We start from the raw sequence: 165,544 nt of genomic DNA, 5'->3' as shown, positions 1-165,544 counted from the left end.
GCTGAGTCCGAAGAAGAGTTCAATTTTGATGAGCTCGATTTGCCAGAGTTCAGCGAAGAAGATGCCTTGGCGTCGATGGAAGAAGAGCCAGAATTACCGAGCTCTGAGACTGCAGATATAGAACCAATCTCCGGTGAGGATGAAGAGTTAAGTTTTGACGACCAAGATCTTCCAGAGTTCAATGAGGAAGATGTTCTCGCGTCAATGAACGAGGATGCGCCAGAGAGCCCTAAGGTTGAAGCAGAGACATCGAGACCAGCTATTCAAGCCGATAACGATCATGATGCTTTGTTTGAAGTATTTGCGCAGCAAAACGGCTTTGATACTGACCCAGAAGTGCAGCCAACAGCGACAGAGGGTGAGCCGCTCAGTAATTTGGATGATGAATCATCAATGGCTAACCTTCTTGCGGAAGACGCAAACTCAGAAGTATTTGAAGGTAAACTAGACAGTGACACCATCGCAAGTGCAGGTATGGATTTTGAAACCATGCTTGATGTTGGAGATGATTGGGATGGCTTTAAACCCGCTGCTGATAACGTAAGTTCTACTGAAGAAGTGCCTGAGGACCAGCGTGATGTTTGGAATTCGAGTGATGCACTAAGTCAGCCAGAGATCGCGCAAGAAAACTGGGCAGAGCAAAGCGACTTGGATGACTTCGACCCGAAGAAAAATCAATTTATGACGATTGATGAATTGATGGCTCAGGTCGACAGAGAAGGTGGTGAGTTCGAAGAAGAAGACCTTAAGCTCGATGTCGGATTGAACGAGTTTCCAGATGTTATCGGTGAGATCGGCGATATTGACGTAGATAGCAATGCTGAAGCGGCTGGGAAACTGGATTTGGCTAAAATCTATCTCGAGATGAACGATTCTCAAGGGGCGATTAAACTACTAGAAGAGGCGATTGTTTACGGTGAGGATGATATTCGCCGCGAAGCAAAAAGCCTGATTGACGCCATTAATGGCCGATAAACCGAAACAAAAGGGTAGCGTTTGCTACCCTTTTTGTGTCCCGTTAGTAGGATGCTACCTTTATGTCACCCTTGGTGAAACTGGCAACTTGAGGTGACTTGAGTATATACTTCCCGCCCCATTTTAGAGTTCGAAGGTTAAGATGAGAATCGCATTAGGTATCGAGTACAACGGTACAAACTACTTTGGTTGGCAGCGCCAAAGAGAAGTGAAAAGTGTCCAAGAAGAGCTAGAGAAAGCATTGTCCGTCGTCGCTAATCACCCAGTTGAAGTTCAGTGTGCTGGTCGGACAGACGCAGGCGTGCATGGCACGGGACAAGTTGTGCACTTTGATACCAACGTTACTCGAAAAATGGTAGCTTGGACCATGGGCGCAAACGCGAACATGCCGAGCGATATAGCGGTTCGTTGGGCTCAAGAAGTTTCAGATGATTTCCATGCAAGATTCTCAGCGACAGCGCGCCGTTATCGTTACATTATTTTCAATCATGCTTTACGTCCAGGCATCTTAAACTCGGGGGTTAGTCACTATCATGGTGAGCTCGACGAGAAAAAAATGCATGAAGCAGGGCAGTTCCTACTCGGCGAAAATGATTTTACGTCGTTTCGCGCGGCGCATTGTCAGTCTCGCAGTCCATTTCGAAACTTGATGCATCTGAACGTTACGCGCCATGGAAACTATGTGGTTATTGATATTAAAGCCAATGCGTTCGTGCATCATATGGTTCGTAATATCACGGGTAGCTTGATAAAAGTTGGACGTGGCGAAGAGAGTCCTGAATGGATCAAGTGGTTATTAGACGCCAAAGATCGCAAAGTAGCGGGTGCGACAGCGAAAGCGGAAGGTCTGTACCTGGTAGATGTAGACTACCCAGAAGAGTTTGGGTTACCTGAAGTGCCGATCGGTCCACTGTTTTTACCAGATAATTTGAACTAATTTTACAAACTTATTTCAAAATATCGGTAGTGTTTATATTGAATGTGAACGGAAAACATACGCTATTTACGATATCAAAAATAGGTACAACCAGTTTTTTATCTACAGTAGCTGCAAGATATGGTTTAATCCGTCGGTATTATGTCGAATTTATATCTTTCGCAATGAAGCGGAAGAGTTGAGAGAAAAGGTCTTCCATGAGTTGGCTTGAAAAGATTTTAGAGAAAAGCAATCTAGTAAGTTCACGCAAAGCTTCTATCCCAGAAGGTGTGTGGACTAAATGTACCTCTTGTGAACAGGTTTTATACCATGCTGAACTAGAGCGTAACTTAGAAGTTTGTCCAAAGTGTAACCATCACATGCGTATGAAAGCGCGTCGTCGTTTGGAAACATTTTTAGATGAAGGTAATCGAGTTGAATTAGGTTCCGAACTTGAGCCACAGGATAAACTGAAATTTAAAGATTCTAAGCGATACAAAGAGCGTATCTCTGCTGCACAAAAAAATAGCGGTGAGAAAGATGCGCTAGTTGTGATGCAGGGTGAATTGCTTGGTCTGCCGCTTGTGGCGTGTGCGTTTGAATTCTCCTTTATGGGTGGTTCAATGGGTTCAGTCGTTGGTGCTCGCTTTGTGAAAGCAGTGGATGCAGCCATTGAAAATAACTGTGCGCTTGTTTGTTTCTCAGCAAGTGGTGGTGCTCGTATGCAAGAGGCTTTAATGTCTCTTATGCAAATGGCAAAAACCAGTGCTGCGCTTGAGCGTTTATCAGAAAAAGGTCTGCCGTTTATTTCTGTTCTAACTGACCCTACAATGGGTGGTGTATCAGCAAGTTTGGCTATGTTAGGTGATATCAACATCGGTGAACCTAAGGCCCTCATTGGCTTTGCTGGTCGTCGTGTAATCGAGCAAACAGTGCGTGAAGATCTTCCTGAAGGTTTCCAGCGTAGTGAGTTCCTACTTGATCACGGTGCTATTGATATGATCGTTGACCGTCGTGAAATGCGTCAGCGTGTGGGTGGTCTTATCGCTAAGATGACTAACCACAAGTCTCCTTTGGTGGTTTCGGTTAACGAATCTCCAAATGAAGAGCCATATTCTGTACCAGAAGCGGACGAAAAAGGGTAAAGTATCAACTAACATAAAAACCAAAGAATTTAATGGTTAAAGTTAGATGACCCAAAACCCAATTCCTCAAGCCACATCTTCATTAGAGATGTGGCTTGATTATTTAGCAAATATTCATTCCTCAGCAATTGATCTAGGCTTAGACCGTGTCCAAGCGGTAGCAAACAAAGCCAATCTTACCAAACCAGCTCCAACCGTAATCACCGTTGCCGGAACCAATGGCAAAGGCTCAACGTGTGCGTTAATGGAAGCCATTTTACTTGATGCTGGCTATTCAGTCGGTGTTTATAGTTCTCCGCACCTGATTCGTTACAACGAGCGTGTACGCATTAATGGCGTTGACGTTGTAGATGCCAAGCACTGTGAAGCATTCGATTATGTAGAAAAGCAGCGTGGTGATGTTAGCCTTAGCCTCTTTGAATTCGGTACGCTTGCTGCGCTACGTATTTTCCAAGTAGAGAAAGTTGACGTTGTCTTACTTGAAGTAGGACTTGGCGGCCGTCTAGACGCCACTAACGTTGTTGACCATGATGTTTCTGTTATTACGAGCTTAGCGATCGATCATGTGGATTGGCTTGGTGATGACATCAATGTTATTGGTTTTGAAAAAGCGGGCATTTACCGTTCAGGGAAGCCAGCAATTTGTGGTCAACCGACGCCACCAGCGACCGTGGCGGCTCATGCTGACGATATTGGTTCTGAGTTCTTCCAAGTAGGTATTCAGTACGATTACCAACTAACTGATAATGGTTGGAAATGGAGCAGTGGGGCATTTGAGTTAGAGGATTTACCAATCCCATCGCTACCATTACAAAATGCAGCCACTGCACTGATGGCACTAGGGGCTTCGGAATTGCAAATCACTGACATAAATATTGTCAATGGCTTGAATAATGCTCGTTTGGCGGGGCGTATGCAGGTACTGCATCACGAACCTGAAATAGTCCTTGATGTCGCTCATAACCCGCACTCTGCTGAGTATTTGGTAGAGAGAGTGAAGCAACAATATCTGGGTAAGAATATCCATATTGTGGTTGCAATGCTGCATGACAAGGACATTAAAGCAACCATTGAAGCTCTAACTCCAGTTGCAACACAATGGTATCCAGCGTCGCTTACTGGACCGAGAGCGGCGACCGCTGATGAATTGTGCCAATACTTACCTGATGGGCAAGTTCATTTTGAAAACCCTGTTGACGCCTTCGAGAGTGCGAGAAGCCACGCAAAGACAGGAGACGTTATTCTGGTGGTTGGCTCATTCCATACCGTCGGAGAGGTATTGGAACATTGGCAATCAAATAATAAATAAGTAAAGGTATTTTGATGGCAAGTAAATTCCAAAGTCGTTTAGTCGGCACCATCATTCTAGTCGCAGTCGGAGTCATTGTTCTTCCCGATGTGCTAGATGGTAAGAAACTGCACTACAAAGAAGAATTTGCCAGTATTCCTATCAAACCAGAACTTGATAGTGATGTGGAAAACTTCGAAATATTAGAGCCAGTGGAAGACGACATTACGTTACCGGATTCTCCGGTTGAAGCTGTAGTGCAAGAACGTGAGGATGCTCAAGTAGCCGTTTCTGAGCCCGAGCCAGCGCCAACATCTAAACCTGAGGTCATCAAACAACCAGAGCAAGTTGAGGTCGTCACTCGTCCTGTTCAAGAGAAAAATCAATATGAAGATTCAGCTTGGATCATTCAGTTGATGGCACTTAAGAATCACGAAAATGCTGTCGCGCTTGTCGCGGATTTGCAAAAGCGTGGTTATCAAGCTCACACAAAGAAAGAAAACGAGTTTACGAGAGTGATTGTTGGCCCTGATGTGTCAAAAAGTAAACTTGAACGACAAGTTCAAGAATTACAAAAAATTACAGGTTCAAAAGGTCAATTGCTTAAATTTAAGCCATTAAATCCATAAGAAAACGTTTGCGTCAGCATTTTTTCTGTTAAAATGCGCGCCAACTTAAGATGAAGAAAAGATGAATTGGATAGATTTTATCATTTTAGGTGTGATCGGATTTTCAGCTCTGATCAGTTTAGTTCGCGGTTTTGCTAAAGAAGCTTTGTCTTTGGTGATTTGGTTCGGAGCGTTTTTTATCTCCAGTAATTACTATGCCAAATTGGCGGTGTACTTCACCAACATCGAAGATGATATGTTTCGTAACGGAGCGGCGATTGCGGCGTTATTTGTCGCAACCTTGGTAGTTGGTGCAGTGGTGAATTACGTCATTGGTCAACTGGTACAAAAAACAGGGCTATCAGGTACGGACCGAATTCTCGGGATTGTATTTGGTGGTCTACGCGGAGTCTTAATTGTTTCTGCGGTGCTGTTTTTTATGGATGCGTTTACTGCATTCCCAAGCTCGGATTGGTGGAAAGATTCACAGTTGATCCCTGAGTTCAGCCGTATCATCGCCCCATTCTTCGAGCATTTACAAGCAACATCAAGTTTTCTGTCTGGCACTATCTAGTAGTGCCAGCTACTGTCGCAAATCGAGGATTAGGACATGTGTGGTATTGTTGGAATCGTGGGCACAACGCCTGTAAACCAGTCTATTTATGACGCGTTAACGGTGTTACAGCATCGTGGCCAAGATGCCGCTGGTATTTGTACCATAGAAAGCAATCGTTTTCGTCTGCGTAAGGCGAACGGTTTAGTCAAGGATGTATTTGAAGCAAGACACATGCAGCGCCTGCAAGGCGAGGTCGGAATTGGTCATGTTCGTTACCCTACAGCAGGCAGTTCAAGTGCTTCAGAAGCTCAACCTTTCTACGTAAACTCTCCTTTCGGTATTACACTTGCCCACAACGGTAACTTGACTAACGCTAACGAAGTTCGTCAGAAGCTGTTTGAAAAAGATCGCCGTCATATCAATACCACTTCAGACTCTGAAGTATTACTAAATGTACTGGCGCACGAAATTGACTCAGTAAAAGGAAATGTCACGACCGAAGACGTATTCCGCGCAGTCACCAATGTTCATCGCACAATTCGCGGTGCTTATGCTGTGACCGCCATGATCATTGGTCATGGTATGATTGCATTTCGTGACCCACACGGTATTCGCCCGCTGTGTTTAGGTAAGCGTGAAGTTAACGGCAGAGCAGAGTACATGGTTGCGTCTGAATCGGTGGCATTGGATGCGGTCGGTTTTGATTTCGTCCGTGATGTTGCACCTGGTGAAGCGATTTACGCAACGTTTGACGGTGAGCTTTACACGAAGCAGTGTGCAGATAATCCTAAGCTTAACCCTTGTATTTTCGAGTTCGTATACTTTGCTCGTCCGGATTCGTTCATCGATAAAATTTCGGTATACAGCGCTCGCGTTGAAATGGGTAAAAAGCTGGGCGAACGTATTCGTGAAGATTACGCAAACCTTGATATCGATGTTGTCATTCCTATCCCTGAAACGTCTTGCGACATTGCACTGCAAATCGCTCAAGCGATCGATATCCCTTATCGCCAAGGTTTCGTGAAAAACCGTTATGTTGGACGTACGTTTATCATGCCTGGCCAGCAACAACGTAAGAAATCAGTACGTCGCAAGTTGAATGCTATTCGTTCGGAATTCAAAGGTAAGAACGTGTTGCTGGTGGATGACTCTATTGTTCGTGGTACAACGTCAGAGCAGATTATTGAGATGGCTCGTGATTCTGGTGCCAAGAAAGTGTACATGGTCTCAGCGGCCCCTGAAGTTCGTTTCCCGAACGTATATGGCATTGATATGCCAAGTGCTACAGAGCTTATTGCCCATGGCCGTGACAACGATACAATTTGTAAGCAGATTGGTGCCGATGCGCTTATTTATCAACGTCTAGAAGATTTGGTAGAGGCAGTCGGTCTTGGAAACCAAGACATTACTCAGTTCGATACATCCGTGTTTAACGGGGAATACGTAACGGGTGATATTGACCAACAATACCTAGATTTTTTAGATGGTCTTCGTAACGATGATGCGAAAACACAACTTGAAATCCAACAGGATTTAGCAAACCTAGAGCTTCATAACGAAGGCGCATAGGGTGCGTTTTCTTAAGTCGTAAAAAAACCAGAGCTTCGGCTCTGGTTTTTTGTTTTCGCTACTTAATTAGTGAATGTTATAAGCGATCACAAAGTCAATAAAGAGGCGAACTTTCTCTGGCAGGTGATCTTTGTGGTTGTAAAGCATATAAATGTCGCGCGGGTTTGCACTCCAATCTGGCAGTACGCGTACCAAATCGCCGCTCTCGATGTACTCTTTGATCATGACATCTGGCATTAGGGTGATGCCTAAACCTTCGGAACAAGCGCTGCGCACCACATTGAGCGCGTTTGCTTGAAAACGACCACGATCAACATTCACCACAGACTCGCCTTTGCTATTAATCAAGGTCCACTTAATAAGCGGGTACCCTTTTAGCAATGAATGGTTAGAGAGCTCTTCTGCATGATGTGGCGCAGGATTCGAGGTTAGATAATCAGGGCTTGCAACGAGAATATCCTTCACTTCGCCAATCTTACGCGCGATGAGGCTAGAGTCGCGTTGAGGTCCCACTCGAAAAATTACATCCCATTCAGTAGGGTCAAGCTTGTCCGCATTATTCTCTGTCGTTAGCTCAATGTTGATGTCCGGGTACTGCTTCATAAAGCTGTTGAACATCGGCATCATCATTCGTTTAGTTAAGTTGTAAGGCGCGGATATCTTAATCTTGCCGGATGCTCCTCGGCAGTCGTCAGTGATTTCCTCTGCTGCGGTTGTTAGCCTTTGTAGTAAAGGAGAGCACTCATGGTAAAAACGTTCCCCTGCTTCAGTGAGCGAAAGTTTGCGAGCATGACGGTTCAATAGTCGAAGATTGACAGAGTCTTCTAGCGCTTGAATGCGTCGGGTGATGGTCGCAACCGGGATCATGGTTTTTCGCGAAGTTGCGGTGTAGCTCCCATTTTCGACAACCAGTCGAAACAGGTTTAAGTCATCTAATTTCATATTTCCAGACACATTAAATTACCGATTACGGTTAATTTATAATTAACTTTGTGATCAAAGCTTGCTTTAAGTCAACATGTTGCATCATTTGAACACAGCAACCCTGTTTGAGTAAATACTGTTATACGCCGTAATATTTGTATTAATGCAGTTTCCGAGCTAAGTTTTATAACAAGGCGAAGCGGCCTCAGGTCTTGCTGTGACACGTTTTGCTGGAAGTAAACACAACAAAAATAATGACTTAATAATAAATCTGTTTTTTTGACTGAGCTTTGTGAGGGATAAAGGTATGTTTAAGACTCACAGTCAAACGGCAATGGTCTCGGCACAGGAAGTGATTAATCAAAAACTAATAATGTTGGTGGACGATGATCCAATATTTCGCAAAGTAACCAATGCCTATTTAGAAAGTCAGGGTTTTAAAGTAGTAGAAGCAGAAAACGGCCTAGAAGCGCTTCAACAACTCAGGGAATGCCAACCCGATCTTATCTTGTGTGATTTATCGATGCCGGTCTTAGATGGTATCGAGTTCGTCGAAGAAGTTAGTCTCGAATACCCATATATGCCGCTTATCGTGGTATCAGGCACGGATGAAATGTCCGATGTCGCGAAAGCGTTGCGGTTTGGTATTAAAGATTTTCTTCCTAAACCGATAGGTAATTATGAGCACCTATCTCAGGCGATAGAGAGTACGCTAGAAGATACCGATAGCCACTTCTCAGAACAACGTGACTTTTCAAGTCAGTGGTTCAGGGTTGATGATGGTGGTGAAATCCCAGATGAACAAGAGCTGTATTGGCATCTGGAATATTTACAACAGAATCCGAGCGCGGCAAGAGATTTACTGCAAGCTCTATTGCCAGAGAAGGATGCTGCTCAGGGAGATTGGCGCTGCTCGTACCGTTTATTGCAATCGACGGATGTGATGCCCTTGGTTTTCGATTATCGTTGGTTAATGAATGGTCAATTTGCGTTTTATCTCGTTGATTCTGCTTCCCAAGCTAATGATGGAGTTGCGACGACATTGCTCGTTAGGGCATTGTTTGACGATTATCTCCGTAACTTGAAAAGTTTCAGTGCTGATCTCAAGGACATGGTAGGGATCATTGAAAAAGGAATTGAGTGTTCGGAGTGTGCGGGTGCAGTCAATGCTGTGTTTGGTGTCGCCGACCTCGCTTCATCCTCGGTCTCTATATTGCCTGCGGGTTTAGATAGCCATTGGTCTGACGGAAATACGAATCAACACATCGCAGCAGGTAACCGTTTAGGGGGAGGAAGTATGAAAAACTTCATCACCCGCGATTTACCGCTAAGTGTTGCAGGACAGTTGTCTATCGGGTGTTTAGGTTCTTCAAGTTTTAGTTTAAGTATTACCCGGAAATCCCGACTAGTATAATTATGACTTGCAAACCAATAAGCAGCGTCCTTACGCTGCTTATTATCTTTTTAGAACCACCAAAACAACATACGTTTAGTTCAATAACCTTACTTTTTACTGGTGTTTAGATTTGGCTGTTTAATGTATAGTCAGCTCTTAAAACAATAATGACCCATTTGTGCAACGATAATTTAACGCTGTGCCTTGGGAGAAGCAAAGTCAACTAGTGAGAAGACACATCATGGCAGACAAAGATTTTAAAGAGCCTTATAATATTTTTTACTTTTTAGGTTTTATTGCAGTTCTTTTGATCCCAACACTTCCTGCAACGCTAACCTGGCTTCGTGTAATGAATGGTTACGCAGGCTTTTAATCTAGCTATTTTGTACCGGAGTTCACCATTCGTATTAAGCGTTACTTTTTCAATACTGTTGGTGGACTCTGTATTGTGCTCGGCATAGCCGGCATAGCCCTTCCACTTTTACCCACCACACCTTTTATTTTGCTTGCTAGCGCATGTTTTATGCGTGGTAGCCCCGCATTTCATCAATGGTTACATAACCACAAAACGTTTGGACCCATTCTCGACAATTGGCATAAGCATCGGGCTGTTACTTCAAAAGTAAAAAAGCGTGGTGCGATTTTTATTGCGCTTAGTTTCATGGTTTCAATCGTTGTTGTCCCCCTCGTTTGGGTAAAAATTGGTCTTTTAGTGATGCTAATCGTTTTACTCAGCTGGTTTATGCGTCTGCCTGTGATTGAGTTGGTTGCTGACCGAGAAGAAAATCACTAAGATTGTAGAGAATAGTGTGCCCGCTCTTCGAGTGGGCGTTTGTATTTTCAGCGCCTGTGACTTTTACGAAAATAAGCACATAGTGGTGAAAACCTATTGTTCGTTGCCCTCGTGATACTGCGATTAGAGAGGGCGATGAGCCAATCTAAGTAAATCGGTATTATGACTACAGAAACAATTTCACTGATCAAATCTAGCATCAAAAGCATCCAAGACTACCCAAAGCCAGGCATTCTATTTCGTGATGTGACGAGCCTTCTTGAAGACGCGAAAGCATACCAAGCGACGATCAACTTACTTGTTGAACGTTACAAAGATATGGGCTTTACCAAGGTTGTGGGTACGGAAGCTCGTGGCTTTCTATTTGGCGCGCCTTTAGCGCTTGAGCTAGGTGTTGGTTTTGTACCAGTGCGTAAACCAGGCAAGCTACCACGCCCTACTGTTGCTCAATCTTATGAGCTTGAATACGGCGTTGATACACTAGAAATCCATACAGATGCCATCGTTGAAGGCGACAAAGTACTGGTTGTCGACGATTTATTGGCAACGGGCGGTACTATTGAAGCGACGACTAAGCTGATTCGCCAACTGGGTGGTGAAGTTGAGCACGCTGCGTTCGTTATCAACCTACCAGAAATCGGTGGTGATAAACGTTTAGAAGCACTAGGTCTAAACGTGTACAGCATTTGCGATTTTGAAGGACATTAATACATTCAATGAGTTATTTAGCTTTAGCGCGAAAATGGCGTCCTAATCAGTTTGACCAAGTTGTCGGACAAAAACATGTCCTGACGGCGTTGGAAAATGCACTGGCGCAAAACCGTTTACACCATGCTTATCTGTTCAGCGGGACTCGTGGTGTGGGTAAAACGAGTATCGGTAGGTTGTTTGCCAAAGGCTTGAACTGCGAAACCGGTATTACCGCGACACCTTGTGGTAAGTGCGATACTTGTCGTGAAATTGATGAAGGTCGCTTTGTCGATCTTCTTGAAATCGACGCGGCATCACGTACTAAAGTTGAAGACACTCGCGAACTGTTAGACAACGTTCAATACAAACCTGCTCGTGGACGTTTTAAAGTGTACCTCATCGATGAGGTGCACATGCTATCGCGTCACTCTTTCAATGCGTTGTTGAAAACCCTGGAAGAGCCGCCAGAGTATGTGAAGTTCTTACTCGCGACAACCGATCCACAAAAGCTGCCTGTTACTATATTGTCGCGTTGTCTACAGTTCCATCTCAAACCGATCAGCGTTGATGATATTCATCAGCAACTTGACTACATTTTGGGTCAAGAGCAAGTATCGGCAGAACCAAAAGCACTGGGTATGATTTCACATGCTGCAGATGGCAGTATGCGTGATGCTCTTAGCTTGACCGATCAAGCAATTGCTTTAGGTAACGGTGCGGTGCAAACCGATATTGTCAGCCACATGTTGGGGACGATTGATACCGACCAAGCGATTCACTTACTAGAGTCAATCAGTAGCAAGCAACCTCAACAAGCCATGGATAAAATCCAGCAATTAGCAGCAAATGGTGTTGAGTGGGATGGTTTGTTGCAGCAAGTCGCAACACAGCTTCATCGAATTGCGATGTATCAAGCGCTGCCAGCGTCGCTAGACCGAGCGCAGCCAGATGCAGAAAAAATCGAGTTGTTGAGTAAAGCACTAAGTCCGCAAGACGTTCAGCTTTACTACCAAATTGCATTGAAAGGTCGTGAAGATTTGACTCTCTCGCCAAATGGGCGAGTCGGTCTGGAAATGATTGTGCTGCGTATGATGGCGTTCCGCCCATCAAATAACAGTGGGGCAAATGTTGTTTCTAGTAACTGCGAGCCAGCGTCATCTCCGGCTCAAAGTACCAGTCAACCAAAGGCTGCGCCAGCTCAGACAGCCGCTGCTCCTCGAGCTCAGCAGCCGAGTCCAGCACAAAGCACACCACAAGTGGCGCCTCAACCTTCATCGAGTTCGCAACCTGAGTATCAAGCGAGTGGATATGAGACGGTTCCACCACAGTATGATATGGCGCCGCCGATGAGTGAAAACCCAGCGCCGCAGCATGAAACGCCACCTCAACAAATGCAAGAGAGCGTTTCAACACCAGCGCGCGGTGGTCTAAGCGGTTTACGTCACCAATTACGTTCTCAGCGTCAAGGCCTACAACAGAACACTCCTCAAAATGGTGGCTCAAAAAAGCCTAAAGCGGCATCTGCACAACCAGAATCGGTTATCGACCGAGTAGCGCAATTGCATGGCAATTCCGCGCAGGTGTCGCCAAACTCAGCTCCGAAGTCGACGGAGCCACAAGTTGAGGAAGCGTATCGCTGGCGTCCAAGCAAGCCTGTTGAGACAAAAGTAAATACAAAACTGACACCTACGCAGCTCAAGCAGGCACTTGAGCATGAGAAAACGCCTGAAATGGCACAAAAGCTCATCGATGAGTCATTAGAACATAATGAATGGGCGAAGCTAATCAGCTTAATGGAGATCCCTAAGCTGGTAGAGCAACTTGCGCTAAACTCTCATTATAGTAAGGAAGGAACAACCGTTTCGTTACTATTGAGAAGCAGCCAAGCTCATTTGAATACTGATAGAGCTCAAGCCGAATTGCTTAAAGCACTTAATACCGTGTTGGGTGAAGAGTGCCACATGAGCATCGAAATAGGGGAGAGTGGAGAAACACCACTTGAACTGAGAGATAGGCTCTACCAAGAGAAATTACAGCAAGCGCTGAACAGTTTAGAAAACGATCCAAATGTTCAATTTATTGAACGTCGTTTTGCTGCAGAGCTTGATAAAGATAGTGTGCGCCCTATCTAATAATCGAATGGAATGGGGTTGAAAACCCAAAGGTATAACCCCATTAATTGATGCAACACCTCATTAAACCAGAGAGATAAACATGTTTGGTAAAGGCGGTATGGGCAACCTAATGAAGCAAGCCCAGCAAATGCAAGATCGCATGCAAAAGCTTCAAGAAGAAATCGCGAATATGGAAGTAACTGGCGAGTCTGGTGCTGGCCTAGTTAAAGTTACTATCACTGGTAGTCACAGCGTACGTCGTGTTGACATCGATGAAAGTTTGATGGAAGACGACAAAGAAATGCTTGAAGATCTGATCGCTGCGGCGTTCAACGATGCAGCCCGTCGTGTTGAAGAAACTCAAAAAGAGAAAATGGCTTCTGTAACTGGCGGTATGCAACTACCACCAGGCATGAAAATGCCATTCTAATCTGCTGATATTTAATTAAGCGGACTTTTAATGCGTACCAGTCATATGCTGGAGCAATTGATGGAGGCCTTACGTTGTCTACCTGGGGTTGGCCCCAAGTCAGCGCAGCGTATGGCCTTTCATTTGTTACAGCGCGATAGAAAAGGCGGTTTGCAGCTTGCAGATGCGCTGAGTCAGGCAATGACAGAAATAGGTCATTGTACTGAGTGTCGAACCTTCACCGAAGAAGAAGTCTGTCACATTTGTACCAACCCAAAACGCCAAGAAAATGGTCAAATTTGTGTGGTAGAAAGCCCGGCAGACATCGCAGCCGTTGAAGCAACAGGCCAATATTCTGGTCGGTATTTTGTTCTTATGGGGCATTTGTCGCCATTAGATGGTATTGGTCCAAGTGATATTGGATTAGATGTCCTTGATTACCGCTTACGTCGCGGTGATATTACCGAAGTGATTTTGGCGACAAACCCAACAGTTGAAGGTGAAGCCACTGCCCACTACATCGCAGAGCTATGTAAAGAGCACCAAGTTGATGCCAGCCGCATCGCGCATGGTGTGCCTGTCGGTGGGGAGCTAGAGCTTGTTGATGGCACGACGTTGTCACATTCGCTATTAGGTCGACACAGAATTTAATAAAAAGCCGCTGAATTCAGCGGCTTTTTTGATCTTGGGAGTTTTGGGTAAGTTAGTTGCTTAGTATTTCTACACCATGAACGTTCAGCCCCAAAACATTATGACAACTTTTATCAATAAGAAGCATAACCTTTTTGTTTTGAGCTTGAGCAGTTGCTACAGCTGAGAATAAGTCCATAGCGGTCGGTTGGCTGTCTGGTAGATAAGTAAACTTCTTCTCGCTATTCGACACTTCACAGGGAGTCTCTGGTGTTTCATTAACATGAACTGACATCTTGTGCCCACCATCCCAGTAACGAGCTACCTTATCAATCGTGAATGGTCCATACCACTTCTGCCCTGAGCCTGCATTAGTTTCAGCAAGTGAGCTAAACGATAATAGAATAGTGAGTATGCCAATTAGTTTTTTTTTCATCTTTCTAGCCATGTTGATATTAGATTTTAGCTATAATATTCACTGAATATTATTAATAAACTTAAATATTAAGATATTAATTTGTTTGTGATGTCCATCACGCATTTTTGCTTTTGATATATGAAGTTTGTTTTTTTTTATTATATTGCCTGGTTTTGTCAATTTAGTGTCATATACATGCCTGTTAAAACCAAGTTATCCTTGTGTGCATTTTTGTTGGTCATAATTATTGCGGCTGTTGGCTACGTTTTTAGTTTCAACTTTTCATATAAGAATAATGATGAAAATCTAAAGGAAAATAAGAAGATGGATACTTTGAATGTAACTAGTTTTTCAAAGTATGATAACTCTATAAAAATGCTGAGAACTGAATTGTTAAAGAGTCGGATTTTGGAAGGTGATTCAGAAGAACAGTCCGAAAATATAAATAAAAGAATTACTAATTTAGAAAATCAAATATCAGAACTATCTAATTGAAAGGCAGTTAAATGAAAAATTGGCTAGGTGTAATCTTTGCGGGGTTGTCTATTCCTGCAATAGCACAAACGATCGGTACTTTGCCCGGAGAGCTATCGATCGACAAGGGTGTCGCATATTATCAAATACCGTTAACACTACCTGCTGGGAAAGGGGGTATAGCTCCTGATCTAGCGCTAAGCTACTCCAGCTCTGGACCCGTAAGGTCTGAACTAGGGGGCGGATTCTCACTTAGCGGCCTGTCTGCCATAAAAAGGTGTGGTGACCATCAAGCGATTGAAGGGCAAGTAAGCTCAGTGACTTATAGTTTAACTGATAATTTTTGCTTAAATGGCACGCGTTTAATTGGTGAAAAAGGTGTAACTGGCAAAGATGGCTCTGAATACCGTTTACACGTAGATAACCAGTCAAAAATTATTCTGAATGGTGATTCAAATGCAGCATCAAGTTACTTCATTAAGCATGATAAAAGCGGTGCTGTTGAAGAATATCATTATAATAACCTTTCGAAGAGTTGGTTGTTGAGCTCCTATAAAAGCAACCCAAGTTCAGCGAGTATCTCTTATAACTATGATAATTTAGGCCAGATATCATCGATACATTACGATTCTTTCAGTGTTATCTTTAATTATCTTACTATCAATAGTGGTGTTCCTACAAAACATTATAAGATAGACGGAAATATCCATAGGTATGAATCAAACCTGACAAGAATTGATATAAGTATAAACAATAAAATAAAAAATTATTACCGACTGGGTTATAAGGAGGTAATCGAAGGTCTTGGTTCCTCCTTTATTGATAGTATTACATATTGCGATGCGAATGATGATTGTTTACCAGCCACTCAATTTGATTGGAAGGAACATAAAATCCCAATGAAAGGTCAGATATTCTTTGATGAGAAAATCGCTAATATTGACTTAGGTCATTGGGGAAAAAACACTATCCCTAGTGATTGGGGAAATGCTAATAGAAGTTGGTGGGTTGATATTGATGGGAATAGCGTAGGTGACTTCTGTAAGACTGATGCCCATGGATTTACTTGCCACATGGATGTGTCTCAATCTAGTGTCGCTCGCACCTACAATATAAGTAAGTGGGGAGACGCTCATAGCCATTGGTGGTTAGATATAAATGGTGATAGTAAAACAGAGTTTTGTCGTATAGATGACGGCAAATTACTTTGTGATGCTTTTCATTCAAATAATACAACGACACAACTTTCTTGGATTGTGTTGAACTCCGGGATGAAGGACTTCCGTTGGTGGAGGGACATGGATGGTAATGGCGTACCAGAGTACTGTCGTCGTATAGGTGATGAACTTTTATGCAGTGAACCCAAAGAAGATGGCGAGTGGTCTGATTCAGTACACGTTCGTGGCATAGAATGGGGGCAAATTAAAGACACTTATTGGACCGATATAAATGGCGATGGTGGTAGTGAACTTTGTTTTGTCGAAGGGCAAACGATTAAGTGCACGTCTTTTTCGGGTAAATATCTAGTTCAAAAAAATATTAGTTTTCCAATTAGTTCTGTAGGTCAGCCAGATTCCCGTTGGTGGGTTGATGTGAATGGCGATAATGCCATCGACTTTTGTCGCGTGACAGATAACGATGCTAGCAAAACAGTTAATCTAACTTGTTCTCTTGGCTCTCTTGGTTCGTTGCATAAATTCGAAGACGATATAGAGTTTGTTAAAAGTGATGATTGGACAGGGGAGCTCGGGAGCGTAGATAAACGTTGGTGGCTCGATTTGGATCAGGATGGTGTTATAGATTTCTGCCGTGGTGTCGGTAACAAGGTCCAATGTGTCAACGCTTATAAGTACCAATATGAATTTGATGTTGATAATTGGGGGACTGGTTTTAACTCATTCATTGATTTGAACCAAGATGGTAAGTTTGAGCTCTGTAAGAAGAGATCTAACCGTCTAGAATGTCAAACCACTGCTCAGAGCAACCATTCTCCATTATTGCTTGAAAAAGTGACAAATGGTCTAGGACATATTTCTTCAGTATGGTTTGGCCCATACGGTAATCACACGCCTTCTGACTCTTTTAATTCTGATGATTCTGGTCTTTTTAACTTACCAGGCTCTTTCCCTGTAGCTTATCGTCTTGAGACCGACAACGGACATGGAAAAAATAACTACTTATTCCAATATGGTCCTGCAAAGCGCTCTAAAGATGGTCTAAAACACAATGGTTTCGAATGGATTCGACAACGAAGCTTTGTTAATGAAAAAAACACTCTCAACCAAGAGTTTCAATTTAATACAGAATTTCCTTACTCAGGCACATTGAAAAAGCAAACCGACTATTTTGCTAATGGACAGAAGTGGTTAAATGGTTGCGGTGATTGTAGATCGGATGACTTTTGGAACTTTAGAGAGCTTAGTAAAAGTTCCAAATCTGAATTTGAATTTAAGACGCTAAAAAAAGAGTTTAGTGCTACGAAAATCGTTAAAAGTTTCCAACAGCTGTCTTCTGCAGCAGATAAGCATTTGAAGGGTTATAAGCTTATCGAATACAAAGATCAAAAATACGCATCAAGCGCTGACAAATTTGTTCCTGTTGGCGGTTCAACACTGATGCCAATCATGATTCCTGCCACAGAGTTTTCTTTGGTTGAGGAGCGAACAACGGTACTAGAAGATCAAATACCAGTGTGGTTCATGACGCCAGTATCGGATGATTTGAATCGCGAGCTATCTGCATTATCTGCCCAAGCTCGATTCGTGAAGGCGATCACAGCTACAGAATACGATGAAATCGTCGAATGGGTTGAAACTCCAACAGTCGGTAACACCTTTGCATTTTATACCTCAGAACGAAAGGACTACCAATACTCTGAAAGTGGTGAACTTCTTAGTACAGTTACCGTAGAGCAGAGTGATGTCGATACATTTCTTAATGTTGGTAAAATTACAACGACAACAACCGGACTTAATCCGGTCACCGGTTATAGTGACACGTTTGTTGAAATTACCCAAAACGCGTATGTAAATAAGGTAGATTCTTGGTTAATCGGGTTGCTCGATTCGACTAAAACAACTTACATTCACAGCGATGGTAGCAGGATCTCTCAGGAGGCTACTTTCAAATATGACCATGAAACCGGTTTGTTGCGTGAGCACACGACGCTACCAAATACGCCATATTCCATGGTTACTATTAAAGAGCGAGATGGATACGGTATTGTTACTAAAGAAAGCGTTACTGCGACTAACGGGGGGAGATTAGAAACTCGCTCTACTTCCTTTAAACATTCATACGTCGGGAATAGTGTTGTAACCGAGGTGACAAACCCTGCTGGACACGTCTCGTCTCAAACTGTCGATCTATTCTCGGGACTTATTGTAAAAGTTGATGAAAATGGTCTTTCTACTTCGACAAAACTCGATGGTTTTGGTAGAGAAGCCGAGGTGTCTGTTGTAAACACTTCTGTAAAATCTGAGATCAGTCGCTTTCCTGCGGGAGACAGTCGTTGCTTATTCAATGTTAACAATGCGAGTTACTGTGTTATCAATCAATCGAAAAGCTCAGGCAAGAAGATCAGCTTTTTTGACTTTTTAGAAAGAGAAGTGAGAAGAGCCTCTTTATCGGTAAATGGTAAGTGGGTTTTCGTTGATTCTGGCTATGATGCATTTGGCAATTTAGTCTCTGCTTCAAAACCTTATTACCAAGGTGATATTCCTCAGTATATTGTCACTCAGTACGACAAATTAGGAAGAGTCATTTCGATAAAAGAACCTGGTCCTGCCGGTAAAGAAGACAGCTGGATTTCTTATTCTTACGGTCCTTTCACAGTAACCAAAACGGACGCCAAAGGTCGAGTTTCTAAAACTTTTACCAACGTATTAGGTTGGGAGATTGAGAAACAGGAGCCGAATGGTGGCAAAGTTATCTACGACTTCTATGCCAATGGAATGTTGAAATCTGCTATTGCGTCAGAAGGAGAAACAGTTCGTACCGAGTACAATATTCAAGGCAATAAATCTTTAGTAGATGATCCAGATCTAGGTTTGTGGACTTATGAATACGACGGTTTTGGTCAACTCGTTAATCAAACTGATGCTAAAGGTCAAAGTACTCATTTTGCTTACGACAACTTAGGTCGCAAAGTCGCTGAGAAAGTAGAATCCAAAGTTAAGCAAAGTGAGAAAGAAGTAACACACATCACCACAAAGGCATGGTTTTACGACAAAGTGGATGGACGCGTCTGGTTAGGAGGGCTACTAAAAGCAACTGTAGATGGAGAACTGGTTAAGAACTACTTCTACAACGGTCTGGGTTTACTGAGACGCGAAGAGACGATTACTCCAGAGCACACATTCGCACGAGATTTAGAGTATGACTCTAACGGGCAACTAATTCGAGAACATAGACCTAACAAGTTTACTCTAAACTACACCCGAGATGCTTTAACGGGTATTAATACGGAAGTCTGGGGAGATATTTCTCAAGCTCAAGTTAATTACACTGCAGCTGAATATCGCAACGTGATTGAGCCTCTAATCAATGAAGCCCTAAATAAAGCGAAAGATTATTTAGTTAAAGTAAAAGATTTACAAGAGCAGCAATTCTTCTACAAGCGACGCAAGGAAGAGTATCAGAAGCTTAAAGATCAGCTTATCTCATTTGACGGAGTGGCTGAAAATGAGGCATTTGCGCGCCAAATGAGGGCGGAGCTACATACTAGACCATTGCATATGTACACAAATGAATATGGCGAGCGTTATTTCAAAGTTTCCTCAAGGACAGTGGTGGTCTCTGGAAATGGTTTGATACCTGTAGTTCAGCAACCTAACTTCCATCTTAAGATTGAAGGTAACTTATTAAGAGAGGTAAGCCTTGATGAATGGGCTGCTTTTGAAGCAGGGTTGATCAATCAAAACCAAACTGCGTACTACGGCAACTATTCTGATGGCGGAAGTATAAGTTTAGCGACATTTGATTTGGAAAGGGACGATCCGCTATATGATCAAAGAATGCGTCAAATGTTTGATGAACTCAATTCACTCTCAAAAGAAGTGGATAGGCTTGAATATGTGCAAGATACAACGGAGTTACGTGTAAATAGCTATCTTTTAGCTGCAGAACAACTAGTAAAACTAGTTAAGCAAGTCAAGCTTGTTTCACAGAAGTACAATAACCTAGCTGTGGAATCTGAAAGTGAGTCAGATGCACTACGTTCCCTCAAAGATGATAACCCAGCTGCTGGACGGATTTCGTACTGGAAGCTCAACGATATGGACGCCGAAGGTCGAATTACATCAGAGGTTTTAGGAAATGGCTTAGTTAATAGTTTCGATTATCATGAGAGTAATGGTCAACTACTCAATATATACACTAGGCAAGGTTCCAAGCTGCTGCGTGGCGTTCATTACACCTACGACAGAATGGATAATGTGCAGAGTCGCCGAGATCTTGTTAATGATATACAAGAAAATTTCTACTACGACGATCAAGACCGACTAACAGACTACCATTTGTCTGGTATTGGTGCAGCACATGCTGAGAATCCGTTATTTAACAAAAAGTATTCCATGTCTTATGCTGCGAATGGCAATATCAAATATAAGTCTGACGTTGGTCATTATATCTACGCAGATCCGTTACACAAGCATGCGGTAACTCAAGCTGGGGATAATACATATCGCTACGATGAAAACGGAAATATGCTATCTGGCGGAGGGAGAACAATTGAGTGGACAGGCTTCAACAAGCCTTCACGTATTCAGCAAGAACAAGGCTGGGTTGACTTTAAATATGATGAGTCGAATCAGCGAGTCAGCAAGCGCAGTAGCGATGGAAGCAGAACTTGGTACCTCGGTAAGTCCTACGAGTTAAAAGAGCTAGCATCCGGGGACATTCAACAAACTCAGTACATTTATGCTGGGAATGGTCTGGTCGCTGTAAATGTGAACTCATTGAAGACTGATGGACAAGGAAGCTATGCATCTGTAGATCGCCAAATTCGTTATAGCCATACAGATGCGCTTAAATCGGTTGATATGGTAAGTGATATGTGGGGGAATATTGTTGACCGTAAGTTATATGACCCTTGGGGCAAAGAGAGAGCGTTTACTTGGAAAGCTGACAATGTGTTGTTGCCTCAACCTGTATTGTTGAATCGTGCATTTACAGGGCATGAGATGCTTAATGAAGTTGACTTAATCCATATGAACGGTCGTTTATATGATGCAACATTAGCACGATTTATCAGCGCTGACGTTTACATACAAGCTCCTGATAATAGTCAATCATTCAATCGATACAGTTACGTTCTCAATAATCCTCTTAAATACAACGATCCTTCTGGCCATTTCTTTAAGAGAATTAAAAAAGAACTTAAACGTCAATGGAACGACGTACGAGAGTTCACCTCTCGTTACTCGAGAGAAATTGTCGGTATCGTTGTGGGGATCGTCGTCACTGTCGCCAGTGGTGGTACGTACAGTGTGTTGCTAGCCGATGCTGGTGCAAGTTTCTTCTCTGCAGGGTCTCTTACTAATGCCATTGCTGCCGGTGCACTTGGTGGCGCCACTGGTGGGGCTGTAACCGGTGGGATCATTAGTGAAAGCTGGAACGGAGTTGGCAAAGGGGCTGCGATTGGTGCAATTACAGGCGCTATCGGAGGTTACAATAGCTTTAAGCCAACGAGAGGATTTGCACATGCAGCCACGAAAGTAAGTGTCGCAGCTGCTGGTGGTTGTGCTACAGGTGAGATCGCGGGTGGTTCATGTGAAAAAGGTGCAAAATTTGCCGCATTATCACAAGTTGTTGTGCTTAGCTTTGAATACATGAAAAATGTTACAGATCGCTATAAGATTAGGTCTTGTGAAGTTGCTAACTCGGGCTCAGTCTGTAAGTACAATGTTGATGGTGAGCTACTGACTGATGGTACTCGTGGCTCAACACCTGTATGGGAAAAAAAGCCGATTCGTACGGAGTGGTTCACTGAGGCTGGTATGGCATCCGAGGCTTCGGGGAACCATCGATATCTAGAAAATGGGTTAATTGGCAGATTTATAAATAAGGTATCTAAAGTCCATGACTACTTTAACTCCGATGTATCTAGGTTATTCGGTTTCCATGGATATGACCAGGTAACGGGTTTATGGATAGAGGCTGGAACGATACATAACCACTTGTTCCAAGTATACAGTTTTTCGGGAATGTTACCTGCAGCTATATACACAGGTGGTGCACTAGTCGCACCATATCCAGTGTATCCTTATTCACAGTTAGGGGATTAGGAAAAGACAAAAGCCGCTGAATTCAGCGGCTTTTTTGATTTTGGGAGTTAGGAACGATTAATCGTTCGATTCTTTACCAAGAAGATTTTTGTAGATAACCGCACCAAACACGCCACCCACAATAGGAGCAATCCAGAACAGCCATAGCTGAGAAACCGCCCAGTCACCCACATATACTGCGACTGCCGTGCTACGAGCAGGGTTTACTGACGTATTGGTGACAGGAATGCTGATCAGGTGAATGAGAGTCAAACACAGGCCAATTGCGATAGGTGCAAAGCCTTGTGGCGCACGTTTGTCTGTTGCACCCATAATGACAATCAGGAACATCATCGTCATGACAACTTCAGTCACAAGTGCAGCGATCATCGAGTATTGGCCTGGAGAGTGTTCACCATAACCATTGGCGGCAAAGCCAGAACCCACAACATCGAATCCTGCTTGTCCAGATGCAATAACGTAAAGCACGCCACCTGCGATAAGCCCGCCGATCACCTGTGAGATGATGTAGGGAGCAACGTCTTTTGTCTCAAAACGACCGCCAGTCCAAAGGCCAACTGTCACTGCAGGGTTCAAGTGACAACCTGAAATATGACCGATAGCAAATGCCATCGTCAGAACGGTTAAACCGAATGCCAAAGAAACGCCCAACAGACCAATACCCACTTCAGGGAAACTCGCAGCCAACACCGCGCTACCACAGCCGCCTAACACTAGCCAGAACGTGCCAAAAGCCTCAGCCAAATACTTATTCATGTTCTTTCCTGATCTTTAATTAAATGACCCGCTGAACATAGTCGAGAATTGTCAATAAATTGTGAGGGAGATCGCGCAAAAACCGCAAATGGAACGCTATGTGGCAAGAGTTCTCAAGGGTGAGATAAAAGGCTGAGGGGGGGAGTGCTAAATCTTGAGTTTGCTTTGATTACTGCCTCGGAGAGAAACAACCGAGGTACTAACTTTAAACGTGTGGTCTAGAGTCGCGTTACGTCAATTGTTCTAATTCAGTGATGTTGTCGAGTGCTTCTTGATTGGTCTTGCCGCATACAATCGGACACGGTTTAAAATCGTGACAGACTTTAGGGCGTTCAGGCTTACCAAATAGCTTGCACAAATTGTCGTCGTTGAGTTGCACACAACGAACACCTGCAGGTTTGCCCTTGGGCATTCCAGGTATTGGTGAAGAGATACTTGGCGCAATACAGCACGCTCCACATCCTAATCGACAATCCATAATGTAAACCTCTTAAAAATTAAGGGGGCAATTATGGTCATTTTGACGTGGATTGGAAGAGTGAAGAAAGAAAAAAATAAAAGGGCGCGCTTAACATTACGCTCCCTTTTTGGTTTTTTGCTTTTAAATCATCGTGATTATTTTAAGAAACGGTTATAAACAAACAACAGAATAAATGCGCCTAGTGTTGCGGTAATGATACTACCAATGTTGACGCCAGTTGCTCCGCCGAAACCGAGAATGCCGCCAAGGAAGCCACCTACAAATGCCCCTGCAATACCAAGTAACATTGTTGCAATCCAACCGCCCCCATCTTTTCCTGGCATGAGCCATTTAGCAAGTGCGCCGGCGATTAAGCCCAAAATAATCCAAGAAATAATACCCATGAAAACTCCTTAATGCCTTCTTGATCAATTGAGTAATGGAAACTTGTTTAAGGATAGAACAGTAAAACGAAAGTAGTTGAATATCTCCACCGTTATGTGGGAAGGATGCAAGATCTTCTCAAAACTTGAACTTTTGCGTTGAGAAGAGTATAAATCGCCCCCTAAATTCCCTTGGTGAGACCTGAAGTATGAGCACTCCATTTTGGCAAAGTAAATCGTTAGAGCAGATGACAGAAGAGGAATGGGAATCTCTCTGTGATGGTTGTGGCAAATGTTGTTTGCATAAGCTTATGGATGAAGATACCGATGAAATCTACTATACCAATGTGGCTTGTAGCTGGCTGAACAGTAAAACGTGTTCATGTAAGGATTACCCAAACCGTTTCACTTCGGGTGAAGAGTGCACCAAGCTGACCCGAGAAGACATCGACGATTTTACTTGGCTGCCACACACGTGCGCTTACCGTCTGTTGGCTGAAAAGCAGCCTTTACCAGAATGGCATCCGCTGATTACAGGCTCTAAGTCCGCAATGCATGCGGCAGGGGAAAGTGTCCGTAACAAAGTCGTTTACGAGATTGATGTGGTGGATTGGGAAGACCATATTTTAAATCATCCCAACCGTCCTTAGTCGAATACAAACAAGCCTTTCATTGATTAAATGAAAGGCTTGTTTGCTATTGGGGCTCCCAACTTTGACGTCTCGCTAACGAAATGCTGCTCAGTTTATTATTTAGTGTTGTAAACTTAGGAGTATGATTTCAACGCTTTACACTTCTATTCCTGATTGTTTTGATCAGGATTGTTTCCTATGAGGTAAACATGACGTTTCATTTCCCCCAGAAACTGCGCCTGACATCTTGGGTGACATTATTCGCACTTGCCGTCATTATGTTCTCCCCAATGGCTGTTCATGCGACTGCTACTGACGATATCCAAGAGCCTTCTGCTGCCGAAATCTCGATTGACAACTTGAACCGAGAGATTGTGGATTTATCCCAAAGCCTCTCGCAAGCGAGTGGCGACGAGCGTGATGCCCTTCAACTGCAACTATTCCAAAAGAATGAAGAATTAAGAAGCCAGTTAGCGTCAGCGATTGAACGTGAAACTATCTCTCGCGACAAGCTGATCTTGCTAGTTAAAAAACAAGAACAATACTCTGAGGACGCGACGAACTATCTATCGGAAAAAATAAAGAAAGTTGTCGAGGATTTAAATAAGGCTAAGGATGAAGAGAAGCTTGCTCTTGTTAATGATTATCGAGAGCTACAGCGTTATCTTGATGTTAGCTTCGATTCGAGCTGGCAAAATCTCGCTTGGTTGAAGGAGCTAGGGGCCCAAAACGAGCGCGCAGAAGCGGAACTAAAAGATAAAATTGATAAACGTATGCGCTTACTGTCTGCTTCAATTGAGTACTTGAGTCAGCAAAGTGAGATCATTGGCTCCCAACTTTCGTCTAGCCCAGAGTCGGAAAAAGCGTCGTTGCAACTTAGTCAGCTCATTACTAAACAAAGGCTAAATATTGCGACAGAAAGCTTACGCAACCTGATTTCAATTGGTGATAAAGTCGGTTTAGAAACGTCTGAATACAAACGCCAAATTTTTGAAGTGACGGGTAATATCACCCATGATTTACTGAATACCAAAGTTGTGTGGTCAATACTGAGTCACTGGTCCAACTCGGCACTGGATTGGTTTGCCGAGAATGCACCGCAGCATATCTTCCAGTTGTTTGTTTTTGCGCTGATTTTATTGATCGCTCGCGGACTGGCTAAGTTAACTCGCAAAGTCGTCCGTAAAGCAGTTGCATCGAAAAACTTAAAACTTTCCCACTTGATGCAGGACTTCTTTATCTCGATGTCCGGCAAATTCGTGTGGGTGATCGGTATCATGGTGGGCTTATCTCAGCTTGGTTTGAACCTAGCGCCAATCCTAACCGGTTTCGGTATTGCTGGTGTGATTATTGGTTTCGCGTTGCAAGACACGTTATCCAACTTCGCGGCGGGTATGATGCTGCTTATTTATCGCCCATTTGATGTTGGTGATTTTGTGTATGCTGGCGGTGTGGATGGCAAGGTAAGCCATATGAGTTTGGTGAACACCACAATCCGTACGTTTGATAACCAAATTATTATTGTTCCTAACAGCAAAATCTGGGGAGATGTTATTAAGAACGTCACGCATGAACGCATTCGCCGCGTGGATATGGTGTTTGGCATTGGCTATGCGGATGACCTCTTAAAAGCGGAGTCAGTATTGTCTGATATCATTACCTCTCACCCGTCGGTACTTCGCACTCCAGAGCCAATGATCAAAGTTCATACATTAAATACGTCTTCTGTAGATTTTATTGTGCGCCCTTGGGTAAAAACGGATGATTACTGGGATGTATACTGGGATGTGACTAAAGAAGTGAAACTACGCTTCGACCGAGAAGGTATTTCGATTCCTTTCCCACAACAAGATGTGCATTTGCATATGGTGGAGAAGCAAGACGCTTAATCACAGATCCCAACTAGTGAAAGGCACTCTAGATAGAGTGCCTTTTTTGATCTTCGGTTAGCGCTATAGTTACAGTTCGTTAAAGAACACCAGTTTCGGCTCGCATTCTAACAAGTTGTCGATCTGGCTAATCAAAAGAGCAAAGTGTTCTGTTTTACCATGAAGCTCAAATGCTTGTTGGTCTTTAAATTGCTCCTGAAAAACGAAGTGGCATGCATTGTCTTTATCTTGGAACAATTGATAACGAACACAACCTTCTTCATTGCGAGTAGGTTCAAGCGCTCGGGTAAGTACCTCTTTCAACTCTTGTTCTTTTCCCGGTTGTGCATGAAAGGTAGCCGTCAAGTGAATCATAATGTTTACTCTTTTTGTTATAGGTAACGCCCTTGGCGTTGCAGGAACTCAATTTTGTAACCATCAGGGTCGGTTACAAAAAAGAACGTTGCTAAATGCTTTTGTTGATGGTCAAAGGCTTTGATGTCACCAGTTTCAATGCCGAGAGATTTAATGCGTTTGTGGGCTTGTTCAATGTCCTCCACGCTGACGGCAAGGTGGCCGTAACCTGAGCCGTGAGTGTAGGGCTCACTTTGGTCGTGATTGTGCGTCAGTTCCAATTCAAAGCCAGTTTCTTGGTTGGCTAGATAGGTTAGAGAAAAGCCATCAAAGATGTATTGATCAGCGACTTCTAGTTCAAGTATGTCACAGTAAAATTGTAGAGAGCGGTCCAGATCACTTACTCGGATCATGGTGTGAATCATTTTTGTCATAGGTACTCCTTGATAGTCCGCACAGGTTAGCGATTTCAAAAGGAGTCTGGGTAGTACTCTAGTACGACAAATTAGAAGATGCTCAAGGGTTTATAATACGGATGCATAGCCTAGGATGGTTATTGGTCGGTTGGTTGCTATTAACTGTTAAGTTGCGCAAGTGCTTGACGAGTGGTCTCTTGAGGTTGGCGGGCGTAAGTGAGGCAAGCGCATCGAAGTAAGGAGGCAAAGTTGTTCACTTCACCATTGTATTCGAGTGCTTCTTGATAAACAGTGCTTATGAATTTAGGAACCGTCATGTTTTGAGCACTAGCGATTTCCTCAAGAATTGTCCAAAAGCTCGCTTCAAGTTTTACACTGGTCGCGTGACCATCAATACGGATAGAGCGGGTGATGAACTGATAGTTGTCTTGGGGTTGCTTAGCAAAGATTTCGCACATTTTCTTTATTCATATAATTAAAGACCCATAATTATTGTGGTGTACGATTTAAAACGTCAACTGTTTTCATGCATAAAAAAACGCTCCCTTGCGAGAGCGTTGAAACATCACGAGTTGTGAAGTAAGTGCAAGTTGATTATTTAATTTGTTGCTTCAAGTACTCGCCTAGTTGCGAGTGGTGCATGATTTTTGATACTGGAAGGATAGTTTCTGCAGGTCCCCAAGCAAATACGTTGACAGGAGTATGCGTATGAGTACCCGTCCCCCATACTGTGTTTTGCTTTGTTGCATGCTCACGCGCTAGCAAGTTGCCACGGTCGTTGTAAGGAAAGAAAGCATCAAAGTCATTGATTGTCGGTACGTTCTCTTCGCTTAAGTATTTGTGTCCAGCGAGTCGGTATGGATTTGGTTTACTTGCTAATACGCGTTCTGCTTGCTCAGGCGTAATAGAAAAATCGCTATTTGCGTTCACGACTTCCGCAAACTTCTCTGGAGTTTGCTCTTTCTTATCAAGCGCTTGGAATTCACTGATCATGCCGTAGTAACTTTTCTTTTGGTTGTATAAACCATCGAGGATCTCGAACTGACCAAAGTTGAAGTTTGGCGCGTAATCCTGATTTTTGAATGCTTCGCCGTCGCGTTTTTGTGGTTTAGGCAAGTTTGCTGATGAGTAGCTAAAGCCAAAAGAGCCGGTTTCGTGGTCAGCAGTAACAATGATCAGGGTGTCATCACGGCCTTTTGCCCACTCATAAACTGAGTTTACCGCTTCATCGAATTTAAGCATTTCATGCAGCATCGTACCTGCATCGTTACTGTGGCCAGCCCAGTCAATTTGGCCGCCTTCAACCATCAAGAAAAAACCGTCTTTGTCTTTTGAAAGAATGTCGATTGCTTTGGTGGTCATTTCTTTCAGCGATGGCTGCGTGCGTTTTGGATCGTTTTTGCTTTGACTGTAGGCAATACCATCGTTCATGCCCGAGTAAGCAAAAAGTCCAAGTAATTTGTCACCTTTAGCTTGTGTGAGCATATCGCGGCTGAAAGCCAGGTTGTAACCTTGGTCTTGCGCCTCAGTAAGCAAGTTGCGTTCGTCTTTGCGTTTCGATTTTAGGTAGACATTTCCTTCAGTGAGCTTTTCAAGCTGCTCGTATGTCTCTCCCTTGTCGTTTGTCGACTTTGGAATCCAATGACGAAGTCCACCAGACATCATCACGTCTACGCCTGTTTCGAGCATATCCGCCGCAATACTGTTTTCTAGGGAGCGATGTGGTTGATGAGCGGCAAATGCTGCTGGCGTTGCGTGGGTCATACGCGTATCAGAGACGAGCCCAGTTGCTTTACCTTTACTTTTGGCTTTTTCTAAAATAGTTTCGACATGGTTGCCTTGGCTATCAATGCCAATGACTTCAGAAGCGGTAGGGATTCCTGTCGCTAGCATCGTAGCTGAGCACGCAGAGTCGACGACAATTGCGTCTTCTGGATTGGTCAGTGATGATCCAATCACACCTTCTTGAGCGAGTTTGTATAACGCTGTGCTTTCGCCTTTGTAAACCGAGTTAGGTGCGTGTTTTGCGTAGGTCTCGAGTAAACCAACTTGTTGAGGACCCATGCCGTCGCCGATCATCAAAATGACGTTTTTGATTTCAGCTGAGAGTGCATTGAAAGAGAGGGTAGATGCAGCCACTGCCGTAACGATTGGAGATACTAAGCGCTTCATTATATTTTCCTTGTTTATTGAAAGCGCAGGCATTAAAGCAATGATTTATGAAGGTTTTGTGTCGGTAATAAAAGTTTAACCAAATTGTCATTTTTGTTTGGTTTTGCAGAAAAAATGAGTCGCTCTCTAACGTTCGTTAGTTTGGAAAGAAGAAAGCCCACAAACGTGGGCTTGGATTACGCTTAGGAGTTGAAAGCATGGACTAAAGTTATCCATTCAGTGCCTTCACAAGAAACCTAGTTTAGGGAGCAATAAACGAGCATGTATTATCGGGCCACAAGAGCGGTCGAATTCACTTACGTTTGCATCATATCGTTCTTTGGCTTATTAAATTATGGGCTGCAGTAAGTGTTTGGTTCAAATAGGATTTGTTGTCGTGACGATTATCAGACTGGTTATCAGACTAATGCCAATATGATGCCACCAACGGTAAGTGCCGCAGACAGGTATTGACCCGCAGAATATGAGCCATCCTCTTCTTTCTCGATTTTATCAGGGTGATCCATGCCAAGCGCACCATGCGTGAAAGATTCGACCTTTTCACCAACAGATTTATCTTCTGCTTCTATTTTCTTGCTGTCGTGCTCGATTTGTTGCAGAGCGGCAAGTAGCGCTTTGCCCTCGGTCGAAAGCGTCACCTTATTGTGTTCGACTTTCAGAGGCGAAGCACTAGTTTCTTCTTGTGCAATACTTGCTTGTTTAGAGGCGACAGATTGTTTGGCATAGCTATTAACAGAAGTGCTTCCTACTGGATTCATCGAATACTCCTTGGAACATCGACACTCGGTCACTGAGTGCGGGTAAAAAGCAGTTATATTTTTATCGGCGGCAAAGTTTATTTCTGAAGCTATTTGGATAAAAACAGGTCTGCTTTTGCCGCTTCTAGTTTCTATTGGTGATCATTAGCAAAAAATAGACCAGCAGGAAGCAGCCCCTTGTCACTCGATGAACTCGGAGCGGTGTGATGATGCAACGCAACGGCAAGGTAGTAACTTAAATTGAAGAGCAGCTACTTACATTGAAGATCGTTATTGCGTTTAGTTAGATGTTGATATGCCGCCATGCGGTGAGCATCTTGTACATACCGTACTGGTGGTGCGAGAACCTCTAACTGATAGTCAGTATTATCAGAAAGCACGTTATCTGTTGGGCTAATTACAACCACTTTTAAGCTCGGGTTGCGGCTTAAGATTGATGCTGCCGTACCCAACCCTTGCTCGGTGTGAAACTTGCCTGCAACATGGACAACCTGAGCGCCTGGGTTGTCGTCTAGGTAGCTAACGATAGATTCCGCCATAGTTTCATCCCAAGTAACTTGAGCTGCAAACTGTTTTTCCGTCTGCTCTGGCTTACCGTGATGCATGGATGCCATGAACTTTTCTTTGTACGGACTACTACCAGTGTTGATGGCTTGTGCAATGAACATCCGCTGATCATCATCGAGCTTGTTAATGTAATCTAGCCCTTGTCGACCAATGCATCGGACAATGCTCTTTGGTGCATTTGCTGCAATGACCGGGAGATTTTTCTGCTTAGCAAACTCCACGAGAGGGCGATAGTCGCTTTCATAATTGGGCCAAGCGTTGGCTTGTTTCATTAAGTACTGTTCGCCGATCTCCCCACGTAGGTAAGCGTCAACAACAGGTTGTTTGTCGCGGGTAAATTGTTCCATAGATAACGCGAGTGAGCGGTCGTAGGACGTAAGTTGTTTGAGCATATCGGTTTGAAAGCGATGAACGCCGGCGTGTGTGTGCCATTCACCAATAAGAATGACATCTGCTTGTTGCAGCTCAATTGGCAGTTTGCTTAGAGCGATGTGCTCGCCAGAAGGGGTGTATAGTTGGTAGTCGTAAAAACTAGTGACTTCCGCTGAGGTTGCGTGAGAGTCGGTGTGCGTATATGAAGAGCAACCAGTAAGTAAGCCTGCAAAGAGCAAGCTCAAAGTAGAAAAGCGCATTGAAAAGCCTCCAAAAATGTCCGGATGATATTAATGGAGGCTGAGCAATGAATCAATATAAATGATAACTATTTGCGTTTGTTGTTTTTTTTGACTTATTAATTGAGTGTTTTTTTGCGATATACACGCAACATAAAATCAGCCTCACATTGGAAAAGTGTAGCGGATTTCAACTCTTCACGAAGAGCATCGGTTGCTTTCCATGCGAATGGCGTCATTTGCAATAAATCGATTGCGGCTCCGTTTTTCAAGTCCATAACATAGTTAAGATGCTGCTGGTGCTCTAATTCAAACCCTTCAATATGTTCTGGTTCTTCATTGTGAAGACGAACTTCTTGATAAATGCGCTCACGCAGTTGGTATAAGTGGCGGCTAGCAGGAGTAACCGTGACAACAACGCCGTCGTTTTTTACAACGCGCTGCAGCTCCTCAGCTTTACACGGGGCATAAATGCGCAAAATGGCATCTAAGGATTCATTTGCGAAGGGAAGTCGGTGACTAGAAGCCACACTAAAGTTGCAGTGCGTGTAACGCTTCGCCGCGTAACGAATGGCAACTTTGGAAATGTCTAAGCCATAAATCGTGGCATGGTTTGCTTGTGTTTCTATCGTCTTTTGTACTTGATCTGTGTAGTAACCTTCACCACAACCAATATCTAATAATTGATGGGTGCTCCCCTCAGTGTATGTTGCACACAGCTGCGCCACTTCTTGGCGCATTGGGTTGTAGTAATCTCCTTCAAGGAATCGACGACGAGCTTGCATCATCTCTTTGTTGTCACCAGGATCTTTAGAACGTTTGTGGTGCGCTGGCATCAAGTTAACGTAGCCTTCTTTTGCTAAGTCAAACTGATGATTGTTTTCGCACTTAAACGTTTTTTCATTTAACGCTAGAGCTTGGTGGCATAGAGGGCATTGATAGTTCATGACGATCTCGAACAGAAAGTAGGGCGGCAAATTCTATCAAAAAGCATGGTCTCAAGTGAAACAAAAAGAGCCGACTGGGTCGGCTCTTATTAAGTATTAGTGGAAGAAGTCGACTTGCTCTTTCAAGTTTCGTGCTTGTTGTTGAAGTTCAATGGCACTTTGCGAGGTTTTTGCGCTCGTGTTGCGGCTTTCTCGGTTAAGTTCACTGATAGAATGGGCATTTGCTGCAATTTCTTGTGAAACTTGAGCTTGTTCTTCTGAAGTCGCTGCAATGGCGTCGGCTTGAGAGGCTATCGACTGCACTTGTACTGCGATGGCTTCTAATGCTGTGCCCGCGTCTTGTGCTTTGTCCAAGACCTGGTTTGCACTGCGTTGGCTGTCTGTCATCATATTAACTGCATTATGAGTCGACCCTTTTAGTTTCTCGATAATTTCCACGACATCTTGAACTGAGCTTTGGGTTCGGTGCGCAAGTGTGCGCACTTCATCTGCTACAACTGCGAAGCCACGGCCTTGCTCACCTGCTCGTGCTGCTTCAATGGCGGCATTCAAGGCAAGTAAATTGGTTTGCTCAGCAATTTCATCAATCATTTTAGTGACGGTTTGAATACTCTCGCTATCGCGATTTACTTGCTCGATAGCCGTTGCTGATTGATCCAATTGATCGTTAAGTTGAGTAACGTCGATACATACGCCTTCAACAATCGCGAGACCAGACTGGCTATCGGTATTTGCTGAGCGTACGTTTTCCGCAATGCTTTCGACTTGTTGTGCGACAGATTGAGCGGAAGAGGCCATTTCTTCAATCGCTGTCACAACTTGCTCGACTTCTTGTTGTTGTCGGTCGGCTTGGGTCAAATTGCTATGTGCATCGTTGGCAACGCTGGTAGAGTTGCTCTCCACTAAGTCGCTTGTTGAACGGATCTTACCAACAAGTTCATTGAGCTGACTTGCCATACTGGCGACACCCGAGCTCAGGTTCGTAATTTCATTCTTTGATGCTTTACGAGACGCTGGGATGCTCAAGCTGACTTCGCCGCCGGCTAAGCGAGTCATGTATGAGTTTAGAGTCGTGAGAGGTTGTAAGCTGCGATTCAAGAAAAGTGTCAGTACAACAAAAGTAATGATTGCCGCTACCGAAGAAATGATGGCAATGAGTGTGAGAAGCGTGTCGCTACCTTTTGTCACTTCTTTGATAAACGTACCACCTAGCAGTTTCCAGTTCCAACCTGGAACCTCTGTGTAGACAAGATACTTTTCGCCTACGTTACCTTGGTACTCGAAAGGGTAGCGAATTAATCCACTAGATTGTTCGAAAATCTGACCAAAAGGCTTGTGACCATTGTAGTCGGCGACTTCTAGTATTGACGAATCTGAGCCGCTTTTTGCTGGATGAAGTAGGTATTTACCAAGATTGTTTTCGTCGTTATCAACGATAATGGTGTAACCAGTGTCGCCCCATTTTATCTCTTCGAGTGCATCGAATAAGGTTTGTGTCGCTTGGTCTACTGGTAAGCCAATAAACGATAGGCCTGCTACCTTTCCTGTCGCATCTTTGATTGGGGCATAGTAGGTAATGTAGCGCTCGCCATACAATTTAATTTGAGCGTAATACGGTTGTCCTGCTTTAAGTTGCTGATAACCAGGATGGTTGATGCCTAGCGTGGTTCCGACCGCTCGCTGACCTTGTGGATCTTTTAGGGAGGTGGACACCCGAATAAAGTCGTCACCCAATGGTGCGAATAGCGTTGCTATAGCGCCGGTATCACGTGTGAAACTGTCGACCAACTTGGTGTCATTAATTAAGCTTTCACTGTATTGAGTGATGTTTGGTACTTCATGTCCCATGAAGTCAACCGTGTAATTTTCGACATAGACACCGGCAAGGTAGCCATTGCGAAAAGTAGATTCGAGGACTTTAGCGGTGTGCAGGTAAGCATCGAATTGGCCAGCAATGGTTTTTGCCATTGATTCTACTTTAGATTGGTGTTCTTTCAGTGTGCTTTCCAATAGAACATCGGAAGCGTTGCGGTAAACAAGCGCTGCAATACTGCTGAAAGCAATGAATAGACACAAAGTGATCACCAGTTTCAACTGGAATCCGACACTTTGATTTCGGTATCTCTCTAACATAGACTAATTCCTGATATTTTTATTATTTATGAGTTTTGTATCGGTATGCTATCGGTTTATATGATCAATTTTTTTGATATTTATTAATGAAACCGTCAAAAGTGACCAGTAACCAATAAGTTAGTAAAGATAGGACCATCTAAGCAGAGCTTTTATTACAAAAAAGCCGGGTATCCCCGGCCTTTATATGGTGATTCTTACTGCGCTGAAATGACAGTGACAAGTTCATGTGTCTCACCTGGTTGGAGCGTTTGACCTTGCTCAATACTTGGTGCATGAACAGCAGACTCCACACACAACATGGTTTGATAGCCATCGTCAGCCATGTCACCCATGCTTTGCGCACCTTCTGCCCAAGGGTTCCATAATACTGCTGAGTTGTGGCCTTGGTTGTGTACGCTTAGCGTACGATCCAATACCGGGTCTTTTACCAAAATTTTCGCTTCTGGTTGCGTGTAAACGCGATCAATGGTGTCAGTTAGTTGTAGAACATTACCACCTTGGCATACCGCATCAGCTTTCAAGCTATCAATGTACTCGGCACCCATGCCTGTCGTTTGTGCTTGCTTAATGTCTCCAACGTTTAGGTAAGTATGTAATGCGCCAGAGAAGGTCCAAGCCTCGTCATCGATGTTCATGACTTTGAGCGTCACTTTTAGCTCATCGCCCACTTCAATCACCAAACGAGCGTCAAACATATGGGGCCAAATATCGTGGATTTCTTCTGTCGGGAACAGAGCAAGTTCAACAATCACACCGTTATGGTTCTCACGATGTTCAACCAACTCCCATTCTGCGGTGCGGGCAAAGCCGTGAGCTGGAGCAGCAATACGCCCAAACCAAGGCCAACAAATCGGAATACCACCGCGAAGAGCAGCTTTACCATCGAAGACAGCTTTTTCGCTCATCCAGATCAGATCTTCTTGACCTTCAGGCGTGAACGACACGACATGACCACCGTGTAGCGAGATGCCTGCCGTTGCTTTGTCATGAATCACTCGGATGATTTTTATCTGATCAACTTCAACGATAGTGACGTTATCAGATAGCACCGTTAGGGCTGGGAGAGTTTTTAAATCCATGTATAGTTTCCTATCGCTGGGGAGAGCTTTTAGACGCGCTTCTCACATTAAATGCAACATCGAGCCTGCATTCTCTCAAATTCCAGATACAAAAAAGGCGACCCTAGAGCCGCCTTTTCTTTAACGAAGTTATTCGCTGATTGCTAACTTTCTAATTACTTAGAGATGTGAGCGATTAGGTCTAGAACTTTGTTTGAGTAACCGATTTCGTTGTCGTACCAAGATACAACCTTAACGAATTTGTCAGTTAGCGCGATACCAGCTTTAGCATCGAATACTGAAGTGCAAACTTCGCCGATGAAGTCTTGAGATACAACTGCATCTTCAGTGTAGCCTAGAACGCCTTTTAGTTCGCCTTCAGAAGCTTCTTTCATCGCTTTACAGATGTCTTCGTAAGAAGCACCGTTAACTAGGTTAACAGTTAGGTCAACTACAGAAACGTTAGCAGTTGGTACGCGGAAAGCCATACCAGTTAGTTTGCCGTTTACTTCTGGAAGTACAACGCCTACAGCTTTAGCAGCACCAGTTGAAGATGGGATGATGTTTTGAGAAGCACCACGACCACCGCGCCAGTCTTTAGCAGAAGGACCATCTACAGTTTTTTGAGTTGCTGTAGTTGCGTGAACTGTAGTCATAAGACCAGATTCGATACCGAACTTGTCGTTAAGAACTTTAGCGATAGGCGCTAGACAGTTAGTAGTACAAGAAGCGTTAGAAACGATGTCTTGACCAGCGTAAGTGTCGAAGTTTACGCCGTTAACGAACATTGGAGTAGCGTCTTTAGAAGGACCAGTTAGTACAACTTTTTTCGCGCCAGCAGTGATGTGCTTACGTGCAGTCTCGTCAGTTAGGAAAAGACCAGTTGCTTCAGCTACAACGTCAACACCGATTTCGTCCCATTTTAGGTCTTCAGGGTTGCGCTCTGCAGTAACACGTACAGTTTTACCGTTAACGATTAGGTTACCGCCTTCAACTTCAACAGTACCGTTGAAACGGCCGTGAGTTGAGTCATACTTAAGCATGTATGCCATGTAATCTACATCGATAAGGTCGTTAATACCTACTACTTCGATGTCGTTGCGCTCTTGCGCTGCACGGAATACGAAACGACCGATACGGCCAAAACCGTTAATACCTACTTTGATAGTCATTATAGTTGCTCCACAACTTAATTTCTGATTAAAGATAACTGGTAGTAAAATTACAGAATCCAGTAAACATCTGCAAGTGATAATCGGACTTAACTTGTTTAAAGTCAAAAAAAAGCGACGCTTTTTTTAACAATTCTTTGCAAATGTACGTTTTTTAAACTTTTAACTGATTCTTCTGTAGCCCAGTTGGCGTAATATAACTGGTGAGATAAGTGCTCTTATCAAATTAATTACGCATGGTGTCCTGGTGAGAAAGTATGTGCTACAACTGTTAAGAGAAGCAAGTTTTTTGCTAAAAAAGTCAATACCAAGAACAGTAAATAAGGAGCCGAAAGTCGTGGAACAAAGCGGGAAAAAAGTGACGAAGTCAGATGAACAGTGGCGTGAGCAACTGTCTGATGAAGAGTTCCGTGTTTGCCGAGAGCAAGGTACAGAGCCTCCTTTCAGCGGTAAGCTACTGCATAATAAGGAAACTGGTGTTTATGCTTGTACTTGTTGTAATGCCCCTCTCTTTGTCTCTGATAACAAGTATGACTCTGGCTGCGGATGGCCAAGTTTTGATGCGCCTATCAACGATCAAGCGGTGCGTTATTTAGAAGATCTAAGTCACGGAATGGTACGTACAGAGATTCGTTGTGCAACGTGTGATAGCCATCTAGGGCACGTTTTTGAAGATGGCCCACAGACCACAGGAGAGCGTTTTTGTGTTAATTCTGTGTCGTTAATTTTCAACAAATCAGAATAATAACGACAAAATTGTGCTCGAGATTGTTTTATCCTTTCAGGATGATTCATGCTCAACAGTGATCTGAGTGTCGCTCGACTTAAATAAAAACTCCCGCTCATTGCGGGAGTTTTTCGTTTATATCTCACTGGGTATCATTGCTGGGGAATAGATACCTTTCTCTATGGCTTTCGCCACCGATTCGGCTAATTCATCCAACTGCTTATATCGCTCTGGATGACTGAAATTGAACATACGTTGGAGCTGCTTTTCATCAGCAAGCGGTACGTCGAATCTCTTCGCGACCATTGCCCATAGATACGCTTGCTCTTTGTCTCCAAGCCCCTGATGAATACTTGCCATTGACTTGAGAATGACCGGATTGATGTTGTCTTCATCAGATAAAGACAACGCGTTATTAAGAAGCTCCAGGGTTTTCTTGGTATCTCGGTTGGTATAAAAAGTGGCTAATGCATATTGCATCTCAGCATTATTTAATTGGGGAGACCCTTCCATTTGTAAAAATGCGCGCCGAGCTTGAGTATCTCCCGTTTGAGACCATAAGAAATACAAAGTAGCCGGGTCTTCTGAGCCTTTCAACTCGTTTACGATGCGCTCTAGCTCATCAATACTGTGTACCAATGCATTAAAGCGTTGTCTTTTGAGAGCACTTTGATCAATAGGGGTGATCTGGGAGGCGAGTTCTAAGCATTTCCTATATTCAGCGACCAGACCGTATTCGATGATTTGGTTGGCCTCTGATGGGTTTTTCAATTGCTCAAACCGATGCCAAACCAAATTTGTTCTTGGAATTCGACATTGGCCGTCATCCATATTGAGCTGCTCGCAACGCAGCTCTGGTGTTTTTTGGCACAACTCTTCGGTTGTCACGTTACCTTCAAAACAGCCCGATAGCGCAAAACATGCGAGGCTGAGAAGTAACCAGTTTGTTCTTTTCATGGCTTTGCTTGTGATCCGTTACACCAATTCATTTTCGTATTCTTGACTCAGTTTCTTAACCCGTTATGTTCTGTAAATAGAATGTAATAAGAAGGTACACTATGGACGCAGAACAACTATTACAAGCGATGACTCCAGAAGTTTATGATCGCTTAGTCTATGCAGTAGAAACGGGAAGATGGCCTGAGGGTACAACACTTTCTAAAGAGCAGCGAGATTCGTGTATGCAAGCTGTGATGTTGTATCAATCAAAACATAATACTGATGCGCAGCATATGACGGTTGCAGCCGGTGGTGAAATCAGTTTTAAATCAAAACAAGAGCTTAAAAAACAATTCAGCGGAGAAGAGAGCGATATTGTTCGTGTCAATCCGAACATTGATTAATCCTTACGCCTTATTTCTCAAAATTTTATTATTTTGATTTTGAAAGAAAAAAGCCCAAATTGTATTGGGCTTTTTAGATCGTAGAAAGCTTGAACTTACAGGCTCATTTCACCACGCAGTACTTGTTGCATTCTCTCTTTTACTTCTTCGTAAGAAAGGTTTTGGCTTAGAAGGTAGTGTAGTTTTGCCAGCGCCGCTTCGGGCGTCATGTCAAAGCCACTGATAACACCAGAGTCTGCGAGAGCACAACCTGTGGCATATCCGCCCATATTCACTTTACCTGCCAAACACTGAGTTAGGTTTACGACAATAACGCCGCGCTCAGAGGCTTCTTTCAGGTGACCAAGCAGCTCAGGGTTCTGAGGAGCATTACCGACACCAAAAGTCAGAAGAATCATCGCATTCACGGGCTGACGAAGCGTGTTGCGGATAACTTCGTGTGAAATACCAGGGTACATGGTGATCACACCGATTGGTTGTGGCGTGATGTTGTGAACCTTAAACTCACCTTCTGGTTGTGCACCAACGGTTACGCTGTTGCTAACTTGAATATTGATCCCAGCTTCCAATAGTGGAGGAAGGTTTGGTGAAGTAAAGGCATTAAAACCGTCTGCATGAGATTTTGTACTGCGGTTACCACGCATCAATTGATTATTGAAGAACAAAGTTACTTCGTTGATCGGGTAGTTTGCCGCAATATGTAGCGCGTTTAATAGGTTTGCTTGGCCGTCAGAACGCAGCTCTGCGAGAGGGATTTGTGAACCCGTTACAATCACTGGCTTACCAAGGTTTTCAAGCATGAAAGACAATGCGGACGCTGTGTACGCCATGGTGTCAGTACCATGTAGGATAACGAAACCATCGTATTTGTCATAGTTGTCACGAATATCATTCGCAATCTGCTGCCAGTCAGCAGGTGTCATATCTGATGAGTCAATCAGAGGGTCGTATTCGTGGATGGTGTAATCCGGCATTTCAGGACGATGGAATTCGGGCATGCTTGCTAATTGCTTTTCCATAAAGCCAGCAACAGGCACATAGCCGTGGTCGGATTTTTGCATTCCGATGGTACCACCGGTGTAAGCGATGTAGATGTGTTTTCTAGTCATCGTTTTTTCTTTCGTGTAGGGGAACAGAGGCGGGGATTATATACCTAAATAACCTTGAGATGCGAGGCTATACGCACAGCATCAGAAAGTCATCTGAGGAGATGCAAAGCCTAATAAAAAGGGCACTTCAAGTAGAAGTGCCCTTTGTAATATTGATGGAAAAACTACTGCACTTGGCAGTTCAAACAAAATGCGTATTGACCTTTAGGATCGTTGAAGCTTTGGAGCAAGCTTGCGTCTTGTTCGAATTGTTGAGCTACGGGTTGAAGACTTTTTGGTAGCAAGCTTGTTGCATCAATACCTAGAGAGACTTTCACCTGTTTCATAAACTCTTGTAGAAATAGTTCAGTAGGTGAAAGAGGCTCTTCTACCCAGTAAATGCCATAATCGGTCACGTTCGCTAGTTTCGCCGCTAGCTCTACAGCATCATCAAAGTCACCCATTTGATCGACAAGACCAAAGGATAGTGCATCTTGGCCAGTCCAAACTCGACCTTGAGCAACTTTGTCAACTTCCTCTAGAGACATATCGCGATTCTCGCCAACTAGAGAAATAAAGCGCTTGTAACCGTGCTCGATACCTAACTGGAACACTTGAGACGCGCCCTCAGAAAGGCCAGTGGTAATACCGTCACCTGAGAACGGCGATGTGCCAACGCCATCAGTATTAATACCTAACTTGCTAAAGCCTTTTTCAAACGTGGTGATGACACTAAATATACCAATGGAGCCCGTCAGGGTTGTTGGCTGAGCAACGATTTTGTCTGCGCTCATTGAAATCCAATAACCACCAGAAGCGGCCAAACTCGACATGGATACAACAACCGGCTTACCTGCTTGCTTCAGAGCTTCTACTTCGTTACGAATCACTTCAGAAGCAAAGGCACTGCCTCCTGGACTATCTACTCGTAACACGACCGCTTTCACTTTTTCATCATTGCGTGCTTGACGCAGCAAGCTTGCGACCGTGTCACCACCAACAGTTCCGCGAGGTTGTTGACCGTCCATAATCGCGCCACTGGCTAGAACAACGGCGATGTCGTGTTGAGGTAGTGTGTAATCAGGACGAATCGTTGCAAGGTAGTCGTAGTAACCAATCGCGTTGTAGCTGTCTTTGCCGTCGCTACCAAACTGTTTTGCAAATAGAGTGCGAATGTCTTGGCGTGTCGCGAGTTCATCCACTAGCCCCAATTTGACTGCGAGCTGAGCAATATCGCCATTTACAGACTTCATCTCGTTAATCAGCTCATCCATGGTTGGATTAAGCACTTTCGCATCAATGTTTCGGTTTGTTGTTACGTCATCAACAAAAGCACTCCATAATTGAGTAACCCAACGTGTTGCTGACTCTTTCGCCGCATCGGACATGTCATCACGAATAAAAGGTTCGATAGCGGATTTATAAGTACCTACGCGAAAAACATGAGTAGAAACGTCAAGCTTTTCAAGTAACGTTTTGTAGTACATTGAGTAAGCGCTGTAACCTTTAATCAATACACCACCATCAGGTGCCAGATAAACTTTATCGGCGTAACTTGCCAAGTAATATTGGCTTTGGTTGTAGAAATCACCTACGGCGTAAACGGGTTTGCCTGATGCTTTAAATTCGTTCAACGCTTTCGCGATGTAACGTAGTTTCGTGAGATTTGTTTCTGGCATGTCTCGCAGTGCTAGCACTAATCCAGACACTTTAGGATCGTCTTTCGCGTAGCGAATAGTATCAACGATATCGAAAAGGACGTTTTCTTTCGGTAGCTCATTACCCAAAAGGGAACCAGCAAAAGAGTCCATTGGGTTTACATAACGTCTTTGTTCGACAATTGGGCCTGAAAGGTTCATCACCAATGCCGATTCTTTTTCGACGACAGGTTGACCGTCTCCGGTATAAGTAAAGGCAAAGTAGAAAACGGCAATCATCAGCAAGAAAATTAGGTTTGCCAGTGCGAGTCTGATGAAAGTGATACTTTTCCATATCCCTTTAAATATCAAACCAATAAATTTGAAGAGTTTTTTCATCTTGTCTCCATAACGAGATAGTTACGCCGAGTCTAACAAAGTATGGGTTCTTATCTCTAAGATCTCAAAAGATAACATTTTTTTAGCTTATCACGACCACTCAACAATTGGCATATTTTCACACGAGATTGATCGGTGTTACAAAAATGTAAACGCTTGTTTGATTTTTTGGTTGAGCAGGCTTAATCTGGTCAGACCATGATAATAACAATGGATGTTAAGTGATGTCTGCCATGTACCCAAACCTATTAAAGCCACTGGACCTCGGTTTCACACAATTACGAAACCGAGTTCTGATGGGATCAATGCACACTGGCTTAGAAGAGCACAAAGAAGGATTACAGAAGCTCGCGGCTTTTTATGAAGAACGCGCGAAAGGCGGTGTCGGACTGATTGTAACCGGAGGTTTTTCTCCTAACTTACGCGGTCGTTTACACCCGTTGAGTGCTGAATTCAGCAAGCCAAAACATGCTAAAGCCCATAAAGTTGTGACAGAAGCGGTGCACAAGCACGGTGGTAAAATTGCGTTGCAAATTCTCCATGCTGGGCGTTATGCAATGCATCCATTCTCGCAAAGTGCATCTGGCATTAAAGCGCCAATTGCAAAGTTTGCTCCGAGTGAAATGAGCGACCGCCAGATAAAGAAAACCATCGACGCGTTTGCTAATAGTGCGGAGTTAGCACAGCTTGCTGGTTATGATGGCGTCGAGTTAATGGGCTCGGAAGGTTACTTGATAAACCAATTCTTATGTAAACGTACTAATATGCGTTACGACGAATGGGGTGGCAGCTATAAAAAACGTATGCGTTTTCCGCTAGAAATTGTTAAAGCGGTACGCAAGGCGGTAGGTGACAAGTTCATCATCATCTTCCGTCTTTCTATGCTGGATCTTGTCGAGCAGGGCAGCACTTTTGAAGACGTTATCGAATTGGCGAAAGCACTTGAAGAGGCTGGCGTCACGATTATTAATACGGGTATCGGTTGGCATGAGGCTCGAATTCCGACAATTGCGACTCAAGTACCACGCGGTGCGTTTACATGGGTTACGGAAAAAGTTAAACCTCACGTTTCGGTTCCTATTATCACTTGCAACCGTATAAATACGCCAGATGAAGCAGAACGTATTTTATCTTCAGGTCATGCCGACATGGTTTCGATGGCGCGCCCATTCTTGGCCGATCCTTACTTTGTTGCTAAAGCCGAACAGGAAAAAGCGCAGTTTATTAATACGTGTATTGGTTGTAATCAGGCGTGTCTAGATAACGTGTTTAAAGGTAAGCGCGCCAGTTGCTTAGTGAACCCTCTAGCGTGCTATGAAACCGAAATTGTTGTTGAACCAGCCTTTAAAAAGAAAAACATTGCAGTTGTTGGTGCTGGACCTGCGGGCTTGGCTTGTGCGACCACACTGGCTGAACGTGGCCATAAGGTTGATCTGTTCGAAAAGAACGACCGCATCGGTGGTCAGTTCCGTCTTGCGATGCAGATCCCTGGTAAGGAAGAGTTTCGAGAGACGATACGATATTTCGCTAACCGTATTGATGAAACAGGCGTGAATCTGCACTTATCGACGGAAGCGAACTATGACTTACTCACAGAATACGATGAGATAGTGATGGCATCGGGTGTTGAGCCACGTAAAGTCAATATTGATGGAATTGATAACCCAGAGAAAGTCGTCGACTATCAAACTCTCATTCGAGACAAAACGCCAGTCGGTGAGAAAGTGGCTATCGTTGGTGCTGGTGGCATTGGCGTAGATGTCGCGACCATGCTCACAGAGCCAGTTGGACAAACGTTGGATGACTGGTTGCATGAATGGGGAATCGACAAGGAGATGTCTCAGCCGGGTGGTTTATACCCTTACCCTGATGCGGTTAGCGATAAAGAAGTCTGGGTACTTCAGCGTCGTAAAGGTCGTGTAGGTAAAGGTCCGGGTAAAACGACAGGTTGGATCCATAAACGTACCCTTGAAAAACGGGGCGTACATTTAGTCGGTGGTGTGTCTTACGATAAAATTGATGATCAAGGTTTGCACATTCATGTAGACGGAAGCGCGCAGGTACTTAATGCAGACAAAGTTATCATTTGTGCTGGGCAAGAGTCTGTACGTCCGTTTGAAGATAAATGGTCTGAACTCGGAGAGAAGATTCATATCATTGGCGGAGCTGACCATGCGGGTGAACTTGATGCTGTGCGTGCGATTCGTCAAGGTGTTAAATTGGCGGTAAAACTCTAGCCTTTTAATGTGTGTTTACCATAAAAGCTGCGCTTTGAGCGCAGCTTTTTTGTATAGAACTAGTCACTGATATCTGGCAGTTGTTTGGCCATTACCACGCCAGAAAAAGTAATAAAAGAGAACACTAACACCACAGCTGAAAGGCTCAAGAAGTTCGACATAACACCAAGAGAGCTCATTAGAAGCAGCATTATCCCAACCACCGTGTTACTCACGGCTACATAGCTTGTCCGCTTGTCACCTTCTGCGATATCAACTAAGTAGGTTTTTCGTCCGACTCGTATTCCGTCGTGGGCAATACACACACAAAAGTAGAGCAGAGGAATCACGAATAGGAAGCTTTGGCTAGCGGTGACCCACGTATCGTAAACAAATAAAACAACGCCAAGTAGCGCGCTCATCGTTGCGCCGATGACCATCACACTGCGGCTAGAGCGATCGGACATTCTTCCCCAGAAAGGACCTGACACAAAGGAGGCCAAGCCACTCGCAAACATAAAGAGAGCTAGCACCCAGAGTTGTCCACCGAGAGATTGCTGTGCCAGCACAACGTAGTACGGTGCACTCAGCGCAGAACATAAAAATAGTGTCCGCGTGATAACGAATCGACGAAAGGTCACGTCTGTTTTAAGTAACGCGAGTTGTTTAAATGCCTCAAGGACGCCATTTCGACCACCGTCTACCTCACCTGCATACTCATTAATTTGTGCATAAACTAATGCCGCAATAAGCCATATGGCGCCCGCTAAGCCTAAACTTAGACTGTAAAAGTGCTCCGTCGGCTCTACGTCCCATAGCCAGGCTAGTGCCAGAAGGCTAGCGAAAAGCAACGTAACAAGGCCAGCAGCGCTTGAAGACCAGCCGTTGACTTGACCTCGTTGGTTTTTAGGGATGGTTTTGCCCAATACATCTTTTGATGCGACGGAATTTAAACCGCGTGAGAGGCTGAAGATCACAAGACATGCAATTACACCATAACCCGCAGCAGCTCCTGTCAGAGTTAATGCGACCACTCCGATTGCAAATATGGAAAGAGCCTGCAAGATGCTGCCAATTACCCAGACCCATTTTCTTACTGGGATGCGTCGGATGTAGTGCGCGATGCTAAGTTGTGGGATAAGGGATCCTGACTCACGAATAGGAACCAGCCAACCAATTAAGTAAACCGGTGCCCCAATACTTTGTAGTATCCACGGCAACGTGACTTTAGGGTTGATTAACGCATCGCCGACCTTCGTTAAAAACTGAGCGAGAATGATTTTAAGAAAGTTGCCGGGAACTTGATGACAAGCTGATTCAGGAATCGCCTTACAGGCACGGACATCTTCGTCATTAACGATCTTTTCGTAAATGCTGTTTTGTTTGTCCTTGTTCATCAACCTGCCTATGTTCAACTTATTCATTTCGCGAATAAATTAACATTAAACCCAGATTGATGTTAAGTGAAGCACGTTATCAAGCCCACAGAAAACCGGTTGTTATTCGCAGGAGCAGATTGTGCTAAAGTGGCGTAAACAAAATAACAACGATATTCAATAAGGATTCTTTCATGGACGCTCTCGATCTTTTGCTCAATCGCCGATCTATCGCGAAGTTATCCGCGCCTGCACCAGAAGGTAAAGCACTTGAGAACATCATTCGTGCTGGCCTTCGTGCGCCTGACCATGCGGGATTAACCCCTTGGCGTTTCGTTATCGCACAGGGCGATGGTTTGAAAAAACTGTCAGATATCTTGGTAAAAGCGGCAGAAGCTGAAAATAGTGATGAAGCGGTGGTCGAAAAGGTAAAGAATGCCCCATTTCGCGCACCAATGGTGATCACGGTGATTGCTAAAGTAACAGAACATGAGAAAGTACCAGCACTAGAGCAACACTTATCTGCGGGATGCGCTGTACAAGCGATGCAAATGGCAGCCGTAGCACAAGGCTTTCAAGGATTTTGGCGCTCAGGTAAGTGGATGTTCCATCCAGAAGTTCATCAAGCATTTGGTTTAGAAGGTGACGATGAGATTGTTGGTTTCTTGTACTTAGGCACGCCTGGTTGTACACCGATGAAAGTTCCTGAGCGTGACCTTTCTCAGTTTGTTGAATTTCTATAACTGAAAACTTAAATAAATTGACTGTTTATTTATACAGTTTTTCTTGATTTATTAGGGCTACATTCGATAATGTGGCCCTAATTATATTTATTTCCAAAACGTTATGTCTCGTCTGTTTATTGCTGAAAAACCAAGTTTAGGCCGTGCGATTGCCGCTGCACTGCCAAACCCTCAAAAGAAAGATCAAGGATTCATCCGCTGTGGGAACGGGGATATCGTTACTTGGTGTATCGGCCACTTACTCGAACAAGTCGAACCCGACGCTTACGATGAGCGTTATAAAAAGTGGAATATGGCAGATTTACCAATTGTTCCGCAGCAATGGCAGCTCAGACCGAGGAAAAGTGCAAGTAAGCAATTAACAGTGATTCGTAAATTGCTCAAAGAAGCTAACGAAGTCATTCATGCAGGAGACCCAGATCGAGAGGGTCAGCTGTTAGTTGATGAAGTTCTCGACTATTGCAAGTTATCTAAAACCAAGAAGGAATCTACACAGCGTTTGTTGATTTCCGACTTAAACTTACCTGCGGTTAAACGTGCTCTCAGTTCTATGCGCAGTAATCGCGAGTTTATCCCACTTTCAGTTTCAGCATTGGCCCGCTCTCGGGCTGATTGGCTGTATGGTATGAACATGTCTCGTGCTTATACCTTGCTTGGTCAAAAAGCAGGGTATCAAGGTGTTCTCTCGGTAGGGCGAGTGCAAACGCCAGTTCTTGGCTTAGTGGTGCGTCGTGATGAAGAAATCGAAAACTTTGTCCCGAAGGACTATTTTACCCTACATGCTCTGATCCCATATCAAGATGCCAATGGTACTTTTGATATTCGTGCTCGTTGGAAGCCAAGTGAGGCATGCAAGCCTTGGCAGGACGAAGAAGGTCGAGTATTAAACCGTAAGTTGGTGGAAAATGTTGCAAACCGTATTGCAAATCAACCCGCAAAAGTGACAGAGTCGGAACAAAAGCAAACCAAGCAATCAGCACCATTACCCTATTCGTTATCTGCTTTACAGATCGATGCCGCGAAGCGCTATGGTATGAGTGCGCAACAAGTACTAGATACTTGTCAGGCATTGTATGAAAAGCACAAGCTGATCACTTACCCGCGTTCAGATTGTCGCTATTTACCAATGGAACACTACTCACAAGCAGGGATGGTGACAACTGCTATTGCGAATAACGCAAAAGAGTTGCAAGTTGCCGTTCAGGGAGCAGACTTAACATTAAAGTCCAAAGCCTGGAACGATAAAAAAGTGGATGCGCACCATGCGATTATCCCTACACCGAAGCAAGCTAATGTGAATGCGCTTTCCGGCAATGAGATGAAAGTGTATCAATTGATTGCGCGCCAGTACCTCATGCAGTTCTATCCGGCGGCGGTTTACGCAGAAGCGAAATTGGTTTTCGATATCGCTGGTGGTACGTTTGTCGCGAAAGGTCGTCAGTTAGTTTCGCCGGGTTGGAAAGCGCTAATGGGCAAAACTGACAAGGAAGATGAAGGTATTGATGCCGTGCCACCGCTACCCGAAGGCACCGTGTTAACTTGTCGTGAAGGGGAAATAAAAGACCGAAAAACCGAGCCACCAAAGCATTTTACCGAGGCATCGTTGTTGCAAGCGATGACCGGGATCGCCCGTTACGTTGCGGATAAAGAACTGAAAAAAATCCTTCGTGACACTGATGGGCTAGGCACGGAAGCGACTCGCGCTGGTATTTTGGACACGCTGTTCAAACGCCAACTGCTTACGCGTCAAGGTAAGTCAATTCTCAGTTCTCCTGCGGGAAGAGGTCTCATTCATGCCTTGCCAGAAGATTCAACATACCCTGATATGACGGCTCATTGGGAGCACCAGTTACAAGGTATGGCAGAGAGAAATCAAGCATATCAGCCGTTCATGCAAGCACTGGAACAACGCATTGATAGCTTGATGGCACAAGTAAAAGCAGGGCCTATCCCTGATTCATTACGTCATCTACCCAAGGTGGAACGTCCTGCGTTTAAACGTAAAAAGCGCAGTTATTCAAAGAACGGTGGCGCGACTAAATCTCGTGCAACCAAAGGTAAGCAGGCATAGGACAAGCGCGGCGTAATTAAACTCCGCGCATGCTTGAAAATAGATTACTCGAACAGATCACCGTGGTTTTGGATCGCGCCTCTTACTTCACCTTGAGTTAACACGCGTTTGTCCAGTACCTCTTTCACCTGGTTGCCCAAGTCAACTAATGTATCTCGATTCGCTTGAGTTTGGCGTTTACCAGCACTTCTCAAGCAGTAATTTAGTTCGTGCTCTTCGCTAAAATTAACCAAATCCCTATCTGCTGCCATCGTGCTTTCTCCTTATTTGTTCTACTTTTTCCTAAGTCTGGATTGGATGTAGATAAATTCAAGTTAGATTGCGCGAATTATGCTGGTGGATCACTGATGAACATTATGTTTGCCAACCAAGTCACGATTATGAAGCCTGGCTTTGATGGTATTTGGTTTAGTGATGGTTGTGTCTTAATGCTGCTACCAAGGTAACTCAGTACCATCGTAGTTAATAAATCGACCTGAAAGCTGCGGTGTGCTCAGTTCTATCACGTTCGCTAGGCCTAGCGCGGAGGTTTGCGTATCTATCAAAGCATTTGGCCCGCCCATCGCCGTTTTTACCCAACCAGGGTGAAGCGCTAAAACGGTAAATCCTTCAGGTGTTAAATCATTACTCAAGCTTTTCACAACCGAGTTAAGCGCCGCTTTCGATGAGCGATAAATATAGCCGCCGCCGGACGTATTTTCGGTCATACTGCCGACTTTTGATGAGATACAAGCAATCTTTTTCATCTTGCCTTGTTGTAAGCGAGGGTAACAGTACTCAACCAGTTTTAACGGAGCAATGGTGTTTACTTCGAAGACTTTACGCCATGCTTCTACGTCAGTGTTTCCAAAGCCATATCCCTTGGGGCCGTAATATCCTGCATTATTGATGAGTAAGTCGATGGCAGGGAGTTTATCGGCAAGCTTAGCGACTTGTTCGTAGTGAGTGACATCCAGTTCGTGCAAAACCAGATTGCTGAATTGTGAGGCTAGAGTTTGTAGTTCTGAACTGTTCTCTAAGGAACGGCTAGTAGCATGTACTTGGTGGCCTTGCTTCAGGTACAGCTCAGTTAAGCTAAGGCCAATGCCGCGATTTGCTCCGGTAATAAAGACGGTTTGACTCATACAAACACCTATGTTTTTTTGATTTCAGTTGAAAGTCATTGTGTTAGCTAAGCACCATAAAATCAACCAACCACCACGCACCAACAACAAGAGATGAAAATAGGGACAGAGCACAAAGAGAGCCAAACAGTGCGCCGAGAATAGCAAAGAAAGTAGAATTCATATGTATATTAAATTTAATTGATATTGAAAATCATTATCAATTAAATTGCATTTTATTCAACCCTTGAAGTTGATACTATTTCGTTACCATTGTTATTAAGAATTTCTCATGCTGCCATTTATCTACCACCCGATTTATTCTCAACTTGAGTTGCCAGAGGGGCATCGTTACCCAATTATGAAATACCAGTACCTCTATGAATCGGTATTGGTGCATATAGAGAAAGATAACTGGAAAGAGCACGCGCAGTTTTTCCAGCCCGAAGCATTAACTGTTGGGGAAGTAAAACGTGTTCATGACGAGGAATACGTCGAGTTACTTGTTAGTGGAAACATGCCAGCTGCGAAGATGCGCCGAATAGGTTTTCCTTGGAGTGAGTCTCTCATTACCAGAACGCTAACTTCAGCAGCGGGCACGGCTCTGACCGCAAAAAAGGCACTTGAGTACGGTGTGGCCATTCATTTGAGTGGTGGGTATCACCACGCACACAAAGAGTTTGGCAGTGGTTTTTGTTTATTTAATGACTTAGTGATCGCGGCCAGGCAAGCGCTCGAAGTCGAGCATGTCGATAAAGTATTGATCATTGATAGTGATGTTCACCATGGGGATGGAACAGCAACTTTATGTGACGATGAGCCAGATATCATCACGCTTTCTTTCCACTGTGATAAAAACTTCCCAGCGAGGAAGCCTCAGTCTGACCTCGATGTGCCTTTGGTGCGAGGAACAGGTGATGAGGATTTTTTAATGGCGTTTAAAGAAGTGGTCGATATGGCACTTAATCTTCATCGCCCTGATTTGGTTATCTACGATGCTGGTGTCGATATACATCAAGACGATGAGCTTGGATATTTTGATGTGTCGACGCAAGGGATTTTAGAACGTGATAGATTTTTAATGCAAACAGTGAAATCTCGAGGTATCCCTGTCGCAGCTGTCGTTGGAGGTGGATATCGAACGAATCATGCTGACCTCGTCCCAATCCATTTGCAGCTTATCAATGCCGCTAAAGAAGTCTTTATTGATGAGTAGATACAACTAGACGTATATATCAAATTGATTCAACACTGGAACGAACGAAAAGGGCATTAATTTTTTGTGGGTTCTTTCTGAGTGTGGCGGAGTGCTTAGTTGCGTTCGAGAAGTGATAAGTGATTTGTACGAATCTTTTTAAGTCTGGAGATGCGAAAAAGCCCGCTAATTTCTTAGCGGGCTTTTTCTAAAAGTGGCGGAGAGATAGGGATTTGAACCCTAGATACGCTATTAACGTATGCCGGTTTTCAAGACCGGTGCTTTCAACCACTCAGCCATCTCTCCGTTGTTGAGGCGCATAATATAAGGCTTTGAAAATGTTGTAAACCCCTAGTTGAACTGATTGGATGTTTACTGCGCAAATTTGTGGTTTGTGTTGTTTAAATAAACAAAAACTCCCCAAAAAGGGGAGTTTGAATAGTATATGGATTGCTAGGTACTAATCGTTTTTAGAATAAAAACGCTGTAACTCAGTTAAACCTTGCATCAAAACTGGCAACTTCGGTGCATCATCTCGAAGTCGTTTGTAGTTTTTGTCATACAGCTTGTAGTTGCCAAACTTATCGATCACTGTGGTTTGTGAGCTAGTAATTAAGGCAAGCTCGCGAGTATCGCCCGCCAAGATCCAGCGACGACGACTTTCATCGAATAGGTTGCGACCACTACTGTAATCATATGGGTTGGAAGATACGCCGAGCATATCTTGCAACAGTGTAACCGAGAGGTCCAAGTGACTTGTGCTGTGATTAAATTCGCCAGCTAGCATTCCAGGCCAATGGATCACCATCGGAACTTGTAATTGATAACGGCTGTAGTTGCTGTTTGCTCCCCAGCTGTTCGTATTGGTTTCGTTAAATTCACTACCGTGATTAGAAGTGATGATTACGATGGTGTTTGTCAGTTGTCCCGTCGTTTCTAGTTCATCAATAATACCGGCGATAGTTCTATCCGCCGACTTCACTGCATATTCATAAGCTTTTTTGAATCGCTCACTTGCGGGCATTTCTTCGTCATTATTTGAAGGAATCGATTCAAAATTATCAACGGTGGTGACTTCGATGTAACTAAACCATGGCTGACTTGCTTTCTCTGCTAACCATGTATTCCAGTTTGCGATAGATTGTTTATCGGTATGAGCTTGCGTGCCATCTAGGTCTTCCGCTAAGTTCAAGTCGCGGAAAATAATTTCTGAGTAGAGATCATCTTCAAACCCACTGCCACTGAATAAACCAAAGTTGTAGCCCTGATCTTTCAGTACATCGAGCAATACTGGGGAAGCACCTTGCGCCTTGATGCTTGATGCATAACTGGTCGGTAAGCCATAGAACAAACCAAAGGCCCCGTATGTATCATTACTTGAGCTGTAATGATTACGGAAGTTCTGATTGTTTTCAGCAAACTCATAGAGGTTAGGCATCTCTTCTTGGTTCAGCGCATCCGCTCGTAAATTGTTTATGCTTATCATCAACACATTGAGCTTATTAACTCGGCGGTTAAACTCAAGCTTTTCAAGAGGGTAGTTGACTAACTCTACGTTGCCTTCGTTTTCTGCTAAACGTTTTAGGTATTCCTCACGGTCAAGTAGACCATGTTTTTCCATAAAACTCTTCGCTGTCATCGGGTAAGACAACGGGAAGTTTGAACGCTGGCTAGTAATTGGGTTGTAAAAATACGCATCTGCCCAAATGTAAACCAAATGGCTGGTCATAAAGCTGAGGAAAAAGACGGCCGCGAGAGGGCGTCCTACGTGCTTATGAGATAGTTTGCGCTGTTTTCGCCATACCCATTCGGATAGTGCGAGTTGAATAAGGAAGATCAGCGGCATCACAACAAATAAATGTTGTAGGTCAGTGCTGAGTGCACTTTTGTCTTCGCTGAATAGTAACTCCCAGACAACGGGAGTTAAGTGCAAATTGATCGACTGATACGCTTGGGTATCAATTAATAATATGGTTTGCCCAACGGTTGCGAAAATCACTGCCACCAAACGGAACAATTTCCGCGATGGCAGGATAAACGTCAACGGGAATAGAACAAGCAAGTAAAGTGCGAAAACTAGAAAGCCAAAGTGACCAACCCAAGAAACCGCCAGATAAAACTGACCAAGTAACGTCTCGGGCCAAGGAGACTGAACAATGTAGCGTGTGCCTATCAACATCGATGCAACGATATTGAAGAATGCAAACCAGTGACCCCAACCAACTAGTCGAGATACACGTTCGCCGTATGAGTTTCCGCTGTCTACCATGTATGTGTTCTATTGTCCGTGATTAGTGTGTTTTTGGTGTTTCTAAAGAAGACATCAGCGCCTGAGCAAATTTTTCAGCAATCGCTTTGCGTTGTGAAGCAGCAACACGTTGATTTAAGACATTGGTTGCGATATTTCCGGCAATCATTAGCGTCAACTCAGGAGAAGCAGCATGTTTTTCAAGAACTGTTGCTACTTCAGCAAGAATTTTTTCTACTTGCTCGTCAGTATATTTAGATGTAATCGGCATAAAGACTCTAATAATGATAGTAAAAGCGGCTTATGATAACCTACAATGCCCATCAACTAAAACCTTGTAGCAAGATAAAATCACTATGAGTCTTCATCTTTCAAACGTTATTCTGCATCAACTGTGCAAAAACGATCAGGACGAGCTGGTTGTAAACTTTCGTCCGGCATCATTAGAGAACGATGCATCTACAGAAAACTTAGTCGCTGAGCTTCACCGAGTATTCCATTCTAAAGCTGGTAAAGGTTTTGGCGCTTTCCAGTCAGACAGCGAATTTCAATTTTGGCTTCAAGAAATGCGCAAAGGAGAGCGAGATTTTTACGACTTCTCACAAATTAGTGCAAATCGCTTGAAAGAAGAGTTGATTAAGTACCCATTTGCGGATGAAGGTATCTTGGTTTTCGCTGAGTATCAGAGTTTAGCAACGGACTACTTGTTCATCGGTATCTTACCAATGAATCAAAGTTTAAAAGTGACCGAAGGTTTGGACATCAGTGCGACAGATTACTTAGATATCACCAAAATGGATATTGCCGCACGCATCGACCTGTCGAGCTACGAGACCGACAAGGAATCCAATCGTTATCTGCAATACATTAAAGGACGCGTTGGCCGTAAAGTGGCGGACTTCTTCCTAGATTTTCTGCAAGCGGATATTGGCTTAGATACTAAACAACAAAACTTAGTGTTGATGCAGGCGGTGGATGATTTTTGTGCTGACTCGAAGCTAGAAAAGCAAGAAGTGAACGAGTACAAGAAACAAGTTTACGACTACTGCAATGAGCAAATTAAATCCGGTGATGAAGTTCAAATCTCAGAACTTTCCGGAGAGCTTCCTCAAAGCCAAGATGGCACGAGCTTTATGGATTTCACCAAAGAGCAAGGGTACGAACTTGAAGAGTCTTTCCCAGGTGATCGTGCGACGGTTCGCAAACTGACTAAATTTGTTGGAGCTGGTGGTGGTTTGAATATTAGCTTCGATAGTCTCTTACTTGGCGAGCGTATTTTTTATGATCCAGAGACGGATACCTTAACGATTAAAGGGACGCCTCCAAATCTAAAAGATCAGTTAAGTCGCAATTAAAATCATATCGTAAAATAAAGAGAGCAAACGGCTCTCTTTTTTTATGTGAATAAGAAACATCCATAGTATATGCTTGTAATTAATGGAGATATGCGAGGGGCAAGTGTTGCTGAAGCTAAAAGAAGGAATACGGCGGTTTGTTTGGTTCTGGTTCGTTTTGTGGTGTGTTTTAGCACTTGGCATTTGGCTGCAAGCCAAACAAACGATTCAAACGATTTCGACTGTAAATGAGTTAGGAAGTAAAGTTGAAGAAGTCAGGCACTTTTTTAACTTCGATCTGCCTTACCGTGTTAAACACGTCGACCAAATTTCACTGAAACTTCAGTTGGCTTATGCAGTTCGCTTACAGCTTGAAAGTGAGTTTTCTGAAGGGAAAATCACACCAGACATCACTCAATTGCTTTATACGACCGACCGATTTTTAGAAAGTGCTCGAGCTTTTGTAAGAAGTGACAGTGAATTGGTTTCGTTAGCTGAACAGTTACGAAGCAGCCGTGCTCGAACAGAAAACTCTGAGCAAATTCAGGCAATGTACTATCGCTTAGGTGCGCTTGTTTTTGAGTCTGTCTTTAGTGACTCTGCAACGAATAGCGATACTTACCGTGACTTAGACCGACTTTTTATTGAATCAGAGGCACTCTCTCCCGAAGAGCGAAGTGCTCTTCAGCGCCAGCTTGCTCAAACCTCAAGCGCACTATCTGCTCAGGCACAGGGCAGTTATTTATCTAATCAACTGCTTAATCCAGATTTCCCGAACCAGTTAACTTCGATAAATGATAAGTTGGAACAGAAGCTAATGACTTTTATTGTTTGGCTGTCTGTAATCAGTGGTTTGCTCCTTTTCCTCATTTCATTGGGAGCCTTCTCCCCAAAAACGATTCAACCGATACCACTACCCAGAACCGATGATAAAAAGTCAGAGCAAGTTGGCGATGATGAAAATGGAGCTAACACTGTTCCCTCAGCTCAGTCAGAAAATTTTCAAAACGTCCAAATGAACGAAAAAAGTTGTAATGAGGTGAATTCATCACAAGTGGAAGTAGTGGAACGTGAGCCGTACATAGATATCAATAAAATGTTAGATTCTCTGTCTGGTGACGAGGGCGCTGTGCGGATGTTACTGGAGGTCTTTATTCAGGACCACTCTGGCGATGGCACTAAAATGTATCAGCTGTTAGAAGAGGATAAAGAGCAAGCGCAAAGAGCCGCACACAGTCTTAAAGGGGTCTCAGGGAGTTTAGGTGCAATGCCATTGCACTGTATTTCGGGTGATATTGAACTGTTGATTAAACAAGGGCAAAAAGTGCCGGAAGAGAAGTTGGCATGTTTAGATGATGTCCTAAAACAAACCATACTTTTTGCTAATAATGTTCTCAATAGTGAAAAGATAACAGAAGCGCTAACAGATTGATATTGCTCTGACTTAATGTCATAAGAGTTGAGGTAATAAAGGCTCGAACTATATGACTTAGTTCGCTTTATTCCTGTTCTATACAATTTGTTAAAGGTGTTTTCATGTCCGTTCGCCGAATGTCTTCAATGATGTTGATAGGGCTGGTTATGATGCTTTCAGGGTGCTCCCTGCTCGAAGTCAAGATCGAGAGTCAAACCGTCCCTCTTACCAAACAAGAGCTCAATATGCGTCTTTTGACTCGTGAGTATGCGCAGCAGTTTTTTGCTCAGGTTGAGCAAGCAGCAGACGCACTACACGAACAATATGAGCCTCATGATGAAGTTCATCAATCTTATATTTTACTTTGGAAGATAAATGCTGAAGAAGGCATCCAAGCTTCTGCATACCAAGTGTCCCCAATGGCTGCACTGATTGATACATGGACTTTCACGCTACAAATGGAACAGTTTTTTACTACCGCTTCTGGTAATGAGCTCTTTGCGTCCGATGAGGCCAAGTTAGTTTCCGTTTATTTAGCGAAAGAGGTAGATAAACTGGCTCAATCTTTATTGAAGAAAGAAGCATACATCAAGACACAAACGTTTGTTGCAGAGTTCGCCAAGCAGCATCCCTTCGCTGATTTAAGCATGATTAGGACTCCGGCTTACCGTAGGTGGTTAGATGCAAACCAAATTAGCGAAGAGGAAGCCGTTACAACGCTAGGCACGATGCCAGAAGCACTCGGGGATATCTCTGATCGTCTAGGTCTGGTATCAGAACAGACACCAAAAATTATGACGTGGAAAGCGCAGTTGTTGGCCTTGAATAGCTTTGCCAGTATCGAAAAAGTCAATGCGGCGCTCAATAGTTTGCAAGTTACCGCTGATTCGGTGAGGGATTTTATCGATAACAACCCTGAGTACATGCGTTATTTGGCAGAGCAAATGGCGCTGGAGTTACAACCTTTGGTTGACGATATCGATCAAAGGACGGAGGCGCGTTTATCTCAGTTGGGTGAAGAACGCCAAGCTATAGAGCTGATGGTTGCCAGAGAGCGCCAAGAAATCGCACAGATCATTACCCATGAGCGCGAGAAGTTTGCTCAAGATATGGATCGAGTGTCGCAAGAGGTTGTGAATCTCGCAATGACTAAGCTGATTGAACTTGTCAAAAGTACCATCATCTACTTTATTCTGTTCATTGCCGTTATATTCTTTGCACCGCTTGGCTTGGGCTATTGGTTTGGGAAGCGTGCAGCCGTGAAAACGCCAGTCAAACAAAGCTAACGATTTGTTTTGGAAATAAAAAAAGAGCGCTTTAAAGCGCTCTTTTTTAGTATTGAATTCGAAAGGGAGGTTCTTCCTATCTCTGCGAAGTTAAGCGGTTTGCTGCTTTAATTCGCCTTCAGCTTCTTCAACTGCTTCTGCTGTTGGTTCGCACTTATCAACAAACCAACCCATGTAAGAAGTGAAGATCGTTACGATGATACATACAAAACTCAGCCACATGAACGGGGCATAAGACAGTGTAGCAACACCCAAAATACTGGCCATGTAGATACCGTTGTCACTCCAAGGGACCATACCTGAGGTTAGCGTGCCGCCAAATTCTGCGTTACGAGACAAATTCTTACGTTTGTAGCCTAGACGGTCATAGTTCTTCGCACAGATTTTTGGGGTCAGGATAAGTGAAACGTACATCGCTGAACCAAATACGTTGCCCATAAAGGCCGTACCAATTGTGCTTGTTGCCAATGAACCTGCACTTTGAACGCGTTTTTCAAACAGCTTCGCGATAGTCTCTAGCACGCCTACTTTATCTAGTAGACCACCAAAACCAAGGCCGAATACGATAACCGCTACCGACCCAAGCATTGAAGACATGCCGCCACGGTTAAGGATTGAGTCAATGAAATCTACGCCAGATGAGATTGCAAACGGAGCCCAAGCCGTGTTGAACGCGGTTAGGAAATCGACATCTTGGATCATCACTGCCCAAATAATACCTAGCAGAGAACCAAAACTGATCACTGGGAATGAAGGCATACGCATCGCTAGAAGTGACAATACGATGATCACAGGAACAAATGAGTAAGGGGTGATGTAGAACTGCTGTTCCATCGCTTTAATGACAGAGTCTACCTGGCTCATGTCAACTTGACCTGCGTAGTGGAAGCCAAATGCAGTAAACATAATGCCTGTAATAATGTAGCTAATGAGTGCTATCGGCAACATGCCTTTGATATGTTCCATCACTTCAACGTTAGACATAGATGAAGCAAGGATTACTGAATCCGATAGAGGCGACATTTTGTCACCAAAGTAACAGCCTGAAAGTACGGCACCTGCAGTGATTGGCGCAGGAACACCAAGACCTTGACCGATACCCATCATTGCAATACCTGCCGTGCCAGCCGCACCCCAAGACGTGCCAGTCGCTAGCGCAGTCAATGAACAGATGATCATGGTCGCGAGCAAAAAGATGGAAGGGTGGATTGCTTTAAGGCCGTAGTAAATAATGGTTGGAACAATACCACCAGAGATCCAAGTACCTACAAGCGCGCCAACGGCCAAAAGGATTAAAACGGCTCCAAGTCCATTGGAAATGCCATTTAGTGCTGCTTTTTCCAGATCTTTATACTGATGGCCAAGCTTTATGCCCAATATCATGACAATGAACCAACCGATGTATAGCGCTAGCTGAATCGGTAGGTCTAGCTTGGCTGTGAACGAAAATGCCAGCAGGAGAAATAAACCGAGCGAGATAAATACCTGTATCAAGCTTGGTAGGCGTGGTGTAACTTGCTTCATATGTGCCTCTGTCAATCTTGGAGCAATAGAGGAAGGCGCTCCTTGTTGTAATCGCGCATAACATACATTAACAAAAATTATATTTCGAACATTTGGTGTTTTATCTTGATGTTCGTCGGTAAAAACGTTTGCTTGTGAAATTAACTGTTAGTTTGTTTTGACTTTTTTGGTTTTAAATGTTGTGTAATGTGAAATTATTGTGCTTCATGTGTTATTTTCTCATTGAGTGGTAAGACCAATTAGGGGGCTAAAGTGCTTTCCCTACTTGAAAAATGGTTAAAACCGCAAACCAAACACTAAAAAATCTCGTGTCACCCGGTTTTTCAGAGGAAAAGGTTAAAAAACGCGCTTATTTACAAAATAGGGGTTGAGATTTTGCTGTGAAAAATTAACTATGGGGTAGGTTTTTTAATACATGGAGAGTTAATACGATGAGAGTTGGTTTAGTTGGTTGGCGCGGTATGGTTGGTTCAGTCCTTATGCAGCGTATGGTTGAAGAGAAAGACTTCGACCTAATCGAACCAGTATTCTACAGTACTTCTCAAGTTGGTATTCCTGCTCCTAACTTAGGAAAAGACGCAGGCTTACTGCAAGACGCGTATGATATTGAAAGCTTAAAACAGCTTGATGCGGTAATCACCTGTCAAGGTGGTAGCTACACAGAAAAAGTTTTCCCTGCACTTCGTCAGGCTGGTTGGAAAGGCTACTGGATTGACGCGGCCTCTACGCTACGTATGGCTGAAGATTCGATCATCACACTTGATCCAGTGAACTTAAAGCAAATCCAACAAGGCATCCACGGTGGCACGAACACATTTGTCGGTGGTAACTGTACGGTTAGTTTAATGCTAATGGGGCTAGGTGGTCTATTTGAGAAAGGCCTTGTTGAGTGGACAAGCGCAATGACTTACCAAGCCGCATCTGGTGCTGGTGCGCAAAATATGCGTGAATTGATCTCGCAAATGGGCGTTATCAATGACTCTGTGAGCTCTGAACTTGCAAACCCATCAAGCTCTATCCTAGATATTGATAAGAAAGTTGCGGATACAATGCGCAGCGGCTCTTTCCCTACCGATAAATTCGGTGTGCCACTAGCTGGTTCGTTGATCCCATGGATCGATGTGAAGCGCGATAATGGTCAGAGTAAAGAAGAGTGGAAAGCGGGCGCCGAGGCGAATAAAATTTTGGGTTCTCAAAGTTCACCTGTCCCAATTGACGGTACTTGTGTGCGTATTGGCGCGATGCGTTGTCACTCTCAAGCACTTACTATCAAGCTTAAACAAAATGTACCAATGGACGAAATCGAAGAAATCATCGCCACTCATAACGATTGGGTGAAAGTGATTCCTAACGACCGTGACATCACTGCTCAAGAGCTAACACCGGCAAAAGTTACGGGCACAATGTCTGTACCAGTGGGTCGTCTACGTAAGATGGCAATGGGTGATGATTTCCTAAATGCTTTCACTGTTGGTGACCAACTGCTTTGGGGTGCTGCGGAGCCATTGCGTCGTACTCTGCGAATTATTCTGTCTGAGAAAGCATAATCACATCAATCCTTTATTTGATGACAAAATAAAAGAGCTCCGTAGGGAGCTCTTTTTTCATGCGTCGTCTTCCGTTCGAACGACTCTTTTGTCTGGATCGGCTAGTTCACTACCACAATGTTTACAGTAAATTGCGTCAGAGTCGTGCCCTGCGTGGGAACAGTTTGGGCATTTCACCAATACTTTGTGCGATTGCATCTCTTGGTGCAGTTCGGCAGTGAAAATACCTGTAGGTACCGCCAAAATGGAATAACCCAGTAACATGGTGAGTGATGCAAGCCCTTTACCCAGGTCTGTTTGAGGGACCAAGTCACCATACCCAACCGTTGTGATGGTCACGATCGCCCAATAAATACTTTTAGGAATGCTAGTAAATCCGTTTTCAGGTCCTTCAATGATAAAAATCAACGAGCCGAAAATCGTTACCATAATGGCGACGGAACTAAAGAAGATAAAAATCTTTCTGCGCGCCATAAGCAGTGAACGTAAGAGGATATTGGACTCTTGGAGGTATCGGACTAACTTGAGTATGCGGAATATTCGCATCACTCGCAGCGCCCTGATCACACCCATAAACGAAGCGGATGGGAAGAAGAGTGCTAAATAAGTGGGCAAAATCGCAAGTAAATCGACGACACCATAAAAACTCTTTGCGTAGGCGGCAGGTTTGGGGGAGCAATAAAGCCTTAGAAGGTATTCAATCGTGAATAGGCCAGTAAATGTGTATTCAATAAACTTCAGCTCTTTTTCCCACTCGGCACGAACGGAGGGTATCGAATCTAACACCAGTACGATTAACGAGCTGATGATCGCGATAATGAGAGCAATATCGAACGTTTTACCAGCTTTGGTATGAGTACCAAAAATGGTGACATATAGAGTATGTTTAAGAGAGTCAGTCGTCATGACAAAGCGATCCATTGTTGAATCGCTCTATCATACAATTTTATAGAAACTCAGGCTAATCCTGGAAATAAGTTGCGTAAGCCATTCGCAATGAACTCTATGCCAAGCGCGCCCAATATCAAACCCATGATACGAGTAATGACGTTGATTCCAGTTTGACCTAAAAATCGTACGATCAATGGGGCAGAGCGGAACAATAGCCATGAACAAAGGCAGAACAAACCAATCGTAATACTAATGCCCACGGTATCGAACATGCTTGGGTAGCGTGCACCATAAACAATAGTCGAACTGATTGCACCAGGCCCTGCCATTAAAGGCATTGCAAGAGGGACCACACCAATCTGTTCACGACTGACGTATTCCGTTTTCTCTTGTTTGTTCTGCTTATCTTCCCCCAGTTTACCGCTCATCATCGAGAATGCGATGCTAAGTAATAGCAACCCGCCAGCGACACGAAACGAATCCAGAGAAATACTGAACATGTCTAACAGTAACTGACCAGCAAAAAGCGAAATGATCAGGATGATCGCAACAGCCACATTTGCTGTTGTTGCCGTATTGCGCTTTTCGTCTGGTGTCATATGCCCGGTTAGTGACACAAACACAGGCATGATACCAACAGGGTTTACTGCGGCGACCAAACCGAGAAAAAACTGCAAGAAGATAGCAAGTTCAAAAGTTTGCATGTTGCGTACTCATCAAAGTTCACATTAGTGAAAAGGAGAAGGGGTAATTTGGGCGTAATGTAAGGCAAAAGTTAGGTTGTAAGAAATGAAAAAAACTAACGCATTCCCTGCCATTTAAGTGAGAAAAACTAATTCTTTAATAAACTGTATCTAATCTGGAAAGGAAATGTTACGTATAAAGTTGCTGATAAATTGCGCTGTTTTACATAAACGTTAACATTCGCACATTTTTGATAAAAACCAAGGTGGTTTGTAGAGAGATGTATTCGGTTCGATATACTCTCAGTAGCACAAAGAATTGGGCCTACATGTAATTTTGTTGGTCAAAAATGAAACTTTTTTACAGGTTGTTGTAGTTTCTTTTATTTATTTGTCCATTTGCTTCTTTTTTACTCAATAAAAAATGAAAGTTAATTTATTTGTTTATCAGTGATTTATGTCATTTTGGTGTGATGAGGCACCACTTTGGTAGTATTTAGGTGGTGAGAACTGATCCAAGTCAATTTTTTTCACACTATGAAATATTATACTCAGTCCTGAAAGCAATTTACTAAGACGTTTGTTTTCTAAGTGACTGATAAACAGTAAAAACGATAAGTAATAGCCTTAGTAAAAAGTTTTTAATATTTGTTAATTTTAGGAGATTCCCTATGCCTGTAACTAATATGGCTGAACTAGATGCAATGGTTGCTCGCGTTAAGAAAGCGCAAGAAGAGTTCGCTACTTACTCTCAAGAGCAAGTAGATAAAATCTTTCGTGCAGCATCGCTTGCAGCTAACCAGGCCCGTATCCCGCTAGCTCAACAAGCGGTAGAAGAATCTGGTATGGGTATTGTTGAAGATAAAGTAATCAAGAACCACTTCGCTTCTGAGTTTATCTACAACAAATACAAAGACGAACAAACGTGTGGCATCTTAGAAGAAGATGACAACCTAGGTACTATGACTATCGCTGAGCCTGTAGGCATCATCTGCGGTATCGTACCAACGACTAACCCAACTTCTACAGCGATCTTCAAATCTCTAATCTCTTTGAAGACTCGTAACGGTATCATCTTCTCACCACATCCACGTGCGAAAAACTCAACTAACGATGCAGCTAAACTCGTTCTAGATGCAGCAGTAGCAGCAGGCGCACCAAAAGACATCATCGGTTGGATCGACCAGCCTTCTGTTGAGCTTTCAAACGCTCTAATGAAACACGATGACATCGCGCTTATCCTTGCAACTGGTGGTCCAGGCATGGTTAAAGCAGCATACTCTTCTGGTAAGCCAGCAATCGGTGTAGGTGCAGGTAACGTGCCGGTTGTTATCGATGAAACAGCAGACATCAAACGTGCTGTTGCTTCTATCCTTATGTCTAAGACTTTCGACAACGGGGTAGTATGTGCTTCTGAGCAAGCTGCAATCGTAGTTGATGAAGTATACGACGAAGTGAAAGAGCGTTTTGCTTCTCACAAAGCGTATGTCCTAAGCAAAGCAGAAGCTGATAAAGTTCGTAAAGTTCTTCTTATCGATGGCGCGCTAAACGCGAAAATCGTAGGTCAGCCAGCAGCAGCAATCGCTGAAATGGCAGGCGTTAAAGTTCCAGCAGACACTAAAGTTCTTGTTGGTGAAGGTCTGGGTAAAGTATCTCACGATGACGCATTCGCTCACGAGAAGCTATCTCCAACTCTAGGTCTATTCCGTGCTGACAACTTCGAAGACGCGGTTGCTCAAGCGGTAACTATGGTTGAGATTGGTGGTATCGGCCACACATCTGGTCTTTACACTAACCAAGATACTAACGCTGATCGTATCCGTTACTTCGGTGACAAGATGAAGACAGCTCGTATCCTAATCAACATCCCGACTACTCACGGCGGTATCGGTGACTTGTACAACTTCAACGTTGCGCCATCTCTAACGCTAGGTTGTGGTTCTTGGGGTGGTAACTCTATCTCTGAGAACGTAGGTCCTAAACACCTAATCAACAAGAAAACTGTAGCGAAGCGAGCTGAAAACATGTTGTGGCATAAACTACCTAAGTCAATCTACTTCCGTCGTGGTAGCCTTCCAATCGCACTGGGCGACCTAGAAGGTAAGAAACGTGCATTCCTAGTAACTGACCGTTTCCTATTCAACAACGGTTACGCAGATGACGTAGTAAGCCTACTAAAAGCTCAAGGTATGGAAGTTCAAACATTCTTCGATGTTGAAGCTGACCCAACACTGTCTGTAGTAGAAAAAGGTGCGGCTCAAATGGCTAGCTACCAACCTGACGTTATCCTAGCGCTAGGCGGTGGTTCACCAATGGATGCAGCGAAAATCATGTGGGTAATGTACGAGCACCCAGAAACTCACTTTGAAGAACTAGCAATGCGCTTTATGGACATCCGTAAACGTATCTACAAGTTCCCTAAAATGGGTAAAAAAGCTGAGCTTGTATGTATCACTACAACTTCAGGTACTGGTTCAGAAGTTACTCCATTCGCGGTTGTTACTGACGACAAGACTGGTGCGAAATACCCACTAGCTGACTACGAAATCACGCCAAACATGGCAATCGTTGATGCGAACCTAGTAATGAACATGCCTAAGTCTCTAACAGCATTTGGTGGTTACGATGCCGTAACTCACGCTCTAGAAGCTTACGTTTCTGTTCTTGCTAACGAATACTCAGATGGCCAAGCTCTTCAAGCACTTAAGATGCTAAAAGAGTACCTACCATCAAGCTATGCGAACGGTGCAAATGACCCAATCGCTCGTGAGAAAGTACACAACGCAGCTACTATCGCTGGTGTTGCATTTGCGAACGCATTCCTAGGTGTTTGTCACTCAATGGCTCACAAACTGGGTGCTGAGTTCCACTTGCCACATGGCCTAGCTAACGCACTACTTATCTCTAACGTGGTACGTTACAACGCGAACGACAATCCAACTAAACAAACTGCGTTCTCTCAATACGACCGTCCACAAGCACGTCGTCGTTACGCTGAAGTTGCTGACCACCTAGGCCTAAGCCAAGAAGGTGACCGTACTGCTCAGAAGATTGAACGTCTACTAGCATGGTTGGATGAACTAAAAGTTAACCTAGACATCCCAATGTCTATCCAAGCGGCAGGTGTTGCTGAATCAGATTTCGTAGCGAAACTGGATGAGCTAGCGGTAGAAGCGTTCGATGACCAATGTACTGGTGCGAACCCACGTTACCCTCTAATCAGCGAACTTAAAGATGTGTTGATGGCTTCTTACTACGGTAAAGCATTTGTTGAAGGCGAAACTTTCGAAGGTACAACTGTTATCAAGAAGAAAGCAGACCAAGAAGCAGCAAAAGCAGCACCTAAAGCAAAGAAAGAAAAAGCTGACGCGTAATTAAAAAATCGAGTGAGCAAGGTTTTCGCTAGCACGAAACCTTAATCGGGAAAAGGTTAAAGCCCCAGTCAAATGACAGGGGCTTTTTTTATTTTGGTGCAGGAGTTACATCTGGCTTGGGAAAACAGAGTTGCTGTGTATGCTTACACTTCGGTCGCAACTACTCGGCCACTGAAGTATTCATTCGCGACGATGTATGCTGTGTTGCGGACTAGTTCGTCTTGGATCTCAGCCCAGTGCCTCTCGTTGAGCTCTTCTTTTGTATGATTTACCGAGGGAATAACGCCGCCCACTCGAATGTTGAATGGTGTGAGTTCTTTTGCCCAGCTGTGAGTAAAACCTGACACCAACGCCGCCATGCTTTCAACTCCCGTAAAGTCTTCATGGTTATCATGAGAAATGACGTTAACAATGACGCCTTTCTTGTTTCTGGCTCGAAAGCGCTCTGCTCCTACTTGGCCGTAGGTATAAAGGAAGCGTGCCGCAGACGACAAGTGATCAATGTAAGTACTCATTGGTTCTGGCGCCATTAAGCCAGGCATAGGGGAGCTGGTCCAGCAATTAACAATCACATCTGGTGTCGCACGTAGCTGTGATTCTATCTGGTCAAACAATAAGTTAATGGACGTTGTGTTATCACTACACACATTCATAGCATACACTTTGTCAGTGAAAGCGCTGATTTGCTCATAGCTCGCTCTCAAAGCGCTAGAATTTTGGTCACAAAGAATCAACGTTGCTCCAAGGTGAGCAAAGTGATTTGCACAGGTTCTTCCTATAACCGAACCTGCAGACGTGACGAGAATAATTGATTCTTTGATATCCATAGCACCTTCACTGTATCCATATGTGAAAAACAATACACCAGTGGTTTGTGCTAATAGCATGGTTGAAATTCGTTGGGTTCAGTGTGAAAGGCTTCAAACTAACGCTTTCGAGTGAGGACTATTGTGCGGTAATTTGTAAGATGTCACATTTCTGACGTGTAGGTATTGCAAGCTATTGGATAAAAAGCGGATCTCTATGCTTTAGCTTGAATTTGATGCTGACGTTGAGCCGTCACTAGCTGATTATATAGCCCAGCATCTGGGATCAGTTGTTTGTTGCGTTCGCCCAATCTGCGTCGCTCATGACCAGATAGGTTGTGATAAACCTCCTCTGGTAGGTTGAATGTGTCTTCAGGCAGGTAAGTCAGCGCATCTGGTTTTAGGTAATGGCTCAGCTTTGCGGAAGGCAATCCTGCATCGTGAAACTGTTTCGCTTGTTCAGCTGCGAGTTCATAGCTGCTGCTATCAGAACGAAGAGCTTGAGGTTGCGATAAACCCAATTGTTGGCGAAGAATACTGTCACTGGTGATGACTTCCTGGACCTCTTCAACTGGGACCACATCGCGAACATCATTAGAGAACATAGACAGAATCAGCGAGAAATCCGCACGACGACCTTCGTGTACGGCATGGTTAATACCATTACCGAACTGAAGTTCGTTGATAATTGCAGCTTTGTCTAACGTATGAATTTGCATGATGTTCCTCGCTCGATGCTCTTTTAACGGCGTGGATAAGAAGAACTTTAGTAAAAGAGGGAATTATTTAAAGGTGCTAGGGAAGGCGAAACAAAAAAGCCCGCTAAATAGCGAGCTTTTGAATAAGACTAAATTGAACTTAGGGGGAAGTATATTACTTCGCTAGGTTCTCAGCTACGAAGTCCCAGTTTACTAGAGCCCAGAAGCCGTTCATGTAATCAGGACGTACGTTGCGGTAATCGATGTAGTACGCGTGTTCCCATAGGTCAACAGTTAGAAGTGGTGTTGTACCTTCTTCTGTTAGAGGAGTAGCAGCGTTAGAAGTGTTAACGATCTCTAGAGAGCCATCAGCTTTCTTAACAAGCCAAGTCCATGAAGAACCGAAGTTGTTGATTGCTGAATCAGTAAACTTCGCTTTGAATTCTTCAAAAGAACCGAATGCTGCGTTGATTGCGTCTGCAACTGCGCCAGTTGGCTCGCCGCCCGCATTTGGAGCAAGACAGTGCCAGTAGAACGTGTGGTTCCAGATTTGCGCTGCGTTGTTGAATACGCCACCAGTAGAAGTCTTGATGATCTCTTCTAGAGTTTTGCCTTCGAACTCAGTACCAGGGATAAGACCGTTAAGCTTAACAACGTAAGTGTTGTGGTGCTTACCGTGGTGGTAGTCTAGAGTCTCTGCTGAGATGTGTGGTTCTAGTGCGTCTTTCGCGTAAGGAAGAGCTGGTAGTTCAAATGCCATTACTCGATTCTCCATTGATTTGAAAGGATGACCTTTCGATTGCTTCCAGTGTTTTTTTATAGCTATGTCGCCTTTAAGGCTGACTTGCTAAGTATTTTAGCAAGTTTTTACTTTATTAAAACCCCGATATGAAAATATTTTAAGAGGTTAGCAGTGGTGAAGTGCTGCATTGCTCGCCAATGAGCAACCTAAAATTAAGCCTTATTAATTATATGGTTTTTATTCTGTCGTTATTGAGTAGAATGTGGCAAATAAATAAAGTTCAAACCCATGAATGAGGAAGCGATGGAAACTATCGACAAAATCAAACAGCAGATCTCTGAAAACTCAATCCTGCTGTACATGAAAGGATCACCGAAACTACCTAGCTGTGGTTTCTCTTCTCAAGCGTCACAGGCACTAATGGCATGTGGTGAGAAGTTCGCTTACGTAGACATTCTGCAAAACCCAGATATCCGTGCTGAGTTACCAAAGTACGCGCAATGGCCAACTTTCCCTCAACTATGGGTTGAAGGTGAGCTTATCGGCGGTTGTGACATTATTCTAGAAATGTTCCAAAAAGGTGAACTGCAGCCTCTAATCAAAGAAGCAGCAGCGCGCGCTGAAGATCAAGCTGAGTAATTCGTAAATACTCACATTTAGCGATAGAATACGAAGGAGCCGTACTGGCTCCTTTTTCTTTTTAGGTTAGTGGAATGAACATAAAGCTTTACTACGTGCATGACCCAATGTGCAGTTGGTGTTGGGGTTACAAACCAACGCTGGATAAACTAAAACAGCAACTGCCAGGTGTGATTCAATTTGAGTATGTGGTTGGTGGTCTTGCGCCAGATACTAATTTACCGATGCCGCCCGAGATGCAACAAAAACTCGAAGGTATTTGGAAGCAGATTGAGCGCCAGTTAGGCACTAAGTTTAACTACGATTTCTGGAAGCTTTGTACGCCAGTTAGAAGCACTTACCAATCTTGTCGTGCGGTTATTGCAGCGGGCTTTCAAGACTCTTATGAGCAGATGCTAGAAGCGATTCAGCATGCGTATTACTTACGTGCGATGCCTCCTCATGAAGAAGCCACTCACTTGCAACTAGCGAGAGAAATTGGCTTGAATGTTCAGCAATTCAAGAATGACATGGATGGCTCTTTCTTAGAGGGTGTGTTCGAAGATCAATTGAGCCTTGCAAAGAGCCTAGGTGTGAACTCTTACCCTAGCTTGGTTCTTAAAATTAACGACGCTTATTTTCCGATTGCCATCGATTACCTGTCGACAGAACCAACCTTGAAGCTGATTCGTGAGCGTATTATTGACAATATGCCAGCGCAATAACCACAGTTATGAATAACAAAAAGCCGCTCATTGAGCGGCTTTTTCGTAACTAAATGTATATCCATCCAAACGATAGTATTAAAGCACCATTGCTGCAATCCAACCAAAGATGATTAGAGGGATATTGTAATGGATAAAGGTTGGAACGACTGTTTCCCAAATGTGCTCATGTTGACCGTCGGCATTTAGACCAGATGTAGGGCCTAATGTAGAGTCAGAAGCTGGAGAGCCTGCATCACCTAACGCAGCCGCAGTACCTACCAGTGCAATCGTTGCCATCGGCGAGAAGCCGAATGCTAGCGCAAGAGGCACATAGATAGTTGCAAGGATTGGAATCGTAGAGAACGATGAACCAATGCCCATTGTTACCAACAGACCAACGATCAGCATCAGTAGTGCAGCTAAAGGCTTATTGTCACCGATGCTGGTTGATAGCGATTGTACTAGTGTTTCAACACCGCCAGTTTGCTTCATTACTGCTGCAAAACCTGCCGCTGCAATCATGATGAAGCCAATCATTGCCATCATGTGTACACCTTTAGTGAACACGTCGTGCGTCTCTTTCCATGCAATAACGCCGCCGAAAGTAAACACCATAAAGCCAGCTAGAGCACCGATAATCATTGAACCCGTGTAAAGCTGAACACCCAATGCAGCGACAATACCAAGTGCCGCAACTAAGATGTGCTTTTTATTGATGACATGATCGGTTTCGTCAACGACAGTCAACTCAGTTTCTTTGTAGACACGCGGTTTACGATAGCTAACAAAGATAGCCAGTAATAGACCAAACAGCATTCCTGCACCTGGCAGTAACATGGCGGTTGGGACTTGGCTTGCAACCACGTTTTCCAAACCGTTGTCATGTAGGTTCTTTAATAGAATGTTGTTTAAGAAAATACCGCCGAAACCAACAGGTAAGATCATGTAAGGAGTGATCAAACCGAAGGTAAGAACACACGCGACCAAACGTCGGTCGAGTTTAAGTTTCGCAAATACGCCCAAAAGAGGTGGAATCAAAATTGGAATAAAGGCGATATGGACCGGAATTACGTTCTGAGACGACATCGTAACAAACACTAATGCCACCAACACGGCGTACTTTAAGCCAGTAGTGGAAGCGGAGTTTTCTTTGCCATTTAAGCGCTTGATAACACTTTTGGCCAGTAGATCCGTGATGCCTGATTTCGAGATGGCAACAGCGAAAGTACCTAACATGGCGTAGCTTAGCGCGATAGTTGCACCGCCACCTAGACCACTTTCAAATGCGGTAACCGTATCCCCAAGGCTCATGCCTGCGACTAGGCCGCCTACGATGGCACTAAACGTGAGGGCAACCACCACGTTTACGCGCATCAATGCTAACACGAGCATGACGCACACTGATATAACGACAGGATTCATACTTTTCCTAATATGTTGTGTTTACTTATTATTCTTCGTCGACAAGCGGCCAACCGCCGAGGGCCTTCCATTTGTTGACAATACCGCAGAATAATTCTGCTGTTTTTTGTGTATCGTAAAGCGCAGAGTGTGCTTCACGGTTATCAAATTCCATCCCGGCTGTTTTGCATGCTTTAGCGAGAACTGTTTGGCCATAAGCAAGGCCACTTAATGTAGCCGTATCAAAAGTAGCAAAGGGATGAAAAGGGACTCTTTTTAGTTTACAGCGTTCATTTGCTGCATTTACAAAACCCAAGTCGAATGCTGCGTTATGAGCAACCATAATTGCACGTGAGCAATCTGCGGCTTTTTGTTCTTTGCGAATAAGCTTATAAATTTCCTTTAGCGCCTCTTGCTCAGAAACAGCACCTCGAAGAGGGCTGAAAGGGTCACGAATACCATTGAATTCAAGCGCTTCTTTTTCTAAGTTAGCGCCTTCAAATGGTTCCACATGAAAATGAATGGTGGAGGCCGGATGCAACACGCCATGTTCGTCCATTTTCAACGTAACGGCACAGATTTCTAAAAGTGCATCAGTTTGAGCATTGAAACCAGCGGTCTCAACGTCTACTACCACAGGGAAATAACCACGAAAGCGTTTTTTCAAGGTTAGAGCTTCATTTTCTAGTGTCATGTTGGCTTATTTTTGTGTGACGAAGGCTGCATTATTGCAGATTATACCGATGAGAAAAACCGCAATTTAAGAGAAAACCGGAATTCTATTTTGCATCCAATCAATAAGTTTGTATTGCATATTATGTAGACGTTTATTCGCCATACTTTGCATCATGTAAACCGATAAAACATGAGTAAGTAAAACGCTAAGTGGCGGTTAAGGTGATTGGAACACGGTGGCTCACATTAATGGCAGTGTGACAGATATTCCGATATTGGCGAGATTTTTGCATGCCCGTTGAAGTGGTTTTATTGATGCAATTTGACGGCAACAGACTGCCGTTTAAGAGACAGTATTAGATGAAGAAATGGCTGATTACCAGTGGTGTTGTATTTTCGTTGTTTAGCACAAGCAGCTTCGCTTTGATGGGCAAACGTTATGCTGCAACTCCGCAGCAATCTCAATGGGAAATGGTGGTCAATACACCATTAGAATGTCAGCTTGTACACCCTATTCCAAGCTTTGGAGATGCGGTATTTTCATCTCGTGCAAATAAAAAAATCAATTTAGACTTTGAGTTAAAAATGCGTCGTCCGATGGGAGAAACACGTAACGTCAGTCTCATTTCTATGCCGCCACCTTGGCGGCCAGGTGAACACGCCGATCGAATTACAAACCTAAAGTTTTTTAAACAGTTTGATGGTTATGTCGGAGGGCAAACAGCATGGGGCATTTTGTCTGAGCTGGAAAAAGGCCGTTATCCGACTTTTAGTTACCAAGATTGGCAGAGCCGAGATCAGAGAATTGAAGTCGCATTGTCATCAGTACTGTTTCAAAACAAGTACAACGCGTTTAGCGACTGTATTTCCAACTTATTGAAATACAGTTTCGAGGACATTGCTTTTACGATTTTGCACTATGAAAGACAAGGTGATCAGTTAACCAAGGCTTCTAAAAAGCGTTTATCACAAATTGCAGATTATATCCGACATAATCAAGATATCGATCTCGTGCTGGTGGCGACGTACACAGATTCAACCGATGGTAAAAGTGCGAGTCAAAGTTTATCAGAGCGACGTGCAGAGTCACTTCGTGACTATTTTCAGTCTCTAGGGCTACCGGAAGATCGAATTCAAGTGCAAGGGTACGGCAAGCGTCGTCCTATTGCAGATAACGGTTCGCCAATAGGAAAAGACAAAAACCGCCGAGTCGTGATATCTCTAGGGCGAACCCAAGTGTGATGCATATAAAAACGCCGAAGCTGAAAGCTTCGGCATTTTTGATTTACTGACGTTGTTAATAATATTTTAGTGGTATTTTGCCAAGCACGTTTCGGTGATTCCTGCTGTATAATTTGAATGTTAGTTTAAGCGGAATTTGGCAATGACTTCGCAATTGGTGGCGGTATCGATTTTTTCAACCTGTTTGGCAATAGCCGGATTAGGGTGACGCTTCATAAAGTCTATCAACGCCTTAGTACAGCATCCTATCGAGTCGATAAAGCTTGCACACTCTTTATTTGGGCATTGTGGGATAAGTGTTAAGACCTTCTCAGAGGCCAGTTGAAGGTATTTGAGTTCATAGTCAGTATCTCCGGCCCAACGCCAGAACTGAGCTAAGTTATGACAAGAAATCACAGAAATTAATAATCGCTCGTCCGCCTCAATTTCCACACATTCGCTAATATCTTCACTCAGGCTTAGGGCTTGCTGGTAATGAAGAATGCTGCGAACAGGGTCATCTAGTTGAAGTGCCGTATCGGCTAGAAGTGTGTGTTTTTCCCATTCACTGATCATTATCGTAATCCCGCATATCGAAGTTGCGGATAAATCTAAACGATAACTATTATCAAGTAAAGGGTTTTGTTTATAAAAGGACAGGCAGATCGCAGACCTGCCTGTAATCGGAGTTCAACTTGCAGTACAAGTGATTATTAGAAGTGCCGCTTAGCCTTCAAGACCTGCTGAAGCTTGCTTGTTTTGAATAAGCTCAATCATATAACCATCTGGGTCTTTTACGAATGCAATGTGCGTGCTTCCGCCTTTTACTGGACCTGGCTCACGCGTCACATTACCGCCCGCCGCTTTGATAGCGTCGCAAGTTGTGTAGATATCATCAACACCAATGGCGATATGACCAAAAGCAGTACCTAGGTCATACTCAGTTTTACCCCAGTTGTAAGTCAGTTCGATCACTGCACCTTGGGATTCGTCACCATAACCAAGAAACGCTAGCGTGTATTCGTACTCTTTATTTTCGTTAGTACGAAGCAGCTGCATGCCCATAACTTCAGTGTAAAACTTGATGGATTTGTCTAGATCACCTACGCGAAGCATAGTGTGGAGAATTCGACCGTTTGACATTTTTTGCTCCTAGCTTTGATTTACAAATAGCTTTAGCTATCTGGGTATACTTTCTCTTTATATTCGCACAAATCTTCGATAATGCAGCTACCGCAGCGAGGCTTTCTTGCTACGCACGTATAACGACCATGAAGAATGAGCCAGTGGTGCACATCGAGTTTGAACTCTTTTGGCACAACTTTTAATAGCTTCTGCTCGACATCATCAACCGTTTTTCCCATCGCAAATTTAGTGCGATTCGACACGCGATAAATGTGCGTATCGACGGCAATAGTTGGCCAACCAAAAGCGGTGTTGAGCACGACGTTTGCGGTCTTGCGACCTACGCCTGGTAGCGCTTCTAACGCGGCACGATCTTCAGGAACTTCACCATTGTGTTTTTCCAACAAGATCTTACAAGTCTTGATTGTGTTTTCTGCCTTTGAGTTAAACAAACCGATGGTCTTTATGTATTCTTTTAAGCCATCGACTCCCAAATCGAGAATACTTTGTGGTGTATTAGCGACAGGGAAAAGCTTGTCGGTGGCTTTATTGACACTTACATCGGTTGCTTGCGCTGATAGTAATACCGCGATTAGCAGTTCAAAAGGGGAGCTCCAGTTAAGCTCAGTTTGAGGATTCGGATTGTTTTCTCGTAATCGCTCAAGAATTTCGATTCTTTTTATTTTGTTCATTGCTGACTTCCAATACCGTCTCTGCGGTTTATGAAAAAGGCTCCTATGACAGAGCCTTATCTTGTTATGCGTTGGTGACGCGAGCACGTTCTATGGTTGGTTTTTCTTCTTTAGGTTGACGTGCCTGGACTGAATTATCGATGACATTTTTAAGCGCTATCAACAGACCAACACCGATAAATGCACCGGGTGGAAGAAGCGCTAGCAGAAAGCTGTTGTCAAATTGGAAAACTTGAATGCGGAGAGCGGATGCCCAGTCTCCTAATAGCAGATCTGCCCCGTCGAATAGTGTGCCATTACCAATTAACTCACGCATGGCACCTAGCACGACCAAAACGCTTGTCATACCAAGCCCCATCCATAAACCGTCTAATGCAGCAGGCGCAACATCATTTTTTGAAGCATATGCTTCAGCTCGACCAATAATGATGCAGTTGGTTACAATCAGAGGAATAAAGATACCAAGAGATAGGTATAAACCATACGCATAGGCATTCATCAATAACTGAACACAGGTAACGAGAGAGGCAATGATCATCACGAACACAGGAATGCGGATCTCTTTTGGTACGTAATTACGAATAAGAGAAACCGTGACGTTGGAGCCGACCAGCACTAATAAGGTTGCAATACCAAGACCTAAGGCATTGGTTATCGTGGAAGAAACCGCTAGTAGTGGACACAGACCCAGCAGCTGTACGAGAGCAGGGTTATTGCTCCACATACCGTTTTTCATCAGCAATTTATTTTCACTCATTACTGCTCTCCTTCACAGCCCAAAGGCTGGCTAAGAATGTCTTCACGAGATTGGTTTACGTAGTTAACGGTATTTCGCACCACTTTTACGACGGCTCTAGGCGTGATCGTTGCACCAGTAAATTGATCGAAATCACCACCATCTTTACGAACTTTCCATGAGTTCCAGTTACTTTCCGTGACTTGTTTGCCCGTAAAGCTCAGGATCCAGTCGGTGACACGAAGATCTATTTTATCGCCCAGACCAGGGGTTTCTTGGTGGTTTAGGACGCGTGTCCCCAAAATATTGCCCTGATTATCAATCCCAGTAATCACTTTTATCTCACCATTGTAGCCATCTGGCGCGATGGATTCTATTGCGATTGCTGTCGGTTCACCATTCTTCGTGGCGAGGTAGGCTGGCATCGCACGCAATGTCCCCAGTTCTGGTGACGTGACCATAGTGCAGGCTTGCGTGAGTGCGTTGTCATGCATGTTTTCTGGAATGACTTGATTCAAAACAGAAAGCAATTGTTGTTGTTCTTGTATCTTGATTTGGTCTTTTGTTAGGTACTGAGTAAAGGCGACTAATCCGGTTGTTGCACAGGCAAAGATCGCAAGTGTCAGACCATTTTTTCTAATAGCGGTTAACATGTTTACCTCAGTGACCGTAAGTTCTAGGTTTGGTGTAGTAATCGATCAGTGGCACACACATATTTGCAAGTAACACTGCGAATGCAACACCATCAGGGAAGCCGCCCCAACTGCGAATGATAAAGACCAAAGCACCAATAAGCGCGCCAAAGATCAAACGTCCTTTAACGGTGGTAGACGCCGACACGGGATCGGTTGCAATAAAGAATGCGCCAAGCATGGTTGCACCTGATAACAAGTGGAAGATTGGCGACGCAGTTTCCCCTGGGGTCAGCAAGCTGAACACGAGGCTAAATAGCGTCAGGCTCGCTAGGAAGCCTACGGGGATATACCATTGGATGATACGTTTTTTGATCATCACTAAACCACCAAGTAAGTAGGCAAGATTTACCCATTGCCAACCAATGCCAGCTAATCCATCGAATATTGGCTGCGACAGTACTTCGCTTGGGGTTGCACCTGTATGAATGCCGGTCTTAAATGCATCAAGTGGCGTCGCCATTGTCACACCGTCAACCCCTGTTCGAACTTGCTGAAGCGATAAGCCGTCGTAATCATAGCCCGTAAAAATTAAAGAGAGTGTATCTGCAAAATTTACGTGATCAGGTATGAGTGACGTCGGGGCACTCCAACTCGTCATTTGCACTGGGAATGAGATTAACAAGACCACATAAGCGACCATGGCAGGATTGAATAAGTTTTGACCAAGGCCACCATATAGGTGTTTAGCAATTACGATCGCGAAAATAAGTCCGATCACCATAATCCACCACGGAGACCATGGTGGAATAGCAACGGCTAATAACCAAGCGGTAACGATCGCACTGTTATCACGTAGTGCTCGCATCGGCGAACGTTTACGGAAGACCATAACTAAGGCTTCAAGTGATACAGCGACTGCGATGGCAAAAATCAGCTGAATAAGCGTTCCCCAGCCAAAGAAGTAGGTTTGAGCTACTAAACCTGGAAGTGCGCAAAGTGCCACCCATTTCATTAAGTCTGGCGTACTACGACGACTGTGGGTATGCGGTGAGCTGGCAATAAAAAACGACACTACTCGTTCTCCTCAGTATTATTTTTATTAGCTTCTTGTTGCGCTTTGCGGGCCTTCGCGCGCGCAATTGCTGCGGCAACCGCGGCTTTTTTCGGATCCACTTCTGGTTCTTCAGAAGTTGCTTCTTCAACAGGCTCAGTTTGCGTTTCTTGCTTAGCTTTACGCGCTTTGGCACGTGCAATGGCAGCAGCCACGGCGGCTTTTTTCGGATCTTCGGTTTGCTCGGCAGGTGCTTCAGCTTCTTCCGCTTCAGTTGAGTCTGCTTGTTTCGCTTTACGAGCCTTCGCGCGCGCAATTGCTGCGGCAACCGCGGCTTTTTTCGGATCCACTTCTGGTTCTTCAGAAGTTGCGTCTTCAACAGGCTCAGTTTGCGTTTCTTGCTTCGCTTTACGTGCTTTGGCACGTGCAATGGCAGCTGCCACGGCGGCTTTTTTCGGATCGTCGGTTTGCTCGGCAGGTGCTTCAACTTCTTCCGCTTCAGTTGAGTCTGCTTGCTTCGCTTTGCGCGCTTTGGCACGTGCAATCGCAGCGGCAACTGCGGCTTTTTTCGGATCTTCGGTTTGCTCGGCAGGTGCTTCAGCTTCTTCCGCTTCAATTGAGTCTGCTTGCTTCGCTTTTCGTGCTTTGGCACGTTCAATGGCAGCAGCCACGGCGGCTTTTTTCGGAGCGTCGGTTTGCTCGGCAGGTGCGTCAGCTTCTTCCGCTTCAGTTGAGTCTGCTTGCTTCGCTTTTCTTGCTTTGGCACGTGCAATCGCAGCAGCCACGGCGGCTTTTTTCGGATCGTCGGTTTGCTCAGCAGGTGCGTCAGCTTCTTCCGCTTCAGTTGAGTCTGCTTGCTTCGCTTTACGTGCTTTGGCACGTGCAATGGCAGCAGCAACCGCGGCTTTCTTCGGATCGCCGTCTTGCTGTGCAGACGTTTCCGATTCTACAGATTCAGTTGAATCTTCTTGTTGTGCTTTTTTCGCTTTAGCTCGGGCGATGGCGGCCGCAACTGCCGATTTTTTATCATCAGCGTTATTGTCTGGCGTTTCGCCTTGTTCTTTTTGCGCTTTACGTTCGCGAGCAAGACGTTTGCGTTCTTCGCGCAGTTTTGCCATTTCTGAGTTATCAGGTTCACTAGAGCCTGCTTTAGCTGCTGCCGCTTGTTTCGCCTTCGCTTTGGCAATGGCTGCCGCTACGGCTGGTTTTACTGCTGGCTCTGCTTTTTCTGTGGTTTCTGTCTTTTGAGCTTTCACTCGTGCGATTGCTGCTGCTATCGCATCATCGCCGCCAGAAGACTTCATCTCTTTACGGCGCTGATCGGCAGCTTTCTTGAAGCGATTTTCACGTTCTGCTTTTTCGCGTTCCATACGCGCTTTCTTCTCTTCAAAACGCAGCTTCGCTCGCTCAGCAGCTTCCGCTTCTTGTGTTCTGGTGCGAATTTCCGCTTTTGCTTGGCGGTAATACTGTACGAGCGGAATTTCACTTGGACATACAAACGCACAAGCGCCGCACTCGATACAATCCTTTAAGTTTAATTCTTCGAGTTTGTCATACTCTTCAGCTTTTGCATGCCATTGCAGTTGTTGAGGCAGCAGCGAAGCAGGGCACGCTTCTGCACATTGGCTACAGCGAATACATTCCATCTCATACTGGTGCGGAGAGATCTCACGACGAGTCGGAGCAAGGATACAGTTTGCTGTCTTGGTAATCGGCACTTGGGAGTGAGGAAGGGTAAAGCCCATCATTGGCCCACCCATAATTAAACGCTGTAACTTCTTATCTGCTTTATAGCCAAACTCATCCAACAGTGCTTGTACTGGTGTCCCTAATAATGCCCAAACGTTGCGTGGTTGTTTGAAGGTTTTACCAGTGAGAGTCACGATGCGTTTTATCATCGGCTCACCGTCGATGACTGCGCGTTTTATAGCGTAAAGAGAACCAACATTCTGGACCAAAATACCAATATCTGCTGGAATCGCGCCACTTGGCACTTCTTTATTGGTTAAAATTTTGATCAGCTGTTTTTCACCGCCAGAAGGGTATTTAGTTGGGATAACGCGAATAACGATGTCTTTGTTTATAGCCGCAGCTTCTAGCGCTTTGATTGCTTCTGGTTTGTTGTCTTCAATGCCAATAATCGTGAGCTTTGGTGTCAGGATATGTTCGACAATTTCGATACCTTGAATAAGCTCTTCGGCATGTTCTTGCATGAGCTTGTCATCAGACGTGATGTATGGCTCGCACTCTGCTGCATTAACGATAAGAATCTCGGTACGAGCAAAACCTGATTGGATTTTTTTTGCAGTAGGGAAGCCTGCGCCACCCATACCAGAAATACCAGCGAGACGAATAATATCAATCAGTGCGTCAGGGGTTTCTTGTTGGTAATCTGCGACGGGGTTTCTTTCACACCATGCATCTTTCCCATCAGGCGTGATGACTGCGCACAACTCACTTAACCCAGAAGGGTGCGCGACAGTTCGTGGCTCAATCGCGGTGAGCGTACCTGATGTTGGAGCATGCACTGGAACCGTAAAGCCGGTCTCCGATTGCGTTAATGGCTGACCTTTTAATAAGTAGTCACCTTCGGCAACCAGTAGGTTACCCGCTTTACCAATGTGCTGTTTTAGCGGCAATACAATTTCTGACGGGATAGCCGCATGAGCGAGTTCAGTTTTGTTGGACTGCTTTTTATTTTCTGCCGGATGCACACCACCTGGGAAATCCCAAAGCGCGCCTGTACGAATTTGTTCAATCAAAGACAACATGTGAAACCTTACTTAATTGAATCTTTCACGTTCGCTGCATTGTCGGCAGCATCCGTAATGTTAAGTACCGGAATAGAGTGAAGTTGCCACTTCCAGCTTTCTGTGGTCGTTGCCACAGGAATCATTTCAATACAATCAGTCGGACATGGGGCAACACACAAGTCACAGCCCGTACATTCGTCTTTGATTACGGTATGGACCGCCTTTGTTCCGCCTACAATTGCATCCACCGGACACGCCTGAATACACTTAGTGCAGCCAATACACATGTCTTCATGAATAAACGCAACGGTTGGAATTTTGCTGTCGAGATCGTGCGCAGATTCTTCTGGCTCAACACCCATTAAGTCGGCGAGCTTTTCGATTGTTGCCTGACCACCAGGTGGACATTTGTTTATGTGGTCGCCATTTGCAATTGCTTCAGCATAAGGGCGGCAACCAGGGTAGCCACATTGACCGCATTGAGTTTGCGGTAAAATGGCGTCGATTTGATCCACAATAGGGTCCGCTTCAACTTTAAAGCGAATAGAAGCAAAACCAAGTATCGCGCCGAAAATCGCAGCCAGAACCGCTAACGCGATAATCGCAATTAAAATCGTACTCATCGCTTACTTCACCAAACCTGTAAAGCCCATAAAGGCGAGTGACATTAAACCTGCTGTAATCATTGCTATTGATGCACCTTTAAAAGGTACAGGAACGTCGGCGGCGGCTATGCGCTCTCGCATGGATGCAAAAAGTATCAACACCAATGAGAAACCAACAGCGGCGCCGAAGCCGTAGATGATCGATTCAATAAAGTTATGGTTTTCATTAATGTTAAGAAGTGCCACGCCCAATACTGCGCAGTTTGTTGTGATCAGCGGTAAGAAAATGCCAAGCAAGCGATAAAGCGTCGGGCTGGTTTTGTGCACAACCATTTCGGTGAACTGCACCACAACGGCTATCACCAAAATAAAACTCATGGTTCGAAGGTACTCAATACCCAGTGGACGAAGGATGTAGCTTTCCACTAAATACGCACACACTGACGCGAGCGTTAGCACAAAAGTTGTCGCTAAGCCCATACCTATTGCTGTTTCCAGTTTTTTGGACACGCCCATGAAAGGACATAGGCCCAAAAACTTCACCAGTACAAAGTTGTTCACCAGCACAGTGCCGACCAACAACAAAACATATTCGGTCATAGTTATTACGTTCTTAAAATCCGATCTTGATATTATCGTGTTTTGTGACACCAATAACAACCAGTGAACGATGTGGTTTTACATACACGATGGAAAAATAGTCGTCTATTTGATCTATTTTGATGAATCAATAAGAAATTGAATCGTTTGCTGAATGTATTGTTAGCGAGAGGATACTACCTATTAATTTTCATCTAATGTGTGATTTTAAAAAAAGCCCGCCTCTCCCAGGTAGAAAAGAGAGGCGGGCAATGCATATTTACAAGCTAATTATTTAAACTTTCTGAGTGCTTGATGGACTGTGTTTATATCTTATTCGTGAAGGTACGAGTGATGACGTCTTGCTGTTGCTCTGTCGTTAGAGAGTTAAAACGTACCGCATAACCAGACACTCGAATCGTCAACTGAGGGTATTTCTCTGGATGTTCAACCGCATCCAATAACATCTCTCGGTCTAGAACGTTGACGTTAAGGTGTTGACCACCTTCAATCGCAATGCCCTCGTTGCTTGCTTCGTGATGGAAGTAACCATCCATTAGCGCAGCTAGGTTCTTCTTCTGATTCAAGTCATCTTTACCCAATGCGTTAGGCACAATTGAGAAAGTGTAAGAAATACCATCTTTAGCGTAAGCGAACGGTAGTTTAGAAACCGATGCCAAAGACGCAACCGCCCCTTTTTCATCACGACCGTGCATTGGGTTTGCACCCGGTCCAAAAGGCATACCTGCGCGACGGCCATCTGGTGTATTACCCGTTTTTTTACCGTAAACCACGTTAGATGTGATTGTTAAAATCGATTGAGTTGGCACTGCTTCGCGGTAGGTGTGCATCTTCTGAATTTTCTTCATGAAGCGCTCAACCAGATCACAAGCGAGGTCATCAACACGGGCATCATTGTTACCAAATTTTGGATAATCACCTTCGATTTCAAAATCAACGGCGATGCCATCTTCATCACGAACAGGTTTCACGGTCGCGTATTTAATTGCCGCCAAAGAGTCAGCGACAACAGACAGACCTGCAATACCACACGCCATGGTGCGGTGCACGTCGCGATCCATCAATGCCATCAGTGATGCTTCGTAGCTGTAACGGTCATGTGAGTAATGGATGATGTTCAACGCTGTGACGTATTGCGTTGCTAGCCACTCCAACATATTGTCGAAACGAGGCATCAAAGCGTCAAAGTCGAGAATTTCATCTTGAACTTTGTCCACTACCGGACCCACTTGCGCTTTCGATTTTTCATCGATACCACCATTGATGGTGTAAAGCAGTGCTTTTGCAAGGTTGGCACGTGCACCAAAGAATTGCATGTGCTGACCAACAACCTGCGGGCTCACACAACAGGCAATCGCGTAGTCGTCATTGTCGAAATCAGGACGCATTAGATCGTCGTTTTCGTATTGAACCGAAGAGGTATCAATCGACACTTTTGCAGCATATTGTTTGAACGCTTCAGGCAATTGCTCTGACCAAAGAATCGTCATGTTTGGCTCAGGAGCAGGGCCCATAGTATGTAGCGTATGTAAGTATCGGAATGTCGTTTTAGATACTAGTGTACGGCCATCAACACCCATACCTGCCATGGCTTCGGTTGCCCAGATTGGGTCGCCAGAAAACAATGAATCGTATTCTGGTGTGCGTAGGAAGCGAACCATGCGTAGCTTCATGATGAAGTGGTCAATCATTTCTTGCGCTTGTGATTCATCAATCAAACCGTTTGCGATATCGCGCTCTAGATAGACGTCTAGGAAAGTCGAAGTACGGCCCAGTGACATTGCTGCGCCGTTTTGCGATTTAACCGCCGCTAGGTAGCCAAAGTAGGTAAATTGGATCGCTTCTTGTGCTGTTTTTGCAGGTAGCGACATATCAATGCCGTATTTCAGACCCATTTGACGAATGTCTTCAAGTGCTTGAACTTGATCGGCTATTTCTTCGCGAAGACGAAGTGTTTTCTCAAGATCGTTGCCTTGTTCTAAGAACGTTTGTGTTGAATTGTATTGTTCTTTTTTGTCTGCTTTTAAGAAGTCGATACCGTATAGGGCGAGACGGCGATAGTCACCAATGATACGACCACGGCCATAGGCATCAGGAAGACCCGTAATGATGCCGGATTTACGACACGCTAGGATTTCTTTGGTGTAAAGGTCGAAACACGCTTTGTTGTGAGTTTTACGGTATTCAGTGAAGATTTTTTCAACCGTTGGATCCAGCTCGCGGCCATAAACTTCGCAAGAGTTTTTGACCATGCGAATCCCGCCATTGGCGATGATTGCACGTTTTAGCGGTTGATCAGTTTGTAAGCCAACGATCTTTTCCAGATCTTTGTTGATGTAGCCTGCATCGTGGGAAGTGATTGTTGAGGGCAAGTCTGTGTCAAAATCAATAGGGGCGTGTGTGCGGCTTTCTTGTTTTATGCCTTCAAGCACTTGGTTCCATAATGCTGAAGTGGATTCGCTAACTTCAGCTAAGAAAGTCTCGTCTCCCTCATAGGGTGTATAGTTTTTTTGGATGAAGTCACGAGTGTTGACAGAGTTTTGCCATTCACCAGCAGTAAATCCAGCCCATGCATCTAGCATGTCAGTTGTCGGAATAGTCATAAGTAAATCCCTAAGTTATTGATAATTAGAATGGAGGCGACGAGTAGGACGGAACCATTCTTAACCTTTTTAATCGTATGGATTTATTTATTATGAGTAAAATGAATGCTTTTCATTTTTTTAATGATTAAATTGCATTAATAATAGATTCAACTATTTACGATTGTGTTTTGCTAGAAAAGAGACAGAATTAAATGTGTGGTGCTGTGAGAACACTATCTATAACAATGTTATGAGTTCTGTAATTTGAACTTATTTCGGTGTGATTTTATGACGCCTAGATTGGCTTAGATTTCATGGCGATTAAGATACAAAAAAAGCCGTGTCTTGCGACACGGCTTTTCTATAATCTGGCTCCTCCTGCTGGGCTCGAACCAGCGACCTGCGGATTAACAGTCCGTCGCTCTACCAACTGAGCTAAGGAGGAATTGCTTTGCTTGAAAGCGGGACGAATCTTACCGAGCACTCAAACTACTGTCAACAGTAAAAAAATACATTTTTAGCAAAAAATATTGATTTAAGGGCTTTACTTTTCTGTATGGCTTGCCAGTAAAGGCTCGAGGTTAGTTATCCACTAAATTTGTGGATAAGTATGTTGATGAGATCTGGGTAAAGAAAATTGATATGCAACTAAGTTTTTATTTAATGAATTTTTAGTCAGAGCTATGCGTAAAATAAGCAAATAAAACAGAGATTTATCGATGTTAATCAAAAGGCATTCAAAGTGGATAAAAATCAATCTTTTGGGGATAAGAAAGTTTTAAGCTAATTTTTGGGGAAAAGTTGTGGAAACTATAATGTGAAGAATGTGTGTAGCTCTTCAACTAGGGCGAAGTACTATATCAGAGTCACTTTTGTATGGCTATAGCATTCTAGACAAACAAGAAAATTTATTAACAATGATGGTTAAATTCTCGATAGACGTAGATTTCATTAGCTAAGGTGTATATATATACAGCCAAAGCGCAGTAAAATTGAGGAAGGGTATGAGTAAAGTCTATGAATTGGTCTCCGATTATCAGCCGTCGGGCGATCAACCAGGAGCGATCAATCAGTTGCTTGAGGGGCTCGATGCTGGGCTAGCACATCAAACCTTGTTGGGGGTCACAGGCTCAGGTAAAACCTTCACACTAGCGAATGTGATTGCTCAAGCCCAACGACCTGCAATATTACTTGCGCCAAACAAAACGCTTGCTGCTCAGTTATATGGTGAGATGAAGTCATTCTTTCCTAATAATGCGGTTGAGTATTTTGTTTCTTACTACGATTACTACCAACCTGAAGCGTACGTTCCGACCACGGATACCTTTATAGAGAAAGACGCTTCAGTTAACGCGCATATAGAACAAATGCGTTTGTCTGCTACAAAAGCACTACTAGAACGTAAAGATGCCATTATTGTTGCATCGGTATCGGCTATCTATGGCTTGGGTGATCCTGAATCGTATCTACAAATGATGCTGCACCTACGTCGCGGTGATGTGATTGACCAGCGCGATATGCTACGCCGTCTTGCAGAGCTGCAATACTCACGCAATGACGTTGCATTTGAGCGTGGCCAATTCCGTGTTCGAGGTGAAGTGATTGACATCTTCCCAGCCGAATCAGACCAAGACGCTGTGCGCGTTGAGATGTTTGACGATGAGGTGGATTGCATCAGTGTGTTCGACCCATTGACAGGCGTGGTCAAACAACGAGACTTGCCGCGCTATACCATCTATCCCAAGACGCACTATGTCACGCCAAGAGATCGCATTCTTGAAGCGATTGAAAATATTAAAGTCGAACTAGAAGTGCGCAAAAAGCAGCTTCTAGATAACAACAAGCTACTGGAAGAGCAGCGAATTAGCCAGCGCACTCAATTCGATATCGAAATGATGAATGAGTTGGGCTTTTGCTCCGGTATCGAAAACTATTCTCGTTATCTCAGTGGACGCTCGGAAGGTGAGCCGCCACCAACCCTGTTTGACTACTTACCTCATGATGGCTTGTTGATCATCGATGAATCTCACGTGACAGTACCGCAGATAGGTGCCATGTATAAAGGTGACCGTTCGCGTAAAGAAACGCTGGTGGAGTTTGGTTTCCGGTTACCTTCAGCTTTGGATAATCGTCCACTGAAGTTTGAGGAGTTTGAAGCACTAGCGCCACAAACGATTTTCGTCTCTGCTACGCCCGGAAATTACGAACTAGAAAAATCGGCGGGTGATGTGGCGGATCAAGTCGTTCGTCCAACAGGCTTGCTTGACCCTGAGTTGGAAGTTCGCCCAGTAGCGACCCAAGTCGACGACCTATTGTCTGAGATCCGTATTCGCGCTGCTAAAGATGAACGAGTTCTGGTTACAACACTGACCAAACGAATGGCTGAAGATCTCACCGAATACCTTCACGAACATGATGTTAAGGTACGTTATTTACACTCAGACATTGATACTGTTGAGCGTGTGGAAATTATCCGTGACCTTCGTCTTGGGGAATTTGACGTGCTGGTGGGAATAAACTTATTGAGAGAGGGCCTGGATATGCCAGAGGTCTCGTTAGTTGCAATTTTGGATGCGGATAAAGAGGGCTTCTTGCGGTCTGAACGCTCACTCATTCAGACCATTGGTCGTGCTGCGCGAAACATCGAAGGTAAGGCGATTCTATACGCTGACCGAATCACCAACTCAATGAAAAAGGCGATGGATGAAACTAACCGTCGTCGCGAGAAGCAGGAAGCGTACAACGAAGAAATGGGTATTTCGCCACAAGCGCTCAAACGAAATATCAAAGACATCATGGAACTTGGCGATATCACTAAGTCTAAACGCCAACGTAACACTAAACAGGTACCATTATCGAAAGTGGCGGAGCCTTCGCAAACTTACGAGGCACTGTCCCCTCAGCAGCTAGAAAAAGAAATCAGTCGACTGGAGGCGGCGATGTATCAGCATGCGCAAGATTTAGAATTTGAGTTAGCGGCACAAAAGCGTGACGAGATTGAAAAACTACGAGCGCAGTTCATCGCAAATAGTTGAACAAACTTACCGATTTAGCTATCCAAGCATTTTAGGTCGCTTGTAAAAAAAAGAAGCCAATAGGCAGTCGGGTCTATTGGCTTGTTTTGTGAACATATCGTTCACTAACAACGTCAGTTGGCTAGGTGACCCGAGGGGTCACTATCGTTACAGCATGGTTTGTGCCACTTTTTAAATAATTGATATTATTTTTGAATTTTTTCCTTTGCCCATAATTTAGCTAATGTTATTTGCAAAATGCAAAGCGTAATGCGATTATTGTTTAAAACACAACAAAATAATAGCTAGGTTATGCAACAAAAACCCGAAGGCCCAAAGTCTCGTTACCTTTTAATGGTCGAGGACACCGCATCTGTTGCGGCTCTGTACCGCTCATACCTGACACCGCTTGGCATAGATATCAATATTGTCGGCACAGGTAGGGATGCCATTGAGAGCCTAAATCATCGAATTCCAGATCTTATTTTACTCGATCTCCGTCTGCCAGATATGACGGGGATGGACGTTTTACATGCCGTTAAAAAGAGTCATCCCGACGTACCTATAATCTTTATGACCGCTCACGGTTCTATCGATACCGCTGTCGAGGCCATGCGTCATGGCTCACAAGACTTTTTAATCAAACCGTGTGAAGCAGACCGTTTACGTGTCACGGTTAACAATGCCATTCGTAAAGCGACCAAGCTAAAAAATGAAGCCGATAATCCAGGTAATCAGAGCTATCAGGGGTTTATCGGCAGTAGCCAAACCATGCAGCAGGTTTACCGTACGATAGATTCAGCGGCGAGCAGTAAAGCGAGTATTTTTATCACAGGTGAAAGTGGTACTGGTAAAGAGGTATGTGCCGAGGCTATTCACGCAGCAAGTAAACGTGGTGACAAACCTTTTATTGCAATTAACTGTGCTGCAATTCCAAAAGATTTGATTGAGAGTGAACTGTTTGGTCACGTAAAAGGGGCCTTTACTGGCGCTGCGAATGATCGTCAAGGGGCAGCTGAGTTAGCGGATGGCGGCACACTTTTTCTAGATGAGCTTTGTGAGATGGACTTGGATTTACAAACCAAGTTGCTACGATTTATTCAAACGGGCACATTCCAAAAAGTGGGTTCCTCAAAAATGAAGAGCGTGGATGTGCGCTTTGTGTGTGCCACTAACCGTGATCCCTGGAAAGAGGTACAAGAAGGTCGATTCCGTGAAGATTTGTACTATCGTTTGTATGTCATTCCTTTGCATTTACCGCCTTTACGCGAACGAGGCGAAGATGTTATTGAAATTGCATACTCACTGTTAGGTTACATGTCACACGAAGAAGGAAAAAGCTTCATACGTTTTGCGCCTGATGTCATCGAGCGATTCAACAGCTATGAGTGGCCGGGTAACGTTCGTCAGTTACAAAACGTGCTACGCAATATCGTTGTTCTAAACAACGGTAAAGAGATTACGTTGGACATGTTACCGCCACCGTTGAATCAACCGCTTGGCCGTCCGTCGTCTGTGGCTAAATTAATTGAGCCGAAAGCGATGACCGCATCTGAGATTATGCCATTATGGATGACGGAAAAAATGGCAATCGAGCAAGCGATTGAAGCATGTGATGGCAATATTCCTCGAGCGGCGGGATACCTTGATGTCAGTCCGTCGACGATTTACCGCAAGTTACAGGCATGGAACGGCAAGGAAGAGCGGCAAAAAGTATGAGTGTAAATGTATTAAATCAGCAAAAAATAGATGAACTGTCGATGGAAATTGGCAGTGACAACGTACCTGTACTGTTCGATATCTTCCTAGGAGAAATGGATACCTATATCGAGAACTTATCCCAACTGCAGGGGGCAGAGCGATTAGCTTACTCAAAAGAAATCAGCCACGCGTTGAAAAGTAGTGCTGCGAGCTTTGGGGCAGATCGCCTTTGTGAACTGGCTATGTCCATAGACAAAAAAGCGAAAGCCGGTGAGTTGACTGCGGAGTCTGAGGAGTTAGAGGCTATGTTCGATCTTTTGCACGAAACTCGAGATGCTTATCGCTCTTGGCGACAGTAGCTATTTTTTCTATTAACCATTTTTTCTTAGTAAACATCTGTTTTTACTGGATGCCTGAACTAAAACCCTTCGATGACAGAAGGGTTTTCATTATCAATAAACACCTTAAAAGAGGGCGCTAGCCAGGTAACGTGCTCTTAAATAGAAAGTTGTAGCTGATTTTCAATCGCTAGTTTGAGCTTGTTTCTATCGTGACGCCAGTCTCGGTTAGAGGAGGCGAGTGACTCCGTCACTACATTCCATTGACTTAAGATGTCTTGCTCGGTTTTCTCTGCTAGAACCACGTCTATTTTTCTTCCTTGACAGGCACGTTCACACCATTCTAATTTTTGAGCCATCGTCATTCGTCCCGCTGGGCCGTATTCTGGACTCAGGTTAGCAACAAAAATGACTTTTGCTTTTGTGTTTGCTGCAATCGCTTTGCCGAGTTCAGGCAGCAATAAAGGAGGCATGATACTAGTTAAAAAACTGCCAGGGCCAAGAATAATCGCGTCCGCTTCCGCCAAAGCTGTGATGGCTTCTTTGGTAGCAGGCACTTCTGGTGAAAGATCCAAACGTCGCAGGTCTGCTTTCATTTCGTCGACATTTGTTTCTCCCGTAACCCACTTCCCATCTACGGATAACGCGGAAAGATCCGAAGGGTGTTCGGACATAGGAAGGATGTTAACGTCGACTTTTAACATATTGCGAATCAGATTAATGGCATCTAAAGGTCTGACCGATAAGTTATCGAGTGCAGTAAGCATCAAATTACCAAGATTATGACCATCAAGTTCGCCAGTGCCTTTGAAGCGATATTCAAACATCATAGAACTGATCGAAGGCTCTGTAATGAGCTGATTAATACAGTTACGTGTGTCTCCCCAAGCGATTCCTCCTTGGCAGTGACGAATTCTTCCTGTTGAACCACCATTGTCAGTCGTGGCAACAATCCCAGTTGCATTGCTGCCAAAATCTCGTAATGCGGCCAGCATTCGACCTAAGCCATGACCACCGCCAACAGCGACCACTTTTTTATCTGTGTAGATATTCATTATGTTCTTCTAATAATCTAATAAAAAACGGCTACAATTTATCTTAAGGAGTGTCTTAAAGGTACTCACTTAGCGGTAAATTGTGTCTCTAGAGAGTTTTTTATCACTCAAGTCTGGATTCCATTACAAATATTAAGTATTTTACACCGCAAAGCTATCAGAGATTTCATATCTCTGGTTGCCATAACTCCGAGCTCACTATTGCTAAGTCCTTGGATAAGCGTTTTGAGCCAGTGGCATACTGTCACAAGGGCATGATTGGAAATGGCCATGCCTCCCGTGTTTGGAAAGGTGTTCCGTGGCGCAACAATTCGAAGACAAATTTCATCGTAAGTTTTATTACTTGCGTCTGTCTGTGACCGACGTATGTAATTTCAAATGTACCTATTGCCTTCCTGATGGCTATAAGCCTTCGGGCAATAAAAACTCGTCTTTTTTATCTCTCCCTGAAATCAAACGGGTCGTAAAAGCATTCGCTGATTGTGGCACGTCAAAAGTGCGCATCACTGGTGGTGAGCCTAGCTTACGCAAAGATTTTACCGACATTATCCATTCAGTAGCGGCGACGCCTGGCATTCAAAAAGTTGCAACGACAACCAATGGCTATCGCATGGCAAAACAAGTCGCAGATTGGCGTGAAGCGGGTTTAACCCACATTAATGTCAGTGTGGATAGCCTTGACCCGCGTATGTTTCATCAAATCACAGGTGAAAATAAGTTTACTGAAGTCATGAATGGTATCGAACGTGCGTTCGAGGTCGGTTATGAGCAAGTAAAAGTTAATGTGGTGTTGATGAAAGATCTGAACCATCACGAGCTGCCAGCGTTTCTTAACTGGATAAAAGATCGTCCAATCCAACTGCGTTTCATTGAGTTGATGCAAACGGGTGAGATGGATGAGCTATTTAATAAGCACCATGTATCCGGAGTGGCAATTCGTAACCAGCTAATTGCAAATGGTTGGTTGCTGAAAGTGCGCTCGCATAATGATGGTCCTGCGCAAGTATTTGTTCATCCTGATTACAAGGGTGAAATAGGTCTTATCATGCCTTATGAAAAAGACTTTTGTGAAAGCTGCAACCGACTGCGCGTTTCGGCGATGGGTAAGCTGCACCTATGTCTGTTTGGAGACCACGGTGTAGAATTGCGTGATCTTTTGGAACGTGATGAGCAAGAGAGTGAGCTTATTGAACGTATCCAGGCGCAGTTACAAACCAAGTCGGTAAGCCATTTCTTGCATGATGGCAATACTGGTATGACGCCACACCTCGCGTCTATCGGCGGCTAACTTCATTCAATTTTTAGAGCGAGTTCACTGATAAGCTGGCTCTAACTTTTTCCGAATCGATACCAAGCGTATCAAAGCTAATTAAGAGAATAGGTGAACAAATGGGTCACGCTGAAAGCAAATTCCAACCTGCAAATATTGCCGTTCTAACGGTATCTGACACTCGTACTGAAGAAAACGATACCTCTGGTCGTTACCTTGCTGAACATGCTCAAGAAGCGGGTCACAACGTAGTAGACAAGCAAATTGTTATTGATGACATGTACAAGATCCGCGCGATTGTTTCTCAATGGATTGCTGATGAAAGCGTACAAGCGATCATGATTACTGGCGGTACAGGTTTCACCTCACGTGATAGCACGCCAGAAGCACTTAAGCCTCTATTTGATAAAGAAGTTGAAGGTTTTGGTGAGTTGTTCCGTATGGTGTCGTACGAAGAGATCGGTACGTCTACGATTCAGTCTCGTGCGATTGCTGGTTTTGCTAACCACACCGTGATCTTCGCAATGCCAGGTTCAACTGGTGCGTGCCGCACAGGCTGGACAAAAATTATTAAACAGCAGTTGGATGCAAGTCATCGCCCTTGTAACTTCATGCCACACCTATCTGTATAACCTTTCCTAAAAGCGAAGGAAAAACAATGACCCAATTTACACATATCAATGCTTCTGGCGAAGCAAACATGGTTGACGTGTCAGCAAAAACGGAGACGGTTCGTGAAGCTCGTGCTGAAGCATTTGTTCACATGGCCCCAGAAACACTTCAACTGATTGTCTCTGGCCAGCACCATAAAGGTGATGTATTTGCGACGGCTCGTATTGCTGGTATTCAAGCTGCGAAGAAAACCTGGGATTTGATTCCACTTTGTCATCCGCTACTACTCTCTAAAGTTGAAGTTCAACTGGAAGCTATCGAAACAGAAAACAAAGTTCGCATCGAATCAGTATGTAAACTTGCGGGTAAAACTGGTGTGGAAATGGAAGCGCTCACGGCAGCTTCCGTTGCTGCTCTAACGATTTACGATATGTGTAAAGCAGTACAAAAAGACATGGTCATTGGTCAAGTTCGTCTACTAGAGAAAACGGGTGGTAAATCTGGTCACTTTAAGGTGGAATCATGATTAAAGTACTTTTCTTTGCTCAAACTCGCGAGCTGATTGGCATCGACAGTGTCGAGTTAGACGGGCCGTTTGAAACGGTTGAATCAATTCGTGCACATCTAGTGGAAGAAGGCACTAAGAAAGATGGCAAGTGGGATTTAGCGCTCGAGCCAGGAAAGCTACTTGCTGCAGTGAACCAATCCATCGTCCCTTTGGATACACAAGTAAAAGCAGGTGACGAAGTTGCGTTTTTCCCGCCGGTAACTGGGGGTTAAGATGGATTCTCGTGTATCTGTACAAATTGAAGACTTTTCGGTTGAGCAAGAATATCAACGTCTATCTGAAGGGACGGCTGCCGGCGCTGTCGTTACATTCGTTGGTAAAGTTCGAGATATGAACCTTGGGGATAATGTCATTGGTTTACATCTAGAGCACTATCCGGGGATGACAGAGAAGAGCTTGAGCGACATTTGTGATCAAGCTGAGTCTCGCTGGCCACTATTAGGTGTACGCGTGATTCATCGCGTCGGAGACATGGATAGCGGTGATCAAATTGTATTTGTGGGCGTTTCCAGTGCGCACCGCGGCGCGGCATTTGATGCGTGCGAGTTCATCATGGATTATCTGAAAACCCAAGCTCCATTTTGGAAAAAAGAGCGTACGACGAATGAAGATCGTTGGGTTGAGTCGCGCGACACCGATCATCAAGCTGCACAGCGTTGGGAAAAATAGAACTAACCCGCATTCTAGTGAAAAAAGCTAAGTGCTAATGGTACTTAGCTTTTTTTGTATTTATCTTCATTGTATTGCTCACTTTGTTTCAATATTTCCTATCTTTTGTCTGGTGATATTCTTCACAATAAAAGTTTTTTGCCCAATATATAAACAATTATTTGTTAGACTTGATTTGTCATAAATGTTAAATGATGTGTAAATATCTAGCATAAGATGCTAGTAAATGGTTTAAACTCAGATTAATCGAAAGTTTCGCCTGTTAAATGTCGCTTCTGGTCTTTATTTGGCTGGTGAATGCTTTGGGGTTAGAGTTTACTGCTAGATATGTGTGGTTTAGTCAGCATTATTGGTTTTTTTGCTACATTTTTATGGCAAATTACTTCAATGATTGCTAATGTGTGCCGCAGTCTTTGTAAGGTTTTAGACTTTTGTGCTCAGAAAGTGCACTAAAAAAATCTAAAACTCTGACCGTTCCAGGCCCTTACAAAGAAGTCATGGATGCTAACGAAAAAATTTGGAGTTTTACGCATGTATAAGAATAAAATCACGCGCGCTTTATTTATTGGTGCTGGTCTTTCTCTCGCTCTAGCTGGTTGTGGTGAAAAGCCTGCGGAGAAACAAGCTGCTGAGCCTGCTCCGGCTCCAGCCCCTGAAGCTAAATCTGATTCTAAAGAGCCAAAACTTGCTGCTGTTCAAGAATTGGTGCGTGGTAACGGTACAGAAGTTGCGACAATAGACCCTCATAAATCTCAAGGTGTTCCAGAATCCCACGTGATTCGCGATCTTCTTGAAGGCCTTGTAAACCAAGATGCGGACGGTAACACTATCCCTGGTGTTGCAGAATCTTGGGAAACTGAAGACAACAAAACATACACTTTCCACTTACGTGAAGACGCAAAATGGTCAAACGGTGATCCTGTCACTGCAGGTGATTTCGTTTACAGCTTCCAACGCGCAGTCGATCCAGCAACCGCCTCTCCATATGCTTGGTACATGGAATACACCAAGATGAAGAACGCAAAAGACATTGTTGCGGGTAAAAAAGATAAGAGCGAGTTAGGTGTTAAAGCGGTTGACGATCACACGTTAGTGGTTGAGTTAGATACTGCAGTACCATATTTTGTAATGATGATGGGCCACACGACAGTGAAACCTGTTCATCAAGCAACTGTTGAAAAGTTCGGCGATCAATGGACGAAGCCAGAGAACTTTGTAGGTAACGGTGCTTATGTTGTTGACAACTGGGTTGTAAACGAGCGTTTGGTTCTAAAACGTAACGAACAGTACTGGGACAACGAAAACACGACGCTTGACCAGGTTACTTTCCTACCAATCGAGAACCAAGTAGCGGAAATGAACCGCTTCCTAGCGGGTGAAATCGACTTCACGAACGAGCTGCCTACAGAGCACTTCAAGCGTCTGAAGAAAGAGCACCCACAAGAAGTGTCGGTAACCGGTAACTTATGTACTTACTACTACATCTTCAATACGAAGAAAAAGCCGTTTGATGATGTTCGTGTGCGTAAAGCGATTTCTTATGCGATTGACCGTAACATTGTGACCGATGCGATTTTAGGTCAAGGTCAAAAGCCAGCTTACTTCCTAACACCTGAAATTACGGCAGGTTTCAACCCAGAAATTCCTGCATACGGCAAAATGACGCAAGAAGAGCGTAACGCAGAAGCTGCGCGTCTATTGGAAGAAGCGGGTTACGGCGCAGACAACCCTCTTGAATTTAACCTTCTATACAATACATCAGAGAACCACAAGAAACTTGCGGTTGCACTGGGTTCAATGTGGAAGAAGACACTTGGTCTAGACGTTACGCTAGAAAACCAAGAGTGGAAAACTTACCTATCTACCAAAGATTCTGGCAACTTTGAGGTTGCTCGTGCAGGTTGGTGTGGCGACTACAACGAAGCTTCATCTTTCCTAACGCTGATGATGAGTAATAACACTACTGGTGGTATTCACTACGACAGCAAAGAGTACGATGCGATCATGAACAAAGCATTTGCTTCAACTTCTGACGAAGAGCGCCAAGCACTTTACCTAGAAGCAGAGAAGTTGATGGCAAAAGATATGCCAATCGCACCTATCTACCAGTACGTGAAATCACGTCTACTATCACCGAAAGTTGGTGGCTTCCCAGTAAATAACGCGGAAGACAAGATTTACTCTAAAGATCTCTACATCACAGAGTAATTCGTAACTCGATAGAACTATAAAAATGAGGCCCTACATGTGAGAAATTGCATGTAGCGCCTATCTTTAGTCCAAAAGAATTGGACGACTTCTTTAATTTAACTGTCACAGACTGAAAGAGTGAGTTTATGCTTAAATTCATCGCAAAAAGGATATTTGAGGCGATCCCAACAATGTTGGTTTTGATCACCGTATCTTTCTTTCTTATGCGCTTTGCACCGGGAAACCCTTTCTCGACAGAGCGTCCATTGCCACCCGAAGTAATGGCAAATATCGAAGCTAAATATGGCTTGGATAAACCTGTATTTGAACAATACACCACGTATTTGACCAATGTTATCCAAGGCGATTTCGGACCGTCATTTAAATACCTTGATTACTCAGTAAACGAGCTGATCGCGGTTGCCTTACCTGTTTCGGCTAAAGTGGGCTTCATCGCCTTTATCTTTACTTTGATAATGGGGGTTACCGTCGGTACCATTGCTGCGCTCAAGCAAAATACTTGGATTGATTACACCATTATGTCGACTGCGATGCTTGGTGTCGTAATGCCATCCTTCGTATTAGCGCCTGCGCTTATCTACATATTCTCGCTTCACTGGAATATCTTCCCTGCGGGCGGTTGGCAAGATGGTAGCTGGCAGTATTTAGTGCTTCCTGTTATTGGTATGTCGCTACTGTATGTTGCTACCTTTGCTCGTATTACGCGTGGTTCGATGATCGAAACCCTAAACAGTAACTTTATTCGTACGGCACGTGCTAAAGGTCTAAGTTACCGTTATATCATTATCAAACACGCTCTTAAGCCGGCACTTCTCCCTGTTGTTTCTTACATGGGTCCAGCTTTCGTAGGTATCATCACCGGTTCCGTTGTTATCGAAACCATTTTTGGTCTGCCTGGTATTGGTAAACTATTCGTTAACGCTGCGTTTAACCGTGACTACTCGCTAGTAATGGGGGTAACCATTCTGATTGGTTTCCTATTCATTCTATTCAACGCGATTGTAGATATTTTACTTGCAATGATTGACCCGAAAATTCGCTACTAACAGGGACGTTTGGTTATGTTAACGAAAAAAGAAAACCTAGAAGCGATTGAGAAATTCTCCGAAAACTTGGAGATTGAAGGTCGCAGTCTTTGGCAAGATGCTCGTATCCGTTTCATGCGCAACAAAGCGGCGATGGTGAGCTTATTCCTTCTTGTTATAATGACGTTGGCCGTTATTATCCTGCCAATGATCGCACCGTACACATTTGATGATACTGACTGGTACGCGATGCACGTTGCACCGAATGCTGACCATTGGTTTGGTACTGACAGCTTAGGCCGTGATTTATACGTGCGTACGCTAATTGGAGGTCGTATTTCGTTGATGGTAGGTGTTATGGGTGCATTTGTAGCGGTACTGATTGGTACGCTCTACGGCGCAGCATCTGGTTTCATCGGCGGTAAAGTTGACCGCGTAATGATGCGTATTCTAGAAATTTTATACGCGGTACCGTTTATGTTCCTGGTGATTGTACTGGTAACATTCTTCGGTCGTAACATCATGCTGATCTTCGTTGCGATTGGTGCTATCGCATGGCTAGATATGGCGCGTATCGTACGTGGTCAGACTCTTAGTCTACGTAGCAAGGAGTTTATCGAAGCGGCACATGTGTGTGGTGTAAGCAACTGGAAAATCATTACTCGTCATATCGTACCTAACGTACTGGGTATTGTAGCGGTATACTCTACGCTGCTTATCCCAAGTATGATTCTAACGGAATCATTCCTATCATTCCTTGGTCTTGGTGTTCAGGAACCAATGACAAGTTGGGGCGCTCTTCTACAAGAAGGTGCACAGACAATGGAAGTAGCAATCTGGCAGCTGGCATTCCCAGCAGTGTTCATGGTTGTGACGCTATTCTGCTTCAACTACGTTGGTGACGGCCTGCGCGATGCGCTGGATCCAAAAGACAGATAATTAAAAGATAAGATTAAGGAAGCAATGATGAGCTTATTAGATGTCAAAGATCTGCGCGTCGAATTCACCACGCAAGATGGTATCGTAACCGCAGTAAACGATTTGAACTTCTCTCTCAACCAAGGCGAAACCTTAGGTATCGTTGGAGAGTCGGGATCAGGTAAATCTCAAACCGTATTCGCAATCATGGGCCTTTTGGCTAAGAACGGTATTATTTCTGGTAGCGCAAAGTTTGAAGGCAAAGAAATCCTAAACTTACCAGAAAAAGAACTGAACAAAGTGCGTGCGGAACAGATCGCAATGATCTTCCAAGACCCAATGACATCACTGAACCCTTACATGAAAGTGAGTGATCAGTTGATGGAAGTGCTTATGCTGCACAAAGGCATGGGCAAAGCGGAAGCATTTGAAGAATCAGTACGCATGCTGGAAGCGGTAAAAATCCCTGAAGCGCGTAAGCGTATCACGATGTACCCGCATGAGTTTTCAGGCGGTATGCGTCAGCGTGTAATGATCGCGATGGCGTTGTTATGTCGTCCTAAACTGCTTATTGCCGATGAGCCAACAACAGCACTTGATGTGACGGTACAAGCACAGATCATGGACTTGTTGAATGAGCTGAAATCTGAGTTCAACACAGCGATCATCATGATCACGCACGACCTTGGTGTGGTTGCAGGTTCGTGTGACAAGGTGCTGGTGATGTATGCAGGCCGTACTATGGAGTACGGCAACGTAAACGAAATTTTCTACAATCCAAGCCATCCTTATGCGGAGGGGCTGCTGAAGGCGATTCCTCGCCTCGATACTGAGGGTGAAATTCTGCCGACCATTCCTGGTAATCCACCAAACTTGCTTCGTCTACCGCCGGGCTGCCCTTATCAAGAGCGCTGTCACCGTGTGATGGATCGTTGTAAGCGCGAGGCGCCAATTCTGACACCATTTGGTGATGGTCGTCAGCGTGCATGTTTTTCTGAATGGGAGGCTTGGAACAAATGAACGCAGTAGACAAAAAACTAATTCTGGACATTTCTGAGCTGAAAGTTCACTTCAGCATTGCCTCAAAGTCGGCATGGCCGTGGTCAAAGCCTTCGAGCCTGAAAGCGGTAGATGGCGTGAACGTTCGACTATACGAAGGGGAAACGCTTGGTGTAGTAGGTGAATCAGGTTGTGGTAAATCGACGTTTGCTCGTGCCATCATTGGTCTGGTTGAAGCTACTGACGGCCAAGTAGTTTGGTTGGGTCAAGACCTTACTAAAATGAAAAGCGTTCAGCGCCGTGAGACGCGTAAAGAAATTCAGATGATTTTCCAAGACCCATTGGCATCGCTGAATCCGCGTATGACTGTTGGTGATATCATTGCTGAACCTCTTGAGACATTCTATCCAGAACTGTCTAAGCAGGAAGTGAAAGATCGCGTTAAAGAGATGATGGCGAAAGTTGGCCTATTACCTAACGTGATTAACCGTTACCCACACGAGTTCTCGGGTGGTCAGTGTCAGCGTATCGGGATAGCGCGTGCGCTTATCCTTAAGCCTAAGATGATCATTTGTGACGAGCCAGTATCGGCGCTTGATGTATCTATTCAAGCTCAGGTGGTTAACCTACTTAAAGAGATTCAAAAAGAGTTAGGGCTTTCTCTGGTATTCATTGCGCATGACTTGTCTGTCGTTAAACACATTTCAGATCGCGTTTTAGTTATGTATTTAGGTAATGCCGTGGAACTTGGCGAGGCCGAGGCTCTGTTTGCTGATCCTAAGCACCCATATACGCGTGCGCTGATGTCTGCGGTTCCGATCCCGGACCCGGATATTGAGCGCAATAAGAAAATCCAAATGCTAGAGGGTGATCTTCCTTCACCTATCAACCCACCGTCGGGTTGTGTATTCCGCACTCGTTGCCCACAAGCAACCGAAGAGTGTGCGAAGACAAAGCCAACCATTTTAGGTAATGACGTTCACGCGGTATCTTGTTTACACGTTAGTGTATAAATTCAGCCTGTGACGGGCTTAAGCGCGACACCTTCATCGGGTCGCGCTTTTTTTATGTGTCTGATTTATACATTCGAATTTCTTGAACATGATGTCCTAAGTTCGATGATTCTCTGTTTGATAGGAAACGCTAATATAGACACAAACAGAACGAGAGGAGAGCAATCATGGGTAAGTTGGTTGAAGGTGTTTGGCAAGATGTCTGGTATGACACAAAATCAAATGGTGGCAAATTTGTGCGCGAAGATGCCGGATTCCGTAACTGGGTTAAAAACGACCCTGATGCGGAGTTTACACCAGAGTCCGGTCGATACCATTTGTATGTCTCTCTTGCTTGTCCGTGGGCACATCGAACCCTCATTTTCCGCAAGCTGAAAGGTTTAGAACCACATATTGATGTCACGGTCGTTTGCCCTGATATGCTCAGCCAAGGTTGGCAAATGGGGCTTCCTGAGCCATTGTTTGGTCACACGCGCATGTATCAAATTTACACGCAGGCCAAACCCGATTACACGGGCCGCGTAACCGTGCCTGTACTTTGGGATAAAAAGACCAATACTATTGTGTCAAACGAGTCGTCAGAGATCATTCGCATGTTCAATTCGGAATTCAATGCGTTAACAGGGAATCACGACGACTACTATCCAGATCATCTAAAACACGTTATTGATGAGTGGAACGATTTTGTTTATCCGAATGTCAACAACGGAGTGTATCGTTGTGGCTTCGCGACTACACAAGAGGCGTATGAAGAAGCGTTTGATTCTTTGTTTAATGCGTTAGATAAAATCGATGCTCACTTAGCGACGCATCGTTACTTAGCAGGGAACACAATTACTGAGGCTGATTGGCGTTTGTTTACGACTCTTATTCGTTTTGATGCGGTGTATGTGGGGCATTTCAAGTGTAACAAGCAGCGCATCGCAGACTACGAAAATATACAAGGCTACTTAAAAGAGTTATATCAAGTCGAAGGCGTCGAAGAAACGACGGATTTCTATCACATTAAACGCCACTACTACTTCAGCCACACTGGGATTAATCCGACGCAAGTTGTACCAAAAGGGCCTGATTTAGACCTAAATACTCCTCATGGAAGAGAAAGGATTGGCTAGTTTGCTGCTTCCATCGCAAATGAAAAAGTACTTAACGGTTAGCAATGCCGTTAAGTACTTTTGTGTCATCTAAATACCGGGAGTAGGAAGTTTACTTTTTCATTCATCGCCACCTTACTTAGCGCGTACGATGTCCATCACTAGCTTTCCGTCCACTTTTACAGGACCGTCCTCTTTAGCGCCGAGCGTATACTCAAACACACCAGTCTTCATGCCACCTTTCTCTCCGTGGACCATTAACATCAGCATATCGCCTGATTCTACTGGTTCCATCAAAATTGCATTTACGTTTTCATTCTTTCCCATTTTTAACGGAGCGTAGCCGATAACAGGACCAGGCTTCATTGATTCGTCTGTTCGGTGGACAACCATCCACCCATTGTCATCAGCATGAGCCATTTCAGCGGTCACCGTTCCTCCGGACATATCTTGATCGACGCCTTTAATACTCGGGGCGGAAAAGCTGAATGAAGAAAAACTAATCAGAAACGCAGCTAAACCAAACTTTATCAGTGATGTATTGATGAAATCCTTCATATATATTCCTTAGCAGTCAATGAGTTTGTGCATTGCAGTAGCTTTTACGTATTTCCTAGCAAAAAAGTTTAGCTAAAACGTAAATAATGTCGATAAATTGAACAGGGACCGTGCTGCTTTGGAGCCAATGCATTTTTGGGAGTGGGTCAATCGGTGTAATAACAAGCACGAGCAATGTCGATTAGGTATGGGGGGCGATAGGAAGAAAAGCTTTGTGCACCAGTAATTATAGATTGTGCAGTGATTGGTATAAAAAACAAATAAGTGTTCTGGCCAGCAATAGAAAAAGCCCTCGACGAATCGAGGGCTTTGTATCTATATCCAACTAGATGTCAGAAGCGATTATTTAGCTTCTTGGTCTGCTTGGATAGCTGTTAGAGCGATGGTGTACACGATGTCGTCTACTAGCGCGCCACGAGACAAGTCGTTTACAGGCTTACGCATACCTTGCAGCATTGGACCGATAGATACTAGGTCAGCTGAACGTTGTACCGCTTTGTAAGTTGTGTTACCCGTGTTTAGGTCTGGGAATACAAATACTGTCGCTTTACCTGCAACTGGAGAGTTTGGTGCTTTAGAAGCAGCAACGTTTTCCATAATAGCAGCGTCGTACTGTAGAGGACCGTCAATGATAAGATCAGGACGTTTCTCTTGAGCCAGTTTTGTTGCTTCACGTACTTTATCAACGTCTGCACCCTTACCAGATTCACCAGTAGAGTAAGAGATCATTGCAACGCGTGGTTCGATACCGAATGCTGCTGCAGAGTCAGCAGATTGGATAGCGATTTCAGCAAGCTGTTCAGCAGTTGGATCTGGGTTGATTGCACAGTCACCGTAAACCAGTACTTGATCAGGCAGAAGCATGAAGAATACTGAAGATACGATAGACGCATTTGGTGCCGTCTTGATGATTTGGAACGGAGGAACGATAGTGTTCGCCGTAGTGTGAACAGCACCAGAAACTAGGCCGTCAACTTCGTCGTTCTCAAGCATCATTGTGCCTAGGAATACTGAATCTTGTAGCTTCTCACGAGCCACAACTTCAGTCATGCCTTTAGCACCGCGCAACTCAACTAGGCGAGCAACGTAGTTTTCACGAACAGCATCTGCATCAATGATGGTTACACCAGTACCTAGCTCAACGCCTTGTTGAGCCGCTACGCGACGGATTTCATCTGGGTTACCTAGAAGTACACAGTCTGCAATGCCGCGTTCAGCACAGATTGCCGCTGCTTTAACTGTGCGTGGTTCGTCACCTTCTGGAAGAACGATACGCTTACCTGCTTTACGAGCAAGTTCAGTTAGCTGGTAACGGAACGCTGGTGGGCTTAGACGACGAGACTTCTGAGTGCCTTCAGTCATAGACTCGATCCAGTTACCGTCAATGTGGCCAGCAACGTGTTCGTTGATGAACTCGATACGCTCTTTATCGTCTGCAGGTACTTCGATGCTGAAGCTCTGTAGGTTTAGAGACGTTTGCCAAGTGTTACCTTGTGCTTTGAAGATAGGTAGACCAGTGTCGAATGCTGGTTTACATAGGCCTTCGATTTCGCTAGGGATATCGTAACCGCCAGTTAGCAGTACAGCACCAATATCCACACCGTTCATTGCAGCAAGAGAAGCAGCAACGATAACATCAGGACGGTCTGCAGAAGTAACAAGTAGAGAGCCCGGTTTGAAGTGCTCAATCATGTTTGGCAGAGAACGTGCACAGAAAGTGATGCTCTTGATGCGACGAGTGTTGATGTCACCTTCGTTGATGATATCTGCGTTCAGGTGTTTAGCCATGTCGATTGCACGAGTCGCAATCAGATCAATGCTCCATGGCACACAACCTAGTACACGAATTGGAGAAGTGTTGAAAATTTCCATCACTTTCAATTCGTTTTGTTTCGCGCTGTCTGCATCGTCAAAGATTTCAGATAGGTCAGGGCGAGTACGGCCAGCTTCGTCAACAGGAGCGTTTAGCTTGTTGATGATAACACCAGAGATGTTTTTGTTTTTAGTGCCGCCGAAGTTAGAACATGCTACTTCGATACGCTCTTTCAGTTGCGCAGGGTTATCAGTACCTGGAGTCGCAACTAGCACGATTTCTGCACCAAGTGTTGCCGCGATTTCCGCGTTTACTTGGTTTGCAAATGGGTGCTTACGAGTAGGTACAAGACCTTCGATTAGCGTAACGTCTGCGTCTTTGTTGATTTGGTTGTAACGTTCAACAACGGTTTCTAGCAGCTCGTCCATGTTGTCGTTACCGATTAGGCTTTCAGCAACAGACATCGCCATTGGTTCACCGATCTTCATATCGCTGTTACGACCAACGATAGTTGAAGTCAGATCTGGCTGATCACCACCTGAACGTGGCTGACAGATTGGCTTGTAGAAAGAAACTTTAACGCCTTTACGCTCCATAGCGCGAAGAACACCCATGCTAACGCTTGTTAGGCCAACGCCTGCGCTAGTAGGGATAAGCATAATAGTACGAGACATTCGTAGAGTACCTTTAGCTATTTGGGGGATAAAAGCTCAACTCTTATTCCATGAAGCTCGAAGAATAGGAGTTGAGCCCCTAAGAAATTCGTTTGAATGAAAACTGGCTAGCCGAGTGGCTAGCCAGGAATTCAATTAAAGACCTGTCAGGCGAGCAGTGTCTTCAGCGATGACTAGCTCTTCGTTAGTAGAGATAACCATTGCAGGGATACGGCTGTTTTCAGTCGTGATAACGCCTTCGCCGCCGAAGCGAGCTTTAAGGTTAGCTTCGCTATCTACTTCGATACCGAAGATGCCAAGACGGTTTAGAACCATTTCACGGATAGGGCCAGAGTTCTCGCCGATACCGCCAGTGAAAGTGATTGCGTCTAGACGGCCTTCCATTGAAGCAGTGTAGCCAGCAACGTATTTAGCTAGACGGTGGCAGAACACGTCCATTGCGCGTGTTGCTTCTTCTTTTTGACCGTAGTTGTCTTCAACGAAACGACAGTCAGAAGTCACTTCAGTTAGACCTTGAAGACCAGACTCTTTAGTTAGCATCGTGTTGATTTGATCAACAGAGTAACCTAGAGCGTCGTGTAGGTGGAAGACGATAGCAGGGTCGATGTCGCCACAGCGAGTACCCATTACCAGACCTTCAAGTGGAGTAAGACCCATAGAAGTGTCTACAGATTGACCGTTCTTGATCGCACATACAGATGCGCCGTTACCTAGGTGACAGTTGATGATGTTTACTTCTTCAACTGGTTTGTTTAGTAGGCCTGCAACTTCACGAGTGATGAACAAGTGAGAAGTACCGTGCATGCCGTAACGACGGATACCGTGTTCTTTGTATAGGTTGTATGGAAGAGCGTATAGGTAAGACTCTTCAGGCATAGTTTGGTGGAACGCAGTGTCAAATACAGCAACGTTTTTCAGCTCTGGGAAGTTTTTCTTAGCCGCTTCGATACCGATGATGTGAGCAGGGTTATGAAGAGGTGCAAATGTTGCAGCGTCTTGAATACCTTTTAGAACTTCATCAGTAATTAGTGCAGATTGAGTGAACTGCTCGCCGCCGTGAACGATACGGTGACCGATTGCGCCTAGGTTAGCTTTAAGCTCTGGCTTAGAAGCAAGAATAGTTTCTACCATAAACGCTAGTGCTTCTTCGTGAGCTGCACCATTGCCTAGTTGAGCTTCGTGCTTGCCATCAAGTTTCCACTTGATGCGAGCTTCAGGAAGGTGAAGACACTCAGCAAGACCTGACAAGTGCTCGTCGCCGTTCTCGGCATCAACAACGGCAAATTTAAGAGAAGAACTACCGCAGTTTAAAACTAAAACTAGCTTAGACATGTATGACTACCTGTTATTCGTCTGATAAAAAAATCAGTTAAAGAATGAAAAATTAATCACAAGAATAGCCGATACCCAGAAGGCTGCGTACTAATCCTGGTCAAAAATTGTTCTAATTCCATATAAAGAAATAGTGATGAACCCTTCCATCACTATGATGCGATCCGTGCAGATAGATATCTCGGAGTTGCTTAAATTGTAAATAACAGCAACAATGAGATTGAGGGTCTGCAAAGGATAGCGATAATAAGCAATGATAACAAAAAAAATTTGAAAGAATATTAACTTTCATCAATTTTTTGTACCTTCAGTTGAAATGTTCAACTATTTTTTAGTGAGAGAGCGGTATGAGTAATAAAGTCGGATTGATCCATAGCCTGAAAGATGGCCAGAATTACATGGAGATCTGGCCGGTTCGTAAAGAGCTAAGCGCCATATTTCCGGAACAGCGTATCATTAAGGCGACTCGCTTTGGCATTAAAGTCATGCCGGCCGTTGCTGCGATCAGCGTACTCACTCAAATGGCATTCAACAATTACCACGCGTTACCTCAATCCATTGTTGTCGCCTTGTTTGCGATTAGCTTGCCACTTCAAGGCATTTGGTGGCTTGGTGCTCGATCCAACACGAAATTGCCGCCTTCTTTGGCCTCTTGGTATCGGGAGTTGCATCAAAAAATTGTGGAAACAGGTTTTGCATTAGAGCCTGTCAAAGCTCGCCCTCGTTACAAAGAGCTTGCGATAATACTGAACCGAGCGTTTCGCCAGCTCGATAAATCGTCATTAGAGCGTTGGTTCTAATTTAAATTGTTTGAAATGGAGTGTGCACTGGCCGCTCCATTTTTGATCCTGCCTCTATTACCTACTTTGACGGTCGTTGATGAAGCGAGCGAAGCTTTGTTTACCAAAGATTCTTTCCGGATGAAGAAGTCCCCCCGATCACAAATGTTGCTTTAGTGTTAAATCTTTCTTTTCTTTACTAAGACTTAGTAGTAATAATAAAAACAAGATGCGCAAGAAGTGCACAGTTATATGAACACAACAATACCGCCTTCAAACATTTGAATTCACGAGTCGATACACATATTGAAAGCTCGTGAAACAAGGACGAAGTCACATCAAGGAGTTATGATGAAAACGAAACGTTTATTAGCCACTGCCGTTCTATCAGCTACTGCTATTTTCTCTTCTACCAATGTACTGGCCGCCACTGCAACTGTCGCAGTTTCACAGATTGTCGAACACCCGGCGTTAGACGCGACGCGCCAAGGGTTACTTGATGGTTTGAAAGCGAAAGGCTACGAAGAAGGCAAAAATCTAGAATTTGATTATAAGACCGCACAGGGTAATCCAGCGATTGCGGTGCAAATTGCCCGTCAGTACGTCGGCGAAAATCCTGATGTGTTAGTTGGCATCGCGACACCTTCGGCACAAGCTTTGGTGTCGGCTACTCGCTCTATTCCTGTTGTCTTTACTGCGGTAACAGATCCGGTTGGTGCGAAATTGGTTAAGTCGATGGAACAACCAGGCAAAAACGTAACTGGCCTGTCTGATCTTTCACCCGTTGCTCAGCATGTCGATCTCATCCAAGAAATTCTTCCTCAGGTGAAAAGCATCGGGGTTGTATTTAATCCCGGTGAAGCTAATGCCGTGACTTTAGTTGAATTACTAAAAGAAAGCGCAAAAGCAAAAGGCATACAAGTGGTTGAAGCGACCGCACTAAAAAGTGCTGATGTTCAGTCTGCGACTCAAGCGATTGCAGCGAAATCAGACATTCTTTACGCCCCAACAGACAATACAGTTGCAAGTGCGATTGAAGGGATGATTGTGGCAGCGAATCAAGCGAAGAAACCTGTATTTGGTGGCGCGACGTCGTATGTCGAAAAGGGTGCTATTGCAGGCTTAGGTTTTGACTACTACCAGGTTGGTGTACAAACCGCGGATTACGTGGCGGCGATTCTTGATGGTCAAGAACCAGGCAAGCTGGATGTAAAAGTCGCGACGGGCTCTGACCTTGTAATTAATGAAAGCGCAGCATCTAAGCTCGGTATCAAGCTGCCAAGTTCTGTGGTTGAACGTGCGACAAGCATGCAATAAGTAACGCTTTTTGGGGTAAAGACCGTCACGTTGGTTGGTAGACGCTTGCCCCAAAATTGATATTCGCCGGATTTCTCGTGTAGAGCATTCTGCTAGAGAAGAAGGGGAGTATACGTTAGAAGTCTTACGTTCAGGTTGGTATTAGCCAGCCTGAGCATGCAGAAAGGAGCAGTTATGTCTGCATTTGCTTTTTTTGGCGCACTCGAAATTGGCTTGATTTATGGCCTAGTCGCTCTGGGTGTGTATCTTACGTTCCGTGTTCTCGATTTCCCCGATTTGAGTGTGGATGGCAGCTTTCCAATGGGAGCGGCGGTGGCTGCAACGGCGATTGTCGCAGGTATTAATCCTTGGCTTGCGACAATAATGGCGATGATAGCTGGTAGTATGACGGGGTGGGTAACCGCTTTTCTGGCTGTTCGGTGTGGTATTTTACACCTGTTAGCTTCCATTCTTACCATGATCGCTGCATTTTCAATTAATATTCGTATTATGGGCAAACCTAATATGGCGTTGCTTGGAGAGGATACTATTCTCACTCCGTTTGAAGCATTGGGCGATGCGATGTTTATTCGCCCTCTGGTTGTTGGGGTCTTAGTTCTTCTGTCCGCTTTCTTTGTCATTCGCCTGCTGAGCAGCGACTTTGGTCTTGGTTTACGAGCCACGGGTGTGAATGCGCGTATGGTTTCTGCGCAAGGGGCGAGCACTGGCTTTTATACCTACTTTGGCTTGGCTTTATCCAACGGGTTTGTGGGATTCGCAGGCGCGTTGTTTGCACAAACGAACAGCTTTGCGGATGTGACCTCTGGCGTGGGCACCATTGTCGTTGGTTTGGCAGCTGTGATTTTGGGGCAGACCCTTATTCCCGGGCGCAAGATTTGGGTTGCGGTGTTTGCGGTCATCATCGGTTCGGTACTTTATCGCCTTGCAGTAGCTTTCGCTTTGAGTTCTGGCATGTTTGGTTTACAAGCTTCAGACCTCAACCTTGTTACCGCAGTATTGGTGGCTGTGGCGCTTATTGCTCCAAAGCTAAAACAGAGCATGAGAGCGAAACAACGCGTTACTGATGCTAAACAAGCGGCATCAAAAAATGGTTCTGGGGAGGCATTATGATCGAACTAAATAATATTCAGGTCACGTTCAACCCTGGGACGATTTTGGAAAATCGTGCATTGAAAGGCGTCTCTTTAGAGGTTCCAGAGCATCAATTTCTTACCGTGATTGGTTCTAATGGCGCAGGAAAATCGACGTTGCTTGGTGCGGTGACAGGTGAGACGCCGATGATAGGTGGTCAGGTTATCATTGACGGCAAAGACGTCACCAAGCAGACGGTTGCCCAACGTGCGACGCAATGCGCCCGAGTGTTTCAAGATCCATTGGCCGGGACTTGTGGTGAACTTACGATAGAAGAGAACATGGCTCTAGCGCACATGCGTGGTAAAAAACGCAGCTGGGGGTTGGCGCTCTCTACTAAACGTCGCAAGCTGTTCCAAGAGCGAATTAGCATCCTCGGTCTTGGTTTAGAAGACCGCTTGGGCGATAGCATTGGGTTGCTGTCTGGTGGACAACGACAAGCCGTTAGCCTTGTGATGGCGACGTTATCGGAGAGTAAGCTGTTATTGCTTGATGAACACACGGCTGCGCTTGATCCTCGTATGGCGGCGTTTGTTATCGACTTAACTAAACGTATTGTCGATGAGTTCGATTTAACAGTGATGATGGTGACGCATTCGATGAAAGACGCATTAGCATGTGGCGATAGGACCGTAATGCTTCACCAAGGTGAAATTGTGCTTGATGTGGCTGGAGAGCAGCGCGCTAACATGCAAGTACCAGACTTGTTGGATATGTTCTCCAAAGTGCGTGGTGAAGAGCTGGCAGATGACAGTCTCTTGTTGAACTAAGCGGTATCCGACAAGTCACTACGCCTACTAAGTGTGATCCTCCTTGGGAAAATTGGCTGATATGTCAACTCGCAAGGAGGATTTCTTGTCTCTAATTCTTCAATAACATAGTGGCATATCCGATGACGAGGAGTGCCCATAATGAACCTGCCATTTATTTTTCATAGTCAAACTATTGATGGTTTAGCTTTTAATGACGAGCAAATTACAGTCAGACTGAAAACCGAGACATTGGATTTTGATTCCGTCTATGTGCGTATTGAGCCGGACAATGAAGAATATCTGGTCGACATGGCTCAAATTGGAACAGCTGGGGAATTGTTACTATGGGAGGCATCGTTTCGACCAAATCGAGATCGAGATGTCACACATTATGTGTTTAAGCTCCTCAAAGACGGACAACAATACTGGCTCGATGCACGAGGCGTACAAAAGCGTATTCCACCCAAAGAGTTCCACTTTAAGTTGAATGTAAACCATCAACCACCAAGCTGGGTCCAAGAGCAAGTTTTCTATCAAATCTTTCCTGACCGTTTTTCTGCTAGTAAAAGTGAGTCCGATATTCGCCACGCTTATGCTCAGTATGATTCTGCATCGATCGTCAAGGCGTGGGGAGACGCGGTAGGCTCTCACCAAAATACCGGGGCACGTGAATTCTTTGGCGGCGACCTCAAAGGTGTGGAGCAAAAGTTGGACTATCTTGAACAGCTCGGCGTTACTGCGCTTTATTTTAATCCGATCTTTTCTTCACCAAGTAATCATAAATACGACACCACCGATTACTTCACTGTTGACCCTATGTTCGGCACCAACGATCAGTTTGCTGAACTGTGTGAGAAAATCCGTGGTAAGAATATGAAGATTGTTTTAGACGCGGTGTTTAACCACACGTCAGTGCATCATCCTTGGTTTGATATCGAACAAAAAGGAGAAGGAGCGTATGGCAATCCGCAGTCAAAGTTCCGTGATTACTACTTTTTCGAAGGCGAAACCAATCACTACATTGGTTGGAAAGGCATTGGTAACTTATCGGTTCTGAACTTTGAAAATGAACAGGTGCGCGACTACATCTACCAAAGTGAAGAGTCTGTCATCAAGTATTGGCTGAAGCCACCGTACTTGGTTGATGGCTGGCGGTTTGATGTAATCCATATGCTTGGCGAAGGAGACGGCGCGAAAAACAATGCTCATTATGTGGCAGCGTTTCGTAATGCGACTAAGTCAGTAAACCCGAATGCTTATGTGTTAGGTGAGCACTTTTTTGAAGCAACGCAGTGGTTGCAAGGTGATCAAGAGGATGGGGCGATGAACTACTACGGTTTTGCTCATCCAGTTCGAGCTTTTATCGCACGACAAGACATTATGTACGATCCAATCAACATTGATGGTTTGGAGTTTAAAGCATGGTTGGACGAAGCCAGAGCAAAAATCCCATTTTCTAATCAGCTATCGCAGCTAAATCAACTCGATAGTCACGATACTGCTCGGTTTATCACACTGGTTGATGGTGATAAGCGTAAAATGAACATCGCGCTAGCAATGCTTATGACTTACGTTGGCACGCCTTGTCTTTACTACGGGAGTGAAGTCGGTCTAGAAGGAGGTCTAGACCCGGATAATCGTCGCTGTTTTCCTTGGAATGAAATCGAAAGTTCACAATGGCTATCGCTTTACCAACAATGGATCAAGATACGTAAACAATGTAAGCCTTTACAGTCGGGCTGTATTCAATGGCTGCATTGCACTAACAACCAGTTGGCGTACGCACGTGTACTAGGTCGTGAAGCAGTCGTTGTTATGATTAATCTCAGTGGTAATGAATGTTCAATCGATTTACCTATGTGGCAACTGGGCTTGGAGGTTAGCCAAGTTATATCGTTGCTAGATGACACAGAACAGGTTGATTATAAAGGTCATATCTCTGTCAATATGTCGGCACAGAGCTGCAAATTATGGCGACTAAAGTGACACCACACTCTATATTGATTAAACTCCTTTAATATATAAACGGTCTCAAACAGCGCGCACACATTTGTTTGGTCTCTTGTTATCTGGTGCTGCATTGCATGCGTCACCAGATAACGAGTATCAATTTAATAGCAGTCATAAGAGACTATTGACCTTTCATATGCATGGTACTCAATGGTAAACCAAAGGCGATTTAGCCTCTCATTTGTCATCTTTTTTCCTCTGGCGTTATTTGTAGTGGTTTTACTCGTGACAACGAAAAATTACTATGATGCGGTTAACCGCTATATCGATTCTGAGTATTCGCGTATCGAGCGTGCAATGTCTCGCGGTATTAAAGTACTCACGGCTTTAGATTACAGCTTCACCAACTATACCAATTACGCTAACCCACTGTTTGAAGAACATAATTCTTTAGTCAAAGAAGGGCTTTGTTATCTTTGGCCTATAGATGTGTTATTACTCGAAAGTGTTTATAGTGAAGGGTTACCTGCGGTTGACCTTGATTATATGATCGTAGGGGACGAAAGCTTATGTCAGCAAGGTTCAACGATTAACCAGTTAGCTGAACAAAAGGCGGGTTTTGCGCCGTCATTGTCATTTCTGCACGATATTGAATCGCACATTGTTGGAATCCATTACATTGACAAGCGCGGTTACGTTATCTCCTCACCCGATACCTACGCAAAAAATTTCACTAGAGAGCTTTTGTCAACGCTAAAAGCCCGACCTTTTTGGCAAAAAACCGCGCAAGATAAAGTGAACATTACCTTGGCTGGACCAGGGCCTGTGTTGGACTCGATGGAAGGTCAAGTCATTAGTATGACGGTACCCGTCTATGAGAAAGGAGAACACCAAGGGGTTTTGTCTATTGATTTTGACATCAATACGCTTATGGCTTCGTCGCTAGGTCTTGTAGGTCAGTTTCATTTGGTTTCCAATTTACAATCCATTCCTTCAAACAGTACACGAATCAAACCAGTCGAATTAGAGCGATTGAGTGCGAATCACAGCATGTACTACGAGTACAACCTTTGGGATGAAGCTAAGAACCTAGCGGTTTTTGAAAAATACAGCCTTATTGTCGCACTATTTATTTACGTGTTGAGTACCGTCGTCTTGTTCTATGTGAATATGCATAGCGAGCGACGCTACTTTAAAGAACTGGCAGCAAGAGACCCAATGACCAGCTTATTGAATCGTCGAGGTATGCAAACCGTGTGGCGTAATAAGATGACAAAAAAACAGGTTGCTTTAGCAGTGTTCGATATTGATAACTTCAAGAAGATCAACGACACCTATGGTCATGATGTCGGTGATTCTGCAATTCAGCTTGTTGCAAAATGTATACGTGAAAATATTCGCCATACCGATGTTGCCTCAAGGTTTGGTGGCGAAGAGTTCGTTTTAGCGATTTATGACGAAGATTCAGAGGGCATTAAACTCATTTTAGACAGAGTAAAAAAGGCCATAGATGAGCGCTCGATACGCGTAACGAAAGAAGGCTTTACGATCTCTGGCGGTGTGGTGTTTAGTAAAGAGAGCCGAGTAGAAAACTTTGATGAATTGTTTAAAGCGGCGGATGAAAAGTTATATCAAGCCAAAAGTACCGGCAAAAATAAGATCTGTTACTAGGATTTAGGTACAAAAAAGGACGAGATATTCGTCCTTTTTGTGTTCGGGAATTATGCAACCTGAGAGTTTAAGTCATCGCGGTAGCGTTGAATATGCTCAACAATTGGTGCGGCTTTGTTGAACGTTCTGATTTCTCTAAATAGGTCTTTTGCTTCAGGATAAGCCTGACGTAAGTAAGAGAACCATTGTTTTACGCGGTTTGGGTAATACAAGCCTTTATCGCCTTTCATCTCAAACTTGGAGTAATAGATGAGCAACTCAACCACCTCGGGCCATGACATTGGCTGGTGGTTATGTTTTACCATATTGCCTAAGTTAGGGATATTGAAAGCGCCTCGGCACACCATCAAAGAGCTAACGCCAGTCGTTTCAATGCAACGTTGACCGTCTTCATAATTCCAAATTTCGCCATTCGCAATCAGTGGGATATCAAAACGTTCACGAATTTGGTTGATGTAATCCCATTTTATCTCAGAAGCTTTATAACCACCTTGTTTAGTACGTGCGTGTACGGTCAGTTCATTTGCGCCAGCAGACTGAATGGCATCGACAATTTCAAAGCAATCTTCAGGGTTCTCCCAGCCAAGACGAATTTTTGCAGTTACGGGAATGGCTTCTGGAACGGCTTCTCGACAAGCTTTAACCACACGGTGAATGAGCTCTGGATGTTGGAGTAGCGCTGCTCCACCTTTACTTTTGTTGACCATTTTGGCTGGGCAACCAAAGTTTATATCAATACCTCTGGCGCCAAGGTTTGCCGCTTTAATTGCGTTCTCAGCCATCCAGTTCGGTTCTTGTCCCAACAATTGCACATGTACTGGCACACCAGATGCAGTCTGAGAACCTTGCAACAGCTCTGGGCATAAACGGTGAAACACATGATCGGGTAATAGCTGGTCGATTACGCGAACAAACTCCGTAACACACAGGTCATAGTCGTTTATCTCGGTCAGGATTTGGCGCATCAAATGATCTAAAACGCCTTCCATTGGGCCTAGTACAACTTGCATAGCTTGCCTAATACAGTTTGGTGGTAAAAAGGAGGGCGATTGTAGCGATGTAAGTTAAGTTTGTCATTAAAAGAGTCGAAGCGCCCAATGCAGTCAAACACACAACGTTAGGTTACGTGCTTTTGAGCTCTGAGGTATAATGCCGCCAAATTTATGGGAAACCAGATGTCATGCAATACACATTGATTGAAAAAGGTGAAGTTCACGTCGATGAATCTTGCCTATTTATCGAAGGCGCAGTGTTAGCTGCGAATCTGACGACAAAACCACTCGCTCCTGAAAAGTGGTTAGAGCCGCTATTAGGTGAGGGATTCAAAGCGATTCAACCAGCTGTGGAAGAGCAAATTCACAAGCAGCATAACCGAATTCAACGAAACGAATATTCCGTGCTAGAGCTAACAGGCAAAGAACCTGAACAACTTGCTGATTTTGCCGAAGGCTTTATGTCTGTTTGGCCAATGATTGAAGAACAGTGGCAAGACGTTGAGCTCAATGATGGATTACAGCGTATGCTGCAAGCATTACTGACCACTTTGATGCTGGCGATCGATGAGCCAGCAACGCAGCAACAGATGCGTGACGCAGGTATTGAAACGCCACCGGCCCTGACAGATTTAGTCGACCAGCTTGATTTAATGGTCGGTGAAGTCGCGCTGGGCGCGGATGAGTTGATGGTAGGCAATAAAGCTCAAAGCCTAAACCCATTCAAAGGTATCGGGCGCAATGATCCCTGTCCTTGTGAGAGCGGAAAAAAATTCAAGCAGTGCTGTGGTCAATCACGCGGCTAAGTCGAATCGCCGCGCTATCCACTTAACAAAAAGCCGACCAGATGGTCGGCTTTTTGTTAATTTTTACGCGTCAGTAGGATTAACGAATTGGATTAACGCGTTTTGCAGGGAAGAATTGTGCAATTACAATTAATGCCAAAGCGATTAAATTGCCTGCAAAAATTACGACTAACCATTGTGGCATTGATAAATCAAGGAACTGCCATACAACCTTAGAGCAATCACCATATGCTTCAAACATCCAAGGAACCCACTGATTGAGCTGAGCCCAGCTAGGGAATGTGACGAATAAATCGCAAGTCGCGAATGGTGATGGATTAAACTGGTAGTCAACGTGCTGCATCGCAAGTAACAAACCCTTGTAAGCACTTAATCCCCAGCCTATCAAACCTAGCCAGCGGAAAATTGGGTTCTTGGGTGCAAATATACCAACCATTGCAGCGACGCCCACTCCCATCATCGCGACTCTTTCATAAATACACATGACACATGGTGCAAGCATCATGACGTGCTGAAAATAGAGGGCACATGCTTCAAAGAAAACGACGAATAGCAGAAGCAGTAGCCACGATAAACGTCCCTTTGAAAACTGGTTAAGTGAATTTAAAATAGTCACGTTTTTGTTCCTGTCTGAAATAGAAAAAGCTCTGAATACTCAGAGCTTTTTATCGTGGATAAGTTTCCTAATCAACTCAAATTTTAGTGACCACCGGATACTACGGGAGTCAGATCACCACTATGAGGTAAAATCCAACCAGCTTCGTAGAAAGAAGCTGTTGCAGGCTCTAGGAAGAACATGATTCCCATCAGACCGACAATCGCAAGAACGACGGTGTAAGGCAGCGCCATGATAACCATTCGACCGTAAGACAGACGAATTAATGGAGCGAGAGCCGATGTGAGTAAGAATAGGAATGCCGCTTGACCGTTTGGCGTTGCAACAGAAGGCAGGTTAGTACCAGTATTGATTGCCACCGCCAGTAAGTCGAACTGATCACGAGTAATGAGACCCTCAATGAGTGCAGTTTTTACTTCATTGATGTAAACCGTACCAACGAACACGTTATCCGACACCATAGATAATAAGCCATTCGCCACATAGAACAGAGCTAGCTGAGTACCTTTATCTTCAACGGCAAGCACCGCATCGATGACTGGTTTAAACAGCTCTTGGTCAATGATTACAGCAACGATCGAGAAAAATACTGCAAGCAGTGCAGTGAAGGGCAGGGCCTCTTCAAACGCTTTCCCCATGGAGTGCTCTTCAATGACACCAGTAAATGCGGTCGCTAAAATGATCACAGAAAGGCCAATTAAGCCGACAGCCGCTAAGTGCAAAGCGAGTGCAACGATCAACCAAACCGCAATAAGACCTTGAACCCAGAGTTTTGCGACATCTTGATTTGTTCGCGTTTTACGCTCTTCACGGTCAAAATCGACGAGGATCTGACGAACGTTGTTAGGAAGCTTCGCGCCGTAGCCAAACACTTTAAGCTTTTCAACTAAAGCACAAGTGATGAGACCACAGAAAAATACAGGGAGTGTCACTGGAGACATACGGATTAGGAATTCACCAAATAACCAACCCGCTTGGTCTGCAATAATTAAGTTTTGAGGTTCACCAACCATCGTGGTTACGCCACCTAAGGCAGTACCTACGCCAGCATGCATCAACAAAGAGCGCAAAAAGGCACGATAGTTTTCTAGGTCATCACGCGTTAGTTCAGTGATCGTGTCATCTTGTGTATGGTCATGGTCACCGATAGGGTTACCAGACGCCACTTTGTGATAGATAGAGTAAAAGCCGATCGCCACGCTGATAACAACGGCGATAACCGTCAAGGCATCCAAAAATGCAGACAAAAATGCCGCAGCAAAGCAGAACGCGAGTGATAGTAGGGTTTTAGAGCGAATGCCAAGTAAAATTTTGGTAAAAATGAACAGCAATAGCTGCTTCATGAAGTAGATGCCCGCAACCATAAATACCAGAAGTAGCAGTACTTCGATATTTGCTACTAATTCGTGCTTAACTTGCGCAGGGCTAGTCATGCCGATAGCAATGGCTTCAATAGCAAGTAAACCGCCAGGTTGTAATGGGTAGCATTTTAATGCCATTGCTAGCGTGAAAATAAATTCAGCGACCAACAACCATCCAGCTACAAATGGGTTTATTAGGAAGAATACAATCGGGTTAATTATTAAGAAGGCTATAATGGCAACTTTGTACCAATCAGGCGCTTTACCAAGGAAGTTCTTGATAAAAGCGTTTCCGAGCGATATCGGCATGATAATTCTCTTTATAACAAAATTATGAATAGACACTACAATAGTGCTTAAGTATCTGTTTGTTAGACTTATTAACTAGTCTTTAAAAACAATAACTTAGTAAAACAACAATCCTTTGTTTATTGTAGTCTTGCCAAGTTACTTCCCCTGAACTCAAGCACCGCTCACTTTCGACCGCAAACTCTACACTCAGGCATTTATTAGTCAATAACAAAACGTGATGCTACCGACTAAAATGACTTTTTAAATGTAATAACGCGATCAAAACGGCGTTACTATACCATGAAAGTCTTAAAAAAATCCTCTTGGATTTTAAATGACGGCCAGTGACGAGAAAAGGCAAATTAAGAAAGAATATTAACTGTGATATACAAAGTAATTTTTCATATTTTGAATATAAAAATGTGACACGGTTGTCTTTATTTCTCCGAGATTTGTGAGCTGTTTAATTAAATGAAAATTCATATTTTACTGCTTTCGCTCGCATGTTAGAGCCTCTTAAATTGACACAACATATAGAGTATTAACTCTATGTTATGGAGTCGTTTCCACTATTGATCGTAAATTTTCTCAAACCGCTAAGTAGTGGTATGATGAGTACTATCGACCCTCAGAAATCAATATTGGATAAAAAGTAGAATGGTCATAAAGGCGAAAAGCCCTGCGGGATTCGCAGAAAAATATATTATCGAGAGCATTTGGAACGGCCGTTTTCCTCCAGGCTCAATTTTACCTGCTGAGCGCGAGCTGTCCGAACTGATTGGTGTTACTCGAACGACTTTAAGAGAGGTTCTTCAACGACTAGCCCGTGATGGCTGGCTGACTATCCAGCACGGCAAACCTACGAAAGTTAACCAATTTATGGAGACCTCTGGTCTGCATATTTTGGATACTTTAATGACGCTAGACGTTGATAATGCGACAAACATTGTAGAAGATCTGCTTGCGGCACGTACTAACATCAGTCCTATCTTTATGCGCTATGCATTTAAAGCGAACAAAGAGAGCTCTGAGCGTACAATTAAGAACGTAATCGAATCTTGTGAAGCTTTAATGAATGCGGCTTCCTGGGACGAATTCATCGCTTCTTCGCCGTATGCTGAAAAAGTTCTGCAGAATGTGAAAGAAGATAACGAGAAAGATGAAGCGAAGCGTCAAGAAATCTTGATTGCTAAAACGTTCAACTTTTACGATTATATGCTTTTCCAGCGCCTAGCATTCCATTCAGGAAATCAAATTTACGGTTTGATCTTTAATGGTTTGAAGAAGCTCTACGATCGTGTCGGTAGCTACTACTTCTCAAATCCAGCTTCTCGTGAGCTAGCTCTGAAGTTTTACCATCAATTGCTCGAAACTTGTGAAAGTGGCCAGCGTGAGCAACTACCAGTAGTGATTCGTCATTATGGTATGGAAAGTGCGTTGATCTGGAACGAAATGAAAAAGCAATTACCAACGAACTTCACGGAAGACGACAGCTAAGCGCTGACAAGTTGAATAAATGAAAACCGCAGTGCCTTAGGCCTGCGGTTTTTTTGTTTTTATTTATAAGTCGGCGACGGACCTAGCACCAATAATAAGGTATGGAACGTTTATCCTGCTAGCGAGAGTCTGGGTAACGGTAGATATAATGACTCTACGACATCTGAAAGGACATGGTCGTAAGTATTGAAGATGGTCAATGACAAGTCCGATGTGACGCCATAAAGCTCTGCTTCTGTTAAGTCGACATGACTCCCTGTCACGTATTCATTTAGCGTCTGTATTGAGCGCGTGGAAGCAGGAGAGGTAATGCTAAGTGGAGCGATAACCGCTAGTTGGTTTAGCTTACGCATCATGACCGATGCATAGTTTTTGAAACGCTCATTTCCGCCTTGTTCTCCTAAATCTTGAATGCTGATTCGTAACTGAGTCAGGGTCTCCAAGCTATCCATAATGTTTTGCCAGTTCATGTGATACTCATTATGCAAGTCATCTCTTTGCTCAACCGCTAGCCATGCGATGGTTACTTCATCCATCAAGAACAAGCAATGACGAATCAACTTACCATGCTCCATCTGGTTTCTTGCAACACTATGGTCATCCCATTGTTCAAGTAGTTTCCCTACTTTAATCTGTAATACGCGATACATGGGTTTGTTTTCAAACCGTGAGGTTTCGACTAAAAGATGAAGCTTGTTGGTGAGATCGTTATGAAGGACTTCTAATTCTTGTTCGTTATTTTGTTGAAATTGAAGTGAGTAGTGCGTCGCAGCTCGATGGCGTCTCAGCAGATGAACAACATCTCGCAATAATGTTAACAGCTGATATTTACGCGCGTGTTGCTGCTCTCGTTTAGAAGATAAGTGATATATTCCGGCTAAAATAGCGATAGATAATAATGTGGAAATCAAAACAAACATAACCAACTCCTTGTTACTGTTTGGACCTAACAAGGAAGATTGCAGTTTTGATGCCACTAATTAACTTCTACTAAAACAGTGAGTTAGGCTTGTGACGGGAAAGATGCTGTACAAGTTTGGTGCACAAATTCCCCAAAAGTGTGAATTCAGTCAAAAAAGTCCCCGCTGAACTGGCGAGGACTTTTTAAATTTGATCGTAAAGCTACAACTTACATTACGCGCATGCCAGGTTGAGCGCCTTCGTGTGGCTCAAGGATCCACAGGTCGCTACCACCAGGGCCTGCCGCTAGGATCATACCTTCAGACATACCAAACTTCATCTTACGAGGTTTTAGGTTTGCTACCATTACCGTTAGCTTGCCTTCTAGCTCTTCAGGTTTGTAAGCTGACTTGATGCCAGAGAATACCTGACGAGTTTCACCACCGATGTCCAATTGGAACTTAAGCAGTTTGTTGGCTTTTGGTACTTCTTCACAAGAGATGATACGAGCGATACGCATATCTACTGCAGCAAAAGCATCGAACTCAATCTCTTCAGCGATTGGCTCTTTGTCTAGCTCGGTTTGGCTAGCCTTGTTCTTTTCCGCTTCAGCTTTCTCTTTCGCCGCCATTTCTGCCGCCGCATCTTCTTTAGACGCTTCGATCATCGCTTCAACATTCTTCGGATCGATACGGTTGAACAGTGCTTTGAACTTAGTGATCTCGTGGCCTGTTAGTGGAGCAGCGATGTTTTCCCAAGTTAGCTCTTGGTTTAGAAACGCTTCAGTACGCGCAGCTAGCGATGGCATTACTGGTTTCAGGTAAGTCATCAGTACGCGGAATAGGTTGATACCGACAGAACAGATGTCTTGTAGTTCCTGATCTTTGCCTTCTTCTTTTGCTACAACCCACGGTGCTTTTTCATCAACGTATTGGTTAGCTTTGTCTGCCAATGCCGTGATTTCACGGATTGCACGACCAAACTCACGCGTTTCGTAAAGCTCAGCGATACGGTCAGCAGCAGCAACAAATTCGTTGTAAAGTTCAGGCTCTGCAAAGTTGTCAGACAGTTTGCCTTCAAAACGTTTCGCGATGAAACCTGCGTTACGAGATGCCAGGTTAACGATCTTGTTAACAACGTCAGCGTTTACGCGCTGAGTGAAGTCTTCAAGGTTAAGATCTAGATCATCGATACGGCTGTTTAGCTTCGCAGCGTAGTAGTAACGTAGACACTCAGGGTCTAGGTGCTCTAGGTAAGTGCTTGCTTTTACGAACGTACCTTTAGACTTCGACATTTTCGCGCCGTTTACGGTTACGTAACCGTGTACGAATACGTTGTTTGGTTTACGGAAGCCGGAACCTTCTAGCATTGCTGGCCAGAATAGGCTGTGGAAGTAAACGATGTCTTTACCGATGAAGTGGTACAGTTCTGCTGAGCTGTCTTTCTTCCAGTACTCGTCGAAATCTAGGTCGTCGCGCTTGTCACATAGGTTTTTGAAAGAGCCCATGTAGCCGATAGGCGCGTCTAGCCATACGTAGAAGAATTTGTTCTTCTCACCAGGGATCTCGAAGCCAAAGTATGGTGCATCACGTGAGATATCCCATTGCTGCAAGCCAGATTCGAACCATTCTTGCATTTTGTTCGCTGTTTCAGCTTGTAGCGAGCCAGAGCGAGTCCACTCTTTTAGCATGCTTTCAAACTGAGGCAGGTCGAAGAAGAAGTGCTCTGAATCTTTCATTACTGGCGTCGCACCAGAAACCGCAGATTTAGGATTGATCAGTTCTGTTGGGCTGTAAGTCTCACCACAGTTGTCACAGTTGTCACCGTACTGGTCTTCAGACTTACATTTTGGACAGGTACCTTTTACGAAACGGTCCGGTAAGAACATCTCTTTTTCTGGATCGAACAGCTGAGAGATAGTGCGGCTAGAGATAAAGCCATTTTTCTTCAACTCAAGATAAATGTGTGACGCTAGCTCACGGTTCTCATCTGAGTGTGTGCTGTGGTAGTTATCAAAGCTGATATCAAATCCAGCGAAGTCTTTTTGGTGCTCTTCGCTAACTGCGGCAATCATTTCTTCAGGAGTAATACCCATCTGTTGCGCTTTAAGCATGATTGGCGTGCCGTGAGCATCGTCAGCACAGATGAAGTTTACAGTGTTGCCGCGTAGGCGTTGGTAACGAACCCAAATGTCCGCTTGGATATGCTCAAGCATATGACCAAGGTGGATCGAACCGTTAGCGTACGGAAGGGCACAAGTTACCAGCATTTTCCTTGACGGAAAGTTTTTTGGATCGTTTGCCATACTTAATATTCGCTTTTCTTGATAGGTATAAATAAATTTTGATGGATAATACTACCCCATGAACTGACTAACTCCAAGGTGTCAAACTGCGGAATGCCTTAGTTTTTTTGGGGTTCTGGTTGAGCCTGGACGGTGGTAGCATGACATCTAAAAGGAGGGCTTATGCATCAGTTCACTTCAAAACAAGATTTTTGTCACTGGTTTAACCAATTCCAACATCCACAGTTGGTGGAAAACTGGGCAGATATTCATGGCGCAATTTCGATTACGACACAGGGTTCTATTGATATAACGTTGCCATTCGCAAGTAATGAGCTTCAAACCGTACTGCATGACTGGATCAAACAGCAGCAAGCCTCGGGTAAAGTGGCTGAATTCCCATTTAATATTCGCCTTGGAGTTAAAGCTTTAGAAACTCAAGTGGCTAACTCGGTTAAGGGTGTTAAGAACATCATTGCCGTCAGTTCTGCGAAAGGTGGCGTTGGTAAATCTACTACCGCAGTTAACTTAGCGTTGGCGATTGCTCAATCTGGGGCGAAAGTGGGATTGTTGGATGCAGATATCTATGGTCCGTCTGTACCTATGATGTTGGGGCAAGAAGATGCTAAACCAGAAGTTCGTGATGGCAAGTGGATGGAACCCATTTTTGCTCACGGCATCTATACTCATTCTATCGGTTATTTGGTGGATAGATCAGAAGCGGCGATATGGCGCGGTCCAATGGCTTCAAAAGCGTTGTCGCAGTTATTAACTGAAACAGATTGGCCAGATTTGGATTATTTGGTGATTGATATGCCGCCAGGTACGGGGGATATTCAATTGACGCTGTCACAACAAATTCCGGTAACAGGTAGCGTGTTAGTCACAACGCCGCAAGATTTAGCCCTTGCCGATGCAAGGAAGGGAGCGGCAATGTTTAACAAAGTCCATGTCCCGGTTATTGGTGTTGTGGAAAACATGAGTTATCACATTTGTAGTCAATGTGGCGCGAAAGAGCATATTTTTGGTATGGGCGGAGCTGAAAAAATGTCGCAAGAATTTGGCTTAGCATTGTTAGGACAAATTCCGCTTCATATCTCTATGAGAGAAGATATTGACGCTGGCGTGCCAACGGTAGCAAGACGCCCAGAAAGTGAGCATGCAGGGTATTATAAGCAACTTGCCGATCGCGTATGTAGCACGATGTTTTGGCAAGGCAAAGCAAAACCAGATGCGATTAGCTTTACAATGGTGAACTAAGTTTACTATGCCTGCTGGTTGATAATTGCACATTTTAACGTTTGCTCGGAGGTTAATCCTCTGAGCAGGCAGAAACTTATGACTAAACCCTAATTCCAACTAGTAACTATGGGGTGAACTCCCTATAATCAGGCAGTTTATCTTTTTATGTGACTAGAAATCATCATCGGGTGCAAACTAATGTCTGATAATAATCAATGCGTCATCGTAGGTATTGCTGGCGCTTCTGCTTCTGGAAAAAGTCTGATCGCGAGCACTATTTATAATGAGCTTCGCGCGAAAGTAGGCGATCATCAAATCGGTGTCATCACGGAAGATTGCTACTACAACGACCAAAGCCACCTAAGCATGGAAGAGCGAGTAAAGACGAACTACGATCACCCGAGTGCGTTGGACCACGACCTACTGTGTGAGCACCTAGAAAAATTGGTACGTGGTGAAGCAGTAGAAGTGCCTGAGTACAGCTACACTGAGCACACAAGAACAATTAACACCACCACAATGACACCTAAAAAGGTGATCATTCTAGAAGGTATCCTTCTTCTTACAGACCCTCGTCTTCGTGATTTGATGCATGCGACAGTATTTATGGACACACCGTTAGATATTTGCTTGCTTCGCCGTGTTAAGCGTGATGTGGAAGAGCGAGGCCGAACTATGGAGTCTGTTCTTAAGCAATACCAACAAACAGTACGTCCGATGTTCATGCAGTTTATCGAACCTTCTAAGCAATATGCGGACATTATTGTTCCTCGCGGTGGTAAAAACCGTATCGCAATTGATGTATTAAAAGCTCACATTGCAAGACTTTTGAAAGCTTAAGCCTATAGACGGCTATATCGCTTTATTTTTAGGAGAAGAAGTGGCACCTTAAGTGCCACTTCTTTTTTTGTTTTTAAATTAGTCAGTTGCAGGTTAAAACCAGACACTTTTCACGCTTTTGTGGAACTGTCAGCGGCAAATGGAGTCTGCGCTTATAATTGTAAAAACACTCGAGCAAGGAAAAACAAATGAAGAAACTGCTCTTAATTCTAGCAATACCGATTGTGGTCATTTTGGTCGCAATTTTAGCGTTAACCATCTTCGTCAATCCGAATCAGTTTAAACCCCTTATTGTTGAGCAAGCGCAAAAGCAAACGGGATTAGAGTTGGTGATTGAAGGGGATATCAGTTGGCAATTTTTCCCATCAATTGGCTTTGAGTTGGGACATACAGAATTGCGAAACCCACAAGGCTTTAGTAAACCCAATTTATTCAAAGTTGATACCGTTGGTGTAGACATCTCTGTTATGCCACTTTTTAGTCAACAGCTTGAAATTGGAAACGTCACGCTTGATGGTGCTGAGTTCTACATTGAAACCAAGAAAGATGGCAGCAAGAATATTGATGCATTGACGAAAGCCCAAACACAACAAGCAGAACAAGAGAACAATGCTGCGCCTACGCAAAATGGTGAAACGCAAACTTCTGGTTCTGATTGGAGTATTAATCTTGCTGGCGTTACGGTTTCTAACGGTTCATTAGAAATGCAGGATAAGCAAGCTGGTAGTTACACCAAACTTTATGATATTTCATTAAACCTTTCCGAATTCGCTTTTGACAACTGGACAACGGCTGATTTTGGCGTGAAGGGCGAAATGAACGACCAAAAGTTCACCGCGAAAGGTCAGGCAGACTTTAAGCTAGAAAAAGGTTTGGCAAACTACGCGCTAAAGAACATCAACTTTGATGCGACATACTCTGACCCTGCCAATAAAATTGAATCGGCAACGATCGGTTTAGACACGTTTGAATTCGATAAAGTAAATAACCTGACTTATGCCATTAAGGGTGACGCTGGTGGTATGAAGTTAGATATGCAGGGTGCTGGTCAACTTAGCGTGGACAAGGCTATCAGCAAAGTACAGTTGGATAAGTTAACTCTTAAATCGACTTTTGAGGGTGATGCTTTACCTCAGTCCCCGATGAAAGTCGACATGGTGTCTGATCTGTCTTTCGACCTAACGAAAAACCATCTGAGTTTTGTTCTAGAGAAGTTAACAGCGAATGCTATCGCCTTAGATGGTAAGGCTGATGTGGCACTCGGTGATATTCCTAAAGTACGCTTTGCTCTCCATAGCCCCAATATCGATCTTGATGAGTTCTTAGGGTTAGATAAGCAAGCTGCCGAAGGTAATAAGCCTGCTTCTGGTGGCGAGAGTGCTCCTGCCGGACCTGAGGTTGAGCCTGATTTGTCTGCGTTGAAAACGTTAGATGTAAAGGGTGACATTACCATCGACAAATTCAAAGCGGCAAATGCGAAGATGGAAGCGGTAAAAACGAGCTTCACTGTAAATCGTGGCGTGTTTGAGCTTACATCTTTTAGTTCGAAGTTGTACCAAGGCTCAATCTCAGCGACAGCGAAGTTAGATGCACGCCAATCACCAGCGACTTACAGTGTTAAAAAGTCAATCAAAGGCGTGAAAGTTCAACCGCTACTTATAGACGTTGCTGAAAACGACAAACTTGAAGGGACAGGTAACATTGATGTGAATGTTACAGGTAAGAGTCTCACGCCTACCGGTATCAAGAAGAATCTATCTGGTACGGTTGTTATCAATTTTGCTGACGGTGCGGTGAATGGCATCAACGTTGCTCAGTTGATTCGTGAAAACTATGCGAAATTTAAAGGGCAAAAAGTTGAAGGCACCAATGTAGCTAAGAAAACAGACTTCAGTGCGATGACGGCGACATTGAAACTCAACAAAGGTGTTGTATCAACGGATAATATGCAAGCTCAGTCTCCATTGTTACGTGTTCGTGGTAAAGGTACCGCAAACTACATCAATGAAACAGTCGACTTTACTATCAGCACGTCAGTTGTAGGCAGCCTAGAAGGCCAGGGCGGTAAAGATATAGATGAGCTGAAAGACATCACGATTCCAATCAATGTGTCTGGTAAGTGGGCAGATCCTAAATTCAAGCTCGTATTCGATGATGTTCTGAAGCAGAAAGCTCAAAAAGAAATCGATCGTGGCGTGGAGAAGCTAACGGACAAAATCAAAGACGAGAAAACCAAAGATGCGGTCGATGGTTTATTGAAGAATCTTTTCAACTAACCGTGCGTGAAAATCAAAAGGGTTGGCATTTTGCCAACCCTTTTTAAATTACTCTGCGAGTGTTACCAATCGACGCCTTTGAGGGCTTTTACGCCAGAATCAAATGCGTGCTTTACATTTTTCACTTCAGAAACGGTATCGGCCATTTCAATCAGGGTTCGATGTGCGCCACGCCCAGTAATAATAACCGACTGCATTTTAGGTCTGTTGCTCAGTGCTTCGACCACTTCGTCTAAGTCGATGTAGCCGTAGCTCACCATATAAGTTAGCTCGTCAAACAAGATGACATCGATAGAGTCGTCTTGCAGCATGCGCTTACATTCTTGCCATACGCCTTGCGCTGCTTCGGTATCAGCGGCTTTGTTTTGAGTTTCCCACGTAAAGCCGGTTGCCATTACTTGGAATTCAACGCCGAGTTTCTCAAGTAGGTTGCGCTCTCCGTTGTCCCAAGTACCTTTAATAAACTGCGCGACAGCACAATTCAAACCATGACCCACTGCGCGTGCGATCGTACCGAATCCTGATGTCGATTTACCTTTACCATTTCCGGTAATGATCAGTAGCAGACCTTTTTCCTCTTGAGCAGCAGCGATTTTTGCGTCTACCTGTTCTTTGACTTTTTGTTGGCGAGCTTTATGGCGTGCTTCTTTATTTTCTTCGATAGACATAATACTTCCTCAATTCCTTTTCGTGCTGTGCCCAAGCTAATTTGGGTTCATTGATTTATCTCGCTATGATAGACCAACATATCGTGAAGAAAAACCACCGATAATTCAGGGAATAAAATGAAGAAAATACTTGTTGTTTGTATGGGAAACATTTGTCGGTCACCAACTGGAGAGGCAGTGTTAAGAGCGAAAGCTCAAAAGCTAGGCGTTGAAGTAGAGGTTGATTCGGCAGGTACAATTGGCTACCACGCAGGAAACCGACCGGATTCAAGAGCGATGGCAGCAGGAAAGCAGCGAGGTTATTCTTTTAAAGGAATGCAAGCGCGCCAAGTCACCATTGATGACTTTGAAAAGTTTGACCTTATATTAGCCGCAGATAAAGCAAATTTGGCCGATTTATTGGATATTTGTCCGTTGAAGTATCGACACAAAGTATCGTTATTTTTAAGTCATTCTGAGTCAGTTTACGACGAAGTCCCGGACCCATATTATGGTGGGGAAGATGGCTTTGAACTGGTGCTTGATTTAATCGAAGAGGCATCAGACGCAATTTTGAAGAAGCTATAATCACCGTGCTTGAAGACAATAGAAAAAGGGATGAGCTCAGCTCATCCCTTTTTATTCGTGTTAACCCGCTAGTATGTCGGTTGCGACTTTGTAGCTTGGGTCTTCCTTCACGTTAATTTCAACCAAGCTGCCAGCTTTGTCCAAAAGTTTACGACAATCTGGGCTTAGGTGACGAAGGTGCAGCGTTTTACCTTGAGCATTGTAACGCTCAGCCAGTGTTTCAATGGCTTCAATTGCAGAGTGATCTGTCACGCGAGAGTCTGCAAAATCGACAATCACATCTTTTGGATCTTCAGGCGCGTTAAACAACTCCAGGAAGTTAGCCGCAGAGCCAAAGAAAATAGGGCCGTGAATCTTGTACTCTTTTGAACCTTCCTCGTTTAAGCACGTGTCGGCATAGATGTGCTTAGCGTGTTGCCATGCAAACATTAATGCAGAAACGATAACACCAACCGCTACGGCAACAGCAAGGTCAGTAAGAACAGTAACAACGGTCACAAGAACAATAACGAAGAAGTCTTGCTTCGGTACGCGGCGTGCTAGCTTAAATGTTGCCCATTCGAATGTACCAATGACAACCATGAACATCACACCAACCAGAGCAGCGAGTGGGATCATTTCAATTAGCGAAGAAGCGAATAAGATAAACATCAATAGAGCGATAGCCGCAACGATACCAGATAGACGGCCGCGACCACCTGAGTTTACGTTGATCATCGACTGACCAATCATCGCACAACCACCCATTGCGCCAAATACAGAACACGTCATGTTTGCCATACCTTGACCGATACATTCGCGGTTAGATTGACCACGAGTATTCGTCATCTCATCTAAAACTGTCAGTGTTAGTAGAGATTCAATTAGACCAATGGCCGCTAGAATGATCGCGTATGGAAGAATGATTTGTAGAGTTTCTAGCGTAAATGGCACCGCCGGAATAGAGAAGGTCGGCAGTGAACCTGCGAGTGTTGCCGCTTCATCACCAGACATTGTACGCAGGAAGTCAACAACAGTACGAGTTTCCAGATCCAAACCAACCACTAAAGCAGTCACCGTTACGATTGCAACAAGTGAAGAGGGTACAGCCGTTGTGATTTTTGGTAGAAAGTGAATGATTGCCATAGTTAGCGCAACCAAACCAAGCATTAGTAGCATTTGGTCTTGTGGTAGCCAAGTAAGCATGCCGTTGATATCTGGCGCTTTAAACTGACCCAACTGAGCTAGGAAGATAACAATAGCCAGACCGTTCACAAAACCAATCATCACAGGGTGAGGCACGATACGGATGAACTTACCCAATTTAAACATACCAGCGGCAATTTGAAGAATACCAGCGAGCATGATGGCTGCGAATAGGTACTGGACACCGTGAGTCGCGACAAGCGAAACCATTACGACTGCCATGGCACCTGTTGCACCAGAAATCATGCCAGGACGACCACCGAAAATGGAAGTAATAAGACCAACGATGAATGCAGCGTAAAGACCGACCATCGGATCTACGCCTGCGACGAACGCAAATGCGACAGCTTCAGGAACCAATGCTAGCGCAACGGTTAAGCCTGATAGCACATCATTTTTTACGGAGTGCTTAGAAAATTGGGGAAATTCGAACATGTTTGTTTTTAAGTTCTCTTTGCAATGAGTTAAACCCGACACATATTCGTATTTGCACAAGCCACTGGAAGGTTGATTTTTAATCAAACATTGCAGTGTAAACCGTAGTATTAAAAGAGCAGCATCAGAATGGTGTCGAAAACTTGAGTCGGCGCATGCTACCGAAAAGTGTGATTAAGTTCAAGAATGATACGAATAATGGCGTACAAATGTGATCACGAATTGGTATTTATATGAACAATTTATTGGGCAAATATGAAGATAAAAAAGGCTACCAGATGGTAGCCTTTAATTTATTTATGCCGTTAAGCAGTTGAACGTAATGATTTAGCCTAGTTAAAGTTAGGCTTTGTCATCTCTGCCGATGCACGGTTTTTAGCCACTTGGCTACCAGCACCTTTAGCTTGGTAACGTTCGGTTTTGAACGGTGCTGCTGCAACCGTGATTTCGCGTAGCTCTTGAGGGCCAGGTGCTTTCGTCATCGGTGCGCTAGCGTTTAGCTTAGCCGCAACTTTAATGGCTTCGACTTTAGGCTCTGGTTTATCTACTGGCGCTTCGGCTGCAATCTCTTTTGCTGCTTCAACGATAGGCTCTTCAGCAGGTGCCGTTTCTACGATGACATCAACCGGTTCAGCATGTTCAGTTACAGGAGTTTCAACGATAGGCTCTACCGATGCTGTTTCTACTACTGCCGATTCAGCTTTTTCTGCGATTACTGTTTCAACAACAGGTGCTTCTACTACTGGATCTTCCACTTTCGCTTCAACGGTTTCTTGAACCTTGTGTTCAACAACTGGCGCATCTGTTACGACAGGTTGCTCGCGACGAATAATCACTTTACCCATTGCCATTTCTGGACACGCAAAGCCACCTTGGATTGTAGGTACTGCTGCTACAGCTTCTTCCTTAACTCGCTCTTCCTTCTTAGGTGCTGGTTTCGGAATGTAACGTGGCATTACTTTACCCATAGCCATTTCAGGAGAAGCGACACCTCCCTTACGTAGGCGGAACGGGTTAGGGCGGCGATCACGGCCACGGCGACGACGCTGGCCGCTTGCACGCAGGTGACGTGGCGAACGACGGTTACGACGTTGCTTAGACTCTGCTTGCTTGTTGTCTTGTTGTGCTTCTACCGCTGCTTCTGTTGGCTTCTCAACTTTGGTTTCAACCGTTTCTTGAGTCTTAACCGCTGTTTCTTCGGCTTTCTTCTCAATAGCTTCTTGGTCCTTAACGCGTACAGACTTGTTCAATTTGCGACGTTGGCGGCGCTCTTTCACTTTTTCTGCTTTCGCATTTTGCTGCTTCGGTTTGCTCTCTTCTGGTTTTGTTTCAGTACGAGCTTCCGCTGCTAGCTGCAGACCTTTTTCCGCTACTTTTGCGTTTGCTTTCTGCTCTTGGGCTTTATCTGCCTGTTGAGCTTTAGGTTTACGCTTTTGGTTACGGTTTTGCGGTTTATTTGTTTGTTGTTGAGCTTCGTTTTGCTCATTAGCCTGCTCATCACGAGGCTTACGACGACGTCGGTTATCGCGATTGTCGCGGTTATCACGATTATCGCGCTGGTTGTTATTGCGACGACGATCGTTACGATCACGTTTGTTACGTCGATTATCGCGATTTGGTTTTTTCTCTTCCTGAGGTTTCTGTTCTTCTTTTGTTTCTTCAGAACCACCGAATAGGAAGCTACCAAGTGCTTTAAACAGACGGCTGAACAATCCAGGTTTCTCTTCTTGTTCAACGTTTTGTTCTTTCTTCTTCGCCTCAGGAGCTGGTTTAGCTGCTGGTGCAGGTGCGGTTTGAGACGGAGCCGCAAAGCCTTTAAGAACTGGCTCTTCAATTCGTTTTGGTTTTACGTCAACTTCCGCTGGCTCTTTACCTTCCGCTTCTTTCATTGCTTCCAGTTTTTTAGGAAGTAGGTAAGAAATCAGATCGAACTCTTCACCTTCACGAACACGGATAACTTCGAAGTGCGGCGTTTCCATGTCAGAGTTTGGAACAACCGTAATCTTCACTTCTTGAATGCGTTCGATATGGTTAACTGAACGACGTTTTTCGTTCAACAAGTAAGAAGCGATTGGCACAGGTACAACTGCGAGAACTTGCGCTGTATTGTCTTTCAGTGCTTCCTCTTCGATTAAACGAAGTACAGAAAGTGCTAGAGATTCGTTGTCGCGAACGACTCCAGTACCGCTACAGCGAGGACAGATGTGGTGGCTTGCTTCTGCTAGAGAAGGGCTTAAACGTTGACGTGACATCTCCAACAAACCAAAGCGAGAAATACGACCGATTTGTACACGAGCGCGATCAAGACGAACGGCTTCACGTAGACGGTTTTCTACTTCTCGTTGGTGGCGAACAGGTGTCATATCGATAAAGTCGATAACCACTAAGCCACCCAAGTCACGTAGACGTAACTGGCGAGCAATTTCGTCGGCTGCTTCTAGGTTCGTGTTTAGGGCTGTTTCTTCAATATCACCGCCCTTGGTTGCACGAGCAGAGTTGATATCGATAGACGTTAGTGCCTCAGTCGGGTCAATAACAATAGAACCGCCAGATGGCAGACGCACTTCACGTTGGAAAGCCGATTCAATTTGGCTTTCGATTTGGTAGTGGCTGAATAGTGGAACTTCGCCTTCATATTTCTTAACGCGGTTAAGGAAATCAGGGCGCACCAATTGAATGTGCTCTTTTGCACGTTCGTAGATGGTGTTGCTATCAATTAAGATTTCGCCAATATCACGACGCAAATAGTCACGGATTGCACGAACGATAACGTTACTTTCTTGGTGGATTAAGAATGGAGCAGGGTTAGAGTCCGCTGCACCTTTGATTGCACCCCAGTGGTTAAGTAGTACATTCAAATCCCACTCAAGTTCTTCAGCACTCTTGCCAACGCCAGCAGTACGTACGATTAGGCCCATGCCCTGAGGCAGTTCCAAAGTACTTAATGCGGCTTTTAGTTGAGTACGCTCGTCACCTTCGATTCGACGAGAAATACCGCCAGCACGAGGGTTGTTAGGCATCAGAACAAGGTAACTACCAGCAAGAGAAATGAAAGTAGTAAGAGCAGCGCCCTTGCTTCCACGTTCTTCTTTTTCCACTTGAACGATAACTTCTTGGCCTTCCGTTAGCACTTCTTTGATGCTTGGACGACCTTGGTAGGTGTAACCTTCAGGGAAATATTCGCGGGCAATTTCTTTGAGAGGGAGGAAACCGTGACGCTCGGCGCCGTAATCAACAAATGCGGCTTCTAAGCTTGGTTCGATACGTGTGATACGTCCTTTGTAGATATTCGCTTTTTTAGATTCATGTCCTGGACTCTCGATATCAAGATCGAAAAGTCGCTGGCCATCAACCAGAGCGACACGCAACTCTTCTTTTTGAGTTGCGTTAATTAACATTCTTTTCATTGAAAATTCTCGTTGTCTTTTCTTTTATATCTTTCTTGTCGACTTGCCACTGTTTTTTCGCTCTTTCACGGTGCCTGATCCCATGGCTTGTATTTTGCAGCCTCCCGGCTGGAAGGGGATGCTCTCGGGCACTTCAGTCATCACAAGCCTCTTGTGGTTTCTGTTGGAAACGTAGACTTGTGACCCGCTATTTGGGCGGTAGGTACTCAACGTGAATATGCGAGGAGTAGGGTGGCAAGAGTGTTGAATTCGATGTGTCTCACGCCAATGCTGCACTCGACCTTCAACGATCTACTCACATTGCTTGAGGATAAATGATTGGTAATGAATAAAATGTAACCAAACCTTCCTTAGCAGCTGTGAACTATAGCAGTGCGCGTGGCTATCAGCAATCTGCTTTCACGCAAACGATAGAAAATTTGCCGCTAAACTCAAAATTTCTATTTTATAACTGGCTGTTTCATAAGCAATTGAGATGTGCAAACTGTTCAAGACAGAAAACAAATTGAGAACTTGATTGAGAGTTTTAATAATTTAAACAAAAGCTTGGCGAAATTTAGACCAGTATGTGCCACGGAGTGTTTCTTTTACGACAAGAATAATGTGAAGTCGCACGAAATTGAGTTTACAATACCGCCCATGAACGAAATAAGAACAAAAGTCCAGTTCGTCGATATCGACGAAGATATGGCGGGTCAGCGCATTGATAATTTTTTGCGCAACCAATTAAAAGACATTCCTAAAAGCATGATTTACCGAATTGTGCGTAAGGGCGAAGTGCGCGTAAATAAAAAGCGTATAAAAGCAGAGTACAAGTTAAAAGCAGGCGATCTCGTTCGTATTCCACCGGTGACCGTCGAGAAAAAAGATGACGATGTCGCACCAAGTACGAAACTTAACAAAGTCGCTGAGTTGGAAAAGATGATTATCTTCGAAGATGATCATATGTTGATTCTAAACAAACCATCTGGCACCGCTGTGCATGGTGGCAGTGGTTTAAAGTTTGGTGCGATTGAAGCGCTTAGGGCTCTGCGTCCTCAAGCTCGCTTTCTTGAACTTGTGCATCGTATTGACCGTGATACTTCAGGGATTTTGCTGGTTGCTAAGAAGCGTTCTGCACTTCGTCACTTGCAAGCCCAGTTTCGTGAAAAGACAGTAAAGAAGTTTTACTTAGCTCTTGTCATGGGGCAATGGAAAAGCAGTTGTAAGGTTGTGAACGCGCCACTGCTCAAAAACGAAGTGAACAGTATTGTTCGTGTTAACCCTAATGGTAAGCCGTCAGAAACGCGTTTTAAGATTTTGGAAAAGTTCGAACAAGCTACATTGATTCAGGCGAGTCCGATTACTGGTCGAACTCACCAAATACGAGTTCATACGCAATACACTGGTCACCCAATCGCTTGGGATGATCGCTACGGTGATCGTCGCTTTGATGCTTACACAGGTCAAGTTGGTTTAGATCGTTTGTTCCTACACGCGGCAAACATCAAGTTCCAACACCCATCAAATGATGAGTGGATGGAAATCAACGCACCGATGGAACCGAAACTAGAAAAAGTGTTGGCGGGTTTAAGAAACGCGTAACCATGTTTTCCTCGCGGATGCAAAAGGGAGCCTGTGGCTCCCTTTTATCGTATTTGAGTTAAAGGACATCGAGTCCTTGAACATGCAACATATCAATCAAATCAATCAATGGTAGTCCGACAAGTGTGTTCGGGTCTTTACCGACTAATTTCGTAAACAAGCAAATTCCCATGCCTTCGCTTTTAAAGCTGCCTGCGCAGTAAAAAGGTTCTTCCCTGTCGACGTAGCGTTCGATTTGTTCAAGCGTTAAATCTCTAAAGTGCACCTCGAAAGAATCAAAGCCGACTTCTGTATGGTTTGTGACGGTGTTATGTACCGCAAGACCAGTATAGAAAGTGATGACTTTTCCACTTTGAGCCAAAAGTTGATTTATCGCGTTATCTCTATTTAAAGGCTTGCCAACGATTTCACCATTAATGACACAAACTTGGTCACTGCCGATAACTAAACTTGCTTTATCCGTCTGGCAAGATATTGCTTTCTCTTGGGCCAGTCTCTGCACAAGTTCAGTTGGCGTTTCTTGGTCAAAAGGTGTTTCATCGCAATCAGGTGGTAAACAAACGAATGGTAGTGAGAGCTTTTCAAGCAGTTGTTTACGAAAAGGGGAAGTTGAGGCTAAAACCAGTTGGTAATTTTTCATTTTGAATTACAATTCGTGGGAGCATTTCCAATAGGATAATCGATCAAAAATGATTCTGGCTAATGCTCTGTATGTTAAGCGTAAAAAAGTACAACTTTTTTGCCTTTTTCTTTGACTAATTTTGATTTGGAAGATAATATTCGCGCCCTATGCAAAAGGTAAAAATACCGCGAACGGTTGACCCAGCTAAAGCTGCACAGAAACGATTGGATTACGATGGCATCATCCAAGCTAGTCTTTTCAAGCGCTTAGTGGAAACAACTGAAGGCGTAAAACGCGACGCAGAAGTCTCATTGTCATTTGGGATGGATGAACAGCGACTCGTTGTTATCTCTGGTAAAGCTAACATCGAAGTCGATTTAGAGTGTCAGCGTTGTAATGAGGTATTCGCACATGAGTGCGAAGTTGAATTCCTTTCTACTCCTTACTACGGTGAGAAAACAGAACAGGAAGCACCAGAAATTTATGATTTGGTAGATCTAAATGAATATGGTGAATTAGACCTCATACAACTTGTTGAAGACGAGTTCATCTTAGCATTACCTCAAATTGCGATGCACGATGAAGCGGATTGTAGCGTTGATTCAAATAACATGGTTTTTGGTGAGATTCCTGAAGAAATTGAGGAAGAAAAACCGAATCCATTCGACGTTTTGAAAAGTCTGAAAAAGTAATAGGTGTGGTAGCCGATTCTTCTTCAGGTTTTTAACCCAATAGTATAGGAGTAGGGTCAATGGCCGTACAGAAAAACCGTAAAACTCGTTCTAAGCGCGGTATGCGTCGTTCACACGATGCGCTAACTACAGCTGCTCTATCTGTAGACGCGACTTCTGGTGAAACTCACCTACGCCACAACGTAACTGCTGAAGGTTACTACCGTGGTCAAAAGGTTATCAACAAGTAAGGTTGAACCTTTGCAAAGTATTACCGTTGCACTTGATGCAATGGGCGGGGATTTCGGTCCACGCGTAACAGTGCCTGCCGCCGTGCAGGCACTGTCTCATTTCCCAGAGCTAAAAGTGATTCTTATTGGTGATCAATCTCTGATCACGTCTCAATTATCTCAACTCGGTACCTCGACCAGTTCCCGCTTGACTATTCTTCACAGCGAGAAAGTTATCTCGAACTCAGAAAAACCTTCATTGGCGTTACGTAATAGCCAAAATAGTTCTATGCGTATGGCTATCGATTTGGTTTCTGAGCAGAAAGCGGATGCTTGTGTTAGTGGTGGCAACACCGGTGCATTAATGGCACTATCGCGTTTCATTCTTAAGTTACTTCCTGGCATTGAACGTCCTGCTTTGGTTTCCGCTTTACCGACGATTACCGGAAAGCGCACTTGGATGCTAGATCTGGGGGCGAATGTATCGTGCGATGCTGATAGCTTGTTCCAATTTGCTGTAATGGGCAGTGCATTAGCTGAAGAACACTTGGGTCGTCCTCCTCGCGTTGCTGTACTCAATATTGGCGCAGAAGAGATTAAAGGTAACGATTTAGTCAAACGTTGCGCAGAAATGCTTTCTCAGACCGATGCGATTAACTTTGTCGGTTATATTGAAGGTAATCAAATTTTGCATGATGTTGCTGACGTCATTGTTTGTGATGGATTTGTCGGCAACGTATGCTTAAAAGCCAGTGAGGGAACAGCTCAACTTTTTATCGAAAAAATTAAAACCAGCATAATGGCATCAACGATAAAGGGTTGGATAGCTAGAAAGTTGTTTTCTAGGCTGTTTAATGAACTAAAAACACTGAACCCCGACCAGTATAACGGCGCAAGTTTGCTAGGATTGCGCGGCATTGTCATAAAAAGCCATGGAAGTGCGGATGTATCTGCGATTGTCAATGCACTTGGCGAGGCAGTACACGAGGTCAAACGACAAGTACCAAGCCGTATTAGCGATCGTTTGGAAGCGGTTTTACTCGAGAGGCATTATTAGTCTTCATGTATAGCAAAATTTTAGGTACTGGCAGCTACCTGCCATCTCAGGTGCGTACAAACGCAGATCTAGAGAAAATGGTAGATACAAGTGATGAGTGGATCGTTGCTCGCACGGGTATTAAAGAGCGTCGAATTGCTGCAGAAAACGAGACTGTAGCAGACATGGCATTCTACGCAGCTGAAAACGCTATCGATATGGCGGGTATTGATAAAAACGATATCGACCTGATTATCGTAGCCACAACGAGCAGTAGCCATACTTTCCCTTCATCTGCGTGTCAGGTGCAGGCAAAGCTTGGCATTAAAGGTTGTCCAGCTTTTGACTTAGCCGCTGCTTGTTCTGGTTTTGTGTACGCATTATCTGTTGCAGACCAACATATCAAATCTGGTATGTGCAAAAACGTACTTGTGATTGGTTCAGATGCTTTGTCTAAAACGTGTGATCCGACAGACCGTTCAACCATTATTCTATTTGGTGATGGTGCCGGAGCCGTTGTCGTAGGCGCTAGCCAAGAGCCTGGCATTATCTCTACCCACATATACTCGGATGGTCAATTCGGAGAGCTTCTAAGCCTACCTGTACCTGTGCGGGGGCAAGATGCGGATAAATGGCTTCATATGGCTGGGAACGAAGTATTCAAAGTCGCTGTCACTCAGCTATCGAAACTAGTAAAAGATACGCTTGAAGCCAACAACATGCATAAGTCTGAACTAGACTGGCTAGTGCCGCACCAAGCGAACTACCGCATTATTTCAGCGACAGCGAAGAAACTTTCGATGTCACTAGACCAAGTCGTGATTACACTTGATAAACACGGCAACACATCAGCTGCGACGGTGCCAACAGCACTAGATGAAGCGGTACGTGATGGTCGTATTAAACGCGGTCAAACTCTGCTTCTTGAAGCGTTTGGCGGCGGATTCACTTGGGGCTCGGCCCTTGTGAAGTTCTAAGTTTCACAAGAATTCAAAATTTAAGGTGCACTTGGTGCATCTTATTTCTTTTTACTTTGCTTAAAGGAAAACAACATGAGCAAGTTTGCTATCGTATTTCCAGGTCAAGGTTCTCAAGCTGTAGGTATGCTTGCAGAACTAGGCGAACAATATGACGTAGTAAAACAAACATTTGCAGAAGCATCTGACGCACTAGGTTACGATCTATGGGCGCTTGTTCAAAATGGACCTGCAGAAGATTTAAACGAGACTTTCCGTACTCAACCAGCTTTGCTAGCTTCATCTGTTGCAATCTGGCGTGTATGGCAGGAACTTGGCTTAGAGCAACCAGCAAACCTAGCCGGTCACAGCCTAGGTGAGTACTCAGCACTTGTATGTGCGGGTGTTATTGACTTTAAAGAAGCCATCAAGCTGGTTGAATTACGTGGTCAACTTATGCAAGAAGCAGTACCAGCTGGTACTGGCGCAATGTACGCGATTATCGGTTTGGCTGATGATGCGATTGCAAAAGCGTGTGAAGACGCAGCGCAAGGCGAAGTGGTCTCTCCAGTAAACTTTAACTCGCCTGGTCAAGTCGTTATCGCTGGTAGCAAAGACGCAGTAGAGCGAGCTGGTGCGCTATGTAAAGAAGCTGGTGCGAAGCGTGCGCTTCCTCTCCCTGTTTCAGTACCTTCACACTGTGCACTTATGAAGCCAGCAGCGGAAAAACTTGCTGTAGCTCTCGAGTCTATCGAATTTAACTCACCACAGCTGCCAGTTATCAACAACGTTGATGTGGTTGCTGAGACAGATCCTGCAAAAATCAAAGATGCGCTTGTTCGTCAGCTACATAGCCCAGTTCGTTGGACTGAGACAGTTGAACTGATGCACGAACAAGGCGTAGAAAATCTTCTTGAGCTTGGTCCTGGTAAAGTTTTAACAGGTCTAACAAAACGTATCGTGAAAACGCTAACTGCAGCCGCAGTGAATGATATCGCATCGCTAGACGCTGCGAAGTAATCCATCAAGCGATAAATTTGCGATAAGAAAAGGAAACACAACATGATGAATCTAGAAGGTAAGATCGCGCTAGTTACCGGCGCAAGCCGTGGTATTGGCCGCGCGATCGCGGAACTTCTTGTCGAGCGAGGTGCTACGGTTATCGGTACTGCTACTTCTGAAAGTGGTGCGGCTGCTATCAGCGAGTATCTTGGTGATAACGGTAAAGGCTTAGCGCTTAACGTGACTGATGTCGAGTCTATCGAAGCGACATTAAAAACGATCAACGAAGAATTTGGTGTGATCGATATTCTGGTGAATAACGCTGGTATTACTCGTGACAACCTATTGATGCGCATGAAAGATGATGAGTGGAACGACATCATCGATACCAACCTAACGCCAATCTACCGCATGTCTAAAGCGGTTTTACGCGGTATGATGAAAAAACGTGCGGGTCGTATCATCAACGTAGGCTCTGTTGTTGGTACCATGGGTAATGCTGGTCAAACTAACTACGCAGCAGCGAAAGCGGGCGTGATTGGTTTTACTAAATCAATGGCTCGTGAAGTTGCGTCTCGTGGTGTAACAGTGAACACTGTTGCTCCTGGTTTCATCGAAACTGACATGACTAAGGCACTAAATGATGACCAACGTGCGGCAACATTGTCGAACGTGCCAGCAGGTCGTTTAGGTGACCCACGTGAAATTGCATCAGCAGTAGTTTTCCTTGCTTCTCCTGAAGCAGCGTACATTACTGGTGAAACTTTGCATGTAAATGGTGGCATGTACATGGTTTAATGCGACAGTTTATGCAAAATAAGCTATTTTACATTGTGAAAAATAGCCTATAGTTGCAGTTAACTGTCATGAACTTGTCATGCTTATGCGCAAGATTTGTGCATGATTTAAGTCAAAAATGTATTGAAATTCGGTTAAATTCGCTAATTTTGTGGTTTGACCAGCAAGGACCCCCTTGCAACTTTCAATAGTTCGAATAAACTACGGAATCATCGCATTAGGCGAAATCTGTAAAGGAAAAGAAAAATGAGCAACATCGAAGAACGCGTAAAGAAAATCATTGTTGAACAGCTAGGTGTAGACGAAGCAGAAGTTAAAAACGAAGCTTCTTTCGTTGACGATCTAGGTGCTGATTCTCTAGACACTGTAGAACTAGTTATGGCTCTAGAAGAGGAATTCGACACTGAGATTCCTGACGAAGAAGCTGAGAAGATCACTACTGTTCAAGCTGCAATCGACTACGTAAACAGCGCTCAGTAATTAGCTCTCCCAGGCGGTCTCCTAGACCGCCTGTGTTCTTTCTAACTTCTTCTATCCTCTCATAGAAATATTCAATTCCCGGAGAATTATATCGTGTCCAAGCGTCGTGTAGTTGTCACTGGCATGGGTATGTTGTCACCGGTAGGCAACACAGTAGAATCATCTTGGAAAGCCCTGCTAGAAGGTCAAAGTGGTATCGTAAATATCGAGCACTTTGATACTACGAACTTCTCAACTCGTTTTGCAGGTCTTGTTAAAGATTTCGATTGCACAGAGTACATGTCTAAAAAAGATGCTCGTAAGATGGACCTTTTCATCCAGTACGGCATTGCAGCGGGTATTCAAGCTCTTGATAACTCTGGCTTACAAATTACCGAAGAAAATGCGGCTCGAGTTGGTGTTGCTATCGGCTCAGGCATTGGCGGTCTTGACCTTATCGAAACTGGCCATACTGCATTAGTAGACAAAGGCCCTCGCAAAGTTAGCCCATTTTTTGTTCCTTCGACCATTGTAAACATGGTTGCAGGTAACCTATCTATCATGCGTGGTCTTCGTGGTCCAAATATCGCGATTTCTACCGCATGTACTACTGGCCTGCATAATATCGGCCATGCAGCACGTATGATTGCCTACGGCGATGCAGATGCGATGGTTGCTGGTGGTGCAGAAAAAGCTTCTACGCCTCTTGGCATGGCTGGCTTCGGTGCAGCTAAAGCACTATCTACTCGTAATGAAGAGCCTCAAAAAGCGTCTCGCCCATGGGATAAAGGCCGTGATGGTTTTGTTCTAGGTGATGGTGCTGGCATGATGGTGCTTGAAGAGTACGAACACGCAAAAGCACGTGGCGCGAAGATTTACGCAGAACTGGTTGGTTTTGGTATGTCTGGTGATGCTTACCACATGACATCTCCAAGCGAAGACGGCTCTGGTGGTGCACTTGCGATGGAAGCGGCGATGCGTGACGCTAACATCACAGGTACTCAAGTAGGTTATGTGAATGCTCACGGTACTTCTACTCCTGCTGGTGATGTTGCAGAAATCAAGGGCGTGAAACGTGCTCTTGGTGAAGAAGGTGCGAAGCAAGTTCTTGTGTCTTCAACTAAGTCGATGACGGGTCACCTATTAGGTGCTGCTGGCTCTGTTGAAGCAATTATCACGGTTATGTCTTTGGTTGACCAAATTGTTCCGCCAACCATTAACCTTGATGATCCAGAAGAAGGTCTAGACATCGACCTTGTGCCGCATACAGCGCGCAAAGTTGAAGGTATGGAGTACGCTATCTGTAACTCGTTTGGCTTTGGTGGTACAAACGGTTCTTTGATCTTCAAGAAGTTCGCTGAGTAACACTATCTAACCTAATTTAGATAAGCGAAACTTGTATTCTAACGGCTCGATGCTTAGCATTGAGCCGTTTTGTTTTATTTGTTGTCTGCTAATTTGAAGGTACGTGAATGTTTTGGGTAAATGGAGTTCCGCAAACGCATGTAGAGCTAGGTGATCGCTCATTCCAATACGGTGATGGAGGCTTTACCACCATCCTGACCCAAAATGGAGAGTTGGTTTACTGGCAAGAACATACTGAGCGCATGAGTGCTTGCCTTGACGCTTTGAAGATCTCTTCACCTGACTGGAAAGTTGTGCATGATTGGGCAAGCAAAGCGGTTTTATCTGACGCACGAGCGGGGGTGAAGATTCACGTTAGCCGCGGTATTGGCGGGCGAGGGTATAGCCCTAATGGGATTGAAGGCCCTATCGTGACGATTTCCAATTTTGCGTTTCCTTCTCATTATTCATCTTGGCAAGAACAAGGTGTGGACTTGGGCGTTTGTAATACTCGTCTAGGGATTCAACCTTTACTTGCTGGACATAAGCACAACAACCGTTTAGAGCAGATTCTCGCCAAGGCTGAAATCGACAATACAGAGTTTGCAGATGCAATAACGTTAAATGTGCAAAACCATGTCATTGAAACTACAATGGCCAACCTTTTTTGGGTTAAAGGTAATAAAGTATTTACGCCGGAGCTGACCTTATCAGGCGTTACGGGCGTAATGCGTCGTAAGGTGCTTGAATTACTTAAAGTAAGTCATATTGAAGTCATCGAGGGGCGTTTTATACTTCCAGATTTTCTGAGTGCTGACGAGGCTTTCATGTGTAACTCAATATTAGGTGTCGCACCTATTCGCAGCATAGTGACATCGAACTCTAAGACTATATTTCCGATAGGAAAATTGACTCAACGACTGCAAGGGAATTTAACTACGTGATTAAAAAACTGTTGGCTTTTGTTGTGCTGATTGCAGTGATAGGCGCAGCAGCTGTTTTTTATATAATTTCACAGGCTAAACAATACGTTGAAAAGCCTATTCTATTGGAACAACCTCAGCTGTTTACTGTAGAAAGTGGTACAAGCTTTCATCATGTCATGCGCGCCTTAGTTGAAGATGAGGTGATTGAAACATCGGAGTATATCCGTTTAATTCCTCACTTATATCCAGAATTGTTGCAAGTGCGAGCGGGTACTTACCAACTTGAGCCTGGTATGTCACTTTCGCAAACATTGGAGCATCTGAATACTGGAAAAGAATACCAGTTTGCGATCACTTTTGTTGAAGGCAGCCGCTTTTCTGAATGGGTAGATCAACTAAAAAGTGCTCCTTATTTAAAGCATGATTTAACCGATCTTTCAGAAAAAGAAATGGCTGCGAAGCTCGGAATTGAGAGAGAAAAGCTAGAAGGGTTGTTTTTAGCAGAAACCTACCATTACACAGCGGGTGCGAGTGAAAGCCAGTTATTAAAACGAGCGCATCGAAAACTCAATAAAATACTGGACGCTAGCTGGGAAGCTCGTCAAGAAAAGCTGCCATTACAGGATAAATATGAAGCCTTGATTCTCGCGTCTATCATCGAGAAAGAGACGGCTATTGATTCTGAGCGTGAGCGCGTCGCTTCTGTGTTTATCAACCGATTGAACAAACGTATGCGGTTACAAACTGATCCGACAGTTATTTATGGTATGGGTGACGCCTACGATGGCAACATTCGTAAGAAAGATTTGCGTACGCCGACACCATATAACACCTATACCATCAATGGTTTGCCACCAACACCGATTGCGATGGCTGGTGAAGCTTCCATTGAAGCGGCTTTGAATCCAGAAAGCAGCAACTATTTATATTTTGTAGCAAGTGGAAAGGGCGGACATGTATTCTCGAAATCCCTTGCTGAGCACAACCGTGCTGTTCGTGCCTATTTAAGAGAACTAAGAAAGAACAAATGATGAAAGCAAACTTTATTGTCGTTGAAGGCCTAGAAGGCGCGGGTAAAAGCACTGCGATTAAAACCGTTTTAGATACGCTAAAAGTGGCCGGTATTGAGGATATCGTAAATACCCGTGAGCCAGGAGGCACACCGCTAGCAGAAAAAATGCGCGCTCTGGTGAAAGAAGAGCACGAAGGCGAAGAACTTAAGGACATGACGGAGTTGCTTCTTCTGTACGCTGCACGTGTTCAGTTGGTTGAGAACGTGATCAAACCAGCTTTGGAAAACGGTCAGTGGGTGGTTGGTGACCGACACGATATGTCGTCGCAAGCTTATCAAGGTGGTGGCCGTCAGATTGACGCATCGTTAATGAAAAATCTCCGGGATACAACGCTTGGTGATTTTAAACCTGCTCTCACTCTCTATATGGATATTGACCCTCGTGTTGGGCTTGAGCGTGCACGTGGGCGTGGTGAGTTAGATCGTATAGAGAAGATGGATATTAGTTTCTTCGAGCGTACACGTGAGCGTTATTTGGAGATTGCTCATGCCGATCCTTCCATCGTTATCATTAACGCAGAACAGACGATTGAAGGCGTGTCGCGTGATATTCGGGACGCTCTAAACGAGTGGCTAGCTCGTCAATAAGTGAAACGTAAATTTAGGTGACTCATGTTAAATGATTATCCATGGCTACAGCCAATATGGGATAACCTCAAAGTAGGGTTAGAGTCGGACAGAATACCAGGTGCGCTTTTATTACAAAGCGAGCAGGGCTTGGGCATCGAAAAACTTATCGAGTTTTTTAGCCAAGTACTTCTTTGCCAAAATTACGCGAGTGAAGCATGCGGTTTTTGTCATAGCTGCCAGCTAAATCAATCTCAAAACCACCCTGATTTACACTGGATCAAGCCAGAGAAAGAAGGAAAGGCGATAACGGTGGACCAAATTCGCGCTTGTAACCGTCTTGCTCAGGAATCATCTCAGCTTAATGGTTACCGCCTATTTGTAATAGAACCGGCGGACTCTATGAACGAGTCGGCATCGAATGCGCTGTTAAAGACGCTAGAAGAGCCTGGGGCAAAGTGCTTGTTTTTGCTCGTTACCCACAATCAGGAGCGTCTGCTCCCAACGATTCGTAGCCGTTGCCAACACTGGGTTGTTGCGCCTCCGTCAGCGGAACAAGCGATGCAATGGATGCACGAACAAGGGGCGAAGCAAGTTCCTGCTTATGTCTTAAAACTGAATATGGGCTCTCCAATAAAAACATTGGATGCGTTAAATAATGGTGAGCTCGAAGCTTACTTGGCTTTTGAACGCAGTTTTATTAAGGCAATGTCTTCGCCTGTTTCAGACGTTTCTGAGTGTGCTTCTTTAATCGCTAAACACTCAGAGCAATCATTAGACTGGGCATGGTATTTACTGACAGATGCTCAGAAAGCGCAGTTTGGTGTATCAGAAGCTCAAATGCTTCCGGGCGCGACAAAGTTTCAACCGGACAACTATAACGGTTTGTACTCATCAGCGAAGGCGCTGATGAACCTGAAAGCTCAGGTGCAAGCCTTTCCTGGCCTGAACCTTGAACTACTATCAATGAATTGGTTAATTGAATCACGAGAGGCATTATGTTCGTAGATTCTCATTGTCATTTAGACAAATTGAATTACGACGATCTCCACATCAATGTGGAAGACGTTATTAACAAAGCTAAACAAGCAAACGTAACTGAGCTACTTTCTGTTGGAGTAACGCTGGATTCTTTCCCGAAAATGATGGAAATGATCGAGCCTTATGACAATGTTTATGCTTCGTGCGGTGTGCACCCACTTGATGTTGAAAGCGACTTTTCGATGGACGTATTGCGCCACCATGCGTCGAATGCAAAAGTCGTCGCTATTGGCGAAACGGGTTTAGATTATCATTACAAGCCCGAAACGGCCGCGTTACAGAAAGAGCGCTTTGAGCAACACGTTGATCTTGCAGTGGAGCTCAACAAACCTTTAATTATCCATACTAGAAACGCACGTGCGGATACTCTAGATATTTTGCGTAAGGGTGGGGCAGAGAAATGTGGTGGTGTTATCCACTGTTTTACAGAAGATCTTCCATTTGCTGAAGCTGCACTGGAGCTGGGGTTTTATATTTCTATCTCGGGGATTGTTACTTTCCGTCAAGCTACAGAGTTAAAAGAAGTGGTGAAGACTCTACCTTTAGAGAAGCTTCTTATTGAGACAGATTCTCCTTACTTGGCTCCTGTCCCTCATCGTGGCAAAGAGAATCAACCCGCTTACGTTGTCGAAGTCGCTTCTTATATTGCGCAACTCAAATCGTGCTCTCTTTCTGAAGTGGCACAAAAAACCACCGAAAACTTCCGAAATCTTTTTTTGTGATGAAAAAATAATAAGAGCATAAAAAAGGAGCTTAGGCTCCTTTTTTGTTGATAAAAACAACAGATACGCTCACGAGTTTAATGTTTACTAAAAATGTTGATTTAATAACATTCAAAAATCACAAATGTAATTTTGTTACTAAAAATAACATTGAGGCGTATTTTATTTACGCCTTAAAATTAATTATATAAATAATTAATTCTTTATAAAACAGTAATATAAGTGCAATGCAAACCTTTTCATCGGCTGTTTTTGGGTGTGATCCAAGACTTGTTTTGAAACTAAATTTCGTAACTGTGTGGAAAGTTTGAGGGTCATCAATATATATTTAGAGCCGGAAAATATAATGCAGTTGTGGTTACATTTTCATTGGGTGCTAACCTTTAGGCTACGGGGGTGTGCCGTTAGTGCCCAAATAATACTTATAAATTTATCAGGAGCATAAACATGTTTAAGAACCTTTTTGCTAACCTGCAAAAAGTTGGTAAGGCTCTGATGCTTCCAGTATCAGTTTTACCAGTTGCAGGTATTTTATTAGGTGTGGGTGCTGCCCATCTAAGCTTTATTCCAGAGATCGTTTCTAATCTTATGGAACAAGCTGGTGGTTCAGTATTCGGCCAAATGGCACTTCTATTTGCAGTAGGTGTAGCTCTAGGCTTCACTAACAACGACGGTGTTGCAGGTCTTGCAGCTATCGTTGGTTACGGCATCATGACGGCAACGCTAGGTGTAATGGCGGGCGTTATGGGTGTTGAGAAAATCGATACAGGTGTACTAGGTGGTATCCTTGTCGGTGGTGTGGCTGCTTGGGCATTCAACCGTTTCTTCAAAATCCAACTTCCAGAGTACCTTGGCTTCTTCGCTGGTAAGCGCGCAGTGCCAATCATCACTGGTTTTGCTGCGATCATCCTAGGTGTTATCCTTTCTGTTATCTGGCCACCAATTGGCGGTGCAATTTCTGCATTCTCTGATTGGGCTGCACACCAAAACCCACAGCTAGCATTCGGTATCTACGGTGTTGTTGAGCGTTCTCTAATCCCATTCGGTCTACACCACGTATGGAACGTACCGTTCTTCTTCGAAGCAGGTTCCTGTGTTAACGCTGCCGGTGAAGCTCAAAATGGTGTACTAACTTGTTACCTAGTTGCTGATGAAGCATCTCGTGCTGCTGGTAATGGCTTCGGTCAGCTAGCGGGTGGTTACATGTTCAAGATGTTCGGTCTACCAGCTGCAGCAATCGCAATTGCTCATTGTGCTAAACCAGAAAACCGTGCAAAAGTAATGGGTATCATGGCGTCAGCTGCACTGACTTCATTCCTAACTGGTATTACTGAGCCAATCGAATTCTCATTCCTATTCGTTGCTCCACTACTATACGGTATCCACGCTCTACTAGCTGGTTCTGCATACATCGTTTCGAACACTCTAGGCTTTGTACACGGTACTTCTTTCTCTCACGGTCTGATCGACTTCCTAGTTCTATCTGGTAACGCTCAGAAGATGGTGCTAATGATTGCCGTTGGTCTAGTTTACGCAGTAATTTACTACGTAGTGTTCCGTGGTGTAATCACAGCGCTTGATCTAAAAACACCTGGCCGTGAAGATGAAACGGAAAGTGCAGCTGTAACTTCTGGCTCTGATATGGGCGGTGAACTGGTTGCAGCGTTTGGCGGTAAAGCTAACATTACTGGTCTAGATGCATGTATCACACGTCTACGTGTAGCAGTTGCAGATACAGCAGCTGTTGACCAAGACAAGCTAAAACAACTAGGCGCTGCTGGTGTTGTAGTTGTAGCTGGTGGTGTACAGGCTATCTTCGGTACTAAGTCTGATAACCTAAAAACTGAAATGGATGAGTGGATTCGTAACCACGGTTAATCGCAGTCATTCATAGTAATGCATAAAAGGAGGCTTCGGCCTCCTTTTTTAGTTCCTATTTTATTAACTGACAGTTCCTTTTTTAGTGTGATCCTAAACTCATCTTTACTTTTGTCAGCTTTTTCATACATCGAGCTTACCCATCGTTGACATATTGATATGCCATTATGTTTGAATAGCGAATAATGTTTTTTTGAATAATTGATAACGTGTATGAAGAACAAATTCATTTTAGTTTTGGGACTAGTTTCTAGTACGGCAATGGCGGCAAGCGAGCCAACGGATCTATCAGTTGGTATGGCTGTCGATCAACAATTAAGTGTTGTTGTAGAGTTAGATAACAAATATCGTGGCATTATCGGAAACGATGGTATGGCGTTTGATTACATCGCTAAGCGTGGAACATTCGATCAAAACATGCCTGTGACTTGGTATGTCGGCGTTGGTGGCTGGTATGAATGGGATGACGAGTTTGGTGTGAGAGTACCACTTGGTGTGAACTGGGATTTATCACGCGGCTGGGACCTTTATGGCCAAATACACCCAGAGCTAGATCTTTACAAAGGTGCTGACTTGCAACTTGGCGGCGCCGTTGGCATCAAGTACAGTTTCTAGAATTGAACTAATGTATGTATAAAAAAACGCCGGTAACTACCGGCGTTTTTTATGTGGAACTTAACGTTCTATTGTTTATCCATGGCTCGCTTGATGCAAACGGCAGCGCCGCCCCAAGTGATACCTAAACCAATAACCATCATAATAATTGCGCTGATTGTCATTTTGCTGTCTCCTTGCGGTTCACTGCGTTGATCACTAGACCAAAGATAAAGAGTGCGGCGATAAGTGCCCAGCCTAAAGTTAGATCATAGCCACCGTAGCCTTCAGTAATTAGGGCGTATAGCTTGGTCGCTAAGATAATGGCGAGCATGATTGGTGTAACGAAGCGTAAGCAGATCTCGAACCATTGACCAACAGAGAAATCAGAGCGCTCGTTAACGTAATTACGTACTTCTGGCACGCGCTTCAATAGCCACGCCATCAAGACAATCTCAACCAGACCACCAACCATGATGCCAACGTTGTTTGCAAAGTGGTCTACTAGATCGAGTAGCAGCAGACCGCCATTGGTAGCAAACGCCATAGAGACAACGAAGCCAATACCAATCACAACATTTGCAGCTTTTTTACGGCTCCACTTCAGCTTGTCGATAATGGCTGAAGTTACGGCTTCCATAATTGAAATATGCGAACTTAGACCAGCAACCACCAGTGCAAAGAAGAACAGTGGACCAAGAATATATGGGGCAGGTAGTAGGTTAATTGCCGCAGGTAAAGTAACAAAAGCCAAGCCAACGCCTGCAGATACCACCTCTGTTAACGGCTTACCTTGCTCTTGAGCCATGTAACCCAATACTGAGAAGATCATGATGCCGGCTAGGATCGAGAAGCCACAGTTGATCAACACGGTCATAAACGCGTTATTCGTTATGTCTGACTTTTCTGGTAGGTAGCTAGAGTAAGCTAGCATGATGGCGAAGCCGATACTTAGCGTAAAGAAGATCTGACCATATGCCGCTGCCCATACTTTCACATCCCAAATTTTGCTGAAATCGGGTTCGAACATGTAGTTCACGCCATCTAGAGCTCCTGGCAAGAAAATCATACGTCCGATTAAGAAAATCACCATCAAGAATAGGATTGGCATCATAATTTTAGATGCTCGTTCAATTCCTGATTTCACGCCTTTGGCAATAGCGGTGTAAGTAATTGCCCAAGCAATCACCATGGATAAAGCAATCTTCCATTGAATACTGCCTAAGTCTGTTGGTGAGTTGTCACCTAGCTTTAGGTATTCACTAAAGAAAAATGCGTTGGTATCGGTTCCCCAACCTTGAGTGAACGACAACCCAAAGTAAGAAATCGACCAACCGATAACAGCCACATAGTAAACGGCAATAACTGCAGCCACACCAACTTGGAACCAGCCAAGCCATTCAAATTTAGAATGAATTTTCGCAAGTGTTTTTGGTGCCGAGCCTCGGTATTTTTGTCCCATACTGAACTCAAGGATCATAAATGGAATACCAGCAGTGATCATGGCAAAAATGTAAGGAATAAAAAATGCGCCGCCACCGTTTTCATAGGCCATGTATGGGAAACGCCAAATGTTTCCCAAACCGATAGCAGACCCAACTGCTGCTAAGATGAATCCCGCCCGGGATCCCCATTGTTCTCGCTTCATATTTGACTCCTATAAGACTCCCTGAGGAATGAAGCTCTCTACGTAACACAGTAATAATTGCGCAAATAGTTGGAAGAAAGGACCGCTGTTATCCATCAGCTTTTCTATCCTTAATTCTAACTTCTTATAATTTTATAGAGCTATATTCTGGCTACTGTAAGAGAAAGTAGATTATTAATCTTAAAATTTTGATGTGTGTTTGATAAAACTGAAATATTTATCTGTTTTCACTGATCAGACTAACTTCTAATAATACTTAGCGCAATAGAATCTAAATGTTAATTCAGATGCGTTGTCTGGTTTTAATCTTGTTAAATTTGAGTTTGATTGTGGTTTTATGTGGGTGTGTGGTTGTTTGTCTGGAATAAATGACTGGGATCTAATAATTGCTTTGGTGTTTAAGACTATTTTGATTAATTAGGGCGTACGGCTATCTTTTGTGCACCTATCTAGATGATGCTTCGTTACTTTGCCAAACAATGGTGTTTAGACGATATCCTTTATCGGCTCTGTGCAGGACTCGTTCAGCGTTCTTTGTGACGAGTCCTATAAAGGAACATGCATAAAAATTAGAAGCGGAAACTAAAACCGACATTTGATTGGAATTGGTTCATCCAATCAGTATCGAACTTAATGATACAGTTTGAGCCGTCATTAGGTAGAGTACAGGCGCCAGATGTATCGTTATCAACGACCGTTCCTAACCATCTCAGTTGGGCTGTTAATGCAAAGTTCTTTGAAAATTCATATTCCAGCCCTGCAAAAGCGCTAGCCGAAAATCCGTATTTTTTGTCTACCCAATCCACATCGGCGTAAGAAGCGCCCAAACCTACACCGATATAGGTTTGCCATTTTTCTGCGACAGGATAGTACATGCTGCTTTGGAAGTGCAGATAATGGATATCTGCCGAGTTGGACAGCTTTTCAAGTTCCGTCGATTGATTGGAGTAAAACAATCCGATCCTTCCTTTTTCTAAGGGAGTCTCGACTGAAAGAGCGTAATTCACTGCGGGGTCGAGATCGTATGTATTACCACTTTCATCCTCTACTTGGCCGCCTCCTGTATAGCCTATGTATGGTGTAACGATGATATTCGCTTGTGCATTGATAGCAGTACTCATCATCATGATTCCTACTAGCCAGCTGAGTTTTTGGTTCATGCCCTATCTCCTTATTATGACTAAGCTAATTGTGATGGGTTAGTCAAAATTGCGCGACTAAATTAAGCAAATCTTGAACATATTTCACACCGGTGTTATTAATTTGTTACATATTAAGGAGGTGTTTATGGAACACGATCTAAAATCCGCATTAATCATTGTGGTGACTGTTTTTGCAGTGCTTTTGTCATTTGGCATCATTGCTATTACAACAGCTTAAGATAACCACTTTTACCAAACGTTTTAACAAAACGGCGTGAGCCTATGATACGTAACAGCGGTATAATCACAGAAAGCCATGCAGAGCTTGATGTAAAAGTTTATGAGCACTTTAGGCATGGTAAAACTGCTTTAGTCACGCAAGGTGGAGGGCAGAGAGGGATTTTTACCGCTGGCGTTTTAGACGCCTTTTTACTTTCCAACTTCGATCCTTTCGATGAATTCTATGGCACCTCTGCCGGAGCACTTAACTTATGTTCTTACTTGTGTCGTCAACATGGCATGGGCAAAGCTTTTATTACCGAGCTGACAACGTCTCCTGAATTTTTTAATCTGTTTCGCTATATCCGAAAGCAGCAGTACTTAGGTTTAGAGTGGGCATTAGAACGGATTCAAGATTTCCCATACAAGCTTGACCTTGATTTAGGTCGCAGTGCATTGGGAAAACGAGGGGCGTTTGCTGCGGTAACGAATATAGAGACGCTATCAGATCAATATCTACCAATCTTGGATGACTCGTGGTTTAACACTATGCTAGCGACATGTGCGATTCCCAAGTTATATCACGGACCTGTCGACGTAAATGGCAATAAGTTTGTGGATGGCGGCGTGTCTGCCTCTATCCCTGTTCAAGAAGCGTGGCGTCAGAATGCTCGCAACATTATTGTCATTCGCACAGAGCCGTTTTCAGAGATTGAAGCGAGAGCCCAAAGTGAGGTGGGGGATGTGCCTGTCGAATGGTATCGGGAGTCTATCAACTCAGTACAGCAATCATGGCAGCAAAAAGTGAATCAGTGGAAGCTGGATTGGGCGTCGTTCTTCCAACAAAAAATTAATGCAGCACATCAATCGAAGCTTGCAGGGAAAATGCTGTTAAATGGAGGCCGTTGGTTGTTCGGTGCCGATAACTTGTATCGTTTAAGTCATCTGATTGGTGAGAATTTTGATTCAGGTTTAGCCGACATGCTGATGATTCATTATCAAACATTTGAGCTCACTCAGGCCTTTATATCTGCTCCACCTGACGACACTTTTATTTTACAAGTTGCGCCTAAAGAGGGACTTCGTTCTTCTTCTTTGTTAAGTGACCAAGAGTCACTAGAGCATGACTATCAACTTGGGCTTCAAGCTGGGTTTAACCTAGTTCAACTCTATGACCAGCTGGATGTTGAAATTGATGGTAGAGAGAGTGCATAAACCTTCTTACGTTCACGATGTGCGCAATATACAAAGCATATAAATAAGGCTCCATTTTCGGAGCCTTATTTGCGGGTTCTTGTGGTTAACTCCGGTTAGGTATAACGACTACGCTTGTAGAATGCGCATGCAGTTGGTTGAGCCCACAACATCCATTACATCGCCTTGAGTAATAATGACTAAATCACCTTTGTGCAAGAACCCTTGCTCTTTAAGGCTAGTAATCGCTGCTTGAGCCGTTGGTAAACCCGCATCACTTTTTGACTCGAAATATACAGGTGTCACGCCTCGGTATAATGCTGCTCGATTTAGTGTCGATTCATTCCGTGATAAGGCAAATATTGGCAAGCCAGAGCTTAAGCGAGACATCATCAACGCAGTCCTGCCGGACTCAGTTAACGAGATCATCGCTTTAATTCCTTCCATGTGATTCGCAGAGTACATGGTTGCCATTGCGATGGTTTCTTCAGCGGTTTCGAAGGTTCTATCTAAGCGATAGGTTGATAGACTTGCCTCCGACATTTTTTCTGCCCCCACACATACTTCGGCCATGGATTTGACCGTTTCTACAGGATATTTACCTGCAGCGGTCTCTCCAGAAAGCATCACCGCGTCAGTGCCGTCTAGAACCGCATTGGCCACATCCATCACTTCAGCACGCGTTGGCATTGGGCTAGTAATCATGGACTCCATCATTTGTGTCGCAGTAATCACTATACGGTTTAAACTGCGTGCGCGGCGAATCAGTTTTTTCTGGACACCTATGAGCTCAGGGTCACCGATTTCTACACCAAGGTCACCACGTGCAACCATCACCACATCGGATGCGAGAATAATGTCGTCAATAGACTCATTGGTCGCGACGGTTTCTGCTCGTTCGACTTTAGCCACTAACATGGCTTCAAGGCCTGCATCTCTGGCTAAGCGTCGAGCGTAATGCATGTCTTCGCCGTTACGCGGGAATGAAATAGCAAGGTAGTCTACTTGAATTGCTGCGGCGGTAAGAATGTCGGCTTTATCTTTCTCTGTGAGCGCATCGGCTGACAATCCGCCGCCTTTTTTGTTGATCCCTTTATTGTTGGACAGTGGACCACCGACAATCACACGGGTATGAACTTTATTACCCTCTACTTTGGTAACTTGCAGCTGAACGCGTCCATCATCGAGTAATAAAATGTCATTTGGTGAAACATCTTGCGGTAGTTCTTTATAATCTAACCCTACAGATTCTTGATTGCCTTCACCTTTTGGTAAATCACTATCTAATGTGAATTTATCGCCCACATTCAAAATGACTTGGCCGTCTTTAAACGTTGATACACGGATTTTAGGGCCTTGTAAGTCACCAAGAATTGCAACCTGACGCCCAAGTCTTGCTGCAATGGTACGGACTTTGTTCGCACGTTGAATGTGGTCTTCACTGGTTCCATGTGAAAAATTCATACGGACAACGTTTGCACCGGCTTTGATGATCTCCTCAAGTATATTGTCCTTATCCGTTGAAGGACCCAGCGTAGTGACAATTTTTGTTCGTCTTAATTTGGAAGTCATAGATTCTCCGATGAATGTGTGTGTACAGGTAACTTGAACTCTATCCTTACTTTACGCAATCGCTCTCAAGGTTAGCCTCGCTTAGCCCACACCTTAAAGCTACTTGAATATAAGTATATGCACAGAATGTTTACATTAAGAGTAACCCCGGTAAAACAGACAGATATTCGACAGGCAATGGCCTTATTGATAAAAATACGCTGCTTTAAAGGCATTACTTCATAATTTAGTGAATAAAAATAAGTTATTTTTCAAACAATTTAACAGGAGTAGATTCTTCGTTATTTGATTGAATACACAAACAAACAGGTTTATACGTGATGCTTGTCACGGGGATTTATTAATTCACTTCACAATTAGTTCGCAAAGTAAAAAAATTGTCCCGTTATAGAATTTCGGAGTGCAAGATGTACATGGCTCAACCGGGCCATATTGATCATATCAAACAGGTCAATGCTGGTCGTGTATATAAACTAATTGACCTAAAAGGTCCTATTTCTCGAATTGATTTGTCCAAGCAGAGTGAGCTTGCTCCTGCTAGTATCACCAAAATCACTCGAGAATTAATTGAAGCGCACTTGATTCATGAAACGACAGTACAAGAAGCGACGAGTCGTGGTCGACCTGCTGTCGGTTTGCAGGTCAATAATGAAGGCTGGCAATTTTTGTCAATGCGTTTGGGGCGGGGTTATTTAACCATTGCTTTGCATGAGTTAGGCGGTGATGTACTAATCGATACTAAAATCGAGATACACGAGCTTGATCAAGACGATGTGCTTGAGCGCCTGCTTTACGAAATTGATGAATTCTTTCAGACTTACGCGGATCAACTTGATCGTGTTACCAGTATTGCCCTTACGCTGCCTGGTCTCGTGAACTCAGAGCAAGGTGTCGTTTTGCAGATGCCTCATTACAATGTCGAAAATCTTGCTCTTGGACCAGAGATATACAAAGCAACAGGCTTGCCAGTTTTCATTGCCAATGACACGCGAGCTTGGGCATTAGCAGAAAAGCTTTTTGGTCATTCTCAAGATAATGACAACTCCGTTCTTATCTCTATCCACCACGGTTTAGGTGCGGGCATCATTCTGGATGGGCGCGTTTTGCAAGGCCGTCACGGTAACATTGGTGAACTCGGGCATATTCAAATTGACCCAAATGGAAAACGTTGTCATTGCGGCAATATTGGCTGTTTGGAAACCGTTGCCAGTTCTCAGGCAATTCGTGAAGAAGTCGTAAGACGAATCGCTGATGGCGAAGACTCTATTCTTGCTAAACAAGAGGAAATGAGTATTGAGAGCATTTGTGAAGCCGCTGCAAACGGTGATCCTTTGGCCGTCGATGTGATTGAAAAACTTGGAGGCTACTTAGGCTCTGCAATTGCTATTGTGATCAACTTATTTAACCCTGAGAAAATCTTGATCGGTGGTGTGATTAACCAAGCAAAAGATGTGCTTTATCCTGCGGTTCGTCGCTGTATCGAAGAGCAGAGTTTACCTGTTTATCACCAAGATCTTGAGCTGGTGGAGTCTCGTTTCTATAAGCAAGCCACAATGCCTGGTGCCGCGTTGATTAAGCAGGCGTTGTACGATGGTCAACTATTGATGAAGGTTGTGGAAGGTTAAGTACTTTTTAACATGATGATGTGCCTGGCTGTTGAGACTGCATTTGTAGGTGATTTAGGGTGAGACTTAACGGCTCACCCTTTTTGATCGCCTATTACTAGAAAGGGAATTTGAGTTATGCTGCATTGCTATATCTGCGCCATTCATGTAATTTCCTAAAAAGCTCAAGTAAATAAACAAAATGGCTTTCAATGTGCTGCGTGACTTTGCGTCTGATGCAAAGAGAAGTAATACGCTAAAACTGTTGTACTTTAAAGCTGTGCTCGAAAAGCCAAATATTTTAAGGTTATTTGGTTATATAACCTTGCTGTGTCTGTACTGATTTCGAGTAAAATAAGAATTATCCATAATTTAGGTAGTAGTATGTCCGGAGTGTTAAATACGGTTGACCAGCGTACAAACTTGGTTGGTGAAAATCGACTAGAGCTTCTGCTGTTCACTTTAAATAGTCGCCAATTGTTTGCGATTAATGTGTTCAAAGTGAAAGAGGTCATCAAGCTGCCACCGTTAACCAAGCTTCCTGGCTCACACTACAACATTCGTGGGGTCGCTTCTTTACGAGGTGAAGCAGTGCCAGTGATTGATTTGCGTGGCGCGATAGGTTTCCCAGCTTTGCGTGGTGAAGCGGAAGAAGAAAATTTGATCGTGACAGAGTACAACCGCACGGTGCAGGGCTTCTTAGTCGGTCCGGTTAAAAACATTATTAATACGGCATGGACTGAAATTCAGCCGCCTCCTTCCACGTCTGGTCGCTCGAATTACCTCACGGCTATCACGCAAATTAAAGAGGGGGATGCCTCTCAAATTGTCGAAATTATTGACGTTGAAAAAGTTTTAGCAGAGATCGTACATTACGACGTGACTATCTCGGAGGATATTCTCGATCAAGAATTGGCCCAAGCAATGGTCGGGCGTAATGTTCTGATTGTGGATGATTCCTCTACAGCTCGTAATCAAGTTCGCGATACGCTTTCTCAATTAGGTATGAATATCATCGAGTGTCGTGACGGGCTAGAAGCGTTAACGGTTTTAAAACGTTGGTGTGATGAAGGTAAAGATGTAGAAAAAGAGCTGTTGATGATGATTACGGATGCTGAAATGCCTGAAATGGACGGTTATAAACTGACCCATGAAGTGCGCCAAGATCCACGTATGTCTAAGTTGTTTATCACATTGAACACTTCTCTGAGCGGTAGTTTTAATGAAGCCATGGTACAAAAAGTAGGCTGTGATCGCTTTATATCTAAATTCCAACCGGATCTGCTGGTTGAAGTTGCTCAAGACCGATTACGCCAGATGCTTTCTAAAAGTGCATGATTAGATCTAGTGAAATCAGAGGGAGCGCACCTCTCTCTGATTTTTAACATCTCTCTCCTTAATTCCTCTGTACTAATGGAAATCCCGAGATTTACTTTGTAGATTGTTCAAGTAGTGCGTGCAATCAATCAACTTACCAGCAATGACGTGCGTGACTTCTCCCTCTCTTTCAAGAATGCCTTTCACCATTAATACTTTAGCGCCTAAATACGCTTGCTTTTGGGCTCGTGCTGTAGCTTGCCAAACGACCACATTAATGTTGCCCGTGTCATCTTCTAACGTAAAAAATGTCACGCCAGCGGCGGTGCCTGGAGATTGTCTTCCTGTTACCACACCTACCACTGTGACCAGTGACTTATGCGGTTTCTCTGTCAGTTGCCTCATGCGGGTAAAGTGAGGGAGTTTGCCCGTTTCTTCTAATAATTTAATTGGATGGCGGCTAAGAGATAGTCCCGTGCTTGCGTAATCCTCAATTAAATTTTCATATTCAGAGGGTTGAGTCTGGTAGCTAACATTGGGTTCTTCGACCTTGTGAAACAATGGTAGGTCAGATAAGGAATCCATTGCTGCCCAGCGAGCGTTATAACGATTTCCCGATAAGGCTTGAAATGCATTGGCTGAAGCCAATAATTCAATGTCACTTCGGCTTCTTAATATCTGCTTTACTTCTTGAATCGATCGGTAACCATTAAGTGGTTTGCGCTCAATAAGCCTTTGTGCGCTTTCTGCGTTAAAGCCTTTCACCAAGCGAAAACCAAGTTGCACGCCGAGCCTGCCATTCGGACGTGAGACGAGATGATGTTGATATTTTGAATGATTGACGCACACCGGCAATACTTCGACGCCATGTCGGCGAGCATCTTGTACTAATTGCGATGGGCTATAAAATCCCATTGGTTGGCTGTTCAACAATGCAGTGTAAAATTCGGCTGGGTAATAATATTTTAACCATGCAGAACAATATGCCAGCACTGCGAAAGACGCTGAATGACTTTCAGGGAAGCCGTACTCACCAAAGCCGCAAATCTGATCGAAAATGCGCTCAGCAAACGCTAAGTCATAACCTCTCTCTTGCATACCATTGATCAGTTTTGGTCTGAATTTAGCGAGATCGCCATTCTTTTTCCATGATGCCATCGCTCGACGGAGTTGATCGGCCTCGCCGCCGCTAAACCCTGCGGCTACCATGGCTAGCTTGATGACTTGCTCTTGGAAAATAGGGACGCCCATAGTCCGCTCAAGAACGCTTTTTACTTCTTCCGATGGATAACTGACAGGCTCTTTGTGATCTCGTCGTTTTAAAAAAGGATGCACCATATCACCCTGAATAGGGCCTGGACGAACAATTGCAATTTGAATCACTAAGTCGTAATAACAAGCAGGCTTTAGGCGAGGAAGCATGCTCATTTGTGCACGAGATTCTATTTGGAATACGCCTATCGTGTCAGCTTTTTGGATCATGCGATACACGTGTGGATCATCTTGTCGGCGAGTGATTTCGGAAATAGAGAGGGATCGCTGGTGATGTTTCTCGACCAGCTGAAAGCACTTTTTGATGGCGTTTAACATGCCGAGTGCGAGCACATCGACTTTTAGTAGCTTCAAGCTTTCTAAATCGTCTTTATCCCATTGAATGATAGTGCGATCTTCCATCGAGGCATTTTCAACAGGTACCAACTCATATAAAGGGCCAGATGAAATTACAAAGCCACCTACGTGCTGAGATAAATGGCGTGGGAAGCCAATGATCTCGTTGACCAATTGGATAAACTGCTGCCCTTTGAGAGATTCTGGTTGTAAGCCAAGTTCAATAATTTGAGCTTGCCAGCCTTGGCTGCGATCTCGGCGATTAACATTCTTAATGAAAAAATCTAATTGGGTCTCTTCAATCCCTAGTGCTTTACCGACTTCACGCACGGCACTTTTAAAGCGATAGCTGATCACTGTTGCAGCAAGTGCTGCACGCTCACGGCCATATTTTTTGTAAATATACTGGATAACTTCTTCACGGCGCTCGTGTTCAAAGTCCACATCAATATCCGGCGGTTCCTTACGTTCTTTACTGATAAATCGTTCGAATAAGACAGCGATTTGTCGAGGATCGACGGCGGTAATTTCCAGGCAATAACACACCACAGAGTTTGCAGCGGAACCTCGCCCTTGGTAAAGAATGCCTTGCTGTTTCGCGAACATTACGATGTCGTGAATAGTAAGGAAGTAGTAGTGGTATTTCAGCTCTTGAATAAGCGCCAGTTCATTCTCGATGGTTTGATTGACTTCTGCTGGCACGCCTTCAGGAAAACGCAGCCTTTTACCACGTTCGACCAACATACGTAAGTAAGAGTCGGGTGTATAACCATCTGGGATCAGCTCGGTAGGATATTCGTATTTTAAATCGGAGAGCTTAAACTCGCATAAATCGGCGATGTAAGTACTTTCTTCCAGCCATTCTGGTTTGTAAATCCGAATCAACTTTTTAAAAGGACGAAGCGCTCGCTCAGTATTCGAAATACGGCCAAAACCGAGTTTATCGACGCTACACCCATGCTTTATAGCAGTAAGTACATGCTGTAATGGCAAGCGTTCAACATCATGCATGAGAACGCCTCCGCAGGCAGTTATAGGTAATTGAAATTCATGTGCTAACTGCTCGCAGTGCGCAATGTACTCAGTATCGTTGTTACTCAAATGGCGCTGAATCGCTACCCACAAACGATTAGCGTGGTGTTGATTGAGCCAGCGCCCCCAATAGTGATCACTCTCTTGATGTGTGGGCAGCCACAATACCAAACAATGTCGAACCGACATCAAATCCCATTCGAACAGTTGATAGTTGCCTTTTTCACTACGTCTTCTTGCGTTTGTGATGATACGACACAACTCGGCATAAGCCTTGCGACAAGGGCAAAGCAGTACGATTTGGCATTCATCATTTAACCAAAACATACTTCCAACGATTTGTTTGATATCGAGTTTATGTTGTTCGATGGTCGCATGGGCTTTGACAACGCCCGCGACTGAACATTCATCCGTTATAGCTAGAGCTTGATAGCGATAGAAAGCAGCTTGGAGTACCAGCTCTTCTGCATGAGAAGCTCCAGTCAAAAAAGAGAAGTTAGACTGACAAAATAGTTCCGCGTAACTCATAATGACCCAACAAAAATAACTGTCGATTTAACAAAAATAGCCATGAAGAAACCAGTGCTTGTGCTGATCGCGAAATATCCATAACCAGCGGCCTTGCTTGGTGTGTGCAATGTAGTAATCACGCATGATCTCATCACCATCCCACCACCCAGAAACTATTCGCTCAGGTCCGTGGACCAAAGAAACTTGTTCTTGCAATACAATGGGAGTGGGTAATTGCATTGCGGGGCGTAGTATGGAGGGTATGGCGTGCCCCTTTTTATCTGGAGCATCAGCAGGGCGATACTGACTGGCCTTTTCTGGTCTAGGATCGCAAGCAATATTGGGTTTTAAAACGGCACTTTTCCCCAATTTAGCTTGCAGTAAAGAGAGCAGCTCTAAAGCATTCATGTTTCCTTTCTGCCCAGCAAAGAGATCGCGTGATGCACTAAGAGGCTCACCTTGACGGATGACTTTTAACGTTAGCCCTGTGACTGGGCCATTAAGCGAGAGTGACTCTAAGCTCAAACTCGCTAACTGTTGCCAACGCTGACATAGGTAATCACCTTGCGCAGAAGTGAGTTGAAGGTGTTGCTCTTGTTTCTCACGCTGGTGGAGTGTTAAACACAGTTCAAAAGCGACCTTATCTCTTAATTTAAGAAAGGTTTCGAGTTGACGAAGTAATTTGGCCAACGGTTTTTCAATCCACTGAACGTTTTCGATCTCAAACAACAGCTCTAAATAAACTTGGAAGGATTCGGTAGGGTGATAAAGGTCGACAGGGTGTTTAAACTGCCCAGTCAGTCGACCAACGTAGTTCACCAAATCGATATCAAAGCGTCGTGCGATGTCTTGCAATGGCAGTTCAAGCAGGTTTTGCAATGTGGTGACGCCTACACGTTGTAACTTCTCTACTGTAGCGCTTGATAAATCTGCCAGTGTTAACGGTAATGGTGATAGGACTTTTTGTATGGCAGATTTGTCTTCACTGATGACGTTCGCTCCTGATATTGCCATCAATTTGGCAGCAAAAGGCGAAAAACCACATCCGAATTGAAAACTCAGTTTCAGCTCCGATAAGTGAGCTCTGACTTTATTCCAATAGTTTTCAAGCCCTTCATACAGAGCGAGCATTGGAGTAGCACGCAGTAAAATACCTTGGTTTGGCATCAACACAACGTCAGATGTGATCAAATACAGCCATTGAGCAATTTCTTGTAACTTGCTCCATTCGGTGTGCGGATGATAAGGATGCACTTGTAAATCTCGACACAAGGACGCAGCACTGCCTAGGCCCATACCTGGTTTAATGCCTTGTTGTTCGGCAATCTCGTTGTATTGAATAATCTGGCAACGTTGGCTTTCGACAATCACCACGGGTTGTTCTTGGTTATCACCAAAGAGTGCGTCTAGCTGCAGGCGAGGGAAGTGCAAGTAAATCCACAGAGCCATATCACTAACCTTGGTTCGCCAGTGGGAAATTGACCACAGTCGAGTGCACAGTTTCAGATGATGGTTTCACCAGTTGCGGATAATGGTGTTGGAAGCCGATACTAACGCTACCTCTATTCCAGCCTCCTTTCCTTTTCAGCACTTCAACATGAATCCCTTGCTCGTCGCCTTTCAGTTTTAAACTGAGTGACACAGGCAAAGACAAGCGGTTGATAGTATCTGTTTTAAGCATAAAGAGAGGGCAAGTACCTTGTTCACTCGCTACCTGTAAGCGTTTCACTTGGTGTATTTCAAGCTCTTCTTGCCATAACAAAACATTACTGCATACCCCACTTTTCAGACATTGCTCTGCAGCCCAAAGAGCATCTTTGGGGTGAGTTGGAGTAACAACCCACACTTGGTTTATATCCAACCCGATGTAGTGTAAAAACAGAGAATTCACTAGCGCAGGTGGTTGAATAAATGCGGTCATACCATTGGTCTGAGTGGCTTTTAAATAGGGAGCGAGCAAACGCAATTCACCAATACTACCAATAGATTCCATCTCCACTACGCCATGAGGTGGAAAGCCTCCGCCGAGCAAATCATCTAATTCAGAAAAACCGGAACTAGTCTGCAACTGCTGAGGATCTGCTTTCGTTAAATTTGCTTGCCAAACAAGGTGTTGGCTTTTTAAGTTCTGAATAATATCTTGCATAATAAATACCTGTATATATGTACAGTATATTTCTGTGGGAGAAAGTCGCAAGATTTTTATGAAGAGAGAAATGAAAAAAGGCAGCGTTTGCTGCCTTTTCAATCGATTATGTGAGGTAACCTGAATGAGTTATTTACGCTTCGGTTGAGCGTCGATGCACTGACCGTTCACATCGGTAACCGCAGGATCCATTAAGTGCAAATATAGCGGCATGATATCCAGTGGCGTTTTGAGAGTATTCGCATCTTCACCCGGATATGCTTTTTCACGCATGCGAGTACGAGTGGCACCAGGGTTAATTGCGTTAACGCGGATCGGTGTATCACTCAGCTCGTCAGCTAAAACTTGCATCATGCCTTCTACGGCAAATTTAGAGATAGCGTATGGCCCCCAGAATGCGCGGCCAGAGTGGCCGACAGTTGAAGAGGTAAAGATAATACGCCCAGCTTCTGATTTACGCATCACAGGCAGTAATGCTTGAGTCATTAGCACTTCGGCTTTCACGTTGATCTGCATGATATCGTCGAAGTCTTCCTCTTTGATTTGATCAAATGGACACAGCGAACTCAAGACACCTGCGTTGTGTAATAGACCATCCAAGCGACCAAACTGTCCTTCGATTGTCTCTGCCATATCAATGTAATTCTGCTGAGTTGCACCCTTGAGATCCAATGGAATGATAGCAGCTTGTGGATAGCCAGCAGCTTCAATCTCATCATAGATAGATTCAAGGTTTTGCACATTTCTACCCAAGAGAATAACAGTTGCACCGTGCTCGGCATAAGAAAGCGCGGCTTGACGGCCGATGCCATTACCAGCGCCAGTAACAAGAATGACTTTACCTTTTAGAGCATCAGCTGAAACGGAGTAGTTCACGGCGATAAATCCTTATTATTGTAAGAGGGTCCATGATAGTTAATTGACGCTAAAAAACGCCTGTTTCTCAATGGAAAATCTTGGTAATCGTGACAAGATGGTTACAATACACCAATTCATGTGTTATACCAATTCCAGAACTTTCGTTAGGTATGCTATCAATCAGAACAAGTGGTTACAAACCGCGCTGCCTTCTCGCTGATGTTTCTGCGTAACATACTAACGTCATCTGAAATGAGATAAAGGAGCTCTCGTTGGAATTTTTATTAGATTATGGTCTGTTTCTGGCCAAAATTATCACGGTGGTTGCTGCGATAATTGTTCTGCTCATTATTGCAAAATCGGCTGGTGGCAAATCGGGTGCGGCGAAAGGGGAGTTAGAGATTACCAACCTTTCAGAGCAACACAAACAATCTGTTGAGCAGTTAGAGCATCATTTGCATGACGATGCTTTCATCAAGGCTCGAGATAAAGCCGTCAAGAAAGAAGAAAAAGAGAAGAACAAATCTCGCGAGAAAGAAATCAAACAAGCGAGCAAAGACGGTTCATTAGATAGCAAGCGTGAACCACACCTATTTGTTCTTGATTTCAACGGTAGCATAGACGCAAAAGAAGTCGCGTCTCTACGTGAAGAAATCACCGCTATTTTGGCTGTCGCACGTGAAGGTGATGAAGTGTTACTTCGCTTAGAGTCTGGCGGTGGTATGGTTCATGGTTACGGCCTTGCCTCTTCTCAACTGGACCGAATCAAAGCTGCGGGTCTTCCTCTGACCATCTCTGTTGACAAAGTTGCGGCAAGTGGTGGTTACATGATGGCATGTGTAGCAGATAAGATTGTTTCTGCACCATTTGCAATTGTGGGGTCTATTGGCGTTATCGCACAAATTCCTAACTTCAACAAACTGTTGAAGAAACATGACATTGAGTACGAACAACTAACAGCGGGTGAATATAAACGCACGCTGACGATGTTCGGTGAGAATACCGATAAAGCGCGCGATAAGTTTAAGCAAGAACTTGAAGAAACACATGTCTTGTTTAAAGACTTCATCCGTGAGCGTCGTCCTAGTTTGGACCTAGACAAAGTAGCCACTGGTGAGCACTGGTTCGGTACACAAGCGAAAGAGCTTGGTTTGGTGGATGACATTAGTACATCTGATGATATCGTTGTTGCGGCATGCAAAGATAAAACCGTACTTTCTGTGCATTATGTGCAGAAGAAAAAGCTGGCAGACAAGCTAGCAGGTGTCGCGGGCAAAGTTGCTGACAGTGTGATCTTAAAGTTAGCTGAGCGTGGTCAAAAACCGATTGTTTAATCGAGCTTAAGTTCATGACATTTAAAACGGCGAGGGCAGAAGCTCTCGCCGTTTTTGTTGAACTTTATGTTTATTGATGAATCCAATTACGCATTAGGTGTAATGCTTTACACGACATTTTTCCTCGCTCCAAAGACTGATTACCCGTATAATGTGCGCCTCGAAAACCGAGCAAATTGCTGAAAAGAAACTATTGGTGGAGAAGAACATGTCCTCTCAAACTCCGGTTGTAACCGTAGATGGACCTAGTGGTGCAGGTAAAGGCACTTTATGTATGTTGCTGGCGAAAAAGTTGGGTTTCCAACTCTTAGATTCTGGCGCAATTTATCGTGTACTTGCACTCGCTGCGATTCACCACGGTGTCGACACCGAGTCAGAAGATGCTCTTGTCCCACTAGCAACCCACCTAGACGTTCAATTTATCGCGGAAGGTGACTTAGTTAAGGTCATTCTAGAAGGCGAAGACGTGTCAGGGGAGCTTCGCAAAGAAGAAACAGGCATGGCAGCATCTAAAGTTGCGGCTTTGCCACGTGTTCGTGAAGCATTACTACGTCGTCAGCGTGCATTTGAGACCGCTCCGGGTCTGGTTGCTGATGGTCGTGATATGGGCACAATTGTATTCCCGAGTGCGCAAGCAAAAATCTTCCTTGATGCGAGTGCTGAAGAGCGTGCAAATCGACGCCTTAAACAGTTGCAAGAGAAAGGGTTAGATGTTAGATTTGCTGACCTTTTAAGCGAGATCCAAGAGCGTGACGACCGAGATCGTAACCGCCCAGTGGCGCCATTACGCCCTGCTGAGGATGCGCTTGTGCTAGATTCTACGTCGATGACTATCGACGAAGTAGTAGAAAAGGCACTACAATATATCGAATCGAAGCTAGCTGAGTAATAATACTCGACTAGGCTAAGAGCGTTGGTCGCAAGGATGATGACTGGCGAATTTAATAACCCCATGCGGTAGGATACCCGTGGAAGTTTAATTTATTGAAGATTAATTAAATGACTGAATCTTTTGCTCAACTCTTTGAAGAGTTTCTAAACGAAACAGAATTCCAACAAGGCAGCATCGTTAAAGGTACTGTAGTAGCTATCGAGAACGGTTTCGTTCTTGTTGACGCTGGTCTTAAGTCTGAATCTGCTATCCCTGCTGAACAGTTCAAGAACGCTGCTGGCGAACTTGAAGTTGAAGTTGGCGCTGAAGTAGACGTAGCTCTAGACGCTGTTGAAGATGGTTTCGGTGAAACTCAACTTTCTCGTGAGAAAGCTAAGCGTCACGAAGCTTGGATCGTACTTGAGAAAGCTTACGAAGAAGCTGAAACTGTTGTTGGTATCATCAACGGTAAAGTTAAAGGCGGTTTCACTGTTGAACTAAACGGTATCCGTGCTTTCCTTCCTGGCTCTCTAGTAGACGTACGTCCAATCCGCGACACTGCTCACCTAGAAAACAAAGAGCTAGAGTTCAAAGTTATCAAACTTGACCAAAAACGTAACAACGTAGTTGTTTCACGTCGTGCAGTTATCGAATCAGAGAACAGCGTTGAGCGTGACGAGCTTCTAGAAACTCTACAAGAAGGTTCTGAAGTTAAAGGTATCGTTAAGAACCTTACTGACTACGGTGCGTTCGTTGACCTAGGTGGCGTTGACGGTCTTCTACATATCACTGATATGGCTTGGAAGCGCGTTAAGCACCCATCTGAAATCGTTAACGTTGGTGACGAGATCCAAGTTAAAGTTCTTAAGTTCGACCGTGAGCGTACTCGCGTATCACTAGGTCTTAAGCAACTAGGCGAAGATCCATGGGTAGCAATCGCTAAGCGTTACCCAGAAGGTCACAAACTAACTGGTCGCGTAACTAACCTAACTGACTACGGCTGCTTCGTTGAAATCGAAGAAGGCGTTGAAGGTCTAGTTCACGTTTCAGAAATGGATTGGACTAACAAGAACATCCACCCTTCTAAAGTTGTTAATGTTGGCGACGAAGTTGAGGTTATGGTTCTTGAAATCGACGAAGAACGTCGTCGTATCTCTCTAGGTCTGAAACAGTGTAAAGCTAACCCATGGCAGTCATTCGCTGAAGCACAAGCTAAAGGCGACAAAGTTACTGGTAAGATCAAGTCTATCACTGACTTCGGTATCTTCATCGGTCTAGAAGGCGGCATCGATGGTCTAGTTCACCTATCTGACATTTCTTGGAATGTTGCTGGCGAAGAAGCTGTACGTGAGTACAAGAAAGGCGACGAGATCTCTGCAGTTGTTCTAGCAGTAGACGCTGAGCGTGAGCGCATCTCTCTAGGCATCAAGCAAATGGAAAATGACCCATTCAATGCTTACGTTGCTGACAACAAGAAAGGTGTTCTAGTTAACGCTACTGTAACTGCTGTTGACGCTAAAGGCGCTACTGTTGAAATCGCAGAAGGCGTTGAAGGTTACATCCGTGCTTCTGAAGTATCACGCGATCGCGTAGAAGATGCTTCTCTAATCCTAAGCGCTGGTGATGTTGTTGAAGCGAAGTTCACAGGTGTAGACCGTAAGAACCGCGTAATCAACCTATCTATCAAAGCTAAAGACGAAGCTGACGAGCAAGAAGCAATGGCATCTATCAACAAGCAAGATGACAATGCATTCGGTAACGCAATGGCTGACGCTTTCAAAGCTGCTAAAGGCGAATAATATACTCGCTTAAGCAAAAAAGGAGCCGCAAGGCTCCTTTTTTATATTTGGTCATATTTAAGTAGTAATACTAATGACAGTAAACTATCTTAATAAAAGGCATTTCTTCATTGCGCATTTTGCATAAAATTTGTCTAGAATTGTCAGCAAGTGTTTGTTGGAATTAGTATTACTTACTATAATAAGTGATAAAGATACTCAAAGAGGGCAACTATGACTAAGTCTGAACTGATTGAAAGACTCTGCGCTGAGCAAACACACTTATCAGCGAAAGAGGTAGAGGATGCTGTAAAAGATATTTTAGAGCACATGGCCTCTACACTAGAGAGCGGTGACCGTATCGAGATCCGTGGCTTTGGTAGTTTTTCTCTTCATTACCGCGAGCCTCGCGTAGGTCGTAACCCTAAAACGGGCGATAAAGTGGAATTGGAAGGTAAATACGTTCCACATTTCAAACCTGGTAAAGAACTTCGTGAGCGTGTAAATATTGGTTAATGCACTCTTATTAGTTTGAAAAAAGCGGCATACGTTTGTGTATGCCGCTTTTTTGTAATGTATCCAAGTTAGTCATACATCCAAGATCGTTTACTAATCTAATTGTGGATTCAGCTGTTTTCTTTGCTGCTTTCTATACCCAAATAACTTTAACTTCTAAGCATGTCTACAAACTAAGCATCTTGAGGTTACTTGGGTATAGATTATTGCTAATATACGTAGTCTGAAGAAGCATTTTCCTGCATAATCTTACCGACTTACTCCTAGAAGGGTGATGTAACATGAAAATTATAAAAATCGTTGCTGTTTTAGCTCTCTTTTTAATTGCATTGGCGTTAGGTTCCCAAAACCAAGAGCTCGTGACTTTTAACTATCTTCTAGCAAAAGGAGAGTTCCACTTATCTACGCTATTAGGTGTAGTATTTGTGGTTGGCTTTGCTTTAGCGTGGGTTATCTTTGGTAGCATCCAACTGAAAACTCAGCTACAGGTCCGTCGTTTAAAGAAAAAACTGAAAAAGTACGAACCAACTGA

145 protein-coding genes, 2 tRNA genes and 1 riboswitch (1 of these 148 only partly in view) are annotated in these 165,544 nt (G+C 44.2%); of the genes, 83 read left to right on the top strand and 64 right to left on the bottom strand.

What is annotated here, in order from left to right; translation table 11 throughout:
• The 7 genes from R7F07_RS01485 to purF form a co-directional block, all read left to right on the top strand.
• The coding region (locus R7F07_RS01485; protein WP_318110419.1) for a FimV/HubP family polar landmark protein at positions 1-975 on the top strand (975 nt) is incomplete at its 5' end.
• Between the two features lie 142 nt (positions 976-1,117).
• Positions 1,118-1,912, top strand: coding sequence for a tRNA pseudouridine(38-40) synthase TruA (gene truA, locus R7F07_RS01480; RefSeq protein ID WP_017820799.1), 795 nt, complete (start codon positions 1,118-1,120; stop codon positions 1,910-1,912).
• A 197-nt stretch (positions 1,913-2,109) separates the two neighbouring features.
• Positions 2,110-3,036: an acetyl-CoA carboxylase, carboxyltransferase subunit beta gene (gene accD, locus R7F07_RS01475; protein WP_005380583.1), complete on the top strand. Its 927-nt coding sequence runs from the start codon at positions 2,110-2,112 to the stop codon at positions 3,034-3,036.
• A 46-nt stretch (positions 3,037-3,082) separates the two neighbouring features.
• On the top strand, positions 3,083-4,345 hold the full coding sequence (gene folC / locus R7F07_RS01470; RefSeq protein ID WP_017820798.1) for a bifunctional tetrahydrofolate synthase/dihydrofolate synthase: 1,263 nt from the start codon (positions 3,083-3,085) through the stop codon (positions 4,343-4,345).
• A 14-nt stretch (positions 4,346-4,359) separates the two neighbouring features.
• Complete coding sequence (locus R7F07_RS01465; RefSeq protein WP_017820797.1) at positions 4,360-4,953, top strand: SPOR domain-containing protein; 594 nt, start codon at positions 4,360-4,362, stop codon at positions 4,951-4,953.
• 61 nt (positions 4,954-5,014) lie between these two features.
• Positions 5,015-5,506 carry a CvpA family protein gene (locus R7F07_RS01460; RefSeq protein ID WP_005380590.1) on the top strand — a complete coding sequence of 164 codons (492 nt, stop codon included), beginning with the start codon at positions 5,015-5,017 and terminating at the stop codon, positions 5,504-5,506.
• 36 nt (positions 5,507-5,542) lie between these two features.
• Positions 5,543-7,057 carry an amidophosphoribosyltransferase gene (purF, locus tag R7F07_RS01455; protein ID WP_005380592.1) on the top strand — a complete coding sequence of 505 codons (1,515 nt, stop codon included), beginning with the start codon at positions 5,543-5,545 and terminating at the stop codon, positions 7,055-7,057.
• A gap of 66 nt (positions 7,058-7,123) precedes the next feature.
• Here purF and R7F07_RS01450 read toward each other — a convergent pair whose 3' ends face one another.
• On the bottom strand, positions 7,124-7,999 hold the full coding sequence (locus tag R7F07_RS01450) for a LysR family transcriptional regulator (RefSeq protein ID WP_005384959.1): 876 nt from the start codon (positions 7,997-7,999) through the stop codon (positions 7,124-7,126).
• Positions 8,000-8,288: 289 nt separating this feature from the next.
• Here R7F07_RS01450 and R7F07_RS01445 point away from each other — a divergent pair, with 289 nt between their 5' ends.
• The 7 genes from R7F07_RS01445 to recR all read left to right on the top strand — a co-directional run bounded on the left by R7F07_RS01445 (position 8,289) and on the right by recR (position 14,034).
• A complete protein-coding gene (locus R7F07_RS01445; protein ID WP_171342826.1) occupies positions 8,289-9,395 on the top strand; it encodes a response regulator in 1,107 nt (368 codons plus the stop codon).
• 223 nt (positions 9,396-9,618) lie between these two features.
• Positions 9,619-9,750, top strand: coding sequence for a hypothetical protein (locus R7F07_RS01440; protein ID WP_005380608.1), 132 nt, complete (start codon positions 9,619-9,621; stop codon positions 9,748-9,750).
• Between the two features lie 33 nt (positions 9,751-9,783).
• Positions 9,784-10,170, top strand: a complete 387-nt coding sequence (locus tag R7F07_RS01435; RefSeq protein ID WP_080276930.1) for a YbaN family protein — start codon at positions 9,784-9,786, stop codon at positions 10,168-10,170.
• 162 nt (positions 10,171-10,332) lie between these two features.
• Positions 10,333-10,878 (top strand): adenine phosphoribosyltransferase, encoded by a 546-nt coding sequence (gene apt / locus R7F07_RS01430; RefSeq protein ID WP_005380615.1) that lies wholly within the window; start codon positions 10,333-10,335, stop codon positions 10,876-10,878.
• A gap of 8 nt (positions 10,879-10,886) precedes the next feature.
• Positions 10,887-12,992 (top strand): DNA polymerase III subunit gamma/tau, encoded by a 2,106-nt coding sequence (dnaX, locus tag R7F07_RS01425; protein WP_171342828.1) that lies wholly within the window; start codon positions 10,887-10,889, stop codon positions 12,990-12,992.
• Positions 12,993-13,074: 82 nt separating this feature from the next.
• Complete coding sequence (locus R7F07_RS01420) at positions 13,075-13,404, top strand: YbaB/EbfC family nucleoid-associated protein (protein ID WP_005380618.1); 330 nt, start codon at positions 13,075-13,077, stop codon at positions 13,402-13,404.
• 30 nt (positions 13,405-13,434) lie between these two features.
• Positions 13,435-14,034, top strand: a complete 600-nt coding sequence (recR, locus tag R7F07_RS01415; RefSeq protein ID WP_005380619.1) for a recombination mediator RecR — start codon at positions 13,435-13,437, stop codon at positions 14,032-14,034.
• Positions 14,035-14,086: 52 nt separating this feature from the next.
• Here recR and R7F07_RS01410 read toward each other — a convergent pair whose 3' ends face one another.
• Positions 14,087-14,449 carry a hypothetical protein gene (locus R7F07_RS01410; protein WP_132936861.1) on the bottom strand — a complete coding sequence of 121 codons (363 nt, stop codon included), beginning with the start codon at positions 14,447-14,449 and terminating at the stop codon, positions 14,087-14,089.
• Between the two features lie 177 nt (positions 14,450-14,626).
• On the opposite strand from R7F07_RS01410, the gene R7F07_RS01405 reads away from it, so the two are divergent.
• Together R7F07_RS01405 and R7F07_RS01400 are read left to right on the top strand one after the other, a co-directional pair.
• Positions 14,627-14,926 carry a hypothetical protein gene (locus R7F07_RS01405; protein WP_165935366.1) on the top strand — a complete coding sequence of 100 codons (300 nt, stop codon included), beginning with the start codon at positions 14,627-14,629 and terminating at the stop codon, positions 14,924-14,926.
• Positions 14,927-14,937: 11 nt separating this feature from the next.
• Positions 14,938-22,191 carry an RHS repeat-associated core domain-containing protein gene (locus tag R7F07_RS01400; RefSeq protein WP_132936860.1) on the top strand — a complete coding sequence of 2,418 codons (7,254 nt, stop codon included), beginning with the start codon at positions 14,938-14,940 and terminating at the stop codon, positions 22,189-22,191.
• 57 nt (positions 22,192-22,248) lie between these two features.
• Here R7F07_RS01400 and aqpZ read toward each other — a convergent pair whose 3' ends face one another.
• The 3 genes from aqpZ to R7F07_RS01385 all read right to left on the bottom strand — a co-directional run bounded on the left by aqpZ (position 22,249) and on the right by R7F07_RS01385 (position 23,811).
• Positions 22,249-22,947 (bottom strand): aquaporin Z, encoded by a 699-nt coding sequence (gene aqpZ / locus R7F07_RS01395; RefSeq protein WP_171342830.1) that lies wholly within the window; start codon positions 22,945-22,947, stop codon positions 22,249-22,251.
• 229 nt (positions 22,948-23,176) lie between these two features.
• Entirely contained in the window at positions 23,177-23,425 is a 249-nt protein-coding gene (locus R7F07_RS01390) for a YkgJ family cysteine cluster protein (protein ID WP_065767476.1), read from the bottom strand.
• 137 nt (positions 23,426-23,562) lie between these two features.
• A complete protein-coding gene (locus R7F07_RS01385) occupies positions 23,563-23,811 on the bottom strand; it encodes a GlsB/YeaQ/YmgE family stress response membrane protein (protein ID WP_005380625.1) in 249 nt (82 codons plus the stop codon).
• A 188-nt stretch (positions 23,812-23,999) separates the two neighbouring features.
• Here R7F07_RS01385 and R7F07_RS01380 point away from each other — a divergent pair, with 188 nt between their 5' ends.
• Both R7F07_RS01380 and R7F07_RS01375 read left to right on the top strand, forming a co-directional pair.
• The gene (locus R7F07_RS01380; RefSeq protein ID WP_005384948.1) at positions 24,000-24,440 is read left to right on the top strand and encodes a YcgN family cysteine cluster protein; all 441 of its coding nucleotides are present in this window, start codon (positions 24,000-24,002) and stop codon (positions 24,438-24,440) included.
• 191 nt (positions 24,441-24,631) lie between these two features.
• Positions 24,632-26,311, top strand: coding sequence for a mechanosensitive ion channel family protein (locus R7F07_RS01375; protein ID WP_005380681.1), 1,680 nt, complete (start codon positions 24,632-24,634; stop codon positions 26,309-26,311).
• Positions 26,312-26,380: 69 nt separating this feature from the next.
• Here R7F07_RS01375 and R7F07_RS01370 read toward each other — a convergent pair whose 3' ends face one another.
• The 10 genes from R7F07_RS01370 to gap form a co-directional block, all read right to left on the bottom strand.
• Positions 26,381-26,665 (bottom strand): putative quinol monooxygenase, encoded by a 285-nt coding sequence (locus tag R7F07_RS01370; RefSeq protein WP_025767189.1) that lies wholly within the window; start codon positions 26,663-26,665, stop codon positions 26,381-26,383.
• A 17-nt stretch (positions 26,666-26,682) separates the two neighbouring features.
• Complete coding sequence (locus tag R7F07_RS01365; protein ID WP_033907357.1) at positions 26,683-27,078, bottom strand: VOC family protein; 396 nt, start codon at positions 27,076-27,078, stop codon at positions 26,683-26,685.
• A 140-nt stretch (positions 27,079-27,218) separates the two neighbouring features.
• A complete protein-coding gene (locus R7F07_RS01360) occupies positions 27,219-27,518 on the bottom strand; it encodes a ribbon-helix-helix domain-containing protein (RefSeq protein ID WP_005384938.1) in 300 nt (99 codons plus the stop codon).
• Positions 27,519-27,654: 136 nt separating this feature from the next.
• Positions 27,655-29,232 carry an alkaline phosphatase gene (locus R7F07_RS01355; RefSeq protein WP_025767190.1) on the bottom strand — a complete coding sequence of 526 codons (1,578 nt, stop codon included), beginning with the start codon at positions 29,230-29,232 and terminating at the stop codon, positions 27,655-27,657.
• 398 nt (positions 29,233-29,630) lie between these two features.
• Positions 29,631-29,990, bottom strand: coding sequence for a hypothetical protein (locus R7F07_RS01350; protein WP_005380688.1), 360 nt, complete (start codon positions 29,988-29,990; stop codon positions 29,631-29,633).
• Positions 29,991-30,241: 251 nt separating this feature from the next.
• Positions 30,242-31,189 carry a ChaN family lipoprotein gene (locus R7F07_RS01345; protein ID WP_042522507.1) on the bottom strand — a complete coding sequence of 316 codons (948 nt, stop codon included), beginning with the start codon at positions 31,187-31,189 and terminating at the stop codon, positions 30,242-30,244.
• A gap of 98 nt (positions 31,190-31,287) precedes the next feature.
• The gene (rlmA, locus tag R7F07_RS01340) at positions 31,288-32,115 is read right to left on the bottom strand and encodes a 23S rRNA (guanine(745)-N(1))-methyltransferase (protein WP_005380691.1); all 828 of its coding nucleotides are present in this window, start codon (positions 32,113-32,115) and stop codon (positions 31,288-31,290) included.
• Positions 32,116-32,211: 96 nt separating this feature from the next.
• Positions 32,212-34,248: a methyl-accepting chemotaxis protein gene (locus R7F07_RS01335; RefSeq protein ID WP_171342832.1), complete on the bottom strand. Its 2,037-nt coding sequence runs from the start codon at positions 34,246-34,248 to the stop codon at positions 32,212-32,214.
• A 197-nt stretch (positions 34,249-34,445) separates the two neighbouring features.
• Entirely contained in the window at positions 34,446-35,330 is an 885-nt protein-coding gene (locus tag R7F07_RS01330) for a D-hexose-6-phosphate mutarotase (RefSeq protein WP_005384929.1), read from the bottom strand.
• Between the two features lie 155 nt (positions 35,331-35,485).
• The gene (gap, locus tag R7F07_RS01325) at positions 35,486-36,481 is read right to left on the bottom strand and encodes a type I glyceraldehyde-3-phosphate dehydrogenase (RefSeq protein ID WP_005380697.1); all 996 of its coding nucleotides are present in this window, start codon (positions 36,479-36,481) and stop codon (positions 35,486-35,488) included.
• A 337-nt stretch (positions 36,482-36,818) separates the two neighbouring features.
• On the opposite strand from gap, the gene msrB reads away from it, so the two are divergent.
• Entirely contained in the window at positions 36,819-37,226 is a 408-nt protein-coding gene (gene msrB / locus R7F07_RS01320; protein WP_005380698.1) for a peptide-methionine (R)-S-oxide reductase MsrB, read from the top strand.
• 117 nt (positions 37,227-37,343) lie between these two features.
• On the opposite strand, the gene R7F07_RS01315 is transcribed toward msrB, so the two are convergent.
• Positions 37,344-38,165 carry a DUF2989 domain-containing protein gene (locus R7F07_RS01315; protein WP_017821139.1) on the bottom strand — a complete coding sequence of 274 codons (822 nt, stop codon included), beginning with the start codon at positions 38,163-38,165 and terminating at the stop codon, positions 37,344-37,346.
• A gap of 101 nt (positions 38,166-38,266) precedes the next feature.
• Between R7F07_RS01315 and R7F07_RS01310 the strand changes: the two genes are divergently transcribed.
• Positions 38,267-38,551 (top strand): YeaC family protein, encoded by a 285-nt coding sequence (locus R7F07_RS01310; RefSeq protein WP_005380700.1) that lies wholly within the window; start codon positions 38,267-38,269, stop codon positions 38,549-38,551.
• Positions 38,552-38,646: 95 nt separating this feature from the next.
• On the opposite strand, the gene ansA is transcribed toward R7F07_RS01310, so the two are convergent.
• Positions 38,647-39,660: an asparaginase gene (gene ansA, locus R7F07_RS01305; RefSeq protein WP_017635822.1), complete on the bottom strand. Its 1,014-nt coding sequence runs from the start codon at positions 39,658-39,660 to the stop codon at positions 38,647-38,649.
• A gap of 164 nt (positions 39,661-39,824) precedes the next feature.
• Positions 39,825-41,675: a signal peptide peptidase SppA gene (gene sppA, locus R7F07_RS01300; protein ID WP_005380705.1), complete on the bottom strand. Its 1,851-nt coding sequence runs from the start codon at positions 41,673-41,675 to the stop codon at positions 39,825-39,827.
• Between the two features lie 224 nt (positions 41,676-41,899).
• Here sppA and R7F07_RS01295 point away from each other — a divergent pair, with 224 nt between their 5' ends.
• Positions 41,900-43,912 carry an NADPH-dependent 2,4-dienoyl-CoA reductase gene (locus R7F07_RS01295; RefSeq protein ID WP_171342834.1) on the top strand — a complete coding sequence of 671 codons (2,013 nt, stop codon included), beginning with the start codon at positions 41,900-41,902 and terminating at the stop codon, positions 43,910-43,912.
• Positions 43,913-43,971: 59 nt separating this feature from the next.
• Here R7F07_RS01295 and R7F07_RS01290 read toward each other — a convergent pair whose 3' ends face one another.
• Entirely contained in the window at positions 43,972-45,288 is a 1,317-nt protein-coding gene (locus R7F07_RS01290) for an MFS transporter (RefSeq protein WP_171342836.1), read from the bottom strand.
• Between the two features lie 173 nt (positions 45,289-45,461).
• On the opposite strand from R7F07_RS01290, the gene R7F07_RS01285 reads away from it, so the two are divergent.
• Positions 45,462-46,010 carry an NAD(P)H nitroreductase gene (locus R7F07_RS01285; RefSeq protein ID WP_005380711.1) on the top strand — a complete coding sequence of 183 codons (549 nt, stop codon included), beginning with the start codon at positions 45,462-45,464 and terminating at the stop codon, positions 46,008-46,010.
• 103 nt (positions 46,011-46,113) lie between these two features.
• Positions 46,114-48,081 carry a DNA topoisomerase III gene (locus tag R7F07_RS01280; protein ID WP_171342838.1) on the top strand — a complete coding sequence of 656 codons (1,968 nt, stop codon included), beginning with the start codon at positions 46,114-46,116 and terminating at the stop codon, positions 48,079-48,081.
• A gap of 44 nt (positions 48,082-48,125) precedes the next feature.
• Here R7F07_RS01280 and R7F07_RS01275 read toward each other — a convergent pair whose 3' ends face one another.
• A complete protein-coding gene (locus R7F07_RS01275) occupies positions 48,126-48,332 on the bottom strand; it encodes a hypothetical protein (RefSeq protein WP_005380717.1) in 207 nt (68 codons plus the stop codon).
• Positions 48,333-48,515: 183 nt separating this feature from the next.
• Entirely contained in the window at positions 48,516-49,205 is a 690-nt protein-coding gene (locus R7F07_RS01270) for an SDR family oxidoreductase (RefSeq protein ID WP_054575561.1), read from the bottom strand.
• Between the two features lie 271 nt (positions 49,206-49,476).
• Between R7F07_RS01270 and R7F07_RS01265 the strand changes: the two genes are divergently transcribed.
• Positions 49,477-50,400, top strand: coding sequence for a histone deacetylase (locus tag R7F07_RS01265; protein WP_053304185.1), 924 nt, complete (start codon positions 49,477-49,479; stop codon positions 50,398-50,400).
• Positions 50,401-50,594: 194 nt separating this feature from the next.
• On the opposite strand, the gene R7F07_RS01260 is transcribed toward R7F07_RS01265, so the two are convergent.
• The 3 genes from R7F07_RS01260 to R7F07_RS01250 form a co-directional block, all read right to left on the bottom strand.
• A tRNA-Ser gene (locus R7F07_RS01260) sits at positions 50,595-50,685 on the bottom strand.
• A gap of 154 nt (positions 50,686-50,839) precedes the next feature.
• Positions 50,840-52,648 carry a DUF3413 domain-containing protein gene (locus R7F07_RS01255; protein WP_005380721.1) on the bottom strand — a complete coding sequence of 603 codons (1,809 nt, stop codon included), beginning with the start codon at positions 52,646-52,648 and terminating at the stop codon, positions 50,840-50,842.
• Between the two features lie 22 nt (positions 52,649-52,670).
• Positions 52,671-52,898 carry a YejL family protein gene (locus R7F07_RS01250; RefSeq protein ID WP_005380722.1) on the bottom strand — a complete coding sequence of 76 codons (228 nt, stop codon included), beginning with the start codon at positions 52,896-52,898 and terminating at the stop codon, positions 52,671-52,673.
• 85 nt (positions 52,899-52,983) lie between these two features.
• Between R7F07_RS01250 and yejK the strand changes: the two genes are divergently transcribed.
• From yejK to R7F07_RS01235, 3 genes are all read left to right on the top strand, one after another.
• Positions 52,984-53,982 (top strand): nucleoid-associated protein YejK, encoded by a 999-nt coding sequence (gene yejK / locus R7F07_RS01245; protein ID WP_005380723.1) that lies wholly within the window; start codon positions 52,984-52,986, stop codon positions 53,980-53,982.
• Between the two features lie 82 nt (positions 53,983-54,064).
• Positions 54,065-55,393, top strand: coding sequence for an Hpt domain-containing protein (locus tag R7F07_RS01240; RefSeq protein ID WP_053349606.1), 1,329 nt, complete (start codon positions 54,065-54,067; stop codon positions 55,391-55,393).
• Between the two features lie 104 nt (positions 55,394-55,497).
• Positions 55,498-56,661, top strand: a complete 1,164-nt coding sequence (locus R7F07_RS01235) for a chemotaxis protein (protein ID WP_171342842.1) — start codon at positions 55,498-55,500, stop codon at positions 56,659-56,661.
• A gap of 90 nt (positions 56,662-56,751) precedes the next feature.
• Here R7F07_RS01235 and nhaC read toward each other — a convergent pair whose 3' ends face one another.
• Entirely contained in the window at positions 56,752-58,185 is a 1,434-nt protein-coding gene (nhaC, locus tag R7F07_RS01230; protein WP_005380726.1) for a Na+/H+ antiporter NhaC, read from the bottom strand.
• A gap of 431 nt (positions 58,186-58,616) precedes the next feature.
• Between nhaC and asd the strand changes: the two genes are divergently transcribed.
• Positions 58,617-59,732, top strand: a complete 1,116-nt coding sequence (asd, locus tag R7F07_RS01225; protein WP_005380727.1) for an aspartate-semialdehyde dehydrogenase — start codon at positions 58,617-58,619, stop codon at positions 59,730-59,732.
• Between the two features lie 57 nt (positions 59,733-59,789).
• On the opposite strand, the gene R7F07_RS01220 is transcribed toward asd, so the two are convergent.
• Positions 59,790-60,653: an ion transporter gene (locus R7F07_RS01220; protein ID WP_005380728.1), complete on the bottom strand. Its 864-nt coding sequence runs from the start codon at positions 60,651-60,653 to the stop codon at positions 59,790-59,792.
• A gap of 35 nt (positions 60,654-60,688) precedes the next feature.
• Complete coding sequence (locus tag R7F07_RS01215) at positions 60,689-61,327, bottom strand: YchE family NAAT transporter (protein WP_005380729.1); 639 nt, start codon at positions 61,325-61,327, stop codon at positions 60,689-60,691.
• A gap of 650 nt (positions 61,328-61,977) precedes the next feature.
• On the opposite strand from R7F07_RS01215, the gene adhE reads away from it, so the two are divergent.
• Complete coding sequence (gene adhE / locus R7F07_RS01210; protein WP_005380731.1) at positions 61,978-64,680, top strand: bifunctional acetaldehyde-CoA/alcohol dehydrogenase; 2,703 nt, start codon at positions 61,978-61,980, stop codon at positions 64,678-64,680.
• Positions 64,681-64,823: 143 nt separating this feature from the next.
• On the opposite strand, the gene R7F07_RS01205 is transcribed toward adhE, so the two are convergent.
• From R7F07_RS01205 to sodB, 3 genes are all read right to left on the bottom strand, one after another.
• Entirely contained in the window at positions 64,824-65,567 is a 744-nt protein-coding gene (locus R7F07_RS01205) for an SDR family oxidoreductase (protein WP_005380732.1), read from the bottom strand.
• Positions 65,568-65,701: 134 nt separating this feature from the next.
• On the bottom strand, positions 65,702-66,205 hold the full coding sequence (locus R7F07_RS01200) for a VC2046/SO_2500 family protein (RefSeq protein WP_033907342.1): 504 nt from the start codon (positions 66,203-66,205) through the stop codon (positions 65,702-65,704).
• A gap of 154 nt (positions 66,206-66,359) precedes the next feature.
• On the bottom strand, positions 66,360-66,944 hold the full coding sequence (sodB, locus tag R7F07_RS01195) for a superoxide dismutase [Fe] (protein WP_005396533.1): 585 nt from the start codon (positions 66,942-66,944) through the stop codon (positions 66,360-66,362).
• 285 nt (positions 66,945-67,229) lie between these two features.
• Here sodB and R7F07_RS01190 point away from each other — a divergent pair, with 285 nt between their 5' ends.
• On the top strand, positions 67,230-67,565 hold the full coding sequence (locus tag R7F07_RS01190) for a Grx4 family monothiol glutaredoxin (protein ID WP_017635833.1): 336 nt from the start codon (positions 67,230-67,232) through the stop codon (positions 67,563-67,565).
• Between the two features lie 74 nt (positions 67,566-67,639).
• On the top strand, positions 67,640-68,269 hold the full coding sequence (locus R7F07_RS01185; RefSeq protein WP_005384890.1) for a DsbA family protein: 630 nt from the start codon (positions 67,640-67,642) through the stop codon (positions 68,267-68,269).
• Positions 68,270-68,347: 78 nt separating this feature from the next.
• On the opposite strand, the gene R7F07_RS01180 is transcribed toward R7F07_RS01185, so the two are convergent.
• Both R7F07_RS01180 and rnt read right to left on the bottom strand, forming a co-directional pair.
• Complete coding sequence (locus R7F07_RS01180) at positions 68,348-69,673, bottom strand: Na+/H+ antiporter family protein (protein WP_171342875.1); 1,326 nt, start codon at positions 69,671-69,673, stop codon at positions 68,348-68,350.
• 28 nt (positions 69,674-69,701) lie between these two features.
• Complete coding sequence (gene rnt, locus R7F07_RS01175) at positions 69,702-70,346, bottom strand: ribonuclease T (RefSeq protein WP_005384888.1); 645 nt, start codon at positions 70,344-70,346, stop codon at positions 69,702-69,704.
• Between the two features lie 341 nt (positions 70,347-70,687).
• Here rnt and motY point away from each other — a divergent pair, with 341 nt between their 5' ends.
• A complete protein-coding gene (motY, locus tag R7F07_RS01170; RefSeq protein WP_005384887.1) occupies positions 70,688-71,569 on the top strand; it encodes a flagellar protein MotY in 882 nt (293 codons plus the stop codon).
• 120 nt (positions 71,570-71,689) lie between these two features.
• On the opposite strand, the gene R7F07_RS01165 is transcribed toward motY, so the two are convergent.
• From R7F07_RS01165 to R7F07_RS01115, 11 genes are all read right to left on the bottom strand, one after another.
• Positions 71,690-72,124 carry a DUF2753 domain-containing protein gene (locus R7F07_RS01165; RefSeq protein ID WP_005384886.1) on the bottom strand — a complete coding sequence of 145 codons (435 nt, stop codon included), beginning with the start codon at positions 72,122-72,124 and terminating at the stop codon, positions 71,690-71,692.
• Between the two features lie 150 nt (positions 72,125-72,274).
• Positions 72,275-72,691 (bottom strand): lactoylglutathione lyase, encoded by a 417-nt coding sequence (gene gloA, locus R7F07_RS01160; protein ID WP_005380739.1) that lies wholly within the window; start codon positions 72,689-72,691, stop codon positions 72,275-72,277.
• Between the two features lie 32 nt (positions 72,692-72,723).
• Complete coding sequence (nth, locus tag R7F07_RS01155) at positions 72,724-73,365, bottom strand: endonuclease III (protein WP_005380743.1); 642 nt, start codon at positions 73,363-73,365, stop codon at positions 72,724-72,726.
• Positions 73,366-73,429: 64 nt separating this feature from the next.
• Entirely contained in the window at positions 73,430-74,122 is a 693-nt protein-coding gene (locus R7F07_RS01150; protein ID WP_005396543.1) for an electron transport complex subunit E, read from the bottom strand.
• Positions 74,122-74,754 carry an electron transport complex subunit RsxG gene (gene rsxG, locus R7F07_RS01145; protein ID WP_054577634.1) on the bottom strand — a complete coding sequence of 211 codons (633 nt, stop codon included), beginning with the start codon at positions 74,752-74,754 and terminating at the stop codon, positions 74,122-74,124. The genes R7F07_RS01150 and rsxG overlap by 1 nt, the downstream gene beginning before the upstream one ends.
• Positions 74,755-74,761: 7 nt before the next feature.
• Positions 74,762-75,808, bottom strand: coding sequence for an electron transport complex subunit RsxD (gene rsxD, locus R7F07_RS01140; protein WP_054577635.1), 1,047 nt, complete (start codon positions 75,806-75,808; stop codon positions 74,762-74,764).
• Entirely contained in the window at positions 75,808-78,558 is a 2,751-nt protein-coding gene (gene rsxC / locus R7F07_RS01135; RefSeq protein ID WP_171342876.1) for an electron transport complex subunit RsxC, read from the bottom strand. The genes rsxD and rsxC overlap by 1 nt, the downstream gene beginning before the upstream one ends.
• Before the next feature lie 8 nt (positions 78,559-78,566).
• The gene (gene rsxB / locus R7F07_RS01130; protein WP_005380760.1) at positions 78,567-79,163 is read right to left on the bottom strand and encodes an electron transport complex subunit RsxB; all 597 of its coding nucleotides are present in this window, start codon (positions 79,161-79,163) and stop codon (positions 78,567-78,569) included.
• Positions 79,164-79,166: 3 nt separating this feature from the next.
• The gene (gene rsxA, locus R7F07_RS01125; RefSeq protein ID WP_005380762.1) at positions 79,167-79,745 is read right to left on the bottom strand and encodes an electron transport complex subunit RsxA; all 579 of its coding nucleotides are present in this window, start codon (positions 79,743-79,745) and stop codon (positions 79,167-79,169) included.
• A gap of 305 nt (positions 79,746-80,050) precedes the next feature.
• Positions 80,051-82,348: a formate C-acetyltransferase gene (gene pflB, locus R7F07_RS01120; RefSeq protein ID WP_171342877.1), complete on the bottom strand. Its 2,298-nt coding sequence runs from the start codon at positions 82,346-82,348 to the stop codon at positions 80,051-80,053.
• Between the two features lie 351 nt (positions 82,349-82,699).
• Positions 82,700-82,775, bottom strand: a tRNA-Asn gene (locus R7F07_RS01115).
• Positions 82,776-83,334: 559 nt separating this feature from the next.
• On the opposite strand from R7F07_RS01115, the gene uvrB reads away from it, so the two are divergent.
• From uvrB to luxU, 3 genes are all read left to right on the top strand, one after another.
• A complete protein-coding gene (gene uvrB / locus R7F07_RS01110; protein ID WP_017636056.1) occupies positions 83,335-85,365 on the top strand; it encodes an excinuclease ABC subunit UvrB in 2,031 nt (676 codons plus the stop codon).
• A gap of 291 nt (positions 85,366-85,656) precedes the next feature.
• Complete coding sequence (gene luxO / locus R7F07_RS01105; RefSeq protein WP_171342878.1) at positions 85,657-87,063, top strand: quorum-sensing sigma-54 dependent transcriptional regulator LuxO; 1,407 nt, start codon at positions 85,657-85,659, stop codon at positions 87,061-87,063.
• Positions 87,060-87,404 (top strand): quorum-sensing phosphorelay protein LuxU, encoded by a 345-nt coding sequence (luxU, locus tag R7F07_RS01100; protein WP_017636054.1) that lies wholly within the window; start codon positions 87,060-87,062, stop codon positions 87,402-87,404. The genes luxO and luxU overlap by 4 nt, the downstream gene beginning before the upstream one ends.
• A gap of 137 nt (positions 87,405-87,541) precedes the next feature.
• On the opposite strand, the gene R7F07_RS01095 is transcribed toward luxU, so the two are convergent.
• On the bottom strand, positions 87,542-88,438 hold the full coding sequence (locus R7F07_RS01095) for a YvcK family protein (RefSeq protein ID WP_171342879.1): 897 nt from the start codon (positions 88,436-88,438) through the stop codon (positions 87,542-87,544).
• A gap of 175 nt (positions 88,439-88,613) precedes the next feature.
• A riboswitch (molybdenum cofactor riboswitch) is annotated at positions 88,614-88,748 on the top strand.
• Between R7F07_RS01095 and moaA the strand changes: the two genes are divergently transcribed.
• The 11 genes from moaA to R7F07_RS01040 all read left to right on the top strand — a co-directional run bounded on the left by moaA (position 88,737) and on the right by R7F07_RS01040 (position 98,838).
• Positions 88,737-89,726 (top strand): GTP 3',8-cyclase MoaA, encoded by a 990-nt coding sequence (moaA, locus tag R7F07_RS01090; RefSeq protein ID WP_017636052.1) that lies wholly within the window; start codon positions 88,737-88,739, stop codon positions 89,724-89,726. Its footprint overlaps the riboswitch before it by 12 nt.
• 101 nt (positions 89,727-89,827) lie before the next feature.
• Positions 89,828-90,340, top strand: a complete 513-nt coding sequence (gene moaB / locus R7F07_RS01085; protein WP_005388935.1) for a molybdenum cofactor biosynthesis protein B — start codon at positions 89,828-89,830, stop codon at positions 90,338-90,340.
• A gap of 26 nt (positions 90,341-90,366) precedes the next feature.
• Positions 90,367-90,846 (top strand): cyclic pyranopterin monophosphate synthase MoaC, encoded by a 480-nt coding sequence (moaC, locus tag R7F07_RS01080; protein WP_005388936.1) that lies wholly within the window; start codon positions 90,367-90,369, stop codon positions 90,844-90,846.
• Positions 90,843-91,100: a molybdopterin synthase sulfur carrier subunit gene (moaD, locus tag R7F07_RS01075; protein ID WP_005388938.1), complete on the top strand. Its 258-nt coding sequence runs from the start codon at positions 90,843-90,845 to the stop codon at positions 91,098-91,100. The genes moaC and moaD overlap by 4 nt, the downstream gene beginning before the upstream one ends.
• 1 nt (position 91,101) lies before the next feature.
• Positions 91,102-91,557, top strand: a complete 456-nt coding sequence (gene moaE / locus R7F07_RS01070; protein ID WP_017821374.1) for a molybdopterin synthase catalytic subunit MoaE — start codon at positions 91,102-91,104, stop codon at positions 91,555-91,557.
• Between the two features lie 531 nt (positions 91,558-92,088).
• Positions 92,089-93,765 carry an ABC transporter substrate-binding protein gene (locus R7F07_RS01065; protein ID WP_017633862.1) on the top strand — a complete coding sequence of 559 codons (1,677 nt, stop codon included), beginning with the start codon at positions 92,089-92,091 and terminating at the stop codon, positions 93,763-93,765.
• Positions 93,766-93,893: 128 nt separating this feature from the next.
• On the top strand, positions 93,894-94,814 hold the full coding sequence (gene oppB, locus R7F07_RS01060) for an oligopeptide ABC transporter permease OppB (protein WP_005380786.1): 921 nt from the start codon (positions 93,894-93,896) through the stop codon (positions 94,812-94,814).
• Between the two features lie 15 nt (positions 94,815-94,829).
• The gene (oppC, locus tag R7F07_RS01055) at positions 94,830-95,732 is read left to right on the top strand and encodes an oligopeptide ABC transporter permease OppC (RefSeq protein WP_033907331.1); all 903 of its coding nucleotides are present in this window, start codon (positions 94,830-94,832) and stop codon (positions 95,730-95,732) included.
• Between the two features lie 27 nt (positions 95,733-95,759).
• Positions 95,760-96,731 (top strand): ABC transporter ATP-binding protein, encoded by a 972-nt coding sequence (locus tag R7F07_RS01050; RefSeq protein ID WP_005380792.1) that lies wholly within the window; start codon positions 95,760-95,762, stop codon positions 96,729-96,731.
• Positions 96,710-97,723 carry a murein tripeptide/oligopeptide ABC transporter ATP binding protein OppF gene (gene oppF / locus R7F07_RS01045; RefSeq protein WP_005387265.1) on the top strand — a complete coding sequence of 338 codons (1,014 nt, stop codon included), beginning with the start codon at positions 96,710-96,712 and terminating at the stop codon, positions 97,721-97,723. The genes R7F07_RS01050 and oppF overlap by 22 nt, the downstream gene beginning before the upstream one ends.
• A 167-nt stretch (positions 97,724-97,890) precedes the next feature.
• A complete protein-coding gene (locus R7F07_RS01040; protein ID WP_005387267.1) occupies positions 97,891-98,838 on the top strand; it encodes a glutathione S-transferase family protein in 948 nt (315 codons plus the stop codon).
• 114 nt (positions 98,839-98,952) lie between these two features.
• Here the strand turns inward: R7F07_RS01040 and R7F07_RS01035 are convergent, their stop codons facing one another.
• From R7F07_RS01035 to R7F07_RS01025, 3 genes are all read right to left on the bottom strand, one after another.
• Positions 98,953-99,375: a hypothetical protein gene (locus R7F07_RS01035; protein ID WP_005380804.1), complete on the bottom strand. Its 423-nt coding sequence runs from the start codon at positions 99,373-99,375 to the stop codon at positions 98,953-98,955.
• 342 nt (positions 99,376-99,717) lie between these two features.
• Entirely contained in the window at positions 99,718-101,862 is a 2,145-nt protein-coding gene (gene pta, locus R7F07_RS01030) for a phosphate acetyltransferase (protein WP_033905765.1), read from the bottom strand.
• A gap of 135 nt (positions 101,863-101,997) precedes the next feature.
• Positions 101,998-103,194 carry an acetate kinase gene (locus R7F07_RS01025; RefSeq protein ID WP_005380807.1) on the bottom strand — a complete coding sequence of 399 codons (1,197 nt, stop codon included), beginning with the start codon at positions 103,192-103,194 and terminating at the stop codon, positions 101,998-102,000.
• A gap of 347 nt (positions 103,195-103,541) precedes the next feature.
• Here R7F07_RS01025 and yfbV point away from each other — a divergent pair, with 347 nt between their 5' ends.
• From yfbV to R7F07_RS00995, 6 genes are all read left to right on the top strand, one after another.
• Positions 103,542-103,994, top strand: a complete 453-nt coding sequence (gene yfbV / locus R7F07_RS01020) for a terminus macrodomain insulation protein YfbV (protein WP_005380809.1) — start codon at positions 103,542-103,544, stop codon at positions 103,992-103,994.
• Positions 103,995-104,324: 330 nt separating this feature from the next.
• The gene (locus tag R7F07_RS01015; RefSeq protein WP_017633858.1) at positions 104,325-105,290 is read left to right on the top strand and encodes an ABC transporter substrate-binding protein; all 966 of its coding nucleotides are present in this window, start codon (positions 104,325-104,327) and stop codon (positions 105,288-105,290) included.
• A 174-nt stretch (positions 105,291-105,464) separates the two neighbouring features.
• Positions 105,465-106,400 carry an ABC transporter permease gene (locus tag R7F07_RS01010; protein ID WP_033905762.1) on the top strand — a complete coding sequence of 312 codons (936 nt, stop codon included), beginning with the start codon at positions 105,465-105,467 and terminating at the stop codon, positions 106,398-106,400.
• On the top strand, positions 106,397-107,191 hold the full coding sequence (locus R7F07_RS01005) for an ABC transporter ATP-binding protein (RefSeq protein WP_005387275.1): 795 nt from the start codon (positions 106,397-106,399) through the stop codon (positions 107,189-107,191). Before R7F07_RS01010 ends, R7F07_RS01005 begins: the two co-directional genes overlap by 4 nt.
• A gap of 141 nt (positions 107,192-107,332) precedes the next feature.
• The gene (gene malZ / locus R7F07_RS01000; protein WP_171342880.1) at positions 107,333-109,159 is read left to right on the top strand and encodes a maltodextrin glucosidase; all 1,827 of its coding nucleotides are present in this window, start codon (positions 107,333-107,335) and stop codon (positions 109,157-109,159) included.
• 174 nt (positions 109,160-109,333) lie between these two features.
• The gene (locus R7F07_RS00995) at positions 109,334-110,794 is read left to right on the top strand and encodes a sensor domain-containing diguanylate cyclase (RefSeq protein WP_005387278.1); all 1,461 of its coding nucleotides are present in this window, start codon (positions 109,334-109,336) and stop codon (positions 110,792-110,794) included.
• Positions 110,795-110,844: 50 nt separating this feature from the next.
• Here R7F07_RS00995 and dusC read toward each other — a convergent pair whose 3' ends face one another.
• Entirely contained in the window at positions 110,845-111,804 is a 960-nt protein-coding gene (dusC, locus tag R7F07_RS00990; protein WP_047103443.1) for a tRNA dihydrouridine(16) synthase DusC, read from the bottom strand.
• A gap of 170 nt (positions 111,805-111,974) precedes the next feature.
• Here dusC and R7F07_RS00985 point away from each other — a divergent pair, with 170 nt between their 5' ends.
• Positions 111,975-112,592, top strand: a complete 618-nt coding sequence (locus R7F07_RS00985; RefSeq protein WP_005380818.1) for a YecA family protein — start codon at positions 111,975-111,977, stop codon at positions 112,590-112,592.
• Between the two features lie 79 nt (positions 112,593-112,671).
• Here R7F07_RS00985 and dsbB read toward each other — a convergent pair whose 3' ends face one another.
• Complete coding sequence (dsbB, locus tag R7F07_RS00980; protein ID WP_171342881.1) at positions 112,672-113,208, bottom strand: disulfide bond formation protein DsbB; 537 nt, start codon at positions 113,206-113,208, stop codon at positions 112,672-112,674.
• Between the two features lie 83 nt (positions 113,209-113,291).
• Positions 113,292-114,878: a Na(+)/H(+) antiporter NhaB gene (gene nhaB, locus R7F07_RS00975; RefSeq protein ID WP_005380822.1), complete on the bottom strand. Its 1,587-nt coding sequence runs from the start codon at positions 114,876-114,878 to the stop codon at positions 113,292-113,294.
• Positions 114,879-115,517: 639 nt separating this feature from the next.
• On the opposite strand from nhaB, the gene fadR reads away from it, so the two are divergent.
• The gene (fadR, locus tag R7F07_RS00970; protein ID WP_005380824.1) at positions 115,518-116,357 is read left to right on the top strand and encodes a fatty acid metabolism transcriptional regulator FadR; all 840 of its coding nucleotides are present in this window, start codon (positions 115,518-115,520) and stop codon (positions 116,355-116,357) included.
• 110 nt (positions 116,358-116,467) lie between these two features.
• Here the strand turns inward: fadR and R7F07_RS00965 are convergent, their stop codons facing one another.
• Entirely contained in the window at positions 116,468-117,277 is an 810-nt protein-coding gene (locus R7F07_RS00965) for a hypothetical protein (RefSeq protein ID WP_025767216.1), read from the bottom strand.
• A gap of 209 nt (positions 117,278-117,486) precedes the next feature.
• Positions 117,487-119,562, bottom strand: a complete 2,076-nt coding sequence (metG, locus tag R7F07_RS00960; RefSeq protein WP_005387290.1) for a methionine--tRNA ligase — start codon at positions 119,560-119,562, stop codon at positions 117,487-117,489.
• 162 nt (positions 119,563-119,724) lie between these two features.
• On the opposite strand from metG, the gene apbC reads away from it, so the two are divergent.
• From apbC to R7F07_RS00945, 3 genes are all read left to right on the top strand, one after another.
• Positions 119,725-120,801 (top strand): iron-sulfur cluster carrier protein ApbC, encoded by a 1,077-nt coding sequence (gene apbC, locus R7F07_RS00955; protein ID WP_017633850.1) that lies wholly within the window; start codon positions 119,725-119,727, stop codon positions 120,799-120,801.
• A gap of 180 nt (positions 120,802-120,981) precedes the next feature.
• Positions 120,982-121,623 carry a uridine kinase gene (gene udk, locus R7F07_RS00950; protein WP_005380833.1) on the top strand — a complete coding sequence of 214 codons (642 nt, stop codon included), beginning with the start codon at positions 120,982-120,984 and terminating at the stop codon, positions 121,621-121,623.
• Positions 121,624-121,811: 188 nt separating this feature from the next.
• Complete coding sequence (locus R7F07_RS00945) at positions 121,812-123,899, top strand: AsmA family protein (protein WP_017633849.1); 2,088 nt, start codon at positions 121,812-121,814, stop codon at positions 123,897-123,899.
• A 62-nt stretch (positions 123,900-123,961) separates the two neighbouring features.
• Here R7F07_RS00945 and cobO read toward each other — a convergent pair whose 3' ends face one another.
• Positions 123,962-124,567 (bottom strand): cob(I)yrinic acid a,c-diamide adenosyltransferase, encoded by a 606-nt coding sequence (cobO, locus tag R7F07_RS00940; protein ID WP_171342882.1) that lies wholly within the window; start codon positions 124,565-124,567, stop codon positions 123,962-123,964.
• Between the two features lie 117 nt (positions 124,568-124,684).
• Between cobO and R7F07_RS00935 the strand changes: the two genes are divergently transcribed.
• A complete protein-coding gene (locus tag R7F07_RS00935; protein WP_053304232.1) occupies positions 124,685-125,134 on the top strand; it encodes a low molecular weight protein-tyrosine-phosphatase in 450 nt (149 codons plus the stop codon).
• A 60-nt stretch (positions 125,135-125,194) separates the two neighbouring features.
• On the opposite strand, the gene R7F07_RS00930 is transcribed toward R7F07_RS00935, so the two are convergent.
• Entirely contained in the window at positions 125,195-126,754 is a 1,560-nt protein-coding gene (locus R7F07_RS00930) for a SulP family inorganic anion transporter (protein ID WP_005380840.1), read from the bottom strand.
• A 332-nt stretch (positions 126,755-127,086) separates the two neighbouring features.
• The gene (gene rne / locus R7F07_RS00925) at positions 127,087-130,161 is read right to left on the bottom strand and encodes a ribonuclease E (RefSeq protein ID WP_171342883.1); all 3,075 of its coding nucleotides are present in this window, start codon (positions 130,159-130,161) and stop codon (positions 127,087-127,089) included.
• A 639-nt stretch (positions 130,162-130,800) separates the two neighbouring features.
• On the opposite strand from rne, the gene rluC reads away from it, so the two are divergent.
• Positions 130,801-131,745 (top strand): 23S rRNA pseudouridine(955/2504/2580) synthase RluC, encoded by a 945-nt coding sequence (gene rluC / locus R7F07_RS00920; RefSeq protein ID WP_171342884.1) that lies wholly within the window; start codon positions 130,801-130,803, stop codon positions 131,743-131,745.
• 58 nt (positions 131,746-131,803) lie between these two features.
• On the opposite strand, the gene R7F07_RS00915 is transcribed toward rluC, so the two are convergent.
• Positions 131,804-132,385 (bottom strand): Maf family protein, encoded by a 582-nt coding sequence (locus R7F07_RS00915; protein WP_054729223.1) that lies wholly within the window; start codon positions 132,383-132,385, stop codon positions 131,804-131,806.
• Between the two features lie 149 nt (positions 132,386-132,534).
• Here R7F07_RS00915 and yceD point away from each other — a divergent pair, with 149 nt between their 5' ends.
• The 15 genes from yceD to R7F07_RS00840 all read left to right on the top strand — a co-directional run bounded on the left by yceD (position 132,535) and on the right by R7F07_RS00840 (position 145,684).
• Positions 132,535-133,059, top strand: a complete 525-nt coding sequence (yceD, locus tag R7F07_RS00910) for a 23S rRNA accumulation protein YceD (protein ID WP_005387307.1) — start codon at positions 132,535-132,537, stop codon at positions 133,057-133,059.
• A 59-nt stretch (positions 133,060-133,118) separates the two neighbouring features.
• Positions 133,119-133,289: a 50S ribosomal protein L32 gene (gene rpmF, locus R7F07_RS00905; protein WP_005396978.1), complete on the top strand. Its 171-nt coding sequence runs from the start codon at positions 133,119-133,121 to the stop codon at positions 133,287-133,289.
• Between the two features lie 10 nt (positions 133,290-133,299).
• Positions 133,300-134,325, top strand: a complete 1,026-nt coding sequence (gene plsX, locus R7F07_RS00900) for a phosphate acyltransferase PlsX (protein WP_017633846.1) — start codon at positions 133,300-133,302, stop codon at positions 134,323-134,325.
• A gap of 5 nt (positions 134,326-134,330) precedes the next feature.
• The gene (locus R7F07_RS00895; protein WP_017821385.1) at positions 134,331-135,281 is read left to right on the top strand and encodes a beta-ketoacyl-ACP synthase III; all 951 of its coding nucleotides are present in this window, start codon (positions 134,331-134,333) and stop codon (positions 135,279-135,281) included.
• 75 nt (positions 135,282-135,356) lie between these two features.
• Positions 135,357-136,280 carry an ACP S-malonyltransferase gene (fabD, locus tag R7F07_RS00890; protein ID WP_005387313.1) on the top strand — a complete coding sequence of 308 codons (924 nt, stop codon included), beginning with the start codon at positions 135,357-135,359 and terminating at the stop codon, positions 136,278-136,280.
• Between the two features lie 45 nt (positions 136,281-136,325).
• Positions 136,326-137,060 (top strand): 3-oxoacyl-ACP reductase FabG, encoded by a 735-nt coding sequence (gene fabG / locus R7F07_RS00885; protein WP_031781117.1) that lies wholly within the window; start codon positions 136,326-136,328, stop codon positions 137,058-137,060.
• 246 nt (positions 137,061-137,306) lie between these two features.
• Positions 137,307-137,540 (top strand): acyl carrier protein, encoded by a 234-nt coding sequence (gene acpP, locus R7F07_RS00880; protein WP_004406112.1) that lies wholly within the window; start codon positions 137,307-137,309, stop codon positions 137,538-137,540.
• A 93-nt stretch (positions 137,541-137,633) separates the two neighbouring features.
• Positions 137,634-138,884: a beta-ketoacyl-ACP synthase II gene (gene fabF, locus R7F07_RS00875; protein WP_005372948.1), complete on the top strand. Its 1,251-nt coding sequence runs from the start codon at positions 137,634-137,636 to the stop codon at positions 138,882-138,884.
• A 107-nt stretch (positions 138,885-138,991) separates the two neighbouring features.
• A complete protein-coding gene (gene pabC / locus R7F07_RS00870; protein ID WP_054577645.1) occupies positions 138,992-139,807 on the top strand; it encodes an aminodeoxychorismate lyase in 816 nt (271 codons plus the stop codon).
• Positions 139,804-140,820 carry an endolytic transglycosylase MltG gene (gene mltG / locus R7F07_RS00865; RefSeq protein WP_005372950.1) on the top strand — a complete coding sequence of 339 codons (1,017 nt, stop codon included), beginning with the start codon at positions 139,804-139,806 and terminating at the stop codon, positions 140,818-140,820. The genes pabC and mltG overlap by 4 nt, the downstream gene beginning before the upstream one ends.
• Positions 140,817-141,449 carry a dTMP kinase gene (gene tmk / locus R7F07_RS00860; RefSeq protein ID WP_171342885.1) on the top strand — a complete coding sequence of 211 codons (633 nt, stop codon included), beginning with the start codon at positions 140,817-140,819 and terminating at the stop codon, positions 141,447-141,449. Before mltG ends, tmk begins: the two co-directional genes overlap by 4 nt.
• A 24-nt stretch (positions 141,450-141,473) precedes the next feature.
• A complete protein-coding gene (locus tag R7F07_RS00855) occupies positions 141,474-142,436 on the top strand; it encodes a DNA polymerase III subunit delta' (protein ID WP_171342886.1) in 963 nt (320 codons plus the stop codon).
• Positions 142,427-143,191, top strand: a complete 765-nt coding sequence (locus tag R7F07_RS00850; RefSeq protein ID WP_054577648.1) for a TatD family hydrolase — start codon at positions 142,427-142,429, stop codon at positions 143,189-143,191. The genes R7F07_RS00855 and R7F07_RS00850 overlap by 10 nt, the downstream gene beginning before the upstream one ends.
• A gap of 447 nt (positions 143,192-143,638) precedes the next feature.
• Positions 143,639-145,069, top strand: a complete 1,431-nt coding sequence (gene ptsG / locus R7F07_RS00845; protein WP_005372959.1) for a PTS glucose transporter subunit IIBC — start codon at positions 143,639-143,641, stop codon at positions 145,067-145,069.
• A gap of 213 nt (positions 145,070-145,282) precedes the next feature.
• Positions 145,283-145,684, top strand: a complete 402-nt coding sequence (locus tag R7F07_RS00840; RefSeq protein ID WP_005372960.1) for a hypothetical protein — start codon at positions 145,283-145,285, stop codon at positions 145,682-145,684.
• Positions 145,685-145,752: 68 nt separating this feature from the next.
• Here R7F07_RS00840 and R7F07_RS00835 read toward each other — a convergent pair whose 3' ends face one another.
• From R7F07_RS00835 to R7F07_RS00825, 3 genes are all read right to left on the bottom strand, one after another.
• The gene (locus R7F07_RS00835; RefSeq protein WP_005372963.1) at positions 145,753-145,848 is read right to left on the bottom strand and encodes a MetS family NSS transporter small subunit; all 96 of its coding nucleotides are present in this window, start codon (positions 145,846-145,848) and stop codon (positions 145,753-145,755) included.
• Positions 145,845-147,311, bottom strand: coding sequence for a sodium-dependent transporter (locus R7F07_RS00830; protein WP_005372966.1), 1,467 nt, complete (start codon positions 147,309-147,311; stop codon positions 145,845-145,847). Before R7F07_RS00830 ends, R7F07_RS00835 begins: the two co-directional genes overlap by 4 nt.
• Positions 147,312-147,880: 569 nt before the next feature.
• Entirely contained in the window at positions 147,881-148,471 is a 591-nt protein-coding gene (locus R7F07_RS00825; RefSeq protein WP_005372968.1) for an outer membrane protein, read from the bottom strand.
• Between the two features lie 127 nt (positions 148,472-148,598).
• On the opposite strand from R7F07_RS00825, the gene R7F07_RS00820 reads away from it, so the two are divergent.
• Together R7F07_RS00820 and R7F07_RS00815 are read left to right on the top strand one after the other, a co-directional pair.
• Positions 148,599-148,691, top strand: coding sequence for a YnhF family membrane protein (locus tag R7F07_RS00820; RefSeq protein WP_005372970.1), 93 nt, complete (start codon positions 148,599-148,601; stop codon positions 148,689-148,691).
• Positions 148,692-148,735: 44 nt separating this feature from the next.
• A complete protein-coding gene (locus R7F07_RS00815) occupies positions 148,736-149,887 on the top strand; it encodes a patatin family protein (protein WP_005372971.1) in 1,152 nt (383 codons plus the stop codon).
• A 108-nt stretch (positions 149,888-149,995) separates the two neighbouring features.
• On the opposite strand, the gene pyk is transcribed toward R7F07_RS00815, so the two are convergent.
• Complete coding sequence (pyk, locus tag R7F07_RS00810; RefSeq protein ID WP_005372972.1) at positions 149,996-151,438, bottom strand: pyruvate kinase; 1,443 nt, start codon at positions 151,436-151,438, stop codon at positions 149,996-149,998.
• A 407-nt stretch (positions 151,439-151,845) separates the two neighbouring features.
• Here pyk and R7F07_RS00805 point away from each other — a divergent pair, with 407 nt between their 5' ends.
• Both R7F07_RS00805 and R7F07_RS00800 read left to right on the top strand, forming a co-directional pair.
• The gene (locus tag R7F07_RS00805) at positions 151,846-153,063 is read left to right on the top strand and encodes an ROK family protein (RefSeq protein WP_005372973.1); all 1,218 of its coding nucleotides are present in this window, start codon (positions 151,846-151,848) and stop codon (positions 153,061-153,063) included.
• A 363-nt stretch (positions 153,064-153,426) separates the two neighbouring features.
• A complete protein-coding gene (locus R7F07_RS00800; protein WP_005372976.1) occupies positions 153,427-154,380 on the top strand; it encodes a chemotaxis protein CheV in 954 nt (317 codons plus the stop codon).
• A gap of 72 nt (positions 154,381-154,452) precedes the next feature.
• On the opposite strand, the gene R7F07_RS00795 is transcribed toward R7F07_RS00800, so the two are convergent.
• The 4 genes from R7F07_RS00795 to R7F07_RS00780 form a co-directional block, all read right to left on the bottom strand.
• Complete coding sequence (locus tag R7F07_RS00795; protein WP_085569763.1) at positions 154,453-157,527, bottom strand: error-prone DNA polymerase; 3,075 nt, start codon at positions 157,525-157,527, stop codon at positions 154,453-154,455.
• Positions 157,528-157,554: 27 nt separating this feature from the next.
• Positions 157,555-158,958: a Y-family DNA polymerase gene (locus tag R7F07_RS00790; RefSeq protein WP_005372978.1), complete on the bottom strand. Its 1,404-nt coding sequence runs from the start codon at positions 158,956-158,958 to the stop codon at positions 157,555-157,557.
• Between the two features lie 4 nt (positions 158,959-158,962).
• Entirely contained in the window at positions 158,963-159,655 is a 693-nt protein-coding gene (gene imuA, locus R7F07_RS00785) for a translesion DNA synthesis-associated protein ImuA (RefSeq protein ID WP_005372979.1), read from the bottom strand.
• 129 nt (positions 159,656-159,784) lie between these two features.
• Positions 159,785-160,531 carry a YciK family oxidoreductase gene (locus R7F07_RS00780; protein ID WP_005372980.1) on the bottom strand — a complete coding sequence of 249 codons (747 nt, stop codon included), beginning with the start codon at positions 160,529-160,531 and terminating at the stop codon, positions 159,785-159,787.
• A gap of 254 nt (positions 160,532-160,785) precedes the next feature.
• Here R7F07_RS00780 and sohB point away from each other — a divergent pair, with 254 nt between their 5' ends.
• The 5 genes from sohB to R7F07_RS00755 form a co-directional block, all read left to right on the top strand.
• Positions 160,786-161,847 (top strand): protease SohB, encoded by a 1,062-nt coding sequence (gene sohB, locus R7F07_RS00775; RefSeq protein WP_005385819.1) that lies wholly within the window; start codon positions 160,786-160,788, stop codon positions 161,845-161,847.
• Between the two features lie 208 nt (positions 161,848-162,055).
• Positions 162,056-162,736, top strand: a complete 681-nt coding sequence (cmk, locus tag R7F07_RS00770) for a (d)CMP kinase (RefSeq protein ID WP_021033981.1) — start codon at positions 162,056-162,058, stop codon at positions 162,734-162,736.
• 110 nt (positions 162,737-162,846) lie between these two features.
• The gene (gene rpsA, locus R7F07_RS00765) at positions 162,847-164,517 is read left to right on the top strand and encodes a 30S ribosomal protein S1 (protein WP_005385817.1); all 1,671 of its coding nucleotides are present in this window, start codon (positions 162,847-162,849) and stop codon (positions 164,515-164,517) included.
• 213 nt (positions 164,518-164,730) lie between these two features.
• A complete protein-coding gene (gene ihfB, locus R7F07_RS00760; protein WP_005385816.1) occupies positions 164,731-165,012 on the top strand; it encodes an integration host factor subunit beta in 282 nt (93 codons plus the stop codon).
• 281 nt (positions 165,013-165,293) lie between these two features.
• A protein-coding gene (locus tag R7F07_RS00755) for a LapA family protein (RefSeq protein WP_005376663.1) crosses the window boundary here: on the top strand, positions 165,294-165,544 show its 5' portion. The gene runs 46 nt beyond the window's last position; the window shows 251 of its 297 coding nt (coding positions 1-251); the start codon lies at positions 165,294-165,296; the stop codon falls past the right edge of the window.

Source organism: Vibrio sp. YT-16 (genome assembly GCF_033337405.1).
GTDB lineage: Bacteria > Pseudomonadota > Gammaproteobacteria > Enterobacterales > Vibrionaceae > Vibrio > Vibrio alginolyticus.
The sequence above is the reverse complement of the archived record's forward strand: the minus strand, read 5'-3'. Positions and strand labels throughout refer to the sequence as shown.

What these genes read in the sequence shown, in the direction of transcription:
- R7F07_RS01255 (WP_005380721.1), bottom strand. Translation starts at nt 52,648, where the DNA reads ATGGTAGACAGCGGAAACTCATACGGCGAACGTGTATCTCGACTAGTT.
- apbC (WP_017633850.1), top strand. Translation starts at nt 119,725, where the DNA reads ATGCATCAGTTCACTTCAAAACAAGATTTTTGTCACTGGTTTAACCAA.
- R7F07_RS01375 (WP_005380681.1), top strand. Translation starts at nt 24,632, where the DNA reads ATGACGTTTCATTTCCCCCAGAAACTGCGCCTGACATCTTGGGTGACA.
- R7F07_RS00935 (WP_053304232.1), top strand. Translation starts at nt 124,685, where the DNA reads ATGAAGAAAATACTTGTTGTTTGTATGGGAAACATTTGTCGGTCACCA.
- asd (WP_005380727.1), top strand. Translation starts at nt 58,617, where the DNA reads ATGAGAGTTGGTTTAGTTGGTTGGCGCGGTATGGTTGGTTCAGTCCTT.
- R7F07_RS01040 (WP_005387267.1), top strand. Translation starts at nt 97,891, where the DNA reads ATGGGTAAGTTGGTTGAAGGTGTTTGGCAAGATGTCTGGTATGACACA.
- gap (WP_005380697.1), bottom strand. Translation starts at nt 36,481, where the DNA reads ATGACTATCAAAGTAGGTATTAACGGTTTTGGCCGTATCGGTCGTTTC.
- pabC (WP_054577645.1), top strand. Translation starts at nt 138,992, where the DNA reads ATGTTTTGGGTAAATGGAGTTCCGCAAACGCATGTAGAGCTAGGTGAT.
- rsxA (WP_005380762.1), bottom strand. Translation starts at nt 79,745, where the DNA reads ATGACCGAATATGTTTTGTTGTTGGTCGGCACTGTGCTGGTGAACAAC.
- sppA (WP_005380705.1), bottom strand. Translation starts at nt 41,675, where the DNA reads ATGAAAAAACTCTTCAAATTTATTGGTTTGATATTTAAAGGGATATGG.
- ptsG (WP_005372959.1), top strand. Translation starts at nt 143,639, where the DNA reads ATGTTTAAGAACCTTTTTGCTAACCTGCAAAAAGTTGGTAAGGCTCTG.
- uvrB (WP_017636056.1), top strand. Translation starts at nt 83,335, where the DNA reads ATGAGTAAAGTCTATGAATTGGTCTCCGATTATCAGCCGTCGGGCGAT.
- R7F07_RS01380 (WP_005384948.1), top strand. Translation starts at nt 24,000, where the DNA reads ATGAGCACTCCATTTTGGCAAAGTAAATCGTTAGAGCAGATGACAGAA.
- gloA (WP_005380739.1), bottom strand. Translation starts at nt 72,691, where the DNA reads ATGTCAAACGGTCGAATTCTCCACACTATGCTTCGCGTAGGTGATCTA.
- R7F07_RS00795 (WP_085569763.1), bottom strand. Translation starts at nt 157,527, where the DNA reads ATGAGTTACGCGGAACTATTTTGTCAGTCTAACTTCTCTTTTTTGACT.
- luxU (WP_017636054.1), top strand. Translation starts at nt 87,060, where the DNA reads ATGAGTGTAAATGTATTAAATCAGCAAAAAATAGATGAACTGTCGATG.
- R7F07_RS01335 (WP_171342832.1), bottom strand. Translation starts at nt 34,248, where the DNA reads ATGTTAGAGAGATACCGAAATCAAAGTGTCGGATTCCAGTTGAAACTG.
- moaE (WP_017821374.1), top strand. Translation starts at nt 91,102, where the DNA reads ATGGATTCTCGTGTATCTGTACAAATTGAAGACTTTTCGGTTGAGCAA.
- R7F07_RS01180 (WP_171342875.1), bottom strand. Translation starts at nt 69,673, where the DNA reads ATGAATCCTGTCGTTATATCAGTGTGCGTCATGCTCGTGTTAGCATTG.
- pflB (WP_171342877.1), bottom strand. Translation starts at nt 82,348, where the DNA reads ATGACTATTCCGACAACTGACATGCTAGATGCATGGGCTGGATTTACT.
- R7F07_RS00915 (WP_054729223.1), bottom strand. Translation starts at nt 132,385, where the DNA reads ATGAAAAATTACCAACTGGTTTTAGCCTCAACTTCCCCTTTTCGTAAA.
- R7F07_RS01295 (WP_171342834.1), top strand. Translation starts at nt 41,900, where the DNA reads ATGTCTGCCATGTACCCAAACCTATTAAAGCCACTGGACCTCGGTTTC.
- R7F07_RS00815 (WP_005372971.1), top strand. Translation starts at nt 148,736, where the DNA reads ATGATACGTAACAGCGGTATAATCACAGAAAGCCATGCAGAGCTTGAT.
- R7F07_RS01065 (WP_017633862.1), top strand. Translation starts at nt 92,089, where the DNA reads ATGTATAAGAATAAAATCACGCGCGCTTTATTTATTGGTGCTGGTCTT.
- moaC (WP_005388936.1), top strand. Translation starts at nt 90,367, where the DNA reads ATGACCCAATTTACACATATCAATGCTTCTGGCGAAGCAAACATGGTT.
- metG (WP_005387290.1), bottom strand. Translation starts at nt 119,562, where the DNA reads ATGGCAAACGATCCAAAAAACTTTCCGTCAAGGAAAATGCTGGTAACT.
- R7F07_RS00820 (WP_005372970.1), top strand. Translation starts at nt 148,599, where the DNA reads ATGGAACACGATCTAAAATCCGCATTAATCATTGTGGTGACTGTTTTT.
- fadR (WP_005380824.1), top strand. Translation starts at nt 115,518, where the DNA reads ATGGTCATAAAGGCGAAAAGCCCTGCGGGATTCGCAGAAAAATATATT.
- udk (WP_005380833.1), top strand. Translation starts at nt 120,982, where the DNA reads ATGTCTGATAATAATCAATGCGTCATCGTAGGTATTGCTGGCGCTTCT.
- R7F07_RS01460 (WP_005380590.1), top strand. Translation starts at nt 5,015, where the DNA reads ATGAATTGGATAGATTTTATCATTTTAGGTGTGATCGGATTTTCAGCT.
- motY (WP_005384887.1), top strand. Translation starts at nt 70,688, where the DNA reads ATGAAGAAATGGCTGATTACCAGTGGTGTTGTATTTTCGTTGTTTAGC.
- R7F07_RS00985 (WP_005380818.1), top strand. Translation starts at nt 111,975, where the DNA reads ATGCAATACACATTGATTGAAAAAGGTGAAGTTCACGTCGATGAATCT.
- R7F07_RS00850 (WP_054577648.1), top strand. Translation starts at nt 142,427, where the DNA reads ATGTTCGTAGATTCTCATTGTCATTTAGACAAATTGAATTACGACGAT.
- rpsA (WP_005385817.1), top strand. Translation starts at nt 162,847, where the DNA reads ATGACTGAATCTTTTGCTCAACTCTTTGAAGAGTTTCTAAACGAAACA.
- truA (WP_017820799.1), top strand. Translation starts at nt 1,118, where the DNA reads ATGAGAATCGCATTAGGTATCGAGTACAACGGTACAAACTACTTTGGT.
- R7F07_RS01200 (WP_033907342.1), bottom strand. Translation starts at nt 66,205, where the DNA reads ATGCAAATTCATACGTTAGACAAAGCTGCAATTATCAACGAACTTCAG.
- rnt (WP_005384888.1), bottom strand. Translation starts at nt 70,346, where the DNA reads ATGACACTAGAAAATGAAGCTCTAACCTTGAAAAAACGCTTTCGTGGT.
- R7F07_RS01290 (WP_171342836.1), bottom strand. Translation starts at nt 45,288, where the DNA reads ATGAACAAGGACAAACAAAACAGCATTTACGAAAAGATCGTTAATGAC.
- R7F07_RS01275 (WP_005380717.1), bottom strand. Translation starts at nt 48,332, where the DNA reads ATGGCAGCAGATAGGGATTTGGTTAATTTTAGCGAAGAGCACGAACTA.
- yfbV (WP_005380809.1), top strand. Translation starts at nt 103,542, where the DNA reads ATGAGTAATAAAGTCGGATTGATCCATAGCCTGAAAGATGGCCAGAAT.
- R7F07_RS01390 (WP_065767476.1), bottom strand. Translation starts at nt 23,425, where the DNA reads ATGGATTGTCGATTAGGATGTGGAGCGTGCTGTATTGCGCCAAGTATC.
- aqpZ (WP_171342830.1), bottom strand. Translation starts at nt 22,947, where the DNA reads ATGAATAAGTATTTGGCTGAGGCTTTTGGCACGTTCTGGCTAGTGTTA.
- R7F07_RS01405 (WP_165935366.1), top strand. Translation starts at nt 14,627, where the DNA reads ATGCCTGTTAAAACCAAGTTATCCTTGTGTGCATTTTTGTTGGTCATA.
- R7F07_RS01385 (WP_005380625.1), bottom strand. Translation starts at nt 23,811, where the DNA reads ATGGGTATTATTTCTTGGATTATTTTGGGCTTAATCGCCGGCGCACTT.
- R7F07_RS01465 (WP_017820797.1), top strand. Translation starts at nt 4,360, where the DNA reads ATGGCAAGTAAATTCCAAAGTCGTTTAGTCGGCACCATCATTCTAGTC.
- R7F07_RS01410 (WP_132936861.1), bottom strand. Translation starts at nt 14,449, where the DNA reads ATGAAAAAAAAACTAATTGGCATACTCACTATTCTATTATCGTTTAGC.
- purF (WP_005380592.1), top strand. Translation starts at nt 5,543, where the DNA reads ATGTGTGGTATTGTTGGAATCGTGGGCACAACGCCTGTAAACCAGTCT.
- R7F07_RS01450 (WP_005384959.1), bottom strand. Translation starts at nt 7,999, where the DNA reads ATGAAATTAGATGACTTAAACCTGTTTCGACTGGTTGTCGAAAATGGG.
- R7F07_RS00945 (WP_017633849.1), top strand. Translation starts at nt 121,812, where the DNA reads ATGAAGAAACTGCTCTTAATTCTAGCAATACCGATTGTGGTCATTTTG.
- rsxC (WP_171342876.1), bottom strand. Translation starts at nt 78,558, where the DNA reads ATGTTGTCTTTGATTGAACAAATTCGTACAGGCGCGCTTTGGGATTTC.
- R7F07_RS00995 (WP_005387278.1), top strand. Translation starts at nt 109,334, where the DNA reads ATGGTAAACCAAAGGCGATTTAGCCTCTCATTTGTCATCTTTTTTCCT.
- R7F07_RS00855 (WP_171342886.1), top strand. Translation starts at nt 141,474, where the DNA reads ATGTTAAATGATTATCCATGGCTACAGCCAATATGGGATAACCTCAAA.
- R7F07_RS00835 (WP_005372963.1), bottom strand. Translation starts at nt 145,848, where the DNA reads ATGACAATCAGCGCAATTATTATGATGGTTATTGGTTTAGGTATCACT.
- apt (WP_005380615.1), top strand. Translation starts at nt 10,333, where the DNA reads ATGACTACAGAAACAATTTCACTGATCAAATCTAGCATCAAAAGCATC.
- R7F07_RS01205 (WP_005380732.1), bottom strand. Translation starts at nt 65,567, where the DNA reads ATGCTATTAGCACAAACCACTGGTGTATTGTTTTTCACATATGGATAC.
- R7F07_RS01400 (WP_132936860.1), top strand. Translation starts at nt 14,938, where the DNA reads ATGAAAAATTGGCTAGGTGTAATCTTTGCGGGGTTGTCTATTCCTGCA.
- ihfB (WP_005385816.1), top strand. Translation starts at nt 164,731, where the DNA reads ATGACTAAGTCTGAACTGATTGAAAGACTCTGCGCTGAGCAAACACAC.
- R7F07_RS01095 (WP_171342879.1), bottom strand. Translation starts at nt 88,438, where the DNA reads ATGAATATCTACACAGATAAAAAAGTGGTCGCTGTTGGCGGTGGTCAT.
- oppC (WP_033907331.1), top strand. Translation starts at nt 94,830, where the DNA reads ATGTTAACGAAAAAAGAAAACCTAGAAGCGATTGAGAAATTCTCCGAA.
- R7F07_RS01010 (WP_033905762.1), top strand. Translation starts at nt 105,465, where the DNA reads ATGTCTGCATTTGCTTTTTTTGGCGCACTCGAAATTGGCTTGATTTAT.
- nth (WP_005380743.1), bottom strand. Translation starts at nt 73,365, where the DNA reads ATGAACAAAATAAAAAGAATCGAAATTCTTGAGCGATTACGAGAAAAC.
- R7F07_RS01240 (WP_053349606.1), top strand. Translation starts at nt 54,065, where the DNA reads ATGGAGATATGCGAGGGGCAAGTGTTGCTGAAGCTAAAAGAAGGAATA.
- R7F07_RS01440 (WP_005380608.1), top strand. Translation starts at nt 9,619, where the DNA reads ATGGCAGACAAAGATTTTAAAGAGCCTTATAATATTTTTTACTTTTTA.
- R7F07_RS01370 (WP_025767189.1), bottom strand. Translation starts at nt 26,665, where the DNA reads ATGATTCACTTGACGGCTACCTTTCATGCACAACCGGGAAAAGAACAA.
- R7F07_RS00930 (WP_005380840.1), bottom strand. Translation starts at nt 126,754, where the DNA reads ATGTTCGAATTTCCCCAATTTTCTAAGCACTCCGTAAAAAATGATGTG.
- R7F07_RS01050 (WP_005380792.1), top strand. Translation starts at nt 95,760, where the DNA reads ATGAGCTTATTAGATGTCAAAGATCTGCGCGTCGAATTCACCACGCAA.
- malZ (WP_171342880.1), top strand. Translation starts at nt 107,333, where the DNA reads ATGAACCTGCCATTTATTTTTCATAGTCAAACTATTGATGGTTTAGCT.
- acpP (WP_004406112.1), top strand. Translation starts at nt 137,307, where the DNA reads ATGAGCAACATCGAAGAACGCGTAAAGAAAATCATTGTTGAACAGCTA.
- R7F07_RS01285 (WP_005380711.1), top strand. Translation starts at nt 45,462, where the DNA reads ATGGACGCTCTCGATCTTTTGCTCAATCGCCGATCTATCGCGAAGTTA.
- imuA (WP_005372979.1), bottom strand. Translation starts at nt 159,655, where the DNA reads ATGCAAGATATTATTCAGAACTTAAAAAGCCAACACCTTGTTTGGCAA.
- rsxB (WP_005380760.1), bottom strand. Translation starts at nt 79,163, where the DNA reads ATGAGTACGATTTTAATTGCGATTATCGCGTTAGCGGTTCTGGCTGCG.
- R7F07_RS00965 (WP_025767216.1), bottom strand. Translation starts at nt 117,277, where the DNA reads ATGTTTGTTTTGATTTCCACATTATTATCTATCGCTATTTTAGCCGGA.
- R7F07_RS01345 (WP_042522507.1), bottom strand. Translation starts at nt 31,189, where the DNA reads ATGCGCTTTTCTACTTTGAGCTTGCTCTTTGCAGGCTTACTTACTGGT.
- R7F07_RS01310 (WP_005380700.1), top strand. Translation starts at nt 38,267, where the DNA reads ATGGACGCAGAACAACTATTACAAGCGATGACTCCAGAAGTTTATGAT.
- folC (WP_017820798.1), top strand. Translation starts at nt 3,083, where the DNA reads ATGACCCAAAACCCAATTCCTCAAGCCACATCTTCATTAGAGATGTGG.
- oppF (WP_005387265.1), top strand. Translation starts at nt 96,710, where the DNA reads ATGGGAGGCTTGGAACAAATGAACGCAGTAGACAAAAAACTAATTCTG.
- R7F07_RS00825 (WP_005372968.1), bottom strand. Translation starts at nt 148,471, where the DNA reads ATGAACCAAAAACTCAGCTGGCTAGTAGGAATCATGATGATGAGTACT.
- R7F07_RS01220 (WP_005380728.1), bottom strand. Translation starts at nt 60,653, where the DNA reads ATGGATCGCTTTGTCATGACGACTGACTCTCTTAAACATACTCTATAT.
- tmk (WP_171342885.1), top strand. Translation starts at nt 140,817, where the DNA reads ATGATGAAAGCAAACTTTATTGTCGTTGAAGGCCTAGAAGGCGCGGGT.
- R7F07_RS00790 (WP_005372978.1), bottom strand. Translation starts at nt 158,958, where the DNA reads ATGGCTCTGTGGATTTACTTGCACTTCCCTCGCCTGCAGCTAGACGCA.
- rlmA (WP_005380691.1), bottom strand. Translation starts at nt 32,115, where the DNA reads ATGAACTATCAATGCCCTCTATGCCACCAAGCTCTAGCGTTAAATGAA.
- R7F07_RS01360 (WP_005384938.1), bottom strand. Translation starts at nt 27,518, where the DNA reads ATGTGCGAAATCTTTGCTAAGCAACCCCAAGACAACTATCAGTTCATC.
- rne (WP_171342883.1), bottom strand. Translation starts at nt 130,161, where the DNA reads ATGAAAAGAATGTTAATTAACGCAACTCAAAAAGAAGAGTTGCGTGTC.
- R7F07_RS00895 (WP_017821385.1), top strand. Translation starts at nt 134,331, where the DNA reads ATGTATAGCAAAATTTTAGGTACTGGCAGCTACCTGCCATCTCAGGTG.
- R7F07_RS01270 (WP_054575561.1), bottom strand. Translation starts at nt 49,205, where the DNA reads ATGAGTCAAACCGTCTTTATTACCGGAGCAAATCGCGGCATTGGCCTT.
- R7F07_RS01215 (WP_005380729.1), bottom strand. Translation starts at nt 61,327, where the DNA reads ATGCAAACTTTTGAACTTGCTATCTTCTTGCAGTTTTTTCTCGGTTTG.
- fabG (WP_031781117.1), top strand. Translation starts at nt 136,326, where the DNA reads ATGAATCTAGAAGGTAAGATCGCGCTAGTTACCGGCGCAAGCCGTGGT.
- pyk (WP_005372972.1), bottom strand. Translation starts at nt 151,438, where the DNA reads ATGACTTCCAAATTAAGACGAACAAAAATTGTCACTACGCTGGGTCCT.
- moaB (WP_005388935.1), top strand. Translation starts at nt 89,828, where the DNA reads ATGGGTCACGCTGAAAGCAAATTCCAACCTGCAAATATTGCCGTTCTA.
- R7F07_RS01250 (WP_005380722.1), bottom strand. Translation starts at nt 52,898, where the DNA reads ATGCCGATTACATCTAAATATACTGACGAGCAAGTAGAAAAAATTCTT.
- fabD (WP_005387313.1), top strand. Translation starts at nt 135,357, where the DNA reads ATGAGCAAGTTTGCTATCGTATTTCCAGGTCAAGGTTCTCAAGCTGTA.
- R7F07_RS00840 (WP_005372960.1), top strand. Translation starts at nt 145,283, where the DNA reads ATGAAGAACAAATTCATTTTAGTTTTGGGACTAGTTTCTAGTACGGCA.
- recR (WP_005380619.1), top strand. Translation starts at nt 13,435, where the DNA reads ATGCGTACCAGTCATATGCTGGAGCAATTGATGGAGGCCTTACGTTGT.
- R7F07_RS00800 (WP_005372976.1), top strand. Translation starts at nt 153,427, where the DNA reads ATGTCCGGAGTGTTAAATACGGTTGACCAGCGTACAAACTTGGTTGGT.
- R7F07_RS01005 (WP_005387275.1), top strand. Translation starts at nt 106,397, where the DNA reads ATGATCGAACTAAATAATATTCAGGTCACGTTCAACCCTGGGACGATT.
- rsxG (WP_054577634.1), bottom strand. Translation starts at nt 74,754, where the DNA reads ATGTTAACCGCTATTAGAAAAAATGGTCTGACACTTGCGATCTTTGCC.
- R7F07_RS01015 (WP_017633858.1), top strand. Translation starts at nt 104,325, where the DNA reads ATGAAAACGAAACGTTTATTAGCCACTGCCGTTCTATCAGCTACTGCT.
- R7F07_RS01315 (WP_017821139.1), bottom strand. Translation starts at nt 38,165, where the DNA reads ATGAAAAGAACAAACTGGTTACTTCTCAGCCTCGCATGTTTTGCGCTA.
- R7F07_RS01355 (WP_025767190.1), bottom strand. Translation starts at nt 29,232, where the DNA reads ATGAAGCGCTTAGTATCTCCAATCGTTACGGCAGTGGCTGCATCTACC.
- R7F07_RS01265 (WP_053304185.1), top strand. Translation starts at nt 49,477, where the DNA reads ATGCTGCCATTTATCTACCACCCGATTTATTCTCAACTTGAGTTGCCA.
- dnaX (WP_171342828.1), top strand. Translation starts at nt 10,887, where the DNA reads ATGAGTTATTTAGCTTTAGCGCGAAAATGGCGTCCTAATCAGTTTGAC.
- ansA (WP_017635822.1), bottom strand. Translation starts at nt 39,660, where the DNA reads ATGACTAGAAAACACATCTACATCGCTTACACCGGTGGTACCATCGGA.
- R7F07_RS01025 (WP_005380807.1), bottom strand. Translation starts at nt 103,194, where the DNA reads ATGTCTAAGCTAGTTTTAGTTTTAAACTGCGGTAGTTCTTCTCTTAAA.
- yejK (WP_005380723.1), top strand. Translation starts at nt 52,984, where the DNA reads ATGAGTCTTCATCTTTCAAACGTTATTCTGCATCAACTGTGCAAAAAC.
- R7F07_RS01420 (WP_005380618.1), top strand. Translation starts at nt 13,075, where the DNA reads ATGTTTGGTAAAGGCGGTATGGGCAACCTAATGAAGCAAGCCCAGCAA.
- R7F07_RS01190 (WP_017635833.1), top strand. Translation starts at nt 67,230, where the DNA reads ATGGAAACTATCGACAAAATCAAACAGCAGATCTCTGAAAACTCAATC.
- R7F07_RS01165 (WP_005384886.1), bottom strand. Translation starts at nt 72,124, where the DNA reads ATGATCAGTGAATGGGAAAAACACACACTTCTAGCCGATACGGCACTT.
- rpmF (WP_005396978.1), top strand. Translation starts at nt 133,119, where the DNA reads ATGGCCGTACAGAAAAACCGTAAAACTCGTTCTAAGCGCGGTATGCGT.
- pta (WP_033905765.1), bottom strand. Translation starts at nt 101,862, where the DNA reads ATGTCTCGTACTATTATGCTTATCCCTACTAGCGCAGGCGTTGGCCTA.
- moaD (WP_005388938.1), top strand. Translation starts at nt 90,843, where the DNA reads ATGATTAAAGTACTTTTCTTTGCTCAAACTCGCGAGCTGATTGGCATC.
- R7F07_RS00830 (WP_005372966.1), bottom strand. Translation starts at nt 147,311, where the DNA reads ATGAAGCGAGAACAATGGGGATCCCGGGCGGGATTCATCTTAGCAGCA.
- nhaB (WP_005380822.1), bottom strand. Translation starts at nt 114,878, where the DNA reads ATGCCGATATCGCTCGGAAACGCTTTTATCAAGAACTTCCTTGGTAAA.
- cobO (WP_171342882.1), bottom strand. Translation starts at nt 124,567, where the DNA reads ATGTCTATCGAAGAAAATAAAGAAGCACGCCATAAAGCTCGCCAACAA.
- R7F07_RS01150 (WP_005396543.1), bottom strand. Translation starts at nt 74,122, where the DNA reads ATGAGTGAAAATAAATTGCTGATGAAAAACGGTATGTGGAGCAATAAC.
- yceD (WP_005387307.1), top strand. Translation starts at nt 132,535, where the DNA reads ATGCAAAAGGTAAAAATACCGCGAACGGTTGACCCAGCTAAAGCTGCA.
- rluC (WP_171342884.1), top strand. Translation starts at nt 130,801, where the DNA reads ATGAACGAAATAAGAACAAAAGTCCAGTTCGTCGATATCGACGAAGAT.
- R7F07_RS01350 (WP_005380688.1), bottom strand. Translation starts at nt 29,990, where the DNA reads ATGAATCCAGTAGGAAGCACTTCTGTTAATAGCTATGCCAAACAATCT.
- oppB (WP_005380786.1), top strand. Translation starts at nt 93,894, where the DNA reads ATGCTTAAATTCATCGCAAAAAGGATATTTGAGGCGATCCCAACAATG.
- R7F07_RS01330 (WP_005384929.1), bottom strand. Translation starts at nt 35,330, where the DNA reads ATGGATTTAAAAACTCTCCCAGCCCTAACGGTGCTATCTGATAACGTC.
- R7F07_RS00805 (WP_005372973.1), top strand. Translation starts at nt 151,846, where the DNA reads ATGTACATGGCTCAACCGGGCCATATTGATCATATCAAACAGGTCAAT.
- R7F07_RS01035 (WP_005380804.1), bottom strand. Translation starts at nt 99,375, where the DNA reads ATGAAGGATTTCATCAATACATCACTGATAAAGTTTGGTTTAGCTGCG.
- luxO (WP_171342878.1), top strand. Translation starts at nt 85,657, where the DNA reads ATGCAACAAAAACCCGAAGGCCCAAAGTCTCGTTACCTTTTAATGGTC.
- R7F07_RS01280 (WP_171342838.1), top strand. Translation starts at nt 46,114, where the DNA reads ATGTCTCGTCTGTTTATTGCTGAAAAACCAAGTTTAGGCCGTGCGATT.
- R7F07_RS01235 (WP_171342842.1), top strand. Translation starts at nt 55,498, where the DNA reads ATGTCCGTTCGCCGAATGTCTTCAATGATGTTGATAGGGCTGGTTATG.
- accD (WP_005380583.1), top strand. Translation starts at nt 2,110, where the DNA reads ATGAGTTGGCTTGAAAAGATTTTAGAGAAAAGCAATCTAGTAAGTTCA.
- sodB (WP_005396533.1), bottom strand. Translation starts at nt 66,944, where the DNA reads ATGGCATTTGAACTACCAGCTCTTCCTTACGCGAAAGACGCACTAGAA.
- R7F07_RS01365 (WP_033907357.1), bottom strand. Translation starts at nt 27,078, where the DNA reads ATGACAAAAATGATTCACACCATGATCCGAGTAAGTGATCTGGACCGC.
- nhaC (WP_005380726.1), bottom strand. Translation starts at nt 58,185, where the DNA reads ATGAAGCAAGTTACACCACGCCTACCAAGCTTGATACAGGTATTTATC.
- adhE (WP_005380731.1), top strand. Translation starts at nt 61,978, where the DNA reads ATGCCTGTAACTAATATGGCTGAACTAGATGCAATGGTTGCTCGCGTT.
- dusC (WP_047103443.1), bottom strand. Translation starts at nt 111,804, where the DNA reads ATGCAAGTTGTACTAGGCCCAATGGAAGGCGTTTTAGATCATTTGATG.
- R7F07_RS01185 (WP_005384890.1), top strand. Translation starts at nt 67,640, where the DNA reads ATGAACATAAAGCTTTACTACGTGCATGACCCAATGTGCAGTTGGTGT.
- R7F07_RS01445 (WP_171342826.1), top strand. Translation starts at nt 8,289, where the DNA reads ATGTTTAAGACTCACAGTCAAACGGCAATGGTCTCGGCACAGGAAGTG.
- cmk (WP_021033981.1), top strand. Translation starts at nt 162,056, where the DNA reads ATGTCCTCTCAAACTCCGGTTGTAACCGTAGATGGACCTAGTGGTGCA.